We start from the raw sequence: 216,465 nt of genomic DNA on the forward strand, positions 1-216,465 counted from the left end.
TTGTAGGCATCGCAGGAGCTTTGGTGGTGATGGTTACCATGCTCTTGACGATTACGGAAAAGGGCCATAGCTTTTTAGAAATATTTTTCGAAACTACTTCCGCCTTTGGAACCGTAGGTCTGTCCCTGGGGATAACGCCAAAGTTGACACCCATAGGCAGAATCATTCTATCGTTAACGATGTTTGCGGGGAGAGTAGGACCTCTGACAGTGGCACTGGCATTGGCAAGTCAACAGCAGAAAAACAAAGGCGCCTATAAATATCCGGAAGAAAAAGTAATTGTAGGCTAGAAAGGGGAAAGAAGGATGAAACAATTTGCAGTGATAGGGTGTGGAAGATTCGGGTCCAGCGTGGCCAAAACCCTATATAGCTTAGGTTATGACGTATTGGCTATTGATGAAAATGAAGACGTGATCCAGGCCATTGCCGATTCCGTTACCCATGCGGTGCAAGTAGATGCTACCGACGAGGCCTCTCTCAAATCTTTGGGTATTCGGAATTTTGATGTGGTGGTGGTGACCATCGGATCGGATATACAGTCATCCATATTGATTACCCTGATAGCAAAAGAATTGGGTGTTAAGTATGTGGTGGCAAAAGCTCAAAATGAACTGCATGCCAAGGTGCTTTACAAGATCGGTGCCGATAGGGTGGTATTTCCCGAGAGGGATATGGGGGTACGGGTGGCCCACAATCTTGTGTCCTCCAACATTTTAGATTATATTGAACTGGCACCGGATTACAGCATTGTGGAAGTTACCAGCCTTAAGGAATGGGAAGGAAAGAGTTTGAAGGATTTGAACATACGGGGAAAATACGGCATCAATGTAATGGCCATCAAACACGGAGGGGAAATCAATATCTCCCCCACTGCTGCCGATGTAATCAAAAGGGGAGATGTGCTTGTAGTAGTAGGCCATAATGATGATTTGCAAAAAATAGAGCAGAGAGGATAAAAATACGCCATTGACAAAATTGGACATTTTACAAACGTTGTTAGAACAGATAAAATGCAAAAGCCCTCTAATGATGATCATTAGAGGGCTTTATCCATGCCAGTTTATTAACCTACTTTCTTTCCGCTTTTGGCAGCTGCCAGTATTTTTTCCCAAACTTCCGCACCTTTTATTCCATATTTCTTAGGATCATAGATAGGATCTAAACCTTGAGCCTGTTGCTCTTCATAATCCTTGAGGGCTTGCAGTGCAGGTTTTTGCAGCAGAACGATAGCGATAATATTTAACCATGCCATGACACCAACACCGATATCGCCTAAGCCCCAAGCCAAGGAAGCTGTTTTTACGGAACCATAGTAGATGGAAGCAAGCAATACAACTCTTAAGATATTGATGATAAGATGTCTGTTTGCACCTTTCTTGAACAGATAGGCGATATTGGACTCAGCATAGTAGTAGTAAGCCATCAGTGTGGTGAATGCGAAGAAGAACAATGCGATGGCGACAAATTTGCTGCCTAAGCCCGGAATCAATGTGTCCACAGCCATCTGAGTATATGCCGGACCTACTTCAACACCGGGAATATTTTCTACCAAGAAACCGCCGGCAGGATTATTGATATTGTACATGCCGGTAATTAAGATCATGAATGCTGTTGCGGAGCATACAAATAATGTATCTACATATACGGAGAATGCTTGCACCAGACCTTGTTTTGTCGGGTGAGAAACTTCAGCAGCGGCAGCAGCGATAGGACCAGTACCTTGACCTGCTTCGTTGGAGTAGATACCACGCTTTACACCCCAAGAGATTGCAGAGCCGAGGATACCAGCAAAGGCCGGTTCGATGGCAAAGGCACTCTTGAAGATTAATGCAATGACAGCCGGTAATTTTGAAATATTTAAAGCAATGATAGTTAATGATACAAGGATATACCCGATGGCCATGAAAGGTACGATTAATTCTGCTGCTTTACCGATACGCTTTACACCGCCAAAGATGATCAGACCCAATAAACCAACGATGAATCCACCAGTAATATATGGGCTAATGCCGAATGCATTTCGAATACCGGCAGCAATACTGTTGGATTGAACCCCCGGCAAGAAGAAGCCCATGGCGATTACAGTTGCTACTGCGAATGTAAGGGCGTACCATCTCATGCCCAGACCTTTTTCAATATAGAAGGAAGGACCTCCGCGGTATTCGCCGTCTTGCTCTTCTTTGTAAATTTGCGCCAGAACAGATTCTACGAAAGCTGAACCTGCACCCAGGAAAGCGATTGCCCACATCCAAAATACAGCTCCGGGACCGCCCATTGCGATGGCAGTAGCAACACCGGCAATGTTACCTGTACCAACACGACCTGAAACGGCAAGGGCAAAAGCCTGGAAGGATGATACTCCCGTATCGGATGCCTGGCTGCCAAACAGCAACTTCCACATGTCTTTTACGTGTCGCACTTGCAGGAACCGGGTTACAAGGGAGAAATACAAACCTACCCCTAAACATAAATAAATAAGTGCTTTACTCCACAGTATCCCGTTCACTGCATCAACAAACTGTGCCATAAAAAATCCACCTCCATAAATGTGTTAAAATGATTTTAAAAACATATTAAAAAAAAGTAATAAAACGTAATAAAATCATACTATATTTTTTGAAAAAATACAATAATATTTTCATATTTTTTCAAATGTAATTTTTTACAAAATATTAAAGCTATGAACAACGGTTGCAGTTGCTGGAATTAGAGCAGCATCTACGGCTGCAGGAGAGCCATGAAAGAATTATATAGAAATAGTTTCTGCATTATCCACAATATTTCAACGATTTTTACAGGGATATATTTGCTGTAAGATAGGCCGAATGGAATGAGCGGAGTCACCAAGCAAACAAGAAGATGGAAAAAACAGAAAGGAAAATATTGAATAATTTGTATATAATGGAGCATAACTTTTTTCGATCCAAAAACCTCTGAAAGAAAAAAAGGGTCTTATGTTGGTGGGATGTGCCCAGATAATTTCAGATTTGGGGAACTGGTTTTATACAATGGCCATGAGTGCAACCATATTCCAGACTTAGAATTCTATATGAATTAACGGTTATTTTCAGTTCTGCAACAGGCGGTAGGATCTTTGCTTTTTATTTCTTATGAGGAAGTGGAAAAGAGCAAGAGAACAACCAGTCATTTTTTCACCATGCCAAAAGAAGGTTTTCAATATATACTGCAAAGCAAAAAATTGAAAACCCTATCTTTGTATAAATTGCTTTGATGTTCATTCCCAATATCGCAACCTACGCCATGGGCATCATCAAAAGGAGCAGCACCAGTATGGTGGATAATCAATAGGTGATTGCCTTTAGTACTGAAGATAAATCAATATAATGATCCAGTCCCCTTATGATTTAGGCTTCGTGGTGAATCATAAAATCTTTTTTCCTTATTTTTTTTTGTTTACCAAAGGAGTACAGACCGGATCAGGAAGGAAACTGAACATCAAGGGTTTTGCTATAAAAAATTTAGGGCAGTTATGGTGACTGTCCTAAAAATATGACTAACCGGCTCTTTTATCTGATTTTTTGATGATTCTCCCCTTGCCATAAGGAATGCACATGGGTGTTCCAAATAAAGGATCCCTAGCTATTTGGCATTCCATGTTAAAAACAGTACGAACCATTTCTTCGGTAACAATATCCTCCGGGGCTCCTTGCGCATAAATCGATTGATTGTGTACAGCGATGATGTGGTCTGCGTATCTACAGGCCAAATTAAGGTCGTGTAAAACCATGATAATGGTCCGCTTCTCGTTGCGATTCAGGTCAAACAATAAATCCAATATATCGATTTGATAGGTCATATCTAGATAAGTAGTAGGTTCATCCAGAATAATGGTGTCTGTTTCCTGGGCTAATACCATTGCAATCCATGCCCTTTGGCGCTGTCCACCGGATAAAGCGTCTAAAGGCCGATCCGCAAAGGGTTTCATTTGCGTAACTTCTAATGCTTTATGAACGATTGCTTCATCTCTTTTTGACCACTGTTGCAGCCAATTTTGATGAGGATATCTTCCCTGTTTTACCAATTGCAATACGGTTAATCCCTCAGGGGCAATAGGCCCTTGGGGTAAGATAGCAAGGTTTTTGGCAATTTCCTTTGTGGGCCATTTTGTAAGCTCCTTACCGTTGAGAATGACAGCACCCTCTTTGGGTTTTAAAAGCCTGGCTAAGGAGCGAAGCAAAGTGGATTTTCCACACCCGTTGCTACCAATGAGAACAGTAATCTTTTCCTTTGGTATGGTTAGATGAAGATCTTTGATAATGATTGTATCGCCGTAAGTCAATGTCAAATTCTTTGTTTGCAGTATACTCATTTTTTTTCTCTCCTTATTCCAAGTGGTAGAATAAAATCTGTTTTTACGAAAATTAACAATTTCTATTTTTGTAAAGCAGATAAATAAAAAAAGGTGCTCCAATGGCGGAAGTAAAAACTCCGGCAGGGATATCTAGGGGGGAAAAGGCTGTTCTTCCTACTATATCCGCCAAAATCATCAAAAGGCTTCCAATGAGTGCCGATACAGGCAGCAGCCCCCCAAAGGAAGGTCCTGCAAATTTTCTGCCGATATGGGGAGCGATCAAGCCGATGAAACCAACTGCACCTGCAATGGAAACGGCTGATCCTGCGAGGACTACACTGATGCAAATAAGTACAAATCTTTGATATTGCACGTTGCTTCCCACACCCGTTGCAATCTCATCCCCCAATTCTTGTATATTGATATTGCGTGCATAAATAAAGGACGTAGGAATAAAAATCAGTGACCAAGGAAGCAAGGTAAACACATTTTTCCAAGTGGCCCCATAAACACTGCCCGTTAGCCAAATGTATGCTTGATGTGCCGTGTGGCTTGGACTCAGAATAATCATCAAACTGGTCAAGGCTTTCATCATTGCAGCCATGCCAATCCCGATCAGTACCAAGCGAATAGGTGTAACACCTTTGTTCCAAGATAAAAAGTATATGATCAAGGTAACCAATCCTCCTCCTAGCATAGCTGCAAGGGGTAGGTATTGTATGCTTACTTTTCCTCCTAGAAAAACGATGAATCCAACAGCCGCTATGGAAGCTCCCCCGGTGATGCCGATAACGTCGGGAGAAGCCAAGGGGTTGCGGATGATACCTTGCAAGATTGCCCCTGCCACTGCTAGAGAAGCACCGATGAGCGTGGAAATAATAAGCCTTGGCAAGCGGATAGACTGTATAACAAGGCGGTTCATCTGTTCGCCTTTTCCTAAAAAGGCTTTCATTACCTCTATCGGGCTGATCTTGAAATCTCCCATTCCTATTCCCCCGATAAAAACGATCCCGGTAAGAACCATGAGTATTCCAATGGTGAATGCAATTTTCTTATTGATCAGAAAAGAAACCCTCCATCTCTCATTTCGAAAGACTATATATTGATTCATGCCCTTGAAAACCTCCTTCGTGCAATATATACAAAGAATGGTGTGCCAATCATGGCTGTCATGATGCCCACGGGAACTTCCTTGGGGATAAGAACAAACCGTGCACCGATATCGGCAAGGAGCAACAAAATAGCTCCCAATAAACCGCTGTAAGGGATCCGCCAGCGGTGATCCATACCTGCAAAAAAACGGGAAATATGGGGAATAATAATGCCTACAAAGCTGATAGGACCAGCTACTGCCACAGAACTTCCCGCTAACAAAATCACTACAATGCCGGTTAGAAGTTTAACCAATGTAGTTTTCTGTCCCAATCCCTTTGCCACATCCTCACCCATGACGAGCAAATTTAAAGATTTTCCAAGGAGAAAAGCTGTTATCCATCCAATAGCCATATATGGGAGTACGGCCATGAGCATATCTAAACCTCTTCCTTCTACAGAACCGGTTAACCAAAATAATATTTCATCCAATTCTTTTTCACTTAGCACTAATATTGCCTGGGTAAAAGATGAAAACAAAGCCGTTATTGCAGCACCGGCCAATACAATCTTCGCAGGTGTCAGTCCATCTCTTCCAATACTGCCTACAAAATATACAGCAACAGCAGCAACGGTTCCACCGAAAAAGGCAATCCATGTATATTCACTTAAAGCAGAAATAGAGAAAAACGAAGCAGAAAAGACAACAAAGAAGCAGGCACCGGCATTGATACCTAGTATATCTGGAGCAGCCAATGGATTTTTCGTTAAGGACTGCATCAATACACCGGCAATGGCAAGGCTTGCCCCAACTGCAGCAGCAATGAGTGCTCGAGGAACACGCAAATTTCGGATAATGATATGTTCATTGGAACCATTAAAATTTGAATAGGATTCCATGATCATTTTCCAATCGGTTTTGGTAATGCCGAACCGAATACTGGCTGAGATGCAAAGCAGGAGAAACATAACACCTGCGATTAGTCCAATTATTTTTGCAGACCTATTTGACAAAATGAAAACCATCACGATCTTCCTTTCAATAAAATTTACATCATTTCAAACTAGGAATCCTTTAATGCCCATTATATAATAATTTGCCAATCAGGTCAATGATTTTGAAAATCATTATCAAAAACTATTGACAATCAATTTCTTCGGATTATATAATAGATTTTGTAACAGGGTTTGAATTGATAATAATAATCATTACAAAACAGGAGGTAAAAAAATACTTTTTACAACATATCAAAAGAAAAAGCCCGTTCTTACTTTTGTTGCTCTTTTGCTTAGTCTCATATTCGTTGTAGCGGGGTGCAGCGGCCCACAGGAAAATAAGGCTGCATCATCGAAAAAGACGAATGAAGAGGGTAGAACAATTACCCATGCTATGGGGACTACGGAAGTGAAAGGAACACCTCAAAAAGTTGTAGTATTGGTAAACGGCATGGTTGATATTTCCCTGGCACTGGGAGCAAAGCCTGTGGGTGCAGTAAAGTCCTGGATAGGGGATCCTTGGTATGACTATATCAAAGACCAAATGGAAGGCGTTGTCGTATTGGGAGATGAGACACAACCCAATTTGGAACTAATTGCATCACTGAAGCCGGATCTTATTTTGGGAAGCAAAATGCGTCATGAAGAAATATATGAACAGTTGAATGCTATTGCTCCTACCGTTATGTCTGAGGATGTATTCAATTGGAAAGCCAATCTAGCCCTTGTGGCAGAAGCTCTAAACAAAAAGGCAGAGGGCGATAAGATTATGGAAGATTGGAACAAGCGTGTGGAGGACTTTAAAAGCAAGTTAGGCGATAAGGCATCTATGGAGGTTTCGCTGATACGCTTCAATCCTGATCATGCAAGAATCTATTATACAGGTTTTCCGGGATTAATAATTGAAGAAGTAGGTTTATCCAGACCGGAAGCCCAAAGAGTAAAAGATCAAAAAATCGCCCAATTGACAAAGGAAAGAATTCCTGAAATGGATGGAGATATCATATTTGATTTTACGGCAGATTGGAAAGGTGATGGAGAGGTATTTAAATTGCAAAAAGAATGGATGAATGATCCATTATGGAAAAACTTGAATGCCGTAAAGAATGATAAGGTTATTCGTGTAAATGAGGTTTATTGGAACATGTCCGGTGGGGTCATGGCAGCCAATAAGATGTTAGATGATTTGTATAAATATATTTTGAATGAAGAGAAATAATAAAAACTATAAATAATATATTTTTTTCAAAGCATTCCGGGTAAATATTAAAACTCTGGGATGCTTTTATTGATTTGACAATCCAATAATACAAAAGAAAAGGCTGCAACTATTTTGTCCAATATAGCTGAGGAAACGGTAAAATTATTAAGTATGGAATAAAGCCTACGGGGATGATCCTTATGGATGAAGGGAGTGGACAATGGGAATGCTTAAAATCCAGGAACCAATCCATTTATGCTGCCATATAGTGGATATTAAGGAGGCGAGACATAAATGGAATACGCAGTCATCATGTCCGGCGGAGTAGGATCCAGATTTTGGCCGAAAAGTCGAAAAAACAGACCCAAGCAGTTCTTAAGGACCGTAGGTGCCAAGACGATGATACAAACTACTGTAGACCGTATCAGCAAGATAGTACCTATGGATCGAATATATATCGTAACCAGCGGGCAGTATATTGATACCCTAGAGACACAGATTCCCGAGATACTTCCAGAAAATATCCTGATTGAGCCTATGAACAGGGATACTGCCACATGCATAGGTTTGGCGGCAGTACACCTTCTAAAAAAAGATCCAGACGCAACAATGATTGTCCTTCCTTCTGATCACTTGATATTCGACCAAGATAAATTTGAAGAAGTGATCAATGATGCTGTGGTGGTTGCCAGGGAGACCGGTTGTCTCATGACCATGGGCATTAAGCCCACCAGGCCTGAAACCGCCTATGGCTATATTGAGGCGGGAAAGTCCATAGATACTTATGATTGTCCGGTGTATGTGGCGAAAAGATTTATTGAAAAACCTAATAAAGTAAAGGCTATAGAATTTTTAAATAAAGGAACGTATCTATGGAACAGCGGTATGTTCGTATGGCAGGCATCCGTATTGATGGATGAGATAAAGCGATTTCTTCCCGATTTATATAGCAGTTTGATGAAAATCAGCGATGCCATCGGCACGAAAAGAGAGGCAAAGGTACTGGAAGAAGTATATCAGGAAATAGACGGAATCTCCATCGACTACGGGATTATGGAAAGAAGTACCCGGGTCTATGTGATTGAGGCGGATTTCAAGTGGGATGATATCGGGAGCTGGACTGCCTTGGAAAGATTTTTTGAGAAGGATGCAAATGGAAATATTGTGAAGGCCTTAAATTCCAAAATTGATACCAGGGAATGCATTATCTTTGGAGAAGACCGCTTAATTGCTACCATCGGGGTAAGCAATCTCATCATTGTGGATACGGGGGATGTGGTATTGGTATGTGACAAATCACGGGATCAGGATATTAAGGAGTTATTAAAGATTATTGTGGAGCAGCAGGAGCTGACAAAATTTATATAAATTATATGTATTATATGTAAAAATGAAAGGATATACGACAACAAAATCAGCAGCGGCAGGTTTCCGCTGCTGATTTTGTTGTCGTGAGGTGGAGGAGGTTCGTTCATTGCTGAGCTTCTATATAATTGGAGGCAGGTTCTTGATCCAAATCTTCTTTTGTATCGATAGAAAAATATATGAGAACACATAAGAGAATAAGCAACATTTCCATATCCATCACCACCATAGATATTGTAAATCTATTATAGCATGAAAATATTCTAAAAAATGGAATGTAATGATATTGTAAAATAAATGTAATTTCTGTAATAGGCGGAAATTTTTTAAGGTAGTCCTACAGTCTTTTTATACTTTTAATAATGCTTCATAGACTTTTAATGTATTTTTTGCTGTGTTCTCCCAGGAAAATTGTGAGGCTCTTTTGAGTCCCTTGACAATGAGTTCCATAGAAAGCTTTTTGTCCTCCAACACTTGGACTATGGCTTCTGTCAATGCATCTATATCATAGGGATTGATCAAAAGTGCTGCATCATCCACCACTTCAGGGATAGAAGTCAAATTAGAAGTGATGGTAGGACATCCGCAGGACATGGCCTCTAAAGGAGGCAAGCCAAATCCCTCATAGATGGAAGGATAAACAAACAAAGAGGCGGCATTGTAAAAATAGGGCAAATGACTATAAGGGGCAAAACCGGTAAAGATCACCCGGTTCTTTATGCCAAGCTGTTCGATGGTGGAGACGATTTGGCCATGGGAATCCTTGGGGGCACCTACAATCACCAGGTCATAAATGCCCTTCAGTCTTTTCAGACTTTGATGATAGGCGCGGATGAGTCCCAGGATATTTTTTCTGGGGCTAAACCCTCCTAGATACAGTATAAATTCCCGGTCAACACCGTAGATATTTTTTATGAAATTTTTTGCTTCCATATGGTTGATAGGACGATAAATGTCATCGGCTGCTAGGGGAGTGACTACAATCTTCTTGTCAGGCACGCCAAAATAGCTGATAATATCTTGTTTGGAGTATTCTGATACGGTAATGATAATATCGGCGTTTTCAATAATAGAAGGCATCTCTTGTATGAATCTTTCTCGGTAGCTGTAACCTACGGTTTCGGGCAGTATATAGGGGATGAGATCGTGGACGGTGACAACATACTTGCAGAATTTTTCCTTTGGCAAGCCGATACCGTTTTGAGGAATATGAAAAAGCTGAGCTTTGCTTTTTTTGACATGATGGGGGATATAGTCATAGGTCCAAAAGGTCTTATTTTTTGTTCCCACCAAATGGACATGAATGTTGTGAAAGCCGTTGAACCGGTCATAGCCTTCCCCAGGCCAAAAGAATAAATATTGATTTTTTCGATCCAGGTTCATGATATTTTTCATCAGCTGGTGGGTATAGGTACCGATCCCTGTACCTGCATAGAGTTTTGCCCCTCGGGTATCTATACTGATCAACATAACTATCTCTCCTCCCTATGTAAACAGATAAGGAATTTGAAAATTTCGGATTTTAGAAACTATCACATATTACCGATCACCTGACTGCCAGTAGTTACCAGATACCAGTTTCCAGTCATGAGTTGGAAGTTGTAAGTTGTAAGCTACTGTCAAGGATGAACCCCCATGGGCTAACTGGTAACGGCTATCAGCCAGCGGCCAGCAGTTAGCCGCCACAACCTTGTCAAAAACAGAACCATTCGGTTTAGCAGTTGGTTTTCGATATACAAATGAAATTCCAAAGTTTGATATATATCATCATATTCACCCATCCGTCCGATGGTTACTTCCTCCGGTAACACTTTCCTACTCCTGTCATATAATACAATAGGACTTTGATATCGGAGTGTGTTGCGGATGGGAGAGGCTTGGATTTCATACTGCGATTTGAAGGAACTCATCGCCCAAAACTACCACATAAAGGTATATGATTGGGAGGAAAACAAAAGAGTACTCAAATTGCTTACCGATGACGGCGTAAAACTGCTGAAAAAGGTAAATGCTTCCTATGATCGATATTTGTTTATGGTAGAAGCCATGGCCCATGGGCGTAATCATGGATTTCATTATATTCCCCAGATTATGGAGACAAAGGATGGGAAAATGGGCATTGTGCAAGATAAAGGCGTTCTGATGGTGGGACAGTGGATTCATGGCAGGGAAGCCAATTATGACGATTTTTTTGATCTGGAGTTGACTGTTACAGCTTTGGCGCGATTTCATCAAGCAGCCAAAGGATTTGAACCCAGCGAAAAGGCAACCCCAAGAATATTATGGGGAAAATGGATAGAAAATTTCCAAAGGCGATGTGGGGAAATGTTGATGTTTAAGGAGATAGCCTTGGGCAAGGAAGTCAAGAACGATTTCGATGAAAAAATTATCCGTTACACGGATTATTTCTATGACTGGGGGACAAAGGCCATTCGCCACTTGACAAAGACAGAATATTTTCGGTTGGCGGAGGAGAGTCGGCGGCAGAAAACCTTTTGTCACCATGACATGGCCCATCATAACGTACTGATCACAGAGGACGATATCGTATATCTCATCGATTTTGACTACTGTATCTTTGATATGACCATTCATGATTTGGCCAGCTTCCTCATACGCAATATGCGATATGGCAACTGGTCTTTAGAGAAAGCATATTTTATATGGAATACCTATAACCGGGAAAAAACAGTTCTAGGAGAAGAAATCGGAGTGATCAAAGCCTTCATGGAATTTCCCCAGGAATTTTGGCAGATCGGACTCCAATATTATGTGGAGAAACAGCCTTGGGAGGAAGAAGTATTTCATAGAAGATTAAACCGGATTTTAGAGGATATACCGATGCGAGAGGTTTTCATGAAAAAATTTTTGGCATAAAGGAGAGAAGGAATTATGGAAGAGGGAAACCGAAGGATTCTTCGAATATCCGACATCGAAGAGTATCATAAGAAGTGGATGGAAGAATTGGACTTTATTCTGGATTCCATCCATCTTATGTCAGAAGAAGATAAAGCTGCAATTCAAACGTATATGGCAAGTGCCATCGATGATATAGAAATTGGCGATGATATAGAAAAAGATTCATATTTCAGGCAGGGCGAGCTGGAAACCTACGAGGAGAAAATAAAGGCCACAAAACAGGAGATCAAATACCTAAAAAAGCTAAGGAAAAAGAAGGAAGAGCTGGAGGAAAAAAAAACAAAAAGGTATAAAATCCTTAGAAAACTATATAAGGAAGGTAGATTGGATCCTGAATTGGAGGATGAATACAGGAAATTAAGGCAAGAGATCAAATATAGAAAAACCACTGACTAAAGGAGGGAAAATAAAAAATGATTTGGAAAAAACAGCCTTTGGCAGTGGAAATAAAAAGGAACTATGGTTTTGATGTCTATGGCATGGTGACGCAACAGAGCGGTTGGTTATTGGAAACAAACCGGGGAAAATTTCAACTGAAGGCCCTTGGTTCCAGTGAGGCAGAAATACTTTTTCATTATTCCATATACCAGTACCTAAAGGGGAAAGGATTTCAACAGCTTTTGGATGTTCTTGCCACAAGGGATGGGAAGCCTTACATGGTTACGGAGGAAGGCCCCTTTCAAATGGTTGCATGGGAGGAATATAAATCCATCACATATGATGATGGAACAGACCTGCAGAGGGTAATAAAGATCATGGCGGATTTTCATAAATCTTCCCAGGGCTTTAAGGCCATTGCCGGAAGCAAAGTAAGAACGGAATGGGGAAGATGGCCTTGGGTGTTTCAGGGGTACTGCACCTTAGGAAATAAAATGAAGCAGCTTCTTAGGGAAAAACATCGCCCGGAAAAAACAGAAAAGGCGATCTTGGAGAGTATCGACAACCATTTGGAAATGGGGCATCAATGCATCATGATGCTCAAAGAAACGCCTTACCTCGATATTGTGGAGGAATCTATGAAAAAGAGGGAGCTGTGCATCCACCGTTGGAGTGAGAAAAATTTTATAAAGAATCAGGAGCAAGAGATAAAGATCTTTTCCTTAGAAGATGCCAAGCATGACATCAAAATCATCGATGTGGCCGATTTGATTCTGGAGAATCTGGAAAGGAGCGAGAAAATTCCAGACATCTTAGGGGAATATCATGCCCATAATCCTTTGAGCAATGATGAAATTAAAATCATTCAGGCCTATATCCGATTTCCCCACGAATACTTTAAAGTGATAGAAAAATATTATAAAAATAAAAGCAGCGGGTCCGACAATTATTGGAATAAAAAATTAAAAAAGGCATTAAAAGCAGAAAAAATGAAGAAAAATTTAATGGATCTCAACTTGTCCGGGGTGGTGAGGAATGATGCATGAGCCTGTGGAATGGAGCAGAGAGGAGGAAGTAGAAATTCTGGTAGACTATATACTGACACCCAATGTATTCAGAGCCTATGGACTAAAGGTAATCGATATTGTACCGAAGAGAGGAATTTATCGGATCGAAACGGATCAGGGCTTCAAATGCTTAAAAAAAATGAAATCAGATCCAAAAAATATATACTTTACCAATGATGCCATTGAACATCTGATAAAAAACGGATTTTACAAAGTTTCAAGAATCCGCAGGACCCTGGACGGCAACCTATTTTTGAGTGATGGAGAAGATGCCTATCTGATGACGGATTGGATTGACGGAAGAGAATGTGACTATGAAAATCCCATTGAATTGGATATTGCCGTAAAGACATTGGCAGAACTTCATCGAGCCTCCAAGGGTTTTACCCCGTTCCATCATGATCCTAGCAGGGATTTACTGGGGAAATGGCCTCAAATTTTCAAAGCCCGATGTGATGAATTGATGGAAATGAAAGGAATGGCACAAAAAAAGCAAGATAAGATAAAGTTTGATGAAGTTTTTTTAAAGTTTGTGGACTATTACTATGAGGAAGCTCAAGAAGCCGTGGCGTGTTTTGAACAATTTGATTATCAAGGACTAGTGGAACAAGCTAGGAAAGAAAAAAGTTTTTGCCATAATGATTATGCGTATCATAATGTTTTGGTGTCCTATGACCATAAGGATGTGGCTATACTAGATTTTGATTATTGTGTTTTTGATCTAAGAATCAATGATATTGCCAGTATCATCCAAAGAAATCTCAAAAAATGTTTTTGGTACATCGGCCGAGCAGAATTTATTTTAGACAGCTATCATCGGCAGGATCGCTTAAGCCAGGATGAACTCAAGGGAATCTACGCATACTTGAAATTTCCCACGGATTTTTGGAGGATTGCCAGTCAGTTTTATATAGAAAATAAATCGTGGAGTGCCGAAACCTACATGGGGAAGATTCTACAGAAGTCCGAGTGGAAAGAATTACGGGAAGATTTTTTGCAGGAATTCAAAGAAATGACCGGAATGTAACTCCGGTCATTTTCTATGGGGATTATGGGTATAAGGAAATTGCAAGCCTTGAAAAGGGTGCATCCGGTTGATGGCGATAATTTTGTGCAGTTAGCAGCGAGATTCACACTGTTTTTTAATGGCCCTGACTTCCTTTTCATAACATTTGTCCAAGGCATCCAATTCATCTTTCAATGCTTTTAAGCGGCATTCGGTGTCTTTGATTGCTTCTTTCAAGGCACATCTTTTTCTGCAGTATTCTTCTTCGAGCCTGCATAAAAGAGCTTTGCATTTTTCACGGTCTCTATCTATACATTTGCATTTTGGCCGGTGATGCTTGTGGCTCATATATATACCTCCCTTATTTTGATATGGGTCCTTCCCCTACCAATATATTCTGTCCAATGAAAAGTGTTAAAAAATCTTTCTTAAAGAAAATGATAAATAAGGAAATAATCAATGCTCAGGGGAAGTCTTTGCATCATTTTTTTAGACATACAACGGGAAAGTTTGATTTATGCCTTTATGAAGATAGGTTTTTTATGGAGCAAATGCTTTGTTGCCAGCTACCAGTCATCAGCCACCAGTACTGGTAGCTGGTAACTGATAACTGGCGGCGAACTGCGATTCAAAAAATATAATCTTTTCAAGTGAATTCAATTTTGAAGTTGTAAATCTATATATTCGATAGGGAGATGAAAAATTGCTGCATCCTCACAGGGAGAAATACAGTATAATAAAGTTATGGTAGTTTTCAGCGGAATGAAAATGATTGGAGGAGGATGTCATGCGGTGGATTGATTTAAGGAGCGACACAGTAACCGTACCTACGGATGCCATGCGGGAAGCCATGTACAGAGCGGAGGTGGGCGACGATGTATATGGAGACGATCCTACGGTAAAAAAATTAGAGGAATATGCGGCAGAGTTGTTGGGAAAGGAGGCAGCCATTTTTGTTCCCAGCGGAACCTTTGGGAATCAGCTAGCCCTTTTTACCCACTGCAAACGGGGGGATGAAGTAATTCTGTCGGATGATTGCCACATCGTTATGCACGAGGTGGGAGGGGCCTCGGTCATAGCCGGGGTACAGCTAAGAACCCTGGCAACCCATAAGGGAGAGATGAATCCCGAAGAAGTAGCTTCCAAAATAAGGGGGGAAGATATCCATTATCCTTCCACAGGATTAATTTGTCTGGAGAATGCCCACTCCAACGGCAGAGTTATATCCCTTGACAATATGAAGGGTGTCTGGGAAATTGCCAAAAGACATGATATTCCAGTTCATTTGGATGGTGCAAGGGTTTTTAATGCAGCCGTTGCTCTGGAGGTGGATGTAAAAGAGATTACAAAATACTGCGATTCCGTCATGTGTTGTCTTTCCAAGGGGCTTTGTGCTCCCGTAGGATCTATTCTGGCAGGGTCCAAGGTCTTTATAGACCGGGCGAGGAAAGGGAGAAAACTGATGGGCGGGGGTCTGCGCCAGACTGGATTTTTGGCGGCTGCTGGTTTGGTAGCTTTAAGGGATATGATCAAGCGGTTGAAGGAAGACCATGACAATGCCCTGCTCCTAGGAAGGGAACTTTCAAACATTCCCGGCATTCGAGTGAATTTGGAGGATATCCATATCAATATGGTATTCTTTGATATGAAGGAAACGGGATATGATTCCGACAAACTGGTGGAAAGATTTTTGGAGAGAGGGATTAAGATCAATCCCGGGGAAGATGGTATGATGCGTTTTGTAACCAACTATTGGGTAAGCAAAGAAGACATTTATCATGTGGTAGCGGTCATGAGGGAAGTGCTGGGAACATAATTTCTCAAACAAAAGACAAAGGAATACAGCTAACTGGCAGCTGGCAGATGGTGGCTGAAGAAAAGGGGTACAGGCATGAACAGGAAAATTATTACATGGAATAAACGGGAAATAAATCAAAAAATTCTAAAATAAAATAATTTACAAAAATGCAAAACGATGTCTTATTTTCATGGAATTTCTTTTTTATCCATCCATTCATAAATTTATTAGATTTTACAGGGTGTAAAGGATAGAAAAATTTTAAACAATATGAGTAGGATAAAAAATATTTATCCATGAAAGGAGACCGAGTATGAGATTCAATAAATATATTTTCAAAGCGGTTGTTTTCTTTCTCATTTTTTCTCTTTTAATCGTAGGTTGTACACCTGCGCGAAGGCCGGTTCCAAGTCCAACGCCACCTACAACACCGGCGCCTGAAACTGCACCAATGAAACCTGATAACACGAATGTTCCCAATGAAGATATCGGTTCCGCAAGGAATATTGGCAACGATATGAATAGGGCGATGGAAACAAGAATTTTAAGGGAAGTAGAAAGGATTGAAGGGGTAAGAAATGCAGCGGTGCTGGTGAATAATAATACTGCATATATTGGAGTGGATTTAGGAACGAATGTACCGGATACAAGGGTAGATGCTATTCGAAAAGAAGTTGTTCAAAGGGTGACATCGCTGGAACCAAGCTTAGGGCCCATTTATGTATCTGCAAATCCCGATGTAGTAGGAAGATTAAGGGCCTACGGCAGAGATATCCGTGCAGGAAGGCCAATTTCCGGTTTTATTGATCAAATCGAAGAATTATTTAGAAGACCAGTGCCGAGAACGTAGCCATAGGAATTAGCAGCCAAATAATAGGAAATGCAAGATATGATGTTGGATGGGAAGTCGTAATGCTTCCCATTCGTTTTGCTATGAAATTTCAAAGATGAAACAGCAAATAATCCTAAAAAAAATCTTTCCTGTGCCCGATGAAACTTCCTCAGCATAGTATATATGGGAGGAGGGATGCGAATTGGAAACAAAAATAGGAGAGATTGCCAGAAGATTTGGATTAAAGGTGAGCACAATCATTCCTCTCCGGGCAGTATATTTGGTGGACAGCAATGAAGGACGCTTTTGCTTGAAAAAAATTAATTACAAGGAAGATAAACTTTTGTTTTTATACGGGGCAAAGGAATACCTGGCTGAAAACGGATTTGACCGCACAGACCGTTATCGAACGGTTTACCGCAAACCTTTTGTCAAGTATAAGGATGATCTCTACATCATGACAAAGTGGATAGACGGAAGGGAGTGCGATTTTCATAACCCTTTGGAGATCCAAGAGGCAGCAAGAAACTTGGGGAGATTCCACATAGCCTCCAAAGGATATGTGGCCCTTGAAAACAGCAAGGCAAAATCGGATTTGGGAAAGTGGACAAAGATTTATCTTCAGCGCTGTGAAGATTTGATCTATATCAAAAATCTGGTGAAGATGAAGTCGGTCAAGGATACGGTAGACACTTTGTTTTTAAGGAATGTAGATACGTGCTACAGAATGGGACTCAGTGCCGTACAAATGCTTCAGGGCAACGGATATTTCGAGCAGGTGGAGGAAGAGGAAAAGGAATACTATTTATGCCATCATGATTATACTTATCACAATATTATTGTAGATATGGAAGGAAATCAGCATGTTATTGACTTTGACTACTGCAAATATGAGCTGAGATGTTATGATCTGGCCCATTTGATTATGAGGAATATAAGAAGGTTTTATTGGGATTTTGATATGGCCATGGAACTGATAGACAGCTACCATCAAGTAAGAAGCTTGTCTGACCGGGAATTGAAGCTGATGGCAACCTTATTTCAATTTCCTCAAAGATTTTGGCGCGTTTGCAACCGGTATTACTATGAAAAATATGGTTGGACGGAGGATGTATTTTTGCGGTATTTAGAAGAAACAATAGGAGATATGCCCTTCCAGATAGATTTCCTAGAAAAATATTATAAGAAATTTATGTAGCATCGAATATGGGAAAAAGTAAGCAATAAAATGTTCCGAAACCCTTGAGATGTAGGCTTCGCCGCCAAAGGGGGATAGGGGGTAGCCTATAGAAAATGCTTAATTGTTGCTAGCCCCTTATTGCTAACCGCTAACCGCCATAAAAGCATCTAGCAGGTCAAAACGCCTGTTTTTATGATAGCCTGTAAAAATGATGCCATCATATCCTCGGGTCCTCTCTTTGCCTTTATAGAATTGTACAGCTTCGATGCAGTCTCCGATGATGGTTTTTGCAATTTGATGGGCGTGAAATTCATCCCTTGTGGTAGATTGAAGCAAAGCAGCAGGAATCGCAGCAGAAGCGGAAATGTTGAAGTTGTTTTTTACGGCCATGGCCAATACCACAGGAGGAATGGCAAATTCTACAATGGGGACTTTCTCCAATAATCTTCTGGAGACTCCATGGGGGCCATGGCTTGGATTGGCATAGCCGATTTTGTCGTAGATACCCAACTCCAGGTTCAGCTGCTTCCGAAAGGAGAGCAGCATTTTTGCCATGGAGCTTTTTGCAGTTTCTTCGGGATAACAATTGGTTAACGCCATGTCTATTTTTTCTTCTCTCAGGCCTTTGATCAGTGCATTGATATGCCCGGCAATATCACCATTCATATCACCGTCTACAAAGACCACACCCTCCGCATCTTCTTTGCGGGCAATCCAAGCCCCTGCTGCCCTAGGCACATCCATGCCTAGAGGTTTATTAAAATATACCGCCTCCATGGAAGGGGCATTAAAATTTTTTACAACTTCCAGAGAATTGTCTTCACATCCGTTCAATATGACGATGATCTTGTCGCTCTTGGTAGACAGGAGCATCTCTAAAGTCTGACCAATCTTATTTTCTTCATTTTTGACGGGTACTACCGTATAAATCATGACAATTACCCCTTCTATGTTCTATTACTATATATTACGAAGTCCATCATGTAAAGGTGATGTTCCATATAGTGTGCAAAAAAGCGGACACTCTTCTATAAAAATAAACAGAAAAAAGTTAAATTATTAACAAATCAAAAGGCTACTTGTGAAAGAAAAAAAGGGTAAAATGCTGAAAAAATTGAGGATTTTAAAAAGCTATGCAAAATTGGCATCATCATTGCAATAAAAATGAACATAGAAATAAACAGTTAATTAACAAACAAAAGGGGGTTCTCTTTATGGCAAAAACCTATGATCAAATCCAAATCGGCGATCAAGCCAGCTTTGAAAAAACTGTAACGGAAACGGACGTCTATCTTTTTGCGGGCATCACGGGAGACCTGAATCCTGCCCACATCAATCAAAGAGTTTCTGAAGAAACAATGTTTAAGGGAAGAATTGCCCATGGGATGTTGTCGGCAGGATTTATTTCTGCAGTATTGGGCATGCAGCTCCCGGGACCCGGGACCATCTATATATCCCAGGAGCTCAAATTTACGGCGCCTGTTTACATCGGAGATACAGTGAAGGCTGTAGCAGAAGTGATTGAAAAAATGGAGAAAGGGAGAATCAAGCTGAAAACAACTTGCTACAATCAGCATGGTGCGGTGGTGTTGGACGGTGTTGCAGTGGTGATGGCACCGAAAAAAGTATGTTAAAATAATATCTTTTTACCATTTGGCGGAAAAGGAGCTTGTAAAAGAATATGTTCATTTGATGAACACAGACAGAATTTTTAGAATAGTGAAAAACAAAGGAAATTTCATTGCTAGGAGCAAAGGATGCTATGTAAAGAAAATGAACATGCAAAAGGAAATGAATACCCATTTCTGGGAATAAAATGTTTATTGTTGGCAAGGACTATGGAAAGATATCATGGACAATGGGATTTGAACGGCATTGCAAAACATAATGATCTATCCAAGGATTTGCCGGGGGACAAATTCCTTTTTATTCCATGGGTCTGTTTACTTGGCATAAAAATTGCTTTGACAGCATGTATGAAAACATTTTCAAAGAAAGGAAGGTTGTTTGCGTGAGAGTAAAAATCCATACAGCAGAGGAAGCAGTGAGAATGATTGACAGCAACAGCACCATTGCTACGGCAGGCTTTGTAGGAAATGCTGTTCCGGAAGAATTGGAAATTGCGTTGGAAAAACGATTTCTGGAAACAGGAGAACCAAAAAACCTAACTTTGGTTTATGCAGCCGGTCAGGGAGACGGAAAAGAACGGGGATTAAACCATCTTGGCCATGAAGGGCTTCTGAAAAGGGTGATTGGAGGCCATTGGGGATTGGTCCCAAAGGTACAAAAACTTGCCTTTGAAAATAAAATTGAAGCCTATAATCTTCCCCAGGGAGCAATTTCCCAGCTTTTTAGAGATATTGCTGCCAAAAAGCCCGGCACCATTACCCGTGTAGGATTGAAAACTTTTGTTGATCCAAGGGTAGAAGGGGGCAAATTAAACGAGATTACGAAGGAAGACATTGTGGAAGTGGTGGAGATTCTGGGAAAGGAATACCTGTTGTATAAGGCATTCCCCATTCACTTTGCATTGATTCGTGGAACCTATGCCGATGAAAATGGTAACGTTACCATGGAAAAAGAAGTAGGAACTCTGGAGGTATTGTCCATCGCCCAAGCAGTAAAAAATTCAGGAGGAAAGGTGATTGTACAAGTAGAAAAAGTTGTAAAGGCAGGCTCCTTGGATCCAAGGATGGTCAAAATACCAGGAATTTACGTGGACACCATTGTCCCTGTGGCAGATATGAAAAACCATATGCAGACCTTTGCGGAAGCTTATAATCCTGCATACAGCGGAGAAATACGGATACCGGTCAATTCAGTAAAACCAATGGCTTTGGACGATCGAAAAATTATTGCAAGACGTGCGGCCATGGAACTTATTCCCAATGCCATTGTCAATTTGGGAATCGGAATGCCCGAAGGCGTAGCCCTGGTGGCCAATGAAGAAGGCGTAGGCGATCAGATGATTCTTACGGTAGAGCCTGGTCCTATCGGAGGAATTCCTGCAGGAGGACAAAGTTTTGGCGCGGCGATCAATGCAGAGGCCATTATTGATCAGCCTTATCAGTTTGATTTCTATGACGGCGGTGGATTGGATGTGGCCTTTTTAGGATTGGCCCAATGTGATAAAGACGGAAATATCAATGTAAGCAAATTCGGACCGAAGATCGCAGGGGCAGGGGGATTTATCAATATTACCCAGAATGCTAAAAAGGTTATTTTCTGTGGGACTTTTACGGCAGGAGGGTTGGAGGTAAGCACCAAGGACGGGAAATTGGTCATTGAAAACGAAGGAAAAGTGAAGAAATTTATTGAAAGGGTAGAGCAAATTACCTTCAGCGGCCAATACGCCAAAGAGTCCAAACAGCCGGTCCTCTATATCACAGAACGAGCCGTCTTTGAACTAAAGGACGAGGGCATTGTACTGATAGAAATTGCTCCGGGAATCGATCTGGAAAGGGATATATTGCATCAAATGGAGTTTCAGCCAATCGTCAGTGAGAATTTGAAAATAATGGATGGTCGTATATTTCAGGATGAAAAGATGGGATTAACTCTGTAATGTACTGTTAGTCGCCGACTGTCAGTGATTGATAACAAAGTCTTCCGTTGGAAGATTTAAAGAAGGACTTTCATGAAACCCGTGACGGAAATTATGATTTATCCACAATTGATGAAAGCACATAATTTCCTATGTGCTATAACAAAGTTTTCTGATGAACTTTCGTCTGCTAACTGCCAGGAACTAACTGTTAAAGTTAGTGATTTATAAAAATAAGGAGGTATTTTCATGGGTGTTTTTGGTATCATACTTTCATTGGCCTTATTGATGTATTTGGCCTATCGGGGGATTACCGTATTGGTACTGGCTCCGATCCTAGCATTATTGGCAGCATTTTTCAGCGGCGGGGTAGCACTATTGCCTACCTACACAGAAGTATTTATGGTGAATCTGGCCAACTATGCAAAGGCCTATTTCCCATTGTTCCTATTGGGAGCAATTTTCGGCAAACTGATGGATGAAACTGGTGCGGCAAAGGCGATTGCCCACTGGATCGTTGAAAAAGTAGGGAAAGACAGGGCTATCTTGGCGATTGTATTGTCCTGTGGCGTGTTAACTTACGGCGGTGTTTCCCTATTCGTTGTTGCCTTTGCTGTGTATCCATTAGCAGCAGCACTCTTTAGGGAGACAGGAACACCAAAACGGTTGATACCCGCTTGTATTGCCTTAGGTTCTTTTACTTTTACCATGACAGCCCTTCCCGGTACGCCCCAAATTCAAAACGCCATTCCCATCCCCTTCTTTAAGACGGATGCCTATGCTGCACCTATTCTAGGTATCATTGCCGGTATTCTGATGTTTGTTTTGGGAACCTACTGGCTGCAAATGAGGGCAAAAAGATTTATCGCCAACGGCGAAGGCTATCTGCCCGACGGCATAGTCGATGAAACTGCGGCTGCGGCAGAAGCCGGCTTGGAAAAGCCCCTTCCGTCGGTAGGAATGGCAATACTTCCCATCATCATTGTATTGGTGTTGAATTTCTTCCTATCCAAGATATATTTTCCTGGGCAGGAGCAAGCCTTAGTTCCAATCCTTGAAAAATACAACACAACGCCCGGAAAGGTCATCGGTATCTGGAGTATTATCATCGCACTGGTGGTGTCCATTCTATTTATCGTTGTGACAAACTTCAAGCGAATCAACATGATGGAAACCATCAACAAAGGGGCTTACGGTTCCATGTTGGCCATCTTAAATACTGCCTCTGAGGTAGGTTACGGAAACGTTATTGCCGGCTTGGCCGCCTTTGCCATTATCAAGGAGGGTATCCTTGGCATAGCTCCTGGCAATCCATTAATCGGTACAGCCATTTCCGTAAACGTATTGGCCGGTATTACCGGTTCCGCATCGGGCGGTATGAGTATTGCCCTCGGTGCCATGGGTGAAACCTTCTATAACCTTGCCTTGCAAAACGGCATCAATCCGGAGGTGCTCCACAGAATTACGACCCTATCCTGCGGCGGCTTTGACTCATTGCCCCATAATGGTGCAGTCATCACATTGCTTGGTATTTGCGGTTTAAATCATAAGCAATCCTATGCAGACATCGGTATGGTTTCCGTGGTGATTCCGGTAATTACAACCATTGTAGCCATCATCCTCGGTACTATGGGCATTGTATAATCCTTCTTTTCATAGGAAATAAGGGCAACAGCCCAATTTCTGCGGCATTCGGGAAATTGGGCTTTCTCCTATTCACATCATAAGCAAATGAAAAGAGGGAAAAGGGAAAAAATAATTTTCACAAAAGATAGAATAGAAATCCAATAGCAACTTACGATATAATAGGAAGTGTACGAAAAATCAAACATTTTTTACGGAAAAATGAACAAGGAGAAGCTCATAAAGAGCCTCTGTACAGCCTTTGGCCTTTGGCAAGAAATTTGCATAATATTTTTTATTTATCATCATTAATCTATCAAATACGCAGGGAGGAATAAAGATGAGAGAAGTTGTGATCGCCAGCGCAGTGAGAACGCCCATAGGAAACTTTAACGGATCCTTGGCGGGATTTACCCCAGGAGAATTAGGGGCAATTGTGATAAAGGAAGCAATCCAGAGAGCAGGCATCCGACCGGAACAGGTAGATGAAGTTTACATGGGCTGTATATTGCAGGCAGGGCACGGACAAGGGGTTGCCAGACAGGCAGCTGTCAAAGCAGGTATCCCTGTAGAGGTTCCGGCAACGACAGTAAACATTCTTTGCGGTTCAGGTCTTAGAACAGTATCCCTAGCAGCACAAACGATTATGACAGGGGACAATGATATTGTGATCGCAGGCGGAACGGAGGTAATGAGCCAGGCGCCGTATCTTGTGAAAAATTCCCGCTGGGGACACAGAATGGGCCATGGTGAATTTTTGGATTCCATGATTCACGACGCTTTGACGGATGTATTCAATAACTATCATATGGGTGTAACGGCGGAAAACGTTGCCGAACAGTGGGGAATTACCCGTGAAGAACAGGATGCCTTTGCCGTAGCCAGCCAAAACAAGGCGGAAAAGGCAAAAAAAGAAGGCAGATTCAAAGATGAAATTGTTCCTGTGGAAATCAAGACAAAGAAAGGCACTGTGATTTTTGATGCAGATGAATACATCAAGGAAGGCGTTACCTTAGAGAGTCTTCAAAAACTGAAGCCGGCTTTCAAAAAAGATGGTACAGTAACGGCAGGCAATGCCTCTGGCATCAATGATGGTGCCGCAGCCCTGGTGATCATGTCCAGAGAGAAGGCTGAAGAATTGGGCATTCAGCCTATGGCCACTATTGTATCCTATGCTACCACAGGTGTGGATCCAAGCATTATGGGTGTAGGTCCTGTTTCTGCTTCCCAAAAGGCCTTGCAAAAAGCAGGTCTTACCGCCGATGACATTGATTTGATAGAGGCCAACGAAGCTTTTGCCGCCCAATCCATTGCTGTAGTCAGGGATTTGGGCCTAAATCCTGAAAAAGTCAATGTCAATGGCGGCGCCATTGCTTTAGGACACCCCGTAGGAGCCAGCGGAGCCCGAATTCTTGTTACACTCCTTTACGAAATGCAAAAAAGAGATGCAAAACGGGGCCTGGCAACGCTGTGCATCGGCGGAGGAATGGGTACAGCCCTTGTTGTAGAAAGAAAATAGAAAGATCAATAGATACAGGGGGTGGCAAGAGGCCATCCCCTGTTGATTGTCCCCGGTTGCCAGTGGGCAGCGATCAGTCGCCGCCGATTGGTTCTAATGAAAATGGAATATTTTAAGAACGATAATGTTTAGATAAATGTAACCCCAAAGTTGTATACCCATATATCAATGGAGAGAAGTGATGGGATGGATCGTGATAACTATATCTATGTGCACAGTCTATTGAATACTTTGGTCGATATCTCTGCCGACGGGATTGTGGCTATTGACACGGAGGAAAATGTAACTTATCTCAATACAGCGGCGGCAAGACTTTTGGGAGTGGAGTCAAAGGATTACATCGGAAAGAAAATGAAGGAGCTCATAGAGGATACAACCCTCTACCGGGTAATGAAGACCCGAGAAATTGAATTGGGAATTGTATTTAGCAAAAATAAAAGGGATTTTATTGCCAATCGAACACCTATTTTTCATAAGGACCAGGTGGTAGGAGCCTTGGCCATATTTACAGATATGACAGACTATAACCGCATGGATAGGGCGTTGATGGCGGAGAAGGAGCATTCCAGGATTTTGGAGACAATCTTTGAAACGGCCTATGACTGGATTGTTGTTGTAAATCGGGAAGGGATTGTCACCATGATGAGCCAGACCTATTTGGATTTTTTAGAACTGAAAAAGGAGGAGGCTATCGGCAAACATGTGACGCAGGTCATTCCTAATACCCGGATGCATATCGTGGCCAAAACAGGCAAGGCCGAGATTGGAGATATTCAAGAAATCAAAGGCAACTATATGATTGCCACAAGGCTTCCGGTCATTGTGGACGGGAAGGTTATCGGTGCCGTGGGAAAGGTGAACTTCAAGGATATCAGCGATTTTAACACCATGGCCAAAAAAGTGAGCAAAATGGAAAAGGAATTGGAATACTACCGTGAGGCGCTGAAAAAGGAACGGGCAGGGAAATATTCCTTTGAAAATATTGTGGGAACGAGCCCTAGCATTGTACGGGTAAAAAATATTAGTAAAAAGGCAGCAAAAAGCGATTCCAATGTGCTGATCCTAGGAGAAAGCGGTACGGGAAAAGAGTTATTCGCCCATGCCATCCATAATTTTAGTCATCGGGCCAATGGTCCCTTTATCAAGGTAAATTGTGCCGCCATTCCCTCGGAACTGCTAGAGTCCGAACTGTTCGGCTATGAGGAGGGGGCCTTTACGGGAGCGAAAAAAGGCGGGAAACTGGGGAAATTTGAGCTGGCGGAAAAAGGGAGCATTTTTTTGGACGAAATAGGAGATATGGACATAAAGATGCAGGCCAAACTCTTAAGAGTTCTTCAGGAAAAAGAGATTGAGCGGGTTGGCGGGACGAAAACTAAAAAAATTGATGTTCGTATTATTGCCGCTACCAATAAAAAATTGGAGGTGCTTGTGGAACAGGGCAAGTTTCGGGAAGATCTCTATTACCGTTTAAATGTGATGACCATCCATATTCCTCCCTTAAGGGAGAGAATTGCCGACATGAGGGCCATAACCAAACACTTGCTGAATAAATTATCCCATCATATGGGAATCATCGTGACCGGTATTTCCGATGAGGCTATGAACTATTTGATGAATTATTCCTGGCCTGGTAACGTAAGGGAGCTGGAGAATGTACTGGAAAGGGCTTTAAATCTGCTGGATAAAGAAACGGTTATTGAAACCCATCATCTTCCGAGGAAAATTATAGAGAACAGCCATCAAATCTGCCATGAGATTGAAGATTTCAAAACTGCCATGGAACGTCTAGAAAGAGAAATGATTGATAACTGTCTGAAAGCGGTAAACGGCAACAAGAAGGAGGCAGCAAAGCGATTAGGCATTAGCAGAACCAGCCTTTATCAAAAAATAGAGAAATATGGATTATAGATATGGCTGTTGTGGCTTTTGGCACGGTCATTGCATGAAAAGCAGGAGAAAGGGCTTCCATAAAAAAATGATTAAAGGAGGAAGATAGGATGAGATTAAAGGATAAGGTGGCCATTATTACAGGCGGAGGAAGAGGGATTGGAGAAGCTACTTGCCTGCGATTTGCCGAGGAAGGGGCAAAAGTCGTGGTGGCGGATGTAAATGAAACCGATGTGCAGCAAGTGGTAGAAAAAATTAAGGCAGCCGGCGGAGAAGCAACCGGTATGATTGTGGATGTAACCCATAGGGCCCAGGTGGAAAAAATGGTGGCCGATACGGTAGCAACATACGGACGATTAGATATTTTGGTAAACAATGCGGGAATTACTGCCGATGCAAGATTGGAAAAGATGACGGAAGAACAATGGGACAAAGTGATTGCAGTAAACCTAAAGGGTGTATTCAATTGCGGGCAAGCTGCCGCGAAGGTAATGATCGAACAGAAATCGGGAGTCATTTTGAATGCATCCTCCCTCGTAGGCATCTATGGAAACTTCGGACAGACCAACTATGCCGCCACCAAGTGGGGCGTCATCGGCATGGCAAAATCATGGGCGAAGGAGTTAGGGCCCAAGGGGATCCGAGTAAATGCCGTTGCTCCAGGTTTTATTGTAACGCCGATGACAGAGAAAATGCCTGAGAAGGTATTGGAAATGATGAAGGAAAAATCTCCCCTAAAGACCTTGGGTTATCCCGAAGACATTGCCAATGCCTATGTATATCTGGCATCCGATGAAGCAAAATTTGTGACAGGTGCCGTGCTCAGTGTAGACGGCGGTGTAGTATTATAAAAGAAATCGAGGCCAAAGCAGCCTCGATTTCTTTTTTGATAATGCACCACCGGTATTTCCAGCACATACTATGATATTACAGAATAATTTATCTGGGAGGAAATATTGAATGAACCATTTAAAGATAGGAGATTTTGTTGCGAGAAAGTCTTATGACTATGATATATTGTTTAAGGTTGTAGACATTATTGAACGCCCAGGAAGACCAAGTATGATCCTGCTCAAGGGGGTAGATCTGCGCATTATTGCTGATGCCCCCGAGGAGGATCTGCACCGTGTGCCATTGAATAAACTAGATGAATTTCATCATTCCTTTCATAAAAAAGTGGATAAGATTGTAAAAAGAATTTTAAGAGAGAGAAGTCAAAGATATGAAGGACGTTACGGGTTGACCAGAACGGTGCCGGAACATATCAAAGGGGGCATACCCTTTGGAAAATCCGGAAAAGTTCTGCATCTGGATGGAGATGGAGAATATCTGGATGTTTGCCTGAAAACCTACAAGCAGCTGGAAATTGAAGCCATCGGAAAACAGATACCGGAGGCGGAACAACCCAAGGCAGTGGTAGAGCTGCTGCAGGAGCATGCACCGGATATCCTGGTAATCACAGGCCATGATAGTCTTTTGAGGGGATACAAGGACTTTACCAATATTGAGAACTATAGGAGTTCAAAATATTTTATTGAAGCTGTCAAGGAAGCCAGAAGATACGAGCCCAATATGGATGATCTCGTTATTTTTGCCGGGGCTTGTCAATCTCACTATGAAGCCATTCTGGCTGTAGGAGCAAATTTTGCCAGCTCACCCCACCGGGTATTAATTCATTGCTTAGACCCCGTATTTATATGTGAAAAAATTGCCTACACCAGCGTGGATCGATTTATTCCCATTGAAGAGATATTAGAAAATACCATTACAGGTTTGAAAGGCGTGGGGGGATTGCAGACGAGAGGAAAATATAGGCAAGGACTTCCAAAATCACCCTATCAATAATCAGGACCCAAACGGCAAAAAGGGGGGGAAGAAGTTGGATGATAGGAAAGAAACAATTTATATCAAAATATATGACCATTTGACGAAGCAAATGATCATGAAGTCTATGGCAGAATTGATGAAGGAAATGATTGCTGCCCAAATGCCTATATCCTTTGAAATGGAAGCCCTAAAAGCACAAGCGATTATGGTTAGAACATTTCTTGTAAGAAAAATCAAAGTATTTGGAGGAAATGGATGCGGAAAATACAACAATGTGGATTTGTGTACCGACGGACATTGCGGGCAATGGATATCAAAGGCGTTGCTGCAGGATTTATGGGGCAGTGATTTTTATATAAATTGGAACAAATTGGATCAAGCAGTAAGGGAAACAGAGGATAAAATCATTACCATCAACAATAAACCTATTGAGCCGAAGTTTCACGCTACTTGCGGGGGAGCTACGGAAAATTCTGAAAATGTCGAGGGCAACAAAATTTTATATTTAAGAAAGGTCTTGTGTGATTATTGCAGAAATTCTCCCTATTGGAAACAGTCGGTTGAAATGACCTTGGAAGAGATAGAAGAAAAATTAAATGTGCGCATGTCAGACGTTTCTCCTACGGGAGGTCCATGGATTGAAGGGATGATAGAAAATATCTGCAGGGATGAAGCTGGCCGCATTGTGGAACTAAAGATAGGCGGCAAGACCTTTCAGGGAACAGAAGTTATGAAACTGCTAGGATTGGATTCCACCAGATTTGGCTGGAAACCCATTGCCTTTAAATTTGAAACGGGAGGAAAAGGGCATGGTTTGGGGCTTTGCCAGTATGGGGCAAATGCCATGGCCCTTGAAGGCAAAGATGCCGAAGAGATCTTAAATTATTATTTTACGGGCATCCAGGTGAAACAGTTTGAAAAACGAAGTATAAATAAGCCTTTAAGTGGGAAAATAATTGTACTGGATCCCGGACACGGAGGAAATAACTCAGAAGATAATGTAGGTCCCATGGGTACGAGGGAAAAAGATATCAATTTGGCGATTAGTTTGAAGCTGGCAGAGCTGCTTAGGGAAGCCGGGGCAGAAGTCTATGAGACAAGAACCGAGGATGTATACGTGCCGTTAAGCAAGAGGGCAGCGATTGCCAATAGCGTAAGGCCAAATTTCTTTCTAAGCATACATCAAAATGCCTTTGCCAATCCCAATATCTCGGGCAGTGAAATTTACCACTATCGAGGAGACCGTGATGGAGAAGCCTTGGGAACCTTAATATTGAAAGAATTGTCCAACCGTCTGGGGACAGCGGAAAGAGGCGTGAAAATTGCCGATTTTTATTTATTAAGGGAAGCAAGAACGACGGTCTTGCAAATCGAAGTGGCCTTTATTACAAATCCGGAGGAAGAGATGAAGCTTAGGGATAGAAAATTTCAAGAGGATGCCGCAGAGGCAATTGCCCGGGCTTTGGTCAAATATTACACCTATGAATAGAAAAGGAACAAATGTATCCCTCTTCTAGGGGGATACATTTATGATGGCGGCGAGGAGATCACAGACCTTTTACCATGATGGATTTGCTTATCATTTTTTGAAGATTTTGGACGCATCAAGGGAAAACAGAGATTTATTGACAATGCATGTGATCCATTGTATAATATTTAGTTAAAAAAATTGACAAATATGTACAATGTGTTATAATAATACTGTATACTTTGAAAGAAGGTGATTAGGTGGCTACCAAAAATACTTTGGCCGAAATAAGGAAGAGTGTGGAGCATTTAGTTGGAGAAAAGGTTAGACTGAAGGCCAATAAAGGGAGAAAAAAGGTATCGATAAAAGAAGGCATTCTTGAAACAACTTACCCTAACATCTTTGTAGTGCGTATTGACGGAGGATATAACACAATCAGGAGAGTTTCTTACAGCTATTCAGATATATTGACGGAAACCGTAGAAATTACTTTATGCAAAGACGAAAAGAAAGTACAAGTAAGCTAGATGAAAACCGCTTATGTTTCCATAGGCGGTTTGTATCTTTTTTAGGAGAGTTTTTTGCAAGGATTTATCCAAAATTTTCTGTGCCATTTGAAATTCGAAAAAATTTTTTATAAATTCTGCTCGATTTTTATACATTATGCAAATAATATTCGAATACGAAATAATTTGCAGGCATATGGAGGCATACAAAAAACAGAAGGAATTTGTAATTAAATGGAAAAATATACATTGAATGAATATCCAAGGATATTACAATTAATGGAAAAAGTACGGATATATTGAAAAAACAGCACTTGAATCTAAAAAAAATTAAATATATACTGTATTTAGAAAAATAAGATTATTCATTGTGCTTAGGAAATTGCAAATCTTAAAAAATTTTGATAATGCATGGGAAATGACAAGCCTTTCAAAATTTGGGGAGCCTTTGATCATTTTGGCATGCATTGCTGGAAAACTTCCTTTGGAGAGGTTTTGTTTTAAGTTTATGATGGAAAATTTCCACGAAATGGAGGGAAGCAAATTGGCAACGGAGAGAACGCCCTTTCTGAATGTACGATCGGAAATCGGCAGGCTAAAGGCTGTTATGCTGCACCGCCCAGGAAGGGAATTAGAGAGAATTACGCCACAGTATTTGCATGAATTGCTTTTTGATGATATTCCATGGCTGAAAAAGATGCGCGAAGAGCACGACGGATTTGCCAATGCATTGAGAATGAAGGGCTGTACCGTATACTATTATGAAGAAATGCTGGCAGATATCCTGAATGACGAGCATGTAAAAGTGCAGCTGGTAACAGAGGTTTTAGAAAAATGCAATATTGCCCATCCTGATCTTGAGGGATTGATCAGAGACTTCTTGCTGCAAAAGAATTCTCAAGAGATTGCAGAAATTTTAATTGCAGGGCTCCATAAGAAAGATTTCCCTGATATAGAGAGGGAGAAAAGGCTGGTGGATTATATCAAGGAAGAATATCCTTTTTACATCAATCCCCTGCCAAATCTGTACTTTACAAGGGACCCGGGTGCAGTGATAGGAAATGGCCTTTGCGTCAACGCTATGAATACCCATGCCCGGGACAGGGAAACCATGATCTTAAAGTACATCTATGATTATCATCCTACCTTCAGGAAGGATTTAAGTCCATTGTGGTATAGCTATGATCGAAAATACAGCCTGGAGGGCGGAGACATTCTTGTACTCAGCGAAAGGGTAATTGCGGTAGGGTGCAGCGAGAGGACTTCCGCTAGAGGGATTGAGGATTTGGCCATGAATCTGTTTAGGGGTGATGAAAAGATAAAAGAGGTAATCGCCGTACAAATACCTTTTACAAGGGCCTACATGCATTTGGATACGGTATTTACCATGGTAGACTATGACAAGTTTACCATCTATCCCGGCGTAGAGGACAAGGTTAGGGTTTTTCGCTTGACAGAAGGAAAAACTTGCCCAAAGGTTACCCCCATGGAAAATTTCCAGGGAGCATTAAAAGAAGTCCTAGGCTTACCTGCAATCCAGTTTATTCAAAGTGGAGGCGGAGATGAGGTAACGGCGGCAAGGGAACAATGGAATGACAGCACCAATACCCTTGCCATTGCACCGGGAGTTGTCGTAACTTATAATCGCAATGAGGCTTCCAATGCCACCTTAAGAAAGCATGGCATTGAGGTGGTGGAGATAGAAGGGTCAGAATTGGTAAGGGGTCGGGGCGGCCCGAGATGCATGAGCATGCCCTTGGCAAGGGAGACTATATAAGCCCTTTTACCTAGGTTGGCTCTGGAAACAAAAACAGATCCTTTTCTATTGTGAAAGTGATTTTTTTCACTTAAAATGTTAATGAATATTAGATAAATAAAAAAGTATGGAGAGGAGAATGCAATCATGGCAGTAAATTTAAAAGGAAGAAGCTTTTTAACGCTGAAAGATTTTACACCGGAAGAAATCAGATATCTGTTGGAACTATCTAAGGATTTAAAAAACAAGAAAAGAATAGGCAGCAAGGAAAAATTGCTGGAAGGAAAAAATGTTGTATTATTATTTGAAAAGGCTTCCACCAGAACACGTTGTGCCTTTGAAGTTGCTGCAATGGATGAGGGGGCAGGAGTGACGTTTTTAAGCTCCAATGACAGCCAAATGGGGAAAAAGGAATCCTTGGAGGATACTGCAAAAGTATTGGGAAGAATGTATGACGGTATTGAATTCAGAGGTTTTAAGCAGGAAACCGTAGAATTGCTGGCAAAATACTCCGGCGTACCTGTATGGAACGGATTAACCGATGCGGATCATCCTACTCAAATCTTGGCGGACCTATTGACGATTATGGAACATGTGCCGAAGGCCTTAAATAAAGTGAAGCTGGTTTATGTGGGGGATGCCAGAAACAATATGGGCAATGGCCTGTTGATTGGCTGTGCAAAAATGGGTATGCATTTTGTTGCCTGCGCGCCAAAGGAATTATTCCCAGAAGAGAATCTTGTGGCCGAAATGAGAGAAGTAGCGAAGGAAACAGGAGCTACCATTGAACTGATTGAAAATATTGACGAAGCTGTAAAAGATGCTGATGTCATTTATACAGATGTTTGGGTATCTATGGGAGAAGAGGACAAGTTTGAAGAGAGAATCAAATTGTTGCATCCGTACCAAGTCAATATGGAAATGATCAAGAAAACAGGAAACCCCGATGTAATTTTCATGCACTGCCTGCCGTCCTTCCATGACCTTGAGACAAAGGTGGGAAGGGAAATCTACGAAAAATTCGGCTTAAAGGAAATGGAAGTTACCGACGAGGTATTCAGAAGCAGACATTCTGTTGTATTTGATGAGGCAGAAAACAGACTGCATACCATCAAGGCAGTTATGGTAGCTACCATGGGTTAATTTTTAGGAAAAGATGGATTTGGCAAATAAAATGATGCAGTAAGAAAACAATTTATTCTGTATGGGTGGGGGAAGATACGATGAAAAAAGATAGAGTTGTTATTGCCCTTGGGGGAAATGCCCTGCAGGCTGACCCGAAGGACACTACGGCAGAATCACAGCTGATCACGGCAAAGGCAACGGCAAAGCCTTTGGTAGATTTGATCGAAGAAGGCCATGAGCTGATCATTGCCCATGGCAATGGGCCTCAAGTGGGACAGATTGTAGCCACCTATGAAGCTGCAGCAGGAGTTCCCACAATGCCCTTTCCGGAGTGTGGCGCCATGAGCCAAGGATATATTGGCTACCACCTGCAGCAGGCGATTCGGGAGGAAATGCTCCGCAGGGGAATTCATAAAAGCGTTGCGGCTCTCATTACGCAGGTGGTTGTTGACAAAAATGATCCGGGATTCAAAAATCCTACGAAACCTGTAGGCTCTTTCTTTTCTGCGGAAGAGGCAAAAAAGCTTCAGGAAGAAAAGGGCTATATCATGAAGGAGGATGCAGGCAGAGGATGGAGAAGGGTGGTTGCTTCGCCGGAGCCGGTGGATGTGGTAGAAGCTCCCATGATCAAGACTTTGGTGGATGCGGGCCATGTGGTGATTACCGTCGGCGGGGGCGGTGTGCCTGTCATTGATAAGGGAAATGGTGTGCTGGAGGGCGTGCCTGCGGTGATTGATAAGGATTTTGCATCGGAAAAAATTGCTGAAATTTTGGATGCAGATTACCTGATCATCCTGACGGCAGTAGAAAAAGTAGCCATTCACTTTAACAAACCAAACCAGAAAGAACTGGATAGAATGACGATTGCAGAAGCAAAGCAATATATTGAAGAAGGGCACTTTGCACCGGGGTCTATGCTTCCAAAGGTAAAGGCGGCCATGAAGTTTGTAGAATCAAAGCCGGGAAGAAAAGCATTAATTACTTCCCTGGAAAAAGCCAAGGAAGGAATTGAGGGCAAGACAGGCACCGTCATTGTGCGTGAATAATGGATTTAAAAAGGGTCTAAGAAATCTTAGACCCTTCAGACTGAGGACAAAGGGGTATAATGTTTATAGACCCTTGAGATTTCGGCTTCGTCGCAAATCAGCAAGCCAAATCTCAAGGGTTTATCTATAGGCTTTTTTCTATGAAAAAATTTTTTTATCAAATCATGAAACTTTTTTGAGTAGATTTCGTCATAAACTATAGAGAAAGCATGAAAAAGACTTTCTTGTCTTAGGATTCTCCGGTTACACAAAAAAGAATCGGAGTAAAAGTAAAAAAGGAAATACAACTATATAAAGGAGGAGAGCAAAATGAAAGGGAAAAAACTAGCTGTCGGTTTGATGGTTTCGCTGGTATTCAGCACATCGGCACCTGTTTTTGCTGATGGAACTGCAGCGGCTTGGAAGTTACCTTCGATGGTCCAAGCGACTGCAAACCAGGCAGAGCCGGCACCGGCTGTAACCAAGGAGAAGGCGGTAGAGATTGCAAAGGATGCATTGAAAAAGTATCTGGAATTTTCACCGGAGGAAAAGAAATACCAATTCAACATAGAATATCGCAAGGATTGGAATAACCCGGATATTTATGTGTGGGCCATGAATTGGAATTACAATGATCCTACAGGATACAGCCATGCCAATGTAACCATTGACGGGAGAACTGGAAAAATTCTTGAGATGGGCAAGGATGGGGGAAGGTATGGTGATCAGACGCCGAAGATGACAACCATTACGAGGGAAGAAGCCCAGGAAAAGGCGGAAGCCTTTATTGAGAAAATAGTGCCGGGGCTGCTGAAGCAGACAAGAGTGATGCCTGCCTATGATGAGGGAGCTGTTCCCTACGGGGGACCCAATCCCATCTATTACTATTTTAACTACATACGAATGGTGGATGGAGCAAAATATGACGGAAACTTTATTAACGTAGGAATTGATGGCGCCACAGGAGAACTAAGGAATTTTGGATACCGATGGGATGATGAACTGCACCTGCCGAAAAAAGAAGGGATTTTGACCAAAGAAGAGGCAACAAAGATATTGAAGGATAAAACAAGAATGGAACTTATTTACCTGCCTATTCGAGACGAATTGACATATCAACCCCTTCCAAAAGGATTAAAACTTGCGTACAGACCGGTCTATGATTTTGCAAATATGCTGGATGCCAAAACAGGAAAAATGATCGGCTGGAACGGCAAGGAACAGGAACAGCAGATGCAGATGGCAGACTTGACGGAAAAACAGATTGCAGAAATCAAAAAGAGTGCCAAGCCGATTGTGAAGAAAGAGAAAGAGATTACCCAGGACCGGGCGAAGGAGATTGCATTGGCCGTACTCAAGGATGAAATCGAAGGAGAAGTAAAGATCAATAATGTCAATTATGCCGAAGGGGACGGGTATTGGGAAGCCGCAGGAAGAAAGGCATGGAATATCGAGTTTGCCATAGAGAAGAAAAAAGATGAAAAATCAGAGGCAAAGACTGCCATCATGCCTATGACCAATGGCAGAATAATGATTGATGCTTTGACGGAAGAAGTTTTAGCGCTTTCCAATTGGCAGTATGATATGATTTACGGACAGCCCTTTGAACCGGTTTTGACTTGGGAGCAGGCCTATACCAAAGCCATTGATATGATTAAGAAATATCATCCCGATAAGATTGACCAAATCAAGACGGAGCAACTGTATGTCAAATATTCGGAAATGGTGGAAGGGAAGGAAATCCCGCCCATGGAGTATTATTTTAACTTTACAAGGAAAGTCAACGGCATCCTCTATGAGGATAATCAAATCAGTGTAAGTTTTAATACAAAAACAGGAAAGTTGCAAAATTTCAGCGCTCGGTGGAATGAAGGACTCAACTTCCCTCCGAAGGATAAGGCAATTTCCTTGGAGGCTGCAAAAAACAAGCATCTGGATATCAATGAAGTGGAATTGGCATATTACAAGTATAATACCACCAATGATTATCAAAATCCAAAGTTTGAAACTAAGCTCATTTACAGGCTTATGCCTGTGAAACCACAATACCATCTCATCGATGCCATTTCAGGGAAATTCATTGACTATAATGGGAAACCTATGCCAGAGATTGCCCAGGCAGATTTTAATGAAAAAATCAAGGGCCATCGGATAGAAAGACAAGCAAAAATCCTTGCCCAGCAGGGAATTCTGGATAAAAGCACTTTCAATCCTGACCAGGCCATCTCCCGCTTAGAAGCAATAAAAATGCTGGTAAAAGCAAGGGGAATGGATTATTATTATCCCATGAAGGAAGACGCAGAAAAATTGAGATTCTCTGATGTAAATGAGGACGACGATGATTATCGCTTTATTCATATGGCCATCCGGTACGGCATCATTGAAAATAAGGAAGGGAAGTTTCATGGGGAGGCCGCCATTACCCGTGAAGAGCTTGCCGTGATGTTGGTAAAAATGCTAAGATATGATGCCTTGGCAAAGGTCAGCGACATTTTCCAAGTATCTTTCAAGGATAAGAACAGGGTAAAACCGGAATTGCTGGGTTATGTGGCCATTTGTCAAGGATTGAAGCTGGTCGACAGCGGAAGTCATGTTGATTTTAGGCCGGCGGACCAAGCAACCATGGCGGAAACGGCAGACATGGTCTATAGGGCTTTAGGGTATGTAAATCGATAAAAACGGATCTGGGACAGAAGTGGAAAAATTTCAATTTCCACTTCTTTTTTTGTATGAAACAGCATATAGATATAGAGACGAGTCAGACTTGGACATAGGAAAAAAGATAACATATTTTTTCGCTGAAAAAATATGATGATAGTAGGAAATAGAAGGTATAAAAGGAGGAGGAAAAGGGATGGCTGTTGAATTAATCAGAGATTTACTGAAGATAGACCAACTGGTTGGAGAAGAATATGCCCAGGCTTTGGTAGAGGGCGATATCGTTGTTCCCGATGCAAAACCGGATATTTCGAGGATATTATCGGTAGACGGCATCGTCAATATTACCGGGAAAGAAGCCGTCCAAGATAAGATTATCGTAGACGGGATCGTTCAATTTAAAATTTTATATGCTTCCGATGGGGGAGATCAACCTGTCTACAGCATGAATGCCAGCGCAGGCTTCAGTCAAAATATCGATATTCCAGGGACCACGGCAGAGATGAACTGTATGGTGATGGGAGAAATTGAGCATATTGACTTTCATATTGTCAATGAAAGAAAGGTTGCCGTAAAAACCGTACTGAATCTTTCGGGGAGGAGTTTTGGTGTTTCCAAAATGGATATCCTGCGGGAGATCCACGGATTATCGGATATCCAGGTGTTGAAGGAGCGTGTACGCTACAGCGACTTGGTAGGAAGCAGTTCTTCAGAAACCATTGTGCGGGAGAATTTTGAAATTGAAGAGAATATGCCGGAGATTCGTGAAATTTTACGTTGTGATGCCCATGCCGTGGAAAAGGAAACAAAGGTAACCGACGGGAAGGTGATTGTGAGCGGCATGGTGAAGACCAACACCCTTTACGTGGGAGAAGATGATAGAAATCCCTTGTGCCTTATGAAGCATGAGATACCCTTTACCCATTTTGTGGAAGTGCCTGCTGCCATGGGGCATATGGATTGCAAAATAGAGTTGAAGGTAGATGAAGTATATGCCGATGTGAAAGAGAATACTGACGGAGAGAAGAAGCTCTTTGAAATTGAGGCGATTGTGAAGATCACCGCTGCCGTGAGCGAAGCGGAAGAAAAAGAAGTGATCATCGATGCCTATTCTCCCAGCAAAAAAATCAAGATAGAAAAAAAGAGAGTTTCTTATCATCTCAACGTGGGCAGCAATGCTTCCAACGTCATTGTGAAGGAAACCTTGGAAATACCAGATCATCTTCCCGAAGCCTTCCGGGTATTCAACGTCCATGTGAAACCTGTCATTACAGATTACAGATTAGTGGAAGACAAGAATGTAATGGAAGGAATCATTGAAGCCAATGTCCTGTACTTATCCCAAGACAAGGATCAGCCTATCCATAGTTTCCGCCAGGAAATTCCATTCAGGCACTTTATTGAGATTCCCGGTGTTGACGATAGTATGAAAGCTGATATCTGCTTGAGCATCCATGACGTGGACTATAGTCTGATCAACCCGGAACAAGTGGAAGTGAAGGTCAATGTGGGAGCCTCCTGTGTCGTTGCCAAAAACGCTCAAGTAGAAGTAGTGGTTCATGCGGAGGAATCCGATGAGCCTGTAGATATGCAGCAGCGGCCCAGCATCACCATTTATTTTGTACAGCCCGGTGATACTCTCTGGAAGATTGCAAAGAGATATCATACCACCATCAGTGAACTGGTGGAAACCAATGACATTCAGAATCCCAACATGCTAATGCCGGGAGATCGCTTAATCATTCAAAAGACCTGCACATACAAAATTTAATAAAAATACCTGTGGAGCAATCCACAGGTATTTTTTGCCGTATATCTTTTCTTTTCAAAGTTTGCAATATTCCTGTATAATATGTATATAAACAGACGTATACGGGGTGAAATGATTGAAAGAACTGAAAATATGGGGAAGGGCGAAAATCAACATATCTCTGGACGTGTTGGGCAAGCGGGCTGACGGCTATCATGAGGTCAGGATGATTATGCAGCAAGTGGACTTGTATGATGAAATTATCTTAAAAGAAATAGACCATGGCATTCGATTGGAGAGCAATTGTGATTTTATCCCTTTGGATGAGGGAAATATCGCCTATCGGGCAGCCAAACTGATCAGGGAAAAATATCATATAGATCGAGGAATACACATATACATTGATAAAAATATTCCCGTGGCTGCCGGATTGGCGGGAGGGAGCACCGATGGGGCAGCCGTGCTGCGGGGCTTAAATATCCTTTGGAATTTGGGGGCTTCCCAGGAGGAATTGATGGAGATGGGGTTATCCTTGGGGGCCGATGTTCCCTTCTGCATATTGGGGGGAGCAGCCTTGGCTGAAGGAATCGGGGAGAAGTTAACACCTGTCCAAGGCTTAGAAAATGTTTGGGTTGTATTGTGCAAGCCCAATATTTCTGTGTCCACGGCGGAGGTTTATAGGAATTTAGATGTAAACCGCATTGTGCATCGTCCTGATACGGAGGGCATCCTTCAAGCACTTCAACGAAAGGATGTACAGGCGGTAGCAGGGAAATTGAGAAATGTATTGGAACAGGTAACGGAGGAGATGCATCCCATTGTGAAGGATATTAAAAAAAGAATGTTGGAATACAATGCCCTGGGAAGTATGATGAGCGGCAGCGGGCCGACGGTATTCGGTCTGTATAAGGATTATAACAGAGCAAAAATTGCCTATGACAATCTAAGCAGGATCTACAAGCAAACCTATGTGGTGAAAACATTTAGCGGGGTGGAAGAATTATGAATATCAACGGATTCAATGGATTAAAGCTTCAAAATTATCAACCCCTTCGGGACGTGGTATTTGAACATCTGAGAAATTCTATTTTGAACGGAGATTTAAAACCGGGGGAGAGGCTAATGGAGGTGCAATTGGCGGAGCAGCTGGGCGTTAGCCGGACTCCCGTACGGGAAGCCATACGAAAACTGGAGCTGGAGGGACTTGTGGCCATGGTGCCGAGGAAGGGTGCCTATGTGGCCGATGTTTCTGTCAAGGATATTTTGGATGTCCTTGAGGTGAGAAGCGTGCTGGAAGGATTGGCTGCATACTTGGCAGCGGAACGGATGACCGATGAGGAATTGGAGGAGTTGGAACTTATTTCCTATCATTTCAAACGATGCATGGAAAATGGGGATACAGAATGCATGATCGAAAAGGATATGCAGTTTCATGACCGTATTCTCCGCTCAACTCGAAATAGTAAGCTGATACAGATTGCCCAGGGACTGCAGGAGCAAGTGCAGCGTTTTCGGATCACCTATTTTTCGGAATACCATCAATCCCATGCCCTCCTGGCGGAACACCAGGCTATTTTAGAGGCTATTGCCAACCGGGATGCGGCCTTGGCCCAACAGGTAACCCAGCATCATATCGATATGTTGGGGAATACCATCATCACTTTTGCAGACAAAGGAAAAGAAAGGAAATAGGATATATAAAAAAGGAACGGCATTTGGCTGTTCCTTTTTTGTATATCCTTACTTCAATATGCAAACATTATAGTAAATAGAAATTGACAGCAGAAGGTGATGAAATTTGCTATGGAAATGGTTGTACGCCGCGTATAAGGAGATCCAAGGTTTTTATACTTTTCCCAGTATGCTCATGGTGGTGGCGGTGGGATTTTATAATCTGGCGATTGATCACCATGCTTTAAAGAAGAAAAAGCTAAAAAGGGAAGCAAAATTATCAAGGATCATCGGTATTGCCTATATTCTCGGAGGAATCGGACTGTTTGTGGCGATAAAAATATTCCAGTGAAGGAGAGGAAGCCCATGGGCTTTTTTGATGATTTGTTTGCAAAGAAGAAAGAAGATCCGCGGCCGAAAATTCCTGTAGAAAAGAACTGTGAAAAAAATCTGGATAAAATCAAAGAAATACTGGCAGGTTCCGATGACATCATCTACAGGACCTTTTTTGTAGGCAATGAGCAAAAAATGAAATTTGCCATTGTTTATACCGAGGGGCTTGCCGACAAAAATCTAGTCAATGAGTATGTGCTGAAAAATCTCATGGTTTTGTCCCGTATGGCCGACATGGAAGTCCATGCCTTTCGCCATCAAGTGTATGAGGTGATCAAGGACGGAACCCTGTCGGTATCTGATCTAAAGGAAATAGATGATATCAATCTGGCCATTGACATGATTTTGTCCGGGGAAACGGCCTTGATACTGGATGAATGGGACAAACTATTGATCATTGCCTCCAAAGGATGGCCTACCCGCAGCGTCAGTGAGCCCAGCACGGAAACGGTCATCCGGGGGCCTTCGGAAGGGTTTACGGAGACATTGCGGGTCAATACGGCCCTGATCAGAAGACGCATCAGGGACCCCAAATTGAAAATCCATCAGATGCAGATCGGAAGACGTTCCAAGACGGATGTGGCCATTGTATACATAGAAGAGACCGTGAACAAAGATGTACTGAAGATGGTAAAGGAGAGATTGGACAGGATTGATATTGATGCAGTATTGGAAACGGGCTATATTGAGCAGTTGATCGAAGACAACTGGCGATCCCCTTTTCCCCAGGCCCAGTATACCCAGAGGCCTGATAGCGTCGCAGGATCCCTCTATGAAGGGCGGGTGGCCATTCTGGTAGACAATACGCCCTTTGCCCTCCTGGTGCCGGCCACGGCCATTACCCTGCTCCAATCGCCGGAGGATTATTATGAGCGGTTTTTTATCGCCTCGGCCATCCGGATGCTTCGCTTTATCTCTGTGGCCATGTCCTTGGTATTGCCGGCAATCTATATTGCCATCACTTCCTATCACCCGGGGATGCTGCCTACGGATCTGGCCCTGTATGTGGCAGGGAGCAGAAACAATGTGCCCTTTCCTGCCTTTATAGAAGCTTTTCTCATGGAAGCTGCCTTAGAACTGCTAAGGGAAGCAGGAATCCGACTGCCGGCGCCCATCGGATCTACCATCGGTATTATCGGGGGTCTTGTATTGGGGCAGGCGGCCGTAGAAGCGGGAGTGGTCAGCCCGCTGATGGTAATTGTGGTGGCCTTGACGGCCATGGCTGCCTATGCCACGCCCAATTACGGGTTTGCCATTTCCTTTCGCCTGCTGCGGTTTATTATGATGGCCTTTGCGGCATTTTTAGGGCTCTATGGGGTTATCTGGGTACTTTTGGTCATATTGATTCATTTATGCAACCTGAAAAGCTTCGGCGTACCCTATCTCAGCCCCTTTGTGGCCAGCACTACAAGCTTAAAGGACTTTAAAGATATCTTCATCCGATTGCCCTGGCATTTCATGAAAGGAAGGCCCCAATATTTGCACCGCATGGATAGCGATCGCCTTGTGAACAATCGAAATACCATTGAAACGGAGGAAGGTGGTACCGATGAAAAGAAATAACGATGTGATCTTAAGCAGTCAACTGGCAGCCATCCTGTCCACCACCATCATCGGCGTGGGGATTTTGTCCCTGCCCAGGGATGTGGCGGAAGGGGTTGGACCCGACAGCTGGCTTCTCATCCTGATCGGCTCTATCCTTGCCTTGATCCATGGCTTGCTGATGTACTGCCTGGTCAGAAAGTTTCCCGGGGAAACCCTGGTGGAATTCAGCCAGACATTACTGGGAAAAGTGTTGGGAAAAGTGATTTCCTTTGGCTTTTGCATCTATCTTCTGATTTTTTCGGCGGTAGAAGTGAGAGTATTCGGAGAGGTGACAAAGCAGTACCTGCTTTTTAATACACCCTTAGAGGTCTTGGGGATTACCCTGCTGATCCTGGCGGTTTATTTGGCCAGGAGCGGTATTGAGCCTATCGCCCGGATGTCGGAGATTATCTTTCCCATTGCCACCTTTACCGCCGTTCTCATTATACTGCCCCTGATGCCGGAATTGGATATGAGCTATCTGAAACCCGTCCTTCGGACGCCTATAAAGAAGTTTATCACCACCATTCCCGCCATCTTTTTCAGTTATGTGGGCATTGAAGTGCTACTGGTTTTTTCTGCCTTTGTCAAGGATCCGAAAAAAATAAAAAACGGAGTGTTTTTGACTGTCGGATTGGTAACCTTTTTCTACCTATCCATTACGGTGATTACCATTACCCGGTTTGGGCTGGAAGAAACAAGCCATATGACGACACCGGTTTTGGAACTGTTTAAAACGATTGACATTCCCGGGGCATTCGTAGAGAATATTGAAGCCTTTATCATGAGCATCTGGATTTTGTCGGTATTTATGACCTTGGCTGTCATCTATTACGGTGCCAGCCTAATCTTGAGCCGCCTGCTCGGGTCTAAGGAACAAAACTACCTGGTCCTTCCCCTGATGCCCATCATTTATTTTCTTGCTTTGATTCCAGATAATGTGGCACAGCTCAGTGAATACATGGAAAAATTTTCCTTATATATGGGGACCTTTTATATCTCCCTTGTTCCCATTGCCCTTCTGGTCATCAGTGGATTCAAAAAGAAAAAGGGAGGGAATAAAAGTGCATAGAGAAAAGATATTGTTGCTGTTGCTGATAATGACCATAGGGGCTACGGGCTGTTGGGACAAGGTAGAGATTGAAAACAGGGCCTTTGTCACAGCCGTTGCCATCGACAAATTTGAACCCAAGAAGGACCAGGAAGCAAGGCAGGAGGAAGGAAAAGCAAAGGTGCCGGAGGATTCACCCAGCAATCGGTATATCGTTACCTATGCCTATCCTAATACGGGTCTGATTGCGGGCAAGGGGGAAGGAGAACCTCGATTTCAATTTACTGCAACGGGGAAAACCATCAGTGATATTAACAACGGATTAGCTACAAGAATGGAGGGCAGCTTATTTTTCGGACATGTAAAACTAATTGTCCTTGGGGAATCTCTGGCAAAGGATGAGCAGTTGATGCGAGAAGTCCTGGATGCCATTGAGCGGTCCCCCCAGATCGGAAGAAAAATCAGCTTGATGATTACCCCGGGAACAGCGGAGGATATCCTGGCGGTAAAGGCTCCCCAGGAGCCGGCATTGGGACTGTATATCCGGAATATTATCGAACAGCAAAAAAGAACGGCCCGGATTGCCGATGCGGATTTAGGCTATATTTTAAGAAGCCTTCATGAGAGCAAGGCCGCCGTTGTGCCCAGGATCGTAGCATCGGAAAAAGAGGTAAAGATCGCAGGGGCGGCTGTGCTGAAGGACTATAAGCAAATAGGGTGGCTGGGGGAACTGGAAACCAGGGCCCTGATGTTCATGATGAATAAGGCTGGTCAAGCCAATATCACCGTGGAGATGGACAAAATACTGCTGCCCGTCCATATATACCATGCATCTACGGATATACGGATAGAAGAAAAGGATGGAGAAATTTATACCATCTTTGATATAAGCATGGAGGGGGAATTGCAGCAGCATTTATTTGAAGTCAAGGGACAGACTTATGACGACAAATATCTAAAAAAATTAGAAAAAACCGTGTCCAAGGAACTGGAACAGCAGATTCAAGACGTCTATAAAAAAATACAAAAAGAATATGAAACCGACCTCCTCCAGCTCAATGAGCGGTTGAGAAAAAATAAACCTGATCTGTGGGAAAAAGTCAAAAAGCAATGGGATGAAATTTATCCCCGGACGAAGATGGCTGTCCATGTGGCAACAGAAATCCGGAGGATCGGTGTGTCCCGGTGAAATGAAAGAAAATCCCATGAACTTCCAAGGAAAAATTTTTAGAATGAAGTTTAAAATTTCCCTTCTTTGTGAATACTGAGAGTAGGATAAAAGATTGGCAATGGGGGGATTTTCATGGAAAAGAATTTTCAAGGGACAGAGATGAACCGGATTCAAAAAAGATGCATCATGGGACTGGTGCTGATCGCCATGGTTACTGTAGGACTGTACGGCTTTACGGCAGATGTGTATCAAAATCAAAAAAGCTATAAGGATTCCCTGATTCGCTTCCATGTGTTGGCCAACAGCGATGCACCGGAAGATCAGGCTTTGAAATTGAAGGTAAGGGACCGGATCATCGACGTGATGAATCCCAAATTTGAACAGTCCAAAAGCTTAGATGAGACTAGAGAGATTATCCGCAGAAATTTAAAGGAAATTGAAGCCGCTGCAGCAGATGAAATTCAGAAAAGCGGCAAAAATTATACAGTAAAGGCCACCTTGGGAGATGCAGTTTTTCCTACGAAAAATTATGGAAGCATCACCTTGCCCGCAGGAACCTATGAGGCTTTGCGGGTCGTTATCGGCAAAGGAGAAGGGTCCAACTGGTGGTGTGTATTGTTTCCTCCCTTGTGTTTTATTGATATGGAGAAGGGATTGACCAATGAAAAGACAAAGCAGGAACTGATGAGCGTATTGACAGAAGAAGAATTTCAGATGATTCGTACAGCTTCCAGTGAAGACAAAATACCTATCAAATTAAAGTTTAAAGTAGTAGAAATTCTAGAGAGTGCCAAGGCCAATCTGGGAAAGGCCGTGGGGATGCGATAGGGGGTTCCCGGGGGAAGGAGAAAAGCTGTCCGTTGAAAGAAGAGGAAAAGACTCTTCTTTTTTTATGCAAAAATAACCATTAGGAAAAGGAGAATAATTGATTCCAACCCTACAGAAAATAAACATGAAATCAATATACAGATATACAATGCATTGGGCGAAGCAAAGAAAATATAAAATTTTTAAAATTCCATACGTTAACGTATAAAATCTAAAGTTTAGCATGCAACGTCCGTCTGCTGACGGCAACTGCTAACCTTAAAAAAGAAAGGAGGAGTAGGATGAGAACAATTGCATTGTTTACATGCATGATACTCATCTTTGTTTTTACTGTAGGGACTCTCTACATAGACAGCTGGTTCAGCCGGGGAGAGGCCCAGGAAACCCTGTATTGGGGATCCAGTGGAGAGCTGGTAAGAAAGCTGCAGTCGACGTTAAAGGATTGGGGATACTATGACGGTCCCGTGGATGGTGTTTTTGGCGGTGGAACCTTTGAAGCAGTAAAGAAATTCCAGAGAAAGCATGGTTTAACCCCTGATGGGGTAGTGGGACCTGCTACGGCGGAAAAACTTGGATTTCCGGTGAAAAAAACTGAAGCCCAGACAGCATATAGGGCCAGCGGGTCCTATGCATCCCGGGATGATGAAGTGACGCTGCTTGCCAAGGCCATTACGGGGGAAGCCAGGGGAGAACCTTATATAGGACAGGTGGCCGTAGGGGCAGTCATATTGAATCGCACGAGACATCCGTCTTTTCCCAACACCATCCCGGGGGTGATCTATCAGCCGGGGGCCTTTACTGCCGTCAGTGACGGGCAAATTAATCTGCCTCCCGATGAAAGCTGTCTCAAAGCGGCCCGGGATGCCCTCAACGGATGGGATCCCACGGGAGGATGCCTGTATTATTGGAACCCTGCCACGGCCACGAGCAAATGGATCTGGTCAAGAAAAGTGGTGAAAAAAATAGGAAAGCATTGGTTTGGAAACTAAAAAAGGTGGTGAACTTATGAAACGTACCCTGCCCGTTATTCTTGCCCTGGCTTTGGTCCTTACCGGCGTATGGGGATATAGCCAATACCGAGAAAAGAACGATTATTATATTTTTCTCAACAACCAATTCCAGCGGATGTACTATGATTTGATGGGAAGTGTAGAATCCATCACATCGGATTTATCGAAGCTGATGGTATCTTCCCAAAAAAGAGAAAATATGGTGCTGTATGCAAACATATGGCAAAATGCCTATAATGCTCAGGAAAAGATGTCGCAGCTTCCTATCCGTCATGCAGATATTACCAAGACGGAAAAATTTTTAAGTCAAGTGGGCGACTATACCTTCACCCTTGCCAAGAGAAATATTGAAGGAGAACCCTTAAGCCAGCAGGAAGTCGATAATTTGGAAAAACTCCACAATTTTGCCTTGGAATTGACGCGAGATCTTCACGAGTTGGAGAAGAGCGCATTGAAAGGATTTGTATGGAAAGGCGAATTGCGAGGCAAGGCAAGCAAAAAGCTGAACAGGGAAGCAGAACAGAAAAATCCTATCCAGACAAAATTTCAGAAATTTGAAGAACGAATGGTAGAGTATCCTGAATTGATCTATGACGGCCCCTTTTCAGAACATGTGATTGCAGGCATGCGTCCGCGGCTGCAAGGAGATAAAATTACGGAACAGCAAGCCAGGGAAAAGGTCGAGGCCTTTATCGGACAAAAGAAAATTGGCAAGGTGGAAAAACTGACCAATGGCCGGGGGAGAATCGATACCTATAGTTTTGAAGTTGTTCCGGAAAATCAGAAGGAAGGAAAAGGAAACCCTATCTATATTGACATTAGCCAAAGAAAAGGGTATGTGGTGTGGATACTCAATAACAGAGCAGTGGAAAAGAAAAATATTTCACCAAAACAGGCCATCAAATATGCTTCCAAATTCCTGGAAGAAAAGGGTTTTCCCAATATGGTGCCTACCTATACTTTGAGATATGACGGTACCGTGCTCATCAATTATGCCTATAAGCAGGGAGATGTCTTGATGTATCCCGACCTGATCAAGGTAAAGGTGGCCTTGGACAATGGAGAAATCGTAGGTTTTGATGCAACCCACTTCCTGACTACCAATTATCAGCGGGATATCCGCAAGCCCCAGTTGACACCGGCACAGGCCCGGGAAAAGATCAGCGTCAGGGCTCAGGTGGAAGGGGAACCCCAATTGTGCATTATTCCCACGGACTCCTACGGGGAAATCTATTGTTACGAGTTTAAGGCTACTTATAAAGGAGATAAATTTTTAATCTATATCAATGCCAATACGGGAGAAGAGGAAAAGATATTAAAGACCATAGAAAATGAAAATGGCACGCTGATGATCTAATGGGAGGGTGATGGCATGAACGGCGGCAGAAAAGGAAAAATTCCTGAACGCATCAAACAGGAGGTTGCTAAGGAACTCGGCGTATACGACAGGGTGATGCGGGATGGAGGCTGGGGCAATGTCAGCTCCAGGGATTGCGGCAATATCGTAAAAAAAACCTTGGAAAGGATTATGGAGAAAGGATAAAGATTTTTTTAGGGAGCGGGGAGAATTTCCCCACCCTTTTTTTTTAGGAACAGCTTGCCTTCACTCATCTTTGGAAAAAACATTTGAATAATATTTGGGAGAGGTATAGAATATTAATGATATAAAGAATAAAATGGGGTGAGATACCCATGGGAAGGAGGTTGCAATAATGAAGAAAAAGCTGAACGTGGCCGTTGTATTCGGAGGAAAATCAGGGGAGCATGAGGTATCTCTGATGTCTGCAACTTCAGTGATTCGAGCGATGGATAAGGAAAAATACAACATCATTCCCCTGGGGATTACCAAGAAAGGGAATTGGATGTTGTACAACGGACCGATTGAAAAAATTGAATCCGGTGAATGGGAAGGAATTTCAAATAAACTGTTAAAAGAGAATCCTGAGGATCATATATTTTCTGTGGTGCCTACGGGGGGAGAGAAACTTGAAATTTCCCAGGAGTGCATTCCAAAAAATTTAGGGGAGCAGATTGATGTTGTGTTTCCAGTGCTCCATGGTCCCTATGGAGAGGACGGGACCATACAGGGGCTATTGGAAATGGCCAATATTCCCTATGTGGGGGCCGGGGTACTGGCATCGGCCCTGGGGATGGACAAAGTTTACACAAAGAAAATTTTCGAGATGGCAGGATTGCCCTTGGGAAGATACATGGTTGTCATGAGAAAAAAATGGAGAGAGTCGCCGGAAGCCTACGCGGTCCTCATCGAAGAAAATTTTCAGTATCCCATCTTTGTAAAGCCGGCGAATTTAGGGTCCAGCGTGGGAATTTCAAAGGCCCATGATCGGCAGGAATTGATCCGAGGCATAGAAGAAGCGGCAAAGTATGACCGCAAAATATTGATTGAGGAATTTATCAATTCCAGGGAGATGGAATGTGCCGTTTTGGGAAATGACGCACCCATAGCTTCCGTCGTGGGGGAAATCATACCTTCCCATGAGTTTTATGATTATGAGGCCAAATATTTTGATGATGGCAAATCGAAACTGGTGATTCCTGCGGATCTTCCGGAGGATAAGGCTGCGGAAATCAGGGCGATGGCCATAAAGGCCTATAAGGCTATCGACTGTACAGGACTGGCCAGGGTTGATTTTTTCTTGGAAAAAGATACAATGAAGGTATATATCAATGAAATCAATACTATGCCCGGATTTACCAAATATAGCATGTATCCCTTGTTATGGGCTGCTACGGGCATTCCCTACGATGAATTGATTGATCGACTGATTCAATTGGCCATAGAGAGATTTGAGGATAAGAGGTGAACCGATGAAGAATGTACTGCTTCGCATTGAAGGGACTCAAAAAAGTTTCGACGGAGAAGAAAATACCATTGAATTGGTGACGGAGGGCAAACTGTATCAAAAAGAAAATGCTTTGTACCTGGTCTATGAGGAGAGTGAAATTTCCGGACTGGAAGGCTGCACCACAACCTTAAAGGTATCGAAGGACAGGGTTTCCATGCGCCGGTTCGGCACCGCCCATTCAGAGATTATTTTTGAAAAGGGCAGGCGGTTTTCCACCAGCTATCATACGCCCTACGGAGATTTTCGTATGGAAATTTTGACAAGAGAGATGGAAGCCAATATCAGCGATACGAACAAAGGAGATATTACTATAGAATACAATATCAGCCTTCAAGGCATGATCGAGAGCAAAAACCGACTGAATATCAGGATTATGTAGGAGAAAAAGGGAAATGATGCACAAAAAAGAAGGACTGATCCATATAATGGCTGAGATCCTGGCCAGTGATTTTGATTATCCAATCGTAGGGGATCCCATAGGATTGGTACAGCCGAAAAACCGGGGTTTTGGAGACTATTCCACCAATATTGCCATGAGGGTGGCGAAGGATTTGGGAAAGGATGCCATGGTTTTGGCCCTGCACCTGCAGAGAAAGATCAAAGAGAGATGCCCTCAAATGGAAAAAATTACGGTGGAAAGCCCCGGTTTTATCAATTTCTATTTGGGAGATGACGCATACTATCACATACTGGACCTTGCGGCAAAAGATTATGAAGAGATAGTCCTTGGAGAAAAGGTGCCCTACGGGTGGAAGGAAAATTTGCAGCACCTGTTGGAGGAGGAAGGACTACAGTCGGGATTGCAGGATGTCCTGTATGTCCATAGCCGAATTTATTCTGTGATCAAGCTTCTGAAGGAAGAGGGAATCTCCTTGGAAAATGTGGATAAAAATAAAATAGCCTATGAAAAGACCCCTAGGGAAAAAGAAGTTTTAAAAAGGCTGGCTGCCTACCCGGAAGTGCTTAGGGATGCCGTGACAAAGAACCGTCCCCTGTCACTATTGGAATATGCAATTTTGTTGGCAAGGCTTTTTTTGGAGCTTCACCAAGGGACTCTCCTCCGGAAATTGCAGGAGGAACGGCTTTATGGGACCCTGGGGGTGATGGAAGGCGTTGGGCTGGTCTTGAAAAGCATATGTGATGTTTTTGGGATAGAAGCACCGGAGAAGATGTGAAGGAGTAGGGGATAACCGTTAGCAGTTAGCCGTTAGCGGTGCATCCTTGGGAGCAGATTGCAGCCGGCAACTGATAGCTGGCAACTGGTAACCGGCAACGAATGACAAGGTAGTTACCATAGGAAAAAGTTTTTTCTGTAAAGGTATGGATAAAAATTTTTGAGCGGTGTTTTTATGGACAAACTGACGAAAATTAGGCAACAAATGATGAAAATTGGGCGGAGGGGAGACCATGGATTTGATTTTTTCCAAAAAAAATATGGAAGTGATTTTGGATTATATTGGAGAAGGGATCCAGATCATTGATGCCATGGGGAGGATTGTTTACTATAACCGGGCTGCGGCAGAACTGGATGATATCAATAAGGAGGATACCATCGGGAAACATATCTTGGAAGTATATCCTTCCCTGTCCCAGGATACCAGCACCCTGCTGCAAGCCATTCGAATGGGGAAGCCGATTTTCAACATGCAGCAGACCTTTATCAATTACAAGGGGAAAAAGATTACTACCATCAATTCGTCCATTCCCATCACATCCAAGGGAAAAATTGTGGGAGCTATTGAAATTTCCAGGAATATTACCGATGTCAGGGAATTGTCCGAAAGGTTGTTGGACCTCCAGGAGAGGCTATACAAGGGCAAAGAGCAAAAAAAGAAGAGGGAGGGCAATGGGGCTGTCTACACTTTTGCTGATATCATTGGCCAGAGCAGAGAAATTGTAAAGCTGAAATCCATTGCCCTTAAGGCAGCCCAGACTTCTTCCCCCATCCTGGTGTATGGAGAGACGGGAACGGGAAAAGAGCTTCTGGTCCATGCCATCCATCATGCCAGCAGCAGGAGGCATCAATCTTTTATTGCCCAGAACTGTGCGGCCCTTCCTGCTTCGCTGCTGGAGGGCATCCTTTTTGGCACGGCAAAGGGAGGATTTACGGGGGCGGAGGATCGGCCGGGCTTATTTGAATTGGCCGATGGGGGAACGCTATTTTTGGATGAAATCAATTCTATGCCCCTGGAATTGCAGGGAAAGCTGTTGCGGGTTTTGCAGGACGGCACCATCCGAAGGGTAGGAGAAGTGAAGGTTCGCCATGTGGATGTCCGGATTATTGCTGCCACCAACACCGATCCTGCCCTTTCCCTGGCCAATAAGGAATTGCGCCGTGATCTTTATTATCGTCTCAATGCGGTGGAAATTAGGATGCCTGAGTTGAAGGAAAGGGTGGAGGACATTCCCCTGCTGGTGCAATATTTTATCGACAAATTCAACGATCGCTTTCACAAGGGGGTTACGGGCGTATCGGAAAAAGCCCTCTCCCTTTTGAAAAGCTATGATTGGCCTGGCAATGTGAGAGAGTTGGAGCATGTGATCGAAGGGGCCATGAATTTGATGGAAGGCAATGAAATTACCGTGGAGTGTCTGCCACAGAAATTCCAATATCTCCATCAGCATATGGCAGATATGGGCAAGGAAAAGAGGGGTCTTCCCTTAAAGGCCGCCATAGAGGAGTTGGAAAGGAAAATGATACTGGAAACCTTGGAAGGCTGTGGGTGGAATATCAGCCATGGGGCAGAACTATTGGAATTACCTCGCCAAACCCTCCAGTACAAAATAAAAAAATATCAAATCAAAAAAAATAAGGGATAAGGAGTGCCTAAAAATGGGCAGTCCCTATGGCATGGGGATGATCCCGAAAGAACGCCCCTTTTCAGATTCAGGAGCTCTTTCTCTCCTATCTTCATTGAAAAAGAGGGACTTTGCTCCAGCAGAAGGCAGAAAGGACCGGGGGAAGCATCCTTTGGCACGATCCTTGCAAAAATATTGCCACGGCATGAATTATCAATGAATTCATAAAAATCAAAATAGAGGAGGAATTGGATCATGAAAAAAGGATGTCCTTTCGGAACCCACAGGGTGATTGCACCTGCCGGTGCACTGCCCCAGCCGGCAAAGAAAATTGATAACACCATGGAGATTTATGACAACGAAATCTTGATTGACGTGCAGACGTTAAACATTGACTCGGCGAGCTTTACCCAGATCAAGGAACAAGCTGGGGGAGACGTGGAAAAAATCAAGGAGATTATGATGGGGATTGTTGCAGAGCGGGGCAAGCATCAAAATCCTGTGACAGGCTCCGGGGGTATGCTGATCGGCACCGTAGAGAAGATTGGGCCCGCTTTAGAGGGAAAAACAGATTTGAAGGTAGGAGACAAAATTGCCACCTTGGTGTCCCTTTCCTTGACGCCTTTGAGAATTGATGAAATTGTGGAAGTAAGAAAAAACATTGATCAAGTAGACATCAAAGGCAAGGCCATCCTGTTTGAGAGTGGAATTTATGCGGTGCTGCCCGACGATTTGCCCGAAAATCTTGCATTATCCGTATTGGATGTGGCGGGGGCTCCTGCCCAAACGGCAAAATTGGTAAAGCCGGGGGATACTGTGTTGGTCATCGGCGGCGCAGGGAAATCCGGCATGCTCTGCTGTTATGAGGCCAAGCGCAGGGCAGGGGTTACCGGAAAGGTGATTTGCCTGGGCAGCAGCGAAAAGAGCCTGGAGAGAGCAAAACAAGCCAATATTGCAGATGTGTATATTGCGGCTGATGCCACAAAACCTGTGGAGGTCATGGAAAAGGTGTCAGCGGTCACAGGAGGGAAAATGGCGGATATCACCATCAACTGTGTAAATGTTCCCGATACGGAGATGTCCAGTATTCTGGCCACAAAGAAGGAGGGCTTGATTTATTTCTTCAGCATGGCTACAAGCTTTACAAAGGCTGCTTTGGGGGCAGAAGGGGTGGGCTCCGATGTTACCATGATCGTAGGAAACGGATATACCAAGGGACATGCACAAATCACCCTGCAAATCATGAGGGAAAGCAAAGAGTTAAGAAAAATTTATGAGGAGCTTTATGCATAGAAAGGCTCAGAAGCCATGGAAAAAAGGGGGAGAAGTCATGAGACATTACCGTGAGATTGAGTTATGGAAGGATGTTGCCGACGACCAATGGAATGACTGGCATTGGCAGGTGCAGAATAGAATTGACAACGTGGAGGATTTAAAGAAAGTCATTCATCTGACCAAAGAGGAAGAAGAGGGAATCAAAAAATCCCTTGAAACCTTAAGGATGGGCATTACACCATACTATGCCCTGCTGATGGATCCCGATGATCCCAACTGCCCCGTAAGGAAGCAGGCTGTACCGACTTTGTATGAAACCTATAAGAGTGATGCCGATATGGATGATCCTCTCCATGAGGACACGGATTCGCCGGTGCCGGGGTTGACCCATAGATATCCCGACAGGGTATTGCTGCTGATTACAGATATGTGTTCCATGTACTGCCGTCACTGCACCAGAAGAAGATTTGCGGGACAGCAGGATGATGTCATGCCTTTGGATAGAATCGATGCTGCCATTGAATATATCAAAAATACACCCGTCGTCAGAGATGTGCTGCTTTCTGGCGGAGATTGTCTGCTGGTGAGTGACGAACGATTGGAATATATTATCAGCCGGCTGCGGGAAATACCCCATGTGGAAGTGGTCAGACTAGGCTCCAGGACACCCGTTGTGCTGCCCCAGCGGATTACTCCAGCGCTGGTGAATATGCTGAAGAAGTACCATCCCATCTGGCTGAATACCCATTTCAATCACTCCAAGGAGATTACGGCGGAGGCCAAGAGAGCCATTACTCTGCTGGCAGATGCAGGGATTCCTCTGGGGAACCAATCGGTGCTGCTCAGGGGCGTAAACGACTGTGTCCATGTGATGCGGGAACTGGTGCACAACTTGGTGAAAATGAGGGTAAGACCCTACTATATTTACCAATGTGACCTTTCTGTGGGGATTGAGCATTTTCGAACCCCCGTATCCAAGGGAATCGAAATTATTGAAGGCTTAAGGGGACATACATCCGGTTATGCGGTGCCTACCTTTGTAGTGGATGCACCGGGGGGCGGCGGCAAGATTCCGGTAATGCCTCAGTATCTCATCTCCCAGTCACCGGAAAAAGTAATCTTGAGAAACTTTGAGGGCGTGATTACGACCTATACACAACCTGAACCCTATAAGGATGAATGTCATTGTGCTGTATGCAAAGGTGAAAGGGAACATCAGGTGACCGGTGTGGGCGGATTGCTGCAAGGAAATCAAATTGCCCTGGAACCGGCAAACTTGGAAAGACATAAGAGAGGACATCACGAATAAACAATAGCCGCTGACGGAGAAAAGATCACAAAGTCTTTGATGGTTTTTACGGCGAACAGGGATAGAAAGGTGGAAATGATATGCAGTTAATGGATCTGATACAGGACAAATACCGAATCGTTTCTGTGGTAGGAATGGCGAAAAATGCAGGAAAAACCATGACCATGAATACATTGATCGAGGAGGCCATGGAAAGGGGCATTCTCCTAGGAATTACTTCTACCGGCAGGGACGGAGAAAAACAGGATCTTGTTACCTTTACAGAAAAACCGATGATTTATGTAGATGAAGGGACATTGATTGCAACCACCGAAGATACCTTAAAATATGGCGAGGCAAGGCTGGAAATCCTGGAAGTGACGGATTATCGCACGGCCATGGGAAGAATTGTCATTGTTCAGGCGAAGACACCGGGATATGTGGAAGTGGCAGGACCTGCCACCAATCGGGAAATGAAGGAAGTAACGGAAAGGCTCTTGTCCTACGGGGCAGAGATGGTGATTGTGGATGGCGCCATTGATCGGATGGCAGCAGCTTCCCCGACTGTTGCGGAGGCTGCCATTTTGGCCACGGGGGCTGTGTTGAGCAGAGATATGGGGCAGGTTATGGAGCGGTCCCTTCACCAAATCCAGCTTTTTTCCCTGCCGGAGCTGGAAGATGGGAGGGCCAGGGAGCTTGCAGGAGGGATTATGGAAGAAAAGGGCATTTGTACCGTCAGCGAAAGGTATGAAACAAGACCTGTGGCGGTGAAAACGGCCTTGGGGAGCGGCAGCGAGATTGCAGCAGCACTAAAAGAGGATACCCGATATGTAGTAATGGGTGGTTCCTTAGTAAGCAAGACTTTAAGGGAAATTATAGAAGGAACGGTCCACTACAAGCATGTTATTTTTGTGGTGAAGGATGCCACCAGAATTTTTATTGAGCCCCGGGATTGGATGTATTTTATGAAAGCAGGGGTGCAGATCCGGGTGATGGAAAGGGTCCGGATCCTGGCGGTAACAATCAATCCCTATGCACCCCAGGGATACTTTTTTCAGCCGGAGGAATTTTTAAACAGGATGCGGCAATTTTTGCATCCCATTCCCGTATTTGACGTGGTGTTAGGCGGTGATCAGGAGTGTTCCTATCGGAACGTGTATTCAAAAACTTAGACCTGGACTATATTTTTGGCCGTTTGACGGTATATACGCCCTATGGGGAAGCCATGAAGAAATCCATGAAACCTTACCTGCCCTGCGACCGGGAGGCCTTGGAAACGGAGCTGGATCGGATCGAAAAGATGATTTTTCTCATTGAAAAGGATCGGTATACCTTTGTGGAAATGCGTACCCTTTTGAAACATATCAAGGATTTGCGAGGGTCCTTCCGGCGGGTGGAGGAACAGATTCCTCTGAATCTGGTGGAACTTTTTGAAATCAAGACCTTCACAGGGCTGTTGGAAAAGCTTTCTGGCTATCAAGCAAAACTGAAGTGGGATTGGCCTGAGGATTTGCAAATTCAGGCCATACCTGCCCTGAAGAAGTTGCTGGACCCTCAGGAAAGCGGCATTCATACCTTCTATATTTATGATGAATACTCAGAAAATCTAAAAGGACTGCGGGAAACCATGCGCCAGGTGGAGGCGGAAATCAACCGGGAAAAGATCCGGAAAAGGGATCAGGTGCAGGAGCAACTGAATATAAAAATCCGAGCCAATGGGGAGATCACTGTCAACAAGCACAACAAAGCCCTCATCGATATGATTGAAAATTGTGAAGGACTGATCTACAGCTCGGAAACCTATATGAATATTACCTACAAGATAAAGATGGATGTAAGGGTGGAGGAATTGCTGAAAAGGCTGGAAGAGCTGAAATTGCAGGAGGAGCAAGAGGAATTCAAAGTTCGGCAGTTTTTAACGGAAGAAATTGGGCAGCATCTGGAAGGCTTATACCATAACATCCGTGCCATTGGGGCATTAGATCTGCTCATGGCCAAGGCCTATCTGGCCATAGGCATGGATGGGGTCAAGCCCCTGGTGACAGGAGAGGAGACCATTGAGATTCTGGAGGGAAGGCATATCAAGGTGGAAGATCACCTGACCAAGCAGGGAAAGGCCTTTACCCCCATCACCCTACGGCTGAAAAACGGTGTTACCTGCATTACGGGGGCCAATATGGGCGGGAAAACGGTATCCTTGAAGCTTATCGGCCTGATGACGGCCATGGCCCAGTATGGGCTCTTTGTACCGGCCAAAAGGATGTGCTTTTCGCCCAAGGAATATATTTTCTTCTCTTTAGGGGATTTGCAGTCGGTGGATATGGGACTCAGCACCTTTGGGGCAGAGATCCTGGAGATTCAGAGAATTTTGCAGCGGGCTGAGGAAAACGGACTGATTCTGATTGACGAACTGGCCAGGGGAACAAACCCTGCGGAGGGTTATGCCATCTCCAAGGCCATCATAGAGTATTTGAAGGATAAGGCATCTACAACGGTCATCACCACCCATTTTGACGGCTTGGCGGAGATGGAAGGCGTCGTCCATTTGCAGGTGAGGGGATTGGCCCATGTAGATTTTCAATTGTTGAAACAGCAGATGCAGGAAAGGGGAATCCTAGGCATTGATGTGATTCATCAATATATGGACTACCGCTTGGAAGAGATCGAAGACGAGAGAAAAATTCCAAGGGACGCCATTTCCATTGCAAGACTGATGGGATTGCAGGAAGAGATATTGCAACAGGCGGAACGGTATTTAGAATGAAGTTGAAAGCGGAAGGGCAACTAGCTATCAGTTGTCAGCTGCCAGTTGTCGTCTATGGGCTGACAGCCAGTGGCTACGATTCCTCACCGATGTCTTATGGCTTTTAACGGCTAACCCCTAACTGCTAATGGCTAATGGCAAATGGATTTTGATTGGAGGGAAGAGGATGGAGAGTAAATTGAATCTTGATCAAAGTTTGATTGAGAAGGCGCGCAATTCCGCAAAAAATATTGCTGAGGATACACAGAAATTTATCGACAAGCATACGACAGTGACGGTGGAGAGGGCTGTGGCCAGACTTTTGGGCATCGATGGCGTTGATGAGATCGATAAGCCCCTGCCCAACGTGGTGGTAGACAATATCAAAGAGGGTGGCGGTTTATCCCTGGGGATTGCCTACTGGCTTGGGAATGCCATGGTCCATACGGGAAAAGGTCTTCAGGAAATCGCAGAGATGGTTGCCCGGGGCGAATTGGATTTGACAAAGCTCCCTACGGTCCATGAGAACAAAATCAAGGAGGCCATTGCACCCCTTGCGGAAAAAATGACAGGGCGAATCCGGCAAAACAGAAAAGACCGGGAGAATTTCATAAAGAATTTGGGAGAAGGCAGAAAGCCTTATCTTTATGTTATCGTGGCCACGGGAAATATCTATGAGGATGTGCTGCAAGCCCAGGCGGCTGCCAGACAGGGGGCCGATATTATTGCTGTCATCAGGACCACTGCCCAGAGCTTGCTGGATTATGTTCCCTACGGTCCCACCACAGAGGGTTTCGGGGGAACTTATGCAACCCAGGAAAACTTTAGGATCATGAGAAAGGCCTTGGATGAGGTGGGGCAGGAGGTCGGGAAATACATCCGATTATGCAACTACTGCTCAGGATTGTGCATGCCGGAGATTGCAGCCATGGGTGCCATGGAAAGACTGGATGTTATGCTGAATGACGCCCTCTATGGAATTTTGTTTAGGGACATCAATATGCAAAGAACTCTGGTCGATCAGTATTTTTCAAGGATTATCAACGGCTTTGCCGGCATCATCATCAATACGGGGGAGGACAACTACCTGACCACTGCCGATGCCGTGGAAGAAGCCCATACGGTGCTGGCTTCTCAGTTTATCAACGAGCAGTTTGCCTTGAAGGCAGGCATCCCCGAGGAGCAAATGGGGCTTGGCCATGCCTTTGAAATGAATCCCGATATTGAGAACGGATTCTTGCTGGAGCTTGCCCAAGCCCAGATGGCAAGGGAGATTTTCCCCAAGGCACCGTTGAAATACATGCCGCCTACCAAGTTCATGACAGGCAATATTTTCAAGGGACATATCCAGGATGCCCTGTTCAATATGGTTGCCATCATGACCGGACAGGGAATTCAGTTGCTGGGAATGCTGACGGAGGCCATTCACACGCCGTTGCTGCAGGACAGGGCCCTTTCCATAGAAAATGCCAAGTATATCTTCAACAATGTCAGGAGCCTAGGAGAAGAAATTCAGTTTAAAAAGGACGGCATCATCCAAAAAAGAGCCCAGGAGGTATTGAAAAAGGCTGCGGATATGCTGGAGGAAATTGAGAGAGAAGGCCTGTTTGCCACCTTGGAGCAAGGAAAATTTGCCGGGGTGAAGCGGGCCATGGACGGCGGGAAAGGATTGCAAGGGGTTGTCCAGAAGCATGAGAAATATTTCAATCCCTTTATGGAATTGATGTTGGGAGGTGCAAGGTAATGGCCGTGCAGAAGGTGGATTTGACAAAGATCAAACCTTATGGAGATACGCTGAATGACGGAATGGTGCAGCTATGCTTTACCCTTCCCATACCCTGTGGAGAAGAGGCAAAGGAAGCTGCCAGGCGTCTTGTACTGAAGATGGGATTGGAAGAGCCCTCCGTAGTCCATGCAGAGGACTTGGGCGTAGGCTACACCATGTTTGTAATGTACGGCAAATGCCAGCATACGGTAGACTATACGGCTATTGAAGTACCAAAGGTGGATGTGGAAGTCATGGACAAAGAAGAGGTAGAGGCCTATATTGAGGAAAATATCGGCAGGGACGTGGTCATCGTGGGAGCCTGTACAGGTACGGACGCTCACACGGTGGGTATTGATGCCATCATGAATATGAAGGGCTATGCCGGTCATTATGGTCTGGAGCGATACAAAGGGATTAAGGCCTACAATCTGGGCAGTCAGGTGCCCAATGAGGAATTTGTGGCGAAGGCCATTGCCCTGAATGCCGATGCTTTATTGGTATCCCAGGTGGTTACTCAAAAAGACGTGCATATCCCCAATCTAACCCAGTTAGTGGAGCTTTTGGAGGCGGAGGGGATCCGGGATCGGGTAATCCTTGTATGCGGTGGGCCGAGGATCAGCCATGAGTTGGCCAAAGAGTTGGGCTATGACGCAGGCTTCGGCAGCGGCACCTATGCGGAGGACGTGGCCTCCTTCGTGGTAACGGAAATGGTAAAACGGAACCTGGTCCATAAAAAATAAGACAAAAATACCGGAGAGGAAAACTTCTCCGGTTTTTTGTCTTATTTGCCCAGAGGAATGGTGAGGCTGTTGTGGAGCATGACGGCAATGTCTCCCCTGGTGGCAGGTGTCTCTGCCTTTATGGCAACGTCCTTTGTCAAACCCAATTCCGTGGCCGCGTGAATAAAATTATTGGGCCAGTCCGTTCCCTGTACTTTGCTTCCATAACCCAAGGCATTGACAAGGATGGTTATGGCTTCGCCATGGGTAATATTCCTGTTCAAGCGAAAGGTTCCGTCTTCATAGCCCCGAATGAGGCCGTTTTCCACGGCAATATTGATATGTCCGGTACTCCAATGGGTTGAAGGCACATCTTGGAATTTTGTCTTGCCCTTGCGCTGCAAGGCTGCGGATTCTTTACCGATCAATCGTACAGAAACGGCAGCAAATTCAGCCCTTGTGATATTGTCCTGGAAACGCATGTTTCCATCGGGATCGCCGATCATTAAACCCAAGGCTTTCAGTCTCACGCCGATATCTTCTAATTTTGTCGTTTCCAACCCGTAGGCGGTATGGAAGACGAGGATCGTAAAAATCAAGGCGAGTGTAATGATCTTTTTTACCCTTCTGTGCATCCTTCATGCCGTTACGCAAAACTTATAAAACTTTACAAAAACATTGTAAAAGTTTATGTTTGCTTCCTCGTTCATCGTGTCCGACCTCGGCTACCCTACTATCGTTTGATGTGACACTCCAGAGGCTTAAATTCCCGTGTAACTCACGGTACACAGCATCATAATTCGTTTTGGTGATTTATGATACTTTATATCTTGATAAATTGATACTTGCGTTCTTATCCCTGTCTATTACGGTACCGCAACATTCACATATAAATTCCCTTTCAGACAGTGACAGTCTGGTTTTTACATGGCCACACGCTGAACAGGTTTTGGATGAAGGGTACCATTTGTCGGCTTCTATAAATTCAATTCCATATTTCCTGCATTTATACTGAAGCATTGTTTTGAATTCAAACAAGCCCTGCTCTGCTATTGCTTTTGACAGGTGTTTATTTTTCATCATACCGCTGACATTCAGGTTTTCCATAACTACCCTTGATGGCTTGGTTTTCACTATCTGGGCAGTTGCTTTATGCCTGTTGTCAGTTCTGATGTTATCAAGACGTTTGTGCAACTTTTTAATGTTTTTTTCAAGTTTTATAATGTTGCCTGTTTTGACGTAACTTCCCCCTTCCTTGTTTTTTTCATATTTGTTTGAAACCTTGCGCTGCAACCTGCGCAATTTCTTTTGGAGTTTTTTAACTCTTTTGGTTTTGTTAATGTTTTTGAATGTCATTTCGTTTGAGCATACAGCTAGGTCCTTTATTCCTAAATCAATACCTATACTTTCGTCTGTAAGCTCAACATACCCTTGCTCTGCCTCAATACCTACAGACACATACCAGTGTACTCCGTCAAACTTTACTCTTGGGTTTGTATATTTTGCGTTTTCCGGTATCCTGTCTTTTTCTGAAAGCCTTACCCACCCTATCTTTTCAAGTCTGACTCTGCCTTCTTTGAATTTTATCTTTTCCGTATCTTGATAAAATTTTGGCTGACTTTTCTTTTTACTTTTGAATTTCGGCTTATCAGCAAGCTTTTTGAAAAACTTATCATAAGCGTCACAGGCATCTTTTATGGCTTGTTTGGTTATGTTATTGCTATAATGATTAAGCCACTTATATTCTTCGGTCTGCTTTAAAAGCGTTAATTCTTTTCTCAAATCCCCGTCTTTAATAAACTTGCCACCACTTTTATAGTTTTCTTCCTGTTTTGCAAGCGTCCAGTTATATGCCCATCTTGCTACTCCTGCACTCTGAAACAGTTTTGTTTTTTGCTTGTTGTTAGGTTCAAGCCTGACTTTCAGGGCTATTATCATCTGCTAACAACTCCTTTATTATCTTTTTGGCTTTACTGGCTCTCCGATCTTGAAGTTTGCAACTGAATACAGTTACAATTTGAACTAGATCCTCAACAAGTTCTTGCTCCTCGGTTTTCTCTGTATTATCAATAATTTCAATAGCTGTCCCATATTTACTACATAGGTTTTCTATAAGTTCATACCCAAATCTTAGCAACCTATCCTTGTACAAAACAACTATTTTTTCTACCTCAGAAGCAATAATCATATCAATTAACTGGTTCAATCCTTTTTTGTTATAGTTTATACCGCTCCCTATATCAGTAACAACCTCAAACGAATAACCTTTTGCTATCATATAAGCCTTTACATTCTCTATTTGTCTTTCAAGGTCATCTTTCTTTGTCTTTCAAGGTCATCTTTCTGTTTGTTACTTGACACTCGGCAGTATCCTACAACTTTTCTCTGGGTCGGATTTTCACCTTTAAAAAAGCCTAAATAATGTTGGAGTTGCTGTTGGGAGTAATACCTATAACCACTTTTTCCAATATGACTTGGTTTTAGTTTTCCGACCTTATCCCAATTTCTAAGGGTTTGTTGGGTTACTCCTATTAATTCTGCAAACTCGCCGATTGAATAATATTTCATCTCTAACACCTCAAAAATATCATAGCATCAATTATAATATTTTTATAGTGTTTTATTAACTTTTATAAATGTTTTTTAACTGTTGTTAGCCTCCTTTGCAGATACCCAATTTGAAAATGAAATGAGATTTGTTTTGGCAGCTAACAACATTATACCAGGGAATGGAGGCCAAGGATATTTCAACTGTGTTACAGAATAGGAATATGGCACGCAGTTATTCCGCCTCTAATATTCACTATAGGAAGTAATGCGGTTGTTGCTGTCGCTGTAGGTATAGGTGGCCGTCCAGTCTCCTTCTTGATCATAAACATATACTGTCACATCATCATCAAAGTTTCTGTCAACTTCCTTGCAGACGGACAAGATAAAATCACGGAAATCCTGACTGTCCCGATTTTTCCAGCTGCTGTAGGAACGGCGGAAATCACCATACATCCTTACGACAATATCGTCGTTGGATTGGCGGCTTAAGCTGTAGCTGAATCGCAAGGTAACTTCATCATCCCGGTACCGGTAATAATGATTATTCAGATTCTTCTCCGTCTGATCAAGGGTCGACCGGGAAGAAGAACTGCCGTAGCTCCTGTCTTCCTTTAACATGGCCAGCTCAAGATTTTTTTGTTCTAACTGGTATTTCAAACTGTTGATCTCCATATTTTTTCTATCCAATTCATATTTCATGGTACTGAGGGCCACCTGCTGGTTTTGATTGGATGTCAGATGCATCACCTTGTTCTTATCATCCCATTGTACCGTATAGCCTAGGTTGGCGGCGATATCGTTGATGGAAACATAGGTGTGATTGTTGAAAATAAAGGGTTGGCTGGCAAAAATCAAAGGTTTGCCATCAAGATTGACCTTGATATCATAAAACCAGGCAGTGATGTTTTTACTGAAGCTTTTTCCAAAACCCAAGACAGGAGTCGTCAACAAAATCAAACAGACCATTATGAAAACCGATAATTTTTTTTTCATAGAAACACCTCCAAAAATTTACCATTTCATGATTTTATTGTATCATAGAAGAAGGAGGACCTACAAGAAAATTGTCAGATAAGCAAGAAGTAAAGAAATTTATGGAAATTGCCATAAAGATTGAAGGAAAGAAGCAATTCTGCCGAAATACTTATTAGAATTTTATCGACATGCGGGGGGATTTCTTTGACAAAAAAAGCAACTGCAATGATTTTGATCTTTGTGATGTGGTTTTCTGTACTGCCTGTGGAAAATGTCCGGGCGGTCCAAGAGAAATTGGAGCTATGGGAGGCAAGGGTATTTATGCCTGCCGATCCTGTGGGGTCAAAAGTGATCAAGGGACAAAAAAATGTCAGTTATCAAGTCCGGCAAATCGACTTTGCCTATGAGGCATCCCTATCCTTGGCGGCGGGAAAAAGTCTAAGCAGCATCAAGGTATATGCCGGAACGGAAGATGAAACCTATAAATTTGATATAGGAATCACAGGAAATATTTTGCGGTTGCAGATCAAGGCAGGGGCGGATCATATGCCTTATTATCAACTGCAAAAGCACAAATTGTACAAGATCGTCATACCCCAGGGCTTATTGAAGAACAGCGACGGGACAAAGGTCAACGGCGCTGAAAATTTTACCTTTGTTACCAATACAGATACAGGAGTCTACAGGGATGATATTTTGAAGAGTGTTGTGCCGGGAAACGGCGGGAAGGGAATTGATTATCGCCAGGGAACCATTACCTTTACATTTGTGGATCCCATTATCCTCCATTCCCAAATCCACCAGTACATAGAGATAGCCACATCGCCGGTAGCTGCGGGGATTCCCGGCTATGCATCGGATTCCCCGGAAAATTATACGGCGAGGGCGGAAGGGAATCAACTGATCCTGACGGCAAAAGACGGAAAATTTAAGGATTTTGCGGTTTATACGGTGAAACTGAAGGAGCAGGCCCTCTATCTTTCCGGAAGTACCGATAGCGACGGAAAAATCTACAACGGGCCGGTGGAGATTTCCTTTACCACCGATGGGATGGTAGAAAGCACTAACCCGGTAAATAACGGGACAAATATTGAGGTAGATCCTGTTCTTACCTTTTATTTTAAGCATCCCATTCAGTATGATACGGCCAAGATAAAGCTTGTGGAGCAGGCTGCCGGTGGAGAAATCCCCATCAATGTGGCGGCCCATGGAAAAACTCTTTCCATCGCCGTAAAGGAAGACGGCGGAAATCAGCCCTTAAAAAAGAATACCCTCTATAGGGCAACGATTTTGGCAGGGGGTGTGTCCTTTGCCGATTATCCTTCTGTCCATAACACGGTCAACATAGACCTATACTTTACCACAGGAAATCAGGGACAAAATCCCATGCCTTCTGCCTACGGCTCTACGGAAACCTTTGGGGACGACATCCGGAATATGGAGAAAACCCAATTGGGAGAGAATGGGGCTGTGTATATCAAAATGAACCGTCCCATCCGATGGGATAAGGATTGGAGCGGAGATGACAAAAAGGAAGCCCGGAAGGACAAAGTAACCCTGTATAAGATGCCTATGGCGGAGAATAAAGGATACTCGTCGAAGGGGCAGATCTATGATAAAGCCTATGGATATGTAAAGGATGGGACCAGCGGTGTATTCAAGCTGAAATCCATGGAGAATTATAAAGAGAAGGTCATCATCGAGGAATTGGAGATTGTGGGCTCTAACAAGGATATCCTCAAAATAAAACCCAAAATGCCTTTTTTGAGCTGCAACGCCTATCAGTTGATCATTGACCGAGAAATTATTGAGGACGATTATGGGTACAATCTGCTGTCCAATATTGATTTTCAATTTTGGACCAAGGGGAGCGGGATTGGGTCCCAACCTTCTTGGAGCATTCCTGTGATGGGGACGGCGAAGACGGAAGAAATCACGGGCATGCCCCATAAGAAGTTCCGAATCACCGGAACGGCGAAATTTTCCTCTGGGGAACCCTTGGTGCTTTCCCTGCCTGTGGAGGTTATCCCTAGGATGGCAGAGGGAAAAGTAGAAGGGAACTATTATCGGAACAAGGCATTGGAAAGAATCCTTTTACGTTCCACCTATTATGAAGAGAAACTGCAGATGGTAGGAAATTCCTTAGAAAGTATTCCCGAGGTCAGGCTGGATATGGACAAAACCCTCCAATTTTCTCTCGTATCCGCTGACCATCCTGCAGGGGAGCAGGTCCGGTGGATTTCCGAAAATCCGGCAGTAGCATCGGTGGATTCCCAAGGAAAAGCGAAGGGGATTGCAAGGGGACAAACCCAGGTGTTGGCCTTGGATAAAATGGGCAATCTTCTGGGGAAAGCCCGCATTGTGGTAGAGGAAGCCTTGTATGTGTCAGAATTGAAGCTGGAGTATGACGAGGGCCACAATGGAAAAAGCACAAAGATCTTTCTGTATCCCAACCAGGAATTGGAGGCAGGCAGAAGCTACAAACTTTTTATTCCTGCCGACGTATTCCAGACAAGGGGAAAGGCCTTTACCCCGGCTTTAGAACTGGAGCTGGTTGTGGGCGGCGATGATACGGCACCGGCCTATGTGGAGGCCATGGAAAACGGGAGCGTATCCGTTGGAGATTTGATCAGCAAAGCAGAGGTTGTTTTTTGGATCCAGGGGACTAATTTTAGTCCAGGGATAGAAAATGTGCAGTTGACAGCAGGGGATAAGACGATCACCATCGATCCCCAGTATGTCCAGTATATGGGGACCGATCAGTTGAGGGTGACAATCAAAAACCCTTTGAAGGCGACCTTGGCCAGTGAAGCCTATGTGGGAGATTATACCGTTGCAGTGAATTTCCAAGGCGGGCGGACCACCACGTGGAAATCGGGCCATCCCTTTCGGATCCTGACCATGGGTCCCCCTAAGGTAATCGGCAAGTATCCTGCAGAAGGGGGAAGCCATGATGAAAAGAGCTTTGTCCATGGGGTAAAGGACAGTTTTACCAATGGCAAGTATTTTCTTCGATTTACCTTTGAGGATGCGGACGGAAGCCTTTTCCTCAATGGGGAAACCGGTTTGACCAATCTGTCGGACTCTGTGGTGATAGCGGCAGGAAGCGGCGTGTCCATGATTGACGGAGACTTTGTCAATCAGATCAAAGTTATTGGAGATTATGAGAAAACAAAGATTATAGAAAAATATATCCTTGTCAAAGACAGCAGCAAAAAAGAAGCTACCCTTTATGTCCCTGTCCAACCCCTCCGATCCCAGACCACCTATCACGTTGTCTTAAAGGCGGGAATTGTCCGGAATACTGTGGGACAAAATGAAGAAATTGCCTACTCCTTCCATACGAGGACCGTACCCTATACGACGGGGATAGAGATGGGTAGCGTCACAGAAGATTATGATATCGATGAGCCTATCGTATTGAAGGGAGACTTCTTTGAATCCGGTTATATACAGGCATACTTTAATGAAATTCCTGCTTATCGGGTCAGTCCCGAAGAAAGACTGGGCAGCGACGGAAAACTCAAGGAAAAAATCCTGAAGGTATATCTGCCCAGGGGAAGCAACCGGCTAAAACCAGGGGTATATAACGTTACCCTCTCCCATGGCCCCAATCACCAAAGCATACTGTACGGTTCCTTCAGTGTGGTGCCTGCCGGCAACGCAGTGCCCCATGACCAATACCGGGTGAAAGAAAAAAGATGGGAAGGGGAAGTGAAGGCCGATGTAAAAATCAGCGAGGATACCCTGCTGCTGGAAACAAGACATGCCAATGCCCCTTATCTCAGCTTTGATTTGGATGAGATGATGGGAGAGGATGTATGGGTCAGAAAAATCAGCTACGAAGGGGATACCCGGGATAAGATCGGCATACTGGAAACCAAATCCAAATGGGCCAATATTACATTGTATGGCCTTACCCTGGACGGCAATGCCTCTGACCACAGGATTGTCCTTTCCTTAGGAAGAACGGAACCCCAGGCAGTCCAATGGATTCAGAAGAAGTTGAAGGGAAGCGTCAAATCAGATTTTATCCAAGTGACGGGGAAAAATTTCAAGCTACAGAACATGGCCCTTTCGATTCCCATCAAGTATTCTAAGGGTCAAAACCTGAAAATATATCGTTACGACGAGGAAACAAGAGATTTCTATGAAATCAAGGGAACCATTCATCTTGTGAACCAAAAAGTAGAGTTCATGAGCAGCAACCCGGGGATCTTTGTCATCGTAGAATCGTCATCGGAAAGGTAGGTGCATGATTGCCATGAAAAAAAAGGACATCAAAAAGATTGTAGCCGCATTCATGATTTTTGCACTGGTTTGCGGGATTTTCCCCTGGCAGGAGATACCCGCTGTCTTTGCAGCGCCGACAGTGAACAAAATAGAAATCACCAAAATCTATAACGGGAACTACAATCTTCCTTCCCACTATTACTTAACTGTATACGGAAGCGAACTGAACAATCTGGAGGTAAAGATACAGAGCGACGACGGCAAGGTGACAACCTTGACCCCCTCCAGCCCAGGGGCAACGGTGTCCCAGTATACCATCTCCACCAGCCAGGTGGGCTCCAAGTTTCTGATCAACGGCCTTCTCTATGAAATCGTAGAGGATGATATGCCCCAGCTCAAGGGTGTAACCAGCAAGCTGGTGCAGTCAGGGCAGCAAATCGGAATTACGGGTATACGTTTGAACAAGATCGATACGGATAATAGCGATAACAAAACCATCAAAATCCAGTACTACCAGGGAATATCGGAACAGGATATTTCTACGGCCATGATCCATACCGATGACACCCAGACCACCAAAAATATCACGGTGGTGGCCGGCTTGGGAGTCCAGAATTTGAAAGTCGTAAAGAAATATAAGGAAGGTGCTGTGGATATAGAAATTTCCTATCGATATCTGGATGCCTTCCGGATTTACGATATCATCAGCGGTGTGAATCCCGCCGATATTGTCATGAATCCCAACAAAGGAAAAAAAGGAGACAAGGTAACTTTGACAACGGACACCTTTCCCGAGGATTACTCCGTATTTCTCATTGAAAATCTGGAGGACCCTTTCCTGGGGAAAAATCTGGGAGAGGCCATTGAAAACAACCACAGCCCTACCCAGAAGGATACCATTACCTTTGAGGTTCCCAGCGGTCTGGAGTTGAAAACCTATCATGTCATCTTGACAAACTACATCAATCCTGCAGGAATCAAACCTACGGACAACATATCGAACCTGATTGTGAAACAGTTGTGGATTGGCACCTTCACGGTGGTGGACGGAAAGTTTTTGCCCCAGATCCAGTCGGTGCAGCCCAGCTCGGGACCCGATGCGGGATCGGAGGTAAAAATCAACGGGAAATTCTTTGAAGAATTGAATATCGACGGGCTGACGGGCTTCTACGATAGCAGCATCGGGGCAGAAAATCTGGAAGTGGAAGAGCGCAACGGATTGAAGCAGTTGAAGATTGCTTATCCCAGTGATGCCAATACAAAATACAACGGGAAACAGGTAACCATTCAAAGATATATTTCCGTCATCATCGGAAATGCTGCTGAATTTCAAGATAAGACAAAGCAGGCCTTCTATTATGGTGCCAACCAGTTTGATACCCTGACGGTGATGGCAAAACCCTTAGAAGCAGGGGACAAGGATCTCGTCAAGGATGTGATTGTCAATATCGAGACAATAATTACGGAAACAGCCGACCCCAGCAAGGTATATGTCATTAAGGAGCAGGCCGTGAAGGAGGATGCCTACACCTATATACCCAGCTTTACGGAGCCTGTCATTGACACGGTGGTGCCCAAAGTCATTGGTGTCAAGAAAGAAGGGGTGCTGTATAAAACGGCCACCGATGTGATTATCGCCATCAACGGAAAGGATTTTCATGTGTATAAGTATGTAGACGGAACGGGGCAGGAAAAAATCATTTATCCTAAGGTGGTCATCGGAGGCAACGATGATAATGGAGAGATCCTCCTCAAAAGAATCGGAGATACGGTATACTACAGGGATAAGATCAACGGGGATGTGGTGTTGGCAGGAGCCGGCCTGGAGGTCATGGATGCCCAGGGCAGACTCATGAACGGAACCGTAGGAAGTGAAATCGGGAACAAAATCATCCTACGGATTCCCGCCGGTTTGGAGATTGATGCCCAGAAGGTCAATGCATCCCTGCAAAATGTGGCTGTTGCCAACCCTGTAAGGGGATCGGAGAACTATGGGCCTTATACCATTAAGGCCGATGCGGTACAGTTTATCCATACGGAGGATGTGCCCGTCATCGAAGAAGTAAAACCCAATGTGGTGACGCTGGACGGGAGAGAGGATGTTGTCATCAAGGGAAGCAACTTTGCCTCGGACGTGAAGGTATATATTGACGGCAAAGAGGTTACGGGAATCAAGCGGAACGGCATCGGAACCCAGATTGACTTCAAGTCTCCTCCGGGCAGGGAAGGAGATACCTTGGTCTATGTGCTGAATCCCAGTACCGGCGGGATTGCCACCTATCCTTACAAATATGTGAGGACCTATACTAACCCCAAAATTACAGACTTTTCCCCCAAAAAGGGAAAAACAGGAACCTTGGTGGTGATTACGGGGGAAAACTTCATCAAACCGGACCCCACGGCCTTGGAAAAAGATATTTTCAAGTTGATCGGAACCCGGGTCCTGTTGGAAGGAAAGGATATCAACCAATATTACAGGGATAGCATTACAAAGCAGATTACCCTGCAAAATTTTGAGGCGGCCGACAAGATTCTTCAAAACAACGGAGAAAAACTCATCCTTAGGGATTATTACCACAGCATCATCCTAAAGGATACGGCCACGGGAAGATTTTTTACTTTGGATGTGGATGTCCAAGGAAGGCCTTTGTTGTCCAACGGCATTGACCAAAAGTTTGTCTTCAGTGCCGAGGGCAGCGGAATCCGGGCCGACAAGGACGGGGGCGGCATCTATGATGTCACCCTTGGCACAGGAAATGACGCCGGAGGCAATTATGATTTTATATCCTTGGATGTGAGACCCGCAGACGGTACGCCGGAGCTGACTCTGAAGGTGATGACCCCTTACATCGTACAAAACGGTGTCATTACAGGGAACAACGTCAAGGTCATGGGGATTGACAAAATTTACTTTACTGTGCCTATTCTTTCGGCAGACGGCTATTACGATGTAACGGTGGAAAATCCCGATACCAAGCGGGACAGCAGAATGGATCAGGCAGGCTTCTACTATTATACCCAGCCTTCCAGCAAACCCAAGATCAAAACCATTGAACCGGATCACGGTTCTGTGGATGGGGGATACCTCATCAGGATTACGGGAGAAAAAGAACCCGGCAAAGAATGCTTTGTGGATAATGGCGCCGAGAAAACAAAGGTGTTTATCAATGGGATAGAGGTGCCTAAAGAGAAGGTTACGGTCAGCGTGGACGGATTGACCATGGAGGCTATAGTGCCGAAACTGAATGTCGATTTGCGGTCAAAATACGATACGGACCGTCTGACAGTTCCGGTGGTGGTGGTCAATCCCGACGGAGGCAGCGACAGCAAGGAAAAGGGCTTTACCTATATTGTGCCTACCTCCCATCCGGAAATCATCAAAATCGTACCCCAAAAGGGGAATGCAGCAGGGAATGAAATTGTAGAGATTACAGGAAAGGATTTCCGATTCTATGAGCCCTATGATGATGCCAACCGGGATCAGGCGTGGAACCCGGGAGAAACCTATAGGGATTTAAACGGTTTTTTCTATCAGGGAAATGGCAGTTTTGTTGCCGATGACGGTACCCAAGGGCCCGATGATTTTACCAACATGCAAATTTATCAATTGAAGGCAGATGTAGGGGAAGACAACTTCCAAAAAATTGTCCTTCCTGTACTGCCCAAGGTATATTTTGGCACCAAACAGGCGGAGATCCTTGAATTTGCCAACGGTTATCTCAAGGTGAAAACACCGGCCGGCAAAATCGACAGCGTGGATGTCTATGTGGTCAATAATGACTCTGGTATTTCCAACACAGTAAAATTCACCTATGAAGGATCCAATCCCAAGATTGATAAAATCATTCCAGCGGAAGGGAAAAAACAGGGAGGAGAGAAGATAGAGCTCTTCGGGAAAGGTTTTGTGGTCACAGATGTGTCCGTCTATTATAAAGATACGGCAGACGGCAACTACAAAACGAAAACCATCCCACAACCCCTGGTGCGGTTTGGGAATATCTACAACAAGGATATTCCCAGGGAGCAGGAGAACTCCGGGAGAATTGACAACAGCCGTGCTACGGTGAAATTGGCCGGGGGCTTGACGGTAAGCTATGACGGGGCAAACAACCTTCTGACCCTCACCATTCTGGAGGAGCAGAAGAACTATACCGTTACCCTTCCCTACACCGGGGCCATTGCCTATGTGCCCGTCAGCCTGCTGGAATATGTGGACGGCCAGGGAATTGCCCAGAGCTATGCAAGCGGCGGAAAATATGACGAATGGATACGGTTGGAGGTTTCCGACAGGAGACTGCTGGTGGAGAGGGGCTATTCTCCGAAGGTGGAATATAAAGATGCAACCCAGATGGTGGTATATACCCCTTCCTATCATACGGTGGGGCCGGTGGCCGTAACCATTCTGAATCCTGACGGAGGAACTGGGGAAGGCAAATTTACCTATAAAAATCCAGACAGCAGGCCTGTCATTACCAATATTACCAAAGACGGACGGAATCCCAGTGCAGAATTTATCAACGGCCAGGAAATGAGGATCGTCCGAATGACCTATAAAGGGGGCAACATCGTTTCCGTATTGGGAACGGATTTTCGGGAAAATGCCATCCTTCAGGTGGGAGATGTGCTGACAGTCAAAAAAGAGAATATTACCTACCAGCTCCCGGGCAAATTGACTTTTACCATGCCTAATGTGGGAGAGGGCGCCCTAGGAAAGCGACACCGGGTGGTTGTCATGAACGAGGATGGGGGAAATGCATCCTCCGATTTGGCCAATCCTCCCATCTACATTGAGTTTATCAAGGGAGAGACGGCCCCTGCCGTTGAAACAGTAACACCGGCCAAGGGACCTGCCGGCGGAGGAACCACGGTGACCATCAGAGGGAAGGATTTCAGGGAAGGATTGTCTGTGTTCTTTGGAGAGGTGCAAGTACCCAAGGCCAATGTAACGGTGGTGGATTATAAGACCATCCGAGTGATTACGCCGGCCCATGGCCCCGGCCAGGTGGATGTCAAGGTGGAAAACCCCGATGGAGAATTGGCAAACCCGGGAGGCAAATATACCTTTGTGAGCACCCCCAATATTACGGCTGTGGTGGATCCTTCCGATCCCGGAGAAACCACGAGAATCAAGACCATTTCTATCTTAGGGGGGCAAGAAATCAAAGTAAAGGGCTCCGGTTTTATGGAAGGTGCCAAGGTGATTTTCAATCCCAAGCTGGAGCTTGTTGCCGATGGAAAGGATACGGAAAAAGCCCTGTTCATCCAAGGAAAGTACTATACCTTAAAACAGGGAGCGGAAGGCAGCAATACAAAGGTGATTGACGGGGAAACCCTGACGGTGGCCGCACCGGCAGGCAAGCAGGGAACGGGAGGCATCCTGGTGGTCAATCCCGATGGCGGAGCCAGCAGCATCTATGGAGACCTCCTCTATGGGACACCGGAGCTTCAAGCCCCTGGGGGGGTAGTGGCGGAGCTGGTATATGATCGGTATATCAAGGTGAATTGGAATCCTGTGGCCGGTGCAAAGGAATACGAAATTTACGTTGTGGCGAATAATAAGGTAAGGGAATTCATTGGCAGTACAGAGCTGACATCCTTTGTCTACGAAAATATAGCGCCCTATACCAGCTATCGATTTGTGGTGACGGCCATCGGAGCATATGGGTCGTCCAAGGCTTCCAGCGAAAGCAACACGGTGACCACCAAAGGAAAAGCAGGACCTCCGGATCAGGATGGCGGCCTGGGAGAAAAGACAAAACAGGAGAAGATGGGAGACCGGGCCGAAATCGTGATCGGAACAGGTGAGGATACCCAAAAAGACCTTACCGTTGATCTGACAAGGGGTACCCTGGCAGGAAGCAAGGAGGTTGTCATCAGTATTCCCGCATCGGTGGTAGCCGATGGGGGAAGGGGCAGCATTATAGTGAACGGAAAGGATTTCCGGATCAAGTTCAGCCCGAACATCTTCTATACCGATAAGATAAAGGAAAACAAAAAAAGAGGGGATGCGGGCGTTCGAGTGGAAATTATGCCTGTGGCGGAAATCCCAGATATGGATAATCATCAGACGGCCCTATCCGGAGCCTATGGCATCAAAGCCTTTGCTTTTGCAGGCAAGGACCGGACGGAGATAACCTATGTGAGGGCACCCGTGCAAATCACCTTAGACGTGGATCGGGCAAAAGCCGATATGAGAAAATTAAAATCCCTTCACCTGAGCCGGTATGATGCATATGAGGGGACTTGGATCCCGATGGCTGCCGGCAATGGGGACAGTATGGCCCTTACGGCCCTTACAGACAGACTAGGCAAATTTATGATTCTGGGAAGCAGGAGGTAGGAAAATGAAAAAAGCGGCAGCCTTCTTATGTTTGATTTTACTGATGAGCTCCATTACCTCCTATGGGGACTCCCAAGGGCCCTACAGGAACGGATTTATCGAGGGGTATGTAAAAAAGGTGTTGGAGAAGGAAATACAGATCGAGGAGTATGATGGCACCATCCATCAGCTCCCCTTCGACCCCAATGCCCTGCTCACCATCGATGGTGTTCCGGCATCTTTAAAGGATTTCAAGGCGGGCATGGAGGTATATGGAGAGTTGAAGGGGCGAAGACTTTATACCTTGGAGAGCTACGCCACAGAAAATCTTGGCTATATCCCGCCGGGGGGAAAAATAAGGACAGGGATTGTCAAAAAGATTGACAGGGATCAAATCGTCCTCCAGCTCCCTACAGGACAAAAGGAGACCTACTTTGCGTCGGCAGCGACCATTGCCATGAAAAAAGGTGCCCAGGTTCCTCACAGCGTCCTGTATGAGGGGGATCGGGTAAAACTGTATTTTGATGAGATCGACTCTTCTTTGATCAGCAAGATGGAGATAGAAGGAGATTCCATTGTGGTCAAGGATTTATACCGGGGAAAGCTCGCCTTTGCCCACGACTTAGAGAACAAAATGGTGCTGGAAGAAGTGGAGGCCCTGCGCAACGGGAAATGGGAAGCCGTAAAGCCCAGCATAGCCATTCCCTATGCCATGGATCTTCCCCTCTATGCAGGCGGGCAAAAGATATCCTACAAGCAGTTAAAGAACTACCAAGGCAGGACCGTTTATATGGCCGTCAAAGACTTTTTTGGAAGCCAGCGGGCGGAAAAAATGATTGTCAAAGGCCAATATGAATCCACCTATGCTGACAAGATCAAGGACATCAACTGGTATACCCAGGGATTGGAGCTGAATAACAACAAGAACCTGGCTTTTCATGAAGGCACCATCGTTATAAAAAACGGGCGGTTGGTGGACATGTACAGCATTGATGCCAAGGCCGATGTCTTTGTGGTAGCCGACGGCCGTGGAAGCAATCTCCTTGCCGATGTCATCTATGTGTACAATGAGGATATCAACCATTCCAATATAGGCCGTCATGTTGTTTATAGCGGAAGACTGGATGTGATCCTGCAGGATCAAGTAACCCTGAAGAACTTTTTCGTACTGGACAACAACCAATGGGTTTCCTTCGGGGGACAAAAAGATTTGTATTATGACAGTGATACTTCTATTTTTGATATGGAAGCACAAAAGTTCGTGTCGCCAAAGGAATTTTACGCCAAAGACTATGCCGTTGACGAAAATTCTGATTATGCCAAGAATAGAAACCTAAAGGATTGGCACGGTTACATCTATACCGACGGAGATCAAATCCGGACCATTCTGGTGCAGAAAAACATGGATTCTTTGCTCAATCAGAGGATTACCAACGGCGTGATCGACAAAGTGTATGACGATCCTTTGGTGGGTTGGACATTGGAATTAAGAGACGGAAAAGACTGGAGCAGCAGCAAGAAGCAGTGGATGGAAAAAAATGCTTCCCTCAGGATCAACCTGGAAAAAGCCATGATCATAAAGGATGAAAGGATGATCAGCGCCCATGAGCTAAAGGCCGGTGACCGCCTCTACATGGTGAGAAACGATTTTGAAGGGAAGATTATAATTGTGAAATAAGGGAAAAAGAGAAAGGTTGAAGGAGGGGGCAACGTTGAAAAAAATCATTCTTTGCTTCATGATAGGGTTGTTGTCTGTGGCACCTATCGTAGGATGGGCTGCTCCCCCTGAATTTTCCGGTGGTGTCAACAATGAGTATGCCTATGAAGAAATTGTGTTTATCACCGGAAAACCGGTGAAATTTGTGGGGACCCTTGCCTTGTCGGAACGGGAAAAGGAAAATACCAAAACCATTACGTACAGATTTAACAAGCTGACGCCGGAAGATAAAACCATAGAGGCCGAACTGACAAAATCCGTTACCTTTGTAACGGAATACACCAACCGGAATGAGAAGGGACAAACCATTGCCCAGACCAGGGTAGAAAAATACAGTGAGTCTTTAAAGATCGGACAAGACAAATACGAATTGAAGGATTTTCAATTTTCCAAATCCGACGTGATAGACAACCGTCCCGCTGCCGCTTTTTATTCCGGCAACCTGAAGGGGAGAAAATACTATGTCATTAACAAAGACCAGGGAGAAGTGGTTGTAGATATTTCCGGGGGCAGCGTGGGTTATGAAAATTTTTGGGGCAATACGGAGACCCAGATCATCGATTATGTAATCCAGACTACCAGACTCCTTCCATCCGATGGGAACAATGGCCAGCAGGCCAATGAAAAAACCTCGTGGCAGGGGACAGTGAGGGTGCAAACCTCCGACAGCCAGACCAAGACTTTGAAATATGCCGAAAACGAAGCGAACTTTTCCAGTTTTTATGGGGGACATATCCGCATTACGAACCGGGAGATGGTATCCCGATATGATTACAACCTGCCCCAAATTGCGGAAAATAAGGCGGATGGCAGCAAGAGAAACAAAGGGAGCATGGCCCTGTCGAAACAGATGGTGCCAAAGCTGGAACGGCTGATTGTGCCAAAGTTCCGGGATATCGGGGGGCACTGGGCCCAAGAAAGCATTGAAAAACTTTATTCCCTGGATGTATTCGATGAACAGTCTTCTTTCTTTGCACCCAATATTCCCTTTACAAGGGGAGAGTTTATCAAGGGCGTCATCCGGGCCTGTGATATCCGTCCAAACCTGGATGCATCTCTGAAGCCCAGCCGCAGCAGGAAACAACCTCCTGAGGAATCTCCTTTCCAGGATGTAAAGGTGGAAGACAAGCATTATCAATATATCAAAAGCGGACTGGAAAAACAGATCATATCCGGAGTTTCGCCGGATCGCTTTGACCCGGAGGGTCCTTTGACCAGGGCCCAGGCCATTACCATCCTGATCCGGGCTTTGGGCTTTGAAAACAAAGGGCCCAGTCCGGGATACTATACCTCCTTTGCCGATGACCGGGATATACCCAACTGGGCAAGGGACAGCATCTATGTGGCCAAGGAAATCCATTTGATTCAAGGGGACGATTTCAATCGGGTAAATCCCAACAAAGTGGTATCCAGGGCGGAAGCCTCCGCAATGCTGGTGAGATTCCTGGAATTTTTGGAAAAAGATTTGCAACGGGATTATCGGGAGAATATTATTCAGTTTCAGTAATCAAGATCCCGTGGCCATCCCCTTGGACCCTCTTGTCAACGGCGGCAGTGCCAGTGTTTCGGAAATACTGGCTGGTCCAAAGAAGTGACGGAAGGGATAGAAAACTTCCAGAGGATTTATCATTTCCTATTGACTATGGAAGAGGGATAAGATATACTATTTAAGTTATGAATAGGGAAAAAGACGAGCACCCTATCAGGGTGCCCTGCCATATATATGGACGCGGACATCGGTAGGTCACCCGTAGGGGGTGGCCTCACTTTTTTTGGAAACCGTTAGCGATTGGCCATTAGCCGTTAGGGGGCAGCCATTATCAGCTACCAGTCACCAGCAGCTAGTAGCCAGTAGCCATCAGCCATCACCCATAAGCAATCAAAGGAGGATTCTATATTATGACAAAGTATATTTTTATTACCGGCGGTGTTGTATCATCCCTGGGAAAAGGAATTACGGCGGCATCCTTGGGACAACTGTTGAAGGCCAGAGGTTTAAAGGTAACGATCCAGAAATTGGATCCCTATATCAATATGGATCCGGGAACCATGAGTCCCTACCAGCATGGAGAGGTCTTTGTGACAGAGGACGGGGCCGAAACGGATTTGGACCTGGGGCACTATGAAAGATTCATGGATATCAACTTAAACAAATACAGCAATGTGACCACAGGAAAAATTTACTGGTCCGTCATCACAAAGGAGAGAAAGGGAGACTATCTGGGTGGCACCGTTCAGGTGATCCCCCATATTACCAACGAAATTAAGGAAAGAATTTTCCGGGCAGGACGGGAAACCAATGCCGATGTGGTGATTACAGAGATCGGCGGTACCGTAGGGGATATTGAGAGTTTGCCATTCCTGGAAGCCATCCGCCAGATCAAGTATGATGTAGGGAAGCAGAATGTCATGTACATCCATGTGACCCTGGTGCCTTATCTGGGCAAGGCGGGAGAAATCAAGACAAAGCCTACCCAGCACAGTGTGCGGGAATTGAGGGAGATTGGTATCCAGCCCGATGCCATCGTATGCAGAACGGAAAAGCCCCTGTCCCAGGAGGTCAAAGAAAAGATCGGATTATTCTGCAACCTGGACAGCAACAGTGTGGTTCAGAACATGGATGCATCTTCCCTGTACGAAGTACCCCTGATGCTGGAAAAAGAGGGCTTGGGGGATATGGTATGCAAGCGGTTGGAATTGCAGTGCAGTGGCCCCGATTTGACAGAATGGACTCATATGGTGGAGAAAGAGAGAAATCTGAAATCAGAGGTAAGGATTGCCTTGGTGGGCAAATACGTAGAGCTCCATGATGCCTACCTGTCGGTGGCAGAGGCATTGAAGCATGGGGGGATTGCCAACGATGTGAAGGTGGAGATCGATTGGATTCATTCCCAGGATGTAACACCGGAGAATGTGGAAGAGTACTTGCAAAGTGCCGATGGAGTCCTTGTTCCCGGCGGTTTTGGCGACAGGGGCATTGAAGGAAAGATTGCGGCCATCCGCCATGCCAGGGAAAATAAAATTCCTTTCTTTGGCATCTGCCTGGGGATGCAACTGGCTGTGGTGGAGTTTGCAAGACATGTGGCAGGCTTAAAGGACGCTCACAGTTCAGAGTTGGATCCCCATACGCCTTATCCGGTGATCGACCTGATGCCGGATCAAAAAGATATTGAGGATATGGGCGGTACCATGCGGCTGGGGGTATATCCTTGCAAAATTTATGACGGAACAAAGGCAGAAGCTGCCTATGGAGAGGATCTGATCTATGAGCGGCATCGCCACAGATATGAATTCAATAACCAGTTTCGTGATGTCCTGACGGAGAAAGGCTTGGTCATCAGTGGTATTTCTCCCGACGAAAGATTGGTGGAGATTATCGAACTGCCCCATCATCCCTGGTTTGTGGCGGGACAATTCCATCCGGAGTTTAAATCCAGACCCACAAGACCCCATCCGTTGTTCCGGGATTTTGTCAAGGCAGCAAGGGAAAGGAAAAGCATGGCGGGAATGGAAAACAGGTGATCGCCATGAAAACAAACCTATATAAGGATAGGGGACATATCCTTTATACGGGGGGAATCACTATACTGGGAATGTATCTGAGGCTTTGGTGGATTCACCATATCCCAGCGAAACCCATTTACGATTTTGAGACCTACCAGGAGATAGCTGCAAATATTTTCATGCACTTGGGCCATAGCCTTCGGGGAGAACCCGTTGCCTTTCAGGGTATGGGTTATCCCACGATTTTAGGTTTTGTATATAGACTTATGGGAAATCATGACCTGTATACGGCCAAGATGTTCAATGTCATCTTGTCCGGCTTTACTTTAATTTTGATGTACCTGATTCTGATCAAAATTACCGACAAAAAATTTATCATCCATACAGTATATACTACGGTGGCCCTTTTGCCCAATTTTATTGCCTATAACAATGTCATCAGCACAGAGGTGCTGATTGCCTTTCTCCTTTCGGTCATTGTGTGCCTGCAGCTTTATACCTTTGACAACCGGCTGCGCTACCCTCTCCTGGGATTTTTTATTGGGATTGCCGCACTGACCAAGCCTTTTTTGATGGCATATCCCGTGGTGGCAGCGGCAAGCCATTGGCTGAAAGAGAAGGATGTAAAAAAAACGGCGGTCCTTTTCCTTACGGTTTTCCTCAGCATGGCATTGACCATTGCACCATGGACCCTAAGGAACTATCAAAAATTCGGCCGATGGATTCCCGTATCCTACAATTCGGGCTATGTATTCTATATCAACAACAATGCCCACAATACCACAGGGGCCTGGATGCCCATCAAAGACATCTATGCCTCAAAGGAGCTGCGGGAGCAGATTGACGCAATATTGGACCATGGGAACAGAAGCGAAAAGTTGGCCCATGAGCTGGAAGTCGTTTTGAAGCCGGCAGCCAAGGCATGGATTCGTGAGCATCCCTGGGAGTTTGTCAAGCTGGGAATTCTGCGCCTAAAGGCTACTTTCTTCAGCGGGGCTTGGGACATTGAGGCATGGGCCATGAATGAATTCAAGGAAAAGCAGCGTTGGTGGACGGAAATTGAGTATTTGCGCAACATGAATGCCTTCCGGGCCGTCAGCGATGGCATCATCTATCTTTTAAGCTCCTTTGGACTTATGTATACACTCCTCAACATCAAAAACATCCTCTGGGGCCTATGGAAAAAAGACAGCAGGCTGAGCGACTTGGTGGGTATTCCCACCCTCCATATTGCCTTCTTTGCTGCTGTGTATTTTGTTTTCGAGGGCCAAGCCAGGTATAACTTTCCTGTATTGTTTTTCTTGGCACTGGCTGCAGGGGCTTCTTTGGATATGATTCGAACGGGTCTGTATGGAGAAAAGTAGCAGTCTATGGGAGGACTACTGTTTTTTCCCGTTTTTATAACACATAGGAAATGATGTACTTTCATAAATTGTGGATGAGTCATAATTTCCGTCATGTGTTTCAACAAAGTCTTCCTTTACATCTTCCAACGGAAGACTTTCAGTCTGTAGAAAAAGTAATGGGATAAGTAAGAATCCTTGAGATTTAGGCTTCGTCGCGAATCAGCAAGCCACTTTTTTCCTTATTTTTTTATTTAGAAAAGCGGCGCAGGTCTGAGCAGGAAGCCAAATCTCAAGGGTTTGTCTACAAGCTAGAAGTCTTCCAACGGAAGACTTTGTTATTTGGGAAAATCAAATCCCGAGGATTTTCCCACAAAAAAAGTGGTAGTCATCATCATACACGGACTATCACTTCTATGAATTCAGTGATATATAATTTTTTCTATTATGGCAAAAAAATCTTAGCGAATGGCCTTTAAGTGGAGAAGGTCTTTCCAGTTGCTGGCTGTAACGATTTCAACGGTCTGGAGTCTTTCTTTGACAGCCTTGACTTCCTCGAATACATTCTGTATTTCTTGTTTCAGCTCAAGGCGGGTCTGCTCAAGATTCTGCTCCAATCTTGCCATATTTTGCTTTACGGAGATCATATCCTCTTTCAGATAGGCCATATCCTGCTTCAAATAGGCTATATCCTGCTTCATATTGGCCATATCCTGCTTCATATTGGCCATATCTTGCTTCATATTGACTATATCCTGCTTCATTTCCAGCTGGTTTTTTAATATTTCCTGCAGAAGGGATTCCATCCTTTCCATTTTTTCACCTCCTCTTTTCCATATCATTCTATATCATTTTCTGAAAACTTTCAAGAATGTTTGCTTCTTAAAAGATACGGATACAGGGCAAAGGATGGATTCGCCAGATAACCCATATGGGAGACAAAGCCGTGAAACACCCGAAAGAGGATCAGCAGATCCTCCGGCAGGGACAGGGTCTTGTGGAATACCTTGGAGCCCATGATGGTATTGAGCTTATAGGCCAGCCGCCAGTAACGGAAATCAAAATCTCCTTCTCCCAGGAAGGGCTCAAAGATGACCTTCAGTATGGGAACCAGGGCCTTTCCGTAGCTTAAGATTTCTTCTTCTCGAAAACCTAAACCTGTCAACAGGCGGGGAACATTTTCATGATCCCCCTTTTGGAGACTGAGAATTACCTCCCGCAGATTTTCCACAAAAGAAGCCGGGTATTCCTTTACACATCCGTAATCAATTACTTGGAGCACAAGGCGGCCTTCTTTTTTTTCCACGAAAAAATTGGCGCTGTGAGGGTCCCCATGGAGTATTTGGTGTTGGAACAAAGATTCAAAATAAAAGGAGGCCAAGATATGGAGAATCTCCCGTTTTTCTTCCTCACCAGCCGTCCGAAGGAACGCCTTTAGGGGCAAACCTTTGCATCTTTCTTCTACGATAAGCTCTTTTCGGGTAAATTGGGGGTAGACCTTGGGAATATAGATTTGTTCATGGTTTTGAAAAATCTTTTGAAACTTTTCCAGGAAATCTGCCTCCAATGTATAATCGGTTTCCTTTTCGATGGTTTCTTCAAAGGCCTCCAGGTAGCGAAGCAGCAGGTCCTTGCTCTCCGGTGGAAAACGAAACAGCCGGAAGGCAAAGGATACCACCCCTTTGACAAATTTCCAGTCATGCCAGAGAGCCTTCTTAATGTGGGGATACTGTATCTTTACGATGACATCGTCATCCCCCAGTTTTCCCCCATAAATTTGACCGATGGAAGCCGAGGCCATAGGCTGCTCCATGAGGTCGATTTTGCCGCCGGTCAGCTTCAAGGCCCGCTGTAAAAGGCGCTTTTCCTGATGGGCAACCCCCTCGTCCAGCAGGTTTTCAAAGGAGGAAAACTTCCTTCGATCGTTCAAGTACAAAAACTGCCCGTATTTCTGGGGGATGCCCTTCATGTCCCCAAGGATTTGAAAGAGCTTTTCCTGATCCGTGATATGCTCTTTCATCATATGAAACAAAAATTTCGACAATAAATATTTTCTCTTTAGACTCATCTGGAACACCTTTCCCCATCACCCTTCATACTGATCGAACAACTGGGCCCACTTGCTTTCTTTTCTCAGCTTGGCCATGCGTTTTTTCCCTTTGTCGGGCCACCAGATATAGTCATGATAGAAGAAAGAACCAAAGATAAAGATATTGACCAGGGGCGTCTTGAAGAAAATATCCTGGATCCGCTTCAAAGGCCCAAACCATAGGAAATCTCCAACCTTCGAGGCAAGATTGTCCCCCACGGTAAAGCCCCAGCTTTCCTTCTCAATATCTTCTCCCAGAATTTCGATATCCTCTATCTTCCCTACACCCAATCCCCGGTCATGGGCCAGTTGAATATATTTTAATTCCCTATAGGGGTCAAAACCCATCATTTTTGCTGCCACTGCATCAATGGCCACCTGATCGTTGCTGGCCAGAATAAAATCCTTTTCGATGGGCAGCATGGTCCTGGGTCCCGGTCCGTTTCCGGCTACGGTGCCGTCCATAACGGCGAAAATGCCCGTATGGATTTCCTGCTGAATGGCCAAGAGATCCACGAGGGTTTCATGAATGACACTGTGGGTATAATGTCTTTTCGAATTCAACAGGCCTCCAAAGGCATTCTTCATGGCCCCTGTGGTGGTGGTATAGATATGGCATTTCATGGTAGGAAGATGGAGTATATTTTTTCCTATAAAATAGTCCGGTATGCGGATGCCCTCTTTGAAAATCTGGTCCAGGGCCAGCATCTCTGCCTTCGGCTGATATTCAATCCACCGCATATCTTCTTCCCGGAAATTAAACAAGGTAGGAATATGATATTTCTGGAATATAGGCACATACTTGTTTAACTTTTCCCCTTTGAAAGGGTCCGTTACCACTGTATTATTTTGTACGCAGGTGATTTTGTCATAACCGTGCCTTTGCAGTCCCAGGATGACGCCCTCCAACTGCCAGGGCGTTGTATTGGCGCTCAAGTAAGGAAAATGCCAACTGATATTGTCTTTTAAAATCGTCACTCTCTCTTTAGGAAGATATTGCTGAAAATCGGCCATCTCCATCAGGCGGACATAATCCTTAAGCACTGTTTCCGGTCTGGTTTTCAGCACCACGACTTTTGCTTTCTTCTTCATTCAACTCACCTCTTTTTATCCTTAGGGGGTTATCGCTGTGGGCTGCCCTTTGACGACTGCCCGCCACCAGTTGCCAGCTAACGGATTTCCTCAGCTTTCCATAGGGTTCCCTGTACCGCCAATAATCCCAAAATACCGATCAGCACCCCCAACCACAGGGTAGAGAATCGGGTAATCATGGTGGCGGCCACCGCCATTTCCCTGGGGAGCTTCATCATCATCAAAAGGCCCAGGATGCTGCCCTCGGCGGCAAATAACCCTCCCGGCATCATCGATAGGGCTCCGATGATGGAGGAAAAGGATACGGTAAAGATAGAGGCCAGCAGAGGGAAATCCATACCCATGGCCTTCACTGTAAAGTAAATGACAAGACCTTCAAAAAACCAGGATACGACGCCAATGACCATGGCAAAAAGCAGTGGCCGCCAACGCAAAAGCATATAGATTTTTTCATAAAAATTTTCAATGGCAGCACCGAAAGGGGCTATCCCCTTGATCCTTTTCAACAGATTCAAAACAGAATGAACCAGGGGAGGAGATTGTACAAAGACGATAAAGGCCACCATAGCCAAAAGCACAATCCCCAAGACTTTTCTGCCATAATCATAGGATAGGGCTCCAATGCCGGCCAGCAGCAGCATGCTGATGCCGTCGGTAAAGCGCTCCCCCATGACCAAAGGAGCAGTACTGCTGATGGGAATGCCGGCCCTCTCTTTTAGCAGATAAGATTTTAGCAGTTCCCCGATTTTGCCCGGGGTCACCGTCATGCAGAGCCCGCTGATAAAGATCAGAAAGCGATCCTTTGAGGGTACCCGGGCATCAATCAAATTCAGATAATAGGTCCATTTTATATAGCGCAATACATAATTCATGGGTGCCAAAAGAAGAATGACAGGCAGATAGCGATAGTTGAAATGGACAAAAACACCGATCAAATGATTGAAATCCGAATACATCGATAGACCTGCAAAAACCATCATGCCTACGATGAGGGAAAGAAACAGCTTTTTCTTAAAATGACGAAAATCCAAAGGATCATCTCCCATTCATGGAAACTTGTTGTCGGCTGGCAGTCGCCAGCAGACCCAATCACCTATTTTCCCATCCCCTATTTGCCATTAGCTATCCGCCATCCGCTAACCGCTAACCGCTAACGGCTAACTTTTATAGAAAGTACAATATTCCGATACAGCTGATCACCCACAACAAAATATCAATAATTAAGGGCTTATCATTTAGTAGTATTAGTTCAGGATTTTCCCCCATATCCTTGGTATGGACGATGTATTGATATCGGAAAATACCGTAAATCACAAAGGGAATGGTGCCCATCATGTAGATGGAATGATTGCTCGTAAAGGTATAGAGGGAATAGGCCATCACCGTGGAGGAAGTGACAATATGGAGCATGTCGTCAATCAGCTCCGGCGTATAATCCTCCAATATTTTTCTTGTCATTTTCTGACCGTTGGCCACAAGCTTCATTTCACTCTTGCGCTTATGAAGGGCCAAAAACATAGACAAAAGGACAGTGCATAAAAGGAGCCAAGGGGAAATCTTTACCCCAATCAGCAGGGCCCCTGCCACAGCTCGGATGACAAAACCGGCGGCAATGGTCATCACATCCAGGAGTACCATATGCTTCAGTTGAAAGGAGTACAGAAGCATCAGGATGAAATAGCCCAGTCCAAGGCAGCCGAATAAAGCGTCCAACCGGAAGGCGGCCATGGACGAAACAATAAATATTAATAGGAAAAACAGAAGGGCCGATCGAACAGAAACCTGCCCCGATGCAATGGGACGCCTTGATTTTTTCGGATGCATCCGGTCCTTTTCTAAATCGATGACATCATTGATGATATAGACACAGCCTGAAAACATGCAAAACAGAAAAAATCCCGCCATGGTCATCAGTATCAGCCGATAATTGAATAAATTATTGGAAAATATCAGCCCGGCAAAGAGCAGCAAATTTTTGGTCCACTGCTTGGGCCGCATGGTTTTGATAAGCCCTGCCAGAGAACTGATCTTGTTTTTCTGATTTAGCACAACTCTATCTTCTGCCATGGTTCATACCTCTTTCTCATCAGTACTGATTCCCTTATCATCATAACATGTTTCCCTTTTCAAATAAATAGGAAATGGTTAGGGGGTTAGAACCCCACCGTCAACAGACAACTGGTAACTGGCAACTGTCAGCTATATTCAAAATATTTTTTATATATGGCAGGAATTGTTACGCCCCCGTCGAATATACATTAAGAACAGCAGGACATGTCATAGAGATGTAAAGATTTGTAATAGAACTGTAATGGAATTTTGTACAGGGATTATGTATAATTACTGTAAGGGTAAGGATATAATCCAGATAAAACTGCGGCAAAGGGAATGTTACACTTCTATTACAACTTGCAAGGTTGTATTGACGAAGGAACAGAACTATTGGTATAATGATGGATGTAGCCTGTAAAGCATTGTTCTTTGAAAGCATATTACATAGTTTATCGGCTAGGTTCATTAGTGTGCTTTCAAAGGGCAATGAAAAAGCCCTTATACTTAAAAGGTTTATCGGAAGCTGGACGAAGTCTTGTTCATAGGTGCACCGGAAATGAGCGGGACAGAGGAAGGCTAAAGATAAGGCATTCATTTCACACATGGGGCATAGCCCCCAAAAAACACATTTATAAAATTTTAAAGGAGGGTTTTTAAGTGAAGAGAAAATTATCTTTATTATTGGCTCTTGTGATGATTTTATCATTAGTGCCAATGACAGCGTTCGCTGCACCTGCTAACAGATTTGCTTCTACTTTAGATGTAGACAAAACTAGTGTGGTAGCAGACGGAGAGTCAGTAGCAAAATTCACATTGTATTTATTTGACAGCAGCAACAATCCAGCTGTTGGCGAAGCGGTATATGTTGCTTCTAAGAGATTTACAGGAACAGACACCGATATATTCACTGACAATAATGGAAATTCATTACCGTCAGCAGGTGGAGGATTATATTATGCCACAGCTAATAATGACGGAAAAGTTACAATTAAGGTAAAATCCTCTGTAGCCGGAACTGCAAAGATTGGCTTTGGTACTCTCCCAGGCGACATGGTTGGATACCTAAACGGGGATAAAAATGTTAATGAAAACACTGTAGGATTAATTGGAACAAAAGATATTACATTTACGGCTGATTCCATTGGCGGAATGACTGCAACGGTTACAGCTACTTCTCCAAGCAATCCAAGTGCCAACGGCCTAGACTATTTCGAAGTTACTTTCACAGCTAAAACAAGTGGCGGTGCACCAATTTCAGGAGAAACAATCAAGGTTTCAGCAAGCAGCTCAGCTGTAACTTTCAATGCAACTGAAAAAACTACAAACAGTGCAGGCAAAGCTACATTTAAAGTCTATTCAACAAAACCTGGAACTTTCACGATCGAAGGCAAATCAGGAAATAAAACAGCTTCAGTTAATGTAACTTTTAAATCTGCAGGATTATACAATGTAGAAAGAGTATCTACTGATGGCCAGGTAGTTGCAAAGAATTCAACAAAATCATTTAAGTTTAAACTTGTTGATGTAAACGGCAACATGTTTAAAGTAGCTAGCGTAAACAATGGAGCAAGCAAAGTATTAGATGCACAAAACAACCAGTATGACATTGAAACAGAAGTTGTTGACGAACCAGACAACTCAGCAATTACCCTAACATTAGGAAAATACAGTGATGGGCACTTAAAAATTACTACTTCTGAAATTAAGCATGAAGGGGCTTACAAAATCAGAGTAAAATTACCTAATGGGAAGTATGCTGATGTAAATTTCACAGCTAAAAAGCAAGGAGATATTGTTAAGATTGAGTTATCCTATGATGAAACAACATTGCCATTAGTGCTGAATGCTAAATCTGGTGACCCAACAGTTGACAGTTATGATGCCAATAATGTAAAAAAATCACTGTCAGCTTCAGATGTAACTTTTGTTTCATCCAATCCAAATTTAATTAGTGTTGACTCTAATGGTATTCTAAATGTAGCAACTAACGACAAAGATGATATTGGCAAAGAAGTAGTAATCACTGCTATTGATACTAGCAACAATTTGAGAGCAACGTATACGATTAAATTAGGCGGAAGAATTTCAGGAACAACAGCTACAGCACCTGAAAACACACTTGTAGGAGAAACTGCAAGAATTGAAGTAAAAATGCTTGATGAAAAAGGCAATGTTGTTGCTGTTGGACAGGGTTCAAACACAACATTCAAGTTGAACAAAGCGGTAGTTATTTCAAAACCTGAAGGAGCAATAGTTTCTGCTGAAGAAGCAGCAGATTTCTCAGATGACTTAAAAGCATACGGTAAAGCAGGTGTAGAGGTAACTTCTACAAAAGCTGGAAATGTTGAGTTGCAACTTATAATTGATGAGCTTGATGCTGGCAACCAGGTTGTAAGAACATATACAGCAGCTGTTACAGTGAAATTTGGCGATAAGCCAGTTGTTAAACCAGTGATTGGTGCTAAGTCATTAGTATTAACAATTGGTCAAACAGTGGCTGTGAAAGATGGCGCTGTTGCAACTATGGACGTGGCTCCATTCATCAGAGATGGAAGAACTTTCGTTCCAGTAAGATTTATCGCTGAATCTTTAGGAGCAGAAGTAAGCTTCACGCAAAATGCTCAAGGTTTAACTGAAACAGTAACATTAACAAGACCTGACATGACAGTAACGATGACTATCGGCTCTACAACAATTACAGTAGTAAAAGATGGTAAGTCTACAACAGTGACATCTGATGTTGCTCCATTCATTGAGTCCGGCAGAACAGTATTACCATTCAGAGCTTTAGCTGAGGCTATGGGTGCAACTGTTAACTATGGTATGAATGCTGACAACACAGGGGTTGCTTGGGTAAGCTTCGAGCAAAAATAATAAATAAACAAAATAAAAAACGATGGGAATTTTCCCATCGTTTTTTATTTTGGCAGAAGCAGACTTCTTAGGCAGTTACAACGTATAATTAATGTAGTATGCTTGAATCAAAAGGGAAAGTAGTATATAATAATAATTGACCAATGAGTCAGAAAGGGTGAAGGTAATGAAGATACATAAAAATACGATTAAGAGAATAGGCATATTGGCGCTGACATCCATATTTTTCTTTACAAGTTTCAGCTATGGAGCTGACTCCAATCAAACTGTGCAAAAACTATCTTTGCAAGAAGCGAAAAAAATGGCCCTTCAAAATAAATTTAATAAAAGCCAGATGAGCTTGCAGAAAGATAAATTGTCTCTTCAGGAAGACGGAATATATACAAATCTGAATAATGCATCCTATGGACAGACGCGAGCCAAAGGTGCAGCAGCAGCATTAGATGAACAAAGAAGACAGGTTTTGGCAGAACTAGCTATCTTAATTGATAAGGAAATGAATAATCCGCCTTTATCCGATTTGGAAAAGGCACAAAAATCAGCTTTGCAAACTCAACTGCTTACAATAGAATCTCAGCTTTCTGGATTAAGCTCCGCAGTTATCGGAGATCAAAGCAATCCATTGCTGGACTCTTTAGAATCTATTCGCATTAGTCAAAAAGCATTACAGGATAGTGAGGAAGTGCAGGATTTGCTGCTTGCATATAATGTGGAAATGCAGTACATCAGTTTGCTTAGTCTGGAAAAGCAAATAAAAAGTTTGGAGAAAAATATATTGAATATGGAAAAAGTATTAAAGCTGGAAAGGATAAAAAATAACTTAGGATTATCCAGCAATATAGCTCTTGAAAATATTTTCTTTACCGTAAATCAATTAAAAAATACATTAGAACAGGCCAAAATTCAAAAAGAGAACAGTTATGCCAATTTTAAAAAATTTATCGGGTACCCTTTGCATGAAGCGATTGTGTTAGAAGACTTTAAGCTGGAAAATTTTCTGTTGCCAAATTATGAAGAAGGATTAAAACGAGCTTTAGAAAACGGCGTTGAGATAAGAAACGCTAAGAGTGAGGTAAGCCGCAGGGAAGGATATATTGAGAATATGAAAGATCGATATCCAAAAGGGGCAGCGGCTCTGGATAGTCCAAAGCTTGATCTTAAAGATGCACAGCTTAAATTAGAGGAGAAAATGATCAAGACGGAGTTAAGTTATAAAACTGCATATAATGATTTATTGGTAAAAAAACAAAAGCTTGATTTGGCAATGAAGGATATGAATTTGGCCAGAAAAGCGTATGAGATAGAAAAGCTAAAATATGAAGTAGGAATGTCTAGCAAACTGGAACATGAGTCAAAACAAACGGATTATGAATTGAAGCAAATCGCATTGCAGCAGGCAGAATATGAATATATGAAATCACTGGCTGCTTATGAAATGGCGAGCCAAGGGGTTATTATAAGTTTAGGAGTGGAACGTGAATAAAATGAAAGAGTCAGGAATTTGGCTCTTTTTTTCTTTTTCTTGGGCTTGTAACGGAAATGTAATATGAAGCGGCCGACAATCAAAGAGAATGATAAAGGATTTAACGGTTTTGTGTCGAATGAATTTAATAAAGAATAGTATATGGGGGAGTGAAAAGGATCATGAGTAAAATGAAAAGAAAAATTGTCATATCTGTATTTTTATGTTTTTTCATATTTGCAAACAGCTTTGTCGCTTACGGCACTCAATATTTTACAGATGTCAATACCGATCATTGGGCAAAGGATTTTATAGAAAAATTGACTGTATTAGGAATCGTTAAAGGTTTCGATGATGCAACCTTTCGTCCTAATGATCCTGTAAGTAAGACAGCTTCAATTTCTATGATTTATCAGATGCTAAACAAAGCCGGTAAGACGAAAAATGCAACGGATCTTGTGGATAAACATAAAAAGACCCTTGAAAGTACAGGAATCCATACCTATGCATTATGGGCGGAACCTGCAATTGCCTATGCGTTAGAGAAAAGCATTGTCCATGAAGATGAATTAAAAGTATTTTTTAAAGAAGGCAAAAATGTTAATGCACGAAGATTGGATGTTGCGGTTTTTCTGGCCAAGGCAATAGCCGAAAGTGATATAGCAAACGGCAGTATAGTAGTGCTTCCTTTTACCGATGCTGATTTTATTCCCCACGCAGCAGGTAAATATGTAGCTTATTTGATAGAAAAAGGAATCATTAATAAAAATGGAGACTATATGGGCCGTTTCAATCCTAACAATGCAATTTCCCGTGCAGAAATTTGTACAATGATTGCAAAGGCTTATGATTTCATTAGCAAAAATGATAATACTGGAAATATCGCTCCGATTCCTGATCCTAATCCAGGTTCTGTCGTAGTGACTCCCAAGGATGAAATAAAGGATGGAAGCATTACCTATATAGACAGCAGTACCAAAACAATACTGGTCAAGCTTACAAATGGAAAAACAGAATTATTTCAAATAAATGATGATATTGAAATAAGCTTAAATGGGAATAAAGGTACATTCAGCGCTTTGCAAGTCAATCAGGAAGTAATGTTAACTTTAAAGGAAGGTACCAAATTAGCGAAGATAAACATAAAAAGTTTTGTTCCCAATATGGAAGCAACTCTGAATGCAGTTGTACCGAATACAGGATTTACTTTGGTTGTAGTTAGGGAAAAAACAACGAATGCAGTGAAATCGCTAAAAGCTACAGGTACTACCAAAGTAGAGTTAAATGGGTTGCCTGCCAGCCTGGATCAACTGAAATTAGGCGATATATTAAAGTTACAGGTGGATGGACAAGATATTTTATCTATAGCTGCTGTTTCAAAAATAAAAACTTATCAAGGTATATTGGAATCTGAAATTAGTTCTATGGAAAACCCTGTTTTGAAGATGAAGATAAATAACGAAGTGAAGGAATTTCCAATAGACCAAAATGCAAAAGTAACGAAAAACGGCTATACCCGGTGGTTAAAGGATCTTAAGAGGCTTGATGCTGTGACAATCACTACTGAATATGACAAAGTGATTGAAATTAAAGCCAATAGCGTATTTAGTAAAGTAACAGGAAAGATTATTTCTCTAACGATGGCAAAACCATCAAGTATTTTAAAAGTACTTGTGAATTCAGAGGAAAAAACATTTACCGTTGGCAATAATGTATCTGTTACCATTAATAATTCATCTAAATCATTATATGACCTGCGCGTAGATCAACTGGTAGAATTAGAGCTTGAAAACGAAGAAGTTATTGAAATAGAAGCGAGGGATGATTTGAAGAAAAAGCAAATCAGTGGAATTATCAGCAGTATTCACACAAGTTCAAAAACTATCAAAATACTTTATTACAATCCGACTACAAATACGGCGGAGAGAAAATCAATTGTATATAATTATGACACAAAGATTACATCCACAAGGGCGCAAACCGCTATTGGAGTCGGAGCTTTAAAGGTGAATGATCAAATTATTGTCATTGGGGAAGAACTAGATGATACATTTGTGGCAGAAAAAATATTGCTTATTGACTGATTAATGTGGAGACTGTGGTAAAATGCCACAGCCTTTTTCTGTACTTGATTTTGTTTTAAAAACTCTCAGAAGGAAAAAGAGAGTTTATGTAGAATGTTAAATTGTTGGTTAAAACTAAAATTTTACAATGACAGTTTATCTTTGATAATCGCAAAAATGGAGGAATAGGTATGGAAAAAGCAATGATCCGCGTAAGAATGAGCATGCATGACGCCCACTACGGCGGCAATCTTGTAGACGGAGCCAAAATGCTCCAAATTTTTGGCGATGTGGCCACGGAGCTGCTGATCCGCCATGACGGGGACGAAGGTTTATTTGCCGGCTATGACAAGGTGGAATTTAAAGCACCTGTGTATGCAGGGGATTACATAGAAGCCGTAGGAGAAATCGTAAGCGTAGGAAATACTTCAAGAAAAATGGTCTTTGAGGCAAGAAAGGTCATTGCACCGAGGCCAGACATCAATGAATCTGCCTGCGATGTGCTGGAAGAGCCCATTGTGGTATGCAGGGCAGAGGGCACCTGTGTAGTACCCAAGGATAAGCAGAGAAGAAAATAGGAAAAAGGGTGAAGAGAATCCAAAAGATTTTGTATTGTGTCAGGGGGAATAAAAAATGCAAAAGTTAATCATCACAGCGGCATTGACGGGTGCAGAGGTAACCAAATCCCAGCAGCCCAATCTGCCGGTGACGCCCGATGAAATTGCCGAAGCTGCCTATGCATGCTATCAGGCGGGAGCGTCCATTGTCCATGTCCATGCAAGGGATAAGGAAGGAAATCCTACCCAATCCTATGAAGTATATAAGGAAATCAAGGAAAAAATCGAGGCAAAGTGCAACATCATCGTTCAACCTTCCACGGGAGGTGCTACCTGGCATACCCCGGAGGAGCGGCTGCAGCCCGTGGAATTAAGGCCGGAAATGGCAACCCTGAGCTGTGGTACTTGCAACTTTGGATCGGATGTATTTATGAATTCGGAAGAGTATATAGAGAAGTTTGCAAAGAGGATGAAGGAGCTTGGCGTGAAGCCTGAAATCGAGGTCTTTGAAAGAGGCATGATTGAAAATGCATTAAGACTGGTAAAAAAGGGGTTACTGGATACGCCCGTACATTTTGACTTTGTCCTTGGTGTGCCGGGAGCATGCCCGGGAACACCCGAGGATTTGATGCATATGGTGCGAAGCATTCCCCCAGGTTCTACATGGACGGTGGCAGGCATCGGACGGGCAGAAACCCCATTGGCTGTCATGGCAATTATTCTGGGAGGTCATGTGCGGGTAGGATTTGAAGATAATATTTACTATCACAAAGGTGTATTGGCCGAGTCCAACGCCCAACTGGTGGAGAGAATCGTCAGAATTTCCAAAGAGCTAGGAAGGGAAGTGGCTACCCCCGATGAAGCAAGGGAGATTTTAGGAATCCGAAGATAGTTGCTGGTTAAAAGGGAGGGAGAAGGGCATGAAATTATTTATCGATACAGCCAATATAAGGGAAATTGCAGAGATCAACGATTGGGGAGTACTAGCCGGTGTTACGACCAACCCCAGCTTGGTAGCGAAGGAAGGCAGGGATTTTCTTGAGGTATTGAGGGAAATCACAGCCATGGTAGACGGACCCATCAGTGCGGAGGTTTTAAGTACGGAAGCAGAAGGTATGATTCAAGAAGGAACGGCATTATCAAAGATCCATCCCAATATTGTCATCAAAATTCCCATGACGGCGGAAGGCCTAAAGGCTGTAAAGGGATTGAAGGAGCGTGGTATCCGTACCAACGTGACCTTAGTTTTTTCTGCAAATCAAGCGCTGCTGGCAGCCAGGGCAGGGGCCGCTTACGTAAGTCCCTTTGTGGGCAGGATGGATGACATCGGCAATGCCGGTATGGATTTGATCCGGGACATTGCCCATATCTTTGATATCCATGGCATCGACACGGAGATTATTGCAGCCAGCATCCGTCATCCCATCCATGTGACGGAGGCAGCTTTGGCAGGGGCCCATATTGCCACCATACCCTATGATGTATGGAAGAAGATGCTGGTTCACCCCATGACAGAGCAAGGCATCGAAAAATTCATGCAGGATTGGAACAACCGGAAGTAGAGACGGCATAGGACAACTGTTATGGAATCGGCCGGAAAAAGAATGAAAAAGTATTCATCATAGAAACTCAGAGAAGTTGGAACCATCGGCTTCTCTTTTTTTGTCAGTCACCAGATGTCAGTCACCAGTTATCAGTCACCCACTGTCAGCAGCATCATGAATGGCTGATAGTCAATAGCTAATAGCTCATGGCCGTCGGCCGTCGGCTGGTAGCTGGTAACTGACAACTGGCAGCCAATGGCTTTAACGGCTAACCGCAAACTGCTAACGGCTAACTATAGTATAAAGATAAAAAATAGGGTATAATGAATATGATATCATATAAGGAATTTAGATTTCGGAAGGAGTTTTATCATGGATAGAAACTTGGCTTTAGAGCTTGTAAGGGTGACGGAGACTGCCGCATTGGCTTCGGCAAGATATATGGGCCGGGGAGATAAAAATGCTGCGGACCAGGCGGCCGTTGACGGTATGCGAAAGGCCTTTTCCCATGTATCCGTGCGGGGAACGGTGGTGATCGGAGAAGGAGAGCTGGATGAAGCACCCATGTTGTATATCGGAGAAGGGGTGGGCACCTGTTTGCCGGGAGACCGGGAAGTAGATATTGCCGTAGACCCCTTGGACGGAACAACACTGATTGCAAAGGGATTGCCCAATGCCATTTCCGTTGTGGCCATGGCTCCCAGGGGAACCCTGTTGCATGCACCGGATACATACATGAAAAAAATCGCCGTAGGACCGAAGGCCAAGGGATGCATCCGGATCGATGCCCCCGTAGAACAAAACCTAAAGGCGGTAGCAAAGGCCCTAGATAAGGACATTTATGATTTGACTGTCATTGTGCAGGATCGTCCCAGACACTTTGAAATGATACAAGAAATCCGCAGGGTGGGATGCAGAATTAAGCTTTTCGGCGACGGGGATGTGGCTGCTGCCATTGCTACCTGCTTTGAAAATACCGGCGTGGACATTTTTATGGGTATCGGTGGAGCACCGGAGGGTGTGATTGCGGCTACGGCTTTAAAGTGTCTGGGAGGGGAAATGCAAGGAAAACTCCATCCCTTCTCTGACGAGGAATTGGAGCGATGCTATAAACTGGGCTGGACAAAGGAGGATATCGATCGGATCTTGACGCTGGACGATCTGGTAAAGTCTGAGGATGTATTCTTTGCTGCCACTGGTGTGTCCGATGGAGATTTATTAAAGGGTGTAACCTATTTGGAAGGCAATCGGGCGGCAACCCATTCCATTGTCATGCGGTCTAAAACGGGAACGATTCGTTTTGTGGATGCCATTCACCGGTTGGATAAAAATGAAACCTTGATTGAGATGATGAAAAAGCACAAATAAGGGGGTTTTTTTCATGGATAGGAATTTAGCCTTGAATCTCGCCCGGGTAACGGAGGCAGCGGCCTTGGGTGCAGCCAAGCACATGGGCCGGGGCGATAAGCATATTGCTGATCAGGCAGCGGTGGACGGCATGCGAAATATGTTTGATACTCTCAACATCGATGGTGTTGTGGTGATTGGTGAAGGGGAGATGGATGAGGCGCCCATGCTGTATATCGGCGAGAGAATCGGAACTGCTTCGGAAGGAGCACCCCAGGTGGATATTGCGGTAGACCCCTTGGACGGAACCAACTCCGTGGCGAAAGGGTTGCCCAATGCCATCTCTGTTGTGGCTATTGCTCCCAGAGGCGCCTTGCTCCATGCACCGGATATGTATATGGATAAAATTGCCGTGGGGCCAAAAGCCAAGGGTGTAATCGATTTAAATGCACCGGTGCAGGAAAATCTGCTCCGGGTTGCCAAGGCATTGAATAAAAATATAACGGACCTGACGGTTACAATGCTGGATCGGGAAAGACATGAGGGCATTATCAAAGAATGCAGAAAAGTAGGGGCGAGGATCAAGCTGTTTAAGGACGGGGATGTGGGGGCAGCCATTGCCACTTGTTTTGATCATACGGGAATTGATATCATGCTGGGCATCGGCGGTGCGCCGGAGGGCGTGATTGCTGCTGCGGCCCTGAAATGTTTAGGCGGAGAATTCCAAGGCAGATTGGTGCCTTATACCGATGAAGAAAGGGAAAGATGTGCAAAGATGGGTGTAGATGTCCATAAAGTATTCCTATTGGATGATTTGGTAAAGGGGAACGAGGTATTCTTTGCAGCCACAGGAATCTCTGACGGGGACCTGCTGAAAGGGGTAACCTATTATGGAAACAATATGGCAAAAACCCATTCTGTTGTCATGCGGGCTGAAACAGGAACCATCCGATTTATTGAAGCCATTCATCGATTGGACAAAAAACCGGCATATGCCAAATAGACGCTGGCTGCTGACCGCTGGCTGACAGTTGCCGGTTGCCAGTCACCAGTCACCAGTTGCCAGTTAGCAGCTGCCGACAGATCCAGCCATCTATTTTCCTATCCCCTATCTGCCATCCGCTAACTGCTGACGGCTAACCTTTCTCCTTCAACCTATAACTTACATGCGGAGGTGTAAATTTGAATTTACTTGAACTTGAAAAAAAGAAAATCAGCGAACTCAGAGAAATGGCAAAAATGCTCCATATAAAAAATGCAGTCAAACACAAGAAACAGGAATTGATCGAATTGATATTGGCCCATTCCAATCAAGAGGAAGTCCGGGTGGAGGAGGAAGAGAAGGCGGCACCGGTAGACCGGGAAAAGCTCCCCGACAAGATCAATGATGAAATTGAAAGAAGCGAAGAAGTGAACACCGTGGAAGGTGTTTTGGAACTGGTGGAAGGGGGATATGGCTTTTTAAGGTTTGCAAATTTTCTCACCAGTGAAGAAGATGTGTATGTATCCCCATCGCAAATCAGGCGATTCAATCTGAAAACCGGTGACAAGATCCTGGGCATCACAAGGTCACCCAAGACCGGTGAAAAATTCAGAGCACTCCTTTACGTTCAAAAGGTGAACGGCGACAATCCTGAATTTGCCGTCAAAAGGCCCAATTTTGATCAGCTCACACCTATATATCCCGATAAAAGAATTACACTTGAATATAATCCTGCGGACCTTTCCACAAGGCTCATTGACCTGATTGCACCCATCGGCAAAGGGCAAAGAGGCTTGATTGTTGCGCCTCCCAAGGCAGGGAAGACCATCTTGCTCAAGAAAATTGCCAACAGTATTTCACAAAAGCATCCGGAGATGGAAATTATCGTGCTGCTCATCGACGAAAGGCCGGAGGAAGTGACGGACATGCAGCGTTCCATCAAGGGGGAAGTGATTTATTCTACCTTTGATGAACTTCCCAGCCATCATATCAAAGTTGCCGAAATGGTTTTAAGCAGGGCTCAAAGGCTGGTGGAGCACGGAAAAGATGTGGTGATTCTGCTGGACAGCATCACCAGGCTGGCGAGGGCATACAACCTGACCATACCCCCTACGGGCAGAACCCTGTCGGGAGGATTGGATCCGGGGGCACTGCATAAGCCCAAGCGTTTTTTTGGTGCCGCACGGAACCTGGAAGAAGGGGGAAGCATTACGATCCTGGCTACAGCCCTGGTGGATACGGGCAGTAGAATGGATGATGTCATCTTTGAAGAATTTAAAGGAACGGGCAACATGGAGCTCCATCTGGACCGCAGGCTGTCGGAGAAGAGAATTTTCCCGGCCATTGATTTGAACAAATCAGGGACAAGAAGGGAAGAGCTGCTGCTAAGCCAGAAGGAGCTGGAGACCATCTGGAACATCCGGAGGGCCATGGCCAACAACCCTACCCAGGAGGTTACGGAAGCCATTATCAGCAGACTCATGGGTACCAAGACAAATCAGGAGTTTGTGGAGAGTGTACGGAACAAGATCTTGGGATAAGCACAGCAAAATTATTCCTTGAAATGTGAAAAAGCCTATGCTATAATATAGAAGTTGAGAACCAAGCCTTTAAAAGTATATTATATTGAATATACAGAGAAATAGGAAAGAAAGAGGTGAAGGACGTGAAAGCAGGTATCCATCCTAACTATAAGAAAGCAGTGGTAAGATGTGCTTGTGGAAATACATTTGAAACAGGATCCGTAAAAGAAGAGATCAGGGTAGAGATTTGTTCAGAGTGCCATCCATTCTTTACCGGTAAACAAAAATTTGTGGACCAAGGTGGACGAGTAGAAAGATTCAAGCAAAAATACGGCATGAAGTAATCGATACATCAATGGATATCATGAAAAGGTTAGAGAATTGTTCTCTAACCTTTATTATATGAAGGGGGGACAAGGCATGTATCGACCCATGCATCACGGGTATATAGAAGCCATTGCGGGCCCGATGTACAGCGGGAAAAGCGAGGAATTGATCCGAAGGTTGAAAAGAGCCCAAATTGCAAAACAGAAGGTGTTGATATTTAAGCCTGCCATCGATGATCGCTATTGTGGGGAGAATATTGTTTCCCATAACGGATCAAAGCTGAAAGCTATCCGCATCCATCATTCCCGGGAGATGATGGAATACATAGAAAAGGATACCCAGGTGGTAGGCATCGATGAGGTGCAATTTTTTGATGATGGCATCATCGAAGTATGCAAAAATTTAGCCGATGGGGGCATCCGCGTGATTGTTGCCGGCTTGGATATGGATTTTCGAGGAGAGCCCTTCGGCCCTACCCCCATGTTATTGACCATGGCGGAATTTGTGGATAAGCTGAGTGCCATCTGCATGGTATGCGGTGAGCCTGCCCATCGGACCCAGCGTCTGATCAACGGGCAACCGGCCAAGTATACAGACCCTGTCATATTGGTAGGGGCAACGGAAAGCTATGAAGCCAGATGCCGGCTGCATCACCAGGTACCGAAGGATGATGCAAGGTAGAGCATTTGCAAAGAAAATCCTAGTATGGTAAAATCAAAGAAAAAAGCAGAAGCTTTTCAAGAAACGAGGCTGATCATGAAGCGTGAAGAAATTTTTAGAAAATGTGCAGTGCCTGCCAGTATAGGGGGGCAGGCCGTCATTGAAGGGGTCATGATGAAGGGCGCTAAAACCATGGCCATTGCCGTCAGAAAGTCCGACGGAGAAATTGTCATCAAAAAAGAAGCCCTAAAGGGGAAAAGAAAAAATTCTTTGGGAAAATTGCCTTTGATACGGGGTGTTTTTGCCTTGATCGAATCTATGGTTTTAGGGGTCACCTCTCTAACCTATTCGGCGGAGATTTATGAGGATGGCGGGCTGTCAGAAGAAAAGGGCAAGATAGAACTGTGGGTAGAACGCACCTTCGGCGAGAAGGCAGACGATGTCTATATATTTTTTTCTGTATTTATTGCCTTGGCTGCAGCCGTATTTCTGTTTATCATCACGCCCACCATCGTGACCAATTTCCTGAAGACAAAAATTGTGCGTCCCCTCCTTTTAAATTTGGTGGAGGGTCTTTTGCGGATCGGACTGTTTGCAGGATATGTGGCGGCAATTTCAAAGATGAAGGATATTCAGCGGGTTTTTCAATACCATGGGGCGGAGCATAAAACCATCCACTGCTATGAGGATGGGCAGCCCTTGACTGTGGAAAATGTAAAAAAATTTACAACCCTTCATCCCCGATGCGGCACCAGCTTCCTTGTGATTGTCATGGTCATCAGCATGATCTTATTCTCCCTGATGGGATGGCCCAATCCATGGATGCGAATTTTGTCCAGGTTTATTCTCCTCCCTGTGGTGGCAGGGCTATCCTACGAGGTGATTAAATGGGCAGGCAGGAGCCAGTCGCCATGGGTTTATGCCATCAGTTATCCGGGATTGCTTTTGCAAAAGATGACCACCAAGGAGCCCGATGACCGCCAAATCGAGGTAGCCATTGCGGCCATGAAGGGTGTCTTGGAAGATGACAAGGAGGCAGACTTGGAATGATGCGGATACGGGAAGTTTTGCAGGAAGCCGTGGAGAAATTGAAAACTGTGGGGAAAGCTACACCTCTGCTGGATGCAGAGGTGCTTTTATGTCATGTCCTCCATATGGACCGGTTGTATCTCTACATCCATCGGGACAGGGAAATCAGCGCGGAGCAGGTCAAGGCATATGGAAGGCTCATCGAAAAAAGGCGGCAAGGGGTACCTGTGCAATATCTGATTCACAGACAGGAATTCATGGGGCTTGAATTTTACGTGGAAGAAGGAGTATTGATTCCCCGGCCGGATACGGAAATATTGGTAGAAGCGGTGATCAGGTGGGTGCAGGGCATCGGAGGACAAGGGCAAATTTCCATTGCTGATTTGGGTACAGGCAGCGGGGCCATCAGCGTGAGTTTGGCCTATTACCTGCAGCACGCTTATATTTATTCTGTGGATCTTTCTCCAAAGGCCCTGGCCATCGGAAAAAAGAATGCAGAAATCCATGGGGTAGAAGGGCGGATTGAATTTTTCCGGGGAGATTTGTTTGAACCTTTCCAAGGGGAGAGATTTATGGGAAAATTGGACGTGTTGGTTTCCAATCCCCCCTATATTCCACGGAAAGAGATTTCCTGCCTTCAGCCGGAGGTTGCAAAATATGAACCAAAACTTGCATTGGACGGCGGAGAGGATGGACTGGATTTTTACAGGAGGATTGTGGGGGAGGCATACCTTTTCCTGAAAAATGGGGGGTTGATCGCCTTGGAGGTAGGCCACCATCAGGCCGATGCCGTAAAAAAAATGATGGAAGACAAAAAAAAATATACAGAGATTCAAAAGATCCGAGACTTGGCAGGCATTGAAAGAGTGGTAACTGCCGTAGTGGACAAACGGGATATGGGGGCATAATAGAAAATATTAAGGGAAATACTAGTGGCTGATGGCGATTGGCTTCTGGCCGATTTTGAAGGGATTTTGCTGGTAGCCGGCAGGCGCTAGTCATCTTTATTCTTGAATCATTATAAAAAATATGTTAAAATAATCTGATGGAATATATTTTATGAGGTGAGACGGATGTTTGACAAATTGGATTTTCTTCAAGAAAAGTACGATGATCTCAGTAGAAAAACAGCGGATCCGGAAATTATCAGCAATCATGCTGAATGGCAAAAATATATCAAAGAACTTTCTGACATAGAGCCTATCGTCAATAAATATAAAGAGTATAAGTCTGTGAAGGAAGGCATAGAGGAAGCAAAAGCAATTCTTGAAGAAAGCAATGATGAAGAACTGCGGGAGATGGCAAAGATGGAGCTGGGAGATCTGGAAGATAAGCTGGAAAGGATCGAGAATGAACTCAAGATTTTGCTGTTGCCCAAGGATCCTAATGATGAAAAGAATGTAATCGTGGAGATCCGAGCAGGTGCCGGTGGAGACGAAGCAGGTTTGTTTGCCGGCGATTTGTTGAGAATGTATACAAGATATGCTGAAAGAAACCGATGGAAAGTGGAAATGATGAGTTTGAATGAAACGGGCGTCGGGGGAATCAAGGAAGTCATCTTTATGCTCAGAGGGAAGGGAGCCTATTCCCGTTTGAAATTTGAAAGCGGTGTTCATCGGGTGCAGAGAATACCTGCTACAGAGTCCGGCGGCAGAATCCATACGTCTACGGCTACAGTGGCTGTATTGCCAGAGGTAGATGACGTGGAGATCGAAATCAATCCCAATGATGTGCGGGTAGATGTGTTCAGATCTTCCGGCAACGGGGGACAGAGCGTAAATACGACGGATTCGGCCGTAAGGCTTACCCATATTCCTACAGGAATGGTGGTTTCCTGTCAGGATGAAAAATCCCAGTTAAAGAATAAGGAAAAGGCCTTCAAGATTTTGAAAGCCAGATTGTATGATAAAATGCTGGCAGAGCAGAATGCTGAAATTGCCGAGGCAAGGAAGAGTCAGGTAGGCACCGGCGACCGAAGCGAGAGGATCCGAACCTATAACTTCCCCCAAGGCCGTGTGACGGACCATCGGATCAATGTCACATTATATAAGCTGGACGCTTTCTTAGACGGAGACATTGATGAAATATTGGATGCTTTGATTACATCCGACCAGGCAGAGAAATTAAAACAAGTGGTATAAACATGATGACAAGCGTGACAAGGGGACGGTTCTCTGTCACGGTATTCGATGACGAATACCGTGACAGAGAACCGTCCCCTTTTTGCTTTGGTATACTGTTTCAGAGGGTGGAATATACATAGTAAAGATTCAAGATACCTATTGGGAAAAAGTGGGGGATGTCAGAATGTCCGAAATCATAAAGATCACTTTGATCGGATTGGCTGTTGGCATGATGGGAACAGGAATGGGTGGGCTGATTGCATTTGTTATGAAAAATCCCAGCAGAAAATTTCTCAGTTTTGTCTTGGGATGTTCCAGCGGATTGATGTTGTCCATTGTATGCTTTGACCTGCTGCCGGAGGCTTTTGAATTAGGCCGCTTATCCATCGGCATCCTGGGCATTGGGGCCGGGGTCCTGATGATTGTAGGAATCGACGAGAGATTGTCTGCCGGCGGCAACTATGAGGGTTTTCTCTCGAAGGAGAGCTTTGTCAAGACCGGTATGCTTTTGGGCCTTGGCATAGCCCTGCACAATTTTCCCGAAGGACTTGCCATCGGATCAGGGTTTATGGCTGCGAAAAGGCTAGGAATGGGCATCTCCATTGTTATCGGACTCCATAATATTCCGGAAGGGATATCCATGGCAGCACCTTTGGGTGCCGGCGGGATGGGGAAATGGCAAGCTTTTTTTTATACGCTGCTGGCGGGCGTACCTATGGGTATGGGTGCTTTGATGGGGGTAATTTTGGGAGAAATCTCCAAAGGGCTTATTGGATTCTGTCTGTCCTTTGCAGGGGGAACCATGCTTTATATTACTTGCGGAGAATTGATTCCCAAGGCCCATGGATTCAATGAAAGCAGGATATCCAGTTACGGTGTCGTATGCGGGTTTATTTTGGGAATGGCAGCGGCCTATCGGTTTTAGCTGTTGGCGAATGGCAACTGGTAACTGGCTAGTCCCTAACGTCAGCATCTTGAGAACACTCAATTTTTGACCTTTCTTCTGGATTCCAACTTTTATTATCATAAATTTGGTGTATAATAATAAATAGTATTCGTTGAAAAATTTGGAGAGGAACCGGCAGCCGGCCACTCAGCAAGATAGAAGGTGAGAAATTTGATAAAGACAAAAATCATTGAGATAGACCCCCAAGCCATAGATTTGGACAAGCTTTCGGAAGCGGCAGAAGTTTTAAGAAATGGAGGCACCGTAGCCTTTCCTACGGAAACCGTCTACGGTTTAGGGGCCAATGCCCTGGATGAGGCGGCACTCCGGAAGATATTTGAAGCCAAAGGGAGACCTTCCGATAACCCCCTGATCGTCCATATCGCCCAAAAAGAGGATGTCTACCCATTGGTGGCAGATGTGCCCGAAAAGGTGACCCTCCTCATGGAAAAATTCTGGCCGGGGCCCTTGACGATGATTTTCCGAAAATCGGCGGCAGTACCCCATATCATTACGGCAGGATTGGATACTGTGGCAATCCGGATGCCCTCCCACCCTGTAGCCCGACTCCTGATTGAAAAGGCAGGTGTACCCGTGGCGGCACCTAGCGCCAACCTGTCCGGCAAGCCCAGCCCTACCCGGGGATGCCATGTGGTGGAGGACCTATTGGGCCGCATCGATGTCATCATTAACGGTGGAGATTGCAGTGTGGGATTAGAATCCACCGTATTGGATGTGACAGGGGAAGTGCCCATGATTTTGCGCCCCGGCGGCATCACGAAGGAAGCCTTGGAGGAAGTTTTGGGAGAAGTGTCTGTAGATGCAGCCCTGGAAAGAAAAAATGAGACTTCCTTGATTCCTAAATCCCCGGGGATGAAATACACCCATTACGCTCCTAAAGCAGAAGTAATCGTGGTAGAAGGAGATATGGAAAGTATTGTCCGGAAAATTCGACAGCTCCAGCAGGAAAAAGAAAAGGCGGGTTTGAAAGCAGGGATCATGGCTACCGATGAGACAAAAGATCAATATGAAAATGGATTGGTCATATCCATGGGCAGCAGAAAAAGGCCGGAGACCATCACCCATCGCCTATTTCGTGTATTAAGGGATTTTGATGATCAGGGGGTGGATGTCATATTGGCAGAGGCAGTGGAGCGGAAAGGCTTAGGAGATGCCATCATGAACCGGCTTCTGAAAGCTGCCGGATATCATGTAATCAGAGGGAATGGAGGTGAAATAAAATGAAAACCATTTTATTTGTCTGTACCGGAAACACCTGCAGGAGCAGCATGGCCGAAAGCATGATGCGGAAGATGTTGGAGGAGGCAGGAGAAAAGGCAAAGGGAATCAAGGTCATTTCCGCCGGAACGGCTGCAGCCAAGGGGCAGAAGGCTTCAAAGCATGCCATTCAAGTCATGCAGGAAAAAAATATTGATCTGCATGGCCACCGGGCTGCGGTATTGACGGAAGAGCTTGTGCATCAAGCAGATCTGATTTTGACCATGACACGGAATCATAAGGCGCAAGTATTAAGCATGGTACCTGAGGCTGCCGATAAAACCTTTACGTTAAAGGAATACGCCGGGAGATTAGGGGATGATAAGGAAATTATAGGGGAAATTGAAAAGCTTCAGGGAATTATCCAGAAGAGGAAAATAGAATTCTATAAAAAATATGAGGATGAAATCACCCAGTTGAGAAACCAGCGGAAGGAACTCATGGACCGCATCCGTGGGATTGATGATCGAATCAAAGAGCTGGAGCATGAGATGGCAAAAACCGTGGAGAACGAACAAAGAGAAGTGATTTATCTGCAAGATAAGCTGCCTTCGGTGGATATTATGGATCCTTTCGGACAGCCTACCTGGGTCTATCGGGAATGTGCCAAGGAAATTGAGGAAGCCCTGAAAATAATTGTAAGGAAAATTACAGAAAATTAATCTGCCCTATCAGTTGAATTTTGAATGGCCAAGTGTTAAAATGTTGTAGGCTGAAAATGGCTTTCCGGTTGGCCAGTGGTTGCCGGTAGCGGGCAGGAGGTGTAAAAAAAGATGAAAATTGCCCTTGGAAGTGATCATGGCGGATTTCATTTAAAGGAAATGATCAAAAGATATCTTGAGGAAAGAGGAATTGGTTATAGGGATTTTGGAACAAATTCTACGGAGTCCGTGGATTATCCTGAATTTGGCATGAAGGTGGCAGAGGCCGTTGTTTCGGGAGAATATGACCGGGGCATCGTATGCTGCGGGACAGGCATCGGCATCTCCATATCGGCAAACAAAGTGCCAGGCGTACGGTGTGCGGTGGTATCCGATACCTATTCTGCCCAGATGTCCCGGGAACACAACAATGCCAATATTCTAGCTTTGGGAGAACGGGTTGTAGGGGCCGGCTTGGCTTTGAAAATTGTTGAGGTTTGGCTAGAGACAGAATTTGCCGGCGGAAGGCACGAAAGAAGAGTCAATCAAATAGGGGACATTGAAAAAAAGTATAAGGGCTAGGTATGGGAGGAGTTGGAAAACATGAAAAATGTATTTGTTATGGATCATCCGTTGATTCAGCATAAGCTTACCTTGATCCGGGATAAGCATACGGGTTCCAAGGAATTCCGGGAAGCGGTAAAGGAACTGGCGATGCTGATGGGGTATGAAGCTACAAGAAATCTTCCCCTGGAGGAAATTGAGATAGAAACACCGCTATGCAAAACAAAGACAAAGGTTCTGGCAGGAAGAAAGCTGGGGATTGTGCCGATCCTCAGGGCAGGCCTTGGCATGGTGGATGGGATGCTGAATCTGATTCCTGCTGCAAAGGTAGGACATATCGGCCTGTACAGAGATCCGGAGACACTGGAGCCTGTGGAATATTATTGCAAACTGCCTGCCGATGTCCATGAAAGGGATTTGATTGTACTGGATCCCATGTTGGCAACGGGCGGTTCAGCCAAGGCGGCGATTCAGTTCATTAAAGACAAAGGCGCCACCAGCATCAAATTTATGTGTCTGATTGCTTCGCCAGAAGGAATCAAGGTAATCTCTGAAGCCCATCCCGATGTGGAAATCTATGTGGCAGCCATTGACGAGAGATTAAACGATCATGCGTATATCGTTCCCGGCTTAGGGGATGCGGGAGACCGATTGTTCGGTACAAAATAAGGCAAAAGGTTTCAAAAAAGGGTAAAGGTCCTTTTTTGAAACCTTTATTGTTTGGGTTGCATAAAATGGATGAAAATACTATTTTCTATGGGGGATGGAAAATATGTTTTATCCGCTTCGATGCATACCCATTTATAAAGAGAAGGTATGGGGAGGAAGAAATTTAGCCCATATACTGCATAAGGAACTTCCCCAGGGCATTGCCGTGGGGGAAAGCTGGGAAATCTGTATTCATCAGGAGGGCAGGAGTATCATAGGGAACGGACAATTTGCCGGGAGGACATTGGAAGAACTGGTCAGAGAATATCCGGAGGAGATGCTGGGGGAAAATCATAAAATCTATGGAGAGAATTTTCCTCTCTTGATCAAATTTATTGACGCCAATGACAAACTTTCTGTACAGGTGCATCCTGATGATGCCTATGCCCTGGTGCATGAGGGAAGCCAGGGAAAAGCAGAAATGTGGTATATTGTTTATGCGGAGAAGGGGGCAAAGGTAATCTGGGGACTGAAAAAAGGTGTGGACCGGCAAACCTTTGAGGCAGCTTTGAAGAAAAATGCCTTGGAGGAGGTGTTGGAGGAAAGAGAGGTAAAGACAGGGGACCTGTTGTTTATTCCCGGGGGAGTCGTCCATGGCATCGGAAAAGGAATTATTCTGGCAGAAATCCAGCAAAACTCTGATATTACCTACCGGATCTATGATTGGAATCGCAGGGGGCTGGATGGAAAAACCCGGGAGATTCACTTGAGGCAAGCTTTGGAAGTCATAAAATTTTGCAATTTCCAAGATGAGGTTTGTCAGGAAACCATAACTTCAGGCCAAGGCTGGACGACGAAAATATATTCCTTTTGTCCATACTTTATGGTAGAGGCAATAGAAATCGAAGGGACATATCTGGGACATTTGCATGGGGAGCGATTTGAAATTGTCATATGTGTGGAGGGAGCAATGCAACTCATTTATGGCGAAGGAAAAGGGGAAGATTTCCATAGGGGAGAAACATTGTTTTTGCCGGCCCGGTTGGGGGATTATGGTATCAAAGGAAAGGGGAAAATATTAAAGGCATATACGGAAAGGAAATCCACATAAATATGTAGAAGTATATAAGTAGAAAGGTTAGCCAGCAGCCGTACAAAGGGGGAAGAAAAAATGCGTCCGGATTGGGATCACTATTTCATGGAAATGGCGGAAATTGCCAAAACACGCTCTACCTGTTGCAGAAGACAGGTAGGTGCCGTGATTGTAAAAAATAAGAGAATCTTGGCAACGGGATATAATGGAGCGCCTTCAGGAACTGCCCACTGCCTGGAGATAGGATGCATACGGCAAAAGATGGGAATTCCTTCAGGACAAAGGCATGAGCTGTGCAGGGGATTGCATGCGGAGCAAAATGCCATCATTCAAGCCGCCTATCACGGGGTAAGCATAGAGGGTGCCACTTTGTATGTTACCCTGCAGCCTTGTGTGCTGTGCGCGAAGATGGCAATCAATGCCGGCATCAAGAAGGTTGTCTTTAAGGGAGATTATCCCGATATCCTTTCCATGGAGCTGCTCCGAGAAGCAGATATAGAACTGGTGCAATTTGATGAAAATTGACGATTCGTCGTTGATTTTCAAGGGATTTTCATGTACAATTATCCTGTGAGGTTGTATCCAATAAGGAGTGTTTTTTGTGAGCAAATACTTGACGGTATTTTTGATTGCCATGGTAGTTTCCATCATCATGACACCCTTTGCCAAGAGATTGGCATTCAAAATCGGTGCCATTGATGTGCCAAAGGATGACCGGCGTGTACATAAAACGCCTATTCCACGGCTGGGCGGATTGGCCATTTATCTGGGTTTTGTCGTCAGTGTCATCATCATGCTTCCCATGAGTAAGACGGTGATAGGCATGCTGGCAGGGGGAACCCTCATGGTCATCATGGGAATTATAGATGATAGAAAGCCCCTATCGGCAAAAGTAAAATTAATAGGACAAGTTGCGTGTGCCTTGATTTTGGTATTCTGTGGCATGCGTATCGAATATTTCAATATTCCCTTGACAGCAAAGGAAATTCTGAGTTTAGGCATTTTTAGCATTCCTGTAACCATATTCTGGATCGTAGGAATTACCAATACAATTAATCTTATAGACGGTTTGGACGGCTTGGCGGCAGGGGTATCCACCATTGCAGCCTTATCCTTGTCCTATGTGGCCCATGCCAACGGCAGACCGGAAGGAACGGTCATGACCATTTTAGCCATTGCCGGAGCAGCCATGGGGTTTTTACCCTATAATTTTAATCCGGCCAAAATATTTATGGGTGACACGGGCTCCCTGTTTTTGGGATATATGCTGGCGGCCATCTCCATAGACGGCGCTATGAAAGGAGCTACGGCCCTGGCGACCATTGTGCCTGTACTTGCCCTCGGCTTGCCTATATTTGATACGACCTTTGCTATCTTAAGAAGGGCATGGAACGGCAGGCCTATTATGGAGCCTGATAAGGGACACCTGCATCACCGGTTGCTTTCCACAGGAATGGGCCAGAGAAGAACTGTTTTGATTTTGTATACTATCAGTGCTGCCTTAGGATTGAGCGCGGCCTTTATGTCAAATAGCAAGGTCATTGATTCTTTGGCAATTTTGGTGATTGCCAGCGGTATGATGTATGTGACGATTGGAATTCCCAAGCTTCAAAAGCAAAAGAGCAGCTACAAGGAATAATGCCAGGAGGATGTTTCCTGGTTTTTTGTTAGCTGCCAGTTACCAGATGATGGCTACTAGCTACTGGCTGCTGGCGAATAGCTGCTGACCGCTAACGGACAACTGCTAACAGCTGAAAACTTATTTACACAGGAAGGTGCAAGCCATGAATAAAATAAAAGTTATGTCTATATTCGGCACAAGACCCGAGGCTATCAAGATGGCCCCAGTGATAAAGGAACTGGAGGGTCATGAAGGAATAGAATCGGTGGTATGTGTTACTGCCCAGCACAGGGAGATGTTGGACCAGGTCCTTGATTTATTTGAAATAAAGCCGGATTATGATTTGAACATCATGAAACCGGGACAGACCTTGAGTGAAATTACTTCCAGGGTACTACTGGGTCTAGAAGAAGTTATCAAAGAAGTAAAACCCCATATGGTGCTGGTCCATGGGGATACTACCACTACCTTTGCGGGGGCTTTGGCTGCTTTTTACCAGCAGGTGAAGGTGGGACATGTGGAGGCAGGCCTCAGGAGCGGAAATATGTATTCCCCTTACCCGGAAGAAATCAACAGAATATTGACGGGAAGGCTGAGTCATCTTCATTTTGCCCCAACCCTCGGCAACAAGAAAAATTTGCTGTCGGAAGGAATTTCAGAAGAAAGCATTGTCTTAACAGGAAATACGGTCATTGATGCCCTGCTGCAGGTGGTGAAAGAGGATTACCGGTTTGAGGATGCAAGGCTGAATCACATAGATTACCGGAACAAAAAGGTCATCCTGCTGACTGCCCACAGGCGTGAGAACTTGGGAGGGCCGATGATCAATATTTTTTCTGCTGTAAAGGAAATAACAGAAAAGAATACAGATGTGGAGGTTGTATTCCCCGTACACCTAAGCCCCCAGGTTCGCCGGTTGGCCTATGAGATCCTTGGGGAAGTGAAAAATGTCCATCTGATAGAGCCTTTGGACTATGCACCCTTTGCCAATCTTATGGCAAAATCCTATCTGATACTGACAGACTCGGGAGGAATTCAAGAGGAAGCACCGGCCTTAGGGAAGCCCGTATTGGTTTTAAGAACGGAGACGGAACGGCCGGAGGCGGTAGAAGCAGGTACAGTAAAAATTGCGGGGATAGAAAAAGAAAGAATTGTGGCACTGACGGAGGAATTGCTTCATCACCGGCAGACCTATGAGGGGATGGCAAATGCAGTGAATCCCTACGGGGACGGAAGGGCTTCCCAAAGGACGGTAGAGGCCATTGTAAAGCATTTTGGAAAATAGGAAAAAATTTTTATATTTGAAGATTGAATTTCTGCCATGGGATGTTACAATAAAGGTAGAAGGTTTTGAAGGGTGATAGGGTGAAAACATACAGCGAAGATACAGTATACTTTATTTCCTATGCAAAACTGCCCATGGAAATTTCAGCGGCAAATATGCATAAGGTAGTGGGTGTAGGCTTGGTAATCAATAGAAATACAGGTGTGATAGAAGATTCTTCCTGCACTTTGATTACAGAGGAGGCCCGGAGCTTTCTAAAACAATTGATTGTAGGACATAATCTCCATGAAGAAGGCATCGAGCCTTTGATAGAAAAAATCAAGTGCCGGTTTCATGGTTTGTCCCAAAAGGCCATTTGTGTCGCCTTAAAAGGCACCTATGACCGATACGTCATCTGGAAAAATGAAATGACAACGAAATAACCGGCTGCTTTGCTTGCGGTAATCGTGCAACCCGCTATTACTGAGCGAGTAAAATCCAGTACCGGACAATGAAGGTGAAAAGACTTTCATTGTTTTGTGCTGGATTTTTTGTTTTATAACAGAAGGAAATAGGCTGAAGGAGCGCAAGGGTAGCCGTTAGCTGTTAGCCAGCACCTATTGTCTATGAACTAGCGGCTGATACTGGTAACCATTAGCTATTGCAAAAAGGAGGATGGAAAATGAGCCAAAACAAAGCTCCCCAAAATCATGTGTTTTACAGAAATCAAAATTGGCATTATCCCAAGATCGAAAGGGGGGAAGGGGTATATCTTTATGATATTCATGGAAAAAGATACTTGGATGCCTGTTCCGGTTCTGCTGTAGCCAATATCGGCCATGGCAACAGGGAAATTGCCGAATATGCAGCAGAACAGATGAAAAAAATCGCCTTTACCCACCTTTCCCGATGGACTGCAGACCCCATTGAAGAATGTGCCGAAAAGGTTGCCCGCTGGACACCGGGGGATCTGAATCATGTGTATTTTGTATCGGGAGGGTCTGAGGCCACAGAGACCGCCATCAAGATGGCAAGGCAGTATTTTGTCGAAAGAGATGGCAAAGATACGAGAAAATGGAAAGTAATCTCCAAATGGAATGCTTTCCACGGCAATACCATGGGGGCCTTGTCCATGACAGGGATTCCCGAAAGAAGGAGAATCTATGAACCAATGCTGATGGATTTTCCTAAAATTCCCCAGTTTTATCATTACCGAAATCCCTGGGGATGCAAGAGTCTGGAGGAAACCAGCAGGAAGGCGGCAGAAGCACTGGAGGAAGAAATTTTGCGGCAAGGGCCTGAAAATGTGGCGGCCTTTATCACAGAACCTGTGGTAGGGGCGGCATGTCCGGGGATTCACCCTACAAAAACTTACTTTGAAATGGTGAGGGAAATTTGCAACCGATATGATGTACTGCTGATTATAGACGAAGTGATGGCAGGCTTTGGCCGTACAGGAAAAAAATTTGGCATAGATCATTACGGGATCATACCGGATATCATGACGGTGGCGAAAGGAATGGGCTGTGGGTATACACCCATCGGTGCAGCTGTCGCCTCGGAGAAGATATTTCGTAGGATGATGGTGGAGGGTTCGGGCCAATTCATTCACGGTCATACCTATGCCGGCAATCCCCTGTCCTGCGGCATTGCGGCAAAGGTCATAGAGATTTTGGAGAGAGATTGCCTGGTGGAAAATGGGGCTCGCCAGGGAGAGTATCTGATGCATAAGCTGGAAGCCTTATATCGATATCCTATCGTGGGAGAGATTCGGGGAAAGGGGCTGATGGTGGGCATCGAATTCGTGAAGGATCAGGAAACAAGGGAACCCTTTGGGGTCGAGGACAATATAAAGGGAAAAGTGACCATACACTGTATGGAGGAAGGAATCGTCCCATATCCGGGGGGCGGTTCGGCAGACGGGATTCGGGGAGATCATGTACTCATTGCTCCGCCCCTGAATATTACGGAGGAACAGATAGACGAATTGGTTGAAGCACTAGAGCGGGGAATCAGGAAAACTTGCCGGGAGATAGGTTAGCCGTTAGCAGTTAGCAGCCATTGTCTATGAACTAGCGGCGGATAGCTGGTAACTGGCAGCCATCAGCCATTGAGAAAAGGAGGAATGAATCCATGGAAAAATTGATTATTACCATTGCACCCACAGGGAATGTGCCCACAAAGGAGATGAATCCTGCCGTACCTGTTACGGTGGAGGAAATTGTAGCCGATATCAAGGCCTGCCATGCCTTGGGGGCATCCATTGCCCATATCCATGTGAGGGATCGAGAAGGAAGGCCCACCAGTGACCGAAACCTTTTCCAACAAGTGCTCAACCGCTTGGATGAGGAAAAGATTGATATTATCAAACAGGTATCCACAGGAGCCAGAGGCGGAGAGAACACCATTGGGTGGAGAGGACAGATGCTGGATTTAAATGCCCATATGGCCAGTCTGTCTACAGGATCTTCTAATTTTCCCAACAGTGTGAATGCCAATGGGCCGGACCTGATCGAGGCTTTGGCCGCTAAGATGTATGCCAACGGCATCAAACCGGAAATCGAAGCCTTTGATGTTGCCATGATTTCCAATGCAAAAAGACTATTGAAAAGAGGTATTTTAAAAGGCCCCTTGCACTTTAACCTTGTCATGAATGTGCCGGGGTCCATAGAAGGTACTCCCAAAAATCTTTTGTTTATGGTGGAAAGCCTGCCCGAGGGATCTACCTGGACGGTATCGGGCATAGGCAAGTCCCAGGTGACGATGGCGGCCATGGCAATTCTCCTGGGAGGACATGTACGTACGGGGCTGGAAGATGTTTTGGAGTATGAAAAGGGCGTGCCTGCCACCAATCCAATGCTCGTGGAGCGGGTGGTCCGGATTGCAAAGGAATTGGGCAGGAAAATTGCGAGACCAGAGGAAGCAAAGGAAATTCTGGGGCTAAAGTAAAAGAACAAGGAAATTTATAGAAAATTCACCCACTTTTCCCGAGAATGTGGTAAAATTATACTTGTACAATTCTACAAGGAGGTGCTTCCCATGGACAAAGTAAGAACGATAAAGGAAGCCATGGAACATATAAAAGACGGCATGACTGTGATGGTCGGAGGATTTCTGGGAACGGGCACGCCGGAAAAATTCATCGACTATTTAATTGAGAAAAATGTAAAGGATCTTACCATCATAGGAAATGATACAGGTTTCCCTGACAGAGGAATCGGACGGCTGATTGTGAATAAGCAGGCCAAAAAGGTGATTGTTTCCCATATAGGGACCAATCCTGAAACGGGAAGACAAATGCATGCAGGAGAACTGGAAGTGGTCCTGATTCCCCAGGGAACGTTGGCTGAGCAAATCCGTGCTGCTGGAGCGGGGCTGGGGGGAGTGATTACGCCGACGGGGGTAGGTACCATCGTGGAAGAAGGAAAACAAAAAATTGAGATCAACGGAAAGACTTATTTGGTGGAACTGCCCATTCGGGCCGACGTGGCGCTGATCAAGGGAGCAAAAGTAGATAAGAAAGGAAATATATATTATCATCATGCGGCCAGAAACTTTAACCCCCTGATGGCCATGGCGGCAGATCTGGTGATTGTAGAGGCAGAGGAATTGGTGGAAGTGGGGGAGATCCATCCCAATGACGTGATGACGCCGGGAATCTTTGTAGATATGATTGTAGGAGGGGAAGCATAGTATGGGGAATGTACGGGAAATCATTGCCAAAAGAGTAGCACAGGAGCTAAAGGACGGAGATGTGGTAAACCTGGGAATTGGGTTGCCTACCTTGGTAGCCAATTATGTGCCTGAAGGGATAGATATCATTTTGCAATCGGAAAATGGTTTTGTAGGGATGGGGCCCCAGGCGGAGGCAGGAAAGGAAATCAAAGATCTTGTCAATGCGGGGGGAGTCAGCGTAACCCTGCAGCCGGGAGCTGCGTTTTTCGACAGTGCCATGTCCTTTGCCATCATCCGGGGGGGCCACGTGGATGCCACGGTGTTGGGAGCCCTTCAAGTAGATCAAAAAGGAAATTTGGCCAACTGGATGATCCCCGGCAAGATGGTGCCGGGGATGGGCGGAGCCATGGATTTGGTTTCAGGAGCAAAGAAGGTCATTGTGGCCATGGAGCATACGGCAAAGGGAACCCCTAAAATTTTAAAGGAATGTACCCTGCCCCTTACGGCTGCCGGTGAGGTGGATATGATCGTTACAGAAATGGGGGTCATGGTAGTAACAAAGGAAGGTTTGATTTTAACGGAGATTCATCCCGATTATACCGTTGAAGATGTGAAGGCAGCCACAGAGGCGGATTTGATCATTTCACCGGATTTAAAGATGATGTCCGTCAGCGATTGATTTGTACCGGCGAATTCTTTATTTTGCATAATTCCATAAGATAGGGAGATACTAAATGCAGCCATAACAGGTGATGGCTGCATTTGTCGTGGTGCAGAAAGGGATTTCTATCACATGATTTTATAAAAAAAGAGATTTGAAAAAAAAGTCGAATTTTAGTATAATATTTATTAAGATTTGTTAACAAATTGACGAAGAGAATCTCAGACTGAAGACAAAGCAATACAATGTTCATAAACCCTTGAGATTTTGGCTTCGTTGCAAATCAGCAAGCCTCTTTTTTCCTTATTTTTTATTTTAGTAAAGGGGCCCAGGGCTGAGGAGGAAGCCAAATCTTAAGGCGTTGTCTGCAAGTTGGAAAATCTCATAAATATTCAAACTTGCTTGTATATTTAGTTGTTCGTGCTATAATAAGAAGGGGGGATTTTCCATGGCGAAAAACAACATGAAGCTCCTGCAAAATCTCTCCCTTTTGACACATATTGGCTTAACCATGACCATTCCGATTGTGGCGGGCGTCTATATTGGCAATTGGATCGATCAAAGGCTTCAATCAGGAAATGGTTTTCTGGTTATTTTTACTGTTGTGGGTGTCGTTGCAGCTTTTTTGAATGTGTATAAACTGGTGATGAAATGGATGAAATAGCTGATGGCTAACTGCTGACAGCCAACGGCTAACCGCTACGCTAACTCAACAAAAAGGAAGTGCTTTGCCTTGGATGATACATGGAACCTACAGAAGAAGATTGTAACGTATACCTTGATGGTCATGTCCGTGATTGCCCTGGGGGCCCTATGGGTGTCGGAAGAACCGAAACCTTTTATTTATGCCCTTGTCTTTGGAACCCTCATCGGCATATTGAACTTCAGGAACCTGGCCTTAACCTTGGAAAAGGCGGTGACAATGGACCCGGCTGCAGCGCAGATCTATGCAAGCTCGAAATATTTTATTCGATTTTTCATCAATGCTGTTGTTATTTTTGTTTCAATCAAGGCAGATTATTTGAATGTTTTAGGGACAGTAATAGGTTTGTTTCTCATCAAGTTTGCAATTGTTGCGACAAGCCTATTCAATAAATCAGCATTATTTAAAAGAAATACGGAAGGAAAGGAGGAAGAATAGTGGAAGGATTTGGCCCAAAAATCATACTTGAGTTGCCTGGAGGTATTCTTATCACAGAAACCGTAGTGAATACTTGGATCATTATGGTGCTCCTGAGCATCTTTTCCATAATCGCTACCCGACGATTGGAAAAAGTGCCCAGGGGACTGCAGAATGTGATTGAGCTATTGGTAGATGGAATCAATAAGCTTACCATCCAGACCATGGGGGAAGACAAAAAATCCTTTGCGCCTTATATCGGTACACTCCTTCTATTTATTGCATGTGCAAACTTGGCAGGATTGTTCGGTTTGAGGCCTCCGACGGCAGATATCAATACCACCCTGGGATTGGCTTTGATGACGTTTTGCTTGATCCATGGCAACGGAATGAGGCGAAAGGGAGTACTGACCTACCTAAAAGGCTTTACACAACCTATACCGGTAATGCTTCCATTGAACATTATTAGTGAGATCGCAACGCCAATTTCACTATCATTCCGTCTCTTCGGAAATATTACTGGCGGTCTGATTATGATGAGCTTATTCTATAGTGCCCTTGCGGCATTCAGTACGAAACTGGGAATCAATATTCCAGTTTTGCAGGCTGCCATACCATCAGTTTTTCACTTGTATTTTGATTTATTTGCAGGAATCCTGCAATCATTCATTTTTTCCATGCTGACCATGGTATTCGTCTCAGGTGCAATGGATTAAAGGTCTCCTACGGGGAGATGAAAATTAAAGGAGGATCAATATGGAGGATGCCAATTTTATTATCCGATTCCTGAATTGGCTGATGTCCTTTGACCGAAAAGTTCTGATTCTTGCAGCTTCAGCCATTGGGGCGGGGCTTGCCATGATTGCAGGGATCGGACCGGGAATCGGTCAGGGATACGCAGCCGGCAAAGGAGCAGAGGCAGTGGGCATGAATCCAAAGGCCGGCAAACAGGCTACAATGGTCATGCTGCTGGGGGCTGCTGTTGCAGAAACTTCAGGCATATTGGCACTGGTTGTTGCATTAATCCTGCTGTTTGGTAATCCGATCATAACGCAGGAAGGAGCCGTTCTCGTCCTAGCCGCTTCGGCCATCGGCGCCGGGATTTCCATGATCACAGGCGTAGGACCTGGTATTGGGCAGGGATATGCTGCCGGTAAGGGAGCAGAAGCCGCCGCCAGGAGGCCTCAATACCAATCCAATATCATCAGAGCCATGCTCCTTGGACAGGCAGTAGCGCAATCCACAGGGATATATGCTTTGATCATTGCATTGGTGCTCATGTTCGCCAATCCATTGATCAAACTAATGTAGCTTGATGGGAAAGGATCTGACGTACATCGGCCATTGCCGGAAAAATTCTAGAATTAGAACATAATGAAAATGCAGCGTCTTTTGTTTCATGATGTTCAGGCAAAGTTATCCATTTTATTTTTAATGTTTTTAAATAAAAGGAGGAAAACAACTATGGAACCAATTACAGGAAAAGCATTAATATTGGCATGTTCAGCCATTGGAGCTGGTTTAGCGATGATTGCAGGTATAGGACCTGGTATCGGACAGGGGTTTGCTGCCGGTAAAGGTGCAGAGAGTGTAGGAAGACAGCCTGAAGCCCAAGGGGATATCGTAAGAACAATGCTTCTTGGATGTGCCGTTGCAGAGTCAACAGGTATTTACGGACTAGTTATTGCATTAATTCTTCTATTTGCAAATCCGCTGGTAAGATTATTATAGTAAATGGAGGAAGGAGATGGTAAAGCCATCTCCTGCTTGTGATCCCCCACAAGAAAGGAGGCAGTAACCAAATGGTGTTAAGATCAGGTCTGGTGCAAATAGACTATACGCTGTTTTTCCAAATCATCAACACAATCATATTATATTTTTTATTGAGACGTTTTCTGTTCAAGCCTGTGACGGAATTTATGGCGTCAAGACAAAATGCCATTGTTGCATCTATGAAAGAGGCTGAAGCTAAAAACGCAGAAGCGGATCAACTGCGGCTGGAGTATCAGAAAAAGCTGGAAGGGGCCCATGAAGAAGGAAGAAAAATCATCAAAGACGCTTCCAAGCGGGCGGAAGAAAGAGCCGGTGAAATTATTGCCCAAGCCCAGGAGGAGGCTTCCAAGATAAAAGATAGGGCTGCAATAGAAATTGAAAGGGAAAGACAAAAAGCAGCCAACCAAATGAAGGAAGAAGTGGCTGCTCTGGCAGTATTGGCTGCCGGCAAAATTATCGACAAAAGCCTTGATGAAAATAGCCATGACAAACTCATCAAGGAATTTATTGATGAGGTAGGGGAAACAACATGGTGGAATTAGTTGCAAAGAGCTATGCAGAGGCTTTATTTGATGTTGCCCTGGAACTGAATCAATTGGACCAGTATGGGGCAGAATTGAATTTCGTCATGGAAAGCTTTCAACAGCATCCTGAATTTTTTGAGCTGTACAAAACACCCAGAATCAGCAATGAAGAAAAAAAACGAATTATCGAAGCTGTTTTTCAAGGCAAAATCAGCCCTGAAGTCATGAATTTTTTAAAAATTCTTTCTGATAAAAGAAGAACCGGTGTCATCGAAGCAATCGTGAAAAGCTATCACAAGCTGGTCCATGAGCACCAGAACATTGCGGAGGCCTTGGCTGTCACGACAGTGCCTATGAAGGACGAAGACAAGGCTGCCTTAGAAGTGAAGCTTTCCAAGATGACCGGGAAGAAAGTCATTCTAAAGAATGAGATCGATACGACCATTATTGGCGGAATGCTTGTTAGAATTGGAGACAAGGTAATCGACGGTACAGTACAAGGTCGTCTGAATAAGTTAAAGGAAAGCCTTGCACAAATAATAGTTTAGGTGATAGGGGTGAACAAGACAATGAATCTCAGACCTGAAGAGATCAGCTCAATTATTAAAGAGCAGATTAAAAGATATGAAAATAAACTGCAAGTGACGGATATCGGTACTGTTATCCAGGTGGGTGACGGTATTGCCAGAATCCATGGATTAGAAAAGTGTATGGCGGGAGAGTTGTTGGAATTTCCCGGCGGCGTATATGGAATGGCGCTAAACTTGGAAGAGGACAATGTAGGCTGCGTGCTTTTGGGATCCGATGACAATATCAAAGAGGGAGACATTGTAAAACGTACGGAGAGAATCGTGGAAGTGCCCGTAGGAGAAGCTTTGATCGGCCGCGTTGTCAATGCCCTTGGGCAGCCCATCGACGGAAAGGGCCCCATCAAAACTGATAAGTACAGACCTATCGAAGCCAATGCCCCCAGTGTAATCGACAGAAAATCTGTTCACCAGCCCCTCCAAACGGGAATCAAGGCGATCGACGCTATGATTCCCATCGGCAGAGGACAGAGAGAGTTGATTATCGGGGACAGACAGACGGGAAAAACGGCCATTGCCATAGATACAATCTTGAACCAAAAAGAAGAAAACGTCATCTGTATTTATGTAGCCATCGGACAGAAGCGATCAACCGTTGCGGGTATCGTGAAGACTTTGGAGGATAGAGGAGCAATGGATTATACCATTATCGTATCGGCTACGGCCAGTGAGCTGGCGCCGCTGCAATATATTGCTCCCTATGCCGGCTGTGCCATGGCAGAAGAATTCATGCATCAAGGAAAAGATGTTTTGATTATCTATGATGATTTGTCCAAACATGCGGTGGCCTATCGTGCCATGTCCCTGCTGCTTCGCCGTCCGCCGGGACGTGAGGCTTATCCGGGAGACGTATTCTACCTTCACAGCAGATTATTGGAGCGTGCGGCCAAGTTAAATGATGAAAACGGCGGCGGATCCATTACGGCCCTTCCTATTATTGAAACCCAGGCGGGGGACGTATCGGCATATATTCCTACCAACGTAATTTCCATTACCGACGGGCAGATCTTTTTGGAGACAGAGTTGTTCTTTGCAGGGCAACGGCCTGCGGTAAATGCCGGTATTTCCGTATCCCGTGTAGGCGGAGACGCCCAAATCAAGGCCATGAAAAAAGTTGCAGGAAAAATTAAGCTGGAGTTGGCCCAGTATAGAGAATTGGCAGCCTTTGCTCAGTTTGGTTCAGAACTGGATAAGGATACCCAAGAAAGACTGGCACAGGGGGAACGAATCCTTGAAATATTAAAGCAGCCCCAATATTCTCCAGTAAGGGTTGAACATCAGATCATGATTATCTATGCGGTGATCAACAAATACCTGCGGGATATTCCGGTGCCGGAAATCAAACGATTTGAAGGGGAGTTCTTGAACTTTATGGACAACAAATATCCGGAAGTAGGGGCTTCCATCAAGAGCACAGGCGTCATGTCGGAAGAAATGGAGAATAAGCTGAAAGCTGCCATAGAGGAATTCAAAGGCCAGTTTCGATTGGAAAGTTAGCGGCTGGGACGAAGAAAGGACAGCTGCAAGGGCGACCCTAGAGCATGGAGGTGAGCAATGAAGTGGCAGGAAGGGGAATGCGCGACATCAAGCGCAGAATCAAGAGCGTAAACAGCACCAAGCAGATTACAAAGGCGATGGAGCTGGTTTCTTCCGCAAAATTAAGACGTACCCGGGAAAGGGTGGAAAAAACCAGGCCATACTTTAACACCATAAAAGATACGGTACAAGATATATTTTCCAGTACCAGGGGCATCAAGCATCCTTTTGTCAGTGAGCGGGAGATCAAAAAAACCTGCTATATTGTCATTACTGCCGATCGGGGCCTGTGCGGAGGCTATAATGCCAATGCCATCAAAACGGCACTCCACCATATGCAGGACAAAAAAGCAGTATCTTTGATTACTGTAGGACAGAAGGCCAGGGATTATTTCAGGAAGAGAAACTATGATTTTGACGGAGAATTTGTCCATATCTCCGAAAATCCAACCTATTCCGATGCAAAGGAAATCAGCAGCCTTGTGCTGCGCCTTTATGAAAAGGAAATGATCGATGAAGTGTATCTGGTGTATACCCAATTTGTAAGCACAATCTCCCAGAAGCCTGAAATCATCCGACTATTGCCTTTGGCGGGAGAGAAAAAGGAAAAGGAGCAGGACAAGGGCTTTGAATATGTTTCCTATGAGCCGTCCCCCGAAGAGGTACTGGATTATCTCATTCCCAAATATATCGAGAGCACCGTTTTCGGGGCATTGGTAGAATCGTCCGCTTCTGAACAAGGGGCGAGAAGGGTAGCCATGGAAAATGCGACGGATAATGCGGAAGAAATGATCGGACATCTGACTTTGAGCTACAACAGAGCAAGACAAGCGGCGATCACACAAGAAATTGCTGAAATTGTAGGTGGAGCGGAAGCATTGAAATAACAAAGTTTTCTGTTGGAAGATTTAAAGGAAGACTTTGGTGAAACACATAAGGGAAATTATGACTTATCCACAGTTGATGAAAGCGCATAATTTCCTATGGGTTATAAAAAATGGCGAAGGGCTGATCACCCTTAAGGCTTGCCCTTTGGGAGCAATCGCCGGCACGTTGTTGCAGGCTGTAAGCCATAAGCCATGAACAAAACGAAAGGATGTGAAAGGGAATGGCACAAAATATCGGAAAAGTGGTCCAAATCATTGGTCCCGTCTTAGATATAAAATTTAGTTCGGAAAATCTTCCAAAGCTGTTAAATGCAATCGAAGTAGTGATCGGTGACAGGAAAATTGTAGCAGAGGTTGCCCAGCACGTTGGAGATGACACTGTTCGATGTATTGCCATGTCTTCTACCGACGGATTGATCAGGGGGATGGATGCAGTGGATACGGGAGGCCCCATATCTGTTCCGGTAGGAAAGGCGACTTTGGGAAGATTGTTTAATGTCCTGGGAGAGCCTATCGATGAAAAAGGACCTGTAGCCGCCCAGGAGAAGGCCCCCATCCATAGACCGGCTCCCAGTTTTGAAGAGCAAGAGACTTCTACCCAGATTTTTGAAACGGGAATCAAAGTAATCGATCTGATTGCACCCTATGCAAAGGGTGGAAAGGTTGGCCTGTTCGGCGGTGCCGGCGTAGGAAAAACCGTTTTGATTCAAGAGTTAATCAACAATATTGCAAAAGAGCACGGGGGTTTGTCCGTGTTTGCCGGCGTTGGAGAAAGAACAAGGGAAGGCAACGACTTGTATCATGAGATGATTGAGTCCGGCGTTATCGATAAAACCACCATGGTATTCGGCCAGATGAATGAGCCTCCCGGAGCCAGAATGAGGGTTGCGCTGTCGGGACTTACCATGGCAGAACATTTCAGAGATCAGGAAGGCCAGGACGTATTGCTGTTTATTGATAATATATTCCGATTTACCCAAGCAGGATCAGAGGTATCTGCCCTTCTTGGCCGTATGCCCAGTGCCGTTGGATACCAGCCGACCTTGGCTACAGAGATGGGTGCCCTGCAGGAAAGAATCACATCTACCAAGAGGGGATCGATTACATCTGTACAAGCGGTTTATGTGCCTGCAGACGACTTGACGGACCCGGCGCCTGCCACCACCTTTGCCCACTTGGATGCCACAACGGTTCTTTCCCGTCAAATTGCAGAGCTTGGCATCTATCCGGCGGTGGACCCCTTGGATTCTACTTCCAGGATCATGGACCCCAATATCCTGGGAGAGGAACACTACAGGGTTGCCCGGGGAGTGCAGGAAGTATTGCAGCGATACAAGGAATTGCAGGATATTATTGCGATCCTGGGAATGGATGAACTGTCCGATGAAGATAAATTAACGGTTGCCCGTGCGAGAAAAATCCAAAGATTCCTGTCCCAGCCATTCCATGTGGCAGAGCAGTTTACGGGAACACCCGGCAAGTATGTGCCATTAAAAGAGACCATCCGAGGATTTAGAGAAATCCTGGAAGGCAAGCATGACGACATTCCTGAATCAGCTTTCTTATACGCTGGCACCATTGATGAAGTTGTAGAAAGAGCGAAGAAAGAAAGCTAATGGAGGTGAAGAAATGGCTTCAACCTTTCAACTGGAAATTGTAACGCCCGATAGAAAATTCTATGAGGACCAAGTGGATATGGTCATTGTGAGAAGCACCGAGGGAGATCTGGGCATTATGAAAAACCATATGTCCCTTGTGAGTCCATTAGCCATCGGAGTCATCAAAATAAAGAAAAACGGTGAATATAGAGAAGCGGCTTGCGCCGGAGGCTTTATCCAAGTAAAACAGGATAAAACCACCATCATTACCGACTCGGCTGAATGGCCTGAGGAGATTGATGTGGAAAGGGCAAAAAAGGCCGCCGAAAGGGCAGAAGAAAGATTGAAAACAAAAACTGCCGAGATCGATCTGATCCGGGCCCAGGCAGCCTTGGAGCGCGCCCTTAATCGACTCAGGGTGGCAAAAAAGGGTTAGCGAAAAAACCTCGAACATCCATGTTCGAGGTTTTTTTATGGAAAGATAGGGAATAATAAGGGAAAAGGAGAAAGATGGAAGAAAAATATCCATGGAGGTGATCCAAGATGGAGTCAAAGCATGAGCTGGAAAAATATGTGGAGTTTGCTTTATCCGGGGCGCCGGAAATCAAAGGGGATGAAAAGAGGAGATGGTTGGGAGAATTTAGAGAAAAGGTTGTATTTGCCCTAACGGACGATCAGATACAAAGAAAGGATATCTGGAGAATTCTTGAGGAGAAAACCAAGGATCCCCGGGTTAGCACAATGATTGTGAAAGGCCAAGTGAGCGGGGAGATTGCCGGAAAGCTGATGGAAATCTGCCGCAAAGGAGGGAAAGATTATAAAACCATAAACAACCCCGATTTCAAAGGGGATATCGCCATGATTTTGGCCAGCCACAGGGCTGTGAATGAGGAAAACATATGGATAGATCCGGGGTCTTTGCTGTCCGATAAATTCTACCATGCCAAGAGCCATCGGTTATGCAAAAAACATATGGAGGAATTAAAAGAGCTCCATCCTCAATTTGCTGCTGATTTTCAGGAGCTTACCTTTGTGGATAAATTGGCGGGAATCACCTGCGGTATTTGCGGCGGTGAACCTGATGTAGATTATTTTTACAGGGTGAGAACTCGAAAGTGAAGAACAAAAAACATTTACAAAAATTTAAAAGGGGCCATGTATATTCCCTTTGGATACGGTCAATACTTTTAATAACAAGGGAAGAGAATAAGTAGAAAATATGTTTTCGTCCCCCTTTAACATATTTACGCAACCATTCTCTTCCCTTTGTATTTCAACAATGAAAAACAGAGGGAGTTGTGGCCCGTGGACAGATTGGGAACATACAAAACAAAGAAAATAGAACTTTATTTATTCATGATGATGTATTTATGGATACTTTTCTTTTATCCTTCCAAGGCGATTTCCAAGGAAGAGGGTTTGCAGCGAGCTTTTGAAGTTTCCGGCGCCAAAATGGCGGAGTATAACATCTACGCCCGTACAGGGATACCCAATCAGTTGCAGGATGCAGAAGAAGCAGAAAAACTATGCCGAGAATTGGCAGAACAATTAGGAATCAAGGAGCCTATGGTCCAAAGGGATGATGGCCAAGGAAACGTGCAGGTGTGGATCACAGGGAAGTACAAAGAGGGACAGGATATTGTCGTCATGGTGCAATCAACACAGCTGGAGGAAGTAAAAGAAACAAACTTTATCATTGACTTGACAGGGCAAGAACAACCGGCATCCATAGAGCAGATAGGGAAAGAAATCAAAAATGTATTGAAACAATACGGAGAGGTGGATATAAGCACTTGGATTTCAGGAACTTACGAAGGGAAATTGGCTAAAAAGGAGGGGATAGAGATTGCTGTCAACATCATGGCAGGGCTGAATGCAAAAGAAGTAGAAGGCATCCGGGAGGAAAATTTAATAAGCATCACAGGATATAGCAAGGAAATCTCCGAAGGGCTTCGCTATGGGGGAAATAAGGTAAATATCCAGATAGCCCTAAGATACAACTCCCATGAAGATAGAACCTATCTATGGATTGGAAGCCCGTTGATTTTTACTGCCTATTAGGCCGATATACTACTATTTTCCTACAGGAAATTTAAATTTTATGTAGAAATTTAAGGAGAATAGGTGTATAGTATTTTACGGCGGAAAGTTGAAAAACGAAGGAGGACCCGATGTGGCAAAGCTCATTGTAGAAAAAAGTGCTCCATTGAAGGGGACGGTAAAGGTAAGTGGAGCCAAGAATTCGGTTTTACCAATTATTGCCGCATCCTTACTGGCTCAGGAAACTTGTGTATTGGAGGAAATCCCTGGACTGAAAGATGTGGAAGTAATCTGTGAAGTGTTAGAATCCATTGGAGCAAAAGTCAACAGCAGTAAAAAAGGAATCATAGAAATTCATTCATCGACTTTAGAACATTTTGAAGCCCCCTATGAATTGATCAGAAAAATGAGAGCCTCTTTCCTAGTGATGGGTCCCCTATTGGCGAGAAAAGGGAGAGCCAGAATTGCTTTGCCCGGCGGATGCGCCATCGGCACCAGGCCCATCGACCTTCATTTAAAAGGTTTTCAAGCCCTTGGGGCGAGGATCGAACTGGGTCATGGCTATGTGGAGGCGGTGGCAGATAAGCTGATAGGCAACAAAATCTATTTGGATTTCCCCAGCGTGGGGGCGACAGAGAACATCATGATGGCTGCCACCATGGCAGAGGGAATTACCATGATTGAAAATGCGGCAGAAGAGCCTGAAATCGTAGATTTGGCAAATTTTTTAAACAGTCTGGGCGCCAAAATCAAGGGTGCCGGCACAGATACCATTAAAATCCAGGGTGTTAAGGAGTTGAAGGGATCAAAGCATACGGTGATTCCTGACAGGATTGAAGCGGGAACCTTTATGATTGCCGCTGCCATTACCGGCGGAGACGTAACGATCTTGAATGCCTTACCGGATCACCTTAAGCCCATTATTGCAAAATTAAGGGAATGTGGCGTAACGGTGGAGGAATATGACGAACATGTTCGGGTAAAGGCCAATGGACAGGTGATGGCCACCGATATCAAAACCCTTCCTTATCCCGGATTTCCAACGGATATGCAGGCCCAATTCATGTCCCTTCTGACGGTAGCCAGTGGAACCAGTGTGGTCATTGAAACCGTATTCGAAAATCGATTTATGCATGTGGATGAATTGAAGAGAATGGGTGCCAACATCAAAATAGAAGGAAGGAGTGCTGTGGTCCAAGGAGTAGACGGGCTTCAAGGGGCCCAGGTGAAGGCTACGGATTTGAGAGCCGGTGCAGCCCTCATCCTGGCAGGCATGATTGCCGAGGGAAAAACGGAGATCAGCGATATTCATCATATTGACCGAGGGTATGTGGAAATCGAAGAAAAGCTCAGGGGATTGGGTGCCAAAATAACGAGAACAAAGGACGAATAGCAATTGGAAAAATGTGTCGTACCAAGGCACATTTTTTCTATTTCCCGGGAAATGTGTCATAAAAGCGGTTAGCCGCTAGCAAGGATTAGCGATCAGCTATCAAGCATCAGCCAGTTGTCAATCATGAGTTAGCAGTTGCCAGATGTAAGCTGCTGCCAACAATGAACCGCTAACGGCTGACTGGCAATGGCCAGCATTCCATCGATGATCTGGCATATTTTCCCCCGACGCAACATAGAATGTAGCATTGATTTGTATTCTGCATTCGAAGAGGCAAAAGGGGGAAAACAGATGAGGAGCATTTTCAGTCTGATCCTTGGGCTGGTACTGGCCATTATTGTCATGCCCATGGTATTAATTCAAAGCTGTGATTTGTCTGCGCCCGAGATCGACAGAGAAAAAGTGGTGGAAAGTAATCAGACAGTCCGGGTATATGTCCATGAAACAAAGAATATCGTTGCAATAGACCTGGAGGAATATGTGAAAGGCGTGGTGGCGGGGGAAATGCCCGCAGCCTTTGAATTGGAAGCATTAAAGGCCCAGGCGGTGGCGGCCAGAAGCTATGCCGTTGCCAGAATGAATCAATTTAAAGAGGGAGGACAGCCGGCTCATCCCGGTGCTGAATTGTGCGACGGCGTCCACTGTCAGGTGTGGCTTTCGAAGGATAAGCTGAGGCAGATAAAAACCAAGTACTGGATGAGGGACTATTGGCCTAAAATCGAAAAGGCCGTGGAAGAAACCAAAGGATTGATTCTGACCTACCAGGGCAAACCGGTGGACCAACCCTTGTTTCATTCCACCAGCGGCGGCAGGACGGAAAACTCAGAGGATGTTTTTGCCGCCTTTGTACCCTATCTAAGAAGCGTTGAGAGTCCCTATGAAGAGAAGGCACCCCATTTGACGGATGTACAGGTAATACCCGTTGCATCTTTTATCAACAAATTCAAATCGAAGTACAAGGACAGCGATCTCCAGGAAGCAAATATCAAATCAGCCTTTAAGATTTTGGAGCGAAGCACCGGCGGAAGGATATTAAAGATGCAGGTGGGAAACAAAATTGTCTCTGGGAGAGAAATGAGAGAATTGTTAGGCCTGCGGTCGGCCAATTTTAAAATGACCATCGATAATAAAAATCTGGAGATTACAACCTTCGGCTATGGCCACGGGGTAGGAATGAGTCAGTGGGGCGCCAACGGCATGGCAGAGAACGGCCATACCTTTGAGGAAATACTAAAACATTATTATGTAGGAACAAAAATCATGCGGATGAAATAATTTTTTTATCCATGTATGAATTCCATGGAGATGGCAACAATATGAAATGGAGGTGTCATGCATGGATAAAAAAGGATGGTTTTCCAGAAAAAAAAGTGAAAATACTTTTGAAAAGAAAGAAAGCAGCATTTATAAATTTTTAGATAAGGAAGGATTTTATGTCATTCTCTTTCTCTGCCTATGTATTGTAGCCACTTCAGCGGTTTGGGTGGCAAAAACCCATATTGATCGATTGGCAGTGGAGGATTTGAAAAAACCATGGTTGCCGGAGGAAAAGGATATGGGAGATATCCCTTCCCATAGGGAAGATGCCGAAGAAAATCAGGCGCCTGTAGTCGTCATAGAGGAGAAAAAAGAGATGGACACTGCACCGGCCATGGCTGGAGAAATAAATAAAGGAGAAGGGCAACTCCGGCCAAAGGCCGAATCTCAGCCGAAGCCCCAGGAAAAAGTGAATGTGGCAAAGGCGGAAAAGAAATCAAAACCTGCATCTGCCAATGCCAACAGCATCATCATGAAAATTCCCGTTGCAGGAAAGATCGGCATGGGCTATGCAGCCGATAGGTTGGTATATTCCAAAACATTGGATCAGTATACCACCCACTACGGTGTAGATATTATTGCCCCCGAAAATACCCCTGTGGTGGCAGTCCTCCCGGGGGAAGTCATAGAGGTGACCAATGATTCAAGGTTGGGCATCGTGATTGCCATTGCCCATGAGGGCGATATCATCACCAGATACGCCAATCTCAGCACCAGTGAAATGGTAAAGGTGGGAGACAAGGTAGAAAAGGGACAGGTTATCAGCGGCGTAGGAAAAACTGCCCTCTTTGAGAGCTTGGAAGAACCCCATTTGCATTTTGAAGTGCTGATGGACGGGAAAAATGTAGATCCTACCCCATACTTGCCCAAATTGAAAAATTAACGCAAATAGAAAACAGGGTAGAAAACCCTGTTTCAGGCTAAAGAAAAAGCTATGGAATAGGTGAGAACCCTTGAGATTTAGGCTTTGTCGCGAATCAGCAAGCCGCTTTTTTCCTTAATTTTTATTTAGAAAAGCGGCGCAGGTCTGAGCAGGAAGCCAAATCTCAAGGGTTTGTCTACATGCAAAAACAGGGTGGCAAACCCTGTTTTTATCGTCTATGTATCTTATCCACTGTCAACGGATAGCCGTCCACAGGACCTATAGGCTTCTGTATTTTAATTTGGTTGCTTTTCCACCCCGGATATGCCTTTCGGCCTTGTTGTTATCGAGTATGCCCTTCACCTGATTGGCTACTAGAGGGTTTATCTTGGGAAGTCGTTCTGTAACATCTTTATGAACTGTACTTTTGCTTACGCCGAAAACTTTCGCTGTTTGTCGTACGGTTGCTTTTTTGTTGATTATATATTCAGCGATCTCCAGTGCTCTTTCTTCTATGTAATCTTTCACAGGTGAACCCCCTCCTTGATGATTCCTTTGTTTAAATAATATGCACCGCTGATTCTCAATAGAACAGAAAATCCCAAATTCAAATGGAAGATTCTTTTTTAAAATTTTTAAAAAAAGAAAGAGGAATTATGAGATTTATAGCGAATACAAATACTGGTTATCGATAAAAAATTTTGTAGATATATAATGGCTAATAGCTGGTAGCCAATAGTTAATAACTGATAACTGTCAACTGGTAACTGGCAACTACAAATGCAGTATTTGTTCATTCATAGATGGGACAGCAGCATAGGCGGCTGTATTCAAGATTGATAAAAATCATGGCGATCGGTGATAAACTGTGGGCTGAATGGAAGGTGATGAAGAATGTTTGGTTTTGGGACAGAAATCGGGATTGACCTGGGCACTGCCAGTGTGCTCGTTTACATCAAAGGAAAGGGAATTGTACTCCAGGAGCCTTCGGTAGTGGCGATTGACAAAAACACGAACCAATTGTTGGCCGTGGGAGAAGAGGCACGAAGGATGTTGGGAAGGACGCCGGGAAATATTGTAGCCATTCGACCATTGAAGGATGGTGTTATTTCTGATTATGAAGTAACAGAAAGAATGCTCCGGTATTTTATTCACAAAACCTGTGGCAGAAGAAGGTTTTTTAAACCCAAGATTATTGTATGCGTACCCAGTGGCGTAACGGAAGTAGAAAAAAGGGCAGTTATTGATGCCACCACAGAAGCGGGAGGAGGAACTACCTATCTTATTGAAGAGCCCATTGCCGCTGCCATCGGAGCAGGAATTGATATTTCTAAGCCTGACGGCAATATGATTGTAGACATCGGAGGAGGCACAGCAGATATTGCCGTTATTTCCCTTGGAGGGATTGTGGTCAGCGAATCCATTAAAGTAGCAGGAGATAAATTTGATGAAGCCATTGTGCGGTATATGAGGAAAAGGCATAATCTGCTGATCGGTGAGAGAACGGCAGAGGATTTGAAGGTCAATATCGGTACGGCCTATCCCAGAAGCCAGATCTTAAAGATGGAATGCAGGGGAAGAGATTTGGTTTCAGGCTTGCCCAAAACCATTACCGTTACTTCGGAGGAAATGCTAGAAGCCTTGGAGGAGCCGGTAACTGCCATTGCTGACGCGGTCCATGCCGTATTGGAAAAAACACCGCCGGAGCTGGCTGCCGATATCAGCGACAGGGGAATTGTCATGACGGGAGGCGGATCACTCCTTCACGGATTGAATCAACTGATTGAAAAGAGAACGGGAATACCTACGTATATTGCAGAGGATGCCATATCCTGTGTAGCAAAGGGTACAGGCATGTCCCTGGAATCTCTCCATATTTTAGAGAAGAGCATGATCAGCAGCAAAAGCTTCAGCCGATTAAGATAATGGAACGCTGCAGGTGAAAGAACCCTGCAGCTTTTTCCTTATGTGGTTTTGCAGAAAATCCTCCCGATTTCCCATAAATTTGTGCTAAAGATCCGATGAAACCATGCCGAAAACTTATAATAGACGATGGATTCGCCAAAAAAAGGAGTTGAAAATTCGTGCTAAGAGGTCTTTATACGGCTACTTCTGCCATGACAACCAACAATAAGAAACTAGATGTTGTTACCAATAATATTGCCAATATCAATACAACGGGATACAAAAAAGACTTGGTAGTTTCCGAAACCTTTCCCGAAGTATTAATCAAGAAGATCAAAGGCTCCGCCGATATGATGATCACCGATTTTTTCCAAGGGGTTGAAGTAAGACAAAATGACAATGCCTATGAAGTCAAAACAAAGGGAGGGTTTTTTCGGACAAAAACCCTAAACGGCATAAGCTATGAGAAATCTCTGAACTTTACAGTAAATCCCGAAGGGTATCTCAGTACATATTACAGGGATCAGGATGGAAATATTGATGCTTCGGCAGGGTACCTGGTGCTGGGAAACCGGGGACCTATCTATGTGGGAGACGGGACCCTGGAGATCAATGACAGGGGACAGGTGTTGGTCAACGGAAATATTGTAGACAATCTAGTCATGATGACCCCACCGGCCGTCATAGGAACTTTGAACTCCGGCGTAAGATTGGATAAAATCGAAACCAATTATGAACAGGGACAGCTTTATGAAACAGACAATTCCCTAGACTTTGCCATAAAAGGAAGGGGCTTTTTTCAAGTGGAAACCCCGGAGGGGATCCGCTATACCCGGGATGGTTCCTTCAAACTCAATGGAGCCAATGAACTGGTAACGGATGAAGGATTCCGGGTTTTTGGGACCCAGGGACCCATTGTGATCCGTGGAGCCCATGTGACCGTATCGGAATCGGGAGATATTATGGTGGACGGAGAAAGGGTGAATCGCATGAACCTGATCAACATCACCAATCTAAAGGATTTGAGGAAAGAAGGAAATAACCTGTACCGAATGGAAGAAGGCATGGAGGCCGAAACCGAGCCCTTCCGCGGTCAAATTCTTCAAGGTTTCCTAGAGGGCTCCAATGTGGATGCTGTGAAGGAGATGATCGAAATGATCACCCTGTTTCGAAACTATGAATCCAATCAGCGCATGATTAAGGCGTATGATGATACATTGCAAAAGACAGTAAATGAGATCGGAAAAGTGTAGTCAGTTGACAACTGACTGCTAACCGCTAACTGCTAACGGCTAACGGCTATAAGGAGGGAGATAATCCATGAGAGCGTTATGGACGGCTGCATCAGGTATGAAGGCACAGCAGCTGAATGTAGATACCATCGCCAATAACTTGGCCAATGTGAATACCACGGGATACAAAAAACAGAGGGTAGAATTCAAAGATCTTCTTTATGAAACACTCAACAGAACAAATCTGGATCAGGGGCAGGGAAAACCTGTCAACCTGGAGGTAGGACACGGGGTTATGCCCATGGCTACGACCCGCTCCTTTATCAAGGGAAATTTTGAACAAACCAATAACAGCTTAGATTTTGCCATTGACGGGGACGGCTTTTTCATCGTACGGGATGAAAATGACAACCTGTTTTATACAAGGGATGGCAGCTTCAAGCTGAGCATCGAAGATGATGAAGCAAGACTGGTAACCTCCGAGGGATACTATGTGCAGGCCGATGGGGGAGATATCGAGCTGGGAGGAGATATTGCAGAAATCAATGTGTCGGAGGCAGGGATCATTACCGTCAAGAGAAAGGGAGAAGAAGAACTTGAGGAAATAGGACAGATTACCCTTGTACGTTTTGCAAATCCTGCAGGCCTGGAATCCATAGGAAAAAACCTATATAAAGCAACAACTGCTTCCGGTGAAGCCATAGAAGCCTTTGAAGGAGAAGCCGGCAGCATTATGCAGGGATTTTTGGAGACATCCAATGTGCAGGTGGTTGAGGAAATGATCAAGCTCATCACCGCCCAAAGAGCCTATGAGATCAACTCCAAATCCATCCAAACGGCAGACCAAATGCTGGAGCAAGCCAATAACTTGAGAAGGTAGGGATAGCTGCTGGCTACTGGCCACTGGCTATTAGCCCTACCCAGAGGTGAATGCTATGAAAATAAACACAAATTTACCAATAGACATAAATCCATCTTATCATCAAAAAGATAAAGCACAAATAGAAGATTTCAAACAAATTCTCGAAAAAGCCAAAGAAAACCGAGACGAAAAAAAACTGATGGAAACCTGTAAGCAACTGGAGGCTGTTTTCTTGAATATGGTTTTTAAGACCATGCGAAGCACCGTGCAAAGGGACGGCTTTATTCCCAGAAGCTTTGAGCGGGAAATGTTCGAAGGCATGCTGGATGAAAAGGTAGCCGAAAACATTGCCATGGGACAGGGGATCGGACTGGCCCAGCAGATGTACAAACAGTTGTCTCGGAATTTTACGTCCGGGAAAAACGAAGACCCAGACATAGAGTAACAAAATCTTTATGTTACAATTTGAATACAATTTGAAGAAATAAGAGGAATCTACGAATATTTTGTTGAATAATAAAAAGTTGGAGAAAATCTAACTCTTTTTATTATGTTTACGAGAACAAAAGCGGTTTTAAAACAAAATCTATCTTTTCACAAAAACTCCTGCTACTGTTGAAATTTATGTTGTGTAACGGTACAATAAAAATGAATATATACTTTATAAAAATGCGATTAGCCAGTGGCCAGTAGCTAGCAGCCAATATTGAATAAAGGAGAGATTAACATGTTGAACAATATAGAAATTCAAAAAATCATTCCCCATAGATACCCATTTTTGTTAGTAGATAAAATCGAAGAAATGGAACCGGGCAAAAGGGCTGTAGGCATCAAAAATGTTACCATCAACGAACCCTTTTTTCAAGGACACTTTCCCGGAAATCCCATCATGCCTGGAGTATTGATTGTGGAAGCCTTAGCCCAGGTAGGCGCCGTAGCCATGCTTTCTTTAGAAGAAAACAAAGGAAAAATCGGCGTATTTACAGGAATCGATGAGCTAAGATTCAGAAAACAAGTGTTACCGGGAGATACATTGAGGATGGAAGTGGAAATGATTGCTATCAAGAGAAATATTGGAAAAGCTCAGGCCGTGGCCTATGTAGGCGATGAATTGGCCTGCAAGGGTATTTTGATGTTTGCATTGGTGGATCAAAAATAGAAAAGAATTAAGGATTAATTTTCTAATGGTGATTTATATACAAAAAATATGATACTGATGAAAGGCCTAGTGTGGAAAAGAGGTTGCTGTATGAAACAGAAAGCAAAGCTATTAAAAACTAAAGGAACTTATGAGGAAAATAGGACACTAGTAAAATATTTGTTTTATGCACTGTTAATTCTGTTGTTTTATCCGCCTTTTTTTAGAGGATTATTCTTTCAAAAGGAATTAATGCCTACCCATATACTTACGGCAATATTATTTTTCGTTTATTTTTTCGCTATTGAGAGAAAAAGAACAGGTAATACATATACGAAGTTTGAAATAGCTTTTTTTCTATTGGTACTCATGTATGGGATTGCCAGTTTTATTGCTGTGAATAAAAATCTAGCTATACAAGAAACTTTAAAATATATTCATTATCTGCTCATTATTTTCTTAACCAAAGGATTGATAAATAACCGAGAAAAACTTATAAAACTACTTATCACTTTAATTACTGCAGGAATTTTAGTGATTTTCATAGGCATAGGTTCTGCACTAGAAACTTTTCATTATAAAGGTGCATTTGAAGGCGGAATGATGAATTCTACTTTTCAATATCACAATGCCTTTGGAGCGTACTGCTTGGCCGTATTATTTCTAGCTTATATGGTTTATTCTGATTTGGAAGGAAAATTGAGATATGCAATTGGTGCTTCAACTTTCTTATTCATGTTGGGATTCGTTTTATCTTACTCAAGAGGAGCATGGGTGTTATTTCCTCCTGTCGCCTTTATATATTACTTATTTGTACCAATAAAATATAAAAAAGGATTCATAGCTCTTTTTATAGGCAATATTGCGGGGTTGGCAGCAGTAATCAATAAATTTAATGCCGTATTGACAGCCACAGATAAATCTGTTGGCTGGCTGTGGATGATTATAGGAATGACTGTTTCTACAATGATTTGTTTATTGGTAGAAAAAGCACAAAAGAAAGTGAAGTTAAATGAAAAAATATATAATCTTATTATTCCCATAGGAACATTGATGGTGCCCATTGTAGGGCTATTGGCAAAAGACAAAATATTGAGTTTTTTGCCTGCAGACATTGGCCAAAGGATTCAAAGTATTAGCTTTGGAGCGGAAACAGTTACTGAAAGAACGGTATTTTATAAGGATGCTTTTGCTATTATCAGAGACTATCCGATATTAGGTACAGGTGGAGGTGGCTGGAGTACGCTCTACCGTATGTATCAATCCTATGGCTACAATTCTACACAAGCCCATAATTACTACTTACAATTGTGGATTGAGATTGGAACCTTAGGAATGGCAGTATTTGGAATATTAATACTAATATATATTTATAACACATATAGGGCGTACAAAATCTTTGAAGAACCATCCGATAAAGCTAAAATTACTGCTATGTTTGTGTCTGTAATAAGCATATTACTACATAGCACAATTGATTTTGATTTATCTTTGGCAGCTATGGCAATTTTTGTATGGGGGCTAGTAGGAGCCCAATTGGGCATGGAAAGAAACATCCGCGAGAAAGATGGAAAATTCAAAAATTTCATTGTATATGGGACTTTAGGTATGACAGTATTTTTCCTTTTCATGAGCATAATGAGTTATATGGCCTTTGACGCAGCAAATCAAGGTATAAAGCTTGTTCAAGACAATCAGCCAGAACTTGGAATGAAGAAATTTAAGCAAGCGGTGAGATTTGCTCCTTTTGAACCAACGTATGCGGCAGATTATGCCAATCTGGCAAATGTTATAGGAAAGAAAAAGCAAGACCAGCAACTCATAGAGGAGTCTGCTCGTTATATAGATATGTCAGTAAAGCGAGGAAAATATAACTATGAAATATTGATAAATGCTTCAAGGTTTTATGCAAGCAATGGTTTTATAGAAAAAGCTTTGGAAACGATAGACAGCTTGGAAAAATATCATCCTTTAGATTCATCGACTTATGGAATGAAAACGCATTTCTACTTGAAAATTGCAGAAAAATATGCAAAAGATGGGAAAATTAAAGATTCCCTGACTTGCCTAGAGAAAGTGATTGCTGTTGAGAAAAAAATAGATGAATTAAATGAAAAGATTCGAAAAAAAGTACAGATGAATAATATGGTAAGATTTGTAGAAACTACACCCAAAACACAAGAAAATATAAATAAAGCAAAAGAATTGATGCAAAATTTAAAGAGTCAGTAAATCTGTGATAAGGGAGTGTACCATAAAGTGAAGATACTTGTTACCGGTGCAAGTGGTATGTTAGGACATGACCTGGTAAAGGTTTTATGCAAGGAACATGAAGTAGTAAAAGCAAGTAGTTATGACTTTGATATAACAGACATAGATAAGACAGTTTTATGGGTTAAAAATTTAAAGCCACAAATTGTTATACACGCTGCAGCCTATACAGAGGTAGACGGCTGCGAAAGCAATGTGGATATTGCTTATAAAGTGAATGCATTGGGGGCCAGAAATGTGGCTGTGGCATGCAACGAAATTGGAGCATCCATGGTGTACATAAGCTCGGATTATGTTTTCGATGGGCTAAAAGGACAGGCCTACAAAGAATTTGATAACACCAACCCTTTGAGCATTTATGGAAAAAGTAAGCTAGCCGGGGAAAATTATGTTCGAGAGGTATTAGACAGATTTTATATTGTGCGTACCTCTTGGCTCTATGGCTTAAATGGAAAAAATTTTGTTACGACCATGATAAATCTTAGCAAAACAAAAAGAGAATTGAATGTTGTAAATGATCAGATTGGGTCACCTACTTATACCTTTGATCTGGCGAAAGCAATTGAAAAGCTAATTGAAAAACAGACCTACGGTGTATTTCACATTACGAATAGCGATTACTGTTCTTGGTATGACTATGCGAAAGAAATCTTTGACATTACCCATATAAATATCAAGGTGAATCCGATTACTACGGAGGAATTAAACAGACCGGCACCTAGGCCTAAATATTCTGTGTTAGAAAATTACTGTTGGAAGCTGGAAGGGTATACACCTTTAAGATCTTACAAAGAGGCATTGAGGGAATATATTTGTCTATTATAGAGGAGGAGAGGTAGATTTGAAAGGAATTGTATTAGCAGGAGGGGCAGGGACAAGATTATATCCTATCACGAAAGCAATTTCAAAACAGTTATTGCCGATATATGATAAACCAATGGTTTATTATCCCATATCTGTTTTGATGTTGTCAGGGATAAGAGAGATTTTGGTTATATCAACACCAAGGGATTTGCCTATGTATGAGGAACTGCTTGGAGATGGACGGCAATTGGGTGTATCTTTTTCCTATGCTGTGCAAGAAATGCCCAGAGGATTGGCAGAAGCCTTTATCATTGGAGACAAATTTATAGGGAATGATAAAGTATCTTTAGTATTAGGAGATAATATCTTTTATGGTCAAAGATTTACTGAAATTTTAAGAAGGGCTGCTGCCTTAGAGGATGGGGCTGTAATCTTTGGGTATTATGTAAAGAATCCAAGTGAATTTGGTGTAGTAGAATTTGATAAAGATGGAAATGTTATTTCCATTGAAGAGAAGCCTCAAAAACCGAAATCTCATTACGCAGTGCCAGGATTGTATTTCTATGACAATGATGTAGTGGAAATTGCTAAAAATGTAAGGCCTTCTGCTAGAGGAGAACTTGAAATTACGGCAGTAAACAATGAATACTTGCGGAGAAAAAAATTAAAAGTTGAATTATTTGGACGAGGCATGGCTTGGCTGGATACAGGAACCCATCATGGTCTTTTAGAAGCTAGTAATTTTGTAGAAGCAATACAGAAAAGACAAGGATTGTACATATCATGTCTTGAAGAAATTGCCTATAGAATGGGCTATATAACAAAGGAAGAACTGCTGAAATTGGCGGCGCCCCTTATGAAAACAGAATACGGAAAGTATTTAGTAGCGGTAGCAGAAGGGCTATAGGAGTGAGAATATGGGAAAGTTTAACTTTATTAAGACTAATATAGAGGGGTTATATATTATAGAGCCTACCGTCTTTGGTGATAACAGGGGATACTTCATGGAAACATACAATGCGAAAGACTTTCAAGAAGAAGGGCTGAATATGGTTTTTGTGCAGGACAACCAATCCAAATCAAAGAAAGGTGTACTAAGGGGACTTCACTTTCAATATAAATATCCCCAAGGAAAATTAGTAAGAGTAACTAAAGGGGAAGTATTTGATGTAGCAGTCGATTTGAGAAAAAACTCTAAAACTTTCGGAAAATGGTACGGTGTGATTTTATCAGAAGAAAACAAAAGGCAATTCTATATACCTGAAGGATTTGCTCATGGGTTTTTAGTACTGTCAGAAGAAGCTGAATTTACATATAAGTGTACGGATTATTATCATCCGGAAGATGAAGGTGGAATTATTTGGAATGATCCTGATATAGGTATAGAATGGCCGTTGGAGGGTATAGAAAATGTATTATTATCAGAAAAGGACAGGAACTGGAGGAAATTAGAAGATACACCAATAGACTTTAAATAAGAGGTGATAATGTGAAAAAACTACTAGTAACAGGTGGGGCGGGTTTTATTGGAAGCAATTTCATAAAATATATGTTGAACAAATACAAAGATTATAAAATTATTAACCTTGATTTATTGACCTATGCGGGTAATTTGGAAAATCTACAAAGTGTGGAGTGTCATCCAAACTATCAGTTTATAAGAGGGAGTATTGCAGATAAAGAATTGGTGGATAAAATTGTTTCTGACGGTATTCATTACATTATTAATTTTGCAGCAGAATCCCATGTAGATAGAAGTATAGAGAATCCAGGAATATTTGTAGAAACAAATATCATGGGAACACAAGTTTTATTAGATGCTGCGAAAAAATATGGAATTGAAAAGTATATACAGATTTCTACCGATGAAGTATATGGTACGCTAGGATCAACAGGATACTTTACAGAGGAAACACCATTGGCACCAAACAGTCCATATTCAGCAAGTAAAGCAAGCGCAGATTTACTAGCGAGAGCATATCATGAAACTTTTAAATTGCCAGTAAATATAACAAGATGTTCAAATAATTATGGACCATACCAATTTCCTGAAAAATTAATACCGCTTATGATAGCTAATGCTTTAGAGGATAAGGAATTACCCGTATATGGGGATGGATTGCAGATCAGGGATTGGCTTCATGTGGAGGATCATTGCGGCGCAATTGATTTAGTGCTTCATCAAGGAGAATCTGGCCAAGTGTACAATATAGGTGGAAATAATGAAAAAGCCAATATTGAGATTGTAAAAACTATACTAGAAAAACTAGGAAAACCTGAAACTTTGATCAAGTATGTAAAAGACAGACCTGGGCACGATAGGAGATATGCGATTGATTCCTCTAAAATACAAAAAGAATTAGGATGGAAACCCCAATATACTTTTGAAGCAGGCATTGAAAAGACAATTGGATGGTATTTAGACCATAAAGTATGGTGGGAAAAAATTCGAAGTGGGGAATATAAAGTATATTATGAAAAAATGTATGGCAATAGATAAAAGGTGCGTGATAAATTGTATTCATTTGTTAACTTTTTAAGGAAAATAATACAAAATAGGTATATTATAAAAAATATGGTCAAAAGAGATTTAAAGGCAAAATATGCAGGATCAATATTGGGTTTTGTATGGTCTATTATCCAACCTTTAACTATGCTTTTAATCTACTATTTTGTGTTTTCTGCTGTATTAAAAGTTAGATTAGGTGTAGATGATTCAAACCCAAATTTTTTAATATGGTTGATGTGCGGATTGTTTCCTTGGATATTTTTATCAGAAATTATTGGTAGATCATCAAGTGTGTTACTTGAAAATGCAAGTTTAATTACAAAACTAAATTTTTCATCGGAGGTGTTACCACTTGTATTAGTAATTTCAAGTTTTGTAAATCACATGATTGCCATGAGCCTGCTGTTTTTTATTGGCATTAGTTTTAAATTTATAATTTTAAATATACGCATGATATTGTTTTTATTATATACATTTTATGCAGGAATAATTGGGTTAAGCCTAGGATGGATAGTATCATCTTTAAATGTATTTATTAGAGACATCGCTCAAGTAGTAAGTGTGATATTAAATATATGGTTTTATGCAACACCGATAGTTTATCCTGGATATCAAATTCCTGAAAAAGTGTTGACATTTATGCGTTTAAATCCTTTGTATTTTATTGTCGAAGGATATAGAGGTGCAATATTAGGCTATCAATCTATAGATTATTATGGTATTAAATTTCTGACGTTAACAAGTATTATTTTATTTATATTAGGTGGTATGATTTTTAAATATTTAAAAAGAGATTTTGCAAATGTTCTTTGATGGGGGTAAAAAATGTGAACAGGCAGAAATGTGATATAATTATTCCCGTGTATAATGCTTATGAAGATTTAAAGGAATGTGTAGAATCAGTTTTTAAAAATACAGATGAAGAAGATTATTATCTTATTCTAATAGATGATAAAAGTACTGATGCTAGGATAGGAACATATTTTAAAATGCTAGAAAGTCAGAAGATTAAGAATCTCATTTTACTACGAAATGATCAAAACATGGGTTTTGTAAAAACAGTTAATAAAGGCATGAGTCTTTCAAAAAATGATGTTTTACTTTTAAATAGCGATACAGTAGTAACAAAGAATTGGCTGAAAAAGATAAGAGAGTATGCATATAAAGATGAGTCCGTTGCTACTGTTACACCATTAACAAATAACGGAACAATATGTTCTGTACCAAATTTTTGCGAGGATAACAATGTACCTGAACATTTTTCGTTAGAAGAATTTGCTGAAAGAATAGAAAAAATTAGTTTGGGGAAATGTGTCGAAATACCAACAGCTGTAGGCTTTTGTATGTATATTAAAAGAGAAGCTCTTGATAAAGTAGGACTATTTGATGAAGTTAATTTTGGAAAAGGATATGGAGAAGAAAACGATTTTTGTTGTAGGCTTATTGAGCACGGATTTATTAATGTTATTTGTGATAATACTTTTATCTACCATAAAGGAAGTTTATCATTTAAAGAAGAAAAAAGAAAATTAATTGAGAAAAACTCGAAAATATTATTAGAAAAACATCCTTACTATGATATTGAAGTACATAAGTTTATACAAAAAAATCCATTGAAAGATATACAAGAAAATATAAAATTGAACATTAAATTAAAAAATAAAAAAAATAACATATTATTTCTGATCCATAATGGTGTTGACCGACCTATTAATCATCCAAGAGGAGGTACTGAATTTCATACTTATGACATTATAAAAAACTTAAATGAATTCAATAGTTTTATTATTATACCTAGTCATACTAGTAACAAATTATATGTTGAAGCTTTTATTGGTAAGGAAAAAATTATGTTTGAGTTTAATTTTGAAGGAGTAATTAGACAATCTACATTTCATTCCAAAGAATATAAAGAGTTTCTTCAGACAATTATTACCTATTTCCAAATTGATTTAGTACATGTTCAACATTTAAAAGGACATACATTTGACATTGTAGATATTTGTGAAGAGCTCAATATACCTTGCCTTATTACCTTGCATGATTTCTATATGATTTGTCCCACGATTGAAATGTTAGATACAAATAAACAGTATTGTAAAACTACTAGTGGGCTAGAAATGTGCAGATTATGCATAAAAGAGAAATTTGGTTATGATGAGAATTTTTTAGATATATGGCAAAGAAAAGTAAAAGAAAAAATAATAAAATTTCACAAAATAATTACTCCTTCACAATCGACAAAAGAAATTTTTCAGCAACATTACAAAGACCTTAATTTGAATATTGATGTTATTGAACATGGGGTTTCTCAAAAAATAATTAAAAAACAGCCGGATGCTATGAAGCAAGATAATGAATTCAAGGTAGCATTTATCGGGGGATTGGCACCTTACAAAGGGAGCGATAAAATACATGATATAATACAAATGAATAAAGATTCAGCTATAAAATGGTTTTTAATAGGAAACCTTGGAGATCAAAAATTGAGTTTGCTAGAAAGAGAAGATCTGGTGAAATACGGAAGATACGAAAGGGAAGAAATTGTAAGTATACTGCGAAATTTAGAGATTGACTTAGTGTGTATTCTTTCATGTGTGCCTGAAACTTATGCTTATACATTATCTGAATCGCTTATTGCAGGAATACCTGTATTGGTAACAGATGTAGGAGCATTAGGAGAAAGAGTAAAAAAATATGGAACAGGTTGGATGGTACCACCAAATGCAAATCCATTGAATTTACTTGAAAAAATTCAATATATTAAGGAAAATAGAGAAGAATATGTTGCAATGAAAAGAAAAATAAAGGATATCCATATACCTACAATATTAGAAATGTGCAGGAAATATGAAAATATCTATCAGGCAGTGATACGAAAAGAAAAACAGCATGATATGTTAGATAGTAGCAAAGCAAGATTTATATTCGAGGCATATAAAAGGGCAAATATCTCCATAAGTGGACAAGATGAAAATATTAATTTAGAGCTTTATGATAGAGTAGTTTCATTAGAAAGAGAAATTCAAGCAATGAAAGATACGCTCGGGTGGAAAATATTAGAAGTTATTCGACGAAGAGCTCCTTATCTAATAAAACTAGGGAAGAAAGTTTTATATTTTTTATTAAAAAAAGGTTATACGAGAAAAGGATACAAATAATTTAATCTTTGTTGTGCTAGTGCAATGCGTTAGTTTATTAAAAATAAATTTAAATGCAATTAAATGGGGTATTTAAATATGGAATACGTAATTCAAGTAAATGATGTATCAAAAATGTTTAAAATTTATGAAAAACCAATAGATAGATTGAAAGAATTGCTTTGGTTTAATAAAAAACAATACCATCATAATTTTTGGGCACTAAAAGGTGTTTCTTTTGGCATACAACGAGGAAAAACTGTTGGAATTATAGGGAGAAATGGATCAGGAAAAAGTACTTTATTGCAAATAATTTGTGGAATATTACCGCCTACTTCAGGAGAAATAATCGTTAATGGTAAAATTTCATCTATTCTGGAATTAGGTACAGCATTTAATCCAGAATTTACAGGTAGACAAAATGTCATTTTATATTGTTCATTAATGGGATTGAACAATACCCAAATAGAAAAAAAAATGATAGAAATTGAGAAATTTGCTGAGATAGGAGAATTTATTGATCAACCAGTAAAGACATACTCAAGTGGTATGTATGTAAGATTAGCGTTTGCTGCGGCCATCAATGTTGAGCCTGATATTTTTATTGTAGATGAAGCCTTAGCTGTGGGAGATATTGCATTTCAAAGAAAATGCTATAGAAAGTTTGAAGAATTTAAAAAACAGGGTACTACGATTATTCTAGTTACTCATGATATGGGTGCTATTAAACAATATACCGACTATGCCATTTTAATGAATAATGGAAGAGTTCATGCAATAGGGGATCCAAATACAATAGTAAACCAATACACAAATTTAATGGCTGCAGAAAATAATGAGATTTCTGTAAAAAATAGAGACACGGAAACCACATCGGAATATAGATATGGCTCAGGAGAAGGTGAAATATTTGAATATGGTTTTTATAATAAAGAAAATAAAAAGGTTGATATAATACATTCGGCGGAAAAATGTTTTATAAAATATAAAGTAAAGTTTGATAAAGACATTAAACAGCCTATTTATGCAGCAACAATTAAAACTAAGAGCGGTTTGGAGGTATATGGAAATAACACCTATTATTTACAAAAGCCTTTTGAGTCTGTAAAAAAGGGAGATGTTAAGGAAGTTACTTTTACAATAAATTGCCTTAATTTAGGAGTTGGGGATTACTTTATATCATTAGGGGTTGTAGAACTAAGAGGCAGTACAATAATACCAATTGATAGAAGATATGATTTAATAAAATTTAAAATACTCCCTATTGATAAAAGTTTTGGTTTGACAAATTTAGGAATGACTATAGATGTTAAACAAGTTAGAGGTGAAGATATTGATTAGATATAAATGTTTGTGCTGTGGAGGAGCGTTAGAAAAAAAAGAACATTATATGTCTTGCACAAAATGCAAGCACAAATATTGTATTAAGGATGGAATTAAGATATTTGATACGAATACCAATTATTATGGGGACTTATGTGAAAGAGATATGAAGAATTTATTAAAAGAGATGGATTATACTGACTGGAAAGAACTTGTATATAAATATTTTGCTAACTCTTATCCGTTTTTATATTATATAATAACAGATAATAATAGAGCAGATTGGCATTATCTTGTACCTCTAGAAAAAGAATCTATTGTTTTGGATGTAGGAACGGGTTGGGGGACACTTGCTTTTCCTATATCATACAGGGCAAAAGTAGTAGCTTTAGATGGTACTTTTGATAGGTTAAGCTTTGTAAAAAAAAGAACAATTCAAGAGAACAACAAAAATATTTTTGAATTTGTTAATGCAAATATTTTAGAGCTTCCTTTTTCTGATTGCCAATTTGATCTTGTGATATTAAATGGTGTCTTAGAGTGGGTTGGAGCTTCAGTTAATCATGGAAACCCATATGATTTACAATTAAAAGCACTGCAAAATGTATATTCTATACTCAAAGAAGGAGGGTATATATATATAGGAATAGAAAATAGATATGGATTTAAATATCTACTAGGAGCTGAAGATGATCATACAATGTTACCAGAAATTTGTTATTTGGAAAGAGATAAAGCAAATGCGTATTCTAAACAAATATTAGGAAGAGAATATAGAACTTATACTTACGATAAAATAGAATACTCATGTATGCTAAAACAAATTGGATTCGAGGAAATCAAATTTTATTACCCTTATCCCGATTATAAAACCATTCAAGTTATAATGGATTTAGATGGGAAAGTAGTCCGTTACTGGAATGAGAATATTTTGAAAAAAGACTGTTTACGCAACTTAAGTGGAAGAATTCAAGTTTTAGAAAATATTGCTGCTAAAGTTTCAAATATTGAAAATTACATATCCTCTTATGGAATTCTTGCTAGGAAAGGTGAAATAAGTGATTAATAGTATAAAAAAATATATTCAAAAGAATATTATTCAAAATAGAGATGAAGAATTAAAATTTATACAAATTTCCAGTTCGCCAGGAAAAGATTTATCTAGAAGTAGGATAATTGCTATTTTTTTCAAAGAAAATGATGAAAGACCGTTTTTGGTATGTAAATTTGCAAAATTAAAAAATTACGAGTATTCTATTATTAATGAGTATAATAATACAAAACAGTTATATGACTGTTTACCGGATATTTTTGCTAAACCTTTAGGGCTAATTGAAATTGACGATAGGATAGTATTTATACAAGAATTTATTGATGGAAAAACGATTTCAAATTTGATATATGAAGCGAAAAATTCTCCTTCGTATACCCAGCACTTACTAGAAAGCATATTTATCGAAAGTCTTAACGATATGAACTACCTATTATGCAATCTTAATATACCTAGCAAAAAATCGGATTCTGAAACAATTCAGCAAGAAATTGAGCATATTAAGGAAGAATTTTGTAAAAATTTCAAATTAAATTATTATGAATACCAAAAACTTAATAAAAGCATAGAAGAATTATTAAAATTATTTACTAATATTCCTATAACAAAAAGAATTACACACTTTGATTTTACTCCTTTTAATATAATAAAAAAAACAAATGGACAGGTTGTTCTAATAGATTTGGAAACATGTAAAGAATCTACGCTTACAATTATTGAACCACTTAGGTTTTTCTATTACCTTTACAAAGATATGTTTGATCTTGGCTTACAAAAATATACTGAAAATTTAATATACAGTTACTATCTCTTCTTATGCGACTTAGATAATAAAGTTGTAAAAGAATTCAATAAAATATTGAAGGAAAAATATTATATCGAAATTAATAGAGCTACAAGAAAACTATTATGCTTAATTTATTTTATGATAGAAGCGAATATGCAATACGATGTACAAATATATATTTCAAAAGAATTTATTAATACATGGAAAAGATATATAAATTACTTTACAGATGCCTATAGCGAAGGTGAGATTTTTGAATATGAGAATTCTCTTTTAACAGAGCTAAAACATTTTATTGCGATCAAGGACATTCAACTTGATGAGTGTCAAAAGGCAGTAGAAATGTTAAATGAAAAATTAGCTATTGAAACAGAAAAATATATGGAATTAATAAATGAAAAAGAAAAAATAATAAATGAACTTGAAACTATAATTCAAGCCCAAAATAATCATATAAGAGATATAAAATTGACGAAAGTTTGGAGAATAGCTGAAATTATAAGAAAAATAATTAGATAAGCTAGTACAGGGCATATATTATTGGAGGTGTTTAGTGTAAAATATCACTTTATAAGAAATCGTGAATTAGGATGGATAAAAATAACAAAATCAGATACCTGAATCCTAGGTATTAATTTTATCACCATCAACACCCTAGGGGTATCTGATATGATTAGTATATCCAAAGATTCATTGATTCAAACGATAAGGCAATATTTATTGAAATATCGTCACCTTTTTAAGAAGCCTGGACAGTCAAAAGTTTGATAACACTAAGAAACCTGTAAATCCTCATAGAATTCAGGTTCTAACTGCTTTTGCATAATTATTTTTGTTATTAAAATTTCCTGATTTTTAGCCATAATGGAAAAAATATTTCTCCGTAAATAGTGGGCTATTGTTGCTTCTGATACAATTTCCTTAGATGGAGTCCGCAGGTAGCGAAGCTTAGTCGTATCTATACAGCCGCAATACTTTAATGATACGAATTGAAGGATCCCCATGGCGATACAGCAACACATCACATAACCCTCTATTGCCTTTACTGTTTGGACAATTCGTTCCTTAGCTTTTTCATCTTCAATCAGCTCAACAGGATGTTTTTCATTCTTTTTTCGGTAGCGTTTCAGCTTAGGCATAGACTTACTCCAAAACCGGTAGGCAAATCCGCCTATTACTTGTTTCAGCTCACGAAAGGTACATTCAATTTTAAAGCGATAGCTATAAAGGCGAATGATGGCTGTAGGCTCTAAAGTCGTATCAGTGCTTACCAGAATAGAATGGCTTCCTTTATATTCTACAAGGACAAACCGCAGCTCTTGGTATAGCTTTTGCCCCCAAAGAAGATTGATGCAGTAGTAACGAATGGTTTCTTCTTTTCCATAGATCATGATGGTTGTTTCTATAAAAGAATCCTTCTTTGTTTCAAAGAGGTTTTTGAGTTTTACGGCTTCATCTTTTTTGGGTGGGCGGCCTCTTCCGGGTTTCTTAGGAGGTGCTTTTTTATAAGCAACACAGGACTGTTTCGCTTTCGTTACAATCTGCATATCGCTATCATTTGCAGTATTTCATTCATTAAGTTTGGCAAGGGCAGTGATAGATAGAAAATATCTATCAAGAAGAAGTATGGATTTCCCAATAACCTTTGTAATTTTAAAAGCGTTCTCTACCGTTTGACCCACGTGGCTATTCTGTATTTCTGGACAATCCTTCCAGCTAAAAATAGTGGAAACACCATCTTGTAAGTTAATAAAAAGGGGAAGACAAAACCATTGATTGATATCGCCAACCAGTACCCCAACTACACCAAACATATGACCAAAAATATATTCAGCCTTGGAAGAATTCTCAGATTCTTGATGGAGTTTCTTTACTCCGGGCATATAGTGAGCTTCTTTTGCTTGCTTTACACCATCCCCGATGAGGACAGCAGCATCCCCTTCATAGTAAACAGGGGCATATTCTTTTACTACGTGAAACCACTGATTTGCAAGAGATTCTAAAGACCAGGAGTTAGCACGAAAAAAGTGCAGCATTGTCTCGTAAAATCTAGGAGAAATAGCTAAATCACGCATAACGGAAGTAATGCCCAGGGTATCTGAGCGAAGCATAAAACCAACAACAATAATGACAAATCACTGGTAGGCGGCATATCTGGAAAAACAAGGTCTGAAGTTCTCTAAAATTTTATCAATAAATTTTATCATTTTTGTAGTCAATCACCGAAAGAGTATGATAAACTACAGAGAGCAGCTCTTTTGGTGATTTTTTTCCTCCTTATAGTCTCCAAGAACTTAAGGATATCATAAAATCGCTTAAAAGAGTTACTTTATTTTTGAAAACTTTTGACTGTCCAGATAGATAAAAAATAAAGAAAAATGATATGCATAAGGCATTATTAGATTTTATGGATCTTGAACAGGTATTTGTCAATAATGAAAAAAACTATATTATTCTATATCAGAGGTTGTTAACATGAAAGTATCAATTATTATTCCAAATTATAACGGGGGAAAATACTTAAAAGTTTGCCTAGACGCTTTGCGTAGGCAAACTTTTAAAGACTTTGAGACAATCATTGTTGATAATGCTTCAACAGATAGCAGTTATAAAATAATAAGTGACTATTATTATCCTAATTTTCAATTAATTAAGTTGGATAAAAACTATGGTTTTAGCAAAGCTGTAAATGAAGGAATTAAAATTGCAAAAGGAGAATATGTTGTGTTGTTAAATAATGATACAGAAGTAAAAGAAGACTGGCTGTATCATTTGATTCAATGTATAAAAGAAGATGATCGTATATTTTCTTGCTCCAGCAAAATGATTCAATATTATGATAGAATAAAAATTGACGACGCAGGGGATGCATATACAATTCTAGGATGGGCTTATAAGAGAGGCGATGGGCAGAGTATAGAAAAATACGACAAAAATGAAGAAGTATTTAGTAGTTGTGCTGGTGCAGCCATATATAGGAGAAAAATATTTAATCAAATAGGCGATTTTGATGAGCAGTTTTTTGCCTACATGGAAGATGTGGATATAGGTTATCGCGCAAGGATCTATGGATATCGTAATGTGTATTGTCCTGATGCAATAGTATATCATATTGGTAGTGGTACAAGTAAGGGCAAATATAATGAGTTTAAAATAGAACTAGCTGCAAGAAATAATGTTTATGTGCCATATAAAAATATGCCTTTGGTTCAGCTATTATTTAATCTTCCTTTTCTATGCATAGGGTTTTTAATAAAGTATATGTTTTTTGTAAAAAAAGGATATGGAAGAGTATATTTGAACGGTTTATGTGAAGGTTTAAAAAGCTTAAAAAAGATTCGACGCGTAAAATACGAAAGGAAGCATTTCTGGAATTATATAAAAATTGAAGGCATGCTTTTTATGAATACACTCAGGTATGTAAGAAGTAAGCTTTGGGGTTTTGTAAGATGGTAATCATAATTTTGTAACGTATGTGGTAAGTTAATATCTCAATAACATATTTTTCTGCTATGAGGTCATTATATGATATAATAAAAAGAGGTAAAATCTGTGAAGAATGAAAAAAAGAATAAAAAGGATGTTATTTAATGGATTTATCAATTATAATTGTTAATTATAACACCAAAGAGCTAACACTACAGACATTAAGGTCTATATATGCTGGAAATAATAAATTTTTATATGAAGTGATTTTGGTCGATAATGCTTCAAAGGATGATAGCGTCGAGGTATTCAAAAAAGAATTTCCTCAAGTCAAACTCATTGAAAATAATCAAAACCTTGGATTTTCCAAAGCAAATAATATTGGAATAAAAATGGCTGGTGGAAGATATATATTGCTACTAAATTCTGACACATTGGTTATAGAAGACACTTTGGAAATCATGATAAAGTTTATGGATACACATTTGGATGTAGGAGCTGCAGGATGTAAAGTGGAATTGCCTGATGGGAGTCTGGATAAAGCATGTAAAAGAAGTTTTCCTACACCGCAAAACGCTTTATATCATGCATTAAAACTAGATCACATATTTCCTCACCATAAAAAATTTGGTGAATACAATCTTACTTTTTTAGATGAAAATCAAACTCATGAGGTGGACTGTCTTGTAGGGGCTTTTATGCTGATAAGACGTGAAGTGATTGAGCAAGTGGGCCTTCTAGATGAGGATTTTTTTATGTACGGAGAGGATATTGACTGGTGCTATCGAATTAAGCAAGTCGGATGGAAAATTGTATATTATCCAAAGACAAAGATTATCCATTATAAAGGCGGCAGCAGCAAAAAAAAGAATCCTAAATTGATTTACGAGTTTTATCGGGCCATGTATCTTTTTTACCACAAGCACTACAGATATAAATATCCATGGTCTGTAAAATGCATTACATACACGGGTATAGGCGTTATGCTGGCTATAAAATTGTTATTCAATTGGTTCAAAGGTTTTAGGAGGCATGAAAAATGATCAAAAGCCACCAAAAGCTTTTAAATAGCATTTTGATCCTTATAGATAGTATAATCATTTCTCTAGCACTAATTTTAGCTTGGCTGGTTAGATTTGAAACAGAAATATTTGCTCCCAGCCAATGGCATTTGGATTTTAAAACTTATATGGTCCCTCTTGTTTTTATTATTCCTCTTTATCTTTTGATTTATAATGCTTTAGGACTATATGCGCCCCATAGAATGAAAAAAATAGACAGCGAAATATTGACCTTGATAAAAGCGAACATCATTGGATTGTTAATACTGATTAGTATGTTGTTTATTGTAAAACAAATCCATTACTCAAGATATGTATTACTATTGTTTGTAATATTCAGCGTCTTATTAAGCATTTCTGAAAGGGTGTTGTTGCGAAAAGCGCTGAGAGAACTTCGAAAGCATGGATTTAATCAAAAACATGTACTAGTCATTGGTGCCGGGGATTTAGGGTGCAGCTTTGCCTATAAAATTCAACAAAACAAGCATTTGGGGTACAATATAGTAGGTTTTCTGGATGACGAGATGAAGGTGGGATACAAAATAGGTAATGGGTATGTACTGGGAAATATAGATTATTTACCCACGGTAATTTTTAATTATGATTTGGATGAAGTAATAATTGCCATACCTTTAAAACAATATGATCGTTTAAATAACATCATCAAAACCTGTGAAAAATACGGCGTGAAAGCTCAGATTATTCCTGACTATTATAAGTATCTACCTGCGAAGCCCTATGTGGACCAATTAGATGATATACCCATTATCAATATTCGCCATGTGCCTTTAGATGATGCTTTCAATAAGTTAATAAAAAGAACAATGGACATTGTACTTTCTATTACAGGAATCATCCTTACATCCCCCATATTGTTACTGACTGCGACAGTGATCAAACTGACATCGCCGGGACCTGTGCTGTTTAAACAAACTCGTGTAGGACTTCATAGAAGAGCATTTGAAATGTATAAATTTAGAAGTATGAAGGTGCAAAAGGACGAGGAAGAAAAGACCCAGTGGACGACAAAAAATGATCCAAGAAAGACGAAATTTGGCAATTTTATTCGTAGGACAAGCATTGATGAGCTTCCTCAACTTTTCAATGTTTTAAAAGGGGATATGAGTTTAATTGGTCCAAGGCCTGAAAGACCGTACTTTGTAGAAAAATTTAGGGAAGAAATCCCCAAATACATGATTAAACACCATGTGCGTCCCGGAATAACTGGTTGGGCACAAGTGAACGGTTGGCGGGGAGATACGTCGATTAAAAGAAGAATTGAGCATGATATTTACTATATAGAAAACTGGAGTTTGTGGTTGGATATAAAGATTATCTTTTTAACAATATTCAAGGGATTTATCAATAAAAATGCCTATTAAAAGGAGGAGAACAATGACTGTACTGGTGACAGGCGGGGCAGGATATATCGGCAGCCATACAGTAAGGGCACTGGTAGACAAAGGGAGAAGTGTTGTTGTTCTGGACAACTTGCAAAAAGGGCATAAACAAGCGGTAAAGGGTGCTGATTTAGTTATAGGAGATATTTCCAATGAAGAGCTGGTAACAGAAATTATAAAAAAGTATGACGTAACCAGCGTTATACATTTTGCAGCGGACAGCCTTGTTGAGGAATCTATGATGGAGCCAAGAAAATATTATCATAATAATGTGATAAAAACGATCAAATTACTGGATGCAATTCTAAAAAACAGTATAAACAAAATTGTGTTTTCATCAACAGCTGCTGTGTATGGGTCACCTAAAGAAGTACCTATTCAAGAAAACATAGAGCTAAAGCCAACGAATGTCTATGGCAGAACGAAACGGATGATAGAGAATGTATTAGAAGATTACGATATGGCATATGGATTAAAATATATAGCCCTTCGTTATTTTAATGCTGCCGGTGCCTGTGTAACCGGGGAGATAGGAGAAGACCATTCACCGGAAAGTCATTTGATTCCTATTATTCTACAAGTAGCTTTAGGAAAAAGAGACAAACTAATCATATATGGGAATGATTATCATACAAAGGACGGGACATGCATAAGAGATTATGTCCATGTAAGTGATCTAGCAGAAGCCCATATCTTGGCTTTGGAAGCCCTGGAAGGCGGAAAAGATTCTACAATATATAATGTTGGAAATGGAAAGGGCTTCAGCGTTAAGGAGATTGTTTTAGAGATAGAAAAGTTTATTGGGAAAGAAATACCTAAGGAGATATCCTTGCGTAGACCGGGAGATCCCGATATATTGATTGCCAGCATTGAAAAAATAAAGAAAGAATTAGGATGGCATCCCAAATATACATTATATGATATAATAGAAACAGCATGGCGGTGGCATAACAGTCATCCGCAAGGGTTTGAAGAATAAGGGGGAAACCGAACCATGAAAGTGCGCAAGGCTATTATCCCAGCAGCAGGGCTGGGAACAAGATTTTTACCAGCTACAAAAGCACAACCTAAGGAAATGCTTCCCATCGTAGATAAGCCTACGATCCAATATATCATCGAGGAAGCTATAGCATCGGGAATAGAGGATATTTTGATTATTACAGGCCGAAACAAGAGGGCTATTGAAGATCATTTTGACAGATCAATAGAACTGGAATTGGAGTTGGAGCAAAAAAATAAGAAGGAGCTATTAGCACAAGTTCAAAGTATATCGAATATGGTGAATATACATTATGTCAGACAGAAAGAGCCAAAAGGACTTGGACATGCTATCAATTGTGCTAAAAGCTTTATCAGCAAAGAACCCTTTGCGGTATTGTTAGGGGATGATATTGTAGATGCTTCAACACCCTGTCTGAAACAGCTTATGGATATCTATAACGAGTATAAGACAACGGTTTTAGGAGTGCAGACAGTCCGAAAAGAAGATGTGAGCAGATACGGTATTGTGAGTGGGAAGCATATCGAAGACGGGGTGTATAAGGTAAAGAATTTAGTGGAAAAGCCGGCAGTAGATCAAGCACCTTCCAATATTGCTATCTTAGGTAGATATATTATCACACCTGAAATCTTCGATATACTGGAAAATTTAAAGCCAGGAACTGGTGGAGAGATACAGCTTACGGATGCCTTAAAAGCCCTGTCAAAACAGCAGGCCATGTATGCCTATCATTTTGAGGGAAAAAGATATGATGTGGGAGACAAACTGGGTTTTCTGCAGGCTACCGTTGAATTTGCTTTGAAGAGGGAAGAAATTAGAGATGCATTTAAAGAATATCTGATGGATTTAGTAAACAACGGATTATTGCGTGATGCGTATAAAGAAGTAGCCATAAGTGCAGGGGAATAAAGGACAAAGCATTGAGAGTATTCAATTTTTTTGAGGCTGTCATCCTCCTAGGACAGGTTTTCCGGATGGGAAGGAATGATAAATTCTATACATGCACCGCCACGGTCACTGTTTCGGGCAGTAATACTCCCTTTATGCTTTTCAATAATAATCTTGCACAGATATAAACCAATGCCTGCATGACCCTTTTCCTGAGATCTGGAAAGATCTCCTTGATAAAATTTCTTAAAAAGGTTGGCAAGATCCCTTTTAGAAAATCCGGGTCCTGAATCTGTTATTTCAAAATGGGCTTTGTGATCATCAATTGTGGCATGAATGGCGATACAGCCATTTTCCGGGGTGAATCTGATACTGTTTGAGAGGATATTGTCCATGACCTGTGATAATCTCACCGGATCGATAAAAAACGGGTGATTGTATTTTCTGACATCATTTATTTTTACCGACAAAGATATTTTTTTCCTGAATGCAAGGGTTTGAAAATCCTTTGCTTTCGTTTCAATAAAATGAATGATATTTTCAAGGCGGAAGCGAAGGGTAAAGTCCGGGTTTTCCATTTTTGACAGTTCATTGATGTTTTCAATTAAACCAATCATATAATCCGTGTTCTTTTCGATGGAGGATAAATATCTTTTGATCATATCTATATCAGGATTGCTTTTGTTTATCAGCACTTCCGCATGACCCTTGATGATGGTCAGGGGTGTACGCAGATCATGGGACAGGGCTCTGATCATATCCCGCCTTTCTTCTTCTTGGCGCCATTCCCTGATGAGGGAATCATGCAATTCTTTTCTCATTTTTTCAAAAGCTCTGCAAAGCAATCCGATTTCATTATCAGCATCGAAGGCAATGGTAAAATCCAGGTCATGATTTCGGATTTTTTCTGCTGCATGTATTAATTCTTTCATAGGTATATTGATATGCTTGCTGAATAATTTGGCAAATATAATGATGAAAAGGACAAGATAAAACAGAGGGGAAAAGAAGGTAAATAATTCAAGGAAAAGGGCTAGAAAGTTGTATCTGGGATCAGGAAAACTTACCCTTAAATAATATTGAATTAAAACATACCCTTGTATATGATTATCCACATAAACAGGAATGTATTTTGTGACTTTTCCGGTGAGCCGGGTTATGGTTTTTTCTTCTGATGGGAACTGCCGTTGCTCGTCCAGGGGTTTGCCGGTGTTGCTGTATAGGATATCGCCGTTGAAATTTCTCACTTCATATTTGATATTGGTGGAGTGTACCAATGCATCAAAAACCTTTTGGTTTTCTTGATCAAAAATGAGAGATCCTTTTTCGTAAACGAAATCTCTTAGCTTCTGTACTTTAGGAACGTGGTAATCACTTCTTAATAAAATGTTTGTGTTGATCAGATAAAAAAACAAAATGTAAGTAATCAATGTAAAAACAAAACTAAGTATCATTACAGTAAAAGAAAATAATATAAATTGTTTGCGAATAGACAAATGATGTACTAAATTTTTTCCCATCTATATCCGACTCCCCATACAGTTGCTATATGGTTTTTCACCACACCGGCAGCAGTCAATTTTTGTCTGATTTTTTTGATGTGTTCAGCGATGCCGGAAGCATCTCCTACCGCATCATAACCCCAAATTTTTTCGTAGATTTGCTCTTTAGAAAATACTTGACCACAATGCATTGACAGCAATTCAATAATATGAAATTCTTTTTTTGTAAAAAGAACAGGTTGGTTTTTGCAATAAACGGTTTTTTCTGTGAGATCAATGATGAGGTCATCAAAAATAAGCCTTGATTTTCCTTGAGATGCTTTTCTTTTTTCCCTTCTTAAATGAGCTTTGATTCTGGCTTTTAATTCAATTATACTGAAGGGTTTGGTAACAAAGTCATCCCCGCCTGCCGCAAATCCTTGTATTTTATCTTGTTCTGTTTCTTTGGCTGTTAAAAAAATAATGGGACAGTGGACCATATTTCGAATTTCCCTGCATACCTCCAGACCATCTTTATGGGGCATCATAATGTCTAAAAGAATAAGGTCCGGTTGAGATTTTGCCTTTTGAATTGCCTCTTCACCATTGGAAGCCTCCATGACAACATAATTTTCCTCCAGCAGAGAATCTTTTAAAAATGATAATATATCTTTTTCATCATCGGCAATTAATATTTTTTCACCCATGGCATAGATTACCTCCCCTCTTTTATTATACAATAGAACCAGACAAAGTAAAATTATGAGAAAAAATCAATAGAAAAAATCTCTTTTTTGCCATAAAATCAGGCTGAGTATAAAACCTGAAATCATGACAGCAAAAAGAATGATGAAGGATGTGGGGGAAACCCTTCCTGATAAAACATAAAAGATATATTCCGTACTTTTTATAAAAAAATAAAAGGTATCCTTTGAAAGATATAGAGCACCAATGACAACTCCCAGTATTGCTGCAATAGAAACGACGGCATTGGGGATGAGGGAACAGACTGCACTGCCGATAGAAAGCAACGATATGCATAAGATCCATTCCCAAAAATAAAATCGAATGCTATATAGAAATGCAGCAAAGGGCGTGTAAATTTTATCAATATGATAGAAAACAGTGCCGGAGACAGAAGGCAAAAGCAAATAACCCAGCAAGGTATTGGACACAAATATGGCAAGAAGAAAAATAGAGACTGTCAAGGCAAGGGCAATCCACTTCCCAAGAAAGAATTCAAATTTATGATAAGGCCGCAGCATTACCAGTCTCAGACTTCCTGTGGCATATTCCGCATTCAGACAGTCCACAAATAGAATAGGCAAAACAACCAATGACAGCAGCAAGTGGATTTCACGGAGGGCAAAAACTGAAAAATTAAGGGAATTCAATGTTGCAGTGGCTTCCTGGGTATAAAAGCCTATCCCCATCGTCTTTAAGAATAATGATATACATAAGGTTGATAAAACAACCAAGACAAAAAGAAATTTTGTTTTTGAACGACTCCATATGCGCTCTAATTCGCTAACGACCAAAGCCATCATAAGAAACTCATACCTCCTTAAAAATAATAATCTTGTTTTTTGAAAATAATAAATGATAATCCGCTAAAGAATGTAATATAGGCTGACAATATCGTAAAAATCCAAGATCTTAGCATTTTTGTTTCTGAAAGTATCAGTGCAATGCCTTGATATTGAATATAAGGAATAGATAAAAAAGTCAGTTTTCCATAGAGTGGCGAGCTGATGTCCACAAAAAGCTGAAGGAGTGCGGGATAAATGATGAAAAGGAGCAGAAAGCCAAGGCCTTTTCCAGCGGCACCGGTGGCAGTTTTACTGATGACAGCGAAAAACACGATGACAGACCCAAAGGCCATTAAAGTGAAAAAAGAAATTCCATAGTATTGCAGGCTGTAAAAAAGGGCCCTCAGGGGAGAAAAGGGTTGATTGTGATAGAAAAATGCTGCATGGCTGGTCTTAGGCAGCAGGATATACCCAAATAGGAAACTTCCGATAAAATAAATTATCATAAATAACAGCATGGTCAGGAATAGAACAATCATTTTTGCCATGATGATTTGAAGGGGGGAAACAGCCCTCAATATGACAAATCTTAGTTGCCCTGTTGTATATTCTTCCGTAATGCATAAAATCGTCAGCAAAATTGCTGCGATGTTGAAGGCACTGATGAGCTGTTCTTGCAATGCAGCCACGGGGAAATTTAAAAAAACAACATATTCCGGACTTTCCGCCGCAACATGGGCATTATTTTTTAGATAGAAAACCAAGGTCGCCAATAGAATCACGGGAATCAAAGAAAGACAAATCCATGGAGTTTTGCGTTGCCATAATTTTTCCCATTCTGAGAAGATTATTTGATGCATTTTGTTTATCCACTCCTTTAAAGCACCTTGTGGCAGCAGGATATTTTCATAGATTTATCATGAAATCCATAAAGAATATTTCTCCAATTCATAATTTGTGCAGATAGACAGCGGATATCAATGATAATTCTGAATCAACTGGATAAAGGCTTCCTCCAAGTCATTGCCGGTGTTGGTTGTTGAAAGCAGTGTTTCTTTGTCTCCTTGCCAGATCATTTTTCCCTGATGAATAATCATAAATTTATTGCACAAGTATCTGAGCTCATCAAGCAAGTGGCTGGATATAAAGAAAGTAATATTCTTTTCATTTTGCAGTTTTACAATTAAATCCCGTAATTCTTTTTTTCCAATAGGGTCAAGACCATTAAAGGGTTCATCTAAAATAATTAGATCAGGATTGTTTAACAATGCTTGGGCAATGCCAAGTCTTTGCTTCATTCCCAGAGAATATGTTTTCACCTTGTCATCTCCCCGATTTGAAAGTCCTACAATTTCTAACACTTCTTCTACTTTCTCCAGTTGTTCTTTTCCGGACATGGAAGGATTTAGCCTTGCCAAATTTTGCAGATTTTTTCGACCGGACATAAAGGGGAAAAAAACAGGAGATTCTACAATCGCACCCATTTTTAAAAGTGCTTTTTTTCTGTTTTTTTCTATATTTATTCCTTGAATCAGGATTTCTCCCTCCGTAGGTGCAATAAGACCTGTCATGAGCCGAAGGAAAGTCGTTTTGCCGGCTCCGTTGATGCCTAACAAGCCGTAGATATCCTTTGGATATATTTTTAGCGTAATATGATCAATGATTAAACAATTTCCAATGTATTTTGTTACATTTCTAGCGAAAATAACAGAATCATGCATAGAAATCCTCCAATCCTTATTCATTGCGAAAATATAATAAAAAAATAATGATATGATTATTAAATATTTTTAAAAAAAGTATTGACAATAAACAAAAAATTTAAAATAATAGACATATAAGGAAAAGTACATGCTACATACTTTGAACGATACCCTTCATGTTCTATTGTAAATAATAATTTTAAAATTTTTATAAAGTTTTATAAAAAAATTCATAAAAAAGTTTGCTGAATTATATAGAATTTCTTTTTATCCTGCAGGAAAATAGAAAATTCTGTATCTTCAGCCCATCAATAATTTATATTGTCAAAAATTGATGGGCATAAAAAATTGAGAAAGGGGGGGAGTATATGCCAAAATATGATGATTTTGATTTGGATATCCAAGTAAAAGAAGTAAGTAATGCTGCAGAACCAAATATTACCAGTGTCTCTTTGTGCACTCCGGGTACCTGCTATCAAGGATGTTCAGGAGACACTACCTTTAACAGCAATTGCTGTCCGTCAAACTATACTGTTTGCATCACAAAGACTTGCTTTACATGCGCATAATCAGTTGCTGTTAAGGTTTTTATAAATTGTAAAAAGGGGGGACTTTTGTATGCCAAAATATGATGATTTTGACTTGGATATTCAGGTAAAAAAGGTAGACAACCTTGTAGAACCGAATATCACCAGCGTATCCCTGTGTACTCCTGGTACTTGCTGGAATACATGCGGCGGTACATCAACACTGAACACAAATTGCTGCATTGCCACATATTTATGCTCATTGGCTGAATCTTGCAGATAATACTTAGAGAAAACCGAGGAGAAGGGAACATGCAATATGTTCCCTTCTAAATCTAAAAAAAGGAAGGGTTTAGAATATGATGGAAAAGTTTCTGAGGGATCCTCAAGATATGCAGCCTCCACTGTTTCAACCATTGGATTTTGCCATGTTAAGAACACCGGTTTTGCCGGCGGAAGCCTATCAGAAAATGTTTACGGTCAGCCGTGAAAAAGACAGTGATACACAATGTGCCGATACCGAAGCCATTCTTTTTGAAATGTCTGGAGATCCTTTCATTCGGGAGGCAATCGCAGTTTCCAGCCAATCTTTATTGGAAGCTTTGAATCGATGGGAAACCACAGAAGACAGCAGAAAACAGGAACAAACCTTAAGTTCTTTTTTGAAATATATGATCAGAATGTCCACAAGGACAACGCCTTTCGGATTATTTTCTGGAGTTGCTCTTGCCCGATTCAGTGATAAGACAGATGTTGAAATTGAGGGTTTTGTCCATCACAGAAAACGCGCACGGCCTGATATGGAATGGCTAATGGCAGTGATGAAAAAATTTGAAAGGCGCAAGGAAGTATTGGAAAAGTTAAAAGTAACCGCCAATACAATGATGATGTATGTGGGAAATCGTGCGGAAATTCCATATATTACGAAATACGGACAGCAATCCCTTGGTAAAGATTATCATATGGAGAGCATATCTATTCGGGCAACACCTCCTGTAAAATATGTTCTTGAGATGGCTCAAGAACCCGTTCCATATGGGGAAATCATTGATTCTTTGATAAAAAAATATCCTGATACACCGGAGGAAAAAATTAGAAATCTGGTATGGCAGCTATTAGAAAAAGAATTTATTATATCGGAACTGCGTCCTCCTTTAACTATTACCAAACCGTTTGAATATTTCATAGAAAAACTTTCGGATCTAAAGGGAACTGATGAAGAAGTGGCTAAGCTGATTGAAATAAAGGAACTGATAGATCAATACAATGACACTGAATTAGGGAAAGGGGAAGCCATCTATTTAGAAATTATTAAAAAGATGAAAGAACTAGCCCGGACAAAAAATTTTGTGCAAGTAGACTTGCGTTTACATAAGAAAAGGGCATATTTACATAAAAGGGTGGCAACAGATTTAGCACAGGCAGCCGAATGCCTGTGGCGATTGGCATCAGAAAATATCAATCTGCCCCATCTGGAAGAATATAGAATGGATTTTATTGAGAAATATGGTTTTTACAGGGAAATCCCTGTATTGGAGCTGTTAAATCCCGATACAGGCTTAGGACCGCCTGCATTGTACGAATATCCCAAAAGCAGAAAAAGTTTAAAAAGAGAAATCATTAAAATGAATTCTATCAATCAATTTATTTTCAAGGAAATTCTTTTGGCTGTCCAGAATAAAACCTTTGAGATATGCATTACACCTGAAATTTTAGAAAAAATTGAACCGGTAAAACCGGAAACAAAATATGCTCCCCTTTCCCTGGAGCTCAATGCCATTATTGCTGCACCTTCGGCAGAGGAAATTGACAAAGGAAATTATAAAATTTATATCGGGCCCAATATCGGCTCCCCTGGGGCAGGCAAATCCTTTGGAAGATTTATTGATATCTTGGGAGAAGATATTCATGAAAAACTTTCTCAAATAAGCCGGTTGGAAAAAGAATATTGCCATGATGACGCAGTTTTTGCAGAATTGGTCTATACGCCCAGTGCCGGAAGGGTAGCAAACGTTGTGATCACTGAAAATAAAAGGGATTATGAGATCGTGTTATCCACCAACTCCTCCAAAGGGCCTAAAGAAACGCTGAAACTCTCGGATTTGGTAGTAGGGGCAGACAGTGAAAGGTTTTACTTGAAATCAAAATCTTTGAACAAAGAGGTCATAGTCACAACCGGGCATATGTTAAATGTATCGGGGGCGCCCAATGTATATCGCTTTCTTAGGGAGATTTCCATGGATGGCAAGCGGGATTGGACCCAGATGGCATGGAGAAATGCCTTTGAATTGTTTCCTTTCATACCAAGGATTCGATATGGAAATGTCATCATATTTCCTGCCCAATGGAAGTTGTCATGGGAAATACTGGATTTGTCCAAGGGATGTGTTTTTGAAAAATTTGAAAAGACGATGCAGGAATGGAAAAAGAAATGGAATGTTCCCCGGTTTATCTATTATACGATTGCTGATAACAGGCTGTTATTTGATTTGGAACATCCCCTGCATATCAAAGAATTATACAATCAAATGAAAAAAGAAACAAACGGCAATGTATTATACATTACTGAAGCAGAATGCGGTTTCCATGAAAATTGGGTACAAGGATCCGAGGGGAAATATTTTGCGGAATTTGTCGTTCCTTTTGTTTTGGCTGACCCTCCCCTCAGAGAATCAAAAAATATCCATAAGGATATAGACAGGAAGAAGAGCATGATTTCTTCTATGGATAGTCAAAGAGTGATGCTTCCGGGGAGTGAATGGTTGTTTCTGAAGTTGTATGGCAATAGTGAAAGAGAAGAAGAATTGATTGCTTTTGAAATGAGAAACTTTTGCACAGACGCAATCGCGAAAGGATATTGCAATCAATATTTTTTTACAAGATATGCCGATCCCGAACAACATATTCGGCTGCGATTTCATGGCGATCCTAAAAATTTATATGGTGCATTGATGTCTGAATTGCATTTATGGCTGCTGCAGCTAAAAAAAGATGGCCTTCTGTCCAGGGCATGCATCGATACATATGAAAGAGAAATCGAGCGATATGGAGGCCCCAATACCATTGTTCCGGCGGAAGAGGTATTTTATTATGACAGCATTTATACCGGGGATTTGCTTTATTTATATCGAACGAATCAGCTTGATTTGGATATAGAAACAATTGCAGTAATCAACATTATTGATTTGATGGAAAAATGGGGTTTCACTTATTCTGAACAGCTTGAATGGTTTAACAGGCGCATCCCTCGCAATGAATGCAAAGAAGAGTATCGCAAAGAGAGGAAAAAATTAATTCAATGGGCAAATTCATATAATCATTGGGAAAATCTTTGCAATAGCAGGAATGGCATACAGATTTGTCAAATGTTAAATCAACGGGGAAAAAGTATCATGGAGCTTGCTGAGAAGGTCAGGCGGGAACAAATACAAAAAAATTTGTATAATTCAGAGGAAGATATTATAGCAAGCATTATGCATATGCACTGCAATCGGCTGATAGGGATCAATCGCCAACGGGAGAAACAAATCATGGCATTTGCCAGGCATACTTTGCATGATCTAAAATATTTTAAGGAGAATTTAGAAAAACATGAAAGAGCAATCTGATTACCAGACAGTAAATATGAAAAATATTATCCATACGTTTAAGTATTGGCCTTGCATATTTCGTCTGTTGTGGAAATCCGACAGCAAAAGGCTGATGGCGATTATATTTTTGACTGTTTTGTCAGGGATTATGCCAATGATGACTCTCATTGCCTCGCAAAATTTGATAAATGCTGTTGTGATTCATATGAATCAGAAGTTTGACTATATACTTAGGGCTTTTCTCTTTTTGGTGGTTGTTTCTTTATTTTCTGAGGTTATCCAAGCTGTCAGAGGCCACCACGAAATGTTGTTTCGAAATATCCTGCAGCACCAGATCAATGTATCCATTATGGATAAGGCAATCCATCTGCAGTTGGAAGATTTTGAAAATGCCGAAGTATATGACAAATTGCAACGGGCTCAGAATGAAGCCAACTACAGGCCCTATCAAGTATTTTCATCTATTCTTGGGGTATTGGGAGGCGTCGTAACATTTCTATCGGCGGCAGCCGTTTTGTTGTCATGGAGATGGTGGGTAGTTTGTATTCTGTTATTTATTCCTCTGATTTCATCGATTTATTTTGTTAAAATAGGACAACATGAATTCTGGATACAGTGGGTTAGAGCACCAAGATATCGAAAATCTTGGTATTTGAATTTTCTGCTTACCCGGGATACGGCTTTTAAAGAAATTAAACTGTTTAATTTAGGAAAACATTTATTGGAGAAATATAAAAAAATCAATACAGAGTTCATTCAAGAGGATAAGCGGCTTTTAAAAAGAAGGACAATCCTCACCTTGGTATTTCAAACTTTGAATCAGTTTGCCGGTGATATGATAGTTTTAATGATATTATGGTCTGCATTTCATGGAGAAATTTTGGTGGGAAGTGTCGTAGCTTATATCAGGGCAGTTTCTCTAACCCAGTCCCATTCCCAGGGGATATTAAGTTCAATATTTTCAATATACCAGAACAATCTATATATCAAACAATTATTTGAATTTCTTGAACTACCCTTGAGAAAACCTTTGGATGTTGAAACAGAAAAAACACCGGGAAAGATCCATACCATAGAATTTCGCAATGTATCTTTTCGATATCCAGGGACAGAGGACTATGTTTTAAAAAATGTCAGTTTTACCATTCATGAAAATGAGATAATTGCTTTAGTAGGAAAGAATGGTTCGGGGAAAACAACCCTTGTAAAATTATTAACAAAACTATATCCATTGGATGAAGGTGATATTTTCATTAATGGCATCTCCATCAATGAACTGAATACCTATGAGTTAAGAGAACGTATAGGGGTAGTTTTTCAAGATTTTGTACGCTATGAATTGACCATGAAGGAAAATATCGGGTTTGGGAATTTGAAATACTTAGATAACAATGAAAAGTTGATGGCATCTGCCGAATTGACCGGGCTTTTTGATATTATCGAAAAAATGCCCAAAAAGCTCGATACCCAGTTAGGGAAATGGTTTGAAGAAGGATATCAGCTTTCGGGAGGTCAGTGGCAGAAAACAGCTTTGGCAAGGGCTTTTGTAAGGGATGCAGATGTATATATTTTGGATGAGCCCAGTGCAGCCTTAGATCCCCTTGCTGAAAGTGAAATGTTTCAAAAGTTTTTTGAATTGACCAATCAAAAAATCGGACTCTTTATTTCCCATAGATTTTGTACTGTAAAGCACGCAAAAAAAATTATTGTTTTGGATAAAGGGCAGATCGTGGAACGGGGAAACCATGAAGAATTGATCAAGGCAAATGGTTTATATGCTTCTCTTTATAATGTTCAAGCCCGGCTGTGGAAGGAAATAGATTTCCCCATGCAATACCATAAAAGAGAAGCATAAAAGGATAGGGCTGTGCATTGCAATCTGGTGATATGGAGGAACAACATGGAGAGATTCACAATAGAAGATAAAAAAATTACAGATATTGTTAAATGTATAGGGAATCGAATGAGGGATCCTGATCAGGTACGATATGTCGCAACTTCTGATAAAAATCAAGTAAAAATAGAGGGAAAGCTGCATCAGTTGTGGCATGATACCAGCTTATCCCATGGGTATCCGGGAATTTGCCTGTTGTTTGGAGAAATGAGCGAACATTTTCAGGATGAAAATTGGGATCAAGTAGGCCATGAGTACATGATAAAAATTCAACAGGCAATTGCAGAACAAGGAATTCACGTATTGTCCCTGTTTGGAGGATTGTCCGGCATAGGAATGGCAGCCTTTGTATTATCCAAGAACGGAACAAGGTATAGAAAGTTTCTTTCCCAAATTAACAGATGGTTGATAGATACATTGCCTATGCATCTAAAATTTTTAAAAGAAAAACAAGGGGGACCGGCCATGGGAGATTATGATGTCATCCAAGGGCTGTCAGGCATAGGCAGATACTTGTTATTTTTTAAAGATGTACCGGAGATGCATAACTTGCTGACGGATATATTGAAATACATGGTAAATTTGACGAGGGATGTTGAAGTTGCAGGACAATGGGTACCCGGTTGGTATATTTCCGTGGAAAATCAATTTTTAGAGTCTGACAAGCGATTATATCCGAAAGGAAATTTCAATTGTGGGTTAGCCCATGGAATACCGGGTCCCCTGGCATTTCTTTCTTTGGCTTTGCTGAAGGGGGTAGAGGTGGAGGAACAACAAGGGGCCATGAAGAAAATCAGTGAATGGCTGATGGCCAGAAAATACCGGGACAGATATGGTATTTTCTGGCCGGGACGCATCTCTTTTGAGGATTATGTTGCGGGAACGATGACGGAACAAGGAACCCGCACGGCTTGGTGCTATGGTTCGCCGGGCGTATTACGAAGCCTATGGCTGGCGGGGACAGCCTTAAATCATAAAGACTATCAAGAGCTTTCCGTTGCAGCGGTAGATCGCATATTTGCTGAACCGGAAGAAAACTGGGGTCTTTTTTCCCCTACTTTTTGCCATGGTTTTGCAGGTTTGCTGCATATTACGCAATTGATGTATCTGGATACAGGACATATTCGATTTAAGGAATACAGGAATCGAGTATTGCAAAAAATAGTGGAGATGTATGATCCTTCTGCCGCTTTTGGATTCTATAACATTGACAGCCAGGATCCTCTACACACGGGAGAGATGACAAAAATGAACAATCCTGGTCTTTTAGACGGGGTTACTGGAACTGCTTTAGCGATTTTAGCTGTAGCAAGACCTGTGAAAACAAACTGGGATGCGGTGTTTTTAATCAATTAAGCAGCAAAAATCTCTATAGCCCTCGTGCAGGTGTAGATTCAATAGTATCTGTTGTTTTCAAAATCAAATGAAATTGTTTCATTTGATAGGAAGGCGGCAGATTTTATATTAACAAAATACAGGCATGTTTGCCCTGCCACAGATATATAATGTTACGTAGGGGGCATGCCCCATGGGGGATGTCGCCCGATCTCAAAAGGGTAGGGGGAAATACATATGGATTACAGGCAAAAATATAATCAATGGATAGCGAGCCAATACTTTGATGAAGAAATCAAGGGGGAACTGAAAAGCATAGAAAATAACGAAAAGGAGATCGAAGATCGGTTCTACAAGGATCTGGAGTTCGGCACGGGGGGGCTCCGCGGCATTATCGGTGCGGGGACCAACCGCATGAATCTCTATACGGTCCGCAGGGCCACCCAAGGGTTCGCCCGTTATCTGCTGAAAGAAACGGAAAATGCAAAGGACAGGGGTGTGGTCATTGCCTATGACTCTCGGCACAAATCCCCTGCCTTTGCCGAAGAGGCGGCCCGGGTCCTTGCCGGCAACGGTATCAAAGTCTACCTGTTTGAATCTTTAAGGACGACACCGGAACTCTCCTTTGCCGTCAGGGAACTGGGCTGTGCAGGGGGGATTGTCATCACGGCCAGCCACAATCCCCCGGAATACAACGGCTATAAGGTCTATGGAGAGGACGGGGGACAAATCGTACCTGACGAAGCAGAAAAAATTATTGCAGCAATCCAAAAGATAGAGGATTACGACCGCGTAAAAACCATGGATCGAGAAGAGGCTTTATCGAAGGGATTATTGGTCATCATCGGGGAAGGGATAGATAGGAAGTATATAGATCGGGTAAAGGGCCTGGCTCTCCGGAGGGAAATGATTGCAGCCATGGGCAAGGAGTTAAAGATTGTATATACGCCCTTGCATGGTACGGGCAGTATGCCCATCCGAAGGGTATTGGAAGAACTGGGATTTGAAAAGGTCTGGACTGTGCCGGAGCAGGAGGTGCCCGATCCCGATTTTTCCACGGTAAAATCTCCCAACCCTGAGGAGCATGAAGCCTTTACCTTGGCCTTGGCGTTAGCCGAAAAAGTAGGAGCAGATGTGGTGATCGGCACGGATCCGGACTGCGATCGGGTAGGAGTAATGACAAAGAATGATAAAGGGAAGTACCAAGTACTGACGGGAAATCAGACAGGGGCTCTTCTTGTGGACTATATCCTTTCTGCTATGAAAGAAAAAGGGGAGATTCCCGAGAAGGGTGTAGTGATCAAAACCATTGTCACCGGTAGGATGGGAGAGGTCATTGCCAAAGGCTACGGGGTAGATACGTTGGATACACTGACGGGATTTAAATTCATTGGCCAAAAGATCAAAGAATTTGAAAGCACTGGGGAGAAAAAATTTATCTTTGGCTATGAAGAAAGCTACGGCTATTTGACGGGGACCTTTGTCCGGGATAAGGATGCAATCATCGCCTCCATGCTGATCTGTGAAATGGCTGCCTACTATCAATCAAGGGGGATGACCCTCTATGATGCCCTCATGGCTTTATTTCAAAAATACGGCTATTATTGGGAAGGGGTGGAATTCATTGCCCTCAAAGGAAGGAAAGGAATGGAAAAGATCCGAAAAATCCTTGAACATTTTAGGGGAAATCCACCTCGATCCATTGGGAATCGCAGGGTGCATGTGATCAAGGATTATGAAAGGGGAAAAGGGATAGATGTGCTGACAGGGAAAGAAGAGATGTTAACCTTGCCTTTGGCCGATGTACTGCATTTTACCTTGGAAGATGGATCGTGGTTCTGCATACGCCCTTCTGGTACGGAGCCCAAGGTAAAAGTTTATTTTTCTGTGGTGGGAGCGAGTGCAGATGACGCCCATGAAAAGTTGGAAACACTAAAAAATGAAGTGATGGACAGGATAAAGCAAAAGATTGAATAAAGTTTATTTTTTCCCAAAAGAGTGGTATAATAAATACACCATCATGGGACGGCATCGGGGAACAAAAGAACGGGGGGTATGGTCATGGATCAGGAATTAAAGGATACCCTGCATTTGATTGTGGGTATGATCGAGGACGTGGGGAAGAAAGTAGACAATTTGGAGAAAAAAGTAGACAACTTGGAGAAAAAAGTAGACAATTTGGAGAAAAAGGTAGACCGCTTGGAAGAGCGAATGGATCGCCTTGAGGAGCGAATGGATCGCCTTGAGGAGCGAATGGATCGCCTTGAGGAGCGGATGGATCGCCTTGAGGAGCGAATGGATCGTCTTGAGGAGCGAATGGATCACCTTGAGGAGCGGATGGATCGTCTGGAAGAACGAGTGGAGCGTTTGGAAGAGGACGTGGAAGGCATCAAGGAAGAGCAGGCCAAGATGAATGAAAAGTTTGATGCTGTCATATCCATGTGGAGCGACCATGAGGTTTTTATCCGACAGTTGAAGAAAAAGAAAATTATATAAAAAGGGAAAAATAAAGCAACGGGAAAACTTTAAGAAAACCCCCGTTGTTTTATTCGTTTCCTATGAAATATAATAAAGTATAGAAGTCAAAAAAGTTTTTCACAGAATCGTAAAGGAGAGAGAGATGGCAAAAAGAAAATTTGAAGTGATTCAAGGGAAAAAACGAAGGAATTATACGCTGGCCCATAAATTTATAGAGGCCCATGCAACCAATACTCGATTGATGGGTGTTATAGGCTTGAGAATCAAATGGGAAACAGAAGCAGAAGAAGCATTTTATCAGTTTTTCCATCTGGATGGAGAGGAATTCGGCTTAGATGATTATATCAGTATCTTGGCCGGCAGCAGGGAAAGGGTCGAGATTACGACTGCCAGGATGATGGGAGGACTGGGGGGAGAACTGATCTCCTTGAACGAGAGGGAAGCAAGGCATCTTGTCAAAACATTTGCTGCGAAAAACCGAGATTTTGGCGAGGAACTGCCGGAACCCCTGTCGGAATACCAGTTTATACTGGAGGAAGAAATGGCTTTATCCGATGAGGAACAGCAAAGACTTTGGGATAAAATATGCGAACCCATTGTATCGCCGGTGCAACTCATCAATTATTACATCATGCGGGCCGTGGGAAATGACAGGGAGGCCATGGCATATTTATGCTGTGATCCGACAATGGAATATACGCCGGTAAAGAGGCCTTCCACCCTGCTGAAAAATGTCATTGAGAAGACGGACAGTGGTGATGCCGTTGCCTACATTGCAGAATCCTTAATAGATACAGGAAACGCTTATAAGATGATTCTTACGGAAATCCATGTGACAGAAAGGGAGGGCCGTTGGCGGGTTTGCAGGGCAGAGGTCCGATCTGTCATGAATATTACAGGCACAGAAGCTGCCTTTGCTTTAAGCAAGGATGAATATATTACTGTCTATCATGTGAAAAATTTCAGGGAGCTCATGCGACGGCTGGAGCGGGAAAAACCCCATGCCATGGTACATCCCTATGAAGTGGGGCTCCTGTATACAGAATTCTATCCCCATAATGAACATGTAAAAAAATCTGTGTATTATCTTAATGATGATATGTATGGGGTCTACTACATCACGGAAGGAAGCCAGTTTTTGGCGGCCGCTTACAGCAAGCAAGGCATCAGAGAACTGGAAAGATATTTTCAAGGGTATACAGCCGATGGATTGTTGGAATTGGAGGAAAGATTTCATTTGGACCGTCCCCTTCTCTATGAGTTTGTCAACAGTGGCTATGATAATTTCTATGATTTTCTGGAAGATGGGCAATAAACCCATTTTCCAGATGAACGGTGACAGGGAGAGGAAAATAAGGCTTTGAAATATGTGCCATGGAAGGGGGATAACCATTGGAAACATTGAATCAAATTTTGATCTTATTTTTGCTTTTAATTATCGGCTATATGAGCAAAAAGTTTCGTGTGATCAGCAATGATATGAATCATGATCTCAGCAGCTTTGTTCTGAATGTGGCGTTGCCTGCTTTAATTATTACGTCTCTCGGCAGTTTTGAATTTTCTAAAGAAATGCTCATAAAAAGCGGCAATTTATTTATGATCTCCTGGGGGGTATATGCCCTGTCCATTGCCGTATCCTATGGTATTCCAAGGATATTGAAGGCGGAAGGGACCGATCGGGATATCTTCCAGTTCATGATTGTATTTTCCAATGTGGGATTTATGGGATATCCTGTGGTCAATGCCGTTTTTGGGGAAAAGGGGGTATTTTATGCAGCCCTTTACAATCTTCCTTTTAATATTCTCCTCTGGAGTTTTGGGGTCATGGTGCTAAGCAGACCTGCCATGGAGAAAGGGAAGCCGGTGTTGGATCGAAGAGGGAGCCTTCTGATCCGACAGCTCTTCAATCCGGGACTGGTTGCCGTGTTTATCGGTTTTGCCATGTTTATGATGTCCTTTCGACTGCCTGGGCCTATTTTCAAGACACTGAAAATGGTAGGGGATGTGACGACGCCCATGTCTATGGTTTTTATCGGGTCTATCCTGGCCGATATCCATGTAAAGGAGATATTTTCCAATGTCAACATTTTTATTGTCAGCGCCGTACGATTGGTTATTGTACCGATGCTGGTATGGCTCATCTTAAAGCAGTTCCCGCTGGATGAAATCATGGTGGGAATTCCCGTAGTCATTGCAGCTATGCCCGTGGCAGCCAATTGTGCCATTCTGGCCACCCGATATGGCAATGACTATTATCTGGCCTCCCAGGCCGTATTTATCTCCACCATGCTTTCCATGATCACCATACCCCTGATCGTGGCGTTGTTGTAGGACAAGAAAAGCTTATCGTGAATTTGGTGGAAGGATGTGCTGCATCACAAAAAAGTTAATCAATTTATAGAAAATATTGCATGAGGAAAGATGGGCATTGGTTTTGCAAGGTGTGGAATTTAGAGCTCAGATAACAGGAGAGATGATCATGGAGAAAGAATTGCTTGAGCAGTGTAAAGAATATTTGGTGACAGAGGAAAATATTATCTTTGCCTATGTTTTCGGTTCCTATGCAAGGGGAGAATGGACTTCCTTGAGCGATATAGATTTTGCCATATACTGGACAGGAAAAGATATAAGTCCGTCTACCTATCTAAATTTGAAGAGAACGTTGATGGATATATGCAAGACAGAAGTGGATTTGGTTTTACTCAATGACGCTTCTCCCTTAGTGAAAAAAGAGATTTTTGCAGAGGGAATCCGGCTTTTTTCTAGGAATGAAGTATTGGAAAGCAATTTCATCGTTCATTCCATCTTTGAATACGAGGATATGAAAAAGTATTATGAATTATCCTATAAAACAATGATAGAATATATCCGAAAGGAGGTCGACTCCGGTGGTAAAGGTTGAAGTGGTTCATAAAAAATTTTTGTAGTTGCTAAGACAAATAGGTGGCCAGCATGAAGGCATCGGCAATGATCCGTGCCATTTTCATGACAAGGCTTAGTCGGATGTTGTGGATGGCAAAGCAGTCATCGTGATGGATTTTGTCAACAATACCTACAACCGATAGATTGCCAATACTGGGCAACTTCTTTCCTACGCCTTTGCCGGGAGAGATGGGGCCCTTTTTTATGTGAATGTTGCCGATACATTCCGCTGCACCGAGGCATGCATCCACGGCAAGAAAAAAGCCTTGGGGATGCTGGGCGCAGATAGTATCAATGCTTTCTTTCAGATTGACTGCATGGACGGGATGGTCCAGGGTCCCGTAAATGGGATACCGGAAGCCCCTGTCTTTGAGGAGAGTACCTGTCAGGGGGCCAAGGGCATCGCCAATGCACCGGTCGGTGCCGATGCAGACGAGGACCATATCCTTGGTGAGGTGATCCTTCAGATATTTTGCTAAGACCTCAACGGCATTTTCATCGGTATAGTGTACACGAACTTCGTATAGATGCTTCCAGGAATGATAGGACAAAGCAACGCACCTCCTTCTATAGGGAATATATATACGGTGCCCTCGAAAATTATGACAGGAAGGAAAAAGGAGAAAGGGAAAAGAGGAAGTGGAAAGCGAATCATTGATTTTATATGCATAAAAGGGATCAACCGATATCATACTAATAGAAAAATAGGATGTAGGGTGGTATCGGTAGGATGGAACTGAAAAAGAGACACCATGAGCGCATGATTCTTGTTTTGACATTGATTACAGTGCTGGGGATATGGAACATGAGTCCGACAAAGGGAGGTTTTTTGCCGGCATGGGATACAGGATCTCCATCGGATGGGGGTTTGGAGACAAGACCTTTCGTAGGAATAAGCATGAACCTTTATTCTGACGACATCCTCCATCCGGATCAAGAAGGACCCAGACATGAAATGGTGTTGGATGATAGGACTTTAGAAAGATTTATTTATATATACCATCATAAAATCAAAGGGAATGCAGGAGAAATCCGTCTGCCCGTGGAGATAAAGGAAGAAATCAGATATGTTTTAGAAAATATGGGAACGATCAATACGACCCGGTTAAAAGAGGTTTTGCAGCAGGAGGCCCATGGGGAGACAATTCGGCAAGTGAAGGCAATCTTGGAAGAAAATTTGTTTGACAGAGAACTGCAATACTTGGATGAACTTATCCTGCAGAAATAGATGAAGACAAAGCAATAGAATGTTCATAAACCCTTGAGATTTCGGCTTCGTCGCGAATCAGCAAGCCCCTTTTTTCCTTATTGTTTATTTTAGAAAAGCGGCGCAGGTCTGAACAGGAAGCCAAATCTCAAGGGTTTGTCTGTAAAAAATAGATGAAGATGGAGAAACTCCATCTTCATCTATTTTGTGTACATGGGCAGGATTTCATAGGTAACTTTATCTTCATTGACGGTGAAAACCATGTAGGTCAACTGGGTAAAAATATCAATTTCATTATGAAGGGGATAATCCTTCAGGGTAACATAACGTATGCCGTTTTGGGGCGTAACGGTGAAATCTGTTCCTCCGCCGGTGAGCACCCAAACATCGGCATTGTTGTCCTTCTTTACTTTTTCCAATGTATCTTTCAAAAGTTTTTCCTCTAAAGGATCAGTGAAAGACAAGGGTTTTGGCAACAGCACAAAGATCTGTTTTGCATCGGTATTTTTGATGGTATTGATGAACCAAGGCCATTGCTGCCCATTGCTTTCCCGCAGGCTGCCCTTTCGATTATCCAGTTGAATGAATACACTGTTGTTATGCTTGGTGGCTGTGTAGCTGCCATCGGCCAGAAGCACAGATTTTTTCAGGGAATCCTTTAAAGAAGGGTCAATGGATTCTGTAAATATGTTCAATTCTGCGCCGTCATTGGCCAATGCCGCCATTTTTCCCACTGCCAGTTTGTCCAGCAAAGTGTCGATCCCGCTGACTTTGCCATGGGCAAAGAAACGGAAGGAGTTTTTCCCTTTTAAAGGAGCCTGTGTATTTCTTTGGTCTTTCACAGAGGCTTGAGGAACGGCACCGTCAAAGGCGGAAGGATAGAAAACGGTCAATCCGTCCATATAAATTCTGCCTGTATCCTTGGCCAGGGGATTGGTTTCCACAATATAGATCCGCTCAAGGATGACAGGAACTTTCAAAGTAGGGGGAATAGGAGCCTCCACGTATTTCCAGCCGCTCCAGTCGATGGCGGCAGCCAAGGTGATGTTATGGACAGAACCATCAGCCCCTACCAGTTTGGCCTTCAGACTGTGTCCCCCCCCTTCATTGCCGTAAACCCAAAGGCCAATTTTTGTTGGCGGTTTATCGAAGGAGATGCCACCGTTGTTGAATACCAGATAGGCCGCCCTTGTGGCATCGGTGCTTGTAAAGTCATAGGTCAGCAGACCTGAAAAATTTCCGGATTTGGGGAAAGGGGCCAATTGATAGCTTCCCGTTACTTCTGCCGGATAGGATAGGAAGCTTCCGTTAGGATTTTCAAAATCATCCACCAAGATTTCATTGGATCCCACAACCACCTGTGCATAGGCCTCTAAGCCTTGGAAGGTTGCCTTGATCAGGCCGGAGGCATTTTTGGAAGCTGCTTTGAAATAACCCCTTGGATCGATGGAACCTAAGCTTGGAGGCACCTCAAAGACAACCTCCTTAGGATCGATAGAAGCACTGTATCCGTCAGCGTCTGTTCCTTTGATTGTTATTGGTCTTTCTCCATTTTTATCGATAAAAAGCTTTCCGGGGGATAATTGCAAGGATACGGGAGCCGCCAAAACATTCATTTCGAAAGTAGCGTATTTGCCCTCATATTCTGCGGCAATGACTGCTTTGCCGGCAGTGGAAGGTTTGAAGGTATTTCCCGCAAAGGTACCCTTGACACCGGTGACATGCCACCGGATACGGCTGTAGTCTACAGCCAGAGGGTTATAGTTTTGGTCATAGGCTTTGACTTCCAGTTGTCTGGATGTACCGGAAAAAACATTGGCATCTTGGGCTTGCAGCTTGATTCCCCTGATGGCGGCCTTGGGCGCTGTGTTGAGGACACCGATACCATTCATCAATCTTCTCTCGCTGCCGTCAGAGAGATGGTTGACAATTCTCTTATTTTCTTCACCCAAGGGACGCAGGACCATTTCTGTGGAGCCGCCCCCATCCAAATTGATGGCCTGGTGGGCACCCAAGGAGATCATGATTTCGGCCAATTCCCGCTGGGTGACCCCTGTATAGGAAGCACTCCTGCCGTCGATGGTGACAAAGAGCACTTCTTTATTATCCTTGGAAATACCGATGGCTGTTCTGGGATGATTTCCCTTGATTTCATGGGAGAAGGCGGGAGGGATGGTTCCGTCCTTTACCAAAAGAGCACCGCCGCCCATGGCCAGGGAAAGGGAGCGAAAGTCCGGGTTGGCAGCCATGGTCAGCTCCACCTCATCGCCGACGGCAAAGCTGTTCTGAATCAGTGCTGCAAAGGAGCCGGTGGCAAATACCACAGACCCGTTCTTGGGAATCACGGTGCCATCCTTGGCATTTAGGATTTCCTTTACTGCGTTGTTCTCAATGACCATCTCCACGGCGCCGGAAAGGCTGGGACTCAAAGGAGGGGTCTTTTCTCCCCATACCGGTGTAAACAGAATGGCCGTATCTCCGTAGTCGGATTCCTTGTTTACGGATCCCATGGGGAGAACCGTCTGAGAACGCTTATTTGTCAGCTGTACCAGTGCATGTTCCCAATAGCCCACAGCAGGCATGCCTTCTTTGGTCTGGTGGAAGACAGCCATTTGGTTGGGTATATAGAAAGGTGTAGAAATCAACTCTCCGTTTTTTACCATGGGACCTAGGGTAGCGGAGCCCTTTGTATTGAAAAAGTCACCGTTGATTGCGCCGACAATCCGGCTATTTTGATTTGCCAGTTCCGACAACTTGGCCTTGTTTCCAAGACCATTTTGATTGAACAGCACCTCTAAAGAGGTAAATTCATCCCCTAAATGAATGCGCATCACATGAACATTCAACCATCCTTTATCGGTAAAACGCAGGAGTTGCTCATGTTTTACACCCGTTGCTATGTACTCTTCCTTTTTCTCTTCATAGAGAGACTGGGTCCAGTCTCCATGGACAGGAGTCAGGGAACTTACGGCCGTCAGGGAAATTGCCAAAGCCGATGAAACAATCCACTTTTTCCATCTTTGCATATCTGTTGCTCCTTTCTGAATGTTTTTGGGATAGAATTCGTCCCACCCCAGGGATGCAGGCAAAATCAAATTTTCCAGATTCTCTACACTTCCATTATATAGGAAAATAAGGGAAGATAAAATTAAGAATATATTACAAAAAAGCAAGAGAATTCCTTTATTTTGTCAATCAAATATTTTGTGCGAAAAAGGTATTGCCAAACTGCAAAATTTGTCGTAAAATATATTTTGGAAAATGGCCCATTGGTCAAGCGGTCAAGACACCGCCCTTTCACGGCGGTAACCCGGGTTCGATTCCCGGATGGGTCACCATTTTTGTCAGGTACAAATATCATTTAGCCTTATTTCATGGAAGTGTGCATAGGTACACTTCTTTTTTTCTAGTGAGATAATTTAAATGTATATTTTTCAACAAAATATGCTAAAATGAAAAAAATAGAAAACACAGTTCAAGCGTGACAGAGAACCGTCCCCTGTCACGGAACAGCGGAGGAGGAATGACATGGATTGGAAATTTTGGTTTCAGCGTAAGAAAACTGCTGTGGAAGAAAAAATAGAAGAATTACAGATGCAAATCGCTGAAATAGATAAAAAAAATGACGGGGTACGGGATTGTCTCGATAAAATTTTGGAAGGGACAAGGAGAGTAGACGAGAATCTGTGGGAACATGGGGAGGCTATCAGCAAGCTTTCGAGGCTGCAATATAAAACCACCCAGGAGCTGCAACGGAAATTAGATCTGTTGGATGAAACTGTCCGAGGGATGGAAGAACGGCAAAGGCAGCAAGAGGAAGCTTTGCACCGCCAAAGGATATGGGAAGCACAAAGAAAAAACGTGACAGATTTCTGCATCCGCTGGGTGGATGATATGGACGCCCTGTGTGCCAAAATTTCCGAAAACAGTCAGGATAGCTGGTATCAGCTGCTTAGAAACTGGCAAGAACAATTGCTTTTGTGCCTTGAAACAATGGGAATCAAGGAAATACCTGTATTGGGGACCAGCTTTCATCCTCATCTGTGCGAGGCCCTGGATCGGGTGGCAGCCGATGGGGACAAGGCCTATGTACCCTATGAAGTGGTTGATGTCATCAGGCGAGGCTTTGTGTTTTATGACGGGACCATACTGCGGAAAGCCCAGGTGATTACAATAAAAGAGGAGGAAAAAGAGGAATGAATCAGCATGATAAAAATGATAAAAGTGCATCCTTTAGACCCATCGTAGGAATCGATTTGGGAACGACCAATTCGGCTGTGGCCTATATCCATAGGGGAAAGCCGGAAATCATTCCTTCCCCTGCAGGGGAAAAAATCATACCTTCCGTAGTGCTGGTAGATTTAAATGGAAATGTAGTGGTGGGGAAGGATGCCCGAGATGCATTGGTAGCCATGCCCGACAGAACGATTGCAGCCGTAAAGCGAAAAATGGGCAGTCACGAGGAAATTGCCATTGCCGACAAAAAACTGCTGCCCCAAGAGGTTTCGGCACTAATCCTGAAAGAATTGAAAAAATACGTGGATGCCCTGCTGGGGGAAGGAGAAAAGGAGGCAGTCATCACTGTACCCGCATACTTTACCGATGCCCAGAGGAGGGCTACGAAGCAGGCGGGTGAGCTGGCAGGCTTCGTGGTGGAGAGAATCATCAATGAGCCTACGGCGGCAGCCTTGGCCTTTGGCTTGAATCATTTAAAAGATGACCGCCATATCCTGGTCTATGACCTGGGAGGGGGGACCTTTGACGTATCGATTGTAGAAATGATGGGTGGCATCATGGAGGTCAAGGCCTCCACGGGCAACAATTATTTGGGCGGAGAAGATTTCGACTGGAGGCTTGTGGATTGGCTGGCAGAACATATGATAGAAAGGGATGGGGTAGATCCCCGACAGGACATCCGTGCCAAGGCCCTTTTGAAAAAAGAGGCGGAAAGGGTAAAAATGCAGCTCTCGAAAGAAACAAAGGCAACCTTATCCCTTCCCGTTGTTACAGTAAAGGATGATCACCCCATCGGTCTTTCTGTGGAAATTACTCGGCAACAATTTATTGATTTGATTGATGATCTTTTGCAGGAGACCATGGGGCACGTGGAAAACGTATTAAGGGATGCAGGGCTGAAGGCAGAAGACATTGATGATATATTGCTGGTAGGAGGATCCACACGGATACCCAGGGTGTATGAATTAATTCGAGACTTTTTCGGGAAAAACCCCAGAAATGATGTCAATCCCGACGAAGCCGTAGCCTTGGGGGCAGCGGTGCAGGCCGGCATCAAATCCGGTGCATTGGCAAAAAGCGGATTGATCGTCACCGATGTGGCGCCCTTTTCCATGGGGATTGCCGTCTTGAAGGAATGGAAGTTCATGGCTTTCCGGCCGGGAGGATTCTGCGTCATTATTCCCAGAAATACCACTATTCCCGTAACCCGTACGGAAAAGTTTACCACTACCCATGACGGACAGACGGCCGTTTCCATTGAAATTTATCAGGGGGAACATGAATGGGTAAAGCACAACTGCCGATTGGGTGAATTTCTGCTGGAAGGCATACCGGCCAATAGGGCAGGGGCCGAGGTCATTGAGGTAACCTTCCGATATAACCTGAACGGAATCTTGGAAGTAACGGCAAAATGTGTCTCCACAGGGAAGGCCATGACTGTAACGGTCCAGGATGCTTTGAATCGTGATTCCAAGGAGGCCTTTGAGGAAAGCAAGGCAAAGCTGGAGGCACTCTTAGAGGAACAGGATGGGGAAGAAGTTGAAGAAGAAATATGGGATGAACTATGGAATGCCATAGGAGATGAAGATGAAGAGGAAAAAACTCTTGATGAGCTGATGGAGGAGGCTTTGGCATTGAAAGCCCGGGCAGAGCAGTTGAAGGGGACCCTTGGACAAAAACAAAAACCCCGGGCAGAAAAGGTGATAGCACTGCTGGATGAGGCCCTAAGGGAGGCAGATAAAGAAAAACTGCAGCAGGCTATTGATAAAGGAACCGACATACTCATTGATTTGGAACTGTAAAGGGGTGAAGAAATGCTGAATTTTGGCTTCCGAAAAAGAAAAAAGCAAAAAGAAAAAATAGAAGATTATTATAAAATATTAGGAACACGGGCCAATGCGGGACCGGAGAAGATCAGGGAAAAGTATATGGAGAAGGTAAGGGCCTTTCCGCCGGAAACCCATCCCGAAGAATTTCAAGCCGTTCGTCGTGCTTACGAAACTCTGCGGGATCCTGTAAAAAGGAAACAATATGATTTGCAGCGAAAATATGGAGACAAAATTGAAAAAATCATGGAAAGGGTATGGATGTACCTTTATTTCAAGGATTTTAAGAAGGCGGAAGAACTGTTGAATGAAGTAAAAAACATGGATCCCGACAATCTGTCGATTCATCTGATGTTGGCCAATGTCGCCCTTTTCCAGAATGATATGGAAGGCTTCTATCGCCGAATGGATACGGTCATGGATATGGCGAAGGAAGATGAAAAAGATGCAGTGATTGCCATCAAAATCAAAATGCTGATGGAAGTGGAGCGGTTTGAGGAAGCACTGGATGTCCTCGAAAGGGACAAGGTCGGCATAAAAGATATGTGGCAATATAAGCAGATGCGTGCTTCTATTCTAGGAGAATTGGGAAGGTATAATGACCTGTGGAATCTTCTTCAAGAGATGATTCCTTCTTTGGAATCACAACAAGCCAAGGATATTGATATATTCATTGCTTGGATCAATACAGCCATCGAATTAACAAAATGGGGAGAAATCTCCAAGATTCAAAATCGCATCCGGAAGCTGTGGAATACTGTGGAGGACGAAGATGACAGACAGATGATCCGGGAGGACCTGACTTGGGAGATGGAAGGATATGTAGAGGCAGCTCGTTTCCGGGAAGCCCAAATATTTGTGGACTTGCTGTGTTATATGGATCCTAAAAACCATGAATTGAGGGAAAGGAAAAAAGAGATTGAAAGAACAGCAAAATTGGATATGGAGTTAGAACGGATGGCACGGGATCAGGAGATATTCCCCGTCGTCTATGTAGAAGCCATGAAATTGTTTTTTCGTACTTACGCCTCCAAGGAGATGCTGGACTCCTTTATGGATTCTCTGCCCCATGATATTATGAAGGATTTTGCCCATATGGACGAGGAAATCGCGGGAAGTATTCTGCGGGTTAAGAAAAAGTATCCCATGGTCTATAAGACCTTCCAAAAAGAATGGGAGGAGATATTCAAGATACGTACGGAAGGACTCAATCGGGAGGCCAGGAGAAGGTTAAGATAAGGTTCAGACAAGGATGTTTTTTTCAAAATGAAAATCTGTGTTCATAAAAAGGATGATATCCGATATAATGGTGATGAAGGGAAGCATAAAACGGCAGGGAAAGTTGCCCGCTAACCTGGGAAATTGTAGAAGGAGATTCATACAATGACGGATATCATAAAATTTTTATCGGATGAGATTATGGTAATTTTGATTGCGGCCATGCCTGTGGTGGAGTTAAGGGGGGCCATACCCTTTGGGGTATCCCTGGGAATGCACCCTCTCCATGCCATGGTTTTGGGTTTAATCGGCAGTACTTTGCCGGTGCCTTTTTTATTGCTGTTTTTGAAGCCTGTTTTTCGGGAGATGAGAAAAATTTCTTTTTTTAGGAAGCTGGTGGAGTGGGTGACCCGCCGGACCATGAAAAAGGCAAAAAATATTCGAAAATACAGTGCCTACGGGCTCCTCATTTTTGTGGCCGTTCCCCTGCCTTCCACGGGGGTATGGACAGGATCTATTGCGGCGGCCCTCTTGGATATGCGCTTTCAACCTGCATTTTTGGCTATTTTTGGGGGGAATTGCATTGCGGCACTCATCATGATGATCCTAAGCCATGCAGCTTTTGGATTCTAATGAGCTGCCAGTTACCAGCTGCCAGTTACCAGTTCACGTAAGCTGATGGCTGATAGCCGATAGCCAATGGCGAGTGTTAATAATCTACAAGACAGGAGACAGAATATGAAGCAAAAGAAAAGCCTATTCATTTTTATCATTATCATTGTTGCCCTCTGGATAACGGCTTGCGGGACAATGGAAGAGCTTGGGGGAAATGTTCCTGCGGGCATGGATCAAAAAAATAGGCGGGAGGTACTGGAGGTCCACTTTATTGATGTGGGACAAGGAGATGCCATTTTGATCAAAACCCCCAAGGGGGAAGCCGTGCTGATCGATGCAGGAGGAAATGATGATGAAGAGAGGGTTGTGAAATATCTGCAAGATCAAGGAGTTTCTTCTCTCCAGGCAGTCATCGGCACCCATCCCCATGAGGATCATATAGGAGGATTGGATCGGGTCATCCGGCAATTGGAAGTGGAGAAAATCTACATGCCCAAGGTGGTCCATCCCACAAAAACCTTTGAAGATGTGCTGGATGCTGTGGAACAGAAAGGGCTGAAGATTACCCCGGTCTTTGGAGGGAAAAGCCTGATGCTGGAAGGAGTCCAAGGGGTTTTTCTGGGGCCCCTTTCAGAAGAATATGAGGAATTGAACAACTACAGCGCCGTATTAAGACTTCAGTATGGGGATGCCGTATTTCTCTTTACGGGAGATGCGGAGGCCCTTTCCGAGGAGGAAATGCTGACAAGCCATTCCCCTGCCTTATTGAAGGCCCATGTCCTCAAGATAGGACATCATGGCAGCAGCAGCTCTACTTCCGATGGATTTTTAGAAGCCGTGTCCCCGGCGTATGGAGTGATTCTCTGCGGACGGGGAAATTCTTACGGTCATCCCCATCGGGAGACGCTGAAAAAATTGACGGATAGGGGAATTGAAATCCTCAGGACGGATCGCCACGGCACCATTGTGATGGAAAGCGACGGGCAGAAGATAGAAGTATTCAAGGGGGAATAGGGCATGTTTGTATTGGACCGTATCGAGGGAGAATGGGCAGTCATCGAGGGGGATAAGGGAATGTTTCAACTGCCGAAGACCTTGTTGCCCCAAGATGCCCGGGAAGGAGATATACTGGAAATCCATATTATTATTGACGGGGAACAAGGGAAAGCTAGAAAAGAAAGACTGGAAGAAAGGGCAAAGGGATTGTGGGAGGAATGAGGAAAAATGCATCTATCGGAGGAATGCAAAAAGAAAATAGTAGATTTTTTAAGGGAAAAATTTAAGCCAAAATTTATTTATCTTTTTGGTTCCTTTGCCAAGGGAGAGGGTCGGGAAGACAGCGATATTGATTTGGCTATCTATACCGATGAGGTGATCGGTCCATACGATCTTTTTCTAGCTGCCAATCTTCTTTCTTTTGAAGTGAAGAGGGACGTCCAAATTGTACACCTAAAGGATACCACCACTGTATTTGCTGCTCAGATTGTTGGAACAAGAGAGGTTTTGTACTGTGAGGATGAACAGCAAATGGCTTATTATAATATTAGAGCATTGAAAGACTATGCAAAACTGAATGAGGAAAGAAAGATGATATTGGATGCCATTGAAAGGGATGGGAAAATATATGGTTAAAGATGTTTTATATAATAAAATGAGCATTATCGAAAGATGTATGATGCGGGTTAGAGAAGTTTATGATGAAAATCCTGATAATTTAAAGGATTATACAAAACAGGATTCCATTGTTCTGAATATCCAGAGGGCTGTGGAAGCAACGATTGATATTGCCATGTATATTGTTTCCGATAGAAAACTCGGCATTCCTCAAAACAGCAGAGATGCTTTTGAAGTGTTGAATCATCATAAGATTATCGATGATGCGCTATTGGAAAAGATAAAAAAGATGATAGGATTTAGAAATATCGCTGTCCACAACTATGAAAAGCTGAACTTGGCTATTTTGCAAAAAGTAATAGAAAATCATTTGGAAGACTTTGAAATTTTTTTAGATAGGATTTATAAGATGCAATAGCTTATAGAGGAAAAATCTATTTTTTTCGCAAAAAAACTGTTGACATTTATTGATATTCATGTTAGTATTTTTTCTGTTGAATTGAATAGAAATCTTGATGCCTTATCAAGAGCGGTGGAGGGAATAGGCCCAAGGAAACCCGGCAACCGGTAGCAATACACGGTGCTAAATCCTACAGATCACGTAATCTGAAAGATGAGGACAATTTGGTAACAAACCTCTTCTTGTGATGAAGAGGTTTTTTTATATGAATCTAGGGTAGAATATAAATTGGAAGTCAGCAACATCATCCATTGATTAGGGACAATCGACTGGCAGCTGGTAACTGGCAGCTGAAAAACGACGGCGCTAACTCACCAAAGTATGCATTTGTTCAAAGATAAATTTATCATATACAAAAAATATAGGGGAAAAAGAGGAGGTATACAAATGACAAGAAGATTGTTCACATCAGAATCAGTAACAGAAGGACATCCGGATAAGATTTGCGACCAAATTTCAGATGCCATCTTAGATGCTATTTTTGCAGAAGACCCGGAGGCCCGCGTAGCAGCCGAAACATCGGTGACGACAGGGCTTGTACTGGTAGCCGGAGAAATTACGACAAAGTGCTATGTGGATATACCGAAGATTGTGAGAAGAACCATTGAAGAGATTGGCTATACCAGAGCCAAGTACGGTTTTGATGCCGATACTTGCGCCGTGCTGACAGCCATCGATGAACAGTCTCCGGATATTGCCATGGGTGTTAACGAAGCTTTAGAGCACAAAAAAGGTGAAATGGGCGATGACATTGAGGCCATCGGTGCAGGAGACCAGGGAATCATGTTTGGCTTTGCATGCAATGAAACGCCGGAATTAATGCCCCTGCCTATATCTCTAGCCCACAGGCTGGCGAGAAGATTGGCAGAGGTAAGAAAAAACGGCACCCTGGAGTATTTGCGACCCGATGGAAAGACACAGGTAACCATTGAATATGTAGATGACAAGCCTGTACGTGTAGACACCATTGTAATTTCTACACAGCATAGTCCGGAAGTAAGCCATGCCCAAATCGAAAGAGATGTCATTGAGCATGTCATCCGGAAGGTTGTACCGGCCCATTTATTGGACGACAAAACAAAGTATTATATCAACCCGACGGGCAGATTTGTCATTGGAGGACCTCAAGGAGATGCCGGCCTAACAGGCAGAAAGATCATCGTGGATACATACGGTGGTTATGCAAGACATGGCGGTGGTGCATTCTCCGGGAAAGACCCCACAAAGGTTGACCGTTCAGCGGCTTATGCAGCAAGATATGTTGCCAAGAATATTGTGGCGGCAGGACTTGCCGATAAGTGTGAGATTGAGCTTGCCTATGCCATTGGTGTGGCAAGGCCTGTGTCGATTTTGGTAGAAACCTTCGGAACAGGGAAAGTAAGCGAAGAAAAGCTGGTGGAGCTTGTAAAGAAGCACTTTGACTTAAGACCGGCAGCCATCATTCGAGATCTGAATCTGAGAAGACCTATCTACAGACAGGTGGCAGCCTATGGCCACTTTGGAAGAACCGATCTGGATTTGCCGTGGGAAAAGACAGACAAGGCAGAAATCTTAAGAAAAGAAGCCCTTGGAGAATAGTTTGCAAAAACCCCGAAGATGTCGGGGTTTTTGCATGTAGACAAACCCTTGAGATTTGGCTTCCTGCTCAGACCTGCGCCGCTTTTCTGAATAAAAGAATTAAGGAAAAAAGCGGCTTGCTGATTCGCGACGAAGCCTGAATCTCAAGGGTTCCCAAGTATTTCATTGCTTTATCTTCAGTCTGAAACCCTGATGACGATGTCGGGGTTTTCTGTTACCTATGTACAGGAAGATGCATAGGATGAAAAAAAGGGGTATCTGGATGGGACGACAAATATGGATGCAATGGTTGCTTTGGGTGTTTTTTTTATATGGCATCTTGGAATTTGTGAAGAAGTTCTTGTATCGATACCAATGGCACAGAGAGAAGGTGCCCAGGCGAATCACCCTAGTGGTGAAAGACGGAGAAGGCTATATAGAAGGTTTGTTGAGAATTGTCCATGGCCATGGATTTGCGGTGGATGTATTGGATGATCATTCCCAAGATGCCACGAAGGAAATTGTGCAGAGGTTATCGGATGAGTTGGAAAACATTTATCTGATTGAGGGGAACTTTCAAAAAGTGGCAGGGGACCTTTCCGACAGTGCACTCCCTGCAGAAATGGGAGTGAAAAAATGAAAAAGGCATGTATCCACATTCTGCATAGATACAGGAAAAAGCGTTGGAGGTTGTGCAATACAAAGAGAAGGTCGACTTACGAATAAGTCGGCTTTTTCTTTTTTTGTCTATGGCATCTACAATGGAGCTATACCATGGTATGCAATGAGAGGACCGGTCCTCCTGGAATCAAGGAGGAAGATCTATGGACTACGAGATGAAGGAATTGGTTGCCTGCTGCAAGGAGGGGCATCTCAAGGCAAAGGAGGAAATTCTGAGGAGATTGACGCCTCTGGTTCTTGCTTCCATCAGGCGATATTATTTTGGGACGGAAGATCCGGAGGATTTGCTTCAGGAAGGATACTTGAAAATATTGATGGAAACGGAGCGTTTTGACGGGGAGAGGGGGGTGCCCTTTTTAGGATATATGAAGCAGCAGTTGAAATTCTTTTACATGGATTTAGGAAGGCAAAAAAGGCAGGATATTTCCCTGGATGCCTACGTGGATCATGGAGAAGAAAGAATAAGACTTTTGGATCTGCTGCCTGCTGACGACACGGCGGTGGAGGAGAAGATCCTGCAGAGGGAAATCTCCCACAGCCTGGGGCAAGCTTTGAAAAAGCTCACCCATAAGCAAAAAAGGATCATCGGGTTGCATTTTATCCAAGGAATAAAACTGGCAAGGATTGCCCAGGATTTGGGGGTCCACTATCAGACGGTTGTAAAAGTAAAGGATGCGGCCATCAGAAAACTAAGGGGGCTGCTGTAGAAAAATTTATTTTGGGGGAGGATACTAATTTTTTGGAGAAATCCCCATCTATATCTATGAAGGGAGGTGACAGATATGCCAATCCAAGTGATGCCCGGTCTTTCAAGACTTAGAATCACATACAGCAAGGGGGTGGACGGAAACGGAAGGGAAATCATGGGGACAAAAACCTATGCCAACGTAAAACCTGAAGCTTCCGATGAGGATGTTTATGCGGTAGCCAGTGCCTTTGCAGGCCTGCAGAAGTATCCCGTGACAAGCATCGGAAGGGTGGATGAGAAGAAAATCATTCAAGGATAATGGCTGATTTTATGGAGAGTTGAAGGAAAGGGGGGAGAAAGGGATGGCGGAGAAACGGTTGGAAATGATTTTTAAGAATCAACTGGGAACGACGACAAAAATTACGGTGGATGATGTGCGAGACAACATTACAGGGGCTGACGTACAGGCTGCCATGGAGCTTGTGATCAATAAAAATATCTTTCGCACAAATAGTGGGGAATTGGTAGAAATCGAGTCAGCCAGAATCGTTGCTACCGATGTGACAGAGATAATTGCTTAACCAAAGGCCCGGGCATCATCCCGGGCTCATTTTTCTTTTTTATGCATATGATGTATTGCCAAAAATGGCAGGGACAAGTTATAATAAAGATATCGAACTTACGTTCGAGATGAGGTGAGGGAATGGAAAAACTGGATGAGCTGATTCAAAAAGGAATTTATGCATTGCTTCCTGCTTACGTACCCGCCGAAGGCAATGCTACAAAGATCATTACGGCCGACGGAAATGCTTATATAGACAGCAGAGTTGTGAAAACAGTCCTCAAAGCATTATGCAGGTATTATGCGGTACACGTGGAGCATTGCAGGGAAAAGTATGGAAAATTGATTCACCAGCGACTTCGTGTACCCCTTCCGATACATCGAGATTTGCTTCTGATTCCCATGAAGGTAAGAAAACCGATGTTTCGTAAGGACGGGGCCTGCGGATATATCAATTTATACGCCATTGACAAAATAAAGGAAAAAGGAGATCACAGCATCTTTGTTTTAAAGAACGGAATGGAAGTGGAATGTTTGCAGCGGTTAAGGACTGTCCATCAGCACATCAATCATGCCAGATTGGTTGAAAGACATGCCTTTTTCCATGGGGACGGGGAGGAAGGCCATGGGGCCGCGGAAGGGTGGTGGGAAGCCTATGATACACCGGCTACCAAGGGGGATATTGTCCTGCTGAAAAAGGAAATTGTTGAACTGGTGCGGGTATTGAAGAAAACCGTAGGGACAAAGAAAGACGAATCCTATAAAAAAGAATAAAGGCCCGGGAAAAGACCGGGCTACATGAACAGATCAATGAGCAGGCCGCGAATATCATCGATTTTTTTCAGCACCTTGATGTTGTCCTTTTCATTTTTCAAAAACTCCCGGGTCAAATTCTCCAACTCTTTGTTGACTTCCTTTACAATGGAAAAGATTCTGTGCCTGCCCCGGCGATCCAGAAAACTTTCCTTGGAGAATTGATAGGTATTGCGTACGGCGAGATCAAGGAAATTTTGTACAAGCTTTTTATATTGCAGCAAATCTCCCAGATAAAGCTTATGGTTGAACTTTTCCGCCTGTTCGTCGATGGCAGCAAGAAGATGGGTGAGTTTTTCCTGGACAGATTGTCCCTTTAGCTGCTTTAGGCGTACTTCAAAAGTATCGGCAGTGTCTCTTTCCATTTTTATAGGATCTCTAGGCAGGGTTCTTCCCAAAAGGTTTTGCTTATGGATGTCCGTAACCTTTATGCTCATAAATTTCTCTCCCAATCATCATAGATTCTACAGTTGAAAGTTGCAAATTGAAAGCCCAAACGATTTGTCATAAGTCATCCATCATTGATAACCAATTGGCAGCTGTGAGAAAGTGAAAAGCGCAGATGCATTTTTCCATGATATACTTATATCTTATAATATATTTCGGCAGATTGGCGGAAAAAATAAAGATTTTTTTATGATATAATGATAAATATCGAAACATCAGGAGGAAGCGATGGCTGTGGAAGTACAAGGGATACTCTCGGAGATTATATTTCGAAATGAAGCCAATGGCTATATTGTAGCAATCCTTGAGACGGAGCAGGAACCGGTTACCATCGTGGGCTATATGCCCGTGGTCAATCAGGGGGAAAGTCTTTCTGTCACAGGAAAGTGGACACGGCATCCCATCTATGGAGAACAATTGGAAATCCTATCCTACCGCCAGGTGACTCCCAATACCCCGGAAGGCATCGAAAGCTATCTGGCCTCGGGGGTCATCAAAGGGATAGGACCCAAAACAGCCAAAAAGATTGTGGATACATTTGGCGGGGATGCCCTGGACATTATCCAATATCGTCCCCATTTATTGATGGAAGTGGAAGGAATCGGACAAGCCAAGGCCCAGATGATTGCGGAAGCTTTCCAGGAACAAAGGCAGTTGCGGGAGGTCATGCTGTTTTTACAGCAATTCGGCGTTACTCCCAACTATGCTGTAAAGATCTATAAAAAATATGGAGACCAGGCGGTGGAGCTGATACGGGAAAATCCCTATCGATTGGCCGATGATATCCTAGGCATAGGATTTAAAATGGCAGATACCATTGCCAAAAGGATGGGCATGAACCCCCAATCTCCCTACCGTATCATGTGCGGCATCAAATATATGTTAGGACAGTATCATCTGGAGGGACATACCTATACCCCCAGGGAAGAATTGATCGAAGCCACGGCGAAAATGCTGGAAGTAAAGAGGGAGCTTGTGGAGGAGGGCGTGATGAATCTTGCATTGAATTACGAGATTCAACTGGAGAATCTGGAAGGGGAAATTGTTGTATTCGGAATGCCTTTCTTTTATGCAGAACTCTATGTATGCAAGAAGCTGGTGGAGCTGGCAAAGGAACCGATGAAACTTCTTTCGGAGGATTTGGAGGGGGAGATCGAGGAATTGGAAAAAAATGAGGGAATACAACTGGCGGAAAATCAAAAGCAGGCCATTCGGGCAGCCAACGAAAACGGTGTTTTTGTCATTACAGGGGGACCCGGTACAGGAAAAACCACGACCATCAACAGCATTATCAAGCTCTTTGAAAAGCATAACCTTACCATCGCCTTGGCGGCGCCCACGGGGAGGGCAGCCAAGAGAATGAGCGAGGCAACGGGCAGGGAAGCCAAGACGATTCACCGGCTGCTGGAGTATTCCTTTGGGGAAGAAGAAACTGCCATGGGATTTGGGAAGGATGAGGAAGAACCCCTGGCTGTGGATGCGGTCATTATTGATGAGATGTCCATGGTGGATATCCTGCTGATGAAGGCTTTGTTGAAGGCTATTATTCCAGGGACCCGGGTGGTCTTGGTGGGAGATGTGGATCAGCTCCCTTCCGTAGGTCCCGGCAATGTATTGAAGGATATCATAGACAGCCAGATCATTCCTGTGGTGAAACTGGAGGAGATTTTTCGACAAGCCCGGGAGAGCATGATTATTGTCAATGCCCACCGCATCAACAAGGGCCAATATCCCTATATCAACCGGAAAGAAAAAGATTTTTATTTTATTAGCCAGAAAACCCAGGAGCAAATTGGGGAAACCATCCAATCCCTATGCAAGGAGAGGCTGCCCAATTACAATAATTTTGATCCCATCAAGGATATACAAGTCCTTACCCCTATGAAAAAGGGGCATGTAGGGGCATATCAGCTGAATAACGTGCTGCAGGCCATTCTCAATCCCCCTGACAAATCTAAGGAAGAGAAAGCCATGAAGGAAAAGGTCTTTCGGGTGGGAGACAAGGTGATGCAGATCCGAAACAATTATAACTTAAAATGGAAAAAAGTTGGAGAAGCAGAGGAAGGGGAAGGCATTTTCAACGGAGATTTTGGTTATATCCAGCAGATTGACCATGAAGAGCGGGAGATGCTGGTATTGTTTGATGATGAAAAACTGGTGAAATACGATTTTTCCCAATTGGATGAGCTGGAATTGGCTTACTGCATTACTATCCATAAAAGCCAGGGCAGTGAATTTCCCGTGGTGGTGATGCCTGTCTGCTGGGGTCCCCCTATGCTGCTTACCCGAAATCTTCTTTATACGGCAGTAACCAGGGCGAAGGAACTGGTGGTGCTGGTGGGGATGGAGAACAGTTTGAAGGAGATGGTGGATAACCATCGGATTCTTCGAAGAAATTCCGGATTGGGGATCAGGCTGAGGAAGTTTTTGACGGAAAATTTGATAGAATTTTAGAGATTTTCTCCATCTGATATAAATTGTTGAAAAATTATGATAAAATATTGTCAGGCCGAGGGATAGGGGGGAGAAATATGATCAGGGATCTGACGCATAGAAAATATTATATCATCTTTAAAATTACGACTTTTGTAATGATTGCCCTGCTGAATATCGCTACGATAAAAATCTGGAACTATAAAATGGTAGGGATTTTGACAACCTTATTCTTGGCATTGAATTATATTTTTGGACTGCAAAAGGTACCTATCCAGTCGGAGCAGCATCGTTTCAAGATTAAGATTATCGGGAATTTTTTGCTGGTGAATATATTGCTTTTCTATATCGGAGGGTATCAAAATGCATCCTATGCCATTTTCCACTTTTTTATCATACTGACGGCTGCCATGATGTACTCGTCCCTAGGGGGACTGGTTATTTTAGGAATTTGTTTTACCATCGCTTTGAAGATGGTCTTTACGGATACCAATATCCTGAATAGTTTCATCATCCATAGCTATGTCTACGGGGGTGCCTTCGTGATCGGTTATTTCTGCCGCATGGAAGGCATCCGCAAAAAGAAGCTGGACCATAAGATTCGAGAATTGGAGGGTTTGTATAAAATCAGCAAAATGATTGACCGGTTTCCCGGCACGGAGGAGATTTTGAACAATATTACGAAGATTGTCGCAGAAACGGTGAATGCTGAAGCATGCCTCATCATGTTGTATGATGAAGAAAAGGATTTGCTGGCGGCAAAAGCCGGCTACGGGGTACCCAAAGAGGCTTTTCAGCAAATGATTTTTCGACAAGGAGAAGGAATTGAAAGACAAGTGATTGAAAACAAGGGGAGGGTAACTTGCAAAGAGGAGGAATGTTTCCACATCTACCGGAATATATCCCAAGACCTTTGGGAGATCAAGACGGCTACGGCCATCCCTTTGTTCCTGAGGAATAAGATTATCGGCACCTTGAGTGTGTATGATAAAAAAGGAGGAAATTATGCCCTGGAAGATATTGAGTTATTGGATATGATGGGATCTCGGATCGGAATGATTCTTGAAAATGACAGTCTGTATAAGCAGCTGCGGAACAGGGCCATCCAGGACGGCTTGACAGGGTTATATAATCATAAGCAGTTTTATGAAAGACTCAAGGTGGAAATACAGGCGGCAAAAGAGAAGGGATATAAGCTATACCTGCTCATGATTGATATAGACCGATTTAAAGCATTCAATGACCGATACGGCCATTTGGTAGGCGACAAAGTGCTGGTTCAGATTGCCAAGATCATCAAAAATAGCATACGGGATACAGACTATGCTGCAAGATACGGAGGAGAAGAATTTGCTGTGATCCTGCCCAATACGGATTATGAAACGGCGGCCATGGTGGCAGACCGGATCAGAGATAATGTGAAAAAGGCGGCGCCCGCCATCGAGCAGTTGCAGAAAGAGCAGGTGGAAATTACCGTAAGCATCGGCATCGCCTGTTATCCCAATTGCACCAATGATATTACCAACTTGGTAGATATTGCGGATATTCGCATGTACAAGGGAAAAGAAATGGGGGGCGACCGGGTGATTGCGTGAAGCCGTTAGCGGTCAGCTGAAAATCGTAGGAGTTCGTCAAAATTGGTTGGAGGAGAAGGCCATGGGGTATAAAAAGTATATAGGCAAAGCTGTGGATATAGGGTTGGATCTTATCTATCCCCGCAATATTCACTGCATCCTCTGCGGTGATGGTATCGAAAAAACAGAAAAATATTCTATGTGTACCCCCTGCAGGGATCGGGTAAAATTTATTACATTCCATTTTTGTGAAAAGTGTGGCAAACCTTTGGAACCTTTGTACTTGCCTCAAAAATGTCCCGATTGCATGATAGTGTCCCATCATTTTACCCGGGGATTTTCCTGTGTGGAATATGATGATACAGTCAAAAAGCTGATCTATCCATTGAAATATCATCAAAAAAGGTATTTGGCCCATCCCATTGGGCAAATGATGACGGATCGCCTGAGGAAAACGGATTTAGGCGAAATCCATATGATTGTACCTGTTCCCCTCCATAGGAAAAAAGAAAGGGAAAGGGGATTCAATCAATCGGAAATCATTGGAAAATATGTGGCGGATGCTTTGGGAATACCCATGGAGAAGAAAAATATCCTTCGCATAAAAGAAACGGAAACACAAAATCAGTTGAATCGGGAGGAACGGAGGGAAAACCTAAGGGATGCTTTTCAGGTTGTAGATTATAAGAAATTTGCCGGTAAAAAAATTTTAATTATTGACGATATATATACGACGGGCAGTACCATGGATGCCTGCTGCAAGGAAATCAGAAAGGCAGAACCTGAAGAAATCTATTTTATTACCTTTGCTACGGGCAAAAATCTATAAAAGAAAAAAAGATTCTTACAGGTTGAACCTGTGAAAATCAAAATATAGAAAGTTGGAGGGAGTATCGATGGCAGATATCAGAAACTGCAAACAATGCGGAAAGCTATTTCAATATACTGGGGTCAGTAAAATATGTCCTAAGTGTGCCAGGGAAGATGAAGAACTTTTTAAGATCGTCAAAGAATATCTTTACGATCATTCGGGGGCCACTATCACAGAGGTAAGTGAAGAAACAGGGGTGGAGGAGGATCGGATCCTTCGCTATCTACGCCAGGGAAAGCTGGAGATTTTAGGAGAGGGAGGGTCTTTGGTGCTGGATTGTGAGCGGTGCGGCAAAGCCATTCGAACGGGAAGATTCTGTGATGCTTGCGCCCATGAAATAGAAGTAGAACTCAAGCGTGGGTTTACAAGGGTGGACAAGCCTAAGCAGCTTGAAAAAGACAGGATGTTTACGGCAGAAATGAAAAAGAGAAGATAATTTCATAAAAAATCATAAAGAAACATCTTGCTTTTGCCGATACTAAAAACAGAAGAATCGGAGGAAAGCGGGGTGTATTTTTTTATGAAGATTACAAACAATCCCAATGTGCAAAAGATATTGGGTGCATATCAAAAGAAATCAGAGGGTGTGGGCAAGGCATCCAAATTCAAACAGGAGAAGGATAAGGTGGAGATCTCGGAGCAAGCAAGGGCTCTTCAAGTGGCACTGAATGCCTATAAAAAATTGCCCGATATCCGAAAGGACAAGGTGAATGAAATCAGTAAACAGATAAAATCAGGCAACTATCATCCTTCCGCAGAGGAAATTGCAGAGTGCATATTGGATCGAAAGATTTAGTGGATTGCAGTTGGAGGTATTTTGCCTTCAACTTCGTCTATGAGGGGGAGAAATATGTCAAAGTCGATAGAACAGCTTTTAACCGTTCTCCAGCAAGAGTGTGATTTATATAAGGATTATCTGGATTTGGCAAAGGAAAAGAAAGAGGCTGTGATCAAGGGAGATATCAAAGGATTGGACCATCTTACCAAGCTGGAACAGAGCATGATCGTCAGGATGGGGAAAGCCGATCGAGTAAGGAGAGCTATTATCGGCAATATTTTGCTGGAGAAGCATGTGGAACAGGTGGAAAATATCACGGAATTGGCCAATCTGATGGAAGAGCCGGACAAAGCCAGAGTCTTGGCCTGTAAGGACCGATTGGCGAATCTTTTAGATGAAATCCGACGGATCAATCAATTCAACAGTGAATTGATCCACAAGGCCTTGGAGTATGTGGAGTTTAACATAAATCTGCTGACCAGCAACGGTCCCAAGGGCAGTGCCTATGGCAACAAAGCCAATGAAAAAGATTTGAACAGAAGGCCAAACGTTTTTGACGCTAAAATATAAGGAGGATGCAGATGCGATCGACTTTTTTTGGTTTTAATATCGCCCGTTCCGGACTCTTTGCCAGTCAAAGAGCCTTAGATATCACCGGCCATAATATTGCCAATGCCAATACACCGGGATATTCGAGACAGCGTTTGAATGTAACCCAGTCTCTGCCTTTGACCCTGCCCAACGGCCAGGGAATGATAGGGTCGGGGGTAGATACCCATAGTATTCAGCAGTTGAGGGACCAGTTTTTGGATTTTAAATATCGCCAGGAGAATACCAGTTATGGAGAGTGGTTGACCAGGGGGGAGTCCCTGCAGCAGATTGAGGCCATCTTGAATGAACCTTCCGACAGCGGTATACGAAAGGTTATGGATGAGTTTTATGCTGCACTGCAAGAATTGAGCAAGGGCAGTAATGCAGACAATCTGACGGTCAGAGCCCAGGTAAGGCAGAGGGCCATTGCGTTGACCAAAACCTTAAACCATATGTATAATCAGCTTGCAGATATGCAAAAAAATATGAATTTTGCGGTAAGAACTACCGTTGATCAGATCAATGGGTATGCAGAACAGATTGCCAATCTGAACAGACAGATCTTTCAATTTGAATTGGATGGAAGCCGTGCCAATGACTTAAGGGATCAGAGAAACCTATTGGTGGACAAGCTGTCGGAATTGGTAGATATTGAAGTGCAGGAGACCACCGATGGAAAATTCAAGGTATCCATCAATGGCATCGGCTTGGTATCCCACTTTCACTATGAGAAGTTGGCGGTTGAAAAGCGTGCCGTGGAGAAAAACTATGTGGATCAAAAGGATTTATTGGAAGTAAAATGGGAAAACGGATCAACCTTCCATTGCAAATCGGGGAAATTGCGAGGAATTCTGGATATCAGAGATAATATATCGGGCAATACGAAAGGTATTCCTTACTATATGGACCGACTGAACCGGTTTACTACGGTGTTTGCTGCCAGATTTAATATGCAGCATCGCCAAGGCTATGGTCTTTCCGGTGCAGGGAATGGCATAGATTTCTTTAATATGCCTGCCGTTATCACTACCCCGCCGTCCCAGCCGTTGATTGGTGCTACACCGGAAGAAATTATTTCAAATTATGAGAAAAATTATCCCAATAAGACGATCTTTCAAGACAGCAGCGGTATCTGGTATGAAGTGGATACGGTAGTTGCCAATCGGATAGATGTATCTTCCGATGTGATGAATAGCCTGAATAATATTGCAGCTGCTTTAAATGATGATGGATTTGGGAGTGCACTCCCAGGGGACGGAAGCAATGCCTTAGAGCTTATAAAAATGAGGTATGATGTAAACATGTTTACATGGGGAAGTCCAGATGATTTCTTTAAATCTTTAGTATCCAATCTTGGAGTAGACAGCCAGGAGGCTACCCGCATGACCGATAACCAGCAGGTACTGATCAATCAGATTGATAATAATCGGCAGGCGATTTCCGGGGTGTCCTTGGATGAAGAAATGGCCAATATGGTAAAATTCCAACATGCCTACAATGCTTCGGCCAGGATGATTACGACGATCGATGAGATGCTGGATAAGATTATTAATGGCATGGGGATTGTAGGACGCTAATCTAAGAGACTGTTCCGCCCAAGGAGGTAAAAATTATGCGAGTTACCAATAGCATGATGAGCAACAGATTGTTGATGAACTTAAATAAAAATTTGCTTAGATTGGATAAGCATCAGCAAAAATTATCTACGGGAAAAAAATTCAATATGCCTTCCGATGATCCCATTGGTGTGTCCAAAAGCTTGGAATTAAACACGGCTCGGTCAGAACTGGAACAATATAAAAAGAATGCAGAAGATGCACTGTCCTGGTTAGAAATTACCGAGTCTGCTATATCGGATATCGGCGATATTTTGCAACGGGCAAGAGAACTGGCGGTCAGTGCTGATGGGACAGAAACCAAAAATGACAAAGAAAAAATCAAGGCGGAGATTGATCAGTTAAGAGAACAGCTTATAAAACTTGCGAATATTACTTATTCCGGGAAATATATTTTTTCAGGTTTTAAGACAAATCAAGCCCTGCTCCAAGATAACGGAACGTATAATATTGATTCTAGGGATGCAGAGATAATGAAATTTAATGTAGGAGTAGCAGACCAAGTGGTAGTTAATATTTTAGGACATAAGCTGTTTGGAGCAACGACAACGGAAAATGCACCGCCATACAATACAAATTTAGATGGAGTCCAAGTCAATATGAACGAAGGGGATGCCATCCCGGGTAGAAAAGCGGAATTGATAGCACTATTTGAAGACTTTAGTTATGCACTGGAGAATAATGAACAAACTAGAATTGAACAAACTATTGCAAGAATAGATAAGCATATGGAAAATGTTCTAAGCTTGAGAGGAGAAATCGGGGCAAAGACTAACAGAATGGAACTGACTATCAATCGAATTGATAATGATTATCTAAATTTTACGAAATTGCTTTCCAAGAACGAAGATGCAGATTTGGCAGAAGTGATTATGCAATTCAAAAATGATGAAAATGTCTATAGGGCTGCTCTGTCCACAGGAGCAAAAGCGATTCAGCCATCTCTGATTGATTTTATACGATAGTTTCATGAGTGGTGGTGATACATATGAACCTTAGAATTACAACGACACCTGCTCTTATCGGCATCCATACTACAAAGGGAAGTTTAGAGATACAGCAGCCGAAGGCAGATATGGAGCTAATGATAGTTCATCCGAAAGTGGAAATTCATTCCCAACAGATCAGAGTTCAGATCGATCAGCGGCAGTGTTTTGCTGAAGCAGGTCTAAAAAATATTTTAGACATGGCTATAGATACCACGGCTTATGCAAAACAAAGAGTTGCCGAAGGGATAGATCGAATTGTACGACAGGGGAATGAATTAGCGTCCATTCATTTGAATACAAATCCAATTGCAGATCAAGCAGAGGAAAATTCAATGGTTTTTGGAAATCACGAGTTCAATTTTGATATCATACCGAAAAGCCGCCCCAAGATTGATTTTGTCGGAGGAAATGTGGATATACAAATTATTGAAGGAAAAGTAAATTCTGAGGTTCAGGTGAATAGACCCATGATCAATTATATAAGAGGGAATACGGAAATCTATTTAAGACAAAAAAACAGTATCCATATGGAATATATGGGGAATCATTTGGATGTAAAAGGTTAACAGAAAAGAAGGTCATGGCAGCCCAGTGCCACATGACCTTTTTCAAATATGCATGAATGATAAAAAGAGGTGAAGAACATTGAAATTACAGACAAAACATTTTGGGGAAATTGAAATTGACGAGCACACGGTGATAGATTTTCCCGAAGGAATCCCCGGCTTTGAAAATTTCAAAAGATATGTCATTTTAAAAAATCCAGATCCGGATAATCCATTTCACTGGCTGCAGTGTGTTGATGATACGGATTTGGCCTTTGCCATTGTGAATCCATTTATTCTGAAAGAGGATTATGATTTTGCTATACCGGATAGCGTGATAGAAAAATTAAACATTGAGAGTATAGAAGATATTATAATATTAACTATTGTAGTGATTCCGGAGGATATCCGCAAAATGACCGCAAATCTGAGGGCGCCTCTGATTATCAATATCCATAGCAGATTAGGGAAACAATTGATACTAGAAGATGCTACATATCCCTCTAAATATTTCATCATGCATGAATCGATGGAAGGTTAGGAGGGATGAATTTGTTAGTGTTATCAAGGAAAAAAGGAGAAAGCGTCATCATAGACGGAATGATTGAGGTTCAGATATTAGACATGGATGAGGGGAAAGTAAAATTAGGAATTACAGCTCCGAAAAAAATAGAAATATTCAGGAAAGAAGTATATGAGGAAATCATCAAAGAAAATATGGAGGCTGCCAATATTTATCCGGATATGACAGGTTTAAAAAATTTTTTTCAAAAAAAATAGCAAGATGCCTATAAAGTATAATAAGCAGATGCCGATACAATATACGTAAAACATGATGATACTTCATTCGGCCGAAGAAGTATGATTTATTTTGGAAATATTGGCAAGGATGCCAAATGAAAAATCAAGGAGGAATATATTATGAGAATTAACAACAACTTAATGGCAATGAATGCCCACAGACAATTAGCAATTAACAACGCAGCACAAGGCAAGTCTTTAGAAAAACTTTCTTCAGGATTCAGAATCAACAGAGCCGGAGACGACGCTGCTGGTCTTGCTATTTCTGAAAAAATGAGAGGGCAGATCAGAGGTTTGCAGCAAGCATCAAGAAATGCCCAGGACGGTATTTCATTAGTGCAAACTGCAGAGGGTGCAATGAATGAAACCCATGCCATTCTTCAGAGGATGAGAGAGTTGGCTGTACAAGGTGCAAATAGCACAAATGTAACTGCTGACAGATTGGCTATCAAGGAAGAATTGGTTGCATTACATTCAGAAATCACTAGAATTGCAAACAATACAGAGTTCAACACCCAAAGATTACTTGGTACGGCTGCACCTAGTGCCGTTGTAATCCATATTGGTGCCAATACTGGACAAAATATTGCCATTGCATTCACAAATATGCAGGCATCAGGTACTTTAATCAACATTTCCACAGCAGATTTAGAAATCAGTGTTGGACAGTCTGTGTCCGATGCTTTGATTGGTATCGTAGACAAAGCATTGACGGCTGTTTCTACGCAAAGAGCTAAGCTTGGAGCTATTCAAAATCGTTTAGAGCATACCATCAAGAACTTAGATACTGCTGCTGAAAACTTACAAGCTTCTGAATCAAGAATCAGAGATGTCGATATGGCTAGAGAAATGATGAACTTTACAAAACAAAATATCCTAAATCAAGCAGCAACTGCGATGTTAGCTCAAGCTAACCAAGCTCCACAAGGGGTACTACAATTATTAAGATAGTAAAAATTCAATAAATATAGCCAGCGACTTCATGCTGGCTATATTTATTAAAGGAGAAAAGAAGGATGAATGCGGCGAAAGTTGAAAATTTGAAGAAAATGTTGCGCACAGGGAAATGGAATGATGCTCAGGTCTTGTTGAATCAGGAAATTGAGGCGGTGGTGCAATATTTATCGAAAAATGATTTGATAGCATCTCAAACCATCCATGAGTTTAATGAAATATTATATATTATGCAGCAGGCTATAGAATATCAGGATGTCGTTTTGTTATGCGATATTATAGAATATGAGATGGAACCATTTATAGACACATATATCACTAAAACGAGGGGTTAGTATGAATCAGACAATATATGAAAGGAATATTGATGCGTTCAAGAAATCACAGCCATATATCGTAGAGGTTATAGAAGATATTGACCTGAAAGATCAAGATGAATGTATTGTTTTTGAAGGAATGAATGGCTGCCATGTTCTAAAGGTTAAAAAAGAAGATGGAAATTATATTCTGTACAATAGTTTCTATAATCCTTACAAAGAAGCAAAGGAGATCACCCAAAATATAGACTACACAATTAATCGAAGTCTGATTTTAGCAATTGGCGTAGGGATGGGGTATCATTTGCTGGAAATACTCAATCATCTCAATGAAAAATCTGTCCTTCTAGTAATAGAAAGGAATAAAATAATTTTTAAAAATTTACTATATTATGTGGATTTATCTGATGCTATACTGGCGGGGAAAATATTCTTTATACTGGGTGATTTTGAAAAAGATGAATTGACAATACAAATAAAAAGCATGTTAAGAAAATTTTTCGTAAACATTCTATCCATACAGACCCAGATATTGCCCATAGCAGATATGAATTATGTAAGATATTGCAAGAAGATATTAAAATGCATATCAGACTTTAAATCCACTTTAATGTTTACATTAGGAAATAGTATAGATGACACATTAATAGGTATTGACAATAGAATTAGAAATCTGCCGCACATTATTAAGAATCCTGGACTTAAAGACTTTATGAAAAAGTATGGGAATATTTATAAAGGGAAGCCTGCTATCATTATTGCTTCAGGTCCTTCCTTGGATAAAAATATTCATCAGCTTCAGCTTGCACAGGGAAAAGCCCTGTTATTAGCCTGTGACGGATCTATGGAGTCTTTAAAAAAACATAATATTGTACCTGATGTCGTAAGCTCGGTAGAAAGAATTATGCTGACGTATGAGGCTTTTTACAAGGGGAAAAAAATGCCGGATGATACGGTATTGGCAGCCCCGGCAGTAGTTAGACCTGAAATTTTTCAAACATTTAATACCAAAACCTTAAGTTTATTTAAAAGTGAACCTATTGCAGAATGGTTTAATAAAATGGTCTACGATAAGGGGATGGTATGGTCAGGAGCTTCTGTTGCCCATCAATTAATGGGCTTGGCGTTGGCTTTAGGCGCAGATCCCATTATCTTGGTAGGGCAGGATTTGGCTTATTCACCGGATGGCGTATCCCATACCAGTGAAGCAGCTGTCAAAGAAAAAGTGGATTTAAGTAATATTGAAATTTATGTAAAAGATATCCACGGCAGGGATGTTCCTACTACCTTCGTGTGGAAAAAATTTCTAGAAATTTACGAAAATGCCATCAGCAGCCTCAAAATTAATTGTATCGATGCAACGGAAGGTGGTGCCTATATTCAGGGTACCAAGGTGATGCCCTTGAGAGAAGTCATCGAAAATTACTGTTCAGAAGAACTGCCGAAATTTAGAACTCTTATAGACAGTATTGAAGTTGAAAAAGAATATATCCACAGAGCATATCGAAAGGTGCTGCGGTCCCTCATTCGATTGGCAAAAGTGTATGACGTAGTTGTAAAAAGATGCGAAAAGAGCTTAGCCCATAATCAACATGCAAAGACGTTGATTGAGAATGGAATTCAAACAGATGAAGAACTGGATCAAGTGTATGATGCCATAGATTATACGGAGTATAAGATTGTGAAAAAAATCAGAAAAGATCAAGGCTTAAACATGTTTTTTCAATATCCTATTATGGCAACGATCAATAAGATTAATGAATTAGGTACGGAAATTACATGGGATGTTTTAGCACGAAATTTGGATATACAAAAAGAACTATTGGAAGTGATTATATATTACAGTAAAAAAATGTTGTTCATTTTGAAAGCAGGATTTGAATTTATTAAAGAAAAGGCTGCTGAAGAACTGAATTCTGATGAAATTTCCAATATAGAATATCCACACGGGATATTACCTAAGTAAAAGAAAGGGCGGATAGAATGGATAAAATTATCGGAGAAGCTTTCAATGAATTGCAGAATTATCTGTATAAGTTAACGCCTGCCATTGAAAAAACTGTACAATATTTCAGAGGACAAAAAGAAGATCAGGGATTGAATCTATTGATTCCAATTATTGATGGATTGCATTGGGTCATCGAGGTTGTTCATGCCGCAAAGGATTGGCTGATCCATTATAACATTATGATGGATGAGAATGTAATGAATGAAAATTTAAGAGAAATGGTGTCTGCAATGGAGCATCAGGATTATGTGTTGTTGGCTGATGTATTAGAATATGAATTGCTTCCGGTATTGCAGCAGTTGGGTAAAGCGTTAGAAGAAGTACTATAAGCCAGGATCAGGGTGTGCAGACATGATACAGAAAAATAATCTTGAAGTTTTGAAAAATGCATATCCCCATGTCTATGAAAAACTAATCAATATGGATTCGTCATATGATGGGGATTATATGGTAGTCAATGGGCCCAATACATCTCCAACATTAAAGATTATTCATAATCAAGAACAGTTTTTTTTGCATAGTAAATATGATCCCATGGCTGAAGCAAGGAAATTTGTGGAGGAATACCATGATCATGCCATAGATTCCTATATTATTTATGGTTTTGGATTTGCCTATCATATCAGAGAAATGATGGAAAAAAATAAGGATGCCCAAATTTTTGTTCTGGAAACAAACAAAAAAATATTCAAGGCAGCCATGGAAAATATAGATTTAAGAGATATACTGACATGTCCAAATGTAAAAATATACCTGGAAGACAATCTGCCTGATTTTGCAGACCGTTTGAAACAACTGCTCAGCATTGATTCAAAAAAATTAATTATTCATTCCCCTTCTTTAAAGGCAATGCCCAATGAATTGCGAGAAATAAAATACCTGTTAGAGAATTATAAAATTCATGAAAATACAATCAAACGTTTTGGAGATCAACTGGCACAAAATTTTGCAATTAATATCCAATATTATGATAAAAATGTAGATATTCTTTTTAAAAAATTTCAAGGAATTCCTATTATTATTGTATCTGCAGGACCATCCTTGGATAAAAATAAACACCTGCTTCGTGAGGCAAAAGGAAAAGCCATTATTTTTGCAGTTGGAACAGCGCTGAAACCGCTTTTTCATGCAGGCATACATCCGGACCTTGCTGTTATAACAGATCCACAGGATATCGTCTATAATCAACTGGAGGGTTTAGATATTGAAATTCCTTTAATAATATTATCTACTTGTAACAGAAAGGTAGCACAAAACTACAAGGGGATAAAATTTTTAGCTTTACAACAGGGATTTGAATTAGCTGAAAGATATAGCAGACAACAGCAGCATCAGTTAATACGAACGGGAGGATCTGTTTCCACTACAGCTTTAGACATCGCCATTCGGTTTGGCTGCAATCCTATTATTTTTGCAGGACAAGATTTGGCTTATACCTATGGGAAATCACATGTGAAAGGAACGTATTTTTATAAGGAAATCGAAGAATACAGAAGTTTGAGGGCAGTACCCGGAAATGAAGAAAACGTTGTTTACACAAGCAGCAACCTGTATGCTTATTTGAAATGGATTGAAAGAAGAGTCCGGGAAGAAAAAAACATTCGTTTTATTAATGCTACAGAAGGCGGTGCCCTAATTGAAGGAACGGAAATTATGACATTACAGGAAGTAAACGACACTATCTTAAAGGGGAGCAGTCATAACATTCTTATGAAATTAAGGGAGCTCGTTAAAAATGAATGATATCTATTCCATGAATAAACTTGCATTATCGAAGAGATATCCTAATCTTCAAAAAAGCGTGGAAAAATTTACGGATAAAAAATACATTGTAGAAATTGTGGATGCTAAGGATAATAATAAAACTATGTATGTTATCCACGAAGGAAAAACCTTTTATATACACAGCAAATATGCACCGGTCAAAGAGGCGTACGATTGGATAAAAAATCTAAATTTTGACAGGGATTCTACAATATTAATTTTTGGGTGTGGTTTGGCCTATCATATTAAAGAATTATGCAGACAAATTTGTGATCACAATAGGATGCTGATTGTTGAGCCCAGCATAGAAATTTTTCATGAAGCATTGAAATATATTGATTTTACTGATATTATCAATCATCCCAATATCATATTGATAGTTGGAGACACATTAAAAGAAATAGAAGGGTTGTTGTGGAAATATGTGCCTTGGGAGCATATGCACCACCTGCGGATAGCCAGCATTACGAATTATCATAAGTTATTTCCAAAGGAATATCTTGATTTTCAGAATGCCATTGATAAAGTCATGAGAGAAGAAAAGTTATATAAAAATACACTTCTTCGTTTTGCAAAAACCTGGCAAAGAAATCTGCTTACAAACATACCCTATCTTGTAAGAAGTTATGACATAAGCAGTTTATTTGGCATTTTTCAAAACAAACCTGTTATTATTGTTTCTGCAGGACCTTCATTGAGCAAGAATGTAGAATTCTTGAAAGATGCAAAAGGAAAAGCCATGATTATTTGTGTTGGAACGGCTCTCAGAACGGTAATCAATGCAGGAATTGAACCGGATTTGATTATTGCAATGGATGGTGGAGAAATAAATTATAGACATTTTGAAAATATAATGTATTCGGATATACCCCTTGTATATGGAATCAAAGTATTTCCAGAAATATTACAGAATCATCAAGGAAAGAAATTTGTATTTTATACGGAAGACGGCTGTATGGAAAAAATTTTGAAAGATTTAGATTTGGAAATAGGGGTGCTGGCATGTGGGGGGTCTGTTTCAAATAGTGCATTTGATCTGGCTGTAAAAATGGGTGGGAACCCCATCATATTTGTAGGACAAGACCTAGCATACACCGATGGAAAAACCCATGCAAAGTATTCGATATATGAGGAAGATACAATAAAAGATAGTGAAAATTTGCTGAAAGTGAAAGATATTTATGGGAAAGATATTGTTACTTCCCCGTCTTTATTTTCTGTATTAAACTGGTTTGAAAATGAAATTCAAAAGGATAAAACCGAAAGATTATATATTGATGCAACGGAGGGGGGAGCATATATTGAGGGAACTCGGATTATGCCTCTTTGGCAAGTAATTAGAGAATATTGCCAAAACCCAGTAAATATCCATGAATTATTGAATGGTGCCGTTGAAAATAGATTTGTGAAATTGAATCAATATAATGAAAAAGTCATCACAAAATTAAAACAAATAGAGGATAGAATCAGAGGTCTACAGGCAACTATTGATGAGGGGGCAAAACAAATATTGAAAATATCTGAAGAGAAACTGGAACAATGTTTACCAGAATTAGATAGAATCAATCTTTCTGTAAAAAAACAGATTGACCATTTATACATCTTACATTATATGTTACAATCTGTATTTCATGATATCCTAAATGATGAAGAATTTAAGAAACAGGAAAGCAAGCAAGAAATAAGAAGATTTCATAGGATCTATCGAGAAATTTCAAAAACCTTAGCATATATGGATCCTCTATTAAAAGAATGTATTGAACGTATAGAAAAAATGTCAAATAAAATGACTGAAAATCATTGGATGGCATAAATGGAAATTTATGCTGTTTTTTTGTACTAAAGTCTGTTTCGTTTTTTCCGATACATTAAGGTGAAAAATAAAGCTTATTTTACCGGAAGGCCCGTTGATTGTAGGAGGAATTAAAATTGGATGATACAATGTTTTTTAGAAATAAGAAAATATTAATTATCGGTGGTACGGGGACTATAGGAAGTAGTCTGGTGAAGACTTTACTGCCAAAAGGTGTAAGTGTTATCAGGGTATTAAGCAGAGACGAATATAAACAGTATTTTATGATGGAACAAATGAAAGACATAAAAAATATAAGATTTCTGTTGGGCGATGTAAGGGATTATGACCGAATCAACAGAGCCATGGAAGACATTGATATTGTCTTCCATGCAGCGGCATTAAAGCATGTACCTGCTTGTGAATATAACCCTTTTGAAGCAGTGAAGACAAATGTAATCGGTACGCAAAATGTCATTGAAGCGGCAATTCACAACAATGTAGAAAAAGTGATATTTACTTCAACAGATAAAACCATTGGTCCAACCAATACATATGGAGCAACAAAGTTGCTTGCAGAAAGACTGATATCTGCTGCCGACTATTATAAAGGGAGCCATAGGACGATTTTCGCGGCCGTCCGATTTGGCAACGTGATGGGATCAAGGGGGTCTGTTATTCCATTGTTTAAACAACAAATTCTGCAAGGAAATCCCATAACCATTACGGATCCTGAAATGAGCAGATTTATGATGACCTTAACAGAAGCTACGAACTTAACCATAGAAGCATGCAAAAGAGCACAGGGAGGAGAATTGTTTATATTAAAAATGCCTGTTGTTCGTTTGCATGATCTGGCAGAGGTCGTTATTGAAGAAATGTCTGAAAAATATAATTTGGATCCGGATAAGATACGGATTGTAAAAACAGGATTAAGACCCGGGGAGAAAATGTATGAAGAATTAATGACTTATGAGGAGTCAAAATACGCCATAGAGTTTGATAATATGTTTGCAGTACCTCCATTGTTTAATCATAAGACTTATGAATATTCCGATGGCAGACAGGCAGCAAGACAAACTTATAGTTCCCATGACATCGAGCCTATAAGTAAAGAAGAATTGAGAAGGCTTATCTTACAGGAAAAGTTGTTAGATTCATAAAGAAATTTTGAAGGAGGAAAATCAATGAAAGTTTTAGTGACAGGCGGCGCAGGATTTATCGGCAGATGGGTTGTAAAAAAATTATTAGAAGACGGACACCATGTATGGGTATTGGACGACCTTTCGAATGGGAGAAAAGAGAACATTCAGGAATTTTTTCATTTAAGCAATTTTAAAGAATTCATTTATGGAGATATCAAAGATAAAAAAGCTTTAGAAAATTTATTTCAACAGCATCAATTTGATATATGCTATCATTTAGGTGCCAGCATTAATGTCCAGGATAGCCTGGATGACCCTGAAACTACGTTTAACAATGATGTCATAGGCACTTTTCATGTCTTGGAATCATGTAAAAAACACCATACGAAAATCGTGTTCATGAGTACTTGCATGGTATATGATCGGGCTAGTGACACAAGGGGAATTACCGAATTACATCCTACAAAACCGGCATCTCCTTATGCAGGAAGCAAAATATCGGGAGAAAATATGGTGCTTTCCTATTGGTATGGATATGGATTGCCTGTAGTAGTCATCCGCCCCTTTAATACTTACGGGCCATTTCAGAAAACGGGGGGAGAAGGCGGCGTTGTGGCCATATTCATTAAGAGAAATCTGGAAGGACAGACTTTACATATTTATGGAGATGGAACGCAAACGAGAGATTTATTGTATGTAGAAGATTGTGCCAGATTTGTTGTGGAGGCAGGATATAGCGATGCAGTAAACGGAGAAATTGTAAATGCCGGTTTAGGGCAAGATATTACCATCAATGACCTTGCAAAACTGATCGCAAACTCTGAGGAGCAAATCAAGCATGTACCCCATATTCATCCCCAAAGTGAAATCCAGAAGTTATTGTGCAATTACGACAAAGCGAAAAAACTGTTAGGATGGGAGCCCAAGGTGAGTTTAGAGGAAGGAATTAAAAGAACGGAAGAATGGATTAAAAATAATCCGCATCTTATATAAGTGGGGGGGTATACAGTGGAAAAAACATTGGCAATCAATGGTGGAAAACCGGTGCGAGACAGGTATTTGCCCTATGGTCAGCAATGGATTGACGAGAAGGATATACAGGCTGTAGTAGACGCCTTGCGAAGTGATTATTTAACTACAGGGCCTAAGATAAGGGAGTTTGAAGAGAAAATTGCTGCCTATGTGGGAGGGAAGTATGCTGTTGCCGTTTCAAACGGAACAACGGCTCTTCATGCAGCTTGTTTTGCTGCAGGAATTCAACAGGGTGATGAAGTGATCACAACACCCATGACATTTGCTGCTTCAGCAAATTGTGTATTGTATCAGGGAGGAATTCCTGTTTTTGCAGATATAGATCCCTATACCTATAACATAGATCCAAAAGATATTGAAAGAAAGATTACAAATAGGACAAAAGCCATTATCCCTGTGGATTTTACAGGACAACCCGTGGACCATGATGCCATAAAAGAAATTGCTGAAGCATATGGTTTAGTGGTTATTGAAGATGCTGCCCATGCCTTGGGAGCAGAGTATAAAGGAAGGAAAATTGGTTCTTTGGCAGCTATGACAGAATTTAGTTTTCACCCAGTAAAACATATTACCACAGGCGAAGGGGGTGTCATAGTCACAGACAACAAGGATTATTATGAAAAACTGAGTTTATTCAGAACCCATGGGATTACCAGAGATCCGGCCCTGATGACCAAAAACGAAGGGCCTTGGTACTATGAACAACTGGAGTTGGGAAATAATTATAGAATCACAGATATACAGTGTGCCCTTGGAATCAGTCAGTTACAGGAGTTAGCCGGTTTTGTCAAACGGAGACGAGAGATCGTGAGAAAGTATAATGAAGCTTTCCAAAATATAGAAGAGATTATTACTCCTTATGAAAAAGAAGGGTGCCATTCCAGTTGGCATTTATATATCATCCAACTGGATCTGGAGAGGCTTTCCGTAGGAAGAAGAGAGATATTTGAAGCCCTAAAGGCCGAGAATATTGGTGTAAATGTACATTATATACCCGTACATTATCATCCTTATTATCAGAGATTAGGATATAAGCGAGGGATTTGTCCTCATGCAGAAGCATTGTACGAAAGAATCATTACCTTGCCTTTGTTTCCGAAAATGTCCGATAAAGATGCGGAAGATGTGATTGATGCAGTACATAAAGTTATCTCCTATTTTAGAAAATAGTTGGGGGGAGTACAATGGATAAGGTTGTGGCAATTATTCAGGCACGCATGGGTTCTACCAGGCTTCCGGGAAAAATCTTAAAAAAAGTAAAAGGAAAGACCGTTCTTGAGCATGTTGTTTATCGGGTTCAGCAGGCGAAACAGATTGATAAAATTGTTATTGCCACAACAGAGCTGGAACAGGATCATGTGGTGGCGGAAAAGGCAATAAGTTGTGGTATCCGGTATTTTAGAGGCAGTGAAGACGACGTGTTAAGCAGATATTATCATGCAGCGAAAGAAAATAATGCAGATATCGTGGTGAGGATTACGTCGGACTGTCCCTTAATTGATTCGAAGCTGATAGACAAAATGGTTCAATTTTATAAGGAAAATAATTATGTTTTTGTAACGAATGTAGGCAATCATGCATCACAAAGAACCTATCCAAGAGGATTAGATACGGAAATATTTTCTTTTCAGGTGTTAGAAACAGCTTTCTACAATGCCAAAGAAAAATATCAGAGGGAACATGTAACTCCTTATATTTACGAAAATGAGAGGAAAATTTATTACTACAGAAACGATGTTGACTATTCGGCTTATCGGTGGACCCTAGATACGGAAGAAGATTTTCAACTGATTTCAGCCGTATATGGGTATCTCTATGATGAAAATGAAAATTTTGGATTGGGTGACATATTGAAATTGATGGAGAAACACCCTGAGCTCATAAAACTTAATGAACATGTAGAGCAAAAAAAGATTAAATGAAAAGCAGGAATCTAGGATGATATAGCCTAGTTGGGGGTGGTGTGATGAATAAAGTTATTCAAATAAAGGATCGGTTTATTGGAGAAGGATATCCAACCTATATTATTGCGGAAATGTCCGCAAATCATGCTGGAGATCTGCATCGAGCCATTGAAATCGTTCATGCTGCAAAGGAAGCGGGAGCAGATTGTCTGAAGATTCAAACATACACGGCAGATACATTGACAATCGACTGTGATAAAGAATATTTTAAAATTAATAAAGGAACTTGGAAAGGGGAAAACCTGTATCATCTGTATAAAAAGGCATATACTCCCTGGGAATGGCAGCCTCTGATAAAAGAAGAGGTAGAAAAACTGGGAATGGATTTTTTATCGACACCTTTTGATAAAACGGCTGTAGATTTTTTGGAAGAGTTGGGTGTTGCTTTTTATAAAATAGCTTCCTTTGAGATGGTGGATATTCCTTTAATTCAATATGTGGCATCAAAAGGGAAGCCGATGATCATGTCAACAGGAATGGCTACACTAGGGGAGATCGAAGATGCGGTGCATGCCGTAAAATCCATGGGAAACAGCAACCTGTGTCTTCTAAAATGCTCCAGTGCTTATCCTGCTGTTCCCGATGACATGAATTTAAGAACAATAAAACATCTGGAAGAAACCTTTGGTGTGCCTGTGGGCTTATCTGATCATTCTTTAGGGTCTATTGGCGCAGTAACGGCAGTTGCTATGGGGGCAAAAGTCATTGAAAAACATTTCTGTATCAGTAGAGAGGTTGAAAATCCTGATGCGTCCTTCTCCATGGAGGCCCATGAATTCAAACAGATGGTAGATGATATCCGTGCAGCAGAAAGGGCCATTGGAACAATAAGCTATGAGGTATCAGAAGCGGAAGAAGCCAGCAAAGTCTTCAGAAAATCTATCTTTGTGGTAAAAGACATAAAAAGAGGCGAAATTTTCACAGAAGAAAACATCAGGGTGATTCGACCAGGGCATGGTCTTCCGCCAAAATTCTATGAGAGCATACTGGGACATAAAGCCACAAGGGATATCGAAAGGGGAATGCCATTAACATTCAATATGATAGATGAGTAGCGTTATAGCAGTTTTATATTCTGATAAAGAAGTGGTGATAAAATGTTGCAAACAGAAAGGCTCATTTTGAAATTATTAGACGAAGAAGATGAACAATGCATTGTTCGATGGAGAAATAAAATCAACATTATTCGTCATTTATTCAGCTTTAAAGGCACGACATTCAGTGAACACAGAAGATGGTTTGAACAGTATATCAAACATCAAGACAGAATGGAATTTATCATTATGATCAAAGAAAACGGCAAAAAAATAGGGACCATTGGCTTTAATCATATAGATTATCGAAATCAAAAAGCAGAGTATGGGATTCTCATAGGGGAAGAGGAAGAACAGGGAAAGGGATATGCCTTAGAGGCTTCCCGTGCTTTCATCAACTATGGATTTAAAGAATTAAATTTGCAAAAAATTTATCTAAAAGTATTTTATGATAATGATGAGGCCATAAAACTTTATAAAAAGCTGAATTTTCAGCAAGAGGGAGTACTAAGAAAAGAAATATATAAGAATGGACAGTTCAAGGATGTGGTCATCATGTCTGTTTTAAAGGAAGAATGGAAGGAGTCATGATGATTCACGTAGGAATAAGAGCAGATGGCGGGGCTGCCATAGGTATGGGTCATATTATGCGATGCCTTTCTTTGGCCAAGGAACTGAAAAGAAAAGGATACAAAGTATATTTCTTTAGCAGTATGAAGGAAGGCATCATAAAAATTAAGGATGAAGGTTTTGATGTTATAGTAATCCCTCAGATCCAGTCAGAGTTTATAAAAAATTCAGGCTCAATTGGAGGTGTTGATCTTGAAAAAGAGACAGATAAAATCATTCAACTGATTCGAGAATATCATATAGATTTATTATTTATAGATAAATATGATGTGACAAACGGGTATTTTCTCAAAATAAAACCCTATGTAAAGATATTAGCTTATATTGATGATTTGAGTCAATTTGTTTATCCGGTAGATGTGCTGATCAATGGAAATATTACAGGAGAATATATGGATTATCAAAAGTATTCTCAAGATCAAATGATGTTGTTAGGTCCTAAATATAACTTAATCAGAGATGAATTTCGAGATTTACCCCTTGGGGAGATAAGGGAAGAAGCAAAGGAAATTCTGGTGACAACAGGCGGTTCAGACCCATATCGCATGAGTGTTAAGATTATACATATGATTTTAGAAGATGAAGAATTAAGAAATTGCATCATCAATGTAATTGTCGGCAATGGCTTTATAAATAAAGAAGAACTGCGAAATATAGCAGAAAACAATAAAAATATTATTCTGCATGAAAATGTAAAAAAAATTTCTCAAATTATGTTAAAATCAGATATAGCAATTTCTGCAGGTGGCAGCACTCTCTATGAGCTGTGTGCCTGCGGAATACCTACCATAGCCTTTATTATGGCAGACAACCAGGAGCTGATGGTAAGGAAAATGGCTGAGCTAGGGTATATCAAGGAAATAGGATGGTATCATGCTGTAGAAAAGGCAGATGTAGTGAATGCTGTAAAAAAACTTGTGCAGAATTATAATATGAGAAAATCTTATAGCCAAAAAGGAAGAAATCTTGTAGATGCTAGAGGGGCAGAAAAAATTGTAGAAGCCATCACGGAAAGAATGCAGAAAAAATTTGAGTGCAATTAATCATACAATATATGTTGAATCAGTTTCACTTTACATAGCTATTTTCAAGGGTTTCTGATATGGGATTCCTTGTGTTGAATCAGACTATTTATAGAACCTTTCATAAATAGTCTTTTTTATACAAAAATTTTATTATTTGTTGTAATTGGAGAAACCGCATTTCCTGAAATATATCGTGGCCATTATCAATGAAAAAATGAAGGCTATCTTATAAAGAAGATTTAAATTTTACCGATAAACTTGTTAGAAATATAGTAGAGGGCGGTGAAAAAATGAAAATAGAGGGTAGCGTTATTGCCAATAGTAATTATATGATCAGTACAGAAAGAGAAATTCAAAAGAAAAATATAGTACAAGAAGGAAATTTAGCTGAAAATCAAATATCCACCAGTGAAAATTTCCCTAAGGAAAAGCAATTGATTGAAGCTATAGAAAAATCTAATAAGGATTTGAAAACATTTAATACAAGTTTAAAATTTTCCATCCATGAGAAGACAAAACAAATTATGGTCAAGGTAATTAATAATGAGACACAAGAAGTGGTTAGAGAAATTCCTCCAGAAAAAATATTGGACATGGTAGCAGCAATGTTGGAGAAAACAGGATTGTTTGTGGATAAAAGAGGGTAGTAAAAATGAAAAGGTGTTTGCCTTCAAAGGCAAATAAAGGAGGGATGCTAGATGATAACAAGTAATCGCTTAAGAATTACTGGTTTGGCAACCGGCATTGATACCGATGAAATGGTCAGAAAGCTTATGAATATTGAGTATGCAAAAGTGGACAAGTTAAAGCAGAATATACAAATCATGGAATGGCAGCGAGATAATTACAGAGAGATTAGTAACCTACTAAGAGGATTTAGGGATGAGTATTTTGATGTGATCAAACCTACCATGAATTTCAGGTCATCCACTGCTTTCAATGAATTCAAAGTGACATCCGCTGACGAATCTGTTGTTACCGCCACGGCCAGATCAGGTGCAATAACAAAAACCCACAGCATTACAGTGACCCAGCTGGCAACGGCTTCGAAAATTGATGGAATTTTTCCGGTCACAGATAAAGTAGATGGAAGCAATGCCATTACAAATTTTGATTTTTCAGGGCAGCAGCTAACGATTACCTTGGATGGAACGACGAAAACCATAGATATGGCCAACTATGGCGATGGGGCGACCCTAGAGAGTCAGCTGGAGGCTGCACTGAGTAATGCTTTTGGCTCAGGGAAATTTGATATCCTTGTATCAGGGGATAAAATTGAATTTAAAACATTATTGAATGGCAGTACCTTTACTATCAGTGGTGCAGAAAGTACTTTAACGCAATTGGGCTTTACCGCAACGGACAATAAGAGCAACAGGATTTCTTTAGATGCTGGGTTAGATAGCATAGCACAGCATTTTACGTCTCAGCAAAATTTTAATTCCGGAGATAATGTAACTTTGGTCATTAATGGGGTCACCATCAACGTGGGCAAAACCTATGGAACTGCCACCATAAAAGATGTAATGAATGCAGTCAACAGCAGTAGCGCAGGTGTGACTTTGAATTACGATTCGTTGCAGGATAAATTTACTTTAACATCGAAGACAACGGGAGAGGCACAAACCATTACTTATAACAGCAGTCCATTATTGCAGGCCCTAGGGATTGAAGGAGGAACCTATACGGCAGGAACAGATGCTGTATTTACCCTGGATGGCGTTGCCGGCATGAAAAGAAGCAGCAACCAGTTTGCTATTGATGGCGTAACGTATACGTTGAAGGCGGTCGGTGCTACAACAGTTAATGTAAATGCAGATACAGATGCTTTGGTTGAAAAAATTAAGGGATTTGTGAGCAAATATAATGATGTAATTGATAAAATCAATAGTGAATTTACGGAGAAAAGATATAGAGATTATATGCCCCTAACCGACGATCAGAAAAAAGAAATGTCAGAAAAAGAAATAGAACTGTGGGAAAAAAAGGCAAAGAGTGGATTATTAAGAAGCGACCCTATTTTACAAAAAATCACAACCGATATGAGAAAAGCCCTATATGATTCTGTAAAGGATGTAGGCATCAATCTTTATGAAATAGGGATTACGAGTAGTTCACTATGGCAGGATAGAGGGAAATTAGTTATCGATGAAGAGAAGTTGAAAAAAGCTGTTCAGGATAATCCTGATAAATTAACGCTACTTTTTACTCAAAGATCTCAATATTCATATGAAGAAGGATTGAATGATGCGGTAAAGCGTAGGACAAGATATGAGGAGTCAGGACTGGCACAACGGCTCTATGATGTTATTCAGGACAATATACGATTTACTAGAGATAGCCAAGGGAAAAAAGGAATTTTGTTGGAAAAAGCAGGGATTGAGGGAGATTTGACGGAATTTCAAAATACAATGAATACAGAAATTAATAAACAAAATAAAAAGCTAGACACATTATTAGATAAATTGTATAATAAGGAAACCTATTACTACAACATGTTTTCCAGAATGGAATCTGCAATTCAGGCAATGAATTCACAAGCGGCATGGTTAATGTCTCAAACAGGAGGCCGATAATTTAGGAGGTAAGAATAATGGCTTTAAATAATCCCTATGCACAATATAAGCAAAATACCGTAATGACTGCACCACCGGAAGAGCTGACCCTCATGCTGTTTGAGGGAATGGTAAAATTCATCAATCAATCAAAGCTCTTTATGCAGGAGAAAAAATTAGATAAAGCAAGCAATGCAAACTTAAGGGCACAAGACATCATTGCCGAATTAAATTTGACACTAAATATGAAATATGACATATCAAAGAATTTAAGGACACTCTATGATTATATGTCAAGAAGGCTGATCGAAGCAAATCTGAAAAAAGATGTTGATATTCTGGAGGAAGTACTGGGCCTTGCTACGGAATTGAGAGATACATGGAAAGAAGCAATAAAAATTGCCAGAAAAGGTTAGGAAGGAATCGGGATGGATGCGCATAATATGATTGCCTATTTGATCAACGTGAGTGAAGGAAAATTACAATTAATGCATCAAATGTTGTCCCTTACAAAAGAACAATCCTCTTGTACAAATGAAGAAAAGCTGGATCAGATGATGGATTTGATCCATAGGAAACAGCTATTGATTGATAAGGTCAATATGCTGGATAGCGAATTTGAGGAAAAATACGATGCATTGAAAAAATACTGCAATGTGGCATCATTAGAGGAAATTGAAATAAGAAAATATGAGGGGATCAAAAAACTGAAAAATATTGTGCAACAAATTTACGATATTATTGAGAAGATTCGGCAATTAGAAGTAGAAAATAATGAAAATATGCAAAAGGCATTGGAAGCGGTAAAGCAAGAGTTGAGTCAAGTGAGATACAATATAAAAATCAACCATACCTACGGCAAAAATAAAAATGTATATGGCGGTGTGTTTATCGATAAGAAAAAATAATCGTGACAGGGGACGGTTCTCTGTCACGGTGTGATCCAAAGAAACGGAGGGCGGATTTTCCTTTTCTATGGACAATACTTGAAAAATTCTGATAAAGATTGTATAATATGAAATACATATAATTAGGTCTGTGGTTGAAAGTCCATGCCAGTCGCAGGCAAAGGGACCCACGTAAGGCAGCTTAAAAGCAGGGCTGCTGAGCATGGTGCGGCTTAGGAGTAAGACCTGCCAGGAGAGTGGCGAGGCGGTTGATGCGCAAGCTCGTCAGGGCTTCTGAGAGGAGTAGTAGTGACGGCGAACCCGGAGCAAACCTTCCAGCAGGCGAGTGTGGGGGCAAAGACCAGGTCAGCTAAATATATGTGTGGTTAGCAGTTATGCTAATAAAGAAATCCTTGATCTCTAGATCAAGGATTTTGTTTAAACATCAGAAAAAGGAGCGGTCATCCTTGATACTCATGATTGACAACTATGATTCTTTTACCTATAATTTGGTTCAATATTTAGAGTGCTTGCAGGAGAGGGTTTTGGTATACAGGAATAACCAAATAACCCTAGAAGAGATTGAGCAAATCAATCCCCAGATGATTGTAATTTCTCCGGGTCCATGTACACCCAATGAAGCAGGGATCTCTATGGATGTGGTGAAATATTTTCAAGGAAAGATTCCCATCTTGGGTATATGCCTGGGCCATCAGACCATCGGACAGGTATTTGGCGGCAGAATTATCAAGGCATTAGAACCGGTGCATGGAAAGGTGCATCCCATCCGGCATACCCATCAAGGGGTGTTTCGGGGCCTGAAAAATCCCCTGCATGTAACAAGATACCATTCCCTTGTGATAGACAGGGATTCTCTGCCGGATTGTCTGGAAATAACCGCTGAAACCCATGAGGGGGAAATCATGGGGATCAGGCACAAGAAATATCTGGTGGAAGGGGTTCAGTTTCACCCTGAAGCCATTCTAACGGAGATGGGTATGGAATTGCTTCATAACTTTTTAGAAGAAGCCAAAAAGAATAGGACAAGCAGGTGAGAAAATGTTCATCCGAGAAATTGATACTTCATGCAATCCTTTTGAAATCTATACACTGTTTCAGGACCGTCCTTATAGTTTTATACTGGACAGCGGAATGGATCATGAAAAGCTGGGGAAATATTCCTATATCGGATTTGATCCATTTTTGGTTTTTCAAAGCAAGAATGAACGAATACAGATAATACAAGATGGAAATGTAGAAACTTTTACGGGGAATCCTTTTTTGAAACTAAAAGAATTATTGGCCCAATATAAGATGGACTATCGTACAGATTTGCCCTTTATAGGAGGGGCCGTGGGATATTTTGCCTATGATCTGTGTCATCATATAGAAAAATTACCGAGAACTGCGGTGGATGATGTGGATATACCCGACTGTTTCCTTGGTTTTTATGATGGTGTGATTGTTGTGGACCATACTGCATCCAAAGTGTTTGCAGCTTCCTTGGGAATCAAAGATTGTCCTGAAAAAATTGTCAATGGAATTACGGAGAGAATCAAGGAAGGGGAAAGGATGGGCATCTCGACAGATGTGAAGCTGGAGAGCAGACCTGTGGCATTCCAGTCCAATTTTACCAAAGAGGAATATATAGAAGCCATAAGAAAGATAAAGGAATACATCAGGGCGGGGGACATTTACCAGGCAAACCTTACTCAGCGGTTTGAATGCAAATTAGAAGAGAGTCCCTACCGTTTGTATGCCAAACTGAGGAAAATCAATCCTGCACCCTTTGCAAGCTTTATCGACTTTGGCGAAGGACATATTGTAAGCAGCTCTCCCGAGCGGTTTTTGAGAATAAAAGACAGAATGATAGAGACAAGACCTATCAAAGGCACAAAACCCAGGGGCAAAACGCCGGAAGAAGATATGAAAAATAGGGAAGCCCTATTGGGCAGTGAGAAGGATAAAGCTGAGTTGTTGATGATCGTAGATCTGGAAAGAAATGATCTGGGGAAAATTTGCAAAACCGGTACTGTCAAAGTAACGGAGCTATTTCACCTTGAAGAATATGCCACAGTGTATCATCTGGTTTCTACGGTAGTGGGGGAAATAAAAGACGAATATGATGCAGTGGACTGCATCATGGCTGCCTTCCCGGGCGGGTCCATCACGGGGGCGCCAAAGATAAGGGCTATGGAAATTATTGATGAGCTGGAACCTACCCAGAGGAATATTTATACCGGCGGCATCGGGTTTATCGGATGGAATGGGGATGCAGATGTAAATATTGTGATTCGAACGATCCTTTGCAAAAATGGGAAAGCCTTCTTCCAGGCAGGTGGAGGAATTGTATGGGATTCCGATGAAGTATTGGAATATGAAGAAACCTTGCACAAAGCAAAGGCTTTGATGCAGGCACTCAGCAGCTAGCAGGCGCAAAGAGCCTGCTAGCTGTGCATGTGCGCCCGGCATGGGCAGTAACTTGGCGGTGAAAGTCCGCTATGGGCTTGGCAGTGGGAACCATTAGCCAAAGGCAAGGGTGTCCATCGTGAGGTGGAATCTGAAGGAAGCCGGAGGCAAAGTCCC

At 42.2% G+C, this 216,465-nt stretch carries 200 protein-coding genes, 1 tRNA gene, 2 pseudogenes and 1 riboswitch (1 of these 204 cut by a window edge); of the genes and pseudogenes, 175 read left to right on the forward strand and 28 right to left on the reverse strand.

The features are described 5' to 3' along the window. Together AN619_RS05535 and AN619_RS05540 are read left to right on the forward strand one after the other, a co-directional pair. On the forward strand, positions 1-290 hold the 3' end of the coding sequence (locus tag AN619_RS05535) for a TrkH family potassium uptake protein (RefSeq protein WP_068555578.1). It extends 1,054 nt beyond the left edge of the window; the window shows 290 of its 1,344 coding nt (coding positions 1,055-1,344); its start codon lies beyond the left edge, outside the window; the stop codon is at positions 288-290. A gap of 15 nt (positions 291-305) precedes the next feature. Further along, positions 306-956 carry a potassium channel family protein gene (locus AN619_RS05540; protein ID WP_068555580.1) on the forward strand — a complete coding sequence of 217 codons (651 nt, stop codon included), beginning with the start codon at positions 306-308 and terminating at the stop codon, positions 954-956. Between the two features lie 107 nt (positions 957-1,063). Here AN619_RS05540 and AN619_RS05545 read toward each other — a convergent pair whose 3' ends face one another. The 4 genes from AN619_RS05545 to AN619_RS05560 all read right to left on the reverse strand — a co-directional run bounded on the left by AN619_RS05545 (position 1,064) and on the right by AN619_RS05560 (position 6,430). Continuing rightward, positions 1,064-2,527, reverse strand: coding sequence for an alanine/glycine:cation symporter family protein (locus AN619_RS05545; RefSeq protein WP_068555583.1), 1,464 nt, complete (start codon positions 2,525-2,527; stop codon positions 1,064-1,066). Positions 2,528-3,514: 987 nt separating this feature from the next. After that, positions 3,515-4,330, reverse strand: coding sequence for an ABC transporter ATP-binding protein (locus AN619_RS05550; protein ID WP_068555585.1), 816 nt, complete (start codon positions 4,328-4,330; stop codon positions 3,515-3,517). Positions 4,331-4,382: 52 nt separating this feature from the next. Further along, positions 4,383-5,423 (reverse strand): FecCD family ABC transporter permease, encoded by a 1,041-nt coding sequence (locus AN619_RS05555; RefSeq protein ID WP_068555586.1) that lies wholly within the window; start codon positions 5,421-5,423, stop codon positions 4,383-4,385. Further along, complete coding sequence (locus tag AN619_RS05560; protein WP_068555589.1) at positions 5,420-6,430, reverse strand: FecCD family ABC transporter permease; 1,011 nt, start codon at positions 6,428-6,430, stop codon at positions 5,420-5,422. Before AN619_RS05560 ends, AN619_RS05555 begins: the two co-directional genes overlap by 4 nt. A gap of 259 nt (positions 6,431-6,689) precedes the next feature. Between AN619_RS05560 and AN619_RS05565 the strand changes: the two genes are divergently transcribed. Both AN619_RS05565 and AN619_RS05570 read left to right on the forward strand, forming a co-directional pair. Beyond that, the gene (locus tag AN619_RS05565; RefSeq protein WP_198153247.1) at positions 6,690-7,619 is read left to right on the forward strand and encodes an ABC transporter substrate-binding protein; all 930 of its coding nucleotides are present in this window, start codon (positions 6,690-6,692) and stop codon (positions 7,617-7,619) included. 276 nt (positions 7,620-7,895) lie between these two features. Next, positions 7,896-8,969, forward strand: coding sequence for a mannose-1-phosphate guanylyltransferase (locus tag AN619_RS05570; protein WP_068555593.1), 1,074 nt, complete (start codon positions 7,896-7,898; stop codon positions 8,967-8,969). Positions 8,970-9,314: 345 nt separating this feature from the next. On the opposite strand, the gene AN619_RS05575 is transcribed toward AN619_RS05570, so the two are convergent. Continuing rightward, positions 9,315-10,436: a glycosyltransferase family 4 protein gene (locus AN619_RS05575; protein ID WP_068555595.1), complete on the reverse strand. Its 1,122-nt coding sequence runs from the start codon at positions 10,434-10,436 to the stop codon at positions 9,315-9,317. Between the two features lie 170 nt (positions 10,437-10,606). After that, entirely contained in the window at positions 10,607-10,777 is a 171-nt protein-coding gene (locus AN619_RS15885; protein ID WP_157064923.1) for a hypothetical protein, read from the reverse strand. A gap of 55 nt (positions 10,778-10,832) precedes the next feature. Between AN619_RS15885 and AN619_RS05580 the strand changes: the two genes are divergently transcribed. Genes AN619_RS05580 through AN619_RS05595 form a run of 4 tightly spaced genes read left to right on the forward strand, consistent with a single transcriptional unit; the run spans position 10,833 to position 14,357 of the window. Continuing rightward, a complete protein-coding gene (locus AN619_RS05580) occupies positions 10,833-11,843 on the forward strand; it encodes a CotS family spore coat protein (RefSeq protein ID WP_068555597.1) in 1,011 nt (336 codons plus the stop codon). Positions 11,844-11,858: 15 nt separating this feature from the next. Beyond that, entirely contained in the window at positions 11,859-12,281 is a 423-nt protein-coding gene (locus AN619_RS05585; RefSeq protein ID WP_068555599.1) for a hypothetical protein, read from the forward strand. 17 nt (positions 12,282-12,298) lie between these two features. Beyond that, on the forward strand, positions 12,299-13,309 hold the full coding sequence (locus AN619_RS05590) for a CotS family spore coat protein (RefSeq protein WP_068555601.1): 1,011 nt from the start codon (positions 12,299-12,301) through the stop codon (positions 13,307-13,309). Further along, positions 13,299-14,357, forward strand: coding sequence for a CotS family spore coat protein (locus AN619_RS05595; RefSeq protein ID WP_068555603.1), 1,059 nt, complete (start codon positions 13,299-13,301; stop codon positions 14,355-14,357). The genes AN619_RS05590 and AN619_RS05595 overlap by 11 nt, the downstream gene beginning before the upstream one ends. A gap of 90 nt (positions 14,358-14,447) precedes the next feature. On the opposite strand, the gene AN619_RS05600 is transcribed toward AN619_RS05595, so the two are convergent. Further along, positions 14,448-14,684, reverse strand: coding sequence for a hypothetical protein (locus AN619_RS05600; protein WP_068555605.1), 237 nt, complete (start codon positions 14,682-14,684; stop codon positions 14,448-14,450). A gap of 439 nt (positions 14,685-15,123) precedes the next feature. Between AN619_RS05600 and ltaE the strand changes: the two genes are divergently transcribed. From ltaE to AN619_RS05615, 3 genes are all read left to right on the forward strand, one after another. Further along, positions 15,124-16,152, forward strand: coding sequence for a low-specificity L-threonine aldolase (gene ltaE, locus AN619_RS05605; protein ID WP_068555607.1), 1,029 nt, complete (start codon positions 15,124-15,126; stop codon positions 16,150-16,152). A gap of 295 nt (positions 16,153-16,447) precedes the next feature. After that, positions 16,448-16,984: a YhcN/YlaJ family sporulation lipoprotein gene (locus AN619_RS05610; protein ID WP_068555609.1), complete on the forward strand. Its 537-nt coding sequence runs from the start codon at positions 16,448-16,450 to the stop codon at positions 16,982-16,984. Between the two features lie 184 nt (positions 16,985-17,168). Next, entirely contained in the window at positions 17,169-18,164 is a 996-nt protein-coding gene (locus AN619_RS05615; RefSeq protein ID WP_068555611.1) for a CotS family spore coat protein, read from the forward strand. A 123-nt stretch (positions 18,165-18,287) separates the two neighbouring features. Here the strand turns inward: AN619_RS05615 and AN619_RS05620 are convergent, their stop codons facing one another. Continuing rightward, positions 18,288-19,079 (reverse strand): glycosyltransferase family 2 protein, encoded by a 792-nt coding sequence (locus AN619_RS05620; protein ID WP_068555613.1) that lies wholly within the window; start codon positions 19,077-19,079, stop codon positions 18,288-18,290. Positions 19,080-19,360: 281 nt separating this feature from the next. Between AN619_RS05620 and AN619_RS05625 the strand changes: the two genes are divergently transcribed. The 36 genes from AN619_RS05625 (at position 19,361) to kamE (ending at position 60,022) form a co-directional block, all read left to right on the forward strand. Further along, positions 19,361-19,780 carry a MaoC family dehydratase gene (locus AN619_RS05625; protein WP_068555615.1) on the forward strand — a complete coding sequence of 140 codons (420 nt, stop codon included), beginning with the start codon at positions 19,361-19,363 and terminating at the stop codon, positions 19,778-19,780. Positions 19,781-20,157: 377 nt separating this feature from the next. Further along, positions 20,158-21,711: an acyl CoA:acetate/3-ketoacid CoA transferase gene (locus AN619_RS05635; protein ID WP_278279851.1), complete on the forward strand. Its 1,554-nt coding sequence runs from the start codon at positions 20,158-20,160 to the stop codon at positions 21,709-21,711. Between the two features lie 228 nt (positions 21,712-21,939). Further along, the gene (locus AN619_RS05640) at positions 21,940-23,334 is read left to right on the forward strand and encodes a GntP family permease (protein ID WP_198153248.1); all 1,395 of its coding nucleotides are present in this window, start codon (positions 21,940-21,942) and stop codon (positions 23,332-23,334) included. Positions 23,335-23,653: 319 nt separating this feature from the next. Continuing rightward, positions 23,654-24,832, forward strand: a complete 1,179-nt coding sequence (locus tag AN619_RS05645; RefSeq protein ID WP_068555621.1) for an acetyl-CoA C-acetyltransferase — start codon at positions 23,654-23,656, stop codon at positions 24,830-24,832. Positions 24,833-25,018: 186 nt separating this feature from the next. Beyond that, on the forward strand, positions 25,019-26,740 hold the full coding sequence (locus tag AN619_RS05650; protein ID WP_068555622.1) for a sigma-54 interaction domain-containing protein: 1,722 nt from the start codon (positions 25,019-25,021) through the stop codon (positions 26,738-26,740). 89 nt (positions 26,741-26,829) lie between these two features. Continuing rightward, positions 26,830-27,570: a 3-oxoacyl-[acyl-carrier-protein] reductase gene (gene fabG, locus AN619_RS05655; protein WP_068555623.1), complete on the forward strand. Its 741-nt coding sequence runs from the start codon at positions 26,830-26,832 to the stop codon at positions 27,568-27,570. Between the two features lie 109 nt (positions 27,571-27,679). Further along, positions 27,680-28,564, forward strand: a complete 885-nt coding sequence (yabG, locus tag AN619_RS05660) for a sporulation peptidase YabG (protein WP_068555625.1) — start codon at positions 27,680-27,682, stop codon at positions 28,562-28,564. A 34-nt stretch (positions 28,565-28,598) separates the two neighbouring features. Beyond that, complete coding sequence (gene spoIID, locus AN619_RS05665; RefSeq protein ID WP_068555626.1) at positions 28,599-30,035, forward strand: stage II sporulation protein D; 1,437 nt, start codon at positions 28,599-28,601, stop codon at positions 30,033-30,035. 40 nt (positions 30,036-30,075) lie between these two features. Next, positions 30,076-30,210 (forward strand): hypothetical protein, encoded by a 135-nt coding sequence (locus AN619_RS16470; RefSeq protein ID WP_278279852.1) that lies wholly within the window; start codon positions 30,076-30,078, stop codon positions 30,208-30,210. Between the two features lie 64 nt (positions 30,211-30,274). After that, entirely contained in the window at positions 30,275-30,541 is a 267-nt protein-coding gene (locus AN619_RS05670) for a Veg family protein (RefSeq protein ID WP_068555630.1), read from the forward strand. 523 nt (positions 30,542-31,064) lie between these two features. Then, on the forward strand, positions 31,065-32,297 hold the full coding sequence (gene arcA, locus AN619_RS05675) for an arginine deiminase (protein WP_330382036.1): 1,233 nt from the start codon (positions 31,065-31,067) through the stop codon (positions 32,295-32,297). Between the two features lie 126 nt (positions 32,298-32,423). Beyond that, positions 32,424-33,419, forward strand: a complete 996-nt coding sequence (gene argF, locus AN619_RS05680; protein WP_068555632.1) for an ornithine carbamoyltransferase — start codon at positions 32,424-32,426, stop codon at positions 33,417-33,419. Between the two features lie 80 nt (positions 33,420-33,499). Continuing rightward, entirely contained in the window at positions 33,500-34,447 is a 948-nt protein-coding gene (gene arcC / locus AN619_RS05685; protein WP_068555634.1) for a carbamate kinase, read from the forward strand. Between the two features lie 309 nt (positions 34,448-34,756). Further along, positions 34,757-37,102 (forward strand): S-layer homology domain-containing protein, encoded by a 2,346-nt coding sequence (locus AN619_RS05690; protein ID WP_068555636.1) that lies wholly within the window; start codon positions 34,757-34,759, stop codon positions 37,100-37,102. 178 nt (positions 37,103-37,280) lie between these two features. Continuing rightward, on the forward strand, positions 37,281-38,855 hold the full coding sequence (locus AN619_RS05695; protein ID WP_068555638.1) for a DUF3794 and LysM peptidoglycan-binding domain-containing protein: 1,575 nt from the start codon (positions 37,281-37,283) through the stop codon (positions 38,853-38,855). 115 nt (positions 38,856-38,970) lie between these two features. Then, entirely contained in the window at positions 38,971-39,840 is an 870-nt protein-coding gene (gene ispE, locus AN619_RS05700) for a 4-(cytidine 5'-diphospho)-2-C-methyl-D-erythritol kinase (protein WP_157064924.1), read from the forward strand. A gap of 2 nt (positions 39,841-39,842) precedes the next feature. Next, positions 39,843-40,526 carry a GntR family transcriptional regulator gene (locus AN619_RS05705; RefSeq protein WP_408645605.1) on the forward strand — a complete coding sequence of 228 codons (684 nt, stop codon included), beginning with the start codon at positions 39,843-39,845 and terminating at the stop codon, positions 40,524-40,526. A gap of 106 nt (positions 40,527-40,632) precedes the next feature. Next, the gene (locus AN619_RS05710; protein WP_068555640.1) at positions 40,633-40,857 is read left to right on the forward strand and encodes a CLC_0170 family protein; all 225 of its coding nucleotides are present in this window, start codon (positions 40,633-40,635) and stop codon (positions 40,855-40,857) included. A gap of 14 nt (positions 40,858-40,871) precedes the next feature. Beyond that, positions 40,872-42,461, forward strand: coding sequence for a spore germination protein (locus tag AN619_RS05715; protein ID WP_068555642.1), 1,590 nt, complete (start codon positions 40,872-40,874; stop codon positions 42,459-42,461). Beyond that, entirely contained in the window at positions 42,448-43,554 is a 1,107-nt protein-coding gene (locus AN619_RS05720) for a GerAB/ArcD/ProY family transporter (protein ID WP_068555644.1), read from the forward strand. The genes AN619_RS05715 and AN619_RS05720 overlap by 14 nt, the downstream gene beginning before the upstream one ends. Then, positions 43,547-44,722 (forward strand): Ger(x)C family spore germination protein, encoded by a 1,176-nt coding sequence (locus AN619_RS05725; RefSeq protein WP_068555646.1) that lies wholly within the window; start codon positions 43,547-43,549, stop codon positions 44,720-44,722. Before AN619_RS05720 ends, AN619_RS05725 begins: the two co-directional genes overlap by 8 nt. A 114-nt stretch (positions 44,723-44,836) precedes the next feature. Then, positions 44,837-45,532 carry a stage II sporulation protein R gene (gene spoIIR, locus AN619_RS05730; protein WP_242867337.1) on the forward strand — a complete coding sequence of 232 codons (696 nt, stop codon included), beginning with the start codon at positions 44,837-44,839 and terminating at the stop codon, positions 45,530-45,532. Between the two features lie 281 nt (positions 45,533-45,813). After that, the gene (sleB, locus tag AN619_RS05735) at positions 45,814-46,521 is read left to right on the forward strand and encodes a spore cortex-lytic enzyme (protein WP_068555648.1); all 708 of its coding nucleotides are present in this window, start codon (positions 45,814-45,816) and stop codon (positions 46,519-46,521) included. A 16-nt stretch (positions 46,522-46,537) separates the two neighbouring features. Next, positions 46,538-47,899: a germination protein YpeB gene (gene ypeB, locus AN619_RS05740; protein ID WP_068555649.1), complete on the forward strand. Its 1,362-nt coding sequence runs from the start codon at positions 46,538-46,540 to the stop codon at positions 47,897-47,899. A gap of 15 nt (positions 47,900-47,914) precedes the next feature. After that, positions 47,915-48,085 carry a small, acid-soluble spore protein, alpha/beta type gene (locus AN619_RS15565; RefSeq protein ID WP_083524994.1) on the forward strand — a complete coding sequence of 57 codons (171 nt, stop codon included), beginning with the start codon at positions 47,915-47,917 and terminating at the stop codon, positions 48,083-48,085. 169 nt (positions 48,086-48,254) lie between these two features. Beyond that, positions 48,255-49,367, forward strand: a complete 1,113-nt coding sequence (locus tag AN619_RS05745) for a D-alanine--D-alanine ligase (protein WP_068555651.1) — start codon at positions 48,255-48,257, stop codon at positions 49,365-49,367. A gap of 4 nt (positions 49,368-49,371) precedes the next feature. Then, a complete protein-coding gene (locus AN619_RS05750; protein ID WP_068555652.1) occupies positions 49,372-49,788 on the forward strand; it encodes a DUF1934 domain-containing protein in 417 nt (138 codons plus the stop codon). Positions 49,789-49,801: 13 nt separating this feature from the next. Next, positions 49,802-50,584: a DALR anticodon-binding domain-containing protein gene (locus AN619_RS05755; protein ID WP_068555655.1), complete on the forward strand. Its 783-nt coding sequence runs from the start codon at positions 49,802-49,804 to the stop codon at positions 50,582-50,584. Between the two features lie 232 nt (positions 50,585-50,816). After that, the gene (locus AN619_RS05760; RefSeq protein ID WP_068555657.1) at positions 50,817-52,229 is read left to right on the forward strand and encodes a sigma-54 interaction domain-containing protein; all 1,413 of its coding nucleotides are present in this window, start codon (positions 50,817-50,819) and stop codon (positions 52,227-52,229) included. A 13-nt stretch (positions 52,230-52,242) separates the two neighbouring features. After that, positions 52,243-52,428: a hypothetical protein gene (locus AN619_RS05765; RefSeq protein WP_068555659.1), complete on the forward strand. Its 186-nt coding sequence runs from the start codon at positions 52,243-52,245 to the stop codon at positions 52,426-52,428. Positions 52,429-52,463: 35 nt separating this feature from the next. Beyond that, the gene (gene kdd, locus AN619_RS05770) at positions 52,464-53,501 is read left to right on the forward strand and encodes an L-erythro-3,5-diaminohexanoate dehydrogenase (RefSeq protein WP_068555660.1); all 1,038 of its coding nucleotides are present in this window, start codon (positions 52,464-52,466) and stop codon (positions 53,499-53,501) included. 37 nt (positions 53,502-53,538) lie between these two features. Further along, on the forward strand, positions 53,539-54,792 hold the full coding sequence (kamA, locus tag AN619_RS05775; RefSeq protein ID WP_068555916.1) for a lysine 2,3-aminomutase: 1,254 nt from the start codon (positions 53,539-53,541) through the stop codon (positions 54,790-54,792). Positions 54,793-54,872: 80 nt separating this feature from the next. Beyond that, entirely contained in the window at positions 54,873-55,943 is a 1,071-nt protein-coding gene (kamB, locus tag AN619_RS05780) for a lysine 5,6-aminomutase reactivase subunit KamB (RefSeq protein ID WP_068555662.1), read from the forward strand. Further along, positions 55,910-57,535 (forward strand): lysine 5,6-aminomutase reactivase ATPase KamC, encoded by a 1,626-nt coding sequence (gene kamC, locus AN619_RS05785; RefSeq protein ID WP_068555664.1) that lies wholly within the window; start codon positions 55,910-55,912, stop codon positions 57,533-57,535. Before kamB ends, kamC begins: the two co-directional genes overlap by 34 nt. Positions 57,536-57,701: 166 nt before the next feature. Then, complete coding sequence (gene kamD / locus AN619_RS05790) at positions 57,702-59,258, forward strand: lysine 5,6-aminomutase subunit alpha (RefSeq protein ID WP_068555666.1); 1,557 nt, start codon at positions 57,702-57,704, stop codon at positions 59,256-59,258. Then, positions 59,258-60,022 carry a lysine 5,6-aminomutase subunit beta gene (gene kamE / locus AN619_RS05795; RefSeq protein ID WP_068555668.1) on the forward strand — a complete coding sequence of 255 codons (765 nt, stop codon included), beginning with the start codon at positions 59,258-59,260 and terminating at the stop codon, positions 60,020-60,022. The genes kamD and kamE overlap by 1 nt, the downstream gene beginning before the upstream one ends. A gap of 41 nt (positions 60,023-60,063) precedes the next feature. Here the strand turns inward: kamE and AN619_RS05800 are convergent, their stop codons facing one another. From AN619_RS05800 to AN619_RS05820, 4 genes and pseudogenes are all read right to left on the reverse strand, one after another. Continuing rightward, complete coding sequence (locus tag AN619_RS05800) at positions 60,064-60,636, reverse strand: S-layer homology domain-containing protein (protein WP_068555670.1); 573 nt, start codon at positions 60,634-60,636, stop codon at positions 60,064-60,066. A gap of 178 nt (positions 60,637-60,814) precedes the next feature. Then, positions 60,815-61,939 carry an RNA-guided endonuclease InsQ/TnpB family protein gene (locus AN619_RS05805; protein WP_068555671.1) on the reverse strand — a complete coding sequence of 375 codons (1,125 nt, stop codon included), beginning with the start codon at positions 61,937-61,939 and terminating at the stop codon, positions 60,815-60,817. After that, positions 61,911-62,569, reverse strand: a pseudogene (locus tag AN619_RS15570) (IS607 family transposase). The gene AN619_RS05805 and the pseudogene AN619_RS15570 overlap by 29 nt, the downstream one beginning before the upstream one ends. A gap of 225 nt (positions 62,570-62,794) precedes the next feature. Continuing rightward, positions 62,795-63,544 (reverse strand): stalk domain-containing protein, encoded by a 750-nt coding sequence (locus AN619_RS05820; RefSeq protein ID WP_068555677.1) that lies wholly within the window; start codon positions 63,542-63,544, stop codon positions 62,795-62,797. 186 nt (positions 63,545-63,730) lie between these two features. Between AN619_RS05820 and AN619_RS05825 the strand changes: the two genes are divergently transcribed. The 6 genes from AN619_RS05825 (at position 63,731) to AN619_RS05850 (ending at position 80,663) form a co-directional block, all read left to right on the forward strand. Then, entirely contained in the window at positions 63,731-67,777 is a 4,047-nt protein-coding gene (locus AN619_RS05825; RefSeq protein WP_068555683.1) for an Ig-like domain-containing protein, read from the forward strand. 13 nt (positions 67,778-67,790) lie between these two features. After that, a complete protein-coding gene (locus AN619_RS05830) occupies positions 67,791-74,099 on the forward strand; it encodes an IPT/TIG domain-containing protein (protein WP_198153249.1) in 6,309 nt (2,102 codons plus the stop codon). 4 nt (positions 74,100-74,103) lie between these two features. After that, on the forward strand, positions 74,104-75,756 hold the full coding sequence (locus AN619_RS05835) for a S1 domain-containing protein (RefSeq protein WP_068555687.1): 1,653 nt from the start codon (positions 74,104-74,106) through the stop codon (positions 75,754-75,756). Between the two features lie 34 nt (positions 75,757-75,790). Continuing rightward, positions 75,791-77,302 (forward strand): S-layer homology domain-containing protein, encoded by a 1,512-nt coding sequence (locus tag AN619_RS05840; protein ID WP_068555689.1) that lies wholly within the window; start codon positions 75,791-75,793, stop codon positions 77,300-77,302. Positions 77,303-77,694: 392 nt separating this feature from the next. Beyond that, positions 77,695-79,317 carry a CTP synthase gene (locus AN619_RS05845; RefSeq protein WP_068555691.1) on the forward strand — a complete coding sequence of 541 codons (1,623 nt, stop codon included), beginning with the start codon at positions 77,695-77,697 and terminating at the stop codon, positions 79,315-79,317. Between the two features lie 5 nt (positions 79,318-79,322). Next, a complete protein-coding gene (locus AN619_RS05850; RefSeq protein ID WP_068555692.1) occupies positions 79,323-80,663 on the forward strand; it encodes an ArnT family glycosyltransferase in 1,341 nt (446 codons plus the stop codon). 440 nt (positions 80,664-81,103) lie between these two features. On the opposite strand, the gene AN619_RS05855 is transcribed toward AN619_RS05850, so the two are convergent. The 5 genes from AN619_RS05855 to AN619_RS05875 form a co-directional block, all read right to left on the reverse strand. Continuing rightward, positions 81,104-81,457 carry a hypothetical protein gene (locus AN619_RS05855; protein ID WP_068555694.1) on the reverse strand — a complete coding sequence of 118 codons (354 nt, stop codon included), beginning with the start codon at positions 81,455-81,457 and terminating at the stop codon, positions 81,104-81,106. 50 nt (positions 81,458-81,507) lie between these two features. Beyond that, a complete protein-coding gene (locus tag AN619_RS05860; RefSeq protein ID WP_068555696.1) occupies positions 81,508-82,710 on the reverse strand; it encodes an AarF/UbiB family protein in 1,203 nt (400 codons plus the stop codon). Between the two features lie 18 nt (positions 82,711-82,728). Continuing rightward, positions 82,729-83,823, reverse strand: coding sequence for a DUF362 domain-containing protein (locus AN619_RS05865; protein ID WP_068555698.1), 1,095 nt, complete (start codon positions 83,821-83,823; stop codon positions 82,729-82,731). Positions 83,824-83,900: 77 nt separating this feature from the next. Beyond that, positions 83,901-84,854 (reverse strand): lysylphosphatidylglycerol synthase transmembrane domain-containing protein, encoded by a 954-nt coding sequence (locus tag AN619_RS05870; RefSeq protein WP_068555700.1) that lies wholly within the window; start codon positions 84,852-84,854, stop codon positions 83,901-83,903. 133 nt (positions 84,855-84,987) lie between these two features. Continuing rightward, positions 84,988-85,890: a decaprenyl-phosphate phosphoribosyltransferase gene (locus tag AN619_RS05875; RefSeq protein WP_068555702.1), complete on the reverse strand. Its 903-nt coding sequence runs from the start codon at positions 85,888-85,890 to the stop codon at positions 84,988-84,990. 642 nt (positions 85,891-86,532) lie between these two features. Here AN619_RS05875 and AN619_RS05880 point away from each other — a divergent pair. The 46 genes and pseudogenes from AN619_RS05880 (at position 86,533) to AN619_RS06095 (ending at position 128,415) form a co-directional block, all read left to right on the forward strand. Beyond that, complete coding sequence (locus tag AN619_RS05880; RefSeq protein ID WP_068555705.1) at positions 86,533-88,749, forward strand: stalk domain-containing protein; 2,217 nt, start codon at positions 86,533-86,535, stop codon at positions 88,747-88,749. Positions 88,750-88,915: 166 nt separating this feature from the next. Then, positions 88,916-90,232: a TolC family protein gene (locus AN619_RS05885; RefSeq protein WP_068555707.1), complete on the forward strand. Its 1,317-nt coding sequence runs from the start codon at positions 88,916-88,918 to the stop codon at positions 90,230-90,232. A gap of 161 nt (positions 90,233-90,393) precedes the next feature. Next, entirely contained in the window at positions 90,394-92,295 is a 1,902-nt protein-coding gene (locus AN619_RS05890) for an S-layer homology domain-containing protein (protein WP_068555708.1), read from the forward strand. Positions 92,296-92,465: 170 nt separating this feature from the next. Continuing rightward, the gene (kal, locus tag AN619_RS05895) at positions 92,466-92,852 is read left to right on the forward strand and encodes a 3-aminobutyryl-CoA ammonia lyase (protein ID WP_068555711.1); all 387 of its coding nucleotides are present in this window, start codon (positions 92,466-92,468) and stop codon (positions 92,850-92,852) included. A gap of 55 nt (positions 92,853-92,907) precedes the next feature. Further along, positions 92,908-93,723, forward strand: a complete 816-nt coding sequence (kce, locus tag AN619_RS05900) for a 3-keto-5-aminohexanoate cleavage enzyme (RefSeq protein ID WP_068555712.1) — start codon at positions 92,908-92,910, stop codon at positions 93,721-93,723. Between the two features lie 28 nt (positions 93,724-93,751). Beyond that, positions 93,752-94,393: a fructose-6-phosphate aldolase gene (gene fsa / locus AN619_RS05905; protein WP_068555714.1), complete on the forward strand. Its 642-nt coding sequence runs from the start codon at positions 93,752-93,754 to the stop codon at positions 94,391-94,393. A 354-nt stretch (positions 94,394-94,747) separates the two neighbouring features. Next, positions 94,748-95,743 (forward strand): class II fructose-bisphosphatase, encoded by a 996-nt coding sequence (gene glpX / locus AN619_RS05910; protein ID WP_068555720.1) that lies wholly within the window; start codon positions 94,748-94,750, stop codon positions 95,741-95,743. 13 nt (positions 95,744-95,756) lie between these two features. After that, entirely contained in the window at positions 95,757-96,725 is a 969-nt protein-coding gene (gene glpX / locus AN619_RS05915; protein ID WP_068555722.1) for a class II fructose-bisphosphatase, read from the forward strand. A gap of 227 nt (positions 96,726-96,952) precedes the next feature. After that, positions 96,953-98,245 (forward strand): transcription termination factor Rho, encoded by a 1,293-nt coding sequence (gene rho, locus AN619_RS05920; protein WP_408645606.1) that lies wholly within the window; start codon positions 96,953-96,955, stop codon positions 98,243-98,245. A gap of 125 nt (positions 98,246-98,370) precedes the next feature. Then, entirely contained in the window at positions 98,371-98,571 is a 201-nt protein-coding gene (gene rpmE, locus AN619_RS05925) for a 50S ribosomal protein L31 (protein WP_068555726.1), read from the forward strand. A gap of 76 nt (positions 98,572-98,647) precedes the next feature. Next, positions 98,648-99,235: a thymidine kinase gene (locus AN619_RS05930; protein WP_068555729.1), complete on the forward strand. Its 588-nt coding sequence runs from the start codon at positions 98,648-98,650 to the stop codon at positions 99,233-99,235. 75 nt (positions 99,236-99,310) lie between these two features. Next, entirely contained in the window at positions 99,311-100,264 is a 954-nt protein-coding gene (locus AN619_RS05935) for a DUF1385 domain-containing protein (protein WP_068555917.1), read from the forward strand. After that, positions 100,261-101,151 (forward strand): peptide chain release factor N(5)-glutamine methyltransferase, encoded by an 891-nt coding sequence (gene prmC / locus AN619_RS05940; protein WP_068555733.1) that lies wholly within the window; start codon positions 100,261-100,263, stop codon positions 101,149-101,151. The genes AN619_RS05935 and prmC overlap by 4 nt, the downstream gene beginning before the upstream one ends. Positions 101,152-101,316: 165 nt before the next feature. Then, positions 101,317-102,384 (forward strand): peptide chain release factor 1, encoded by a 1,068-nt coding sequence (gene prfA / locus AN619_RS05945; RefSeq protein WP_068555734.1) that lies wholly within the window; start codon positions 101,317-101,319, stop codon positions 102,382-102,384. Positions 102,385-102,550: 166 nt separating this feature from the next. Then, complete coding sequence (locus AN619_RS05950; RefSeq protein ID WP_068555735.1) at positions 102,551-103,291, forward strand: ZIP family metal transporter; 741 nt, start codon at positions 102,551-102,553, stop codon at positions 103,289-103,291. A gap of 195 nt (positions 103,292-103,486) precedes the next feature. Then, positions 103,487-104,557: an L-threonylcarbamoyladenylate synthase gene (locus AN619_RS05955; RefSeq protein WP_068555918.1), complete on the forward strand. Its 1,071-nt coding sequence runs from the start codon at positions 103,487-103,489 to the stop codon at positions 104,555-104,557. Then, positions 104,554-105,252, forward strand: coding sequence for a low molecular weight protein arginine phosphatase (locus tag AN619_RS05960; RefSeq protein ID WP_068555736.1), 699 nt, complete (start codon positions 104,554-104,556; stop codon positions 105,250-105,252). Before AN619_RS05955 ends, AN619_RS05960 begins: the two co-directional genes overlap by 4 nt. 111 nt (positions 105,253-105,363) lie before the next feature. Beyond that, positions 105,364-105,813, forward strand: coding sequence for a ribose 5-phosphate isomerase B (gene rpiB / locus AN619_RS05965; RefSeq protein ID WP_068555738.1), 450 nt, complete (start codon positions 105,364-105,366; stop codon positions 105,811-105,813). Positions 105,814-105,834: 21 nt separating this feature from the next. Next, positions 105,835-106,464, forward strand: a complete 630-nt coding sequence (upp, locus tag AN619_RS05970) for a uracil phosphoribosyltransferase (protein ID WP_068555741.1) — start codon at positions 105,835-105,837, stop codon at positions 106,462-106,464. 103 nt (positions 106,465-106,567) lie between these two features. Continuing rightward, positions 106,568-107,554, forward strand: a complete 987-nt coding sequence (locus tag AN619_RS05975; RefSeq protein ID WP_068555743.1) for a type I phosphomannose isomerase catalytic subunit — start codon at positions 106,568-106,570, stop codon at positions 107,552-107,554. Between the two features lie 60 nt (positions 107,555-107,614). Further along, positions 107,615-108,061, forward strand: a complete 447-nt coding sequence (locus AN619_RS05980) for a deoxycytidylate deaminase (RefSeq protein ID WP_068555745.1) — start codon at positions 107,615-107,617, stop codon at positions 108,059-108,061. A 109-nt stretch (positions 108,062-108,170) separates the two neighbouring features. Beyond that, complete coding sequence (locus AN619_RS05985; protein WP_068555919.1) at positions 108,171-109,175, forward strand: glycosyltransferase family 4 protein; 1,005 nt, start codon at positions 108,171-108,173, stop codon at positions 109,173-109,175. 145 nt (positions 109,176-109,320) lie between these two features. Further along, entirely contained in the window at positions 109,321-110,442 is a 1,122-nt protein-coding gene (gene wecB, locus AN619_RS05990; protein ID WP_068555747.1) for a non-hydrolyzing UDP-N-acetylglucosamine 2-epimerase, read from the forward strand. Between the two features lie 80 nt (positions 110,443-110,522). Beyond that, positions 110,523-110,864, forward strand: a complete 342-nt coding sequence (locus AN619_RS05995; RefSeq protein ID WP_157064927.1) for a DUF3870 domain-containing protein — start codon at positions 110,523-110,525, stop codon at positions 110,862-110,864. A gap of 239 nt (positions 110,865-111,103) precedes the next feature. Continuing rightward, positions 111,104-112,462, forward strand: a complete 1,359-nt coding sequence (locus AN619_RS06000) for an aspartate aminotransferase family protein (RefSeq protein WP_068555751.1) — start codon at positions 111,104-111,106, stop codon at positions 112,460-112,462. Positions 112,463-112,554: 92 nt separating this feature from the next. Continuing rightward, a complete protein-coding gene (locus AN619_RS06005; RefSeq protein WP_068555753.1) occupies positions 112,555-113,370 on the forward strand; it encodes a BKACE family enzyme in 816 nt (271 codons plus the stop codon). Positions 113,371-113,460: 90 nt separating this feature from the next. Continuing rightward, complete coding sequence (gene atoD / locus AN619_RS06010) at positions 113,461-114,114, forward strand: acetate CoA-transferase subunit alpha (protein WP_068555758.1); 654 nt, start codon at positions 113,461-113,463, stop codon at positions 114,112-114,114. 1 nt (position 114,115) lies between these two features. Next, entirely contained in the window at positions 114,116-114,775 is a 660-nt protein-coding gene (locus AN619_RS06015) for a 3-oxoacid CoA-transferase subunit B (RefSeq protein ID WP_068555763.1), read from the forward strand. A gap of 430 nt (positions 114,776-115,205) precedes the next feature. Further along, positions 115,206-115,421, forward strand: coding sequence for an AtpZ/AtpI family protein (locus tag AN619_RS06020; RefSeq protein WP_068555765.1), 216 nt, complete (start codon positions 115,206-115,208; stop codon positions 115,419-115,421). A gap of 69 nt (positions 115,422-115,490) precedes the next feature. Then, entirely contained in the window at positions 115,491-115,898 is a 408-nt protein-coding gene (locus AN619_RS06025; protein ID WP_068555766.1) for an ATP synthase subunit I, read from the forward strand. Continuing rightward, entirely contained in the window at positions 115,898-116,593 is a 696-nt protein-coding gene (atpB, locus tag AN619_RS06030) for a F0F1 ATP synthase subunit A (RefSeq protein WP_068555769.1), read from the forward strand. Before AN619_RS06025 ends, atpB begins: the two co-directional genes overlap by 1 nt. An 82-nt stretch (positions 116,594-116,675) precedes the next feature. Continuing rightward, a pseudogene (locus AN619_RS16580) lies at positions 116,676-116,927 on the forward strand (ATP synthase Fo subunit C); the annotation flags it as partial. Between the two features lie 51 nt (positions 116,928-116,978). Further along, positions 116,979-117,188 carry an ATP synthase F0 subunit C gene (atpE, locus tag AN619_RS16585; RefSeq protein WP_334292194.1) on the forward strand — a complete coding sequence of 70 codons (210 nt, stop codon included), beginning with the start codon at positions 116,979-116,981 and terminating at the stop codon, positions 117,186-117,188. Positions 117,189-117,341: 153 nt separating this feature from the next. Further along, a complete protein-coding gene (gene atpE / locus AN619_RS06040) occupies positions 117,342-117,608 on the forward strand; it encodes an ATP synthase F0 subunit C (protein WP_068555776.1) in 267 nt (88 codons plus the stop codon). A 71-nt stretch (positions 117,609-117,679) separates the two neighbouring features. Beyond that, positions 117,680-118,192 carry a F0F1 ATP synthase subunit B gene (locus AN619_RS06045; RefSeq protein ID WP_068555777.1) on the forward strand — a complete coding sequence of 171 codons (513 nt, stop codon included), beginning with the start codon at positions 117,680-117,682 and terminating at the stop codon, positions 118,190-118,192. Then, positions 118,180-118,722 carry a F0F1 ATP synthase subunit delta gene (locus AN619_RS06050; RefSeq protein WP_068555778.1) on the forward strand — a complete coding sequence of 181 codons (543 nt, stop codon included), beginning with the start codon at positions 118,180-118,182 and terminating at the stop codon, positions 118,720-118,722. The genes AN619_RS06045 and AN619_RS06050 overlap by 13 nt, the downstream gene beginning before the upstream one ends. A gap of 21 nt (positions 118,723-118,743) precedes the next feature. Then, positions 118,744-120,258, forward strand: a complete 1,515-nt coding sequence (gene atpA / locus AN619_RS06055; RefSeq protein ID WP_068555779.1) for a F0F1 ATP synthase subunit alpha — start codon at positions 118,744-118,746, stop codon at positions 120,256-120,258. Positions 120,259-120,302: 44 nt separating this feature from the next. After that, a complete protein-coding gene (atpG, locus tag AN619_RS06060) occupies positions 120,303-121,184 on the forward strand; it encodes an ATP synthase F1 subunit gamma (RefSeq protein WP_083524997.1) in 882 nt (293 codons plus the stop codon). 37 nt (positions 121,185-121,221) lie between these two features. Further along, positions 121,222-121,380, forward strand: a complete 159-nt coding sequence (locus AN619_RS15890; protein WP_157064929.1) for a hypothetical protein — start codon at positions 121,222-121,224, stop codon at positions 121,378-121,380. Between the two features lie 25 nt (positions 121,381-121,405). Beyond that, positions 121,406-122,800, forward strand: a complete 1,395-nt coding sequence (atpD, locus tag AN619_RS06065; RefSeq protein WP_068555781.1) for a F0F1 ATP synthase subunit beta — start codon at positions 121,406-121,408, stop codon at positions 122,798-122,800. Between the two features lie 13 nt (positions 122,801-122,813). After that, positions 122,814-123,218, forward strand: coding sequence for a F0F1 ATP synthase subunit epsilon (locus AN619_RS06070; protein WP_068555783.1), 405 nt, complete (start codon positions 122,814-122,816; stop codon positions 123,216-123,218). Positions 123,219-123,325: 107 nt separating this feature from the next. Continuing rightward, positions 123,326-123,901 (forward strand): YueI family protein, encoded by a 576-nt coding sequence (locus AN619_RS06075; protein ID WP_068555785.1) that lies wholly within the window; start codon positions 123,326-123,328, stop codon positions 123,899-123,901. 186 nt (positions 123,902-124,087) lie between these two features. After that, entirely contained in the window at positions 124,088-124,843 is a 756-nt protein-coding gene (locus AN619_RS06080) for a YwmB family TATA-box binding protein (RefSeq protein ID WP_068555787.1), read from the forward strand. Between the two features lie 112 nt (positions 124,844-124,955). Beyond that, positions 124,956-126,215, forward strand: coding sequence for a UDP-N-acetylglucosamine 1-carboxyvinyltransferase (gene murA / locus AN619_RS06085; protein WP_068555789.1), 1,260 nt, complete (start codon positions 124,956-124,958; stop codon positions 126,213-126,215). 291 nt (positions 126,216-126,506) lie between these two features. Continuing rightward, complete coding sequence (spoIID, locus tag AN619_RS06090) at positions 126,507-127,490, forward strand: stage II sporulation protein D (RefSeq protein ID WP_068555790.1); 984 nt, start codon at positions 126,507-126,509, stop codon at positions 127,488-127,490. Positions 127,491-127,551: 61 nt separating this feature from the next. Beyond that, positions 127,552-128,415: a M23 family metallopeptidase gene (locus AN619_RS06095; RefSeq protein ID WP_068555792.1), complete on the forward strand. Its 864-nt coding sequence runs from the start codon at positions 127,552-127,554 to the stop codon at positions 128,413-128,415. 258 nt (positions 128,416-128,673) lie between these two features. Here AN619_RS06095 and spoIIID read toward each other — a convergent pair whose 3' ends face one another. Beyond that, a complete protein-coding gene (gene spoIIID, locus AN619_RS06100) occupies positions 128,674-128,922 on the reverse strand; it encodes a sporulation transcriptional regulator SpoIIID (protein ID WP_068555794.1) in 249 nt (82 codons plus the stop codon). Between the two features lie 366 nt (positions 128,923-129,288). Here spoIIID and mreB point away from each other — a divergent pair, with 366 nt between their 5' ends. The 15 genes from mreB to AN619_RS06175 all read left to right on the forward strand — a co-directional run bounded on the left by mreB (position 129,289) and on the right by AN619_RS06175 (position 145,935). Then, complete coding sequence (gene mreB / locus AN619_RS06105) at positions 129,289-130,320, forward strand: rod shape-determining protein (RefSeq protein WP_068555796.1); 1,032 nt, start codon at positions 129,289-129,291, stop codon at positions 130,318-130,320. A 158-nt stretch (positions 130,321-130,478) separates the two neighbouring features. Then, complete coding sequence (locus AN619_RS06110) at positions 130,479-131,552, forward strand: flagellar hook-basal body protein (protein WP_068555797.1); 1,074 nt, start codon at positions 130,479-130,481, stop codon at positions 131,550-131,552. 67 nt (positions 131,553-131,619) lie between these two features. Then, complete coding sequence (gene flgG, locus AN619_RS06115) at positions 131,620-132,411, forward strand: flagellar basal-body rod protein FlgG (protein ID WP_068555799.1); 792 nt, start codon at positions 131,620-131,622, stop codon at positions 132,409-132,411. A 55-nt stretch (positions 132,412-132,466) separates the two neighbouring features. Beyond that, positions 132,467-132,838 carry a rod-binding protein gene (locus AN619_RS06120; protein WP_068555801.1) on the forward strand — a complete coding sequence of 124 codons (372 nt, stop codon included), beginning with the start codon at positions 132,467-132,469 and terminating at the stop codon, positions 132,836-132,838. A 282-nt stretch (positions 132,839-133,120) separates the two neighbouring features. Then, the gene (gene fabZ / locus AN619_RS06125) at positions 133,121-133,552 is read left to right on the forward strand and encodes a 3-hydroxyacyl-ACP dehydratase FabZ (protein ID WP_068555802.1); all 432 of its coding nucleotides are present in this window, start codon (positions 133,121-133,123) and stop codon (positions 133,550-133,552) included. Positions 133,553-133,642: 90 nt separating this feature from the next. After that, positions 133,643-135,763 carry an O-antigen ligase family protein gene (locus tag AN619_RS06130; RefSeq protein WP_068555803.1) on the forward strand — a complete coding sequence of 707 codons (2,121 nt, stop codon included), beginning with the start codon at positions 133,643-133,645 and terminating at the stop codon, positions 135,761-135,763. Positions 135,764-135,790: 27 nt separating this feature from the next. Further along, entirely contained in the window at positions 135,791-136,627 is an 837-nt protein-coding gene (gene rfbD, locus AN619_RS06135; RefSeq protein WP_068555804.1) for a dTDP-4-dehydrorhamnose reductase, read from the forward strand. Between the two features lie 16 nt (positions 136,628-136,643). Continuing rightward, a complete protein-coding gene (gene rfbA / locus AN619_RS06140) occupies positions 136,644-137,513 on the forward strand; it encodes a glucose-1-phosphate thymidylyltransferase RfbA (RefSeq protein WP_068555805.1) in 870 nt (289 codons plus the stop codon). Positions 137,514-137,523: 10 nt separating this feature from the next. Further along, a complete protein-coding gene (gene rfbC / locus AN619_RS06145) occupies positions 137,524-138,084 on the forward strand; it encodes a dTDP-4-dehydrorhamnose 3,5-epimerase (protein ID WP_068555806.1) in 561 nt (186 codons plus the stop codon). An 11-nt stretch (positions 138,085-138,095) separates the two neighbouring features. After that, positions 138,096-139,106, forward strand: a complete 1,011-nt coding sequence (gene rfbB, locus AN619_RS06150; RefSeq protein ID WP_083525000.1) for a dTDP-glucose 4,6-dehydratase — start codon at positions 138,096-138,098, stop codon at positions 139,104-139,106. 15 nt (positions 139,107-139,121) lie between these two features. After that, positions 139,122-139,928, forward strand: coding sequence for an ABC transporter permease (locus AN619_RS06155; RefSeq protein ID WP_068555807.1), 807 nt, complete (start codon positions 139,122-139,124; stop codon positions 139,926-139,928). A gap of 14 nt (positions 139,929-139,942) precedes the next feature. Continuing rightward, a complete protein-coding gene (locus tag AN619_RS06160; protein ID WP_068555809.1) occupies positions 139,943-142,276 on the forward strand; it encodes a glycosyltransferase in 2,334 nt (777 codons plus the stop codon). 78 nt (positions 142,277-142,354) lie between these two features. Continuing rightward, positions 142,355-143,596, forward strand: coding sequence for an ABC transporter ATP-binding protein (locus AN619_RS06165; protein WP_068555813.1), 1,242 nt, complete (start codon positions 142,355-142,357; stop codon positions 143,594-143,596). Continuing rightward, positions 143,589-144,644 carry a class I SAM-dependent methyltransferase gene (locus tag AN619_RS06170; protein ID WP_198153250.1) on the forward strand — a complete coding sequence of 352 codons (1,056 nt, stop codon included), beginning with the start codon at positions 143,589-143,591 and terminating at the stop codon, positions 144,642-144,644. The genes AN619_RS06165 and AN619_RS06170 overlap by 8 nt, the downstream gene beginning before the upstream one ends. Next, on the forward strand, positions 144,637-145,935 hold the full coding sequence (locus AN619_RS06175; protein ID WP_068555817.1) for a hypothetical protein: 1,299 nt from the start codon (positions 144,637-144,639) through the stop codon (positions 145,933-145,935). The genes AN619_RS06170 and AN619_RS06175 overlap by 8 nt, the downstream gene beginning before the upstream one ends. Positions 145,936-146,189: 254 nt before the next feature. On the opposite strand, the gene AN619_RS16555 is transcribed toward AN619_RS06175, so the two are convergent. Both AN619_RS16555 and AN619_RS16560 read right to left on the reverse strand, forming a co-directional pair. Next, positions 146,190-146,963, reverse strand: coding sequence for a hypothetical protein (locus tag AN619_RS16555; RefSeq protein WP_330382041.1), 774 nt, complete (start codon positions 146,961-146,963; stop codon positions 146,190-146,192). Between the two features lie 21 nt (positions 146,964-146,984). Next, positions 146,985-147,527: a hypothetical protein gene (locus AN619_RS16560; protein ID WP_330382042.1), complete on the reverse strand. Its 543-nt coding sequence runs from the start codon at positions 147,525-147,527 to the stop codon at positions 146,985-146,987. A 364-nt stretch (positions 147,528-147,891) separates the two neighbouring features. Here AN619_RS16560 and AN619_RS06185 point away from each other — a divergent pair, with 364 nt between their 5' ends. From AN619_RS06185 to galU, 5 genes are all read left to right on the forward strand, one after another. Continuing rightward, positions 147,892-148,872 carry a glycosyltransferase family 2 protein gene (locus AN619_RS06185; RefSeq protein WP_068555818.1) on the forward strand — a complete coding sequence of 327 codons (981 nt, stop codon included), beginning with the start codon at positions 147,892-147,894 and terminating at the stop codon, positions 148,870-148,872. Positions 148,873-149,006: 134 nt separating this feature from the next. After that, complete coding sequence (locus AN619_RS06190) at positions 149,007-149,885, forward strand: glycosyltransferase family 2 protein (RefSeq protein WP_068555823.1); 879 nt, start codon at positions 149,007-149,009, stop codon at positions 149,883-149,885. Then, positions 149,882-151,285, forward strand: a complete 1,404-nt coding sequence (locus AN619_RS06195; RefSeq protein WP_068555824.1) for an undecaprenyl-phosphate glucose phosphotransferase — start codon at positions 149,882-149,884, stop codon at positions 151,283-151,285. The genes AN619_RS06190 and AN619_RS06195 overlap by 4 nt, the downstream gene beginning before the upstream one ends. 13 nt (positions 151,286-151,298) lie before the next feature. Continuing rightward, complete coding sequence (gene galE / locus AN619_RS06200; protein WP_068555826.1) at positions 151,299-152,282, forward strand: UDP-glucose 4-epimerase GalE; 984 nt, start codon at positions 151,299-151,301, stop codon at positions 152,280-152,282. Positions 152,283-152,297: 15 nt separating this feature from the next. Then, positions 152,298-153,212, forward strand: a complete 915-nt coding sequence (galU, locus tag AN619_RS06205) for a UTP--glucose-1-phosphate uridylyltransferase GalU (RefSeq protein WP_068555828.1) — start codon at positions 152,298-152,300, stop codon at positions 153,210-153,212. A gap of 47 nt (positions 153,213-153,259) precedes the next feature. On the opposite strand, the gene AN619_RS06210 is transcribed toward galU, so the two are convergent. The 5 genes from AN619_RS06210 to AN619_RS06230 form a co-directional block, all read right to left on the reverse strand. Further along, complete coding sequence (locus AN619_RS06210) at positions 153,260-154,711, reverse strand: HAMP domain-containing sensor histidine kinase (protein ID WP_068555830.1); 1,452 nt, start codon at positions 154,709-154,711, stop codon at positions 153,260-153,262. Continuing rightward, positions 154,696-155,379 carry a response regulator transcription factor gene (locus AN619_RS06215; RefSeq protein ID WP_068555832.1) on the reverse strand — a complete coding sequence of 228 codons (684 nt, stop codon included), beginning with the start codon at positions 155,377-155,379 and terminating at the stop codon, positions 154,696-154,698. The genes AN619_RS06210 and AN619_RS06215 overlap by 16 nt, the downstream gene beginning before the upstream one ends. Positions 155,380-155,445: 66 nt before the next feature. Next, positions 155,446-156,219, reverse strand: coding sequence for an ABC transporter permease (locus AN619_RS06220; protein ID WP_068555833.1), 774 nt, complete (start codon positions 156,217-156,219; stop codon positions 155,446-155,448). Between the two features lie 17 nt (positions 156,220-156,236). Then, positions 156,237-157,061 carry an ABC-2 transporter permease gene (locus AN619_RS06225; protein ID WP_068555835.1) on the reverse strand — a complete coding sequence of 275 codons (825 nt, stop codon included), beginning with the start codon at positions 157,059-157,061 and terminating at the stop codon, positions 156,237-156,239. 117 nt (positions 157,062-157,178) lie between these two features. Beyond that, positions 157,179-157,922 carry an ABC transporter ATP-binding protein gene (locus AN619_RS06230; protein ID WP_068555838.1) on the reverse strand — a complete coding sequence of 248 codons (744 nt, stop codon included), beginning with the start codon at positions 157,920-157,922 and terminating at the stop codon, positions 157,179-157,181. A 350-nt stretch (positions 157,923-158,272) separates the two neighbouring features. On the opposite strand from AN619_RS06230, the gene AN619_RS06235 reads away from it, so the two are divergent. The 10 genes from AN619_RS06235 to mntA (AN619_RS06280) all read left to right on the forward strand — a co-directional run bounded on the left by AN619_RS06235 (position 158,273) and on the right by mntA (AN619_RS06280) (position 170,630). Further along, positions 158,273-158,473 carry a gallidermin/nisin family lantibiotic gene (locus AN619_RS06235; RefSeq protein ID WP_068555840.1) on the forward strand — a complete coding sequence of 67 codons (201 nt, stop codon included), beginning with the start codon at positions 158,273-158,275 and terminating at the stop codon, positions 158,471-158,473. 49 nt (positions 158,474-158,522) lie between these two features. Then, on the forward strand, positions 158,523-158,714 hold the full coding sequence (locus AN619_RS15575) for a gallidermin/nisin family lantibiotic (RefSeq protein WP_083525003.1): 192 nt from the start codon (positions 158,523-158,525) through the stop codon (positions 158,712-158,714). Between the two features lie 76 nt (positions 158,715-158,790). Then, complete coding sequence (locus AN619_RS06245; RefSeq protein WP_068555842.1) at positions 158,791-162,039, forward strand: lantibiotic dehydratase; 3,249 nt, start codon at positions 158,791-158,793, stop codon at positions 162,037-162,039. Next, entirely contained in the window at positions 162,023-163,876 is a 1,854-nt protein-coding gene (locus tag AN619_RS06250; RefSeq protein WP_068555844.1) for an ABC transporter ATP-binding protein, read from the forward strand. The genes AN619_RS06245 and AN619_RS06250 overlap by 17 nt, the downstream gene beginning before the upstream one ends. Positions 163,877-163,921: 45 nt before the next feature. After that, positions 163,922-165,271, forward strand: coding sequence for a lanthionine synthetase C family protein (locus AN619_RS06255; RefSeq protein WP_068555846.1), 1,350 nt, complete (start codon positions 163,922-163,924; stop codon positions 165,269-165,271). A gap of 216 nt (positions 165,272-165,487) precedes the next feature. Then, positions 165,488-167,227, forward strand: coding sequence for a phospho-sugar mutase (locus tag AN619_RS06260; RefSeq protein WP_068555847.1), 1,740 nt, complete (start codon positions 165,488-165,490; stop codon positions 167,225-167,227). A gap of 84 nt (positions 167,228-167,311) precedes the next feature. Next, positions 167,312-167,746, forward strand: coding sequence for a coiled-coil domain-containing protein (locus tag AN619_RS06265; RefSeq protein WP_068555848.1), 435 nt, complete (start codon positions 167,312-167,314; stop codon positions 167,744-167,746). A gap of 124 nt (positions 167,747-167,870) precedes the next feature. Then, on the forward strand, positions 167,871-169,043 hold the full coding sequence (locus AN619_RS06270; protein ID WP_068555849.1) for a hypothetical protein: 1,173 nt from the start codon (positions 167,871-167,873) through the stop codon (positions 169,041-169,043). A 77-nt stretch (positions 169,044-169,120) separates the two neighbouring features. Next, positions 169,121-170,059: an AEC family transporter gene (locus tag AN619_RS06275; RefSeq protein ID WP_068555851.1), complete on the forward strand. Its 939-nt coding sequence runs from the start codon at positions 169,121-169,123 to the stop codon at positions 170,057-170,059. Between the two features lie 148 nt (positions 170,060-170,207). Beyond that, positions 170,208-170,630 (forward strand): type VII toxin-antitoxin system MntA family adenylyltransferase antitoxin, encoded by a 423-nt coding sequence (gene mntA / locus AN619_RS06280; RefSeq protein WP_068555853.1) that lies wholly within the window; start codon positions 170,208-170,210, stop codon positions 170,628-170,630. Between the two features lie 28 nt (positions 170,631-170,658). On the opposite strand, the gene yyaC is transcribed toward mntA (AN619_RS06280), so the two are convergent. After that, the gene (gene yyaC / locus AN619_RS06285) at positions 170,659-171,201 is read right to left on the reverse strand and encodes a spore protease YyaC (RefSeq protein WP_068555855.1); all 543 of its coding nucleotides are present in this window, start codon (positions 171,199-171,201) and stop codon (positions 170,659-170,661) included. Positions 171,202-171,380: 179 nt separating this feature from the next. Between yyaC and AN619_RS06290 the strand changes: the two genes are divergently transcribed. Continuing rightward, positions 171,381-171,878, forward strand: coding sequence for a hypothetical protein (locus tag AN619_RS06290; protein WP_068555856.1), 498 nt, complete (start codon positions 171,381-171,383; stop codon positions 171,876-171,878). Between the two features lie 179 nt (positions 171,879-172,057). Here the strand turns inward: AN619_RS06290 and AN619_RS06295 are convergent, their stop codons facing one another. Continuing rightward, positions 172,058-174,883 (reverse strand): phosphodiester glycosidase family protein, encoded by a 2,826-nt coding sequence (locus AN619_RS06295; RefSeq protein ID WP_157064931.1) that lies wholly within the window; start codon positions 174,881-174,883, stop codon positions 172,058-172,060. 237 nt (positions 174,884-175,120) lie between these two features. On the opposite strand from AN619_RS06295, the gene AN619_RS06300 reads away from it, so the two are divergent. The 15 genes from AN619_RS06300 (at position 175,121) to AN619_RS06370 (ending at position 186,088) form a co-directional block, all read left to right on the forward strand. Then, positions 175,121-175,195: transfer RNA gene (locus tag AN619_RS06300), tRNA-Glu, on the forward strand. Positions 175,196-175,385: 190 nt separating this feature from the next. Then, complete coding sequence (locus AN619_RS06305; protein ID WP_068555860.1) at positions 175,386-176,057, forward strand: nucleotide exchange factor GrpE; 672 nt, start codon at positions 175,386-175,388, stop codon at positions 176,055-176,057. After that, a complete protein-coding gene (locus AN619_RS06310) occupies positions 176,054-177,895 on the forward strand; it encodes an Hsp70 family protein (RefSeq protein WP_068555862.1) in 1,842 nt (613 codons plus the stop codon). The genes AN619_RS06305 and AN619_RS06310 overlap by 4 nt, the downstream gene beginning before the upstream one ends. 12 nt (positions 177,896-177,907) lie before the next feature. After that, entirely contained in the window at positions 177,908-179,158 is a 1,251-nt protein-coding gene (locus AN619_RS06315; protein ID WP_068555863.1) for a J domain-containing protein, read from the forward strand. 144 nt (positions 179,159-179,302) lie between these two features. Beyond that, positions 179,303-179,770, forward strand: coding sequence for a COG2426 family protein (locus tag AN619_RS06320; protein ID WP_068555865.1), 468 nt, complete (start codon positions 179,303-179,305; stop codon positions 179,768-179,770). 105 nt (positions 179,771-179,875) lie between these two features. Further along, positions 179,876-180,766, forward strand: a complete 891-nt coding sequence (locus AN619_RS06325) for a ComEC/Rec2 family competence protein (RefSeq protein WP_068555867.1) — start codon at positions 179,876-179,878, stop codon at positions 180,764-180,766. A gap of 3 nt (positions 180,767-180,769) precedes the next feature. Beyond that, a complete protein-coding gene (locus AN619_RS06330) occupies positions 180,770-180,970 on the forward strand; it encodes a DUF3006 domain-containing protein (RefSeq protein ID WP_068555868.1) in 201 nt (66 codons plus the stop codon). 6 nt (positions 180,971-180,976) lie between these two features. Beyond that, on the forward strand, positions 180,977-181,384 hold the full coding sequence (gene mntA / locus AN619_RS06335) for a type VII toxin-antitoxin system MntA family adenylyltransferase antitoxin (RefSeq protein WP_068555869.1): 408 nt from the start codon (positions 180,977-180,979) through the stop codon (positions 181,382-181,384). Beyond that, positions 181,377-181,784 carry a type VII toxin-antitoxin system HepT family RNase toxin gene (hepT, locus tag AN619_RS06340; RefSeq protein WP_068555870.1) on the forward strand — a complete coding sequence of 136 codons (408 nt, stop codon included), beginning with the start codon at positions 181,377-181,379 and terminating at the stop codon, positions 181,782-181,784. Before mntA (AN619_RS06335) ends, hepT begins: the two co-directional genes overlap by 8 nt. A 99-nt stretch (positions 181,785-181,883) precedes the next feature. Next, positions 181,884-181,986, forward strand: a riboswitch (SAM riboswitch). Positions 181,987-182,213: 227 nt separating this feature from the next. Further along, positions 182,214-183,404 (forward strand): methionine adenosyltransferase, encoded by a 1,191-nt coding sequence (metK, locus tag AN619_RS06345; protein WP_068555871.1) that lies wholly within the window; start codon positions 182,214-182,216, stop codon positions 183,402-183,404. A 262-nt stretch (positions 183,405-183,666) separates the two neighbouring features. Further along, the gene (locus tag AN619_RS06350) at positions 183,667-184,023 is read left to right on the forward strand and encodes a glycosyltransferase family protein (protein ID WP_157064932.1); all 357 of its coding nucleotides are present in this window, start codon (positions 183,667-183,669) and stop codon (positions 184,021-184,023) included. Positions 184,024-184,207: 184 nt separating this feature from the next. Continuing rightward, positions 184,208-184,771: a sigma-70 family RNA polymerase sigma factor gene (locus tag AN619_RS06355; protein ID WP_068555873.1), complete on the forward strand. Its 564-nt coding sequence runs from the start codon at positions 184,208-184,210 to the stop codon at positions 184,769-184,771. Between the two features lie 75 nt (positions 184,772-184,846). Next, positions 184,847-185,071, forward strand: a complete 225-nt coding sequence (locus tag AN619_RS06360) for a DUF1659 domain-containing protein (RefSeq protein ID WP_068555874.1) — start codon at positions 184,847-184,849, stop codon at positions 185,069-185,071. A 43-nt stretch (positions 185,072-185,114) separates the two neighbouring features. After that, positions 185,115-185,333: a DUF2922 domain-containing protein gene (locus AN619_RS06365; protein ID WP_068555875.1), complete on the forward strand. Its 219-nt coding sequence runs from the start codon at positions 185,115-185,117 to the stop codon at positions 185,331-185,333. 122 nt (positions 185,334-185,455) lie between these two features. Further along, positions 185,456-186,088 carry a hypothetical protein gene (locus tag AN619_RS06370; protein ID WP_068555876.1) on the forward strand — a complete coding sequence of 211 codons (633 nt, stop codon included), beginning with the start codon at positions 185,456-185,458 and terminating at the stop codon, positions 186,086-186,088. A 20-nt stretch (positions 186,089-186,108) separates the two neighbouring features. Here the strand turns inward: AN619_RS06370 and AN619_RS06375 are convergent, their stop codons facing one another. Beyond that, on the reverse strand, positions 186,109-186,564 hold the full coding sequence (locus AN619_RS06375; RefSeq protein WP_068555877.1) for a YaaR family protein: 456 nt from the start codon (positions 186,562-186,564) through the stop codon (positions 186,109-186,111). Positions 186,565-186,802: 238 nt separating this feature from the next. On the opposite strand from AN619_RS06375, the gene recD2 reads away from it, so the two are divergent. The 30 genes from recD2 (at position 186,803) to pabB (ending at position 216,309) form a co-directional block, all read left to right on the forward strand. Further along, on the forward strand, positions 186,803-189,028 hold the full coding sequence (gene recD2 / locus AN619_RS06380; RefSeq protein ID WP_068555878.1) for an SF1B family DNA helicase RecD2: 2,226 nt from the start codon (positions 186,803-186,805) through the stop codon (positions 189,026-189,028). Positions 189,029-189,105: 77 nt separating this feature from the next. Beyond that, on the forward strand, positions 189,106-190,602 hold the full coding sequence (locus tag AN619_RS06385) for a sensor domain-containing diguanylate cyclase (protein ID WP_068555879.1): 1,497 nt from the start codon (positions 189,106-189,108) through the stop codon (positions 190,600-190,602). Then, positions 190,595-191,410 (forward strand): ComF family protein, encoded by an 816-nt coding sequence (locus tag AN619_RS06390; protein WP_068555880.1) that lies wholly within the window; start codon positions 190,595-190,597, stop codon positions 191,408-191,410. The genes AN619_RS06385 and AN619_RS06390 overlap by 8 nt, the downstream gene beginning before the upstream one ends. Positions 191,411-191,477: 67 nt before the next feature. Next, positions 191,478-191,888, forward strand: a complete 411-nt coding sequence (locus tag AN619_RS06395; RefSeq protein WP_068555881.1) for a TIGR03826 family flagellar region protein — start codon at positions 191,478-191,480, stop codon at positions 191,886-191,888. Positions 191,889-191,972: 84 nt separating this feature from the next. After that, complete coding sequence (gene flgM / locus AN619_RS06400) at positions 191,973-192,248, forward strand: flagellar biosynthesis anti-sigma factor FlgM (RefSeq protein WP_083525013.1); 276 nt, start codon at positions 191,973-191,975, stop codon at positions 192,246-192,248. A 54-nt stretch (positions 192,249-192,302) separates the two neighbouring features. Further along, positions 192,303-192,800 carry a flagellar protein FlgN gene (locus AN619_RS06405; RefSeq protein ID WP_068555883.1) on the forward strand — a complete coding sequence of 166 codons (498 nt, stop codon included), beginning with the start codon at positions 192,303-192,305 and terminating at the stop codon, positions 192,798-192,800. 11 nt (positions 192,801-192,811) lie between these two features. Continuing rightward, entirely contained in the window at positions 192,812-194,398 is a 1,587-nt protein-coding gene (gene flgK, locus AN619_RS06410; protein ID WP_068555884.1) for a flagellar hook-associated protein FlgK, read from the forward strand. 35 nt (positions 194,399-194,433) lie between these two features. Then, the gene (flgL, locus tag AN619_RS06415) at positions 194,434-195,402 is read left to right on the forward strand and encodes a flagellar hook-associated protein FlgL (protein ID WP_068555885.1); all 969 of its coding nucleotides are present in this window, start codon (positions 194,434-194,436) and stop codon (positions 195,400-195,402) included. 23 nt (positions 195,403-195,425) lie between these two features. Continuing rightward, positions 195,426-195,992, forward strand: coding sequence for a DUF6470 family protein (locus tag AN619_RS06420; RefSeq protein ID WP_068555886.1), 567 nt, complete (start codon positions 195,426-195,428; stop codon positions 195,990-195,992). A 79-nt stretch (positions 195,993-196,071) separates the two neighbouring features. Next, a complete protein-coding gene (fliW, locus tag AN619_RS06425) occupies positions 196,072-196,512 on the forward strand; it encodes a flagellar assembly protein FliW (protein WP_068555887.1) in 441 nt (146 codons plus the stop codon). Positions 196,513-196,517: 5 nt separating this feature from the next. After that, on the forward strand, positions 196,518-196,751 hold the full coding sequence (csrA, locus tag AN619_RS06430) for a carbon storage regulator CsrA (protein ID WP_408645604.1): 234 nt from the start codon (positions 196,518-196,520) through the stop codon (positions 196,749-196,751). Positions 196,752-196,892: 141 nt separating this feature from the next. Further along, positions 196,893-197,723: a flagellin N-terminal helical domain-containing protein gene (locus AN619_RS06435; protein WP_068555889.1), complete on the forward strand. Its 831-nt coding sequence runs from the start codon at positions 196,893-196,895 to the stop codon at positions 197,721-197,723. A 65-nt stretch (positions 197,724-197,788) separates the two neighbouring features. After that, positions 197,789-198,061, forward strand: a complete 273-nt coding sequence (locus AN619_RS06440) for a hypothetical protein (protein ID WP_068555890.1) — start codon at positions 197,789-197,791, stop codon at positions 198,059-198,061. A gap of 1 nt (position 198,062) precedes the next feature. Next, positions 198,063-200,009, forward strand: coding sequence for a motility associated factor glycosyltransferase family protein (locus tag AN619_RS06445; RefSeq protein WP_068555891.1), 1,947 nt, complete (start codon positions 198,063-198,065; stop codon positions 200,007-200,009). Between the two features lie 17 nt (positions 200,010-200,026). Continuing rightward, positions 200,027-200,380, forward strand: coding sequence for a hypothetical protein (locus AN619_RS06450; RefSeq protein WP_068555892.1), 354 nt, complete (start codon positions 200,027-200,029; stop codon positions 200,378-200,380). Positions 200,381-200,402: 22 nt separating this feature from the next. Further along, entirely contained in the window at positions 200,403-201,794 is a 1,392-nt protein-coding gene (locus AN619_RS06455) for a motility associated factor glycosyltransferase family protein (RefSeq protein WP_068555893.1), read from the forward strand. After that, positions 201,787-203,628: a motility associated factor glycosyltransferase family protein gene (locus AN619_RS06460; RefSeq protein ID WP_068555894.1), complete on the forward strand. Its 1,842-nt coding sequence runs from the start codon at positions 201,787-201,789 to the stop codon at positions 203,626-203,628. The genes AN619_RS06455 and AN619_RS06460 overlap by 8 nt, the downstream gene beginning before the upstream one ends. A 116-nt stretch (positions 203,629-203,744) precedes the next feature. Then, positions 203,745-204,770 (forward strand): UDP-N-acetylglucosamine 4,6-dehydratase family protein, encoded by a 1,026-nt coding sequence (locus AN619_RS06465; RefSeq protein WP_330382043.1) that lies wholly within the window; start codon positions 203,745-203,747, stop codon positions 204,768-204,770. Positions 204,771-204,794: 24 nt separating this feature from the next. Then, on the forward strand, positions 204,795-205,745 hold the full coding sequence (locus tag AN619_RS06470; protein ID WP_068555895.1) for a dTDP-glucose 4,6-dehydratase: 951 nt from the start codon (positions 204,795-204,797) through the stop codon (positions 205,743-205,745). A 15-nt stretch (positions 205,746-205,760) separates the two neighbouring features. Continuing rightward, entirely contained in the window at positions 205,761-206,954 is a 1,194-nt protein-coding gene (gene pseC / locus AN619_RS06475; RefSeq protein WP_068555896.1) for a UDP-4-amino-4,6-dideoxy-N-acetyl-beta-L-altrosamine transaminase, read from the forward strand. 14 nt (positions 206,955-206,968) lie between these two features. Next, a complete protein-coding gene (locus AN619_RS06480; RefSeq protein WP_068555897.1) occupies positions 206,969-207,706 on the forward strand; it encodes a cytidylyltransferase domain-containing protein in 738 nt (245 codons plus the stop codon). A gap of 44 nt (positions 207,707-207,750) precedes the next feature. Further along, on the forward strand, positions 207,751-208,803 hold the full coding sequence (gene pseI, locus AN619_RS06485) for a pseudaminic acid synthase (RefSeq protein WP_068555898.1): 1,053 nt from the start codon (positions 207,751-207,753) through the stop codon (positions 208,801-208,803). 42 nt (positions 208,804-208,845) lie between these two features. After that, on the forward strand, positions 208,846-209,373 hold the full coding sequence (locus AN619_RS06490; RefSeq protein WP_068555899.1) for a GNAT family N-acetyltransferase: 528 nt from the start codon (positions 208,846-208,848) through the stop codon (positions 209,371-209,373). Beyond that, entirely contained in the window at positions 209,373-210,455 is a 1,083-nt protein-coding gene (pseG, locus tag AN619_RS06495) for a UDP-2,4-diacetamido-2,4,6-trideoxy-beta-L-altropyranose hydrolase (RefSeq protein WP_068555900.1), read from the forward strand. The genes AN619_RS06490 and pseG overlap by 1 nt, the downstream gene beginning before the upstream one ends. 272 nt (positions 210,456-210,727) lie before the next feature. Beyond that, positions 210,728-211,084 carry a flagellar protein FlaG gene (locus AN619_RS06500; protein ID WP_068555901.1) on the forward strand — a complete coding sequence of 119 codons (357 nt, stop codon included), beginning with the start codon at positions 210,728-210,730 and terminating at the stop codon, positions 211,082-211,084. A 51-nt stretch (positions 211,085-211,135) separates the two neighbouring features. Then, positions 211,136-213,013 (forward strand): flagellar filament capping protein FliD, encoded by a 1,878-nt coding sequence (fliD, locus tag AN619_RS06505; RefSeq protein WP_068555902.1) that lies wholly within the window; start codon positions 211,136-211,138, stop codon positions 213,011-213,013. 17 nt (positions 213,014-213,030) lie between these two features. Next, positions 213,031-213,408, forward strand: coding sequence for a flagellar export chaperone FliS (gene fliS, locus AN619_RS06510; RefSeq protein WP_068555903.1), 378 nt, complete (start codon positions 213,031-213,033; stop codon positions 213,406-213,408). Positions 213,409-213,420: 12 nt separating this feature from the next. Beyond that, positions 213,421-213,900: a flagellar protein FlgN gene (locus AN619_RS06515; protein ID WP_068555904.1), complete on the forward strand. Its 480-nt coding sequence runs from the start codon at positions 213,421-213,423 to the stop codon at positions 213,898-213,900. Between the two features lie 446 nt (positions 213,901-214,346). Beyond that, positions 214,347-214,934: an anthranilate synthase component II gene (locus AN619_RS06520; protein WP_068555905.1), complete on the forward strand. Its 588-nt coding sequence runs from the start codon at positions 214,347-214,349 to the stop codon at positions 214,932-214,934. A 4-nt stretch (positions 214,935-214,938) separates the two neighbouring features. Then, positions 214,939-216,309: an aminodeoxychorismate synthase component I gene (gene pabB / locus AN619_RS06525; RefSeq protein WP_068555906.1), complete on the forward strand. Its 1,371-nt coding sequence runs from the start codon at positions 214,939-214,941 to the stop codon at positions 216,307-216,309. Positions 216,310-216,465: the final 156 nt, after the last annotated feature.

Source organism: Thermotalea metallivorans (genome assembly GCF_001562415.1).
Taxonomy (GTDB): Bacteria; Bacillota; Clostridia; order Peptostreptococcales; family Thermotaleaceae; genus Thermotalea; species Thermotalea metallivorans.

Excerpts from the sequence above, each read along its gene's own strand:
- AN619_RS05875 (WP_068555702.1), bottom strand. The coding sequence starts at position 85,890 with ATGGCAGAAGATAGAGTTGTGCTAAATCAGAAAAACAAGATCAGTTCT.
- AN619_RS05580 (WP_068555597.1), top strand. The coding sequence starts at position 10,833 with ATGGGAGAGGCTTGGATTTCATACTGCGATTTGAAGGAACTCATCGCC.
- AN619_RS05850 (WP_068555692.1), top strand. The coding sequence starts at position 79,323 with ATGAAAACAAACCTATATAAGGATAGGGGACATATCCTTTATACGGGG.
- atpA (WP_068555779.1), top strand. The coding sequence starts at position 118,744 with ATGAATCTCAGACCTGAAGAGATCAGCTCAATTATTAAAGAGCAGATT.
- AN619_RS06015 (WP_068555763.1), top strand. The coding sequence starts at position 114,116 with ATGGGGAATGTACGGGAAATCATTGCCAAAAGAGTAGCACAGGAGCTA.
- AN619_RS06045 (WP_068555777.1), top strand. The coding sequence starts at position 117,680 with ATGGTGTTAAGATCAGGTCTGGTGCAAATAGACTATACGCTGTTTTTC.
- prmC (WP_068555733.1), top strand. The coding sequence starts at position 100,261 with ATGATGCGGATACGGGAAGTTTTGCAGGAAGCCGTGGAGAAATTGAAA.
- flgK (WP_068555884.1), top strand. The coding sequence starts at position 192,812 with ATGCGATCGACTTTTTTTGGTTTTAATATCGCCCGTTCCGGACTCTTT.
- AN619_RS06270 (WP_068555849.1), top strand. The coding sequence starts at position 167,871 with ATGGCAAAAAGAAAATTTGAAGTGATTCAAGGGAAAAAACGAAGGAAT.
- AN619_RS05935 (WP_068555917.1), top strand. The coding sequence starts at position 99,311 with ATGAAGCGTGAAGAAATTTTTAGAAAATGTGCAGTGCCTGCCAGTATA.
- AN619_RS05845 (WP_068555691.1), top strand. The coding sequence starts at position 77,695 with ATGACAAAGTATATTTTTATTACCGGCGGTGTTGTATCATCCCTGGGA.
- AN619_RS06020 (WP_068555765.1), top strand. The coding sequence starts at position 115,206 with ATGGCGAAAAACAACATGAAGCTCCTGCAAAATCTCTCCCTTTTGACA.
- upp (WP_068555741.1), top strand. The coding sequence starts at position 105,835 with ATGAAAAATGTATTTGTTATGGATCATCCGTTGATTCAGCATAAGCTT.
- AN619_RS05610 (WP_068555609.1), top strand. The coding sequence starts at position 16,448 with ATGAGATTCAATAAATATATTTTCAAAGCGGTTGTTTTCTTTCTCATT.
- AN619_RS05570 (WP_068555593.1), top strand. The coding sequence starts at position 7,896 with ATGGAATACGCAGTCATCATGTCCGGCGGAGTAGGATCCAGATTTTGG.
- mntA (WP_068555869.1), top strand. The coding sequence starts at position 180,977 with ATGCATCTATCGGAGGAATGCAAAAAGAAAATAGTAGATTTTTTAAGG.
- AN619_RS05885 (WP_068555707.1), top strand. The coding sequence starts at position 88,916 with ATGAAGATACATAAAAATACGATTAAGAGAATAGGCATATTGGCGCTG.
- AN619_RS06330 (WP_068555868.1), top strand. The coding sequence starts at position 180,770 with ATGTTTGTATTGGACCGTATCGAGGGAGAATGGGCAGTCATCGAGGGG.
- AN619_RS06250 (WP_068555844.1), top strand. The coding sequence starts at position 162,023 with ATGAAAGAGCAATCTGATTACCAGACAGTAAATATGAAAAATATTATC.
- AN619_RS05590 (WP_068555601.1), top strand. The coding sequence starts at position 12,299 with ATGATTTGGAAAAAACAGCCTTTGGCAGTGGAAATAAAAAGGAACTAT.
- AN619_RS06320 (WP_068555865.1), top strand. The coding sequence starts at position 179,303 with ATGACGGATATCATAAAATTTTTATCGGATGAGATTATGGTAATTTTG.
- AN619_RS06265 (WP_068555848.1), top strand. The coding sequence starts at position 167,312 with ATGGATCAGGAATTAAAGGATACCCTGCATTTGATTGTGGGTATGATC.
- AN619_RS15565 (WP_083524994.1), top strand. The coding sequence starts at position 47,915 with ATGAACGGCGGCAGAAAAGGAAAAATTCCTGAACGCATCAAACAGGAG.
- AN619_RS06095 (WP_068555792.1), top strand. The coding sequence starts at position 127,552 with ATGGATAAAAAAGGATGGTTTTCCAGAAAAAAAAGTGAAAATACTTTT.
- AN619_RS06480 (WP_068555897.1), top strand. The coding sequence starts at position 206,969 with ATGGATAAGGTTGTGGCAATTATTCAGGCACGCATGGGTTCTACCAGG.
- fliS (WP_068555903.1), top strand. The coding sequence starts at position 213,031 with ATGGCTTTAAATAATCCCTATGCACAATATAAGCAAAATACCGTAATG.
- pseI (WP_068555898.1), top strand. The coding sequence starts at position 207,751 with ATGAATAAAGTTATTCAAATAAAGGATCGGTTTATTGGAGAAGGATAT.
- AN619_RS05555 (WP_068555586.1), bottom strand. The coding sequence starts at position 5,423 with ATGAATCAATATATAGTCTTTCGAAATGAGAGATGGAGGGTTTCTTTT.
- AN619_RS06165 (WP_068555813.1), top strand. The coding sequence starts at position 142,355 with ATGGAATACGTAATTCAAGTAAATGATGTATCAAAAATGTTTAAAATT.
- kamE (WP_068555668.1), top strand. The coding sequence starts at position 59,258 with ATGGCCGTGCAGAAGGTGGATTTGACAAAGATCAAACCTTATGGAGAT.
- AN619_RS06290 (WP_068555856.1), top strand. The coding sequence starts at position 171,381 with ATGGAACTGAAAAAGAGACACCATGAGCGCATGATTCTTGTTTTGACA.
- kal (WP_068555711.1), top strand. The coding sequence starts at position 92,466 with ATGGAAAAAGCAATGATCCGCGTAAGAATGAGCATGCATGACGCCCAC.
- AN619_RS05835 (WP_068555687.1), top strand. The coding sequence starts at position 74,104 with ATGAAAAAAGCGGCAGCCTTCTTATGTTTGATTTTACTGATGAGCTCC.
- AN619_RS05645 (WP_068555621.1), top strand. The coding sequence starts at position 23,654 with ATGAGAGAAGTTGTGATCGCCAGCGCAGTGAGAACGCCCATAGGAAAC.
- flgG (WP_068555799.1), top strand. The coding sequence starts at position 131,620 with ATGAGAGCGTTATGGACGGCTGCATCAGGTATGAAGGCACAGCAGCTG.
- AN619_RS05560 (WP_068555589.1), bottom strand. The coding sequence starts at position 6,430 with ATGGTTTTCATTTTGTCAAATAGGTCTGCAAAAATAATTGGACTAATC.
- AN619_RS05715 (WP_068555642.1), top strand. The coding sequence starts at position 40,872 with ATGGGCTTTTTTGATGATTTGTTTGCAAAGAAGAAAGAAGATCCGCGG.
- AN619_RS15575 (WP_083525003.1), top strand. The coding sequence starts at position 158,523 with ATGCCAAAATATGATGATTTTGACTTGGATATTCAGGTAAAAAAGGTA.
- AN619_RS06230 (WP_068555838.1), bottom strand. The coding sequence starts at position 157,922 with ATGCATGATTCTGTTATTTTCGCTAGAAATGTAACAAAATACATTGGA.
- AN619_RS06385 (WP_068555879.1), top strand. The coding sequence starts at position 189,106 with ATGATCAGGGATCTGACGCATAGAAAATATTATATCATCTTTAAAATT.
- sleB (WP_068555648.1), top strand. The coding sequence starts at position 45,814 with ATGAGAACAATTGCATTGTTTACATGCATGATACTCATCTTTGTTTTT.
- AN619_RS05585 (WP_068555599.1), top strand. The coding sequence starts at position 11,859 with ATGGAAGAGGGAAACCGAAGGATTCTTCGAATATCCGACATCGAAGAG.
- AN619_RS05600 (WP_068555605.1), bottom strand. The coding sequence starts at position 14,684 with ATGAGCCACAAGCATCACCGGCCAAAATGCAAATGTATAGATAGAGAC.
- AN619_RS06215 (WP_068555832.1), bottom strand. The coding sequence starts at position 155,379 with ATGGGTGAAAAAATATTAATTGCCGATGATGAAAAAGATATATTATCA.
- AN619_RS06220 (WP_068555833.1), bottom strand. The coding sequence starts at position 156,219 with ATGATGGCTTTGGTCGTTAGCGAATTAGAGCGCATATGGAGTCGTTCA.
- AN619_RS05625 (WP_068555615.1), top strand. The coding sequence starts at position 19,361 with ATGGCAAAAACCTATGATCAAATCCAAATCGGCGATCAAGCCAGCTTT.
- ypeB (WP_068555649.1), top strand. The coding sequence starts at position 46,538 with ATGAAACGTACCCTGCCCGTTATTCTTGCCCTGGCTTTGGTCCTTACC.
- spoIIR (WP_242867337.1), top strand. The coding sequence starts at position 44,837 with ATGGAAAAGAATTTTCAAGGGACAGAGATGAACCGGATTCAAAAAAGA.
- fabG (WP_068555623.1), top strand. The coding sequence starts at position 26,830 with ATGAGATTAAAGGATAAGGTGGCCATTATTACAGGCGGAGGAAGAGGG.
- AN619_RS05855 (WP_068555694.1), bottom strand. The coding sequence starts at position 81,457 with ATGGAAAGGATGGAATCCCTTCTGCAGGAAATATTAAAAAACCAGCTG.
- glpX (WP_068555722.1), top strand. The coding sequence starts at position 95,757 with ATGGATAGGAATTTAGCCTTGAATCTCGCCCGGGTAACGGAGGCAGCG.
- AN619_RS06350 (WP_157064932.1), top strand. The coding sequence starts at position 183,667 with ATGGGACGACAAATATGGATGCAATGGTTGCTTTGGGTGTTTTTTTTA.
- mntA (WP_068555853.1), top strand. The coding sequence starts at position 170,208 with ATGGAGAAAGAATTGCTTGAGCAGTGTAAAGAATATTTGGTGACAGAG.
- AN619_RS05765 (WP_068555659.1), top strand. The coding sequence starts at position 52,243 with ATGGGCAGTCCCTATGGCATGGGGATGATCCCGAAAGAACGCCCCTTT.
- AN619_RS05745 (WP_068555651.1), top strand. The coding sequence starts at position 48,255 with ATGAAGAAAAAGCTGAACGTGGCCGTTGTATTCGGAGGAAAATCAGGG.
- AN619_RS05695 (WP_068555638.1), top strand. The coding sequence starts at position 37,281 with ATGGCTGTTGAATTAATCAGAGATTTACTGAAGATAGACCAACTGGTT.
- AN619_RS05820 (WP_068555677.1), bottom strand. The coding sequence starts at position 63,544 with ATGAAAAAAAAATTATCGGTTTTCATAATGGTCTGTTTGATTTTGTTG.
- kdd (WP_068555660.1), top strand. The coding sequence starts at position 52,464 with ATGAAAAAAGGATGTCCTTTCGGAACCCACAGGGTGATTGCACCTGCC.
- AN619_RS06255 (WP_068555846.1), top strand. The coding sequence starts at position 163,922 with ATGGAGAGATTCACAATAGAAGATAAAAAAATTACAGATATTGTTAAA.
- AN619_RS06295 (WP_157064931.1), bottom strand. The coding sequence starts at position 174,883 with ATGCAAAGATGGAAAAAGTGGATTGTTTCATCGGCTTTGGCAATTTCC.
- atoD (WP_068555758.1), top strand. The coding sequence starts at position 113,461 with ATGGACAAAGTAAGAACGATAAAGGAAGCCATGGAACATATAAAAGAC.
- AN619_RS06470 (WP_068555895.1), top strand. The coding sequence starts at position 204,795 with ATGAAAGTTTTAGTGACAGGCGGCGCAGGATTTATCGGCAGATGGGTT.
- AN619_RS06050 (WP_068555778.1), top strand. The coding sequence starts at position 118,180 with ATGGTGGAATTAGTTGCAAAGAGCTATGCAGAGGCTTTATTTGATGTT.
- AN619_RS05860 (WP_068555696.1), bottom strand. The coding sequence starts at position 82,710 with ATGAGTCTAAAGAGAAAATATTTATTGTCGAAATTTTTGTTTCATATG.
- AN619_RS06315 (WP_068555863.1), top strand. The coding sequence starts at position 177,908 with ATGCTGAATTTTGGCTTCCGAAAAAGAAAAAAGCAAAAAGAAAAAATA.
- AN619_RS06245 (WP_068555842.1), top strand. The coding sequence starts at position 158,791 with ATGATGGAAAAGTTTCTGAGGGATCCTCAAGATATGCAGCCTCCACTG.
- AN619_RS06405 (WP_068555883.1), top strand. The coding sequence starts at position 192,303 with ATGTCAAAGTCGATAGAACAGCTTTTAACCGTTCTCCAGCAAGAGTGT.
- AN619_RS05890 (WP_068555708.1), top strand. The coding sequence starts at position 90,394 with ATGAGTAAAATGAAAAGAAAAATTGTCATATCTGTATTTTTATGTTTT.
- AN619_RS06210 (WP_068555830.1), bottom strand. The coding sequence starts at position 154,711 with ATGGGAAAAAATTTAGTACATCATTTGTCTATTCGCAAACAATTTATA.
- AN619_RS16470 (WP_278279852.1), top strand. The coding sequence starts at position 30,076 with ATGATGGCGGCGAGGAGATCACAGACCTTTTACCATGATGGATTTGCT.
- AN619_RS06310 (WP_068555862.1), top strand. The coding sequence starts at position 176,054 with ATGAATCAGCATGATAAAAATGATAAAAGTGCATCCTTTAGACCCATC.
- atpE (WP_068555776.1), top strand. The coding sequence starts at position 117,342 with ATGGAACCAATTACAGGAAAAGCATTAATATTGGCATGTTCAGCCATT.
- AN619_RS06185 (WP_068555818.1), top strand. The coding sequence starts at position 147,892 with ATGAAAGTATCAATTATTATTCCAAATTATAACGGGGGAAAATACTTA.
- hepT (WP_068555870.1), top strand. The coding sequence starts at position 181,377 with ATGGTTAAAGATGTTTTATATAATAAAATGAGCATTATCGAAAGATGT.
- AN619_RS06375 (WP_068555877.1), bottom strand. The coding sequence starts at position 186,564 with ATGAGCATAAAGGTTACGGACATCCATAAGCAAAACCTTTTGGGAAGA.
- AN619_RS06000 (WP_068555751.1), top strand. The coding sequence starts at position 111,104 with ATGAGCCAAAACAAAGCTCCCCAAAATCATGTGTTTTACAGAAATCAA.
- galE (WP_068555826.1), top strand. The coding sequence starts at position 151,299 with ATGACTGTACTGGTGACAGGCGGGGCAGGATATATCGGCAGCCATACA.
- AN619_RS05540 (WP_068555580.1), top strand. The coding sequence starts at position 306 with ATGAAACAATTTGCAGTGATAGGGTGTGGAAGATTCGGGTCCAGCGTG.
- galU (WP_068555828.1), top strand. The coding sequence starts at position 152,298 with ATGAAAGTGCGCAAGGCTATTATCCCAGCAGCAGGGCTGGGAACAAGA.
- AN619_RS06190 (WP_068555823.1), top strand. The coding sequence starts at position 149,007 with ATGGATTTATCAATTATAATTGTTAATTATAACACCAAAGAGCTAACA.
- AN619_RS05595 (WP_068555603.1), top strand. The coding sequence starts at position 13,299 with ATGATGCATGAGCCTGTGGAATGGAGCAGAGAGGAGGAAGTAGAAATT.
- metK (WP_068555871.1), top strand. The coding sequence starts at position 182,214 with ATGACAAGAAGATTGTTCACATCAGAATCAGTAACAGAAGGACATCCG.
- fliD (WP_068555902.1), top strand. The coding sequence starts at position 211,136 with ATGATAACAAGTAATCGCTTAAGAATTACTGGTTTGGCAACCGGCATT.
- AN619_RS06195 (WP_068555824.1), top strand. The coding sequence starts at position 149,882 with ATGATCAAAAGCCACCAAAAGCTTTTAAATAGCATTTTGATCCTTATA.
- ltaE (WP_068555607.1), top strand. The coding sequence starts at position 15,124 with ATGCGGTGGATTGATTTAAGGAGCGACACAGTAACCGTACCTACGGAT.
- AN619_RS06120 (WP_068555801.1), top strand. The coding sequence starts at position 132,467 with ATGAAAATAAACACAAATTTACCAATAGACATAAATCCATCTTATCAT.
- AN619_RS06420 (WP_068555886.1), top strand. The coding sequence starts at position 195,426 with ATGAACCTTAGAATTACAACGACACCTGCTCTTATCGGCATCCATACT.
- AN619_RS06305 (WP_068555860.1), top strand. The coding sequence starts at position 175,386 with ATGGATTGGAAATTTTGGTTTCAGCGTAAGAAAACTGCTGTGGAAGAA.
- AN619_RS06325 (WP_068555867.1), top strand. The coding sequence starts at position 179,876 with ATGAAGCAAAAGAAAAGCCTATTCATTTTTATCATTATCATTGTTGCC.
- atpD (WP_068555781.1), top strand. The coding sequence starts at position 121,406 with ATGGCACAAAATATCGGAAAAGTGGTCCAAATCATTGGTCCCGTCTTA.
- AN619_RS06450 (WP_068555892.1), top strand. The coding sequence starts at position 200,027 with ATGGATAAAATTATCGGAGAAGCTTTCAATGAATTGCAGAATTATCTG.
- AN619_RS05760 (WP_068555657.1), top strand. The coding sequence starts at position 50,817 with ATGGATTTGATTTTTTCCAAAAAAAATATGGAAGTGATTTTGGATTAT.
- AN619_RS06260 (WP_068555847.1), top strand. The coding sequence starts at position 165,488 with ATGGATTACAGGCAAAAATATAATCAATGGATAGCGAGCCAATACTTT.
- AN619_RS06360 (WP_068555874.1), top strand. The coding sequence starts at position 184,847 with ATGCCAATCCAAGTGATGCCCGGTCTTTCAAGACTTAGAATCACATAC.
- mreB (WP_068555796.1), top strand. The coding sequence starts at position 129,289 with ATGTTTGGTTTTGGGACAGAAATCGGGATTGACCTGGGCACTGCCAGT.
- csrA (WP_408645604.1), top strand. The coding sequence starts at position 196,518 with ATGAATTTGTTAGTGTTATCAAGGAAAAAAGGAGAAAGCGTCATCATA.
- glpX (WP_068555720.1), top strand. The coding sequence starts at position 94,748 with ATGGATAGAAACTTGGCTTTAGAGCTTGTAAGGGTGACGGAGACTGCC.
- AN619_RS06365 (WP_068555875.1), top strand. The coding sequence starts at position 185,115 with ATGGCGGAGAAACGGTTGGAAATGATTTTTAAGAATCAACTGGGAACG.
- AN619_RS06490 (WP_068555899.1), top strand. The coding sequence starts at position 208,846 with ATGTTGCAAACAGAAAGGCTCATTTTGAAATTATTAGACGAAGAAGAT.
- AN619_RS05575 (WP_068555595.1), bottom strand. The coding sequence starts at position 10,436 with ATGTTGATCAGTATAGATACCCGAGGGGCAAAACTCTATGCAGGTACA.
- AN619_RS05640 (WP_198153248.1), top strand. The coding sequence starts at position 21,940 with ATGGGTGTTTTTGGTATCATACTTTCATTGGCCTTATTGATGTATTTG.
- arcC (WP_068555634.1), top strand. The coding sequence starts at position 33,500 with ATGAAAAAAGATAGAGTTGTTATTGCCCTTGGGGGAAATGCCCTGCAG.
- recD2 (WP_068555878.1), top strand. The coding sequence starts at position 186,803 with ATGGCTGTGGAAGTACAAGGGATACTCTCGGAGATTATATTTCGAAAT.
- AN619_RS06225 (WP_068555835.1), bottom strand. The coding sequence starts at position 157,061 with ATGCATCAAATAATCTTCTCAGAATGGGAAAAATTATGGCAACGCAAA.
- AN619_RS16555 (WP_330382041.1), bottom strand. The coding sequence starts at position 146,963 with ATGCAGATTGTAACGAAAGCGAAACAGTCCTGTGTTGCTTATAAAAAA.
- AN619_RS05975 (WP_068555743.1), top strand. The coding sequence starts at position 106,568 with ATGTTTTATCCGCTTCGATGCATACCCATTTATAAAGAGAAGGTATGG.
- AN619_RS06515 (WP_068555904.1), top strand. The coding sequence starts at position 213,421 with ATGGATGCGCATAATATGATTGCCTATTTGATCAACGTGAGTGAAGGA.
- AN619_RS06445 (WP_068555891.1), top strand. The coding sequence starts at position 198,063 with ATGAATCAGACAATATATGAAAGGAATATTGATGCGTTCAAGAAATCA.
- AN619_RS05950 (WP_068555735.1), top strand. The coding sequence starts at position 102,551 with ATGTCCGAAATCATAAAGATCACTTTGATCGGATTGGCTGTTGGCATG.
- AN619_RS06235 (WP_068555840.1), top strand. The coding sequence starts at position 158,273 with ATGCCAAAATATGATGATTTTGATTTGGATATCCAAGTAAAAGAAGTA.
- atpG (WP_083524997.1), top strand. The coding sequence starts at position 120,303 with ATGGAGGTGAGCAATGAAGTGGCAGGAAGGGGAATGCGCGACATCAAG.
- pabB (WP_068555906.1), top strand. The coding sequence starts at position 214,939 with ATGTTCATCCGAGAAATTGATACTTCATGCAATCCTTTTGAAATCTAT.
- flgL (WP_068555885.1), top strand. The coding sequence starts at position 194,434 with ATGCGAGTTACCAATAGCATGATGAGCAACAGATTGTTGATGAACTTA.
- kamA (WP_068555916.1), top strand. The coding sequence starts at position 53,539 with ATGAGACATTACCGTGAGATTGAGTTATGGAAGGATGTTGCCGACGAC.
- AN619_RS06500 (WP_068555901.1), top strand. The coding sequence starts at position 210,728 with ATGAAAATAGAGGGTAGCGTTATTGCCAATAGTAATTATATGATCAGT.
- rho (WP_408645606.1), top strand. The coding sequence starts at position 96,953 with ATGGCAAAAATGCTCCATATAAAAAATGCAGTCAAACACAAGAAACAG.
- rfbC (WP_068555806.1), top strand. The coding sequence starts at position 137,524 with ATGGGAAAGTTTAACTTTATTAAGACTAATATAGAGGGGTTATATATT.
- AN619_RS05960 (WP_068555736.1), top strand. The coding sequence starts at position 104,554 with ATGAAAACCATTTTATTTGTCTGTACCGGAAACACCTGCAGGAGCAGC.
- kamB (WP_068555662.1), top strand. The coding sequence starts at position 54,873 with ATGCAGTTAATGGATCTGATACAGGACAAATACCGAATCGTTTCTGTG.
- AN619_RS06075 (WP_068555785.1), top strand. The coding sequence starts at position 123,326 with ATGGAGTCAAAGCATGAGCTGGAAAAATATGTGGAGTTTGCTTTATCC.
- AN619_RS06370 (WP_068555876.1), top strand. The coding sequence starts at position 185,456 with ATGGAAAAACTGGATGAGCTGATTCAAAAAGGAATTTATGCATTGCTT.
- kce (WP_068555712.1), top strand. The coding sequence starts at position 92,908 with ATGCAAAAGTTAATCATCACAGCGGCATTGACGGGTGCAGAGGTAACC.
- yabG (WP_068555625.1), top strand. The coding sequence starts at position 27,680 with ATGAACCATTTAAAGATAGGAGATTTTGTTGCGAGAAAGTCTTATGAC.
- flgM (WP_083525013.1), top strand. The coding sequence starts at position 191,973 with ATGAAGATTACAAACAATCCCAATGTGCAAAAGATATTGGGTGCATAT.
- fabZ (WP_068555802.1), top strand. The coding sequence starts at position 133,121 with ATGTTGAACAATATAGAAATTCAAAAAATCATTCCCCATAGATACCCA.
- AN619_RS05830 (WP_198153249.1), top strand. The coding sequence starts at position 67,791 with ATGAAAAAAAAGGACATCAAAAAGATTGTAGCCGCATTCATGATTTTT.
- AN619_RS06005 (WP_068555753.1), top strand. The coding sequence starts at position 112,555 with ATGGAAAAATTGATTATTACCATTGCACCCACAGGGAATGTGCCCACA.
- AN619_RS06070 (WP_068555783.1), top strand. The coding sequence starts at position 122,814 with ATGGCTTCAACCTTTCAACTGGAAATTGTAACGCCCGATAGAAAATTC.
- AN619_RS05985 (WP_068555919.1), top strand. The coding sequence starts at position 108,171 with ATGGTAGTTTCCATCATCATGACACCCTTTGCCAAGAGATTGGCATTC.
- AN619_RS06130 (WP_068555803.1), top strand. The coding sequence starts at position 133,643 with ATGAAACAGAAAGCAAAGCTATTAAAAACTAAAGGAACTTATGAGGAA.
- AN619_RS05650 (WP_068555622.1), top strand. The coding sequence starts at position 25,019 with ATGGATCGTGATAACTATATCTATGTGCACAGTCTATTGAATACTTTG.
- fsa (WP_068555714.1), top strand. The coding sequence starts at position 93,752 with ATGAAATTATTTATCGATACAGCCAATATAAGGGAAATTGCAGAGATC.
- AN619_RS06435 (WP_068555889.1), top strand. The coding sequence starts at position 196,893 with ATGAGAATTAACAACAACTTAATGGCAATGAATGCCCACAGACAATTA.
- AN619_RS06455 (WP_068555893.1), top strand. The coding sequence starts at position 200,403 with ATGATACAGAAAAATAATCTTGAAGTTTTGAAAAATGCATATCCCCAT.
- AN619_RS05620 (WP_068555613.1), bottom strand. The coding sequence starts at position 19,079 with ATGATTTATACGGTAGTACCCGTCAAAAATGAAGAAAATAAGATTGGT.
- pseG (WP_068555900.1), top strand. The coding sequence starts at position 209,373 with ATGATTCACGTAGGAATAAGAGCAGATGGCGGGGCTGCCATAGGTATG.
- prfA (WP_068555734.1), top strand. The coding sequence starts at position 101,317 with ATGTTTGACAAATTGGATTTTCTTCAAGAAAAGTACGATGATCTCAGT.
- AN619_RS05550 (WP_068555585.1), bottom strand. The coding sequence starts at position 4,330 with ATGAGTATACTGCAAACAAAGAATTTGACATTGACTTACGGCGATACA.
- AN619_RS06440 (WP_068555890.1), top strand. The coding sequence starts at position 197,789 with ATGAATGCGGCGAAAGTTGAAAATTTGAAGAAAATGTTGCGCACAGGG.
- AN619_RS05690 (WP_068555636.1), top strand. The coding sequence starts at position 34,757 with ATGAAAGGGAAAAAACTAGCTGTCGGTTTGATGGTTTCGCTGGTATTC.
- AN619_RS16560 (WP_330382042.1), bottom strand. The coding sequence starts at position 147,527 with ATGCTTCGCTCAGATACCCTGGGCATTACTTCCGTTATGCGTGATTTA.
- AN619_RS05865 (WP_068555698.1), bottom strand. The coding sequence starts at position 83,823 with ATGAAGAAGAAAGCAAAAGTCGTGGTGCTGAAAACCAGACCGGAAACA.
- AN619_RS05750 (WP_068555652.1), top strand. The coding sequence starts at position 49,372 with ATGAAGAATGTACTGCTTCGCATTGAAGGGACTCAAAAAAGTTTCGAC.
- AN619_RS05805 (WP_068555671.1), bottom strand. The coding sequence starts at position 61,939 with ATGATAATAGCCCTGAAAGTCAGGCTTGAACCTAACAACAAGCAAAAA.
- wecB (WP_068555747.1), top strand. The coding sequence starts at position 109,321 with ATGAATAAAATAAAAGTTATGTCTATATTCGGCACAAGACCCGAGGCT.
- AN619_RS05720 (WP_068555644.1), top strand. The coding sequence starts at position 42,448 with ATGAAAAGAAATAACGATGTGATCTTAAGCAGTCAACTGGCAGCCATC.
- AN619_RS06460 (WP_068555894.1), top strand. The coding sequence starts at position 201,787 with ATGAATGATATCTATTCCATGAATAAACTTGCATTATCGAAGAGATAT.
- spoIID (WP_068555790.1), top strand. The coding sequence starts at position 126,507 with ATGAGGAGCATTTTCAGTCTGATCCTTGGGCTGGTACTGGCCATTATT.
- AN619_RS06395 (WP_068555881.1), top strand. The coding sequence starts at position 191,478 with ATGGCAGATATCAGAAACTGCAAACAATGCGGAAAGCTATTTCAATAT.
- AN619_RS05980 (WP_068555745.1), top strand. The coding sequence starts at position 107,615 with ATGCGTCCGGATTGGGATCACTATTTCATGGAAATGGCGGAAATTGCC.
- AN619_RS05930 (WP_068555729.1), top strand. The coding sequence starts at position 98,648 with ATGTATCGACCCATGCATCACGGGTATATAGAAGCCATTGCGGGCCCG.
- AN619_RS06355 (WP_068555873.1), top strand. The coding sequence starts at position 184,208 with ATGGACTACGAGATGAAGGAATTGGTTGCCTGCTGCAAGGAGGGGCAT.
- argF (WP_068555632.1), top strand. The coding sequence starts at position 32,424 with ATGGCAGTAAATTTAAAAGGAAGAAGCTTTTTAACGCTGAAAGATTTT.
- AN619_RS05755 (WP_068555655.1), top strand. The coding sequence starts at position 49,802 with ATGATGCACAAAAAAGAAGGACTGATCCATATAATGGCTGAGATCCTG.
- rpiB (WP_068555738.1), top strand. The coding sequence starts at position 105,364 with ATGAAAATTGCCCTTGGAAGTGATCATGGCGGATTTCATTTAAAGGAA.
- AN619_RS05800 (WP_068555670.1), bottom strand. The coding sequence starts at position 60,636 with ATGCACAGAAGGGTAAAAAAGATCATTACACTCGCCTTGATTTTTACG.
- AN619_RS05545 (WP_068555583.1), bottom strand. The coding sequence starts at position 2,527 with ATGGCACAGTTTGTTGATGCAGTGAACGGGATACTGTGGAGTAAAGCA.
- kamD (WP_068555666.1), top strand. The coding sequence starts at position 57,702 with ATGGAGAGTAAATTGAATCTTGATCAAAGTTTGATTGAGAAGGCGCGC.